Origin of the sequence: Celerinatantimonas sediminis (assembly GCF_046054195.1) — a bacterium.
Classification (GTDB): domain Bacteria; phylum Pseudomonadota; class Gammaproteobacteria; order Enterobacterales; family Celerinatantimonadaceae; genus Celerinatantimonas.
The window spans coordinates 1-163,798 of sequence record NZ_JBEQCS010000009.1; the positions used below are offsets into that span (position 1 = coordinate 1).

Sequence of the window (163,798 nt, forward strand, 5' to 3'; positions counted from 1 at the left end):
AGCGGCACACGAGGTTCGAACTCGTGACCTCGACCTTGGCAAGGTCGCGCTCTACCAACTGAGCTAGTGCCGCATCACAATTGCAAAAACACGAGAAGTTCTCATGCCTTACAGGGCTGCGAATTATACGAGAAATATTTTCCTTGGCAACCCCTTTTTTGTATTTTTAGCAATTTGCTTTAAATCTGATTACTTTGCATCCAAATTAAAAAATGTCTGCTGATAATGTTGCAATTCACTAATCGATTCACGGATATCAGCCAAGGCTAAATGAGTCCCCGTTTTTTTAACGCCATCTAAAAGTTCAGGACGCCAGCGTCTTGCCAACTCTTTAACGGTGCTAACATCGATATTGCGATAATGAAAAAATTGCTCAAGCTTGGGTAAGTGCACCGCCATAAACCGGCGATCCTGACCAATTGAATTGCCACACATAGGTGAAACACCTTCAGGCAACCATTGACGGAAAAATTCCAGACACATCTCAGTGGCCTGTTGCTCATCAATTTTACTCTCAAGCACTCGAGCCACCAGCCCAGAGCTAGTATGATGAGTTGTGCACCACTCATCCATCGCGTCAAGTTCAGCTTTATCTTGATGAATTGCAATAACCGGCCCTTCGGCAAGAATATTCAGCTGTGAATCGGTGACAATGGATGCGATTTCAATCACTTTATGCTGCAGCGGATTGAGCCCTGTCATCTCCATATCAACCCAAATCAGATTTGTTGCACTTACGGTCATAATTCACCTTTTAACACTAAAATTTTCTGTCTAACGCAAATGCGTTATCATAGACCTTTATCTTAACAGTTTAAAAGCGACATTGTGGCCAAAAAGAAACGACTCAATCAGGGTCAATTACGCAGAATGCGGGCCAATGCCCAAAAACGCCTTCACAACGAAGCAAGTTATGAGTGGAGTGATGAGCAACTTGGTAAAAGCGAAGATGGCGTTGTCATCAGCCGCTTTGGTCAGCATGTTGATATTCAATCAGCCAGCGGCGAGATATTCCGCTGCAATATTCGCCGGACGGTTAACTCGCTAGTCACCGGAGACGAAGTTCTATGGCGTCGAGGCAATGAGACTCACTCGGGTATTAAAGGTGTCGTCGAAGCGGTTCAGAGCCGTCGCAGCGAGCTTTCTCGACCCGATTATTATGATGGGCTTAAAACCATTGCCGCCAATATTGATCAGGTCATCATTGTCAGTGCGCTTAAACCGGAGTTCTCCAGCGACATTATTGACCGTTATCTGGTAGCCATTGAAAACACCCACCTGCAACCGGTCATATTACTCAATAAAGTCGATCTTCTTGACGAAGAACTGCGCCAACAGGTTTTACCGATTCTTGAGCAATACCAATCACTTGGTTACCAAATTCTGTATGCCAGCAGCAAAACCGAGCATGGTTTAGATGAGCTTAAGGAGCATCTAAAAGCCCAAACGACCATTTTTGTAGGGCAATCGGGGGTAGGCAAATCATCGCTGGTTAATACCCTGCTGCCAGAGGTTTGTGCCCATACTCAAGAGGTATCCGATAACTCGGGTTTAGGCCAACACACCACGACAACCGCCCGCTTATATCCACTCGCAGATGGTGGCCGTTTGATTGACTCTCCCGGAATTCGTGAATTTTCACTGTGGCATTTAGAAAATGATGAGGTCACTTACGGATTTCGTGAGCTGCGCCAACTACAAGGACACTGTAAATTCAGAGACTGTAAACATCAAAATGATCCAGGCTGTGCGTTTGTCGAAGCAGTCAAAAACGGTGATGTCAGTGAGCGGCGTTATCAAAGTTACTTGCGTATTTTGCAAAGCATGGTAGAAAAACGCCCTGCACGACATATTCCCCCACGTTAATTTTATGAGGTTTACGACACGTGCTTGATAAATTACAAGTCGCTTTTCAGTACATTCTTCCCAAAAAATTGTTGTCTCGATTATTGGGCTATTTAGCATCCGCTCATTGTGGTCGCGTGACTACTTGGGTGATTAATCAGTTTATTCGTTATTACAAAGTGGATATGAGCGAGGCGCTTGATAGCAATGCGCAAAACTATCCAAGTTTCAACGCGTTTTTCACCCGTGAGCTCAAAGCTGGGGCTCGGCCGCTGGTTGAAGGTGAGACGACGCTTGCGCTACCTGTCGATGGCCGCGTGAGCCAGATTGGTCCGGTGCGTTTTGACCGGCTCATCCAAGCCAAAGGGCACGATTACAGCGCTCGCGAGCTGCTCGGTGGCGATGAAGCCTTAGCCAACGAATTTGCTGATGGTCAATTTGTCACGATTTATCTTTCGCCTAAAGATTATCACCGCGTCCACATGCCAATCGATGGAACGCTGCGCACGATGGTGCATATTCCAGGTGAGCTGTTTTCAGTTAATCCTGTAACCGCGCAATATGTGCCTGAGCTATTTGCTCGTAACGAGCGCGTTGTCACTATCTTTGATACCGCAGTTGGACCTATGGCGATGGTTTTAGTAGGTGCAACAATTGTTGCCAGTATTGAAACCGTCTGGGCTGGAACTGTCGCCCCGGCAGGTGGCCATATCAGCACTTGGCAATACCAGACACCAACACCGGTCAGCCTTAAAAAAGGCGAAGAGATGGGCCGCTTTAAACTCGGCTCGACGGTAATTTTACTATTCGGGCGCAAAGCAATTGAACTTGCTGATAGCGTTCGCCGCGGTGAAGTTACTCGAATGGGGGCGCATCTGGGTGATTTTCGCACTGAGTCTGAGTCTGAGTCTGAGTCTGAGTCTGAGTCTGAGTAAGATTTTGCCAGAATAAACGTAAATGCTCCGGCACCTGAGTGCTGGAGCATACTTGCCAGCGCCAATGATCTGGCAATAGAGCTTGATAATCATTTTGGCTGAAGCGATCGTCCACCAAAACGACAGTGCCGACATCATCATCGCTTCGAATCAATCGTCCCACCGCTTGGACGACGCGCTGCATGCCCGGATATTGGTAAACAAGTGCAAAGCCATCATCACCGCGATTATCAAAATAGGTTCTCTGACATTCGTTACTTGGATTAAACTGCGCTAACCCAACTCCAACCACCATCACGCTGGATAGTTGAGCACCACTTAAATCAATGCCTTCTGAAAAAATACCACCAAGCACGGCAAGCCCTAAAGTTGGCTGGTCGGTATTGGCAAGCTGCGCTAGAAACTGCTCACGCTCGTTATCATTCATTTGCGAGCTCTGGAGCAATGGCGCCAAATCGTCATCAAGCAACTCAGCGACGCTTTGCAAATAAGCAAATGATGGGAAAAATACCAGTTGATTGACCTGCTGGGCTTTAAAACTTTGCGCAATCAAACGAGCCAGTGGAGCATAGCTTTGGCTGCGATGGCGATAACGCGTTGAGATATCCCCAATTAGAAAAATGCCTTGAGATGCAGGGTCATAAGGGCTTGGCAGACAAAGCTGATAGTGCTCATCATTTAACCCAACCGAGCGGGCCGTGCTTGCTAAGGGCTGTAAAGTTGCAGAGAACAATATGATTGAATGGGCGTTATCCCAACGCTTTTTTAAAAGTGGGGCTGGGTCAAGACAGGTGAGCTTCAATAAAATTGTCGCAGGGCTATCTGATTGAAAGCTCGGGCAACGCTCTAATTGATAACGATAAATCTCGCTAAACTGCTCGCTTAACTCCAGTAATTTATAAACCTCGAAATAGACTTCCAGCAGAGCCTCGTCCAAAGAGCCATGTTGTGCCAGATACTGCTCACAACTTAAGCTAAAACGCCTTGCGGCTTTAAGCAATGATTGCGGCGGCTCAATAGTGACTAGCAAAGAGCTTGTCAGCTCGCTATTAACCAACCGAGTCAGTTGGCTGCGCATGGACCTTAAAGTTTTATCGATTGAACTATCGTAGTGATGCTTTGCAATGCGCTTAAGCCGCGATTGATTAAGCTCAGCGCTATATAATGATTTAGCGCGCTCATTAACGTTGTGAGCTTCATCGACCAATAACGCATACCGCTCTTTTTGCGCCTCGGTCAGCCAGCTTAATGAGCCTTCATTATCCAGCCCATAATTATAATCCCCGATGATGACATCAAACCATGGAGCCAACATCTGCGCTAAAAAATAGGGGCAAATTTGCTGCTCTTTGGCGTGTTGTTCAAGGGCGGTAAAATCAAGCAAAGAGCGCTCCAGTAATGACTCCCCGACAGCATAAAATTTCTCATAAAAGTCAGCGGCATAAGGACAACTTGGCAGGCATGCTCCGGTGGGATTTAAACAGGCGCGCTGTTTACCAGTGAGCACTAACACGCGCAGCTTCGCCCCTTGGGTATTGAGCTGTTCAACTGTTTTTAACGGCAGATACTGGGTTGAGTTTTTAGCACTTAAATACACAACTTTATCGATACTTTGGCCTAACTGGCGAACAGCAGGAAATAAGGTTGCTAATGTCTTACCAATGCCTGTTGGCGCTTCAACCAACAATTGTTTGCCCTGAGCAATGGTTCGATAAACGCCGGTGGCGAGCTCTCGTTGCCCGCGGCGAAATTGAGAATAAGGAAACGCAAGGGAGCTTAACGCTTCATTACGCTCATTTTTAAGCGCATCGTAGCGCAATTGCCAGCGGATAAATCGAGCAAACCAGCTCTGGATCTGCTCACTATCGCGCGAATGCTGATAATCTCTTCGATGTTGCGCAAGGACTTTGCTCGCCTCATCCAAGTAGGTTAAAACCAATGAGACCGAATCCGTCTCATTAACCTCACACCACAAATAAGCGTAAACATACAGCTGAGAAAAATGAACGTTGCGAGAGCTCTCACTGACCTGCTCCGCGCTCATTTTAAGCGTTTTGATCTCTTCTAAATAATCAGCGCCATTCTCAGCAATGCCCGCTCCATCTGCCCGGCCACTGATATTTAAAATAGCTAACTCATTTTGCCAGCGCCCCGTTAATTTCACTTCACGCTGATAGCTCTTATCTTGTTTGTGCTGATAAGCCTTTTGCGCCATGATCCCGGCGATTCCGGTCGGGGCAGGCAAAAAACGGCTATCCAAAGAGCCACTATTAGCAAACCGCTCGCAAAGCTGGCGAACACCAACGCTAAAAATGTGCATCAAGCACGCTCAACACCAAAGCTTAGAATATCGGTTATTTGTGGCGCATCCAAAGCTAACATAAACACGCGATCAAGGCCTAAAGCCACGCCTGAACAATCTGGCAGTCCGGCGCTAAGCGCTCCGAGCAAATTTTCATCTAAAGCCATTGCTGGCAGATTATTTTCAGCGCGCAGTTGATTGTCATGTTCAAAGCGTGCGCGCTGCTCTTTGGCATCACTTAGCTCATGAAAGCCATTGGCAAGCTCAACGCCTTTAAAATAAACTTCAAAGCGCTCAGCGACGCGACCATCATCGGGATTTACGCGAGCTAGAGCGGCTTGAGATGCTGGAAAATATTCGATAAAACAAGGGCGCTGCTGACCAATATTAGGCTCGACCCCCAGAGCAAACAGAATTTGCAGCTGGCTATCTCGATTGCGCTCTTCGCTTAACAGCTGCTCGATTGCAAACGCTTTGCCCGCTTGAACTATCTCATCGGTTGTCGCGCATAGAGGGTCGATATTTAAATAGTGCCTAAATGCTTGCTGATAACTCATTCGCTCACCTTTTTCACACTTAAGTAACGACATGAGTAAATCGTCCATCTCATCCATAAGCTGATGGTGGCTAAAACCGGGGCGATACCATTCCAACATGGTAAATTCAGGGTTATGAATACGTCCGGCTTCTTCATTACGAAAGCTTTTGCAGATTTGATAAATAGCGCCACTACCTGCTGCGAGTAGCCGTTTCATATGAAATTCAGGCGAAGTTTGCAAATACAAAGTCTGACCATCGGGGGCACCTGGGCCAACAAACTCGGTGGCAAAATTACGCAGATGCAGATCGCTTACCCCACACTGGCTTAGCGCGGGTGTATCGACCTCTAAAACGTCTCGGTCACTAAAAAATTGCCGGATAGATTGCAACAACTTGGCCCGTTTTTGCAGTGCCTGAATACTAGCACTCGGTTGCCAGTTAGCAGAATGCTCTGCTGATTCACTACTCATGAAATAATTGCCTTTTCTGTCAGAAATTTGCTCTTGGTGTGAGCAAATCCAAATTCGATTAACTAATGTTAAAAGGAACAACAAACTGTTGACTTCAATCAACAAGTCCCCCATTAGGCAAGCCACAATACAAGGTGCATATTAACCGCCAAGGAGAACGCCGTGAAACTGATTCAGACGGACGTTGCCATTATCGGAGCCGGAGGGGCTGGTCTGCGCTGTGCTATCGAGATCGCCCGCACCGAACCTGATCTTAACATTGCTCTAATTTCTAAAGTATACCCGATGCGTAGTCATTCCGTCGCTGCCGAAGGTGGCGCCGCTGCTGTCGTGCAAGAACATGACAGTTTTGACAATCACTTTAATGACACCGTCTCAGGAGGCGATTGGCTGTGCGATCAAGATGTCGTTGATGAGTTTGTCCAGCGTTGCCCACAAGAGCTCATCCAACTTGAACACTGGGGTTGCCCATGGTCTCGCAAACCTGATGGCAGCGTAAATGTTCGTCGTTTTGGTGGCATGAAAATCGAGCGGACTTGGTTTGCAGCCGATAAAAGCGGTTTTCATATTCTGCACACGTTATTTCAAACCTCGATGCAGTATCCATCGATTCAGCGTTTCGATGAACATTTTGTTGTCGATCTCATCACCAAAGACAACCAAATCCAAGGGATTTTAGCTATCGATTTAATGGAGCATGAAGCGAAGTTGATTCAGGCTAAATCGGTTGTTATTGCAACCGGCGGCGCGGGGCGTGTTTATCGCTACAATACCAACGGCGGTATTGTCACTGGCGATGGCATGGCACTGGCTTATCGCCATGGCGTTGCTCTGCGTGATATGGAATTTGTGCAGTATCATCCTACGGGGCTTCCTGGCACGGGGATCTTGATGACGGAAGGCTGCCGCGGTGAAGGCGGGATTTTAACCAACAAAGATGGTTATCGTTACCTGCAAGATTATGGATTGGGACCAGAAACGCCAATTGGGCAACCTAAAAATAAATATATGGAACTTGGCCCTCGCGACCGGCTCAGCCAGAGCTTTTATCAAGAAGCGCAAAAGGGCCGTACGATTCAAGGTCCTCTTGGTGATTACGTCAACCTTGACCTTCGCCATTTAGGTGCGACTTACCTTAATGAACGCCTGCCATTTATCTGCGAACTTGCCAAAGCTTATATGGGCGTAGACCCGATTAAAGAGCCGATTCCAGTGCGTCCAACGGTGCATTACACCATGGGCGGCATTGCAACGGATGGCCACTGTGCCACCAGCATGCAAGGCCTTTACGCAGTCGGTGAATGCGCCTCGGTCGGTTTACATGGAGCCAATCGGCTCGGTTCAAACTCATTAAGTGAAATTATTGTCTTTGGCGCAATCGCAGGTGAGCATGCGGCAAACTTTGCTAAAACCCAATCGTTTAGTGATGCCGCGCCACTTGAGCAACTCGCCCAACAATGCCTTGATAAGGTCATGGCGATTAAAAACCCTGATGGGAGTGAAAACCCAGCGACATTACGTAACGAAATGGGCGATTGCATGGAAGCTGGCGTTGGCATTTATCGTACCCAAGATGGCATGCAACAAAGTATCGATAAGTTAACTGAGCTTAAAGCGCGCTATAAAAACATCAAACTGAGTGATTCGTGTGATGTTTATAATACCGAGTGGCTCTATGCCATTGAATTGGGCTACTTGCTTGATGTTGCCCAAGCGATGGCAGTGAGTGCATTGCATCGCAAAGAGTCTCGAGGCTCCCACCAGCGCCTAGATGGTTATGAGCAACGTGACGATGAAAACTTTCTTAAACATACTTTGGCGTTTTATCAAAGCGAGCAATTGCCACAAATCGAGTATTCAGACGTGACGATTACTAAATCACAACCAGCAACTCGCTCTTATGGAGCAGCCTCTGAACAGGCTGCCAGCGAAACGAAGGGAGCATAATGATGGCTGAAGAACTCACTTTACACATCCATCGCTATCGCCCAGGTTACGATAGCAAACCAACGATACAGGACTTTCAGGTTCCCTACACCAAAGAGATGTCGCTCCTAGATGCACTGGGATATATCAAAGATAACCTCGATTCATCGCTTGCTTATCGCTGGTCGTGCCGGATGGCCGTGTGTGGAAGCTGCGGCATGATGGTCGATGATATTCCAAAACTGGCCTGCAAAACATTTCTGCGTGATTATAAAGAGCAAGGGGAGATGAGCGTTGCAGCTTTGGCGAATTTTCCGATTGAGCGGGACTTAATCGTGGATATGAGCGGCTTTGTCGAAAAATTGCAGTCTGTTAAACCGTATATCATCACCCAAACACCCCGCGATGTTGCCGACGGTTGCACCACTCAAACACCCGCACAGTTGGAACGCTATAAACAATTTTCGATGTGTATCAACTGCGGATTATGTTATGCCGCATGCCCGCAATATGGACTCAATCCTGATTTTACCGGTCCCGCGGCTCTTGCGCTTTTACATCGCTACAACTTAGATAGCCGCGATGAAGGTAAAGCGCAGCGGATGGAAGTTCTCAATCAGGAAGAAGGTGTTTGGGGCTGTACTTTTGTCGGTTACTGCTCTCAAGTCTGCCCGAAAGATGTTGACCCAGCAGCTGCGATTCAGCTTGGAAAAGTTGCCAGCAGTAAAGATTATCTACTCAATCTGATTAAACGGGAGAAATAAGTATGTCGATTCGTCAACCCTATATTCGCCCGGTCAAACATAACTGGTGGCTGAAAAACAGCTTTTATCTGAAGTACATGATCCGAGAAGGCTCAGCAATTGTCACAGCCATTTACAGCCTAGTGTTGTTGTGCGGGCTGTTTCGCTTAGCGCAAGGAGAAGCACCGTTTGCCAGTTGGCTGCAAGCGATGCAAAGCCCGGTTGCCATTCTCTTTCATCTGGTGGCGCTGTTTTGGGTCCTCTACCATAGTGTGACTTGGTTTGACCTCGCGCCCAAAGCTGCTGATATCTGGTTTAAAGGCAAAAAACTGCCCGATAGCGTCATCGTTAAATCGATGTATGCGCTGCTCGCCATCGTCAGCCTTCTCATTTTAGTGATTGTCAGTGTTTAGGGGGAGCTATGAAACGTTCTAATGAACCAATTTTTTGGGGATTATTTGGGGCCGGTGGAATGGTTGCCGCCATTGTCACCCCGGTATGTATTCTAATCACGGGACTACTTATTCCACTTGGTATTCTCACCAGTGATACCTACACCTTTTCAAGAGTTGCAATATTGGCAAGTCACTGGCTTGGGGCGCTAATTTTGTGGGTCATTATTAGCCTGCCCATGTGGCATGCGATGCACCGTATTTACCACGGTTTGCATGATTTAGGGGTTAAAAGCTGCGCGGTGCATAAATGGCTATGTTATGGGCTTGCATTTGTGGTCACGATTGCAAGCGCGGTGTTATTGCTCCAAATGCTGACTCGCTAACGAAACAAAAAGCCTGCAATCGCAGGCCTTTTGTAACAGATAGATTCGTGAAAACCCGCTTTATTTAGCTACACGGCTCACGTATTCACCGCTTCGAGTATCAACTTTGATCACTTCACCAATCTGAATAAACAGAGGTACACGCACAACAGCGCCAGTGCTTAAAGTTGCAGGTTTACCACCGGTACCAGCAGTATCACCTTTAAGACCTGGGTCAGTATCAGTGACTTCTAACTCAACGAAGTTGGGTGGAGTAACAGCAATCGGGGCTTCGTTCCAAGTGGTAATCACACATGGGTCCTGTTCAACCAACCATTTGTCATTATCACCAACAGCTTTTGCATCGGCTGCTATTTGCTCAAATGTATTGTTATCCATGAAATACCAGAATTCACCATCGTTATATAGATAGGCCATTTCCATATCCATGACATCTGCCCCTTCGACAGAATCACCAGATTTGAAAGTTTTTTCCAGTACTTTACCGTTGAGTAAGCGACGCACTTTTACGCGGTTAAATGCCTGTCCTTTCCCTGGCTTTACAAATTCATTTTCCAGGATGGCACATGGTTCGCCATCGAGCATAATCTTTAGCCCGGAACGGAATTCATTGGTACTATATGTTGCCATTATTTCCTCTTAAACCAATTATTCATTTTTCAAATGACGCAAATTGTAACCCGAAACAGCCATAGTTTGCATAACTATTGGCAAAAAGAGCTCGCAGATGTGATCACATCGGTTGATGAGATCCTTGAATTTGTCGGTTTAAATCCCGATGATTTTACCGAAGACCGCCAAGCAAAACAGCTCTTTGCACTGAGAGTTCCGCGCTATTTTGCTAGCCTCATAGAGCCAAACAATCCAGCAGACCCTCTTCTTAAGCAGGTCTTACCAGCGCGTCAAGAATTTATCGAAACGCCGGGATTTAGTAGCGATCCGCTTGAAGAGCAGCAAGGCCCGGTACCGGGGCTATTACACAAATACACCAATCGCGTGCTGCTGATTGTCAGAGGCGGCTGCGCCATTAACTGTCGGTATTGTTTTCGCCGCCACTTCCCATATCAAGATAACGCGCCGGGGAGTCATGGTTGGCAAGCTGCAATTGATTACATCGCCAAGCGCCCTGAAATCAACGAAGTGATTTTCTCAGGCGGTGACCCGTTGATGGCTAATGATCGACATCTTGGCAAATTAATTGATGCGCTGGCACAGATCCCTCATTTAAAACGGCTACGGATCCACTCACGCTTGCCTGTAGTTTTGCCCAACCGAATCACTGACGAATTAGTCGAACTGCTCGCCCAATGCCGACTCAAAACGATTTTGGTCACGCACGTTAACCATCCCAATGAAGTTTCTGACACATTCATTCAAGCGTTAAAACCACTCAAAGAGCGCGGCGTGTGGCTGTTAAACCAAAGCGTGTTATTGGCGGGTGTTAATGATGATGCCACAACCCTAGCAAACCTTAGTGAAGCGCTATTTGATGCAGATATTCAACCCTACTATTTGCATCTGCTCGATAAAGTCAAAGGGGCGAGTCATTTCGATGTCAGCCACGAAAGAGCTGTCGCCATTATGCGCAAGTTACATGAACTATTGCCGGGCTTTTTAATTCCTCGGCTGGTGCGAGAAGAGCCACATAAACCTAGCAAGACCCCTCAGGATCTCGGATTAAGTCTGCTATAATGGGCAATCAGTAACTTCAACCAAAGATGAGTCATGAATCAAGAAAAAGTCATCGAGCAGCTTAAAGTCAATATTAAAGCTATCTATCATAAAGCCGTTGATGCCGATAAAGTCATTAGCGCGCAGCAAGCTGATGGATTGGGTCAGTTCGATAAAATTTTCGTTGATAACAGTCCGTTTAGCACTGAGTCCGACCATTTCTTGCCGTACGTCGAAGAGCTGGCCAATGATCTACTCAGATTGCAACAAAGTGAAGATGAACAAAGCTTTAAAACGGTCTTAGAAGCATTAGTGGTTAAAATCGAACTAGCACATAAAACGCTGGCATCATTTAAACAGCTACTGGGCTAACCTCCACGGCATAAGGTATTGACCCATTCTTGTGGCTCAATGCCTTATGTTCGCCTGCACTCTTAATAGGCAGGATTTAGCAACTCTTTTAGATATAGCTCCGTTTGCTCAGCTGGCATATACGGTGCAAACACAGCTCCGCAAACGTAAGCCTGAGGCATCGCTGTTTCAATCTGATACAGCTGTTCGCGATTACTCACCCCTTCAAAAATCACGGTTAATTTAAGCTCTTTCATAAAATTAGCCAGAGCATCGAGCTGCATAATGCGTTGTGGTTGGGTCAGCTCGGCACTTAGCGGAACCGTTAAACGTACAAATTCATAACGAGAGCGCAGCAGTTGCTGCCAGCTTGCGCCGTTAGCCACATTATCATCGACTAAAATGCGCACTCCGGCCTGATGTAACTTTTTCAACAGGTAGCGCTGCGTTGTTCCCACATAGTGATTGTCTTGCTGGCAGGCCAACATAAATTGCTGCACTGGGATCTGAAATTCATTGAGCTTGCGAACGAGCAGTTGGATAAATGGCTCATCGAGCCAATTCACTGGCAAGGAAAATAACAACATCAAGCGCTCATGACCGATACTGAACCAGTAGCGATGTTGTGCCAAGGCCAGCGCTAACCAATGTTCTTTAAGCTGGGAAGTGAGCTGGGTTTGCTCTGCTAATTTTAAAAGCTCTTCATGTTCGATACGCCCATATTGAGGGTGAATCCAGCGCAGGCGCATTTGCAGAGCAACCGGCATTTTATGATTGACCCGCAAAACTGGCTGATAAAGAATTTGCAGATGGGTATTAGCTATCGCTTCTTGGAACTGTTCACAAAGCTCAATCCAGCGCTGCTCACGAGCAACAAGCTCATGGCGATAATAATAAATGGGCTCATCTTTGCTGCGAGCTTGCTCAAAAGCTAAAGTTAAACGCTGCAGCCCTTCACCAGCTTGTTTGAGCTGATGGATGTTTTCCACTAAGACTAATTTACCGCGCAACTGGTAACTTTGTTCAGCAAGAATCAGCGTCAGGCACAGCTGCTGATAAAACTTATCAATTAATTGCGCAGAATAATACTCTGCATCAACAACCAGAGCGAACTCGTTTTCACTAAACCTTGCAAACTCTAGCACCGCTTTACCAAGAGACTGACGAACGGTCGCTTTGAGCCGCTCACTGAGCTGCGCTAATGGATTCACTTGCAACTGGCTCATCCAGACAGCGAGCTTCTCAAATGAAATACCCACCAACACAACTCGAATATTTTCATCTAGATAATGCTGCAAACGATTATTTAAAGCGCGCCGATTTAACAATTTCGACAAAGGATCATGACTTCTCAGCCAGCGATAACGGTATCCTTGAATGACAATAACAACGACCAATAAGGCAAAGCAGAAAAACAACCCAGCCAATGCATAAGTTAAAAACTTTTGCTGGGAGAGTAATTGTGCTTGCAGACGGCTCTGGGATTCTTGAATACGATGAAATTCGCGGTTCACTAAGACATTGACAGGCCCACTGAAATTTTCCAGCCAATGAAGGATTTTAGGGATTTCTATCTCGCTACGAGGCAATCCTTCAAGAATCGGCTCAATGCGCTGCACTTCGGAAAACATATCGCGAATTAGCGCATTGGCACCACTAATCTGGCGCAGATATGCTGATTCATTGCCATCTAAAAGGACCGGGAAACGACTCCACAAAATATTGTAACGAAATAGTAATTGCTGCTTACTCACCCCTTTATATTTATAAAGTTGCAAGGTATTAATAAAACGCCGATGTTCTTCTTGCAGCTGAACCAATCCCCAAACAGCAGAGTTTGGTTGCTGGGCAATGGTTCTAGAGGTTTGATAAACCTTATACGCAGCCACAAAACTTGCCAGAAGAAATCCAGCGATAATGATGAGGATGCCGACATTGAAAAACTGGGATTGTTTAAAGCGTTTCTTTATACCCATTTAGGTCCATTATTGGTTCACAATTATTTTTCGAAGCTGCCAGATCATATAAGAATTAAAGCGTGTGTTTTTAAGTTCTTTTGGGTAACGACTAATCGGGAACATCAGCCAAAGAGGCCCACGATCACGCACACTCATGGTTTTACCATCATCAGACCAAGCTAAAATTGGCTGATATTTTAATACCTTCGCCAAATCCATATTGACTCGATAATCATTTAAAGCAACTAATGTTAAACGCATCGATTTAGCATGCACACTTTTTAATATATCAGTTAGCAGTGGTCCCTGATACTGATGAGGCTTATTCACCCAAGGATTTGCCGTCTTGTAATTTTGTTGGGGCAATTTTTGTAAATCATCAAGCGTAAAATTCACTTCATGCGAATTATCTGCTGGTTGGATATGTCCAGAGATGGTCAGAATAGTCTGCTCTGAGGCAAATGCCATTGCGCCCCAAGCACACAAGACAAGAAAAAGAATGACTTGTGCACAGCGATTCATTGGATTGGCCATCTATGTTCTCCTCTGATTATTTTTATATGTCAAAAAGAGTGACTTAGAAAATATTTACTAGCATAGACACAAAGCGCTTCTTCTGCTTGGTATCACAAATTACGGCGTTTAACTCAAATTGAATTAATAGCGAACTGTTATAGATAAAAATATCATCAAAAATCAATCAGTTATAATTATACATGAAAGTACTAATTAACCGTTAGTAAAGATTAATCATCCATAGACATTGCTACTTTGTTATCGCTAAAATAAATATTCATATAAATATAATATTTGGCTATATGAGATAAAAACTAATAATTTTAAATAACAATGCGTCTCTCTTACACTAGCACCCAAACATGACAAGATGACAAAAAGATGAACAAACTGATTATCGCAGGTTTATTAACCATTGCTGGAACATTAGGGAGCGCTTATGCCAAAACGCCCGCTAATACGCTAGTTGTTGCTCAATCGCTCGATGACGTAACAAGCCTCGATCCTGCTCAAGGCTTTGAGCTAACCTCAGTGCAAAGTTTTACCAACCTCTATCAACGATTGGTTCAGGCAAATCCACTCAAACCGACTGAGCTGATGCCAACCCTTGCTAAAAGCTGGCAGTCAAGCGCCCATAGTCTGACTTTTACACTGCGCAATGATGCTAAATTTGCCAGTGGCAATCCAGTGCGCCCAGAAGATGTTATTTTTAGTTTAGCGCGGGTGGTTAAGCTCAACCTGGCACCCTCTTTTATTCTTACTCAGCTCGGCTGGGATAAAGATAATGTCGATGGTTACCTGAAAAAGGTCGGTCCTAATAAAGTTAAAATTAGTTGGAATGTTAATATCGGCCCATCACTGGCACTGAGCCTTTTATCTGCGCCTGTTTCATCCATTGTAGATGCTAAAACAGTCCAAGCGCATGCGCAAAATGGTGATTTTGGCCACCAGTGGCTAAACACCCATTCAGCGGGCAGTGGCGCTTTTGTGATTGCCAAATATGTGCCCCATCAAGTGCTACTGATGCAAGCGAATCCAAGCTCTCCAGCTGGCAAGGCAAAAATGAAATACGTTTTGCTTAAAAATGTGCCAGATGCGGCAACCCGAGCGCTGTTATTAGAGCAGGGGGATGCTGATATTATCCGCAATTTAGGCAGCGATCAGTTCGCATCGCTCAGCCATAAATCAGCAATTAGAACCGAAGCACTGCCTTATGCCTCTATCTATTATTTGATGTTTAATACCAAAGCGAAAAACAACCCGGTATTAGCAAATCCTAAATTCTGGCAAGCAGCTCGCTGGGCATTTGACTACAAAGGGATTGCACAAGACCTGCTCAAAGGCCAATTCCAAGTCCAACAGGCCTTTTTACCCGCTGGCTTTAAAGGTGCTTTAACAGACCAGCCGTATCACTATAACCCAGCCAAAGCGAAAGCAATTTTGCAAAAAGCCGGGATTAAAAATCCGCACTTTAAATTGGTTGTTAGTAACCAACCGCCATATTTGGATATTGCCCAGGCCTTACAGGCAAGCTTTGCTAAAGCCGGAATTAAAGTTGAAATTATTCCAGGCGTTAGCTCACAGGTTTCAAGTGAAGTGAAACAGCACAACTATGAAGCAGATTTAACTGCGTGGGGGCCTGATTATTTTGACCCGAACACCAATGCATCTGCCTTTGCTTATAATCCCGACAATGGCAGTAAAACACTGGCGTGGCGGGCAAACTGGGAAATTCCACAGCTGAATAAATTAACTCTACAAGCTCGAGCGGCAACCGATGATGCCAAACGCGTTAAAATTTATCAGCAACTACAGCGCAAAGTTCGTGCTAATTCACCATTTGTTTTGGGTCTACAAAACAAAAAATTAGTTGCCATGCGCTCGACTATCAAAGGCTATATTCAAGGGATCACTCCGGATATGGTTTACTATCAGAACGTGACTAAATAATGACTCAAACGATACGCTCCGCTGACGGTCCACATCGTTCTTGGTTAAGCACTGGCCGCTCATGGGTGAGCGGCCTCGTTGCCTTAATCCTAACGCTACTAGGGCTTTTGGTATTTACCTTTGCCCTTTCACGCGCAGCTCCCATCGACCCGGCGTTGCAATTGGTTGGCGATCATGCCAGTCAAGCGACCTATGAACAGGCTCGACACAAGTTAGGCCTAGATAAACCGCTGCCCATTCAGTTTTTTCATTACGTAGACCGACTGAGCCACGGGGATTTAGGCGTTTCGCAAATTACCCAACAACCGGTATTAAACGACTTAAAAAGTGCGTTCCCGGCTACGTTGGAGCTGGCAACCTGCGCGATGTTTTTTGGTGCCTTGTTTGGCATTACCCTCGCCATGCTGGCGGCATTTAAACCCGGGAGCATCATCGATCATCTGGCACGGCTGATCTCGCTGTTAGGCTATTCGGTGCCTGTATTTTGGCTCGGCTTACTAGGCTTATTACTCTTTTATGCGACCTGGCATTGGTCAGCAGGCCCTGGCCGTTTAGATGACATCTATACCTACACGATGACTCAAAATAGCGGCTTTATTTTGCTTGATGCGATTCGAAGTGGCGATCCAGCTATCTTAAAAAATGCGATAGCCCATTTATGGCTGCCTACCGCGGTATTAGCGCTATTGTCGATGGCCTCTATCACGCGATTGCTTCGAGCATCACTGCTTGAAGAGCGCAACAAAGAGTATGTCATCTTAGCCAAAGCCAAAGGCGCTAGCGACCTCAGAATTCTGTGCAAACATGTTTTCCCTAATGTACTAGGCACTTTGATTACTGTTTTAGCACTGTCATACACCAGTTTATTAGAAGGTGCGGTGCTTACCGAAACCGTCTTTGCCTGGCCAGGATTAGGGCGCTATCTCACTCAGGCTCTTTTTGCCTCTGATACGCCAGCCATATTGGGCTCCACCCTTTTAATTGGCACCTGTTTTGTTTTACTCAATGCACTTGCTGATGCATTAACCCGCTGGGTCGACCCGAGAACGCGATGAATCACTCAAGATCGATATCCAACCGCTGGCAATGGCTACGTTGGTTTAACACTTTTAATCTGGGCCTAGCATTGGTGGTGGTGTTAATTGCCTTTGCGCTATTTGCCCCACTCTTGTCCCCGTATGACCCAAACGTGCAACACATCAGTCAGCGACTGCTAGCTCCTGATGCGCAGCATTGGCTGGGCACCGACCGATTTGGTCGCGACCTGCTCTCGCGAGTGCTGTTTGGCGCTCGGCCAACGCTAATTCTTGTCTCACTGGTAGTTGTCATCACTGTACCGGTGGGTCTTGCGGTCGGTATTTGTGCAGGCTACTTTGGTGGCTGGACAGAGCGCATCTTGATGCGCCTGACCGATATTGTGATGTCACTGCCAAGCCTAGTTATCGCTTTGGCTCTGGTCTCAGTTTTAGGGCCAGGATTAATGAATGGCGCATTGGCGCTAGCCTTTACCAGTTGGCCATCATTTGCTCGCCAAGCTCGTAGTGAAACTTTAGCGCTGCGCCGTAGTGATTATCTAGCGGCTGCCAAAATGCAAGGGATCACTGGCTGGCGGCTGATTATCGGCCATATTTTACCGCTAACCTTACCCAGTGCGATTATTCGGGCTGCGCTCAATTTAGGCGGAATTATTCTCTCAGCTGCAGGTCTTGGCTTCTTAGGCATGGGCATTCAGCCGCCAACGGCCGAATGGGGCTCGATGGTTGCCAGTGGTAGCCGAGTCATTTTCGATCAGTGGTGGGTTGCAGCAGTCCCAGGGCTTGCTATTTTGCTGGCGAGTCTGGCATTTAACCTATTAGGGGATGGCCTTCGCGATAAAATGGATCCACGCAATGACTGATACTTTAATCACCGCCAAAAACCTTCAGATTGCCCTTGCCAGCAATAACAAGACGCTGGTTAAAGGCATTGATTTTTCGATTGCTCGCGAGCGAGTGGCCCTCGTTGGTGAGTCAGGTTCAGGTAAATCACTGACCGCGCGCAGTCTAATGGGGCTGTTGCCTGAATCCTTGTCAGTCAGAGCCGACACGCTTAACGTGCTTGAGCAAGATGTGCTTAGCTTTAAGGTGCGCCAGTGGAATCGGCTGCGCGGTAACGACGTTACCATGGTGCTACAGGATCCTAAATACGCACTCAACCCAACGCATAGCATTGGCCGTCAAGTTGAAGAGCCTCTGATTTTGCATCAGAAATTATCCCATCGCGAACGCCAAGAGAAAGTAGAAGCGATGCTGGATGCGGTCGGCCTTAAAAACCCAAAACAACTAAAAAAAATGTATCCGCATCAACTCTCAGGAGGGATGGGACAACGGGTGATGCTCGCCATCGCATTAATCAATGACCCACAGCTATTGATTGCCGATGAGCCAACTTCGGCGCTTGATCACGCGGTACGCGATCAGGTTTTAGAGCTTATCTACAAGCTGGTCGATGAGCGCAACATGGGGCTTTTATTAATCAGTCACGACCTTGAGCAGGTTGCCGATTACTCAGAGCGAGTACTGGTGATGTATCAAGGGAAAATCGTTGACCGTCTACCAGCCAAAGAGTTACCCAATGCTCAGCATCCGTATACCAAAACACTTTGGTCTTGCCGCCCCAATCGCAATAAACGAGGCCAGAGTCTGCCTGTTTTAGACCGAGCAGAGCTGGAGAAACTTGATGAATCAGCTTGAACTTAACCATGTCAATGTCACCCATGTAATGGGCCATCAACGAAACACGGTGGTACATGATGTTAGCTTTAATGTACAAAGTGGCGAATGTTTTGGGCTGGTTGGTCCATCGGGATGCGGAAAGTCCTCGCTGTTATGGGTACTGGCTGGACTTAACCCACATTGGGATGGCCAGATCAAAATGCTCGGCCAACCGGTTAAAAATGGCAAACCATTTACCGGTAAACTGCGCCGACAAGTGCAGATGGTGTTTCAAGACCCCTATGCCTCATTGCACCCCAAACATCGACTGCGCCGGACCTTAAGCGAACCTTTAAAATTATTGGGCGTTAAAGACATTGACGATCGTCTAAGTCAGGGCTTTGAACAAGTGGGATTAACAACCGAGATGATTGACCGTTATCCCCATCAGCTATCCGGTGGACAACGCCAGCGAGTCGCCATTGTTCGAGCGTTATTACTTGAACCTGAATTATTACTTCTGGATGAGCCAACATCCGCTTTGGATATGTCAGTTCAGGCAGAGATCTTAAATTTGTTAAACGAGCTAAAAAGCCGTCATCATCTGACGATGATTCTGGTCAGCCACGATCCTGATGTGATTGATTATATGTGTGACCATGCAGCTATCATGCAAGCGGGCAAAATTGCACAACTGCACGATTACGCCGATTAACTAAAATGATTAAACAGAATTTTTATGAGTCGCTTATTTTACATAAGCGCAGTTGTTAACTAGCAAGGAAGATTTATGCGTAAAACACTTGTTGCATTGTGTTTGGCTCTAAGCAGTGCTGCCATCACAGTTCAAGCGGCCACCCCCAATAAGGTTATTGTCGTCGCTCAATCTCTAGATGATGTGATTAGCCTTGACCCTGGGACAGGATTTGAATTGTCATCGATACAGAGTATCTACAATACTTATCAGCGACTCATTCAGCCAAATCCAAAACAGCCAACCCAATTAATTGCCGGGTTAGCAAAGTCTTGGAAAATCGACAAACACCAGATTGTGTTTGATTTAAAAGCGGATGCGACCTTTGCCAGCGGCAACCCGGTTCGTCCGAAAGACGTTATCTTTTCGCTAACCAGAGTCATTAAACTCAACCAGTCGCCAGCATTTATCATCGCTCAGTTAGGCTGGAATGCAAAAAATGTCGATAACTACGTTAAACAAACTGGCCCGCATCAGGTCACCGTTAGCTGGGATAAAGCCATTAGCCCGCAGGTTGCGTTAGCCGTGTTATCTGCGCCAGTGGCGTCGATTATCGATGAAAAAACAGCGATGAGCCATGCTAAAGATAATGACTTAGCCAGTGGCTGGTTAAAAATGCATTCAGCCGGAAGCGGCGCCTACAGCATCAAACGCTATGTTCCTCATAAGGTATTGTTGCTTCAAGCAAACCCAAGCTCTCCGGGTGGCGCGCCCAAAACACCGATGGTGCTGATTAAAAACGTTCCGGATACTGCAACTCGCCAGCTGTTAGTCGAACAAGGCGATGCTGATATCGCTCGTAACTTAGGATCAGATCAGATTGCATCGCTGGCTAAAAAATCGGGAGTTAAAACGCTCTCGCTGCCATACGCAACCGTTTATTATCTGATGTTTAATACCAAAGCGAGTAAAACATTAGCCAACCCTAAATTCTGGCAAGCCGCTCGCTGGGCATTTGACTATAAAGGCATTGCTCACGATTTGATGCGCGATCAGTTTCAGGTTCACCAGTCATTTTTACCCATTGGCTTTAAAGGTGCGTTAAGCGATAACCCATATCACTTCGACCCAAGCAAAGCTAAACAGATCTTAAAATCAGCGGGGATTAAAAACGCGCACTTTAAACTGTTAGTAAACAACCAGCCTCCTTTTGCTGATATTGCCCAAGCACTGCAAGATAGCTTTGCTAAAGCAGGCATTAAAGTCACGCTGCAACAGGCAATTAGCTCACAGGTTTCAAGTCAGGTGAAAGAGCATAATTATCAGGCAACCATTAATTTCTGGGGACCGGATTATTTTGACCCACACACCAACGCTTCAGCATTTGCTTATAACCCTGAAGATGGTCAAAACAAAACCCTGGCTTGGCGGGCAAACTGGCATATTCCAACGCTCAATAAACAGACGCTAGCCGCATTGGCTGAACCAGTTCCGGCTAAACGCACAAAAATTTATAAAACGTTGCAAACAGAAGTCCGAGATAACTCACCATTTGTTATCGGTCTGCAAACGCGCAAATTACTGGCTCTTCGCGACAATGTGAAAGGCTTCATTCAAGGAACGGCTCCTGGAATGGTTTATTATCAGGATGTGACTAAATAGATTCAACTTCATCAGCTACCGCTGGGTGCTGATGAAGTTTTTTCTGGCGCTTTTTAGAGCACAACCAGATCCCCAAAATAATCAAAGCAGCACTAACTAAGTGATACCAGTGCAAGGTCACAGCCGTAAACCAGATACTAAAAATCCCTCCAGAAAGCGGAATAATGTGGGTATAAATCTCCCCGCGAGTCGCGCCTATTTCGCCAATGCCTTTGTTCCAGAACACATAAGACAGCCACGAAGGAAAGATAATCAGATAGCCTAAACCAAGTAAAAATCCCCATTGCAGATACGCAGCAATGCTGTTTGGCATGTTAACCGTTAAGGCAATCAGCGTGACCGGAATTAAAATAATCGCGCCTAATAAGGAGCTCACGCCCACAAAAGCTTGGCCATTAATCTGCTTATTTTTCAAACGTAAAAAGGCGCAATAAAATGCCCAACTTAGCGCCGAACCCATCGTCCATAAATCCCCGCGATTAAGGCTCGCCAGTCCAGCCAATCCGCTTAAGTGTCCTTTAGCGAGCAAAAAAACAACGCCAAGCGTTGAAAAGATCACGCCCCAAATGCTGTTCCTATGAATATGTTCTTTAAAAATAAGCACATTAATCACCAATACCATCGCCGGCGTGGTCGACATATAAATGGCCGCATTCAGCGATGATGTATATTGCAGACCAATGTACAAAGTCAGAGGAAATAGAACTTGGCCGAACAGTGATAACATCGCAACGACAAGGAAGTTTTGGCGAATCAGCGACCAATTTCGTTGAATCGGACGCCAATATAAAGCGCAGAGTAGCAGTGCCGTTATCAGCCAACGCGCTTGCGTTAAAATAAATGGATTACTGTGCGCAACGAGTAAGTGTCCAACAACATAGTTACCGCCCCAGAACATCGCCGCCAAAGCGAGACACAAATAAGGCATAAAGCGTTCCCCACCGATGATACTAAATCGTATCATCATAAACCTGTTATTGAAGATGGATAGTGAATAATGAGGATTAATCAGTTTAAATTGTGCTAGATCAACTCAATAAGGTAGAATCTAAAACAATACTAAATAGTATTAATTAGGGGCTTTTGAACTTAAATGGTTTAATTTTGTGCAAATTTAACACATCTTATGTAGGGCTTTTGAGTTAAGCAAACAAAGTGCAACAAAGCTCAAGATGCGTTTAAATACCCCTCAAGGGCAGTAATAACGAAAAGTCAGCATGAATACAAAACGAGAACAGCTTATCGAGCAAAGCGCCAAGCTTTTTAACCGTGAAGGCTTTCGCTCTCCAAGCATTGATCAGATTGTCGCCTACGCAAACATTGGCAAAATGACGTTCTATCGATATTTTCCAGATAAAATTAGCCTGATAGAGGCTATTCTAGAGCAGCGCTTAAATAGCTTTTTAGCCGATTTAAACCAACAATTAGCTCAAGCCAACTCAGCCAAAGAAAAGCTCTACACATTGTTCCATTATTATGCGCAGTGGTTTGCCAGCGATGACTACAATGGCTGTTTATTTACGCGCTCAAGTTTAGAATATGGCCAACAATATCCACAAATAGCTCTTTATAACTGCAATTTTAAAAGCGCACTCACCGAAAAAATTCAGCACATTTTACGATTATGTCTTAAGAGAGAACCCGCTGAGCGAGTCAGTGTCATGTTGTTACTATTAATTGATGGCGCCATTGCCAGCAGCCAATATCAAAGCCGCGCAACCAAAGAGTATCAACCCGCCCAAACAGCTTTTCAGGCAGCTAAAGCACTCATTTATAGCGAAGGTGGTACGCTTTAAGAACTGCTAGTGTTGAGTTTTCGAGTATTCGAAGGGCTATCTGTCGGCTTTATATTGTAGTCTGACCCGTCCTAAAAAAAGAATATGCGCCACAAAACCAATAACCATCTGATTTATAAGATAAACCTTAAGGTTAACTGGGCGGCTAAAATGTGATTCAAACAAAAAATCCGACATCAAGGACTGACATCGGATTTAAATTTTTTGAGCGTTATCAGAGCAATTAATGCTCTTGGTGCTCGTTATGGTTCGCGCTGTTGTTACTAGCAGTTGCTTTGTTTATGAACAAGCGATGAGGTCAAACCAAAACGCCAGCAACAGAAGCCACACATTACAAATCCAGCAGCAGCAACTAATGCGCCTACTTCGCCAATATGGGCCATTCCTAACTGCAAACTAACCTGACTACCAAGCAGTGCACCAGAGCCAATCCCAAGGTTCACAATCCCTGAGAAAAACGCCATGGCAACATCTGTGGCATCATCAGCTAACGCCAATACACGCAGCTGCAAGCTCAGGAAGAATAACGTTATCGCAATTCCCCAAACCAGCGCCAAAAGACTCATTGTGCCCTCAGAGCGACTTACTGGTAATAGGCAAGCCATCACAACCGCTAACATCGCAACAACGCCATTAAGCAATAAACCAGGATAGCGTTTGTTCAGATAGCTGAACATAAAGCTGGCAGCAATACCCGCGATGCCAAAGACGAACAAAATAGATGTCGCAAATTGGCTTGATAAGCGTGCAATCTGTTCAATAAACGGTTCAATATAACTATATGCACTGTAATGAGCAGTAACGACCAACAATGCCAGAATATAAACACTCACCAGCGCTGGACGGCGAAATAGCACTGGAATACTTGCAACTGAGCCTGCATTTTTGCTCTCAATCACAGGCAATATGCGATAAAGCAAAATGGCGACCAGCAAGGCAGCAAAACCAATAGCTGCAAACGATGCGCGCCAGTTAAAGGTTTCATCAATTAATCGACCAAGAGGCAGACCTAAGATCATCGCAATCGATACGCCTAAAGCAACCATGCTAACTGCTTTTGTCTCGCCACCTTTAGGCGCAATACGCACCGCCAGCGAAGGCGTTATCGCCCAGAAAACAGAGTGCGCAATAGCAACACCAAGACGAGAAACCATCAAAATCTGAAAGTTCCAGGCAAATGTCGACAAAATATGGCTAACCACAAACAGAGCAAACAGCCCCATTAATAATTTACGGCGCTCCATATGACCAGTCAGCAATAAACATGGCACTGATAATAAAGCCACACACCACGCGTAAATGGTCAGCATAATTCCCACTTGAGCAGCCGACATCGAAAAGGTGTGACCAATGTCAGTTAGCAACCCTACAGGTACAAATTCTGAGGTATTAAAAATAAACGCGGCGATAGCCAGCGTAGTCACTGGCACCCATGCGGCAAATCCTGAACGACTCATAAGTCATGCCCCAAGCTCAAGTGTTTAAAGAAAGTAGTTTAAAATGTGATCGCGATCATATAGAAGAGTATGCTCAATAGCGATAGGCTGTCGAATAATTATTTTTAAAAATATTTAATCGTCTGATTAATAAGAAAATTTTTCATAAAAAAACAGCCATCCATAGATGGCTGTATAGCGATTATAAAACAGATTTAACAGCTAGAGACTATTGATCTTTGATAGTTGAATTTTGTTCAAATTAAACGCATTTTGAACGCGGCGCAATCTGCGCCGCCTAATGAGTTAAGTGAGCTGTGTGCAACAAAGTTCAGGATGCGTTTAAATGAACTCAAAGGGCGACAGTTCCTAGGTCCGACATGCTGCAAACAAGTCCTGTTTTGGTCGGTAAACTTTGCTTTTAACATCCATAATTCCCAGCAGTGAATCAAAGATATAATCCTGACTAAACCCGCCTCGAGAGCCTTGTTTTCGCATACAACTCAAATCTAAGTGCTTAGCACTCATAAAACCATCAGAAAACCACATGATCATCGGCACTCGTTTTTGAAAATCTGGAGCAAATTGATACGACGTGCCATGTAGAAATAGACCGCTTTCGCCCAGTGACTCACCGTGATCAGACATATACATGACAGCTACATTGTAATCAGATGATAAAGCGCTGAGCTGATCGATAGTCTGTTTTAACACGAAATCACTAAAGCGCAGTGAGTTATCATAGGTGTTGGTAATCTCTTTAACGCTACAGTTTTCAATGTCCGCCTGATTGCAATTAGGCTTATAAAAAGCAAATGCCTTTGGATAACGCCAAAAATAGGTTGGGCCATGGCTCCCAATCATATGTAGCAATATCATTCGGTTACCATGCATCGATTGAATATCGTCTTTTAGATGCTCAATTAAAGCTAGGTCATTACACACATGACCATTGCAGTGTGGCAATGAAACATCGGTATTCAATTCTTCAAGCTTGACGCGCTGGGCCACACGTTTGTCACCACCATCGTTATCTTTCCACAGGATATCGACCTTAGCGCGACTGAGAATATCTAGCGCATTATCTTGGCGATCGGCATGGTCTCGGTCAAAATTAGTGCGATTCATCTGCGAAAACATGCACGGAACCGAGACAGCTGTTGAAGTGCCACAACTGGCAAAATCTTTAAATACCACGCGATTTTTAAGATTCTGTGTATACGGCGTCGTTTGACGGGCATAACCATTGAACGAGTAGTTTTGCGCTCGGGCCGTTTCACCAACTAAAAAGACAAATATCGTGGGCTTTTCTGTCGCAGCTAACAAAGCCTGCTGACTCTGATGGGCATCTTCACCCAATTTGCGATAGGCAATCGGCTCAGAAAAATAGGCATCACGCAGATAACGATAACTATTGTGTAAAAATGCACTCGGCACCACACGTTTTTCTAGCACTTTGTGGTTACGAATGACCGATGAATAATCTTGATAATAAAAGTAGGCGATCAGTAAAATCCCGACCACTGATAAAATCATCGACAATAGCTTCTTTAAGCTAAACTTCAGTATGCTTTCATGTTTGATGTGAATTAGCGCGATAATCACAGCCGGGATAACGCCTAAGATAATCACCCAAAGCAATACATAAGAGCTAAAGTATGAGGTCGCTTCGCTAGAATTTGTCTCAAATAAATTACGGATCATCGATCTGTCGAAGATAACGCCATAATTGTATTCGGCATAGCTTAAAAAGCTCGAAAGTATAACCAACACTATAAATAATGGCTTGGTTAAATAAGGCCAGCTAATAACATTAAATAGCAGATTAAACGCTAACGTAAAAAATATTGGAATGGTAATTACAAAACCAATACTAAAATCATCTAGTTTAGCTAAAATTTTATATATATCAGAATAAACAGCCATATTAAGTGCGGCTGCAATAAATAGAGAAAAAATTAACGTTAACTTTGAATTTGATACAGCTAATTTAGATAAATACCGCTTCATTAAACTAAAACCCTAATCCATACAAATATTGCTAAGCCAATTGACAAAAATACAGCGGCCGATGCCATATCCTTTGCCATTTTGCTAAATTCATTCCATTGAGATCCAAAACGGTCTACAACTGCTTCAATTGCAGAATTAAGCACTTCCACAATCAGAACAAAAACTAAACTAGCAACTAATAAGATCTGTTCGACTTTTGAGATATCCAAAAAGAAGGTTAAAACAACGAGGAATATTGACAGAATTAACTCCTGTCGAAAAGCAGCTTCTCTATATGCGAAACGAAATCCATCAATGGAATAGCGCGTCGCATAAAAAATCCGCTTTATACCTTGGTGAGTATAAACTTTATGCATATGATCCATCATCTAATACATACAACAAAGGCGGACGATTATCTTTATCTAATGATTCAGTGTCAATTATTATTATTGATGCATAATACATTAGTTAATAGTTATATTTATCAATATATTTCATTTTCAATATAACCATTTACAAATAACGTGCATTACTCAAGTAACCAATCATGAGGGACTTGTTGACGAATATAATCACGAATAAAGTCTAAAACATAACTAATTCGTTCAGGTAAATAGTCACGATGGGGAAATAATGCTTTTACTGTTTGTTTTTCGCCAATCGTATACTGAGGTAGAATTTGGACCAAGCGGTTATCGGCTAATTCCTGCTGCACTGCCCACTGCGATTTGATTGTAACTCCTGCGCCCCGCATGGCTAAGTACGTTAAGTAGTCTCCCGTATTACAAAACATCACACTTTCCAAAGCAATTTTGTAGGTCTTTTTATCTTTGGATAATGTCCATTGACGAAGATGTGGATAAGACAAACACACATGTTGCTTAAGGTCGTGCGGCGTCTTTATCTGTGGATGCTCACGCAGGTATTCAGGACTGGCTAACATAATGCGCTGGTCTTTAAGCAGCGGCACCGCATCAACATGCGTCTCATCGTGGCCACCGACCCGAAAGCTAATATCAATTCCCTCTTCAATCAATTTTGACAAACTATCCTCAAGTACCAAGTCAATCGATAACTGAGGATGCTTTTGCATCAGCATTTTAATGGGTTCTAGCAAAAATAATCGAGCAAATGAGTGAGGCGCCGATAGCCGTACCGTTCCCTTTAACTGCTCGCTAGTAACTTTATCAAATGATGAACCTCGAGCATTCATCTTCTCGGTTAATTTGAGGACTTGTTCCGCCAAGCTAACCAGCCCAGTACCCTCTTCAGTGAGTTTTATATGGCGAGTCGATCGGATAAACAATGTCTTACCGGTAAGCGCTTCTAAGCGCTGAATGCGATGTGTAACAACAGCAGGAGAGTAACCAAGTTGTTCGCCAGCCTGGCGAAAATTCAAGGTCCGACTAATAGCCAACAACAAACGTAAGTCCGAAATATACTCAACCATTGTTAAAAAATCCAAAACAGTTTATTAACTAAAAACCATATTATCAAATATAACCAAACAAAATACACTGACAGTTGACTCACAATAAAAAGGAGACATCTACATGCAATATCGTAAGTTAGGTCAAAGCTCTATCGAAATCGCACCCATCGTTTTTGGTGGCAACGTCTTTGGCTGGACAGCCGACGAGCAACAATCTTTTAAATTGCTGGATGCTCTGGTCGATCTTGGAATCAACATGGTCGATACTGCAAACGTATACTCAGCTTGGGCTCCAGGCCACGTTGGTGGTGAATCAGAATCAATCATGGGCAGATGGTTTGCCAAATCAGGCAAACGAGACAAAGTGGTTGTCGCAACTAAAGTTGGGATGCCAATGGGTGATGGCTCAGAAGGTCTTAAAAAAGACTACATCATCAAATCTGCTGAAGAATCACTCAAACGTCTGCAAACTGATCATATCGACCTTTATTACGCCCATAAAGACGATACCAATACCCCGTTAGAAGAAACACTTGGCGCATTTGAAACGCTGATTAAAGATGGCAAAGTGGGCGCAATTGCCTCATCTAACTACAGCGCCGAACGTCTAAGTGAAGCACTCAAAGTCGCTAAAGCCGAAAATCTGCCACAATACATTGCCCATCAGCCAGAATATAACCTCTTTGATAGAGCCGGTTATGAATCTGCTTTGGAAAAAGTATGCCAGCAAAATGAGCTTGGGGTTGTAACCTACTTCTCATTAGCAAGCGGTTTCTTATCCGGCAAATATCACTCAAAAGCAGACTTAGAAAAATCACAGCGTAAAGATTTTCTGGGTAAATACATGACGCCTCGCGGTGAGCAGATCCTAGCAGCACTGGCAAAAGTTGCGGATGCCCATCAAGTACCGATGGCAACTGTGGCTCTTGCTTGGATTATGCATCGTCCAAGCGTTACGGCTCCAATTGCCAGTGCAACTTCTATTTCTCAGCTAGAACAACTGGCGCAGGCTGCAACGTTGAGCCTGTCAGATGAAGATATGAGCGCATTAAACGAGGCGAGCAATGAGTAATCAGCCAGAAAAGTCGCTTTTTGACGCTGTAAATTTTGGCAATCTTGCATTAAAAAATCGTTTTGTCGTACCACCGATGACACGTTGTCGCGCCGCTCAACCAGGAAATGTTCCAACTGAGCAGATGGCCGCTTATTACGCTCAACGCGCCGAAGCGGGCATGATCATCTGTGAAGCGACCCAAGTCAGTGAAGATGCTCAGGGGTATTCATTTACCCCTGGAATTTACACCAGCGAACAAATTGCGGGTTGGCAAAAAGTAACGCAGGCCGTACACGACAAAGGTGGCGTTATCTTTTTACAGCTTTGGCACACCGGACGCATGTCTCATGAAAGTTTTCATCATGGACAGCCTCCGTTAGCGCCTTCGGCAATTGAAACGCCAGAAGGGACAGGAGTGTGGATTGCTGATGCATCAGGCAACGGGCAAAGTGTTCGCTGTAGCGCCCCTCAAGCCATGACTCTTGCGCAGATTAAGCAAGTTCAGGACGACTTTGTCCAAGCGACTATCAATGCCAAAGAAGCAGGGTTTGATGGCGTTGAATTGCATGGTGGTAACGGCTATCTCATCGATCAGTTCCTGCGCAAAAGCTCCAATCAGCGCGATGACCAATACGGTGGCTCACCATACAATCGTATTCGCTTTGTGTGTGAAATTCTTGACCGGTTAGTTGATGTTTATCCACCATCGCAACTGTGTGTGCGGTTTGCTCCGCATAATCAGACTCGCGGAATGGATGACTCAGACACGCCAGAGACGGTCTTATTAGCCATGGTGCATATGGCGAAGTTAGGTATCGGATTTGTCCATTTTGCCGAAGTGGACTGGGACGCTGAACCTGATGTGCCAGAGGAATTTCGGGCCATTGCTCGGGAAATCTTCCCCAATATGATTATTGTGGCAGGTAAATACGACCAGCATAAAGCAGATTGGGTTTTAAGTCGCGGTTACGCCGATTTAGTGGCCTTTGGACGGCCTTTTATTGCAAACCCCGACCTTCCTTATCGGATGAAACATCAAATTGCTCTGAACCCTTTACGCGATGAGTTTCTTTATGGTGGCGATGCACTCGGTTACCTCGATTACCCGCTTGCACACTAGCATTTCTTAGTCAGTTAAAAAGCGCTCACTTTGCCAGTGGGCGCTTTTCAATAGTTGAACAGCAGCCATCAATTGTTATAACATAACATAATTAAAACAGTGATAAATAGCGCCTTCGCGCCGCACATGAGTTATAAATCGGGAAAACTGATATGGATCGATTAGTCGATATCGTGAATTATGCCAAAGCAAGCTGTAAGGATTTAGGTCTGCATTTTACACGTAAGCGGCAACTGGTTCTGACGCATTTAGTGCAATCAACAAAAGCACTCTCTGCCTATGAGTTAGCAGATATTTGTCGGATTAATTCAAATGAAAATCTATCAGTGATGTCGGTATACCGAATCCTCGATTTTTTAGCCCAAATCGGTATCGTCCATAAATTAAAGTCGATCAATGGCTATGTGGCCTGCTGCAACATCAAAGAAGAAGATCCCAATAGTGTGGCTATTTTTTTAATCTGTCGCCAATGCCATCGGATTAAAGAAACGCATGTCGATTATGCCTATTTGCAGCATTTAAAAGATGCCACCAACGATGAGCAATTTACACTCTCTAGCCATCAAATCGAGTTAGAGTGCCAATGCCAAGATTGCCTAAATGCAACACAATCCAGCGCGGACTAACTTAGTCGCTATTAAGCTGATTGCAAAGCTTATGCTTATACCAGAACTCTGATAATTTCTCACATAACAAGATAATGCCAAGCGCGAGAGTCTCTAGCACAATTATCGCAGCGCTCGCGGTGACATCGATAAAGTAAGCTGCAATTAACCCACCGACACAAAAGACAAATGACGACAATGCTGCAATCACCATCATCTTCCACAGACGGTCGGCATAGCGCATGCCAATGAACGAGGGAATCGTCAGCAAGGCAATGGTCAAAATAATCCCTACCACACGAATCAGTACCACTGTCGCGCAGGCGGTCATTAACAATAATAAGGTGTAGATGAGCCAGACGGGCACTCGCTTCGTGCGAGCATACTCCATATCGAAGGAGATCATCAAAAGCTCTTCGTAAAACACTACAGCCAGCACTACAATCAGTGCGACTACCGTTGCCATGACCCATAGGTCAAATGATGATACTGCCAACATGCTACCAAATAAATAGCTCATTAAATCAACGTTATAGCCATTAGAGAAATCAAGTAGCAAAATACCGATTGCCATTCCCACAGCCCACAAAGCGCCGATTAGGACCTCCGTTCGCTCACGGCGTTTGACCGTCAAAGCCCCCATCAGCAAAGCTGTCGAGCTGGTAAAACATAACAGAGTTGGCAACAGCGGTAAGCGCAAAGTAATAGCCGCCCCTACTCCGCCATACGCTGCATGAGCCACACCACCGGCTAAAAAGACCAGCTGGTTAATGACAATTAATGTCCCAACGATGCCACACGCGATACTGGCGAGCACGGCAGCCATTAGCGCATGTTGGATAAAGGTGAAGGAGAAAAATTCGTGCATAACGGTGCAATACTCTTAAGCGTTGGAGAGGTTAATAATCATTGGCGCAGCGCGGTAGCTGCTCGATAGTTGTGCCCAGCGAAAGCGCCAGCATTTTATCAGTTAGCTCTCGCCCTTTATGATGAATAACCTGGCGATTAATAAACGCAATATCACTAACAGGCAACGCTGAAGTATCAGGGTCATGGGTAATCAGAACAATCGTTGCGTGCTCATTTAAATGGGAGAGTAACTGGTAAATTTGCTCTTTAGATTTAGCATCTACGTTAGCAGTTGGTTCATCAAGTAGGATAAGCCGTGGCGATGAAACTAGCGCTCTGGCAATCAATACTCGCTGGCGTTCACCACCAGAAAGGCCATTAAAAGCTCGTTTGGCCAGAGCCAACAAGCCAACGGTTTGTAAGGCGTTCATCACCTTTTGTCGGCGCTTCGCGCGTGACAAGCCCTTACATTTATACAAGCCGAGATTAACGACATCAAAAACTCGAATAGGAAGACGCGAGTGCGTGACAGTAATTTGCGGTACATAACCGATATCGGCCAACGCTGAATGCGGCTGTCGGTCAAATAATTTAACACTGCCAGAAGTTGGCTGAACTAATCCCAACAGAAGCTTAGCAAAGGTTGTTTTGCCGCCACCGTTTGGACCTAAAACCAACAGAAAGCCTTTTTCGGCAAGCTCTAAACTGGCTTCTTTTAAAACCATCGATTGCTCATAGGCAAAACTGACTGTGTTAAATTCAACCGCAACCGGCATTCGCTCGCTCTTCCTTTATTTCTTCGTTATTTCAGCGCTTTAGAAAACGCATCAGCAACAGCTACTAAGTTTTTACCCCAATCAGCTGCCAGTGGGTCGACCGCAACAACCTGACCACCGATTTCAGCTGCAATTGTTTTAGCAGCTCGTTTTGAGAACTGAGGCTCAACAAAGACAACTTTAATCTGTTTTTGTTTCGCAACTTTAATCACTTTTGCTAACTGAGCAGGTGTTGGATCGGTACCGTTAACTTGAACAGGTAACTGATGCAAACCATAAGCTCGTGCAAAATATCCGAACGCAGGATGATACACCAAGAACTCACTTGCATGTGGATTATTCAGCGCTTTTAAAATTTCGCTATCAATTTCATCAATATGCAAAGCAAATTTACGGAAGTTCTGACGATAATCAGCCGCATGTTCTGGGTCTTTTGCAATCAACGTGTCACGAATTGTGCCGGCCATGATACGCACTAATACCGGAGACATCCAGATATGAGGGTCACCTCGGCTCGGACGACAAGGATATGCTTTGGCTTTTGAAGGAGCACCATCGTCATCACCCACCCCAGCAGGCCACTGACGACGACAAATACGGCCATATACAGGAACAACATCCATTTTAGGATTCACACCGGCAATTCGATCCTGCCATGCATTTTCAAATGGCACACCCATTGGGAAATAGATTTGAGTTTTAGCCAGCGCTTTCATCTGCGCCGCTTTTGGAGCATAAGAATCAGGCTCTGCTCCCGGTGGAACAATCACTGATACATCGACATGTGAACCACCGACTTGCTCTACAAAATATTTTTCTGGAACAACACTAACTGCAACTTTCAGTGGCTGTGCGTATACCACGGCTGGACACGCCAGAGTAGCCGCTAAAAGCAACTTGGCAATTTTAGACACCATTGAAATGAAACTCCTTAAGATAGCAACAAAAGCAGAAGCAAAACCTTAGAATCGAAGTGCTTCTGCATCCTCTCTATAAGGTTTGTTATGTTATAACGTTTTCATTTCGCTTTCAACGAGCCTTCTGCACAGACGGCACAATCCTACCTACAATTCGTTGGCGATTTTTTTGTAGCCCTCTACCAGAGCATTGTTTGCCGACACAACAGACTCTGAAAATTCCGAATAATGAGGTGGTACTTTAGCAATGCTCGACAAGTCAAACCCAGCACTCACGTTGGTCATCGGTGGAATATGAAAGTTAGGGCTTAAATCAATGCTATCAACCACACTGTTATGGCGAATCACACAGCCATTACCAATATGGGTATTAAAGACCACGCTGTTAAATCCGATAAAAACGTCGTCGCCAACACTACATGGACCATGAACAATACTGCGATGGGCAATCGAGCTGCGAGCTCCGACATGAATTGCAGCACCCGCTTTAGAGTGAATCACCACCCCATCTTGGATATTGGAGTCTGCTTTGATCACAATAGGTTCAATTTGACCATTTTCATCAACTTCATCGGCACGAATCACCGCATAGGGGCCGACAAAGACATTGTCTTCGATGATCACATGACCACAGATAATAGCCGTTGGGTCAATAAAAGCCGATTGCGCAACTTGCGGGTAATGGCCCGTTGGGTTTTTTCTTAACATGTCTGCACTCCTCTTATGAATGGTTTTTATAATCTATTGCTACAGCATTGTGTGCGTGTAGGCTTTCTTGATGTTCAATCTTAAACCAGTAATCACGAATAAAGTTAAATGACTCAAGCGCTGTTTTGAGTTTGCGCGCGGCATCTTCACAAAACATCAAATTTTCGGCATTAAGCTTAGCAAACGCCTGCTCATCTTCTCGTTTCACTGCCGTTTGAACGGGGGTGGTTATCACCTGTTCAAGATGCTCAAGCAACGCTTGCAAATCAGGGAAGTATCCTTTGGAAAAGTCTAGCTGTAAATAGGCAAAAGAGCGTTGACTATGTGGTGTTGCCACAGTGCCCTGTTCGCTGACTAACCAATCGAGCAAAGCCTGTTTATCAATGGTCTGTGAGTTAAAGCGCTCTTCAACCGCTTCTTTATATAACTGACGAGACAATGAAGCGGAACAAGGACAAGTACTGGAGTAGGTAATTTGCAGCTCAGCGCTTAAGTTAACCCCGCTTGAAACCTGACTAATCGACAGTTTTATTGGATACGTTGCATAACCAATCTGCTCACTGAGTAAGGCCTTTTTAGCAATCATCAAATCAAAAGCTAAATCGACCCGGGCCGCACGGCTAATCCCCTTTTGCGATTCAACCAGCTCACTGAGCAGCGTTTTAAGTAATTCAAGGCTCAAGGGTTGATTGGCCAAATGTTCATACAATTTAAGATACAAACGTGACATATGAATGCCTTTTGCCTTTGGATCATCAAGGCTGACAAACACATTCGCTTGTGAGCTGACACTCATCGGTTCGTGAGACTGACTCGTAATGATTAAAGGTAAGGCTATTTTTTCCATCCCAACCCATTTTATTGGGTGAGGTTGGCTCGCGTGTTGCGTAGACGCCACATCGGGCAGAACGGGGTGATTCATATTTAACATCTCAATCTAAATCTTTAAAATATGTTAAGCCGTTTTGCGATGCGCGAGAAAACGCGCTAGCAAAATCTGCAACATACCGAATTTTTTGAAATGTTATATCATAACAATTACATTTTTTTAATCAGATCTTATCAATCAATGCATGACTCAATAGAAAATAAGCATTCTATGAGCTGACAAGCTCTGGTGGAAATTATCTTGCGACAAGAATAAACCCTCTCGGTACTGCGCGAGCCGCGCTTTCAGGTAGCCTGAACAATTTGATACCCATATCAAACCACAGATCACGAAATTAGGGCCAATATTGGAGCTCAACACACTCGAAGCGATTATGTTGGCAGTTGAAAAAGGGTTAGGACTAACGTTTGTCTCTCGCCTTGCAGTCAAAGAGCGCCTCGAGAGCAAACGTTTAATTCAGTTAAATCTAACCGGTTATTATCCACGCCAGCTGCATCTGGCTTGGCATAAAAAAGTACCATAACGTGTTAATTCGCCACTTTATTAGGCTTTGCCAGAATCAGCGACCGACCAGATAATTTAGCTCTTAACCGACAGTTCCAAACTAGAGCAATGTTTGCTCTGTTTTTTGCGAAAACAGATGGCAACGGTGCATATCAACGGCTAACTGATAGCGCTGGCCCGTTGGATAATCACTGGCAGAGGTGTAACTGTGACACATCACTAGTTGGGAGTGCTCATCAATATCAAAATACAGATAGAGTTCTTTACCTATCGCTTCTCGCACTTTTAACTCAAGCTCAGCAAGATACGCATAGCCATCTTCAGCAGATTGGTTTTTTTCAACCAATGTAATATCTTCCGGACGAATTCCGAACCAGATCGCCTCATCAGGCACGCCTTGGAGCTGATGAGCTTTCTCTTTAGGTAAACGTAATCGCTGACCTGTTGAAAGTTCCACTGCCAATTGTCCCTCGTCGCTTGCCAGTTTAGCTTTAAGCAGATTCATCGCAGGAGAGCCAATAAATCCGGCCACAAATTTATTCGCCGGTTTTAGATACAGGTTCATTGGCGTATCAACCTGCATAATTTTGCCCTGATCGAGTACACAGATGCGATCGCCTAATGTCATGGCTTCAACTTGGTCATGGGTTACATAGATCATCGTTGAGCTTTGCCCTTGAGCTTTCAGATCACTATGCAATTGGGCGATGCTGACGCGAGTTGAAACCCGCAGTTTGGCATCTAAATTAGACAAAGGCTCATCAAATAAAAACACGTCAGGTTTTCGAACAATCGCTCGCCCAAGAGCCACTCGCTGCCGTTGCCCTCCAGATAACTGCCCCGGTTTGCGCTTTAACAGCTGATCAATTTCCAAGGTTTTTGCAGTTTTTGCGATACGCTGCTCAATCTCTTGTTTATCTAATTTGAGCTGCTTTAAGCCAAATGCCATGTTTTCATAAACAGACATATGGGGATAAAGTGCATAGTTTTGAAAAACCATCGAGATCCCGCGATCTTTGGGCGCTAAGTCGTTCACCCGCTGCTCACCGATATAAATATCGCCACCAGAGATCTCCTCTAGACCAGCAATCATCCTCAGGGTGGTTGATTTGGCGCATCCGGATGGTCCCACAAACACCATAAATTCGCCTTCGCGAATCGTTAAGTTAATGCCGTGGACTGCTTTAAAGCCATTTGGATAAACTTTTTCAACTTGTTTTAATTGTACGCTTGCCATGTTCTTAACCCTGCTCTAATTGCTGTAAATGCCCGAGAGTTAGATCAGCAACGGAGCTAATCACCAGATCGGCAAACGGATGAATTTCGCTATGGGTTGATGTCCCTGAAAGCACACCGATGCTTTTCGCGCCACTGTTACGCCCAAAGCTCATATCGCACAGCGTATCACCGAACATGGCGACTTGTTCAGGCTTAAGCTGGCATTGCTGGCAAAAACGCTCCATTAAAGCGCTATCAGGTTTAGGCGCAATGTCACCATCGCTGTATCCGACAAAATCAAATAGCTCCAACAAACCCGCTTTTTCTAAGGTATAAAGAGTCGAGTCTTTACTATCTGCTGTGGCAACTCCCAGCTTAAATCCTTGCCGTTTAAATGACTCTAACGTTTCTTTGACGCCACTTAACGCTTTAACCGATTCCGGGCTTGCGAGCGCTTCAGCCAAAAAGGTTTGTTTCACATCTTCGTTAAATAGCGCTAATGTCGATGTGGGATTGAGCATCTCAAACCACTTCTTTGACATATCTTCAACCGGATTACAGGCTAACAATCCGTGAAAATCAATCTTGTTATTTTCAACACCAATCGCGCTGAGTAACGCTGTTTCATTAACCGTTTTATCTTGAGCGTATTTAGCCGCCACAATGACCACGACTCGTTTAGCAACACCTAACCACATCTGTTCAAACTCGATAAGTGTGCCGTCTTTATCAAACAATAACCCTTTAATTTCACTCACTAGCAACTATCTCTTGTAACTGTCCCCAGGTCTTTGGACCTGATGTATCTTGGCGCATGTTTGCACCGTTATAAATCGGATTAATCAGCGCATCTAACTCTCCCGGCGCTACCGGCGAGCCTTGTCGAATATCAACGCGAAGCCACTTACAATGCGACATATCCCATTGCAACGAGACGCTCTGTTGACCAAGCGCAACACATTGAACGCACTGACCATCAACCACCAACTGCGCGCAATAATTGGCAGTTGTATTGCCAATGCTAAGCTCGATATTCACCATTGCATCGGCGCAATCATCGCCGGGCAGCAGTGCGCCGTCGTTAAGCGAAAACTGAATTTGGCTGCGTCTTGCAAAGTAACAGCGCCCTTGTCGAAGGCCTTTGATAAGCGCCGCACAACTTAAGTTTTGCGCATAAATATAGGTGGCCGGATCGCCGTATATTGCCGGCTCCGTCGCGTTAGGATTTCGCTCATCAGGCGTTAAATGGTTGTCACTGCCCCCCACTGCAACAATGTGATATCCAGCGTTCCACATCGCATTGAGAACTTTAAGCGCCGACTCAGTGGCTTGCGCTGAGGTTGACCAAGTTGGATCGCAGCACACTTCCAAAGAGTTGATAGCATCAAGTGGCATCTCGGCATATTGCCAGTGCCAGGGTTTCATCATCGGATGGTTAATGCTTAAGTTACTATTCGCTGAGCTCGCAATTTCAATGCCCTGAGCAATCATCTCTGTCGAGTGAAAATGCTCTTTATCAATGGTGAGGCTTTTCGCAGGTGCATGGATATTAAAATGGCCCAAATCGGTGGTCACTTCAAAACCCGGTAAAAATAGGCAACGCTCTGAGTCCGGCAGGCGCGAATCCAACAGGTTATGCTCGGTCATAAATAAAAAATCTAACTGCTGCGCATGAGCAATGGCCACCGCATCAGCCATATGATTATGGCCATCAGAAAGCACGGTATGCGCATGCAGATCGCCTTTATACCAACCAGCTTTGGCGTTTAAACAGCGCTTGATATCGAAGGTCACAGCACGTTTAGTATTTAAAGTTCGATGGCCCTGATACTCTCCACCCAGCTCACCCTCTAATGGTTCAATTTGCACCTGATAGCGCATTGCACTGTCACGACGAAATTCGCCATTTGGATTAAATAACACGACTTGCCATTGTCCGGGGACAATCTCATTCCCAGGGGCTGCCCAGCTATCAGTGGGGCGAATCGTAACCGTTTTTTTACTCTTTTGCCCGACAACACCCGCACGATAATGGCCATTGGCATCATAGATAAAACAATAGATAAAACCGGTTTTGACCGTACTCATGGTGATTTGAAAGGATTGAGCGCTGAGCACATCAAAATGGTGAGTCTTTACCCCAAAATTCATCTCACCTTCAAACAGATACATCAATACTCCTTGGCTTAAAACGAGGTCAGATAGATTATCCGACCTCGTTTTATGCTTATTTATGGTTGGCTCTGTCCAGTGCTCGCTGGGCTTTACGCGCAGCCATTTTCAGTGCTTTGGCTGCCGGAACATTTTGGATTTCAACCTGATCGGCGGCCACTTTTAACGCGTCTTTAATCTTGCCGTTGGTCGGGTCAACAAAATAAAGATTTTTCGTTAAGTTCGCCTGCGTTAGCGGTACCAAGGCCTGTGGGTTGGCTTTGACATAATCATCATACGCTTTGACCTGTTTGACGCTCATTCGAACCGGGATATAACCCGTTTGCATCGACCAGCTCGCCGTATTTTCAGCGTTGGTATAATATTTCATGAACGCAAACGCGCCTTGAGCAGCTTTATCACTCGTCCCTTTAGGCATCACAAAAACTTGAGCCCCCGCCATCGGAGATGGCTGATGAGACCCCCATCCAGGCTGGATAGTGGCAGCCAGTTTAGTAAAGTCCAGATCCGCTTGGTCACCCGATGAGCCGGTGTAACCTAATGCTCGGCCTTTCATGACATCATCAATGGTTTTATACCAATATTCCCAGCCCTGACCACCATAATGAATCCGCATGATCTGATCATCATGGATCCATTTACGAAACCCATCCCACACTTCAATCCATTTTGGTGAATCAATTAGGATTTTCTTGCCATCATCACTGATAACCTTGCCGCCATTGGAATAAACTGCAGACAATAAGTTTTCATATCCCCACATCGGTTCCCAACCATAAAAGGTCGTTCTATCACCATCTTTTTTGGTAACCGCGGCGGCAACTTTGGCCAACCCTTGCCAAGTTGAAAGATCTTTGGCACTAAAGCCACTGTCTTTTAATACTTTTTTATTGTAATAAAGAATTTGGGTGGTCCCGTAGGCGGGTAGCGCTATCACCGAACCATCGGCTCGAGTCACCTGTTGGCGAAATGCAGCAACAAAATCATCGAAATGAAAATCCGGTTTAATGTAGCTGCGAAGGTCTCGAAGCAGATGCCGGTTAGCCATTGAATCGGCCTGTGAGGCAGTAAGCAGTGCAAATTCTGGCGCAGTTTTAGAGGCCATACCCGCCTGCAATTTTTGGAATGTTTCGGTATAGCTACCTTGCAGTGCACCGTTAATGTGATACTCACTCTGACTCTGGTTGAAATCTTTAATCATCTTTTCAAAGATTTTTTGCGGTTTACTACCACCGGCATACCAGAAATTCACCTCTGTTTTTGCCAGTACGGATTGCGAAAGCAAAACACTCGCAACGCCAGTACAGGCCACAATCAATGTTTTTAGTTTCATATTCCCTACTCTTTTACGCCATTGTCGGCGAAACCGGACAATATGGCTTTTTGACAGATAACAAATAATCCCAATAGCGGCAGCACAGCAATGGTGCTAGCCGCCATAATGTGTGACCAGTTCAGGCCATAATTACCTTCAGCAATAAAATACTGACGAATTCCCGTCGCAATCAGATTTCTATCCTGCGTCGTAATCACCAAACTCGGCCACATATAGCTGTTGTAATTCATGATGAACGTAATCAGAAACAGCGTTGCCAAAGCAGCTTTACATTGAGGCAACACAATACGGAGCAAAATCTTCCACTCACTCGCCCCATCAATGCGAGCGGCTTCAATGAGTGAAGGATGAATTTTTAAGAACACTTGGCGCAGATAAAACACACCAAAAACGCTCACGATATTTGACAACACCAGCCCGGTACGCGTATCAAGCAAGCCCATTTTGGCCAAGATGATGTAAGACGGAATGTAAGTAACCGCGCCCGGCAGCATATAGCAGGCCATGACCACGAAATAGAGGGTGGTTTTACCGCGAAACTTAAGCTGCGTCAGCGCATACGAAAACAACGCAGAATTGATCAACACAATTGCCGTTGTCGCAAAGGCAACGGCAAAACTGTTAAAGATATACAGCCCAAATGGAGCGCTGTGAAATGTTTCAATAAAGTTCTGCCAATGCAGATGTGCTGGAAATAAATTCAGCGGGCTTGCAAATATTTCATCATTTGTTTTTAACGACCCAGATAACATCCAGATAAATGGGAAAACCATTAATATGCCACTGATAATTAAAAATAGATGCTTTATCCCTATTTTTAATAAGGCTGTTGACAAATTAAGACGTAACGAATTTTTCTCAGGAGTACTCAGCGTAATTTCCTGAGATATTTTCAATGACTTCATCATTTACTCCTAATAATAAACCCAGCGTTTACCCATATAGGTGTTAATTAAAGTTAGCGCACCTGTTAGTACTAATATAATGAGTGAAGATGCCGCTGCAGGCCCCATTTCATAACGCTCAAACGCTTGTTGATAGAATAAATATAAAAGCGTTCTTGTTTCGCCACCTGGACCACCTTGAGTGAGAATTTGGAACTGATCAAAGGCTTGAATTGCATTAATCATATTGACAATAACTAAGAAGAACGTAGTGGGTGAAACAAGTGGTAGGGTAATTTTAAAAAACCGCGTCACAGGTCGACAGCCATCGATTAAAGATGCTTCATAAAGTGAGTGCGGAATTTTATTCAATGCACTGATATAAAACAACATTGTCCAGCCAATCGCCTGCCAAACAGTCACTACAATCACCGCTATTAGCGCAGTAGAGCCATGCTCTAACCAAGCGATGGGTTCAATACCGACCATCTGCAACAGGCCGTTAATCAACCCATCTTTTGTGCTGAAAACCCATGACCAAACAATTGATACGGCAACTGTTGGCGTAATCCACGGTGAAAATATAACAGCCTGATAAAAATGACTGCCTGCAAACTTTTTATGTAAAAGCAGTGCAAATAATAATCCTAAAATAACGGTTGGAATCACTACACCCAAAGAAAATTCAAACGTATTGGTTAATGCCTGAGTAAATTCAGGATCATCAAACATATAATGATAATTATCTAACCCAACATACGAATAATTTGGGGAAATATAATCCCAATCAGTGAAACTAATATAGATACTGTAAGCAAAAGGAAATAACCAGAACACCGTCAATGGAATAATTAACGGAGCCATGAAACCTGAGAGTTGAATTCGTCCTTGCCAGCGCTTAATAAGCCTGTTCATCATTCCTCATATAAAAGCCGAAGTTGCTATTACGATATACTATATAAAACTAATATATAAGGCTTACATGACAGATATATGACTATTCACCCCCTATATTTTCTATACAAAGACTTAAGATAAACTAAACACTAGCATTTATTTAGTTCAGAAAAATTAAAGTCATTACCGTCTTTAACAACCTGTTCGTGCAACCAGTTACAGAAGAAATTGATCTTGGCATTGTCATTTTTTGGGGTTATTAAATAGTGAGCCGATTCGGTGGGCATATAGGCATGATGGGCTAACACAACCTGCTGCTGATTCAGCGACTCTTTGACGGCCAAAGAGCGGATTAAAAGCATCCCCAAACCGCATTTAGCCGCTTGAATAGCCTGCATCGAGTTTGTTATTTCCAATTGAATTTTCGGCAACGCTAATGAGAAGTGGTTGTGATTTAGCCACTGCAACCAGTTTTCCTCATAACCTTTAACCTGTATCGCGGGTAAGCCTGCAAACTCCCCCGCATCAAGCGCACTCGCATACTTGGCTTTATATTCTGGGCTTGCAACTAATACCCATTGCTCTTGAAAGAGTTTCTCGATTTTGACATTTTCTGCCTCGACATAGCCATTGGTCAGTTCAATGTCGGCTTGTTCGCAAGGAATAGTTGATGGCCAATCGACAAGCGAAATGTCCAGATGAATGGATGGGTATTGCGTCATGAAATCAGCCAATCGAGGCATCAACCAACTATAACAAAAAGTATGATTTACCTTGAGTCGTAATACTTCATCACGGGGCGATTGAAATAAAATTTCAGTCTGCAAAGATAGATGATGCAATGAGCCAGCAACTATTGGCAGATACTTTTGCGCTTTAGTGGTTAACACCATACCTCGAGGTGTGCGAGTAAATAATTTTGCCTCAAGAAAAAGCTCTAAGCTTTTTAATTGCTGACTAATTGCGGCTGATGTGACATGTAGCTCCTTGGCTGCCGAACCTATCGAACCTAACCGGGCAACAGCTTCAAAAGCTTTAAGAGCCCTTAAAGGTGGCAACATAATGTTCTCCTTATGGATGAAAACCGCAAATTTAAGTATCGCTTAACTAGAAAGACTTCCCCTTTGCCAATGTGAGCGGATCCGTTCGATAAATAGCAACGCATCACTGACAAGCGCGATAGCCGTGCAGGTAAATGCCACATCAAATAAAAATCCCGGAGGGTTGGACCAAAGCGTAAAAAATGCGTGAATGCTGTGCTCATTCAGATCAGGGCAGATTAAAGCTGCAACAACCAGTGCGATATTAGCAATAGCTGAGCGCTTCGCTCTCTTATCTAGTTTTTGGTATTTAATCCCTTTGTGCGCAAAAATATGAAACACCAAAACAGCTAAAGTGGCAGGCCAAGCGAAAACTAAAACCATCAGTAAAGAACCTGGATTCAATACCTTTAATATCACAAACAGCATCGCGGCAAGGCTTGCAATGAGCATAAGAACTCTCGAATTAAGATTAAGTCCCTTAACCATACGGGCTCATCGGTATAAATCAATGGTCAGAAATAGTTAAATTAAAGGAAGTTGACCTTTTATGCTTGTTTTTGCGCCAATCAGAGGCCAGTTTAGGCAGTAAAATGTAATGATTAGCCTAGCATCAGGCGATACGTTATCAAAAACAATGGCCCTAAAAATAATAAAAAAGTTAATGCCAAAATCGTTGGACGAGGAGAATACAATCACAAATCATCGAGACAATAAAAGAGCTAACAGCAAGTGTGCTCATCACTGCCGGAGGGTTTTTGATGAGAGTGAAAAACACATAGTTGGAATAGTTATCAGCGCCATCAGGAAGCAATAGAGCACTTAGCGCAAAACAGATATTCGCAGCCAGAGCAAGGGCTGTGACTAACGTAACACCCTGATAGTTTACGCCATAATGGGCAAATAGATGAAAGCCAAAGACAGCCAATGTCAAAGGCGCTCCCATCACCATGGCATAACCATACCACCCCATGTTCCCCAATTTGAAGAATAAAAAAGCCAATACTGCCCCAAAAGCAAACCACATAAACGTTATACCGATAATTGTTTGAACTAGCGAAGCGATAGCTTAATCGATTCTTTTATCAAAAACACGCATGGTGTTATGCCACAAAGAAATCACTCTGATAGAAGATGATCGCGTCATTTTAATTTTTGCTAGAATTTTCATTTAAAATGTAAAAAAGAATGTTCAATCAAAAAAATATTATTAAACCTTTAAAAAAGTAAATCTTGTTCCTGTAAAAACTATTTTATCCAGCTAAATAATGCTAATCCCTCTTTTTTAGCCAATTAAAATTTCATAAAAAACAGATAAATAAGCTATATTGTTATCAACAAAATAAAAAATAAGTTCGTTTTTTAAACAATTTTATTGAAAAAACTGATTTTTAACCTAAACTATCGAAAATTTTATTTAACTACTCATTTTTGTTTGTTTACCCGAAAGGGATGATTGGGAGTAAAAGCTGTGAATCATATCTATCGTACCATCTGGAATGCGGCTCGACAGGTTTGGCAAGTCGCAGGGGAGCTAGGTTCTCGTCGGGTAAAAAATACAAAGAAGTCGGTAGTTAAAATTGCCGCAGGGAGCTTAATTCTAGTCTCAGCCAATGTATTGGCAGAATTACCCACAGGCGGACAAGTTGTCTCAGGCCAAGGGACTATCGCCAGCACAGATTCAACCATGACAATTAACCAATCCAGTCAAAATATGGTCGTTAACTGGAATAGCTTCTCAATCGGTCAGAATAATCAAGTTCAGTTCGTGCAACCAAGCTCCTCCTCGGCAGTTTTAAACCGAGTGACAGGTTCAGAAGTATCATCTATTCGGGGTCAGCTAAGTGCCAATGGGCGCGTTTTTCTAATTAACCCCAATGGCGTGTCTTTTTCTAAGGACGCGCAAGTTAACGTTGGCGCCTTAGTAACCTCCACTTTGGGCATTTCTGACAAAGACTTCATGGCGGGTAATTACACATTTTCTGGTGGCAGTGCCAATGCGGTCATAAACCAAGGCAATATTACCACCGCTGAAGGTGGCTACGTGGCAATGATCGCAGCGAAGATTATCAATACCGGCAATATAACAACGCCCAAAGGCGCAACCCTGATGGGCGCAGGTTCCACCGTCACATTAGATATGGGTGGCACAGTTAAAATTGAAGTCAAACAGTCACTGCTAGACACCTACATTGAGCAAGGTGGCGTTGTAAAAGCTAACGGCGGGTTAATCTATTTAACCGCAAAAGCGGCTGATGCACTTTCCACCAGCGTCATTAATCACACTGGTATTTCACAGGCGCAAACCTTAAGCAGCACAGAAACAGGTGAAATTGTCTTACTCGGTGATATGCAAAACGGCCAAGTCAATGTTGCCGGGACACTGGATGCTAGCGCGCCAAATCAAGGCGATGGCGGTTTTATTGAGACCTCTGCTGCCAATGTGCAGATAAGCGCCGACACCACGGTAACCACCCTTGCCAACGAAGGGCAAACAGGTCAATGGCTGATTGACCCGACTGACTTTACCATTAATGAAGGCAGTGGTTCGCTTTCTACTAGCAGTATTGGTGCGGACACTTTATCAAGTAATCTGGCAACGACAGATGTTACATTAGCAACGGTTAGCGATGGTAGTGACGATGGCGACATCAATGTCGATGCAGCGGTTTCATGGGACGCCGATACAACATTAACACTCAACGCCTATAACGATATCAATATTAATGCAGCAATTACCGCCTCGGGTGACAGCGCTGGTTTAGCGCTTAACTATGGTGGCTATATTCAAAATAGCGGCACCGTTACCAGCGATACTGATTATAATATCGGAGCTCCTGTAACGCTCTCTGGTGACAATGCGACATTGAGCATTAATGGCCAATCTTACACTTTAATTCACACGCTAACGCAGGCAAGCCAGTATCTTTCAGCATCCTCTTATGGCTACTATGCGCTGGCTGAAGGTTTAGATCTTAGTGGAAATACCTTCTCCAATTCGGTTATTTCTTCGCTAAATGGCACCGTAACTGGTCTGGGCCATACGGTAAGCAATATGACTATCTCAGCGGGAAATCAATCCAATGTTGGGCTTTTTGGTACGGTTCAATCTGGATCGGTGGTTCGGGATTTAGGCGTCACCGATAGCTCTGTTTCAGGTTATCAAATTACCGGTTTATTAATTGGTGAAAACCACGGCATTGTTCATAACGTTTACGCCACAGGCACAGCAGCGGCTCGTTATAAAGTCGGTGGATTAATAGGTTACAACTATGGCAGTGTGGATCAGGCTTTTGTCGTAGGCACGGTTTACACCACTTTAGACTATGGCAGTGATATTGGTGGTCTAGTGGGCTCTAATAGCGGCACTCTCACTAACGTTTACACCGATACCACCACGACAGTGAATTTTAATAACGCTGGCGGCATTGCCGGTTATAACGCAGGGACGATTGATTACGCTTATGCTGCAGGAAGCACCATTGCAACCCAGAGTCAGGGCACTGCTGCGGGCATTTCCTATAATGGAACAGCCACCAACAGTTACTACGCGACGACCGATGTCGATGGCGAATCGATTAACACGGGAACAAGTACCGGCACAGGCAAAACATATGAAGAACTCGGCCAGCAGAGCACTTACTCGGGTTGGGATTCATCCATCTGGACATTTACCAGCGCGCAAGGCAGCGCAGTGGCAGGCTATGGTCTAGGCGCTCTGCCCTATTTAACCAATTTGACCCCTGACAGTTATATCAACAATGTCACACTGTTTGAGGCAGGCTTTGGCACCGAAGCGAACCCTTATCAAATCACCAGTTGGTCACAGCTACAAAATATTAATGACAGTGACATTATCTCGTCTGGATATTCTTTTGAGTTAGAAAATGACTTAGATAGCTCATCGACTGGATATGATCTTTATGCCAGCAGCAGTGCCAATAGTGGTGAAGGATGGGACGCTCTCGGCACTGTGAGTGACAACTTCATCGGTAGCTTCGACGGACAAAACTACACGATTTCAGACCTTACTATTAATCGCCCAGATAACATTTATTTGGGGTTATTTGGCTACATTAATGACTCCGCCAGTGTTCAGAATATTGCCTTGGATAACGTATCTATTACAGGTGGTTTTGAATATTTGGGAGGACTTACGGGTTACAATGCAGGCACCATCACTAACGCATCGACCAGTGGCTCGATTACAGCAGGAAGCACAGCTGATGTGATAAATGCAGGATTTGGTGGCTTAGCGGGAGGCAACATTGGCACGATTAGCGATAGTCACTCGTCGGTGACCATTGATACCAATGCCTCTTATATCGGAGGACTCGTTGGCTACAATATTACCGGTGGCTCAATTTCAACCAGTTATGCTACAGGGAACATCACCAGCACCGGTTTTGATATTGGTGGGCTTGTCGGCCGCAGTTACGGCTCCATTGATCAATCTTATGCCACTGGCGATGTAATCGGCGCAAGTACCGTGGGTGGATTAGCGGGCCGAGCAAGTGGCACCATTAGTAACTCCTATGCAACGGGTAGTGTTACTGGTGTGAGTGCAGACGCGAACTCTATCGTCAGTGATCCAGGTTACGATATTGGTGGGCTCGTAGGTCGAAACTACCAAGGAGATATCTCTAATTCTTATGCTCTGGGCAGTGTATCAGGGACAAGCGATGTTGGAGGGCTGGTCGGCATTAACGTAGACGGTTCTGAAACCGTGACGAATAGCTATTATGCAACGACCAATGCTCAAGGCGTGGCCATTGATAGCAGTTATGATTCAACTATCGGCCAAGGATACAGCTATAGTGATTTACTCAACGCATCAACCTACGCCAACTGGGACATTTCTGGCACGGGTGGGGATAGTACTATCTGGCGTATCTATGATGGCTACACCACGCCTTTATTGAGAACATTTTTAACAGCAGCCACTTTAAGTACCAGTGATTCATCGTTAACACAGGTATATAACGGCTCAACAGAGCTGACAGCGGCTATTTCAACCAGTTGGTCCACAGCTGATAGCTCAACCTTTGATTCAACATTAGTCGATGGGGAACTAACCCTCGATGAGAAAAATGCCGGATCTCGCTCTTTAGTTAACGACTATTATTCAACTCAGCAAGGCTACGACATTATCACTGGTTCGAGTATTGATAATGTAACTGTTCAGGTCACTCAAAAAGCGCTTAGCTCCGTCTCTGGCATCACCGCTGATGATAAAGTCTATGATGGCACTACAGCTGCAACGTTAGATACCACAGCCGTCAGCTTTAACGGCATAATTTCAGGTGATGATCTAACCGTTGGCTCCGCCACTAGCAACTTTAGTGACAAAAATGTAGCCACCAATAAAACGGTTTCAATCAGCAGCATTAGCTTAAGCGGCACGGATGCAGGCAACTATACGCTTGTCGATGACACCGCATCGACCACTGCATCCATTAGTGCTAAAGCGCTGAGCTCTGTCTCTGGCATCAGCGCTGATGATAAAGTCTATGATGGCACTACAGCTGCAACGTTAGATACCACAGCTGCAAGCTTTAACGGCATGATCACAGGTGATGATTTAACCGTTGCCTCGGCCAGTGGCAGTTTCAGTGATAAAAATGTCGCCACCAATAAAACGGTTTCAATCAGCGGCATTAGCTTAAGCGGCACGGATGCAAGCAACTATACCTTGAGCGATGACACAGCATCGACTACTGCATCTATTAGCGCCAAAGCCCTGAGCTCTGTCTCTGGCATCACCGCTGATGATAAAGTCTATGATGGCACTACAGCTGCAACGTTAGATACCACAGCTGCAAGCTTTAACGGCATGATCACAGGTGATGATTTAACCATTGCCTCAGCCAGTGGCAACTTTAGTGACAAAAATGTCGCCACCAATAAAACGGTTTCAATCAGTGACATTAGCTTAAGCGGCACGGATGCGGGCAACTATACGCTTGTCGATGACACCGCATCGACCACTGCATCCATTAGTGCTAAAGCGCTGAGCTCGGTCTCTGGCATCACCGCCGCTGATAAAGTCTATGATGGCACTACAGCTGCAACGTTAGATACCACAGCAGCTAGCTTTAATGGCATGATCACAGGTGATGATTTAACCGTTGCTTCGGCCAGTGGCAGTTTCAGTGATAAAAATGTAGCCACCAATAAAACGGTTTCAATCAGTGGCATTAGCTTAAGCGGCAGCGATATCGGCAACTATACGTTAAGCTCAAATGTCGCCACCACAACGGCGGATATTACCGCTCGACCAGTCACGGTCAGTGCTGATGATCAAAGTAAAGATGTGGGCGACACAGACCCAATATTCACCTATCAAACCAGTTGCGGCAGTTTTAGCAGCAATTGTGGACTCGTGGCTGGCGAGTCGTTAACAGGTGACTTAACGCGAGATAGTGGCGAAAGCGCCGGAACTTATGCAATTACTCAAGGCACATTGACCAATAGCAATAATCCTAACTATAACCTGAGCTATCAAGCGGGTTCATTGGTCATTAATCCGCTTGAGTCAACAGCGCTAACTGTGCCACGGTCGGTCATTATTACCCGGACAGTTTTGGAACAGCCTCGCACGAATGTGACGACCAATTCTGTGACAGACTCATATACCAATACATTGCTTAACGAAAATGAGTCACAAATGAGTGTTGAGTATATTTCAAGTGTGAATGATATCCCTAAAGCGCACTCAAATCGCTCACCACTTTATGTTGTAGATGGCGGATTACTGTTACCAGCACTACAGTTAAACAATCAATCGGTCGAAAATTAAGGGAAAAATATACATGGACCGTCTTAGCAAATCGTTTCCTTATTTTTTAGTATTAATGGCCTCTGGCGCAGCAATCGCTGCGCCAGCAGTGCCTCCCGATGCGGGGTTAATCTATCAGCAACAACAAGCTCACGAGAATAATGCTCCGCCATCATCACAGTTACCGTTAGATTTAAAAGGACAATCGCTTGGCAAAGCTCAGCAAGGAGGAACCAAAGTTGTATTGAAAAAAGTAAATTTTACTGGCAATACAATTTATTCGGATGAGCAATTACAAAAAGTCATCGGTTCTGTCAAAGGAAAGTCATTTGATTTAGCAGGCCTTCGAAATTTGGCTAATCAGGTCAGTCAGTATTATCGAAAACACGGCTATAGTTTTGCCACAGCACTGCTGCCTGCACAAAAATTAAGCTCAGGCGAACTAACAATTCAAGTTGTTGAAGGTCAGTATGGCCAAGTTACCATCAAGGGTAACGACGCTGCTATAAATAAAGCGATTAGCCCCTACTTGAGCACACTAAAAAGTGGCGAGGTGATTGAATCATCCTCACTTGAACGCCAGTTATTGCTGATTAAAGATCTGCCTGGCATCGATGCAACACCTGTTTTAAAACCCGGAGCACAAACTGGCCGAGGTGATCTCGATGTCGAAGTTGACCCCCAACAACGTGTTCGAGCCCTCATTGGCGGCGATAACTATGGCAGTCGCTATTCGGGTGAATATCGGCTACGAGCCGCTTTAAGTGCCAATCATCTATTTAAAGTTGGCGATGAATTAAGTTTATCTGGCTCTTATTCAAATGAAGACACCTGGCTAGGTGGTATCAACTACGTGCTCCCCGTAGGCTACGATGGACTAAAAGCGAACGTAGGCTATTCACACACCGATTACCAGTTAGGACACGGCTTTGAAGGCTATACCGGGACGGCCGATATCTATGCGGCAGGGGTCAGTTATCCGGCCATCCGCTCGCAAAACTCGAATCTGTCACTGAGCGCAACCTTTCAATACAAACGTCTTGATGATGATGCCTTATCAGTTTACGACAAAACAGCACATAGCCAGAGCGTTCCGCTGACAATCAACTTTGACCGTCGTGACGCACTGTTAGGCGGGGGTATCACTTGGGGTCAATTGACACTGACACCGGGCAAAATCAAGGTTGCACAAACCGACACAGACTCAGAGCGAAGTGGTTTTACAAAATGGGATCTTGAGCTTTCAAGAATACAAAATGTGGGCGCAGGATTTAATCTCTACGCACATATGCGCGGCCAGTGGGTCGATCACGATACAATCGATGGTTCAGAAAGCTTCTATCTAGGAGGGCCAGATGGAGTCCGTGCCTATCCAGTGGGTGAAGGCTCTGATGCCAGAGGCGTATTGGGGCAGGTTGAACTGCGCTATCAAAAGTTACCTTATGGATTAAGCCCTTACCTTTTTGTTGATAGCGGCTATACACCCAATGGTGGCATTGATACCGGTGACAGTCGCCATTTAACCGGCGCAGGTGTTGGACTTCGCGCCAATTACCAAGGATTTAGTGTAACCACCGCAGTGGCTTGGAAAGTTGATGGTGGTAACGCGCTCTCTGATGATGAGCAGCGCAATCCTCGATTTTGGGTTAGCGCAGGTTATCAATTTTAAGCCCAATAGAAACTCGCATTAAGGAGTGTTTTCACACACTCCTTTTTTATTGCTTTGTTTTTATTTAATCGCGATCAGATAAAACGGGTTGCGTATGTTTTATGGCCTGCATTAAGCGTGGGGCAAACATATTGATGACCAACGCGATGGCAATGATGACGCCGCCGATAAGCTGATGAATATTCATCTTTTCACCTAGTAACAAAAAAGCACTCACCAAACCAAATACTGGCACAAGTAACGACAGCGGCGCAACTTGAGAGGTTTCATAACGGCTTAATAAAAAGCTCCAGCCACCGTAACCGACGATTGTGGCTAAAAATGACAGATAAGCGATTGAGAAAATATTATGCCAAGCAATATGCACCAGCGCTTGAACAATGGTCGCAGGGCCATCGAATAACAGCGATGACAGAGCAAACGCGGCGGTTGGCACCAATGCACTCCAGACAATGAGCGACATCGTAGGCGTTGGATGGTTACGCATAATCACTTTATTGGCGATATTTCCCATCGCCCATGATGATGCCCCACCGATACTCAATGCTAACGCAAAGACCGAAACGCTCTGAGCACTAGGACCTTGTGCGACAGCCAGCATAAAAATACCAACGGCGGCTAATATAATTGCCACAATATTATGCAGCTTAATTTTCTCTTTTAAGAGCAGAGCACCTAACACAATCGTCACGAATGCCTGCACCTGAATAATCAGCGATGCTAACCCCGCAGGGAGCCCAATTTTTAAGGCCCAGAACAACAGTGCGAATTGCCCAAAACTAATCGTGATGCCATAGATAAATAACCATTTAAATGGCACCGGGGGACGCTTTACAAAAAAGATCGCTGGGAAAGCGACAAAGAAAAAGCGTAAAAAAGCCAATAAAAGAGATGGCATACCTTCAAGGCCGACTTTGATAACCACAAAATTCACGCCCCAGATCAGCACAATACACAGTGCCAATAGTTTGTCCCGCAGTAACATCAATTATCCTTTAAACATCCTGTAATGCTCTATCATTATGGGCAAATGAGTGAACGTCAATGGATTTCTGATGCACTATTTAATCGCTGATAAAATACAATTCCGTTAGCTCTGTTTCATGCAACTGATTTAACGCTTAATTTGCCTGTTGTGCAGCGTTATTACTCGTATTGTTTTGTTGATACCAACCCATGCCACCAGATTGACCCATCATATTTGACCTCATACGCGAGTATTGCCCATTGGCATTCGAGTTTTGATAGCCCTGCATATGCCAGCCCATATGAGAATTGCCCATCCCATAGCCCATTTGCGCGCCACGAGACCCCATGCTCATCATCGAATTTTGTCTGCCCAAACAAAATTCACGCATCTGACTCATCCACTGTTGCATCTGCTGATAGTAATGATTCATTGGCGCTGCATTTTGATATCCCGGTGCTGCATTGCCAGCAGTAGTATTGGCGTAGTATTGACTCGCGTTGTTATGCCAATGCGCATAAGCACCGACAGATACAACTAAAGTAGTTACAATAAGAGCCGCTTTGGTAAAAGTTTTCATGGTTTGTCCCCTTCATCACATTCGTTTGTCTACAGGACTATTACAGCAACTTTGAGCGTTGAATATGTGTCGCAACTACTTTGTTTTCTGACGAAGATTGACAAACAGAGTTTGTGACAAACTTTGACACACTTTTTAGTGCAAGCTGTATATAGTAACAAGGGTCAGTTTTCCAAGAGGTTGAAATGCAAAAGGCTTATCAGATACTTGTCGTTGACGATCACAAAGACATTCGAGACTTGCTGCAGCGATTTTTAAACCAGCATGGTCTTAGTGTTGCAACAGCAGCAGATGGCAATGAGATGTATGAGAAAATGGCCGCACAGCATTTTGACCTGCTCATCTTGGATTTAATGCTCCCAGGTAAAGATGGCATCACATTGTGTCGCGAGCTGCGTGCCAGCACGAACATGCCAATTATTATGCTGACCGCGCTTGGCGAAGATGTCGATCGTATCGTTGGATTAGAAGTGGGCGCGGATGATTATGTTGCCAAACCTTTTAATCCACGCGAATTGCTAGCTAGAATCAAATCAGTTTTACGGCGCCATTTTGCGATTCCCAATATTGAACAGCAGCTCAGCGCGAATCCAACGCATTATGAATTCTCAGACTGGAAACTCGACACGACCACTCGTGAACTACTCGACCCAGAAGGGACTTTGGTGCCACTGACTTCGAGCGAATTTACTATGTTGGCCGCATTTTTATCACACCCAAATGTGGTACTCAGCCGTGAAGACTTACTCAAATTAGTTCAAGGTCGAGGAGCCGATGTTTATGACCGCGCCATCGATACGCTCATTAGCAGACTTCGTAAAAAAATTGAAATCGATCCCAAACAACCTAAATTGATCAAAACCATTTGGGGCGGTGGCTACCAGTTTAGTTGTGAGGTCATGCATGGTTAAGTGGTATCAACGCCAGAAGCTGATCCATCAAATTGCATTGGTCATATTAGTTGGATTTGCCATCAGCTTTTTCTTAACGCTGTACTTACTTTCATACGATAAATCACAACGGATCCACCAATTATCAATCTCCGGTGCTTTGGCTCGAATTGTCTCGGTGAGTGAGACTCTCGAAAAGACACCGGATAATCTGCACGATTCGATTCTCTCGGCCAGTAGTAGCTCAGATTTACATTTATCACTGAGCGATTCACCGCGAATTAGTGCAAGTGATGGCGCATCTACCACTGCCTTACAGTTACTTAACGAGCTTCGCTCAAGCGGCATTCAGCAAGTGCGCCTTAGCTTTATCAATCAGCCCCAGCGGCCGATGATGAATCTCTCTGACCAACAGATGCAATCGATGCATCAATCGATGATGGGAAGGTACGATTCACCAAGACAGAGAAACTCAATGATGGGCAATAACGCCATGATGAGCGCCCCGCCCAGAACATCATCTAATTATCGTGCCAATCGCTACCATCGTTTTGCAACTTCAGCATATAGCGCGACGATTAACGGCTCAGTTCAGCTCAGTAACGGTCAATGGCTCAACTTTTCCTCGGGGGTTGAAAATAACATTACTCATTGGTCCACCAGCGTATTGATTGCGCTCATCGCAATGATGACTCTAACCATCTTGCTCTCGCTGGTGATCATTCACCGTGCCCTAAAACCAGTTCGCGAGCTTGGTAAAGCAGCGCAATCCTTTGCCACGAATAAGCAGGTCAGCGAGGTCAGTAATAATGCCCCGCTTGATTTAGCACCCACCATCAGTGCTTTTAACAACATGCAGCACCAAGTCACCGATTACATTAAGGAGCGGACTAAATTACTCGCCGCCATATCGCACGACTTGCGAACCCCGCTCACCAGCTTACGCTTGCGATTGGAGTTTATCGAAGAGAGCGAAGATAAACAGCAGATGCTCACCACACTTGCCACCATGGAAAAGATGCTCACTGAAACCATGCGGTTTGCTAAAAATGATGCACAAAAAGAGACGAGTCAAACCACCAATATTGACAGTCTGTTGCAAACGATTGTCGATGAATATGATGAAAAAGGCATCGCGATTCGTTATCCAGAACAAGCTGCTTTCACCGCATCGATTGCCCCATTAAGTGTGCGACGGATGGTTGAAAATCTGATTAACAACGCCATTCAATATGCAGGTAATGACGCCACAATTGAGCTTAATGCCCAAAAGCAAAATAGCCAACTCATCATCAGTGTTAGCGATGATGGGGTTGGGATCCCAAAAGAAAAGCTGGATGAAGTGATTAAGCCTTTTACCAGGCTTAATAAAGAGCGCGACACACAAAGCTCAAATGTCGGACTAGGGCTTTCAATTACGCAATCACTTGCAAGTGCCTATGGTGGGCGCTTGATTCTGGAACCCAATGAGCCACATGGGCTTAAAGCGACTATTACCATCGCTTTAAGCTAGGGGCTAAATTAATTAACTAATAATCAAAGGATTATCAATCTTATTGGCCATATCGAACAGACAATCGACCGTGCTCTGAGCCATTCCACGAATAGTTTGTTCAGTATAAAATGCCGTATGCGGCGTCAAAATAACATTGGGAAATGAGCGCAAAACAGCCATTTGCCTGTTCGCGATGCAATCATTGGAGCGGTCCAGATAATAAAGACCGACTTCATCTTCAAGCACATCAAGCGCTGCTCCAAACAGTTTGCCAGACTCTAATGCAGCAATGAGTGCATCGGTATCAATCAGCGTTCCGCGCGCCGTATTGACCACCACCGCCCCATCTTTCATTTGCGAAAAAGCAGTGGCATCCAGCAAATGATAATTTTCCTCAGTCGCTGGCGCATGCAGCGAGATAACATCACTTTGCTTAAGCAACGCATCAAGCGAGACATATTCACATTTATCTTTAATCGCATCATTTACGTATGGATCAAAGGCGAGAATGCGGCATCCAAAGGCACTTAAATGAGAAATCACCGTTTGCCCTATTTGACCCGTTCCAATAACGCCCACCGTAGAATCGCAAATACTACGCCCCATTTTATTCGGCAAAGAGAAATTTTGCAGGGCCGACTGCGCCATCAAATATGGCATTTTACGCAGGTTCATCATCATCAGCATAATGGCATAATCAGCCACAGCCTCGGGCGGATAACTAACATGCGAGACTTTCATCCCCAGTTCCCGAGTCTTATTAAGATCGATATGATCATAGCCAATTGATCGGGTCAAAATATAACGAATGCCATAGCTGTGAAATGCTTCTAGCAATTGCTCACTAACTTTGGTTGGCGTCAAACTCACAGCATCAAAGCCTTCCAACCAATGGGCGTTTTCTAGTGATGGAAAATCGGCGCTGGCGCTGTAACTAAAATGGCGTTCACGACTTAGGTCATCGAAATATTTCTTCTCATCATAATCTCGAAAGCTATAGAGAAACAGTTTCAGTGGCTGGTTAGTCATCCCTTCACCTCTAGTTTTATTATCTGAAAATTTTAATTTTATTAAATAAATTTAGCGATTAATGCTGATAAATATGTTCGCTCAAGTATCAAAACTCTAGTTTAACGCGTTAAAAGGTATAGGTTGATAGCGTTGTCTTACCAACATACCGGGTTGGCAATACAGATACCAATCCTTTGTTCCTCCAAAATCATCTGCTAAGGCTCCTAGTAAATGTCGGTTATTGGTAACTGATTAGATGAAATGATAAGTACATCACACAAACATAAAAATATTGATACAGCGTTTCAATTTATTTGATCTAAGTTGACTATCAATAACTGAGTAATTGCTAATTTGCTTTAAGGTCTATTTATCAAATTGTTAGAGGAGAATCTCGGTGGGGCATCGAAACTTAACACCTGTTGCATCCGTTTTATCAGCTTTATTACTGCTCCCATTTGTCGCTAAAGCTGCTACAAACGCCTGCGATCCAGCAAGCCATCATGCTGTTGCTGATGGTAAAACAGTCGTTACCAAACAATTACAACAAACCATTGATGCATGCAGCCAGCAAGGCGGCGGCATTGTTTCTTTACACAAAGGAACCTGGCTCAGTGGCCCCTTATCACTGAAAAATGGCGTGACTCTCAATCTTGAAAAAGGCAGCACACTGCTTGCTGATAACAGTGAAAAACTATTTAAACGAGCCTTTATTGGTTCCAAAGCACAAGCTGGTGAAGCCTTTATTTTAGCCAATCATGTCAGCAATGTTGGTGTAACAGGCAGCGGCACGGTGAATGGTTCAGGTAAAGAGCTATGGTGGCCAGAAGCCAAAAAAGTCTACCAAATTGTAAAAGTTCAGGGCAATAAAGAGTATTTTTTTAAACACTATCCAGGCATTCCTCTTGCCAATGGTGTGCCGCGGCCATGGTTGATTGAATTTAATGATGTCAATAACGGGCACTTCGGTGCAATACTGGCGACGAATTCTCCGATGTGGAACATTGTCCTGCGCAATAGCCAACATATTTCGTTTGATGGAACAAGAGTTAGAAATCCAGAAGACAGCTTTAATAGTGATGGTGTCGATGTGGTAGCTTCGCAACATATCACCATGAAACATCTGGATATCTCAACCGGTGATGATGATATTGCGATTAAATCAGGGCTTGCTAATGTGCCACTAATTGCCCACGCTAGCTCTGATATTGAAATCTCTGATTCCGTGATTCATGAAGGGCATGGGGTTTCAGTCGGTAGCGAAACGGCCAATGGGATAGGCAAAGTTTATATTCATGATGTGCGCTTTGATAAAACTTTGAACGGATTTCGCGTGAAATCAGCCCGTGATCGCGGCGCTCAAATCGGCCCAATCGTGGTAAATAACCTCAAAATGATTGATGTACAAACACCGATTTTATTTACCGAAAGTTATACGGGTCAATCTGGAGCAGCTGATGCACCACTACCAGCCATCAAAGCAGCGCCAATTACCAAAACCACCCCGTTTATTCACGATGTAAGCATCACCAACTTAGTCGCAGTCAATGCCAATATCGCCGGGATATTTAACGGGTTACCAGAATCACCCCTTAAAAACATTCAGCTCAAAGATATCGACATTCGCTCTAAACTTGGCATTAAAACAGCCTACGCGCAAATTAGCGCAGATAACCTCCATGTGAGTGCTCAGCAAGGCCAACCAATCAATCAAGGGCCAGGAACTGAACTAACTGCTAATTAAGAATTAAGTAATAACGTAAGTTGAGTTGATATAAAAAGTCTGGCAGCAAAACGCCGGACTTCTTTAATTTTGCTTAGCATAAGCATCGATCACTATGAGTGTCCGTATCACCCACAACATCGGCCATCATTTGCAGCTATTCACAAAGAGAGGGTTAAAGCGCTTAAAACTGTTAATGAAACTTCGCAAGCACATATAAATCAGTCAGTTAAATACATTGATTGCGCCAATATAGGGATGTTGCCTTTGATTAAGGCATTCGAGGTGATGGTATCGCACCAACATCAAGCAACCGTGCACCATATATAAACACAATTAAAACAAACGATAATTATTATCAATTCGACATAATTTCACTCTAATTTCTCATCTTAAAAAATATTATATTTCAGATGGTTATAGCTCCGTGATTATTCTCTTTCATTTCTATTTGCTAGGCCTGTTTTTTGCAGTTCTTGTTTGCGGAGGTGATTGTATATGAGCACTATTTTTTCAACTGATTCTCTTAACGGCAAAGATCGCTTTAACTACTGGAACGACGTAGTTTTTAAGTTATATGCGCCTTGCCTAGGAACCATTGAGGATCGGGATGACTTTCAAGCCACCACAACTGTTCAACAGTTTGGCAATACTGAATTAAGTCAGGTTAACTCTGATGGTATTCGCTATGATCGCCGTAAAGCAGACCTTAGAACTCGTCCTCAAGATGATATTTTTATCTCACAAATTATCGATGGCCAAGGTAGCTTTAGCCAAAACGATCAGCAACTTAAACATGAACAAGGCCAGATCCTCATCTATGATTCAGGCAAACCTTATAGTTTTGAATATAACCAGCGATATAAAGCGAGATTGCTTAGAATCCCGCGCCCTTTGATGCAAGCTAAATTAGATAACCTTGACCATATCGGTGGCACTTTAATTGTTCAAAACTCACTTTATGGTCGATTAATTAGCAATTTAATGGATGACTCCTCATATATTTCGACATCACAAGAGCTATCCCAAAACGATGATTTCATTTTGCCAACCCTTGAGATGATCACCACAGCTATTGAACGAGCGGTCACTCAGATGCGAGGCAATACGCCAACTGATGGGAGTAAACAATTACAAGAGGTTAAACGATATATTCGCGCCAATATTGGGGATGAAAACCTTAATCTTGAGCAGATAGCAATTGCGCATAATATGTCGGTTCGTACCTTAAGCCGATTGTTTGCTCAAATTGGACAAACCCCTCGAGGCTGGTTACAGGAGCAGCGATTATCAATGGCTTATGACGCACTCATTAATCGTCGTGTTAGCAATATTACCCAAGCTGCATTCACCTTCGGTTATAAAGATCTTTCCCACTTTAGTCGCACCTTTAAAAAGCGTTATGGCTATTCGCCTAAGACGATTATCCACTCTTAAACTCTTCTGTTTCGCACAAGTAATCGACTGATAAACACAAAATAAAAAAGGATAGCCAATAAGCTATCCTTTAAAATTTACGCGTTTTACCACTGAGAATTATGCGTTTCCAAGCAACGGTAATTTTTCCAACATTTGTTTTAGTCGCAGTGAATCCCATGGTAAATGTTCGGTGATCCCCATTCCGACCACTTTGGCTTGTGCACTTGCCAATGCCGTGACTTTAACGACATCAGCCATGGTGAGTTTACCTTGAGCAATGCCTGCAAACTCATCCTCAGCCGCATCAGGTTTGGTAAATAGTAAGGAGCCAAAATCAGCAATGCTTAAAACATCTAAGTCCAAATGGATAGCCAGATATTTAATCCCCTGCTCTTTAATCCACTGCTGAATCGAGCTGATTTGTGAGTGAATTTCTTCAGGGCGACAAATGCGCATCTGGCGCTGGGCTAAAAAGTTAGCCTCATAGTCATTTTCTTCATTGACCCCAGCATACATCACCTGGTCACTACTGATTGGTTTTTGCACAAACTGGGTTAAATCGGCATCCCCTTCGCCCATCAGTACCCGTAAAACGGATGCATGAGAGTGTTCAAACTCTTGAGAAGTCATGATATCAGGGTGGGCATCCACCCATAAGATACCTAATTCATGACCATATTTTTCGTGCAAATAAGCAAAAGGGACGAGATCAACAAGACAATCACCACCTAAAATTACCAGACTATCAGGCTGATGCTTGTCAATCAGTTCTCGCGTTTGCTGTAACTGCGGGATAATCTCACTGCGCCCAACGATCCCATTCTCATTTTCCAGATCGCTGGTTTCAACACATCTGACATCCACATTCTCAACTGGGCCGCTCGCTTGCGGTGCTAGCCAAGCCAGTAACTGCGCCCCAAAATGATAGGCAGGCATATCACCACCTTGCCATTGTGGAATGTTCAATCGTAATGTTTTAGACATAAAAAACCTCTCAAATTTGAATCAACGAAGCTCAGGATCCTTTGCTGTGCATAACACTACTGACTGATCCCTCGACACTCGTTGAGATTATTTTTAGTAATAATTGGGTTCGGCATATAGGTGTATTTTTGAACTTTCTCACCTTTGAGCACCTTCTGTGCAGCTTCAACAGCGAATTTCGCATCTGAATATGCATCAGATAAAACGGTTGCATACTGAACCCCTGATTTGATGTTGTCGTAGCCCTGTACTTCGCAGCCCACACCTACTAAAGCGAGTTTTTTCGCATCAATTCCGGTGCGCTGCGCTGCGGTAATCACCCCAGCCATCATTAAATCTTCAACCGAATAAACCCCTTTAATCTTGTCGCCAAAACGGGTGAACAACGATGAAGCGGCGGTCATCGCAACATTCTGATCCCAATTTCCCGGTTGCTGAGCAACAATTTTGATATTGGGCGCTATTTTAGAGAGCTCTTGAGTAAAGCCGCGCATCCGCCCAATGGTGGTTGGCGTACCGGGAGTACCGGTAATGGCAAAAATATCGCCTTTAGTGCCGTAGCCTTTGGCTTTAAAAGCCTCGACCATCGCTTTAGCCGATTCTCGACCAATTGCTTCACTATTGCCGCCCGTGTAATAGTCCCAGAATCGAGCCGCTTGTTTGGCAGGCATCGCATCACTGATAATCAAGGGAATGCCTGCTTTTTGGATCTTGCGCATTGATGGTATTAAAGCATTGGCGTCAACAGGCCACAAAATAATGGCCTTCGGATGTTTTGCAATTGCTTGCTCAACCTGATTAGCCTGGTTTGAGGGGTCAAACGGGCTGGTAGTAACCTGATAACTAAATCCCGCTTTATCAGCCTGCTGTTTGAAAAATCGCAGATAATCTGAGCAATAAGTACACTCTTGTGTTGGTTGCAGCAAAATCACCGATGGTTTTTCATTGGCAAACGCAGTTGAGGCAAAGCTTGTTAGAATTGCACCGAAAAGAGCCCCTGCGAAAGTTCGTTTATTTGTTATTTTCCCCATAAATTTCATCACACTTTCCTTCATATTCTTTTATCCTCGGCGCAACATGCGAGCAGGTCGTACGCCACCATTGATAAGAACAACACATGCCAGAACACAACCATTAACCAGCAACGTCGTTGCAGAACTAACGCCTAAAAGGCTCAAGCCATTATTGAGCATGGCCAAAATAAGCACGCCAATCGCCATCTGATGGATTTTGCCAACTCCACCTTCTAACGATACGCCACCTAAAATTGCCGCCGATGCCGCTTGCACTAACAGAGTATTGCCAAGTGTTGGCGAACCAGTGGCTAAACTTATCGAAATCAAAGCACCCGCTAATGCGGAAAAAACTCCAGAGCAACCAAACGTTACAAAAATTGCCAAAGAGGTTCGTGCGCCACTCATTTGAGCACTTCCTCGATGGCTCCCAGTGGCGTAGATATCACGACCGATGTAAGTAAATTTAAGAAGTAAAAAGACAACCAACATCAGCGCAATAGTAATTAAAATGCGAGGAGACAACAGATAGGCAAACTGATGATCTAATACATCAGAGGCGTCAAAGTTGTAATAAGGCACCACATTGCCATTGGCTATCCAATAGGCAAAACCAGACAATAAAATCATCATGCCCAGTGTACTAACCAGTGATGAGACTTTTAGACGAATGATAAATAGCGCGTTCACGATGCCAATAACTAGCCCGAAAGCGACCGCACATAACACGCCAATCCAAGCGCTATCGCCACCCGTTTTGGCTAAAATTAACCCGCCGACGGCCACCATGGGCGCGACCGACAGATCAAACTCGCCGACGATCATTGTCAGAGCCAACCCAACAGCAACTAATCCAACCAAAGCAAAACTCTGCATCAGAGCAAACAAATTACCAGAGGTCAGAAAGTAGTTATTAAACAGTGCAAAAAATACCGGGATCGCAATCAGCAAGATAATTCTAACTACCTCTGGCGCCTTCCATGAAGATTTCATCTAGCTCTCCTTAATGACTTTGGCGGCGCAGCAAAGCACCAAGTAAAACAGACACTAAAACAACCGCTCCTTTAACCATCAGCTGAATATCTAAAGAGAATCCTTTTAGCAGTAACACATCACTGATGATGGCCAGAAACAGCGCGCCAAATACCGCATCAGAGATGCGTCCTTGCCCACCGGTTATCGCAACGCCACCAATAAGTACCGCTGCAATGGCACTAAAATCTAAGCCCGAACCGAGAGACAAGTTACCCTGGGAAGTTTGCGAGGCAATTAAAATTCCGGTTAGAGCTGCAGTTAACGCAGCAATCATATAGGCAGCAGTGATAGCCCACCCCAACCGCAGGCCAGATAATTGCGCTGTATTTTTGTTAATACCAATGAGTTTAATTTCACGGCCTAAACGCATCCTCGATAAGAAGAAGCTAGCCAGTGCCCAGACCAGTAATAAAATCAAAAATTGATTGGGCACACCGCTTACAATGTGGCCGATACCTAACCATGGAACCTGAACATCGCTGGTAATCGTTCGGCCACCAGAGAACCATGAGCCGATCCCAGTAATGATCGAAGAAGCAGCAATAGTCGTGATAATCGGGTTAGCCTTCATCACGCCAACAGCCAAACCTTGCAAAATGCCGCAAATCAATCCAACTAATAACGTCATCACAATCGCTGCACTAATACCAAATTGCAGCGTGCTGGCAAAAACGATGGTACAAACAGATGTGGTCGCGCTCATGGATAACATAAACAGGTTACCGCTAATCGTAACCATCGAGAGGCCACAAGCTGCGATTCCGACCGATACAGTCATAAATAGAATTGAGCTAATGTTATGAGCACTGGTAAAACCATCAACCAGAACCGCGGCTAGAAGCACCAAAATGACAATCGCAATGCGTACCGCGCTAGCCTGAATGCGTGTTGGGGAAAAGGCACTACTATTTTTGGTCGAAATGCCAAGTTTCGGAGCCGTTAAAGTCAATAAATTCATCATGCGGCGACTCCCTGATTGCCATTAAGAATGTCTTGCAAAATGGTTTGTGAAGAAGCCTCTTTGCGCGCGATGTTATTCACAATTTGCCCTTTATAAATCGTGACAATGCGATCGGCAAAATCAAGGATCTCTTCAAGATCGGTTGAGTAGAAAACAATCGAAAGGCCTTTATCTGCCATTTCACGCAGCCGCTGATAAATATCAGCACGCGCCCCGATATCAACGCCTCGAGTTGGCTCATTTAGCAGTAGCAGCTCTGGATTAGTGGCAACCGCCTTGCCTAAAACCACCTTTTGCTGATTTCCACCACTCAGCGAAGACACATCCTGATGGTTACGCTTAGGATCAAGAGTGAAGAGTTTGGCTAATTCAATGGCTCGAGTGTTATCGCGGCCTTTTTCAATCACACCTTTTTTACTCAAACTATCGAGCGAGCGCGACGTTAAATTCATCCCGATGGGAGCCTGCAAAAAAGCACCTTTCCCGGCTCGGTCTTCCGGAACATAAGAGATATGGTGATGTTCGCAGTCTTTAATTGAATTAAGTGAAACTGGTTGATTTTTGAGCTTGATTTGCCCAGTCGTCGCTGGGTATAACCCCGCAAGTGTTTTCAGAAAAAAATCGGCTCCAGAGCCCAATTGCCCAACTAAAGCAACGATTTCGCCGCGATGACAATTAAAATCAAGAGGCCCATAATGATTTTCGACGCCAACCTTACGACACTCTAATAAAAGCTCGCCGTGATTGCGCAAAATGGGCTCAGCGCCACGCACAACTTCACGCCCAAGCATCGCGCTTACAAGCTCTTGGCTTGAAACCTGTTCGGTTTCACGAGTAAAGATATGTTTACCACCACGAAAAATGGTCACGCGATCCGTAATATGAAAGATCTCATCCAGTCGATGGCTAATAATTACCAGTGTTGTACCGCGCTCTTTTAACGAACGCATAATGGCAAACACTTTCTCAATTTCAGCATCTGATAACGTGGCAGTTGGCTCATCAAGCAGCAGAACCTTCGCGCCACTTGCTAAACCGCGCGCTATCTCAACCAGTTGACGTTCAGCCAATGACAACGAGCTTGCCAATTGATGCACATCCACATGCTCAAGTCCCACCTCTTTTAGAAGCTTTTGAACTTGCAAGACAAAGTGACTGCGTTTATAAATAACGCCACGGTGACGAATGCCAATTACAATATTATCTAAAACACTTAAATGCGGTAATATAGATAATTCCTGATGCACAATTGTAATTAATGATGGGTCAACGCGTTTACCTAACTCTACGGCTGTTTCGCCAATAGTTAATGCCCCGGTATCGGGTTTAATATGCCCACCTAAAATTTTAACTAAGGTACTTTTACCCGCGCCATTCTCACCACATAATCCTAGAATTTCACCTTGATTGAGTGAAAAGCTAACATCATTTAACGCATAAACTCCGCCATATCTTTTCGATATATGTTCAGCAAGTAAGATAATTTTTTGATTCATTCTTACTAAACTCCCTTCGCTACAATCAAACTAAACGAATAACTCAGATTATTTAATATTGAGGCACTTACCTATATAAAGCTTGTCTAGTTAAGACAAGCATTGTCATATTTAAGCCAAATTATTTAAGTGATTTATGATGACCTATAAATCTATTTGATAAAATTAAGCATAAACGCTAGCAAAAACACGCGCCGGGAAGCTCGCTAAAGGAACCCTTGGTGGAACAGCTGTTAGATAGGCCACTTTGCCGGCAACAGCTGCAATATTTGTCATATCTTCACAGATCACTAAGCCATTGCTTAACAGGATATTATGCACAGGAATAGCCTCTGCAGAGGTTTCAATATTATCGACTAAAGGAGAATCAATCCCTACTAACACAGCACCATTATCAACTAAATATTGAGCAGCATCTTCAGCAATATAGGGGACGTTTTCACCATATTCTTTTTTGCCGAAAAACTTGTCGTGAGTGCTGTTTAATAATACCGCTTTGCCTTTAACTGAAATATTTTGAAAATCTTCTATTTCAAAAGAAATACGATTAGTTGGTTTATTTACAACAACAATAGGAAGGTGAACCAACTTTTCTAAAGGATAATCACAAATTTTATTTCCATTAGGATCTTCATGAAATGGTGAGTCAATATAAGTGCCAGATATTCCAATTAAACTAATACCATCAATTAGCGCACGATTATCAAACCGAGGTAGGTGTTCATAGACTTCAACATGGCTTAATCCAGGATATGTTTCCATACCATGTTCAATTTTATGGTTTAATTCAATAAATTCCGTTACTTTAATATTGTATGCTGAATCAGCATCTAAATTTAATGAATCCATGCAAGGTCCTTTATTAAAATCGCTTTATATTCTTATACCTGATTTTGGGCCATAAAAACTGGCTCGTATCGGACACAGATTTGGTAATTTAGGACATTTGCAAAAATAGTTGGACAAAATCGCTCAAAGAGCAGCAATCAGCCTCTTTAAAACTATCAAAGAGGCAAGTCGCAATCATGACTCTTTAGGCATTGGGATCAATTTTAAATTACCGTGACTCACCCCGCGCTGAGAGGTAAGCGAATCGGCAAAACTTTGCAATCGTTTGCGCTGCCCTTTCAAAATGGTCACTTCTAAGCAATCATCATGGTTGATATGCATGTGCAGAGTAGAAACCGATAAGTCATGGTGATCATGTTGCAAATGGGTCAGACGGCGCGATAACTCGCGAGTTTGGTGTTTAAAGACGTAGGTTAATACACCCATACATTGCTGATTATCTTCGTCATTATCAAGTACCAGCGATTCCCGAACTAAATCACGAACCGCCTCAGAACGGCTGCTATAACCGCGAGACTCGATTACTTCATCTAAATGTTGTGCTAAATCATCATCAATGGTTATGGTGATTCGTTGCATTGGGGTTCCTTTTCATCAAACTAATCTCAGTGGCCTAGCTGCTCATCAAATCGTATTTTATAAGGGAATGACCACCAGATGATGAAATACAATAAGTTCATTCATACGAAACATGCCCAACAATTTAGCTTTAGCCATGATGATAACGGCTGACAAAATTGTTTAGCGCTCTTAAATCGTATCGAAAAACAAAGCAGTTTTGCTTTGGCATTGGATTTATAGGCCTAACTATCAACCGGATTTATAACACTAAATCCAGCTGTACTAGCATCTTATTCAAGGATAACGAGTTTCAGATTCAAAGCCAACGCTCGCAAGATAAACCTGTTGTAATTTTCATTATTTATAGTGTTTAAAACATAATAAAAAACCCCAAAGATCATAAACCTTTGGGGTTTTAAAGATGTTATGCGTTTCGCTGAAACGTCATAGACTCATGATCACATCATGCCGCCCATGCCGCCCATTCCACCCATACCGCCCATATCAGGAGCAGCTGGAGCATCTTTTTGAGGTTTGTCAGTTACCATACATTCGGTTGTGATCATCAGACCAGCAACAGAACCGGCAAACTGTAGAGCGCTACGAGTTACTTTAGTTGGGTCAAGAATACCCATTTCCAGCATGTCGCCGAATACTTCAGTACCTGCGTTGTAACCAAAGTTACCTTCGCCTTCTTTAACTTTGTTAGCAACAACTGAATCTTCTTCACCAGCGTTACGAACGATCTGACGCAGTGGAGATTCCATTGCACGCAGAGCCAAACGGATACCAACGTTCTGGTCTTCGTTTTCGCCTGTCAGTTCAGTAATTTTTGAAGCTGCACGGATCAGAGCAACACCACCGCCAGGGACAACACCTTCTTCAACCGCAGCGCGAGTTGCATGCAGAGCGTCTTCTACGCGAGCTTTTTTCTCTTTCATTTCAACTTCTGTTGCTGCGCCAACTTTAATAACGGCAACACCGCCAGCCAGTTTAGCAACACGTTCTTGCAGTTTTTCTTTATCGTAGTCAGATGAAGTTTCTTCGATCTGAGCGCGGATCTGGTTAACACGTGCTTCAATCGCAGCTTGGTCACCAACACCGTCGATAATAGTTGTGCTGTCTTTGTTAATCACAACACGTTTGGCGCTACCTAAGTCTTCTAGAGTTGCTTTTTCAAGATCCAGACCAACTTCTTCGCTGATAACAGTACCATCAGTCAGAATCGCAATATCTTGCAACATTGCTTTACGACGGTCACCAAAGCCAGGAGCTTTAACCGCTGCAACTTTAACGATGCCACGCATGTTGTTCACAACCAGAGTTGCCAGCGCTTCGCCTTCAACATCTTCAGCAACGATCAACAGTGGTTTACCTGCTTTAGTCAGGCTTTCCAGAAGTGGCAACAGTTCACGGATGTTAGAGATTTTTTTATCAACTAACAGTACGTATGGGCTTTCCAGCTCAACACTGCCGCTTTCTTGGTTGTTGATGAAATAAGGAGACAGATAACCGCGGTCGAACTGCATACCTTCAACAACATCCAGTTCGTCTTGCAGGCCTTGACCTTCTTCAACAGTGATAACGCCTTCGTTACCAACTTTTTCCATTGCTTCTGCAATGATGTTACCAACAGTTGAATCAGAGTTAGCAGAAATAGTACCAACCTGAGCAATCGCTTTGTTGTCTGAACATGGCTGAGACAGTTTTTTCAGCTCTTCAACCGCTGCAACAACAGCTTTGTCGATACCACGTTTGAGATCCATTGGGTTCATGCCAGCGGCAACAGCTTTTAAGCCTTCGTTGACAATTGACTGAGCCAGAACAGTTGCGGTAGTTGTACCGTCGCCCGCTGCATCGTTAGCTTGTGATGCAACTTCTTTAACCATCTGTGCGCCCATGTTTTCGAATTTATCTTCTAATTCGATCTCTTTAGCGACAGAAACACCATCTTTAGTAATATTTGGAGCGCCGAATGATTTATCCAGAACTACGTTACGTCCCTTAGGACCCAGAGTTACTTTAACGGCGTCTGCCAGGATGTTCACACCTTTGAGCATTTTGGTGCGAGAATCATTTCCGAATTTGACGTCTTTAGCTGCCATTTTTAAAAATCCTTCGCTAATTGAAAATTAAAACTGTGAATTAAGCTTCTACGATAGCCAGAATGTCTGACTCGCTCATGATGAGGACTTCTTCGCCATCCAGTTTTTCGGTTTTCACACCATAACCGTCATTGAAAATAACTAGGTCCCCGACTTTCACGTCAAGCGGCTTCACATCACCATTGTCCATGATGCGGCCAGTTCCGACAGCAATCACTTCACCACGAGTGGATTTTTCAGCTGCAGAACCAGTCAGAACGATACCGCCAGCTGACTTGCTTTCTTGTTCTTTGCGCTTAACGATGACGCGATCATGCAACGGACGAATGCTCATTGCTTAGTCTCCTTTAAAAAACACAGCGTGTTACGTGTTGTTTATGTTGATTAGTGAGTGAGAAAAACCAGTTTGCCTCTCACTCAAAGATAAAACTCTTAAGTGTCAAATTAGATGGGGTCGCATTTTCCAGTTCCAAGGGGCAGGAGCAAATTTTTTTCAAAAATTTTAGCTCACTAGAAAATGCGCCGATTATCATTTAGTTCAGGCGGTCATGATCGTTGTCATCATGGCGCTGAAACTCCCCTTCAAAGGTATTGCCATCACCACCTCGCCCCGGCGGAACCTGAAAGTTAATATGTTTAGAATTAAGCACTCGTTTGGCAAAATAAGCGCGAACCGGTGGAACGAGTAAAATCATCCCACACATGTCAGTAATAAAGCCCGGCATGATCAAAAATGCTCCGGCGACCACTAACATTAAACCTTCAATCACTTGCTGAGCAGGGATCTGCCCTTCATTAATTTTTTGCTGTGCTTTAAACGCGGTTTGTAGCCCTTGGCTACGAACTAGCGATGCCCCAACAATGGCCGTTAGAATGGTCAAGCCAATTGTGGGCAAGGCACCAATCACCGCGCCGACGTGAATTAACACATACAACTCGGCCATCGACAGCCCGGCAATTAGTATAAATAGGTACAAAAACATGCGCTCCTCCTTTCATGTGGCGCTGTCATTACTATGGAGACGAATTGAGTACTTTTAAAGCTTAGTAGGGGTAATTCGTTACATTAACCCCACGAAAGGATGTATTTACCGTCCAACAGTGTGTAAAATCGGCAGTCATCTTTTTTGACGGTTAATGACATAAATAGAACAGGTTGAATCATGACAACAACAAACGAATTACTGGCCGATTTAGAGGCCCGCGGGTTAATTAATCAGTGCACGGCCGAAGAGGCTCTTAGCGAACATTTAAGTACTGGCACCCGTCGTTTGTATTGTGGCTTCGATCCAACCGCTGACAGTTTGCATATCGGCTCACTCGTTCCACTGTTAATGCTGCGTCGCTTCCAATTGGCAGGACACAAACCTTATGCATTAGTCGGCGGAGCAACCGGTTTAATTGGCGATCCTAGCTTTAAAGCAACCGAACGCCAACTCAATACCAAAGATGTCGTCAACAACTGGGTTGAGAAACTAAAAGCACAGGTCAGCCGATTCATCGACTTTAACGACGGTGAAACTGGTGCCGAAGTCGTCAATAACTACGACTGGACAGGCGAGCTTAATACCATCGATTTTCTGCGGGATGTGGGTAAACACTTCAGCGTTAATGCGATGATAAAAAAAGAATCAGTTCAGCAACGCATCAACCGCGAAGGTTCTGGTATTTCATTTACCGAATTCAGCTACATTCTGTTGCAGTCATTTGACTTTGCAGAACTTGCTCATCGTAATGATGTAACGCTGCAGCTTGGTGGTTCAGACCAATGGGGCAATATCACCGGTGGGATTGATTTAGCGCGCCGAATGTATGCCAAACAAACATACGGGCTGACCATGCCGCTGGTCACTAAATCAGACGGGACGAAATTTGGTAAAACAGAAACAGGTACTATTTGGCTCGATCCGACCAAAACCTCGCCTTATGCGTTTTACCAGTTCTGGATCAACACCGCCGATGCTGACGTCTACAAATTCTTGCGTTACTTCACTTTCTTATCCGTTGAGCAGATTGCTCAAATTGAAGAAGATGATAAAAATGCCCAAGGCAAACCACAGGCTCAGGGAATTTTAGCGCGTGAAGTAACCCAACTTGTTCATGGCGAAGAAGGCCTTGCTTCTGCGCAGCGTATTACTGATGCGTTATTCTCAGGTGACTTATCTGATTTAAGCCAGAGTGATTTAGAACAGCTTGCTCTAGATGGCCTGCCAGCAACCACTATTAGTGGTGACTCAGAGTCATTAGTTGAACTGCTTAAACAGACAGATTTAGCTAAATCAAACAAAATGGCGCGCGAATTCATCGGCAATGGCGCTGTTTTAATCAACGGTGAAAAACAAACTGATAACACCGCTGAAGTTGCCCGAAAAGATGCGCTATATCAACGCTACACCCTGCTAAAACGTGGTAAAAAATTATTTGCGTTACTTATTTGGGAATAATGTGATGAGATTGTCAGGGCTCTGGCAATGATAATCACCAATGGGCATCCACAAGATGCCCTTTTTACATCAAGGGGGTTGTATGAACGAAAAACAAGAAGTCAGTATGCAAGAGATTGTCAAACTGGCAAATGAAGCGCTACACAGCAATGACGACTATATTCATGGCGTTGTTGTATACGAAGCGGTGCAAACCCCTGACTGTATCGTCTTTAAAGGAGAAAACTTTTTAGATGAAAACGGTTTTCCAACTGGCAAAAGTATGGCCGCTTTTAACCTCTATAAATGGTTAAGTTACCAACTTACCCCATTATATACCGTCAAATAAACCATTCCGGCAGATAGTTCAATCTGCAACTATCTGCCAATTTTCTATGCGTTCATCGCATTGTCTGTAGCGGTTCTTTCCAAACTATCTTAAATCTTTCATAAATTCGTTAGAAAAAAGTAAGGTAAATACCAGTAACTTTGCGGTTATTTTACGAGAAATTTAGCTTATCGTGAAAAATATGGTATAACATGCACCTAGAGAAAAGATAATTGCGCTATAATATGCAATAATATGTCTAACTGACGAACATGAGGATTTCGGCGAAAATGTCAGATAAATACCGGATATTAGCGATCAATGGCCCCAACTTAAATCTGTTGGGAAAACGCGAGCCGGGGATTTACGGTCATCAGACCCTCGCTGATATCGATGCCCAGTTAGATAAACAGGGACAGCAATTAGGGGTTGAGCTGGAACATTTCCAGTCAAACCACGAAGGAGCAATTGTTGACCGCATCCATCAAGCGATGGGCGTTGTCGACTTCATTATTATCAACCCAGGTGCATTTACCCACACAAGTGTGGCACTAAGAGATGCACTGCTTGGCGTTGCTATACCATTTATTGAAGTTCACTTATCGAACGTTCATGCCCGTGAGCCGTTTCGCCATCATTCATATCTTTCAGATAAAGCTGTCGGTGTGATTTGTGGCCTTGGTTCCCAAGGGTATCAATTTGCCTTAGATGCAGCTGTAAATCAGTTGCACAACTCAAAGAACTGCTAAAAAGAGAGCAATATGGACATCCGTAAAATAAAGAAATTAATCGAGCTGGTAGAAGAATCGGGTATTTCCGAGCTTGAAATCACTGAAGGTGAAGAATCAGTTCGCATCAATCGTTATTCTCCAAATCCTGCACAGCCGGTATATAGTGTTGCCCCACAGGCACCAGCACCAGTTGCAGCGCCAGCAGCGGCTCCTGCACCAGCAGCACCTGCTGAAGCACCAGCAGCGGCTCAGCCAGCAGGTCATACTGTTCGTTCACCAATGGTTGGAACGTTCTATCGTTCACCAACACCTGATGCACCTTTCTTTGTTGAAGAAGGCTCTCATGTGAATGTTGGTGATACGCTGTGTATCATCGAAGCGATGAAAATGATGAACCAAATCGAAGCAGATAAATCAGGTACCGTAACTCGTATCGTAGCTGAAGACGGCGAACCTGTTGAGTTTGACGAACCGTTGTTCATCATCGAATAAAAGAGGCTATTATGCTCGATAAAGTTGTCATCGCGAACCGCGGCGAAATCGCTTTGCGGATCTTGAGAGCCTGTAAAGAGCTGGGAATTAAAACCGTTGCCGTTCATTCCACAGCTGACCGGGATTTAAAACACGTATTGCTAGCTGATGAAACCGTTTGTATCGGTGAGCCAGCCGCCACAAAAAGCTATCTGAATATTCCACGCATTATTGCAGCAGCTGAAGTGACTGATGCAGTTGCTATTCATCCTGGATATGGCTTTTTATCAGAAAATGCTGAGTTTTCTGAAATGGTTGAAAAAAGTGGCTTTATCTTTATTGGTCCCAAAGCGGAAACCATTCGCATCATGGGTGATAAAGTAGAAGCAATCGCAGCCATGAAAAAAGCAGGTGTTCCCTGTGTACCAGGCTCGGATGGCCCATTAACAGACGATGCTAAACGCAATGAAACCATTGCTAAACGCATTGGTTATCCGGTGATCATCAAAGCTGCCGGTGGTGGTGGTGGTCGTGGGATGCGCGTTGTTTACGAAGAAAAAGAACTGGTTAAAGCAATTGAGTTAACTCAAGCAGAAGCAGGCTCTGCCTTCGGCAACAGCACCGTTTACATGGAAAAATATCTGGAAAATCCACGCCACGTGGAAATTCAGGTACTTTCTGATGGTCAAGGTAATGCCATTTATTTAGGTGAACGCGACTGTTCAATGCAGCGTCGTCACCAAAAAGTTGTTGAAGAAGCTCCCGCACCAGGCATAACTTCAGATATGCGCCGTTATATCGGTGAGCGCTGTTCAAAAGCCTGTGTTGATATTAATTATCGCGGTGCAGGGACATTTGAATTCTTATATGAAAACGGTAATTTCTATTTCATTGAAATGAATACCCGTATTCAGGTGGAACATCCTGTCACTGAAATGGTTACAGGTGTTGACTTGGTTAAAGAACAGCTGCGTATCGCCGCAGGCCAGCCACTGTCAATTAGCCAAGATGAAGTGAAAATTTCAGGCCATGCCGTTGAATGTCGAATCAACGCCGAAGACCCTGATACATTTATTCCTTCACCGGGTAAAATTGAAACGTTTCATGCGCCAGGTGGCCCAGGTGTGCGTTGGGATTCGCATATTTATTCTGGTTATACCGTACCGCCTTATTACGATTCCATGATCGGCAAATTAATTGCTTATGGTGAGAACCGTGATATTGCCATTGCTCGAATGAAAAATGCTCTGGCAGAACTGGTCATTACCGGAATTAAAACAAACGTTCCGCTTCAGCAGCGGATTATGGAAGATGAAAACTTCCATAACGGTGGCACTAATATCCACTATCTCGAGAAAAAACTCGGGCTATAACGCTGAAGCAGAATAATTGCTAAAATAGGCTCTGCCTGATTTCAGGTAGAGCTTTTTTATTTGCAGGAGAGTATCGGATGCCTTGGATCCAATTAAAAATTAATGCCACACAAAGCACAGCTGAACCAATTGGGGATCTGTTAATGGACCTGGGAGCGCAGGCTGTCACGTTTTTAGATCGCCACGACACGCCTGTTTTTGAACCCAAACCAGGTGAAACACTGCTGTGGGGCGATACCGATGTCCAAGGGCTCTATCCTGCCGATACCGATATGCAACCGATTCTTACCATTTTGCGTGATGCCCAGATGCTCGGCGAACATAACTATCGCCTCGACCAGCTCGAAGATAAAGACTGGGAACGCGAATGGATGAAAAACTTTAAACCCATGCAATTTGGCAAACGGTTGTGGATCTGCCCAAGTTGGCTTCCAGTTCCAGACCCTGATGCGGTAAATGTGCATCTCGACCCTGGGCTTGCCTTTGGCACTGGCACTCATCCAACCACAGCATTGTGCCTTGAATGGCTTGAGCAGCTCGACCTATCAGATAAGACCGTCGTTGATTTTGGTTGTGGCAGCGGTATTTTAGCCATTGCCGCATTAAAGCTTGGCGCTAAGCGCGTTGTCGGTATCGATATCGACCCACAAGCGCTGCAAGCCAGCCATGATAATGCCAGCCGCAATGATGTTGCCGAGCAACTTGAGCTATATTTGCCAGCAAACCAACCCAGCGACTTTAAAGCCGATATTGTGGTCGCTAACATTTTAGCAGGCCCTCTTAAAGAGCTTTGCAGCGTTATCTGTGGCTATTTAAAACCACAAGGTAAACTTGCCTTATCCGGTATATTAAATGAGCAAGCAGAGGCTGTGAGCGACGTTTATAAAGATGTAATTGACTTAGATCCTATAAACTCTCGCGAAGATTGGTGCCGAATCAGTGGAATAGCGAAATCCTGCTAGGGGCCTGCCAAAAAGTACGGCGAAAATCTAGTCCTTTTTATTAAAAATGTTCAAATAATAACCTTTTCACCACGTCCAAAAAGGCGTAAACTACGCCGCCTTTGGACGTGAAGATAAAAGGCTTTTAAACGATGCAAATTGGCCCTTATCGGCTCGATAATCCAGTGATTCTAGCCCCGATGGCTGGCGTAACTGATCGACCCTTTCGGATCTTATGTAAACGTTTAGGCGCAGGGCTTGCCGTCTCGGAGATGCTTTCGAGTAATCCTCGAGTTTGGAATAGCCGCAAATCACGTCAACGAATGGACCACCTTGGGGAACCGGGTATCCGTAGTGTTCAAATCGCAGGAGCAGACCCTGAGTTGATGGCTCAAGCCGCCCGAGTCAATGTTGATAACGGCGCCCAAATCATCGACATCAATATGGGATGTCCCGCGAAAAAAGTGAACAAAAAATTAGCAGGCTCTGCTTTAATGCAAGATCCATCTTTGGTAGCTCGCATTTTAGAAGCTGTTGTTAATGCCGTGGATGTACCCGTGACGCTGAAAATGCGTACCGGTTGGGCACCAGAGCATCGTAATGCTGTCATGATAGCCAAGCTCGCAGAGCAAGCTGGAATACAAGCATTAGCCGTCCACGGACGCACCCGAGCGTGCATGTATAAAGGTGAAGCTGAATACCAAACAATTGCTGCGGTAAAACAGGCGGTAACTATCCCCGTTATTGCCAATGGCGACATTATATCGCCAGAAAAAGCCAAGCAGGTATTAGAGCAGACCCAGGCAGATGCCATAATGATTGGTCGCGCAGCCCAAGGAAATCCATGGCTGTTTGGTCAGATTAATCATTATTTGGAAACAGGTGAGCGATTAAACCCGCCACCTAAACAGGACGTTACTCAGGTGATGAAAGAACACCTGGAAAATCTCTACCGGTTTTACGGTGAGCATTTAGGTGTACGGATTGCCCGCAAACATGTGGGCTGGTATGCCAATAATCACACGGACGCAGCTACATTTCGCCGCGACTTTAACCGACTAGAGTCGGCCTCGGCACAGATGGCTGCGATTGATCATTTTTAATTATTAAACTTATAACAGAAAAGAGCGACGAGTATGTTTGAGACTAATTTAACCACAAATACTCTTTCAACAGTGACCACCACTGCTGGTAGTTCAGAACCAAAACAGCGCCCACTGCGCGACTCCGTAGAACAAGCCCTGCGTAACTACTTTGCTCAATTAGAAGGCGAAGATGTCACTGAGTTGTATGAACTGGTTTTATCCGAAGTTGAAGCACCGATGCTAGATGTCGTCATGCAATATACTCGTGGCAACCAGACCCGTGCATCGATCCTGCTGGGCATCAACCGCGGAACTCTGCGTAAAAAACTTAAAAAATACGGCATGAACTAATCTTAAAAATTTAGTTCTTCCAAAACAAAGGCTTATGACTAAAATCATAAGCCTTTGTACTATCTGCTACACACCGTGCTACACACGGGTAAATCCGTTCCTACTTCATTTTCCTCGATTTTTCATTTTCAGGTTTTTCTCGACAGATCTCGACAGGATAGCAAATCAGAATATTTGCGATCATCTAGGCAAGTTATTGGATTACAGACAGCAATAAGGAAGGGATTTTAAAAGGATAGAAAACCCGCTGTAGTCTGAATTTTAAAAATTGAAGATTCAGTAATACCTTCAAGCCGCTTGATATTTTTTGCCGATTAAAAGATTTAAGATATTCGTTTCAGGCTCAAAGTTACACAGGTAAATCGCAATCATGCAAAACACCACGCCTTATACTGATAATAAAAATCGACTAGCTGATGTTATCGCAGCAATTCAAGTCATGGGAACCTATAAATTTTACAAATTAGATTTTAGTGGTTGGGCAGACAGAATATCAGGGGATATAAATCAAGCGGAATATTGGAAAAATATCTTTGAACAACATCCAGAATTTTTCCGTCTTGATCAAAGTAGGACCAAAGCATCACTTGTTTGGAGGCGGAACTATCAAAAACTATATAATGTTGATACTGAACATAAAATATCTCGGGCAGAGTTTAAATTACTAGATGATTCTGCAAAAGAGCGAATATCGAGATCTCCTTTAACCCACGAAGATATTTCCACTCTAGTAAAAACTGCAATCAATTTACATTCGAGTGAAATTGAGCACAAAAGAGACTCTCGGTGGTGGCAACCTTGGATACCTGTTTTCGGTACACTTTTAGGTATAGTGTTAGGAAGGTTTCTATAAGCTTAACATTCATACACTTATTCACAGAACTTCAAGGTAAGGCATTGCCTCAATGAAAATATTTTATCGTAGGTGTTTTGATGTGCGTTCTATGATGTATTTTTGGACATTTTCCCGGGGAAATTTCCCGAAATTGAGGATGGATAAATCTAGTCGGATAGTTAACTTCAAAAATTAACTATCGCGATTTATCTTTAAAGGCTACCACTCATATGCCTCTTAGTTCCCATCCACCGACCAAAGCGGTGGATTACCAATATAGGCTCGCAATGCATCGAGAAAAACAGTGACTCGAGCAGGTGGATGCCGAAGGGCTCGCAGAGCATAAATGCCAGTTGTTGGGGGTTCTTGAGGTAGCCATTTTGGGGAAACTTGCGTTAAATGCCCCGCTTGAATATCAGGTCCTACAACCCAATCTGGCAAATAGGCGATGCCTAATCCTTCAACTGCCGCCTGACGCATTCCTTCAAAATCATCACAGACAAAAATAGCACTCATCTGGTCATCAACAGTCGCTTGATGGCCCAAAACATGCTGCCATTGCAGCAAATCAGCACCGTGAATTTTATCAATTAAACGATGGCTTTCTAGCTCAGCGCGCGTTTGTGGAATGCCGGCTTGAGCAAGGTAGTCACCGCTGGCACACAATACCCGTTTTTGCAAAGCGATCCGGCTACTAATCAACGTACTATCTTCTAGATCCCCGATACGAATCACCAGATCAAGGCGATCGGCAACGGGTTCAGCTAGCCGCTCGGTTAAGTCTAAATGAAAATCTAACTCAGGATATTGCCGAGCAAGTTGAGCCATCACAGGCAAGATATAGCGTTTGCCGAAGGTGGGATAACAAGCCAATCGCAATATGCCTGACACATCCCCTTTCATCGAGGCAATCTCTTGGCGCACATCGACTAATGAATCGAGTATCTCTCGTGAACGAACCAGTAACGTTTCCCCGGCATCAGTGAGTGTTAAATGCCGAGTCGAGCGCAAAAATAGGGGCGTTTCAAGATACGCTTCTAACGTATCGATTTGCCGACCAATGGATGAAGGCGAACGCCCACGTCGTCGCGCAGCCCCCGAGAAGCTATGTTCGCGAGCAACATCGACAAAGACACCTAAGAACTCTGCAAATTTTTCAGACTGCATCTGTGCATTTCGTGCATAACTGTTGTGGGTAGAAACTATCTTATCAGCAAAGCCCCGCGAACTTAACATACATCCCAACGCAATTAGTGATGTAAGCCAAACAACGCGAGGACAAAATTATGCAAACCAACCACTACGACCCACTTTATTTGTTTATTAACGGCCAATGGTTACCTGCCGAAGAGCGCGATACTGCAGCCGTCATAAACCCTGCCACAGAGAAAGTTATCGGACGTGTGCCTCTAGCCAACAAAGCCGACCTCGAACTTGCTCTTCAATGTGCCAAGGACAGTTTTGAGATTTGGCGAAAAACTCCGCCAGCGCAACGGGCTAAAGTTTTAATCACTGCCGCCCAATTGATGAGCGAGCGAGCAGAACACATCGCCACAATGATGACATTAGAAGAAGGTAAACCACTTCATGAAAGCCGCGATGAAGTGCTTCGAGCCGCCGAATACTTTGAGTGGTTTGCAGGTGAAGCACGCCGCATTGAAGGGCGCGTTGTACCAGCTAATCGTCCTGGTGTACAACAACTAGTCAAACGCCAGCCCATTGGCCCAGTTGCAGCATTTACACCATGGAACTTTCCCGCTATCACTCCGGCACGCAAACTCTCAGCCGCGTTAGCCGCAGGATGTAGCGTCATCCTTAAACCAGGTGAAGAAAGCCCGGCGACCGCCTTGGCCCTTGCTCGCTGCTTGGATGATGCAGGGCTACCCAAAGGGGTTTTACAAATTGTATTTGGTATTCCCGATATGGTTTCAGAAAAACTCATCGCCTCCCCTATTATTCGAAAAGTTGCCTTTACAGGCTCTGTTCCGGTCGGTCGATTGCTATCACAACGAGCAGCAGCTGGTGTAAAACCTATCACTTTAGAACTCGGTGGACATGGCCCGGTCTTGGTATTTGAAGACGCTGATATTACAGCCGCAGCAAAAGGCGGCGCGGCCAACCGCTTTCGCGGGACAGGGCAAGTGTGTATCTCATCCACCCGCTTTTTAATTGAGCAAGGTGCTTATCAGCAATTTACCAAACAATTTGTCGATGCCACAAAGCAGCTCACGGTCGGTGATGGTTTAGATGCGCAAACCCAAGTGGGGCCACTGGCCAATCAACGCCAGTTGGACAAAATGAAAGAGCTGGTTGCCGATGCTTTGGAACACGGCGCAACCTTACTCACTGGCGGACATCCAATGAACGGTCCTGGATATTTCTTCGAACCGACCGTGTTATGTGATGTTCCCATGAGTGCACGCATTATGAGTGAGGAACCATTCGGCCCCATCGCCGTACTGCGACCTTTTAACACCATTGCAGATGGCCTCGCCGAAGCCAATCGCCTCCCGTACGCCCTGTCCGCATACGCATTTACGAGTAATGCTCGTACTGCGCTGGATGTCGGCGATGGCTTAGAAGCCGGCATGATCGGCATCAATCAATATCGCATTGTCGCCACCGAGCTACCTTTCGGTGGCATGAAAGAAAGCGGACATGGTTCAGAAGGTGGTAGTGAAGGTATCGGTCACTACCTAACCAATAAGTTCATTAGCCAAATCTAAATTCATTATCTTTACCCAAAATTTAAGGAATCAAATTATGAAACCGATTGATTTTACGAGTCCTCGAGCAGCAGCCAGAGCATTTACACCGAAGTTAGCTGACTTTGTTGAACAGCCGCTATATAGCGATGTCTGGGCAGATCCAGCACTTGCACCGCGCGATCGCAGTTTGATCACCATCGCCTGTTTAATCGCGCTGAACCATTCCAATGAGTTGCCAGCGCATCTTAGACGAGGCTTAGAAAATGGACTAACTCAAGAGCAGATCAGTGCAGTGATCACCCATTTGGCATTCTATGCCGGTTTTCCTGCTGCCATTACGGCGTCTGCATATGCTAACGCCAGACTTGTTATAACGCGCTGAACCGCAAAAGAGCCACAACAAACAGTTTAAAACTTTGAAGGAAAAGATCATGAAAGCAATTAACTTTGACCAATTTGGAACACCAGACGTTCTTAAAATTACAGAAGTCGCAGCTCCTGAACTGCGCCCGCATGACTTGTTAGTAAAAACCCGAGCCGCAGGCGTAAACAGAGCGGATTTAACCCATCGCCGAGGTGGCTATGGCCGACCAGATTTTGGCGATTCAACCATCATGGGGCTTGAGATTGCCGGTGATGTCATTGCGATGGGCGAAAAAGTAACTGGCTATGCAATTGGCGACCGAGTGATGGGAATTGTGGGCGGTGGCGCTTATGCTGAACAAGCGCGCATCGACTATCGCATGGCAATGCCTATTCCCGAACAGATGGATTACATTCAAGGTGCTGCAATTACAGAAGTTTTTGTCACCGCCCATGAAGCACTTATTCATCTGGGGCAATTAAAGGCTGATGAAACCGTCCTCATTCATGCAGGTGCTGGCGGTGTTGGTGGCGCGGCAGTTCAGTTAGCTCGAGCAACCGGGGCAACCGTTTTTACAACCGCCAAGCAATCTGCGCATGGGCTTGTTCATCAACTTGGAGCCGATTATGCGATTGATTACGAGCAACAAGACTTTGCCCAAGTCATCGCTAAACTCACTGATAAACAAGGCGTGGATCTTATTCTCGATTTTATTGGCGCACCTTATTTTGAGCGCAATATAAATAGCCTTAATTTTGGTGGGCGGCTGATTCAAATTGGCATTATGGGTGGTGTTGAAAACGCTAAAATACCATTAGACCGGGTTCTTTATCATCATCTGCAAATTAAAGGGACCGTGATGAAATCACGCTCTCAGGATGTTAAACAGCAGATGTCAAAACGCTTTAAAGAACACTGGCTTTCTCGCTTTGGCAACGACGGGCTAAACCCAGTCATTGACAGTGTATTTGCTCTTGAAGATGCAAGTCACGCTCATCAACGCATGGAAGATGGGTTAAATGTCGGGAAAATCGTTTTGACGATGGATTAAAACTTACCCCGCAGACACGAAGGTGAGGCGCCTCACTTTCGTTGTTTGTTCAAAGATTATTGAACTTGTTCATTTAATGCTAAATGCCGTTGTTGGCTTCTTAGTGACGGCTCTATATCAAAAAGTAGTTCTAGATTTTGATAGAAAATCGCTCGGCGCGAAAACTTTTCCTTTTTAATGCACCAAGTCACTTCGCACCCTAAAAACGCAAATGCTGCAGCTTCAAATAACTCATGGGCATCAGCACGATTGCGGATCTGCCCCGCTTGTTGTGCTTTTTTTATAATCGCTGTCGTTAACGTGGCCAATGCTGGGTTGAAATCAAACGAACCCTGATCACTTTTTAAATTCATCATCAACAGTTGACTGCAAAGATCTGCGCCAAGTTCCATGCTCGCATCGATCAGCTCGTCGTAAACAACTTGCAGTTGCTGCCAATAATTTTCAGCTAAAACAAACGATAACGCCCTTTGATTAATACGCTCGATAACCTCTTGATAAAAATGGCTTAACAAGCTCTGTTTCGAATCAAAATGATAGTAAAACCCAGTTTTAGTGATTTGGCATTCTTTACATATATCGTTCACTTTAACTTGTTCATAGCCTCGCGCCTTGAATAAGGCATAGGCAGCTTGGGTAATTCGCTCTTTTGTCGAAAGTTTCGTTAACGATTGAGATTTTGGCATGACTTTACAAGTTCCTTTAAGACCAGCCAGTTATACCAGCTTACAAGGAGATCCTCATCCCATCATGAGCACTTTTTAGTTAAAAAAGCTCATCCTTATGCTTGTGATCAAAATTAATTTTTCCTTAGTAAATTTATACTTTACCCAGGTAAAGTATAAATTAGGAGCGTGTGATGAAACTCTTTAGTAAAGGAGCCATCGGCCAGATGAAGCTGAAAAACCGCGTTGTCATGGCCCCAATGGGGACTAAACCGCTGCCAGATGGCAGCTATAGCCCTAATGCGATCAACTACTTTGAAGAGCGAGCGAAAGGCGGAACTGGGTTGATTATTACAGGTGCCAATATTGTCACCACAAAATATGAACAGCGCCCAGAGAACGAACTCTCAGAATTCCACCAAGTTGAAAATCTAGCGGTCATGATTGAACGCTGCCATCACTACGGGGCCAAAGTCTGCGTACAGCTCACGCCAGGACTGGGACGAATGGTCTATTGTGACCCATTTAATCCACCATTTTCAGCAAGTGCAGGCACTCATTCGTTCTGGTTTCCAGAGCTCAAGTGTCGAGAGCTAAGCGTCGATGACATCCATTATTTAGAAGAGCGGATGGCCTATTCAGCAACGCTTGCAAAAGCCGCTGGTGCCGATGCGATAGAAATCCACGGATATGGTGGGTATTTGATGGATCAATTTCATTCATCGTTATGGAATCATCGCGATGACCAATACGGTGGCAGTTTAGAAAATCGACTGCGGTTCTCATTAGAAACGATTGCGGCAATTCGCCAAGCCTGTGGGAGTGAATTTCCAATCATCATGAAATATACCGCTTATCACGGCATCGAAGGCGGACGAGAACTTGAGGAAGGGATCGCCATGGCGAAAATATTTGAGCCAGAGGTCGATGCTTTGCATATCGATGTTGGATGCTATGAAAAATGGTACAAAGCGATCTCGACAGTCTACGAAAAAGACGCCCACCAAATGAAAATCACCCAAGCCGTAAAACAGGCGGTGAACATTGCGGTTATCGGCCAAGGCAAACTCAACACACCGGAACTTGCCGAATCAGCATTGGACAATGGCTGGGTTGATTATGTTGGATTGGGCCACCAGCTTTTAGCCGACCCACACTGGGCTAAAAAAGCCAAAGCAGGTTTAAGCGAAGATATTGTACCTTGTATTGGCTGTAACGAATGTTTGCTCAGTGGTTTTAGCGGCAAACATTATTATTGCGCAGTCAATCCATTATGCTACGCCGAAAAAGATTACCAATTGAGCAAAGCTGACCAAACGCGCAAAGTTTTAGTCGTCGGAGCAGGCCCAGGTGGCATGGAAGCGGCGATAGCAGCGAGTGAGCGAGGATTTAGCGTTGAAATTTGGGAGAAATCTGGCCAGCTTGGAGGGAACTTGCATGCAGCGGGTTATCCAAGCTTCAAACACGATGTATTAAAACTTATCCGTTATATGCAACATCGTATCGAACAATTGCAAATTCCAGTGCATTTTCATAAAGCACCGACAGCTCAAGAGATTATCGCCGGTCACTATGACAAAGTCATCCTCGCTACCGGATCAAAAAGCATTGTTCCACCGATAGCAGGGATTGAGCACGCCTTTGTTGCTGATGATTACCTGACTGGAAAAAAACAGTGTGGTAAAAAAGTTGTGGTGATTGGCGGCGGTTTAGTGGGCTGTGAAACAGCCGCGTTTATGCAAGAGAGAGCCGAAGAAGTCACGATAATTGAACGCCTTGGCGATATTTTAGCAACGGTTCAACACTGCAAAAATAACGATTTATCTCTGCGGGATCTACTCAGCGAACGCCAGATAAAAATCGTTGCTGATGCATCCGTGACCCATATTACGCCCGATTGTGTCATCTACGAAAAAGAGGGGCAACGCTTTGAAATCAGCTGCGATACAGTCATTATCGCGGCAGGTTATCGAGCCAATAATTCACTTGTCGATGAGCTAGAAGATAAGGTTGACTCACTTAGCGTCGTAGGCGATGCCGTATCGTCTCGACGCATTTTAGATGCAGTACACGAGGCTTATCATGCAATTCGGGTTATGGAGTAAAAACGGCTTGTATTGACTCTATTTAAGAAACTGTGACTCGGCTTTTTCAATCAGATGAAGGCAAAATCATCATTGAACTCAGCCGAGCCTATCATCTATTTCTATTGTTGTTTGAGTGTCGATAAAGCCTAAGTATAATGCCCCAAATATTGCGGCCAACTCATCAGCAAAATGGTTTGGCATTTGTCTCGCGCAAGGAGAACACATGAAAATTGCGGTCATTGGTGCAGGTGCTATGGGGTGTCTGTATGGGGCTTATCTAAGCCAGTTTCACGATGTTTATATGATTGATGCCCTAAAAGCTCAGGTTGATGCGATCAACCACAATGGCATCACGCTCACCGAAGAAGATGACAGCCAGCAAAACTACCCCAATGTTTCTGCATTTCTCTCAGGGCAATGTCAAGAAGCGGTAGACTTGGTGATTGTCTTTGTAAAATCAACCTACACCGAACAAGCCTTAGAGCAAAACAATGACTTGTTTAAAGATTCAACCATTGTGATGACACTACAAAATGGCGCTGGGAATGACCGAAAAATATCGAAATATGTCGCTGCTGAAAATGTCATTATTGGCACTAGTAAACACAATGCGGTTAATCTGGGTAACGGCAGCGTTGATCACTCCGGCAGTGGTGTCACCAATATCGGGAGCAATCACGATGCCAACCATATTATTGCGAAAGTATCGAATGTACTGACTCAAGCCGGATTTGAAGTCAGCGTAGCCGATGACATTCAGCGTATTATCTGGAGCAAATTGTTAGTCAATTTATCCGTCAATACATTTACGGCCATCACCATGACGCCCATTGGCTATATGATTAAAAATGATAGCGCTTGGGATTTTGCCAAACGCCTGGTTTATGAAGCGATTGAAGTCGCTGAAGCTGATGGGACCTATTTTGATCGCCGAGAAGCACTCAATATGGTGAAAGAGGTCTGTGTAAAAGCAGGTGATGGTTATTCATCCATGTATCAAGACCGCAAACACCGGGTGAAAATGGAGATTGATGCCATTAATGGCGCCATTGTTGAGCAAGCGAAGCAATATGGCGTTCCAACCCCTTATAACACATTAATTGTTGCCTTAATTCATGCCATTGAAGGCGCCTACGATCTTTACGAGTAAGTTCTTCTTATATAAATGACAAGAAAGAAGCCGAACATGGCTTCTTTTTTATCTTTCATTTAAATACTTAGCATATAAAAGTATTTTTTAAGTAATTAACTTTTAATTATTTATAACAGCTAGTTACGCATTAATTTGTGAGCAATAACTTTAACTATTTAATTGACGATTAAGTTATCAACTTAAATTTATCTATATTATAACAAAACAATATCAATATCTGTTTGAGATATATTCTTTAATCTTTACTATCCCTTCCATATATTTATTAAAAGTTATTAAAATCCCACAGACTTATATTTGAATTAGTTATATGAAAATAAACAGTAAAGAATATATTGCAGGTTTTATCCTGCTCGCTCTCGTATTACTACTGGGAGCAACGGAGCTAACATCAACCATATTTTTCCGTCTGGTGGTAGGCCTTGGTCTAGGTTACGCGTTATCCCGCGCTTCCTTGGGATTTGCCGGGAGTGTCAACCGAGCCTATCGCTATGGTTCGACCCGACTGATGCGCGCTTTGATGGTTCTATTTACGCTAACCGCTATCGCATCAACTGCATTTTTATATGGCCAAAACCCGCTGCAGATGCATCTTTGGGTAAACCCAATTAATATTGGGCTACTCGTTGGCGGATTGTTATTTGGGTTTGGGATGTCAATTGGTAGCTGCTGCGCAACTGGGGTGATGTCTTATTTTTCCAGTAACTTAGCAAGACCACTCATCGTACTATTTTTCTTTGGTATGGGGGTCTTTCTTGGCTTTCCACTTCAGGCAACACAGAGCTGGATTAAACAGACAGTCGTCTCAACGTCCACTTATGCAGGTCGCGGTGTTTATCTACCCGACCTATTTTCTGGCGATCCGCTCCATGGTTACTTAGGCGCAATCTTATTAACTGCGCTATTTGCCGGGATTGTCATCTGGATATCGCATCGCTACGAACAAGCTCGGCGCAATAAAAATACCTATATTGGTGTTGAATCTGAGCATGAACAGCTCGCTCAAAAACCATTTAACAGCGCTGAACATCCATTATTTAGCTTTGCAACTTATGAGGCACTCTTTATCCGGCGGTGGTCAGCATTTACCGGGATTACCGTCATCGTCGTACTATTTAGTTTATTAATGGGAGTGACCGGTTCAGGCTGGGGCGCATCATCGCCATTTGGATTTTGGTTTGGCCGCTTGTTAATCGCATTTGGAATTGATCCAGCTAGTGTTGCAGCTTTCACTCATCGTCCAGAGAAAGTATTTACTATGCCATTTTTCTCACATTCAGTGAGTGTCCAAAACCTTGGCATTTTAATTGGTTCGGTGATTTCTTTACTACTATCGGGCCGCTTTGGTAAAAGCGTTATTCGTCTGCAACTGAGCTGGCGTGAAGTCATTATGCTGGTAATAGCAGGATTGAGCCTAGGACTTGGAACTCGTCTGGCCAATGGCTGTAACGTTGGCGCACTGTACACGCCTATTGCTAACTTCTCTCTGTCAGGCTGGATTTTCTTGGTTGTGATGGTACTTGGCGCAATTGCGGGCAATAAATTTACCAAAAAATTTGGCTAGAAATATCAATCAGAGCATGTATCAAAGCATGCTCTGATTATCATAAATAACGAAGTTTACGCACTGCCCACAACAAATGATTAGCACTCACAACTCTTAATACAAATTACTTATCAACTCTAACTAAAAATTAAGCATGTGTACTTGGTACTAATTTATCAATAACGAAAAATAAGTTCTAATAAGTTAGCCTTAGCTTATTAACAAATAACTTTTCAAACAAGAAAGCTCGATTACTACCTTATTTATCAAATAGATGACTAATTATTAAATATTCTTATTTACTATATTAAATAATTTGATTAGTGGTTAGAATGGAACATATAGCAGCCATATCATTATTATTTGATTAAAGGGATATCGACTAATCAATGATTCTTTCATCTCGCTGGTTAAACATCAAACTTCCCATTTTTCAGGATGATTTTAAAAAATGGTACTTGCAAGCCAAGATGCTGCAGATCCGCTATAGTTCGGTTGTTACCGCTGTTTTATACTGGCTTTATACACTATTAGAAGTTCAGCAACATCTTCCCTATGAACAACTAAGGATAGTGAGCCATGGAATCGTTATTCCACTGACTATGTTAGCGGCGGCACTGATAAGCATGCATGAACGTTTTTATCGTCCAATGCAACTACTCTTATTAATCGCCCCGGCCTGTGCAGTCGCAGTCAATATCTATCTGGATGCTGGACTGCTCTCGTATCCGCGATTTGTTCCTGAGACCTATTTAACTATTATTTGGATATTTGCTATCTCGGGACTCAATTTTATACCTGCGACAGTATCAGCACTTATCTGTATCAGTTTTGAAATTGTGCTGCCATGGTACTTCTATGGAAAAATGATCCCGCTATTTTCCATGCACTGGCTTTGGGTTCTTTCTGCGTTTGCGTTTGGCATCGTGGCCGCATTGATTATGGAACAGGTTTATCATGTCATATTTATGCAGCAGCGTGCTCTTATTCATCTATCGAATGTTGATAGCCTGACTAAATTATGGAATCACAAAAAGATAACGGAGTTACTGTTACATGAAAGTGAGCGAACTAATCGTTATAACTCGCCGTTATCCATCATAATGCTCGATATTGATCACTTTAAACGGGTCAATGACACTTTTGGGCATATAGTTGGCGATCAGGTTTTGAAGCATTTTTCGAAAATTTTAAAGAGTAATTTGCGCCATTCAGACTATATTGGCCGGGTGGGCGGAGAAGAGTTCCTCATCATCTTACCGCAAACTACCTTACATCAAGCTTACCGTATCGCTAAGGAACTGCTTGAGGTGATTCGTCAAAGTGATTTTGCTCCGGCAGGCCAACAAACAGCAAGTTTAGGAGTTAGTCAGTATCAAGCTGATGAGCCAATACGCTCAACACTCGAACGAGCCGACCAAGCTCTTTATCATGTGAAAGAGCACGGTAGAGATGATGCCAATATACAAAATTGTCAAGTCTCATAAGCCCATTCATAAGGCTTTCAATAGATGACTCATAATAAAAAACCAGCCACATCCGTAGCTGGTTTAAACCTGTTCTGTTATTTAGGACAAGTGATTATAATTGAGGTTCAACACACTGATAACTCGTGATTTTATCAGGATTACCTTTGATATAACGAGCATATGCTGGATATGGGCATAAAGGCTGGGATTTTCCTTTTAATTGATCCACACCATGAGCGGGAATAATCGCAGGCGCTTTGCCTTTGTTTAGCCATGTCTGCATGGATGTTAAAGGGTCGATATTATCTAAAGCCGGGCCACCACCACAGTGCGTCATGCCTGGGATCATAAACAATCTTGCCGATTGCTGCGTTTTAGCCAAGTTACCATGACTGCTGTCTTTAACCAGCGAGTTATACCAAGCGGCGATATCATCAGCGGAGAAAACCGGATCTGACACCCCTTGGAAAATAATCATTTTGCCACCTCGAGCAAAGAATGTGCTCAAAAAGGTAGAGGTCATATCATTGATTGCCGCCGTTTGAGCTAATCGCGCAGGATCTTTATCAAAATTAAAATCTAAAGAGCTGTAGTTTTTAACAGGAGGCGTCATAAAGTAATGTGGCAAAGAGTCACCACCTAAGGTAATGTTCAGCGCATTAGGTTTCGCGGTTTGCGAAGTACCTAATTTCCAAAGCCGCCAACCTGAAGCACTCACCCCAGCATCATAAGGCCAGCTGCTATATAAAGCCTTTCCTTGAGAGTTATGTACACCTTTGAATATAGCTTTAATAACGTTTACTTTTGCTGGTGCTAAGCAATGGCTGGTTTGACCATTTTTACAAGTTAAAACAGCCGGATTGTAATGGCACTGTTGAAAATTATTAATAAGTCCATCTTTAATACCATCTAGCGCATCACATTTATTGAGAATTGATTGGCTCAAGAGTTTCAGATCGCTTGGAGTCAGCGCATTCGCTAGAATTTTTTGCCCCGCTTTATTTTTCGGTGCAATGGACATAAGTTGCTGGGAATCCCACGCTTCACCGATAGAAGCAGCACTTAAATGAAACCCTGGATCGCCAATCACAACACCATCAAATTGGGTTGGAAAACGCTGAGCGGCGACCATCGCTTCTCGTCCACCGTTAGAACATCCCATGAAAATTGAGTGCGTTAATGAATGCGAATAGAAGGTTCGGATAATCGTTTTAGCTGCCGTGGTTACTTCGCCGATGGACTGATAGGCATAATTAATCCGCGCCTGTTGGTCAAATCCAAAGCTCGCATCGCGCCCAATATGACCGCCGTCCATGCTTGCAACCGCAAATCCACGAACTAAAGCAGCTTTGGCCGTTGACTGATGAGCCGGAATACTTCCCAGCGCAGGCGCCAAAAAGCCGTCCATACCACCACCACCTTGAAAGAGAAAGCTGTGATTCCAATGCACAGGCAAACGAACCTCAAAGCGCGTGGCATAGCGTTTGTTATCAACACCTTTATATGGAAATAATTCACCTCGAACTAGACAATGTTTTGGCAATACCTGATGCTCGCCCGATGCGCCAGTTAGATAAGAGTTTGGATCTGCGGGTAATGGCCCTGCTTTTTCCCATTGAGCTTGGGTAATCGTTAAACCAGGTAATTTAATATGCTGAAGATTTTGACAACTATCTTGGGCCCCTGAAGCATAAGCAAGTGGAGCCGCTAGGCTCAGAACACTTCCCAGCCCTAGCAGACAGCTCTGCCATCGGTTATTCATCACGATGATTCCTTTGTAAGATACAAATTATATATTCAATTTTTAAAATAATTACAGCTCATACAATATCGCTTAAAGTATAAATTAATAGTTATAAATTTGAATGAATGAACTCAAGATTATTTATTGATTTAACATTTTTAAAACAATTTGGATATATTATCACTCAATAATAGACTTATTTTTAGTCAATAAGAAATTGATAGCTTAGCTATAAATTCAAAAGACTAGATATTAATAAATATACAATGAAGAGAATAAAATAGCTCTTCATTAGAAAAGAGCTATTGAATCAAGATATATAATGTAACCGTATTAGTGTGTTGATGAAGCTAGTACTGGAGTCTCACCTGACAATACTGAGTGGTATTCCTGCATGAAGCTATCCCATTCATGACGCACCTTTACCATGCTAATGCGAGAAAAATGACGTCGGAACCAGTATTTAAATCCATTCTTACGTGCACCAATCCCATCGATAATCACTAATCGATAATGATTTTTAGAAACTTCTTGGACTAGTACATTACTGCAATTAGCATCGTAAAATAAGATGTGTTCTTTAAATACAAACTTTCTTAAATCGGCAACTATTTTGTCTAATACCGATTTAGGTAATAACTTATTATGAATAACTTCGGATAAAGACTTAGAAGTACTTGAATCATAATTATAGATCCGTTGAAACATTAACCCTGCACCTTTTGATGTATCAACCCATCCAAAGCATGGAGCAATATGTATCATATGACGAAAATCATTCGCGAATATTTTTTTTAAATAAATATATTCTAATAAATTAGGATCGTCTCGGTGCTTACGCTTCTTCTTTATTTTAATGACTTTATCAAAATCAGTCGGATGAGCATAACAATAGCGATTATTTCCCTCGCCAATCAGGGAATCAGAGTCTAGATTAACCATAATTCTTACAGCATCCCTACAGCTTGTTACAAGTTAAAAACCATTTTAACTTATTGATTTATTTTATTTTTAATTAGGAAAAGAATCTAGTATATGAATACTAATCGTCTTTATATAATTTTCACAGTCATGCCATATTTTTATAAAAAATGGCAACTAAGTCAACTCATAGCATGATAGCCTCGCATGCGGCTAAAAAACAACCAATAAGCTATCTAAAGTAATATTTTCATACTCAAATATTAATTGATTTTTATATTAATAAAGCAAGCTGTGTTTTTATCAAAACTTACCGAGCAATTTAAAATATCTCTTGCCGTGTTACATATAAGATAGGTTAAGTGAGCCACTTCACCTTTTTACGAAAAGCAAAAGATAAAACTGTCAAATTTAGTGTCGATCACAAAAGTAAAAAAACATAAATCTCGAATCAAAAAAATCAATAGAGAAGAATCTATCAACCGTTTAAAAAGTAAAAAAACACTTATAGGAACATCGGTTATGGACTCCTCCAAACTATCCTTTAATGAAAAAGTAGGCTATGGCCTTGGTGATGCAGCCAGCCATATCGTGTTCGACAATCTCATGATGTACATGATGTTTTTCTACACGGACATCTTTGGAATATCAGCAGGATTTGTTGGCACAATGTTTTTAGTCGCCAGAGTGATAGATGCGGTATCAGACCCAACAATGGGGCTCATTGCCGATCGCACCAAAACGCGCTGGGGTAAATTTCGCCCCTATATGTTGTTTGGTGCAATTCCGTTTGCCATTGTTTGTGTGCTCACTTACACCTCGCCAGCGCTCTCAATGAGCGGGAAGATGATCTATGCGACAGTCACTTACGTTGCGCTGATTTTGTTATATACATTGGTGAATATTCCCTATTGCGCACTTGGTGGCGTAATCACAGCCAATCCGAAACAGCGCATCTCTTTGCAATCTTATCGATTTGTCCTTTCAACAGCAGGTGGCATGCTCTCTACTGTATTAATGATGCCGCTGGTGAATTGGGTCGGAAAAGGAAACCAAAGCGCAGGGTTTCAAGGAGCCATTGCTATTTTAGCAACGGTGGCGGCCATCATGTTTATTATCTCATTTGCAACGACTCGCGAGCGCGTTACAGACGCTGGCGCTAAACCTGGCAAAATGAGAGACGACCTGCGCGATATAATCCGTAATGATCAATGGCGCGTGGTGGGTGTTCTAACCATTTTAAATATTATGGCGGTGGCCGTTCGTGGCGGAGCGATGATGTATTACGTCACCTATATTATGGATCACCCCAGCATTTTCGCTTGGTTCCTTGCAACCTATTCAGTAGGCAACTTAATTGGCAGTGCCCTCGCTAAAAAAGCATCCGATTGGAAAGAAAAAATTTCCATCTTTAACGGCGCTAATTTCATTCTCGCTATTTTAAGTTTCGCCATGTTCTTTTTACCCATGCGAGCAGAATTAATTATGTTCGTCATGATCTTCTTAATCGGCTTTTTCCATCAGATGATCACGCCAATTCAATGGGTGATGATGTCAGATACTGTTGATTATGGTGAATGGAAATACGGCAAACGGCTCACTGGCGTAAGCTTTGCTGGAACCTTATTCGTACTAAAACTTGGGCTGGCATTGGGAGGTGCGATGATTGGCTGGATTTTAGCAGGAGCAGGCTATATTCCTAAAGCACCAACACAGTCATCAACAACGATGACCAGCATTATCGCTCTATTTACGATTTTACCAGGAGTCTGTTATCTGCTTAGTGCCTGGATTGGTCACCGTTTCTATACATTAAGAACGCCCGTGTTAAACAAAATATTAGCCGAACTCGATAAAGCTGCGATTAAAACAGATGTGGATGACCACTTAATTGAGCAATCTCCAACAATCGCCAAATAAACTCATGCCAGTATGTAAGGATGTATTATGAAAATTAGTGATGGTAACTGGTTATTACAGCCAAACTTACAGCTCATTCCATTTTTGTATGTATTTGATGTACAAAAAACGGATAATTCGCTGGTTGCCTATGTAGCGCCCAAAGATACCAGTTTTCGTACCAATCAACTTGATACCTCGCTCTTTACCATTGAAATAGCTTCCCCTCAAGCGGGTATTATTCGTGTTTCAATGGTTCACTTTGATGGCGATACCGAGCAGTTCCCTAATTTTAAGCTCAATACCGATGAACACTTTGTCGCTGATTGCACCATTGATAATGAGTTTGCCTACCTCACCAGTGGTGAGCTCAGCGTTAAACTGCCAACTAAAGGTCTTTGGGATATTCAATTCTTTCACCAGCAGCTCAAACTCACGGGCAGCAGCGCTAAAAATAGCGGCTATCTTATCGACCAAAATACTAACCAGCCTTACATGTTCAGCCGTCTTGATTTAGGTGTCGGGGAAACAGTGTATGGATTAGGCGAGCGTTTTAGTGCTTTGGTTAAAAACGGTCAGGTTGTTGATACGTGGAACCGAGATGGCGGAACCAGTACGGAACAAGCGTATAAAAATATTCCATTTTATCTAACCAATCGTGGCTATGGCGTGTTTGTTAATGAGCCTCAGTCTGTCTCGTTTGAAGTTGCATCTGAAAAAGTTTCGAAAATGCAATTTAGCACCGAAGGAGAACGTCTCGAGTTTTATCTAATTGATGGCCCAATGCCAAAAGAAGTGTTAAATCGTTATACCCGATTAACAGGACGCCCTGCTCTACCACCAGCTTGGACTTTTGGCTTATGGCTAACCACTTCATTTACCACCAATTATGATGAGCAGACGGTCAATCAATTCATCGATGGAATGGCAGAGCGACAGTTACCATTGCATGTTTTTCATTTTGACTGTTTCTGGATGAAACCGTTTCAATGGTGCGATTTTCAATGGGACCCAGATACATTTCCTGATCCCAAAGCGATGCTCGCCAGATTGCATGATAAGGGGCTACATTTATGCGTTTGGATCAATCCTTATATTGGCCAGAAGTCCCCATTATTTGCTCAAGGCAAAGCCAATGGTTATCTACTCAAACGCCCAGATGGCTCTATTTGGCAATGGGACAAATGGCAAGCCGGTCAAGCTATTGTTGATTTTACGAATCCACAGGCGGTGAACTGGTATCAGGATCATCTACGTAGGCTCGTAGATATGGGTGTAGATTGCTTTAAAACAGACTTTGGCGAGCGCATACCAACCGATGTGCAATGGCATAACCAAGCCAATCCCAAACGAATGCATAACTATTATGCTCTACTTTATAACCAACTGGTTTATGAAGTTTTAGAAGAGAAACTAGGCAAAGGACAGGCCGCTGTATTTGCTCGCAGTGCAACGGTAGGATCTCAGCAATATCCCGTTCATTGGGGTGGCGATAGCTATGCAACCTATGAGTCAATGGCAGAAAGTCTACGCGGAGGGCTCTCTTTAGGTTTATCCGGATTTGGTTACTGGAGTCACGATATCGGCGGATTTGAAGAGACAGCGCCAGCTCATGTGTATAAACGCTGGTGTGCATTTGGGTTGTTCTCTAGCCATAGTCGCCTGCACGGAAGTAGTTCCTATCGTGTGCCATGGAATTTTGATGAACAAGCCTGCGATGTTCTGCGCTATTTCACCCAGTGGAAATGTCGCTTGATGCCTTATTTATACGCGATGGCCGTCAATGCACAGCAAACAGGAACGCCGATGATGCGAGCCATGTTATTAGATTTTCCGCTTGATCCTGCATGCGAGTATCTTGATCAACAATATATGTTCGGCGATTCGCTGTTAGTCGCGCCTGTATTTAATGAACGTGGAGATGTGCGTTTTTATTTACCCCATGGGAAGTGGACCCAATTATTCAATAACAAACAGCTCAGTGGTGGCCACTGGCAACAGCAAAATCATGACGTATTAAGTATGCCAGTCTATGTCAAACCCAACACATTATTAGCGCTAGGTAATAATGACCAACGACCTGATTATAATTATGCCGACGGCACCCAGTTTTCGCTATTTGAACTTGAAGAACAACATCAAGCCAGCTCAGTTATTTACGACCTAGAAGGTCATGAGGTGTTTCGATTAACAGCCTATCGCCGCGGCAGTGAAATAACCTTTGAAAGCGCTGGCATCAGCCAGAATTGCTCGATTTGCCTGCGCAATATTTTTACGCTGAGTCATGCATCATACCTGACAGTTGAAGATTCTAGCGAAGGGCTCATTTTAAGCGCCCTTCCAGAGGGAGAATTTACGATTAAATTATAAAACTACACTGTTCTATCATTGAGAATAGGGCCGATAAAAATCTTTTTGTGCATTTATCGGCTCTATTTTATTTTTAGACTGTTCTGATAATTTATAATCTTATAGACTCATCATAGCAATCGGATAAATCACATCACACTATCGGTAAATTTAACAGTCTGTCGGCAACCTTATGATTAGTTACCAATTTGGACAAAATAAATTTAACTTTCGCGCAGTAGCAATCATTATTGAACGCGAGCATGTACTCATTCAACGTAAAGCTGATGATGATTTTTGGTCTCTGCCTGGAGGTCGGGTTGAGTTGTTTGAAGATACCCAATCAACCATTCGTCGCGAAGTTCGAGAAGAGCTAGGTTGGGAAAGTGATGTCGGCCCTCTTTGTTTTTATGTTGAAAGTTTTTTCACATTTAAAGATGTCCACTACCATGAGCTTTCAACCTTTTTCCAAGTCAATCCAATCTGCTCTCCTGAGTTTACCCCCGAACATGACTTTCACGGTATTGAGAGCGATGTTGATGTGATATTTCGCTGGGTCGCCATTGAAGACTTAGTCAGCTACAACTTAAAACCCAGCTTTTTAATTGAGCGTTTGGCGCAGCCGCTGCCTCTATATGGCGCTGAATATCACATTGAAAATGATGGCGAACTAGGGTCGACAGCTTCATAGTGACGGTTTAAATCAACACACTCGGCATAGGGGCTATGCCAAAGCTGCTGATGAATTGCCTCTACTTGTGAGACGATGGTCGAATCAGGCAGGACCAGTTCAACATTTCGCGAATTATCCAAGTAGCCACCTTCCCAATTGCTTGTGCCAATCCACGCCAGTTTTGAATCAACACTCATGGCTTTAGAATGTAATACTCGAGCATAAGCGATAAAACCTTCAACGGCTTGTGGGATTGTAATGACTTTAATCGTGACATTTGCCAATATCGCAAGGCTTTTAACATATTGCATCTGCTCTTCCCCGCGATACCAATTGGATACCAACAGCTCTATATCAACACCTCTTTGTGCCGCTTTTCGAAGTGCATTATCGATAACAGGATAAAATCTTTGGCTCGAAGAAGGCTGGCCCAACGGCAGATATTTCATAACCATGATACGAACAAGCCTTTGGGCATTATCTATAATTTGTACAAGAGCGTGCTGAGAATCTGCAACCATCGCTGGGTTGTATTCATTAGGGCTTGCCAGCAATGTTGCAGCGTTAAAATTACTAGCAAAGATGGGATAATGATTTAGCGCCAATACTGGAACATTTTGTGATTGAAGAAGCTGCGCATGCCAGTCAAAATCAAAAATTGCCTGCAATTGTTCCACAATATCTTTATGACGAATCAATATACTCAATTCGTGAATATGATGCATCGCTCGCCAATCAAAATTATGACTGCCCAATGTTGCACACTGACCATCCACAACCACATATTTAGCATGCATGATTCCGCCACTTATCTGCTGATAGTCGATCAATTGGATCTCAACACCGCGCAGCGCCGCTAATTGCTCAAGCACAGTAGCGGTTGAAAGTGCCAAGCCTTGCTTTGCCAGCAAAATACGAATTTTTACGTGGCGTTCGCTGGCTCGCACGAGCGCATCAATGATGCGCTCAAATGCACTTTGCGCCTGACAACACAGGTAAAACTGGGCAATATCAATGTGCTGCTTAGCGCCATCAAATAACTCACAGAAAAGTGCAACAGGCTCCAAAAGATTTGTTTGGAATAACGATGTTTCAATCGGTTGGGTATAAATAAGCTGAAATTCAGCGCTGCGTTTCATCACAATCTCATATCAGTATTTAAGCCGTTAGAGTAAATATAGAAAATGATTATGACAACTTCGCGTGATGGCTTCGGCTGAGCGTCTGCTGCGGCTTTTTGGATAATGGACAATTGCGACAATATTGTCGCCCCTGACATTTATAGGCCAGACAACATGTATCTCGAACCATTGCCAGTTGATGGTCTTGAAAACTTAACTGATTAAGGGCCTGCTGCTTAAACCCAAAAGCATCTAACCACAAACTCGCTTGCTCAAGGCGATAGTTAATACTGTAGTTTAACCACAACGGTTCCAGATGAACGAAACAGCCAAGCAACTGATCACATAATAATCGCCGCATCATTCGCTCTCGAGGAAGATATTGAGGACCAATCTGCTCAATATAGTGCTCAGATAATCGCTGAATGTCACGGACCGCGAAATGAATGAGGGACTCTTTGTCAGCGCTAATAAATTCAGGTTTTACAATACCGACCCCTTTGACAAACAGAGGTTGAGTGTATTGCTTAAGATCTTTGAGTCGAACCAGTTTATCCGTTGCATAAATGCTGATAAACGCCAGAAAAAATGGCTGCCAGAATAATAACCCATACAATCTGGTTTTAGCAAATGCCGCGCCCGCTTCAGGATATTGCCTGACAACGCGTTCATACAAAGCAATAAACGCAGAGGCATCCGCGCTCGGCGCGAGAATATCATCGACAGTCTCTAGATAGGGGCAAATTTGTGCCACGGTTTGCTGTAATTTCAGCCAATCACTATCCATAACCAACACAACTTCACAACTCAAAATCAGAGCATAAGCAATTCGCTCCGCAAAAGCAATTAAGAATCATTATCATCCGTAATTTAATCAATGATGATGACCGATTGCTCTGCTTATCAAATACAAAATTTATAAAAACTGAAAAAATAGCAACTTAATAGATGATTTCATCTAGCCCTCTTTTTTTTACAACTAATTTTGTAAATCTGAGATTTTTTCTGAGGATTAAATTTAAATTCTAATCAATTGGCATAGGCCATTATCTGACTTAGATTTAAGCAGATTGATAGATGATATGTAGAAACTAGCTATGTAAATTGCGTCCTATTTCAATCCCCTGTTTTGTAACAAATTGTAACAATAATATTTCATCTTGAATAAAAATCGTACGAAACCCGCGCGCCAACAGGTTTGGTTGAAAATTCTCGGTATTTTTACGCCAACCTATTGTTCTTTCAATAAATGCCTACAATCACATTTTTTATTGTCAACTATCGCTATCGTGAAACTGCAACGAGCAAAGGTAGTAAGAAAACAAGAATGAACCGAAAAGACTGGTTCACAATATTTTTTGTCAAACTTGCTATTTATAAGACCATCAAATAAATGAGGGAATAAGCGTGAGTATAGCGATCATTATCGGCACTCATGGCGCAGCCGCCGAACCTCTTCTGCGAAATGCAGAAATGTTAATCGGTGATCAGCAAAACGTGGCCTTCATCGAGTTTAAACCCGGTGAGAATGCCGAAACACTGGTAGAAAAATATAAAGTTTGTCTGTCCGAGTTAGACACTGAAAAAGGCGTTTTATTTTTAGTGGATACTTGGGGAGGCAGTCCGTTTAATGCTGCGACGCGTCTTGCCAACGAACATGACGATTATGATGTCATCACTGGCGTTAACATTCCGATGTTAACAGAAACATTTATGACCCGTGATGATGACCCTTCACTAAAAGAGCTGATTGAAGTCGCTCTGGAAGCAGGCAGCGGTGGTGTCAAAGCCTTTAAAACAAAATTAGAAGAAAAAACTCCAGCTCCTAAACCAGCGCCTAAAGCTGCACCAGCGGCAGCAGGTCCAGGTGGACATATGAAAATTGGGTTAGCACGTATTGATGACCGACTGATCCATGGTCAGGTTGCCACTCGTTGGACCAAAGAAACGGGTGTAAACCGGATTATTGTGGTGAGCGATGAGGTCGCTAAAGATACAGTGCGATCAACATTGTTAAAACAAGTTGCACCTCCAGGGGTAACAGCACATGTGGTTGATGTTGCCAAAGCAATTCGTGTTTACGACAACCCTAAATATGCTCACGACAAAGTCATGCTGCTATTTACTAATCCAACAGATGTCCTCTCACTAGTTGAAGGTGGCGTTGAAATTCCATCAGTAAACATCGGCGGGATGGCATTTAAAACGGGTAAAACGCAGGTAAACAATGCCGTTTCTGTTGATGAAAAAGATATCGAATCCTTTAAAGAACTAGATAAAAAAGGAATTGAATTAGAGGTTCGTAAAGTCGCAACAGACAGCAGACTGAACATGATGGACCTTATCAAAAAAATTGCCTGATAACGGGCAATTGTGAAGGGTTTATGTTCCTTAATGTCTAAGGAGAGATTTCATGGAAATCACCACATTACAAATTATTTTAGTATTTATTATCGCCTGTCTGGCCGGGTTTAGCTCGATTCTAGACGAATTTCAATTTCACCAACCATTGGTTGCTTGTACCTTAATCGGGTTAGTTCTGGGGGATATGAAAACCGGGATTATCATCGGTGGTACATTGCAGATGATCGCACTAGGCTGGATGAATATTGGGGCTGCGGTTGCACCTGATGCAGCGCTTGCTTCGGTTATTTCAACCATTCTGGTCGTCGCTGGCGGACAAAGTGTTGGTGCCGGTATTGCTCTGGCAATTCCACTAGCAGCAGCAGGCCAAGTTCTGACAATTATTGTTCGTACCATCACAGTGGGCTTCCAGCACGCAGCCGATAAAGCCGCTGATAACGGCAACTTGAGCGCCATTAGCTGGTTGCACTGCGGCGCTTTGATTTTGCAAGCAATGCGTATCGCAATCCCTGCAACGATTGTTGCGGTGACTGTTGGAACTGAAAGTGTTCACGCCATGTTGGATGCTATTCCTGAAGTGGTTACCAATGGTTTAACCATCGCAGGTGGCATGATCGTTGTTGTTGGTTATGGCATGGTCATCAACATGATGCGCGCCGGTTACCTGATGCCATTTTTCTATTTAGGCTTTGTGGTTGCAGCCTTTACAAACTTCAACTTGGTTGCTCTGGGTGTGTTAGGCGTAGTGATGGCTATCGTATACATTCAGTTACACCCTAAATATAACCGTGTCCCTGGACAAGTTGTTCAGAGTCAAGGTGATGAAGATTTAGATAACGAATTGGATTAACAGGAGCATTGGATCATGGTTGATAATAAACAGAAAAAAATTACCAAATCGGATATTTTCGGGGTATTTCTGCGTTCAAACCTCTTCCAGGGTTCCTGGAACTTTGAACGGATGCAGGCACTAGGATTTTGTTTCTCCGTTGTGCCAATGATTCGCCGCCTTTATCCGGAAAATAATGAAGAACGCAAACAGGCTATTCGCCGCCACCTTGAGTTCTTTAACACTCACCCTTATGTAGCAGCACCTGTTTTAGGTGTAACCATGGCGATGGAAGAACAACGCGCCAATGGTGCCAAAGAAATTGACGATGCTGCAATCAACGGGATTAAAGTTGGGTTGATGGGGCCATTCGCTGGTGTGGGCGACCCTGTGTTCTGGGGAACCATGCGACCAGTATTTGGTGCCTTAGGTGCTGGGATTGCAATGAGTGGCAGTCTGTTAGGTCCTATTTTGTTCTTCTTCTTGTTTAACCTATGCCGTCTGTTAGTTCGCTATTACGGGGTGGCTTATGGTTATCAAAAAGGGGTGGCAATTGTTCAGGACGTAAGCGGTGGCTTCTTACAAAAACTGACTGAGGGGGCATCGATTCTTGGGCTCTTTGTCATGGGGGCATTGGTCAACAAATGGACTCACGTAAATATTCCGCTCGTGGTCTCCACAGTTAAAGACCAAACCGGTGGTACCCATGTCACAACAGTTCAATCGATTCTTGATCAGTTGATGCCAGGACTTGTTCCATTGCTACTGACCTTAGGTTGTATGTGGCTGATGCGTAAAAACGTCAACCCATTGGTAATCATCTTAGGATTCTTTGTCATTGGGATCATTGGTTACTGGATTGGCCTGTTGGGTCTGTAATAAACTCTTAAATTAGCCGGGGCATTTGTCCCGGTTAATCATAGATAAAACGACGAAGTGAGGATGTTATGTCATTAACGGATTGGGTCTTATTAGGTTGTATCGTGTTAATGCTCGCTTATGCCATTTATGATGAATTCATCATGCCTAGACGCCGAGGGAAAACAATACTACGCGTTCAGCTATTGAGAAAAACCCGCCTCGATTGCCTTATTTTTGTCGCTCTAATTGGTATTTTGCTCTATCAGAACATCACCACAGGTGGCACCACTTTCACCACCTATTTGCTTGCAACCGTTGCACTTGTGGCAATTTATCTGGCGTATATTCGCCCACCAAAAATGTTATTTAAGCCCGAAGGTTTTTTCTTTGCGAATGCATTTATTGCCTACAATCGTATTAAAAGCATGAAACTGACTGAAGATGGCGTACTAGTTTTTGGCTTAAACAGTGGCAACCTTCCTGTCGAACTACACCGAATCGATGATTTAGACCAAATCACCGCGCTGTTTTCCCCAACCGAGAGCCAAACACCAACACTCACGGAAAAACTTGCTAAATAGTGTTTCGGTTACATGGCTTATCGATAAACTACTTTATTTTATAAATATGTCCGTTAAACTGAATAAAATTGCCAGTTAACATGATGGTTTAACGACAGATATATTTATACAGGGACGATATGCGCATTGTAAGTTTAATTAGCTTATCTTTTGCCGCTGCCACGCTTTTAGCCGGCTGCAACGGATATCCGCCACCGCTTGACCCAAATACATTGGATCAAACCAACTGGAAAGCAACGTCACCTTATGATGCCAGAGAGTTTGTCGAATTTAAGCTCGTCAAAACAAATAATTCATTAGGGCTTTATGGCCATGGTGGATGTCATCGACTGGCTGGCGTTATGCAGATAACAGGCAACCGAATTAGTCTGGCAACACCATTGGTTGACCGGCCCATTAAAAACTGCGAGCGCGGCCGTGAATTTATGGTCAAACGCTATATCAACGCAATCAAACAAGGGCTTATTTTTGATAGCGGAGCCTTTTATACCAGCGATGGCAGTGTGATGTTTATTGAACAGAAAAAATCAGTTAGTGCGAACTAACATCTCATTCATGATGGTGATGTTCGACATGGCGTTCACCTAAAATATCATCCAGCGTCTCTAGAATCGCACAATGGGTGGCACTTTCATCGCCGCCACAGCAGGTCTCGCTTAAATCAGATAACGAGGCTTCAAAGCTTTTAAGCTCCTCTATCTGATCCCGCACAATCGCTAATTTATTATCAACCACCTGACGGACATCTCGACAGGATAACTGTTCGCGATTTTCTCGTATCGCGACCATTTCCAGCATATCCGAATTAGAAAGGCCTGCGTTTTTACCACGCAAAATAAAGCGTAGCCGCCCCAAATCCTGATCACTATAAAGCCGATAGCCGTTAGCTGCGCGAGAAGGTTCTTTAAGCAGTCCTTCTTTTTCATAAAAGCGAATCGTTTCTGTGCTTACCCCACAGAGTTTGGCTAATTCACCGATCTGATACATATTTGCTCCTTGGCCAATTTACCTCTAGGTGATAAATCATCAACATAACTTAAGTATAAACCTTAAACAGTGCTCCAAAGTCAACCCATACAGTTCGTCTAATTGACAATAAACAAGGATTTTTTTTGCTGATAATCGCCTTTAGCCCCCGTTTTCGGTTACCATTAGAGGGTTCTATAGGCAGTCCCCCCTGCCCTCAATTTTGAAAACATCAGAGGAATACACTCGCAATGGAAAACGCTCGACCAATTCGACGTGCGCTAATTAGCGTTTCCGACAAAACAGGTATTGTAGATTTTGCTCGTGCTTTAAGTGAGCGCGATATCGAAATCTTGTCAACCGGAGGCACCTGTAAGTTACTCAGTGACAATGGCATTGCCGTCGTTGAAGTATCTGATTATACAGGTCACCCAGAAATGATGGATGGACGAGTCAAAACGCTCCATCCGAAAATTCATGGAGGGATCCTCGGACGCAGAGGAATCGATGATGACGTGATGACAGAGCATCAAATCGAACCTATCGACATGGTCGTCGTTAACCTGTATCCATTTGCGCAAACGGTAGCAAATCCAGATTGCTCACTCGAAGATGCGATTGAAAACATCGATATTGGCGGTCCAACCATGGTTCGCAGCGCAGCGAAAAACCACAAAGATGTCGCAATTGTGGTCAACAGCTGTGATTATCAACGCGTTCTCGAAGAGATGATTGCCAATAATAACTCGCTTAACGCTCAAACCCGTTTTGATCTAGCGGTCGCTGCATTTGAACACACAGCGGCATACGATGGAATGATCGCAAACTATTTCGGCACCATGGTACCAAGCTATGGCAAAGCACAAGAGAACGATCCGTCATCGAAATTCCCTCGCACCATCAACTTCCAATTTAAGAAAAAACAAGACATGCGCTATGGTGAAAACAGCCATCAGCAAGCCGCTTTTTATGTGGAAGATGAAACACCAGCGGGCTCTGTCGCCAGTGCCAAACAGTTGCAAGGTAAGGCTCTGTCTTATAACAATATCGCCGATACTGACTCAGCGCTTGAATGTGTGAAAGAATTCGAAGAACCTGCGTGCGTTATCGTTAAACATGCCAACCCTTGTGGCGTTGCCATTGCCGATGATATTTTAACTGCATATCAGCGTGCATTTTCAACTGACCCAACTTCATCATTCGGTGGCATTATCGCCTTCAACCGCGAATTAGACGCAGACACTGCCGAAGCGATTATCAGCCGTCAATTTGTCGAAGTTATTATCGCACCAAGTGTGAGCAGCGATGCCAGACAGATTGTTGCAGCTAAAAAGAACGTTCGTCTGTTAGAAGCAGGTGCTTGGCAAGGCAAGGCGCAAGGTTATCAGTTAAAACGCGTCAATGGCGGTTTGTTAGTTCAAGACCGTGACACAGGCATGGTGCCAAAAGATGCGCTTAAAGTTGTCACCAAACGTACCCCAACAGAACAAGAGCTTAATGATGCTTTATTCTGCTGGAAAGTTGCCAAATTTGTAAAATCAAATGCCATCGTTTACGCCAAAGATCATATGACGATTGGTGTCGGTGCCGGCCAGATGAGCCGCGTTTATAGCGCTAAAATCGCTGGGATCAAAGCCCACGATGAAGGCTTAGAAGTTGCTGGAAGCGTGATGGCATCAGATGCCTTCTTCCCATTTCGCGACGGTATTGATGCAGCAGCAGAAGCTGGCGTGACTTGTGTCATCCAGCCTGGCGGCTCAATTCGTGATGAAGAAGTCATCGCCGCAGCAGATGAACATAACATCGCAATGGTCTTTACCGGAATGCGCCACTTTTTCCATTAATTGACGCATGGCTGAGTGCCAATATGCTCAGCCATTAGGAGCACTATGAACGTTTTAATCATTGGCGGCGGTGGCCGCGAACACGCATTGGCCTGGAAAGCAGCCCAATCGCCCAATGTTACCCAAGTTTTTGTCGCCCCTGGCAATGCCGGTACCGCTCAAGAACCTAAAATTACGAACGTCGCCATTGCCGCTGACGCGGTTGATGAGTTACTTGAGTTTGCGAAAAACAATGCCATTGACTTAACAATTGTGGGTCCAGAAGCACCACTGGTCATCGGCGTGGTGGATAAATTCCAAGCCGCTGGGCAAGCGATTTTTGGTCCAACTCAAGCAGCAGCACAATTAGAAGGCTCAAAAGCATTTACCAAGGATTTTCTGGCTCGCCATAACATTCCAAGTGCAGCCTATCAAACCTTTAGTGAAGTTGAACCAGCACTGGCTTACTTGCATCTGCAAGGTGCACCTATCGTCATTAAGGCAGATGGATTAGCAGCAGGTAAAGGTGTTGTGGTCGCCATGAGCGAAGATGAAGCCGAAGAAGCAATTCGCGATATGCTCTCTGGTAATCGCTTTGGTGATGCCGGCTCTCGAGTCGTTATTGAAGAATTTCTCGAAGGTGAAGAAGCCAGCTTTATTGTGATGGTCGATGGCGAACATGTGCTGCCGATGGCAACCAGTCAAGATCACAAACGTGTTGGTGATGGCGACACTGGCCCCAATACGGGTGGAATGGGTGCTTATTCACCTGCACCAGTTGTGACCGATGCCGTTTATCAACGGATTATGGATGAGGTCATTTGGCCGACGGTAAAAGCGATGGCGAGCGAAGGCAATCCATATACTGGCTTTTTATATGCCGGATTGATGATAAGCGAAGCTGGTGAACCTAAAGTCATTGAATATAACTGCCGATTTGGTGACCCTGAAACGCAGCCAATCATGATGCGGTTACAATCTGACTTAGTCGGGCTGTGTCAGGCCGCACTAGATAAAAACTTAGACAAAGTCGAAGCTAAATTTGCGCCTCAGCCAGCAGTTGGCGTTGTCATTGCAGCCGGTGGTTATCCGGGCAGCTACAATAAAGGGGATGTTATTAGCGGTCTACCTGAGCTTGCAGCTCCTGGAGAAGCGGTTGAAAGTAAAGTCTTTCAAGCAGGAACTAAGTTTAACGACCAGCAACAAACGGTAACCAATGGCGGACGCGTTTTATGTGTAACTGCATTAGGTAACTCAGTGCAAGATGCGCAGCAAAAAGCATACGCTCAAGTAAAAACGATCCAATGGGATCAATGTTACTATCGCAATGATATTGCATATCGAGCAATTGCTCGAGAAAACAGCTAAATACCTTTCAAACTGGCCTATTTTAGGCCAGTTTTCCCCTATCCCTAGCAACTTTCTGTGTTCTTAATAAAGTACTTTTTAATTAAAACTTTTTGGTGAAAAAGCCTCTATGCTTAGAAGAAAATAACCTAAAAAATCCACTTTTTCTTCTTTACTACCCCCGCGACTATTGCGACTATGAGCTTGTCACGTGAGCATATCTCACGTTGTAACTGGGTGGTTTGTCCTCATCCCACAGACTGCCCATGATCTATTTTGATTGTTTTGGAGTGATAGGGAATGAAACGATCTAATCGCCCTCAATTTGATGATGAAGACTGGATGGACGAGGATGATGACCGCAAACATGCTCGTAAAAGTCATCAAGACCATCGCGGTCGCTCAAAAGGGCAAGCGCGCCGTGGTATTGAAGATTACCTGGAGCAGAAACAGCTGCGGGAATATTTGCGTGAGGGATATGACGATTAATAACTAGACTCTACAACTTAGAAGCCATTAAGATCAATGAGGCCCGCTTTATAAGCGGGCCTTTCTTTTATCTCGATAACAACGCTCTACCAGAAGCATGCATATAAAACGACTAAGATAATCAAAATGATATATGCACAAATGTTAAACGCGCCATCTGTTTTAAACGTTTTATTGGTAACTTGGATCCCTTTAGGATCATCATCTACCGGGTTGGTTGTCAGGCTGGTTAATGCCATGACCACAACACTAAAGAAGAAGGTATAAAGCATTTGATCCATAAATGGCATATCAAATGGCATCAACTTCAAGAATAATGCAAATGGAATCGACAAAATAACACCAACAATTGCGCCTTTACTCGTGGTTTTTTTCCAGAACAAGCCCATTAGGAATACAGCTAAAATACCAGGGCTAACGAGGCCTGTGTATTCCTGAATATATTGGAATGCCTGACCGATACCAGCCAGTTGAGGAGCAATTAAGCAAGCAACCACCAAAGCAACCAATGCGGTGATTCGCCCAACATTGACCAATTTACCTTCACTTGCTTTTGGATTGATATAAGGTTTATACAAATCCATAGTAAAGATGGTTGCTGTTGAGTTCAGCATGGATGCAAGAGATGACACAATGGCAGCAGCTAAAGCCGCAAATACAACACCTTTAATACCAATTGGCAAAAATTGAGTTAACCATGGAAACGCTTTATCAGCATGAGCCATGGTCGGCAAGTTCACACTCGCTGCCGCACCCAGTTTAGCCATCAACTGGGGATCTTGGCTAATAACCCAAGCGGCAATCCCAGGAACAACCACCAAAACTGGAATTAACAGTTTTAAGAATGCAGCAAATACAATCCCTTTTTGCGCTTCAGGCACTGATTTTGCCGCCAATGTACGCTGAATGATGTACTGGTTAAAGCCCCAGTAATACAAGTTGGCAACCCATAAGCCACCAATGAGCACCGCAATCCCAGGAACATTGACAAACTGAGGATTATCTTTAGATAAGATCATCTGCATGTGTTCTGGCGCTTCGTGCATAATGCGAGAAAAGCCAGCGAAAATACCGCTTCCATCGCCTAAGATGGTTAATGCGGCAAACGCGGTAAACAATCCACCAATGACCAAAACAATCACCTGCACCACATCGGTCCAAGCAACCGCAGCTAAGCCACCATAAAGTGAATAAACAACAGCAAATACAGCCAAGCCAATAATGGTATAACTCAGTGGCACACCTAAGATGGTCTGCAGAGCAAGCCCGCCAAGATAAAGTACTGATGTGAGGTTTACGAAGATATACAACGCCAGCCAAAAAATAGCCAAAATAGACTTGAGCTGTCGGTTATAACGTTTTTCCACAAACTCTGGAATGGTATAAATCTGTTTTTCAATGAAGATTGGCAAGAAATATTTACCAACCAGAATCAGCGTTAATGCTGACATCCACTCATATGAAGCGATTGCCAAACCTATCGCAAATCCAGAGCCAGACATGCCGATAAACTGTTCGGCCGAAATATTTGCCGCAATTAATGAAGCACCAATAGCCCACCATGGCAATGATTTACCCGCTAAGAAGTAGTCTTTCGTCCCTTTAGTCTGATCTCCTTTGGTTCTGGAGACCCACAGCCCTAATCCGACAATAACCACTACATAGATGGCAAATATGACATAGTCCAAGGTGTGCAGCCCCAAACTACTAGTATGCATAAAACCCTCTGCTCAATTGGTTACGAGGAAATAGAACAGCCAATAATATTTAATTGACTATTCACCTATTAACGCAAGCAATGTAAGCGATTACATATTAGTTTTCTGAGTGGTAAATCACGTTTAAATTTTTAGTTAAAAGAAACGAGAAAAGCCTCACATAATTCGATCAAAATCTTAAGACTTTATTAAATAACGAGAAACCTAATGGCGACGAATAAGAGTGGGTTTATATATTCCAGAGCCTTGATCGGTTTGTTCACCTTGCGACAAGCGAATCGCTAAACTGGCCGCTTTATGCACCATCTGCACCATGGGATAGCGAATTGTTGTCAAACGAGGATGAACATAGCGGGCAATCAATACATCATCAAAGCCAACAATCGAAAGCTGCTCAGGCACTCGAATATCATTGTCATAAGCAATAGCTAAAGCCCCGGCGGCCATGGGGTCGTTATAACAGGTGACCGCTGAAAAAGGTGTGTTCGTGTTTAAAAGCTCGGTCATTGCATGCTCCCCGCCAACATGATCAGGAGAGCCATAGCCAACTAACTTTTCATCAAACTCAATGCCAAAATCTGCCAGCGCATCTCGATAGCCACTTAAGCGATCATCAGCATCAGAAATAGCGTGGTTAGAGCACAAAAAAGCAATACGGCGATGCCCTTGACTTAACAAATGATTCGTCGCAAGCCAAGCACCATAATGATCATCCAGCGCCAGGCAGCGGTGTGCATATTTTTCAACCATACGGTTGATGACTACCATACCAGGAATTTGCTCAAAATATTCGCCGAGTTGCTCATCGGTTAGCATTTTGGCATGCACAACCAGTGCGTGACAGCGGTGCCGCTGCATCTGTTCAATCACTTGCTGTTCACGTTCGCCGAGGTGATAACCATTTGCCGTTAAAAGAAATTTATGGTTATCAATGGCAACTTGTTCCGCCGCTTTAACCATATTGCCAAAAAAAGGATCGGAAACATCAGCAACAATTAATCCCAACATTTCAGAATCTTGATGAGCGAGTGCCCGAGCACTGGCATTTGGCTGATAACGCAACTGAGCCATCGCCTCTTTGACCTTTAACTGTGACTCTTTTCCCGCTTTGGGCGAACCATTAATAACTCGTGAAACTGTTGCTACAGAAACCCCAGCAATTCGAGCGACATCTTTGATTGTTGCCATACCTTCCTTCTATAACACCTTGAATTCAATTGTCATATCTCACCTCTTTGTCACCAAGATTCATGAAAAACTCTGATTTGGCAAGTAGATACCCGTCATTTAATAATATCCGATATGTGGTAACGTTTACAAAAATCACTGATAATATTTTTAATAAGCGCAAATGATGTAACGTAAGTACCCTCAACACTGGCTAAAAGCCTATTGCAACAACAGGCTTTTAGCTAAATAAAATGCCAATAGATTGTTTATGCGTTATTGCGGTAACTTATCTAACGCCTCAGCAAAGATCTCACTGGCATCAGCCACACCTTGGCGTTTAGCCTGCTGATAGAGCTCAATGGCGTGCTGATAATCATGTCCTTTCAGAGCATCTTCGATATTAGTCAATAAACGCTGTTCTATCATCTGCAACTCATATGGTTTTGATGAGTAAAAATGTGTATTAGGCATGTTCAGATACACTGGATGTTGTTGAATTTTACCATCCGGTTTTATCACAGCTTGCCGCTCAGCTTTAGATAAATTAATTGAACGACTATCAACGCTCTCTTGCTTGCTCGCGACTTTAGTTACCGAAGCCTGACTAGTTTGCTTGGGTTCTATCTCGGCTTTAGGTTGTTGGATCTCAGGTTTTACTTGATTTACAACTTGGGAAGATGATGGATTTGTTGTATAGGCAGAACTACTCTCAACCAAAGAAACAGATTCAGCATCCAACACAAAGTTTCCGACTGGACGATAGCGCATAACTTGGTAGCGCAACGGATCTGGAGGTGGCGCATAGGCATGTACTCGATTAAAAATTGCTTTTTGACTTTCAACCTGAAATGTTTGAGACAGCTGATCGTTTGGTTGATAAAGAACAAGATAACGGTGCTGAGCATTTCCCATGACAATTTGTCTTTCTATCTCACTTTTCAGGTGATAGTAGTTTGGGCTTTTTGCAAAAAACTGATTATCTAAGACACCTGTAACATGGAAATTATCATCTAATATCACCGCTTTTGGTAAAAACAATTGCTGGCGGATATCAAATGTTAAGGTCACTTTAAAATCACTATATGTCTGCGGCGCAATAAATTTATAGGCAGCAAACCGTGATTTGCCTTCTGCAAAGTTAAAAACAGGGGATTGGGGTGTGACAGCTAACTTATATTCCCCCGCAGAGTGAATTACTTTATATGGCATCGACTGATAAGTGCTGCAGCAAACAGTTTGACCTTGAATTGTTGATTCAAATTGCGCTGAGCTAGTTGCTAAAGAGTTATCAGCTGAAGGCTGGCTATTATTAACACTGACACATCCAGATAAACCTAGTAATAGCCCCACTAAAACGGTTTGTTTCATAACAACTCCAATTGAGGGCCAGCATTGCTGGCCCAACTGCGAGACAACAAATTATTGGCTTACCACCAAACTTCACCCTGCACACCATAACGGAAATCATGGTTCGAGTTACCATTAGCGATAGAATCCACTAGACCGGAATCTGATTTAATATAAGTTGCATACAATCGAATTTCTGGACGAGCATACAATCCCATACCAGCAGACCAAGCTTGAGCAATCGTAATTTTATGGCCTTTAGTGTCACTATTACTGGTATCAGATTTATTGACTTGGAAATAACCAATTTCGGCCATCGTTTTATTGTATTCATCCCATTGATAAATAGGACGAGTGACAAACGATAACAGAGACTGATCCTGCCCCCCACTGTCAATGTTACTTGAGTGACCATAGATTAAGACATAGTTCACACTAACACGTTTACCGAACTGAAAATCAGAGGTGTTAATTAAGCGATAACCGGTCGCATCCGAGGTATCGTTCCAAGCATCATACCAACCACCACCTTGAGAGGTCATATTTTGAGCCAGGCCTTTATTGGCATATTGCGCGACAAAGGTTGTGTACTGACCAAACATACTCTGACCTAGAACAGCGGTTAACATCACGCCATTTTTAGAATCCTCGTAATCTAGTCCCCCTGCACTAGAGGTGACACCATCCTGACCACTGGTTTTATTAGGCATCGCATAATCTATCCCTAATTCAACCCAAGATCCTTTCCAAGGAGAAAGTCCAGCGTAACGGATATCAGCATAGTTAATATTTAAATTATCGTTATATGCTTTGCCGTTTGGACCATAGTATGTTGTGTTATCGCCCGAGGCATCACCACGCATCCATGCTAAAGACAACTTACCAGGACCTGCTTTAAAATCTTCTAACCCGGCACCATAACCGGAGATATCCCAGTATTTAGTATCGATAATGTGTAAGTCATGACGTTGATAAAAACGTTTACCAGCCCAAATAATCGCATTAGGATTCGATGCAATTAGCCCCTTAGCCCTGATATTTAATTGTTTTAAGCCAAAGTTAGCCGAATCATCGCTAGTTTGCTCGGTACCGTTATAACCATCACTATCCATTGAAAACATTGAATCAACATAAAAAGCCTTGCCATCTTTATTATAAACTTCTTCACCAAGACCGATTTCAGCGTAGCTATCAAATTCATTCCCTAGGCGGCCGACCATCTGCTTAGAATAATTATCTTCACTTTTGGTACCACCCGATTTACTTGATGTACCGATACCACTTCGAAAGTAGATATTTAATTTAGGTTGGAATAAATTGGCGCTATCAAAAAAAGGGGTTGTATCTGCGGATGCCATAAGAGGAACAAATCCTGAAGCTCCTATTGATGCATAAAATAATATTTTTTTAAACATATAATTGTTCTCCAAACAATGTAGGGTGCTTATACATCAAAAAATAAGCTGTCAATCACAATCCTTGATTAATATATTGAGAACATCGACCTTTTCATCACCTATTATTTAATAGAGCACCTCCTTGTTCATTAAAAAGCAAACAATCTTTAGAATTGAAATACACATCCATATTTTTATATCTTTCGAAATCCTGATCACCCGGCATTAATATTTTTATTTTATCTATGCCACAAACTTGCCCAAACACATAGGTACTATTACCAAGTCTCTCCACAACTTCACAATGAAAAGGAATTTTAACTTCAGCTTCTAATTTATAGAGGTTTTCAGGACGAATTCCCAGTGTCACATTATCATTAGGAGAAACAGTTAGATTTTCTTTTTGAATAGTAATATCTAATTGGTTATTAATATTTAATCCTAAATAAGTACCATCATAAGAAGTGACTCGAGCTGGAATAAAATTAATTTTTGGAGAACCAATAAATCCTGCAACAAATAGATTGACAGGATGATAATACAACTCCATTGGCGCACCAATCTGCTCAACATGACCTTCTCTGACAACCACTATTTTATCGGCTAAAGTCATCGCCTCGATTTGATCATGAGTCACATAGATCATCGTATTACCAAGTTCTTGGTGAAGCTTAGCAATGTATAATCGCATCTCAACACGTAATTCAGCATCAAGATTAGAAAGAGGCTCATCAAATAGGAAAACTTTAGGGTTACGAATAATCGCCCGACCAATTGCTACACGTTGACGCTGTCCACCTGATAACTGTTTAGGTTTTCTATCAAGCAACTCCGTTAATTGTAGAGTCTTAGCGACTACTTCAGCCCGATGACGACGTTCATTTTTACCAACACCAGAAACTTTCAATCCGTAACTAATATTATCAGCAACACTCATATGTGGATAAAGAGCATAGGATTGGAATACCATAGCAATTCCACGTTTAGAGGGTGCAATATCATTAATTACAACATCATCAATAATAATGTCACCATCAGAGATATCTTCAAGCCCCGCAATCATACGCAGTAATGTCGATTTACCACACCCAGAAGGCCCAACAAAAACAGTAAATTCACCATCATCAATTTCAAGACTAACATTATGAATAGTCTCTTCATTTGTATAACGTTTTACTACGTTATGTAATTGGATACTCGCCATTATTAAATCCTTTTGCAGGAGCAAAAACTAACCGTAAGACAATGACTAAGAGCAGACTAGTCATAACGAATGAACTGATGGATAACTAATAAGAAACACTAAGAAAGGGAACGGATCCATAAAATCCAACCAAAAATGTAATCGCTTTCACAAATTAAATCTTAATTTGAATCTTAGATCACATTTATATAAAGATTTAGTAGTTTTTCTATCTAGAACCATTTTAATTAAGTGTGCTGACGATAGCGATTTGTTGAGCTTTCATTTAAATGGACAAAACAATTATTATGCTGTTTTTTGTGACTCCAATAACAAATAGTTAAATAAAATCTGAAATAAAAATCAGAAATAAAGGGTCCTAAACATGAAAAAAAATAGAATAATAGCAACCTTAGCAGTGGTTTTATCTGTGACGCCTCTCACACTAAAAATAGCAAACGCAGCAACAAACACTAATAAATTATTAGTTTGGGAAGATATTAAAAAATCTTCGGGCATAACAGATGCTATTCATGATTTTGAAAAAAAATATTCCATCAAAGTAAATATTATAGAATTACCATTTAGCCAACAAATTGAAAAACTTAGATTAGATGGGCCAGCTGGAATTGGACCCGATGTCTTAGTTATTCCAAATGACCAACTAGGTGGAGCAGTTGTTCAGGGATTAATCACGCCTTTAAAAGTTAATCATAACTACATTGATAAATATACAAAATCAGCAGTAACTGCACTCAATTATAAAGATAAACAATATGGAATACCTAAAGCAGTAGAAAGCATTGTAATGATCTACAATAAAAAACTAGTTAAAACTCCACCCAAAGACTTTGATACTATTTTTAGTATCTCCGAAAAATTCCACAAAGAAGGAAAATACGGACTTCTTGCTAAATTCGATGAAGTCTATTACACCTATGGCGTTATGTCTGCCATGGGAGGTTATATTTTTGGCCATAATAAAGATGGGTCATTCAATTTTGATGATATTGGTTTCAATAACAAAGGAAGTATTGAGGCCGCTGCGTACATTAAGAAATTTTACTCTACAGGACTATTTCCTACAGGAATACTTGGTAGCACAGGACTAAATGCCATTGATTCTATGTTTACCGAAGGCAAAGCAGCTATCGTATTTAACGGCCCATGGGCTTTCAAACCGTATGAAAATGCGGGAGTTGATTATGGTGTGGCACCACTTCCCATTCTACCGAATGGCAAGCATATGCGCTCATTACTGGGAGTTAAAGGATACGTTGTCTCTAGTTACTCAAAACAGCAAGATCTTGCTCTAAAATTCATTAAATTCATCAATCAACCGAAATATGAAAAAATAAGATTTGCTAAAACTGGAGAAATCCCTGCCCTAAAATCCTTAGTTAATGACCCAGAGTTTAATAAAAATGCAGGTGCTGTCGCTGTCGCAGAACAGGCAAAATATGCTACAGCCATGCCTAACAATCCTGAGTTTAACACGATTTGGACCCCCGTTAATAATGCACTGCAGTTAATTGCAACGAATAAATCTCAAATCAAACCCGCTCTCGATAATGCTGTTAATAACATTAAGATGCAGATTCAAATGACTCAGGCTGAACAATAGCTATATAACCTGGCTTATAGCCAGGTTATGATCATTTACAAAGGATGTTCTAAATGATGACTTATCCATTAACACATGGCTATTCAAGTAAAAATCGCTACTGGTCAACTCTATTATCATTAATTCCAGGGTTAGGTCAGCTATACCATAAAGAATATTTAAAGGGCATTATCTTTATGGTTTTAATCTGGAGTCTAACAGGTTGTTTTTATGATTTTATCACTCATGGTTATTGGGGAGTAATCACATTAGGGACTGAATTACCAAGAGATAACTCAATTTTTCTATTAGCTAAGGGAATTATTGCTATCATCGTATCTTTTATGCTATTTGGGTTATATTACTGGAGTATTTATGATGCTTACAAAACTGGTAAAAAAATTGATAATGGACTCCCAATCAATAATTTAAAAGAGCAGTACCAGCTATTATTGAAAGATGGCTTTCCATACTTTATGACCTCCCCTAGTTTTATCTTATTGATATTTGTAGTTGTCTTTCCAATTATATTTGGTTTTGCTATCGCCTTTACTAATTACAATCTTTATCACACCCCTCCAGCAAAGTTAGTCAGTTGGGTTGGCTTTAAAAATTTTGTAACTATGTTTAAATATAGTTTCTGGCGAAATACATTCTTAGATGTTTTGCAATGGACTGTCGTTTGGACATTACTCGCAACAACACTTCAATGTGCTGCAGGTGTATTAATTGCAATTTTAGTGAATCAAAAAGATCTAAAATTTAGAGCAATTATCAGAACAATTTTAATTTTACCATGGGCGGTTCCTGGGTTCGTTACTATTTTGGTATTTGCTGGAATGTTCAATGAAACTTTTGGTGTTATCAATAATACAATCTTACCCATGATAGGAATAAGTCCAAAAGCTTGGATGACCGATCCATTCTGGACAAAATGTGCCTTAATTATGATGCAAACCTGGCTCGGATTTCCATTTGTCTTTGCTATGACAACGGGTGTATTACAAGCCATTCCAGACGACTTATATGAGGCAGCGACAATCGATGGGGCAAATGGCTGGCAAAAACTTACAACCATCACCTTGCCATTAGTTCTATATTCAATTGCCCCTATTCTTATTACGCAATATACATTTAACTTTAACAATTTCAATATCATTTATTTATTCAACAATGGTGGTCCTGCCGTAGCGAGCTCCAATGCGGGAGGAACAGATATTTTAGTTTCGTGGATTTATAAGTTAACCATGTCGTCATCTCAATATGGGATTGCAGCTGCAATTACAATTTTACTATCTATTTTTGTAGTTGGATTAGCTTTGTGGCAGTTCAAAAAAACCAACTCATTTAATGATGATATGATGTAGGAGAGTATCATGATTGACAGTATAAAAAGCCGAAACCATATCCGGCTATTTTTCACCTATCTAACAATAACTATTATTGCGATACTCATTATTTATCCATTAATCTGGACAGTTGGGGCATCATTTAACCCTGGAAGCAGTCTATTAAGTACTGATTTAATTCCTAAGAACCTATCATTCATACATTATCAGGACTTATTTAATGGAAAAATACCTTATCTTCAGTGGTATTATAACTCACTGAAGATAAGTATCTTAACCATGATATTAACACTTATCTGTGTCAGTTTTACTGCCTACTCTTTTTCTAGATTTCGGTTTAAAGGTAGAAAAAATGGGCTCATGTTATTTTTATTGCTACAAATGGTTCCACAGTTTTCGGCTTTGATTGCTATATTTGTACTAGCCCAAATGCTGGGTTTAGTTAATAGTCATTTGGCATTAGTTTTAGTTTATGTCGGTGGCATGATCCCCATGAATACCTATCTAATGAAAGGATACCTTGATGCGATCCCTCGAGATTTAGATGAGTCAGCACGAATGGATGGCGCGAGCAACATTCGTATATTCATTGAAATTATCTTGCCATTATCTAAACCCATTATTGCTGTTATTGCCTTGTTTTCATTTACCGGACCACTGGGTGACTTTATTTTATCCAGTACCATCTTAAGAACACCTGAAAAATATACCTTACCCATTGGGTTATATAATTTAGTTGCTCAAAAAATGGGAGCAAGTTATACCACTTATGCTGCAGGGGCTGTATTAATTTCTATTCCTGTCGCATTGATATTTTTATCTCTTCAAAAATATTTCGTCTCTGGACTTACTGCCGGCGGGAGTAAAGGATAATGAAATCGAAATCACTTGGGATATTATTAAGTTCAGCTATTCTGTTTACAGCGAGCATATGTACAACTGCCGCAGAGCTGCCAACATCTTCTTTTATTAAGGGAGCAGATATCTCCATACTGCATGATGTTGAAAGCCATGGCGGTAAATTCTATAACGCCCAAAAGGAACAACAAGATCCGTTAGTCATTTTAAAAAACAATGGCTTCAACTGGGTTCGTCTACGCCTGTGGAATGAGCCTAAAGACAGCCAAGGACAGCCCTATGGCGGAGGCAATAATAGTTTAGCTGTTGATTTAAAACTGGCTAAGCGAGCAAAAGCTTTGGGATTTCATCTACTTCTTGATTTTCACTATAGCGATTTTTGGACTGACCCCGGCAAACAGTTTAAGCCTAAAGCTTGGCAACAGCTTAACAATGCTCAATTAATTAAAACCATTGAGAGTTATACCCAGCAAACAGTTGCTCAATTTGTGGCGCAAGGGACCACACCAGATATGATCCAAATTGGCAACGAAATTAACAGCGGCATCTTATGGCCGACCGGCAAAAGTTGGGGACAGGATGGTCATGAATTTGACCGACTAGCCGCACTATTAAAAGCAGCCGTTAAAGGTGCAAAAGCCAGCGCAGGCAATGCTCTAATTATGTTTCATCTTGCCAAAGGTGGAGATCAAAACATGTATAAATGGTGGTTTGGCGAAATCACCAAACGTAATGTTCCCTTCGATGTCATCGGCTTATCTTATTACCCGTATTGGGATGGTTCTATGGCTGCTTTAAAAGCCAACTTAGACTATGTATCAGAGCAATTTCATAAAGATGTCATTGTAGTTGAAACCCAATACGGCTATTCAACCCAAAATTGCGACAGCGCCCCTAATAGTTTTACATATAAAGAAGCTAAGCAGGTTGGTTATCCAGCCACTGTCGCGGGGCAAAAACACTATATTGAAGACTTAATCCATACCGTTGCTTCGGTAAATAATCACCGTGGAGCGGGGATCTTTTATTGGGCTCCACTGTGGATAGCAGCCAAAGGTGCGACTTGGGCGACCCCTGCAGGAATGGCCTATATCAATGACAAATGGCAAGAAGGAAACTCCCGCGAGAATCAGGCGTTATTTGATTGTCAGGGACATGTTCTTAACTCAATTAAAGCTTTTAATTAAAGTGGAGCTGTTATGGTAGCCAAACAGATCACCGCACTAAATTTTCCAGCACTGTTGCATGGCGCAGATTACAATCCAGAGCAATGGCTGAATCAGCCTGAAATACTCAAGCAAGATATTCAAATGATGAAACAGGCCCACTGTAACGTCATGTCAGTTGGGATATTTAGTTGGAGTATGCTTGAACCTGCTGAAGGGCAATATAATTTTGGCTGGTTAGACGATGTTTTAAATACTTTAGCCCAAAATGAAATCAGTGTCTTTCTAGCAACACCAAGCGGTGCCCGCCCAGCTTGGCTCTCGGCAAAATATCCACAAGTCTTGCGAGTCGATGAACAGCGCCGCCATGCCCTGCACGGCGGTCGGCACAACCACTGTTTAAGCTCACCTATTTATCGGGAAAAAGTTCGAGCCATAAACCAACAATTGGCGAAACGTTACGCACATCATCCAGCAGTGATAGGCTGGCATATTTCTAATGAATATGGAGGCCAGTGCCATTGCCCATTATGTCAGGAACAATTTCGCTTATGGTTAAAAAACAAATACCAAACGTTGGATGCACTCAATCAAGCTTGGTGGTCAAATTTTTGGAGTCATACTTTTACAGATTGGAGTCAAATTGAATCACCATCATCTATTGGAGAAAACAGTATTCATGGCTTAAATCTTGATTGGAAACGATTTACCACAGCCCAAGTTATCAATTTCTGCCAACATGAAATTGATAGCGTAAGACCATTCAATCCAGAGCTTCCAGTAACAACTAATTTCATGGAATATTTCTATGATTACGATTACTGGGAACTGGCAAAAATTCTCGATTTTGTCTGTTGGGATAATTACCCGCTATGGCATGGTGAACGCTCGGATCGCGATACAGGAGCTTACGTCGGAATGTATCATGATCTCATTCGTTCACTAAAACCGGGACAGCCATTTTTGTTGATGGAATCAACGCCAAGTGCAACCAACTGGCAGCCTACCAGTAAACTCAAAAAACCTGGAATGCATATTCTCTCATCCATGCAGGCCATCGCGCATGGCTCAAACTCGGTACAATATTTTCAGTGGCGCAAAAGCCGTGGTTCAGTGGAAAAATTTCATGGTGCTGTCGTTGACCACGTTGGACATATCAACACGCGTGTTGGCAAAGAGGTTACTCAGCTCGGAGAGATATTAAGCAAACTTAGTGAAATAACTACAACAACCGTCAAGGCCGAAGTCGCCATTTTGTTTGACTGGGACAACCGTTGGGCGATGGATAATGCCCAAGGGCCGCGTAATAAAGGATTGTTTTACGAACAAACCGTAAATTCTCACTATCTTCCATTCTGGGAAATGGGAATTAACGTCGATATCGTTAATCAGCAAAGCGATCTGAGCGCGTATAAACTGGTAATCGCTCCGATGTCTTATATGGTCAAGCCCGCATTTGCAAAAGAGCTTGATAGGTTTGTCAGCCAAGGTGGTTGTTTGGTTAGCACTTATTGGAGTGGCATAGTTCAAGAGCATGACCTGTGCTTTTTAGGCGGATTTCCTGGCCCTCTCAAACCTATTTTGGGGATCTGGTCTGAGGAGATTGATAGCCTTGATGACCACGAAAGTAACTGGGTTCAGCCTATCGAAAATAATAGCCTTTCACTCACAGGCCCTTATAAAGCCACACAGTTATGTGACCTCATCCACTTACAAAGTGCCAGTGCTCTGGCCTATTATCAACAGGACTTTTATCAAGGCTATCCAGCATTGACGGTAAATCACTACGGCAAAGGGCTAGCCTATTATATTGCCTCGAAAAATGATGAACAATTCCAGTATGATTTTACCAAAGCACTGGTTCAGCACTTACAAATAACCCCAGCTATTGCCACCACACTCCCTGAAGCTGTGACAGCACAGGTTCGAGAAAATGACCAATACCGCTATATTTTTATTCAAAATTTTAATAACGCAACAGTCAAATTCGATTTACCAAATAGTTATAAAGATGCATTAGATGACAGTGATTGCCAAGGCCAGCTGGCACTGCCACCTTTTGCAGTAAAAGTTCTCAAAGAGTCAAAACAGGTGACAAAATGAAGCCGAATGACATTTTTAGTAAATTGAAGATGTTTTTATCCGCCCAGAAATTGCCACAGCAGCCTGCCCAAGAAAATGCGCAGACCATTGAATCTTTACTTCATGCATTTGGTGGGGCCCAAAATATCGTTGCCATCGATGCCTGTTTGACTAGGCTTCGAATTACTGTAGAAAATTTATCTCAGGTTCAAACCGAAGAAATTCAGTCGCTTGGCGCGAAGGGAGTGATTATTATTGACCATCAAGTACAGGCGATTTTTGGCCGCTCATCTGACAAATTAAAACAAAAATTAACCCTTTGGCTCAAAAATAAATAATGTTCGATCAGGCAAGCTATAAGAAGAGAGAATTCTATGTGATTTCAATCACGCTTTAATAAGTTACTATTCCCCCTTCCGTTAAAAAAGCTATACATTATAATGTAGCAATGTAAACGTTTACACTCCACAGCTGATAGGTGTTTTAAACATGAAAAATATTTTGGTAACTGGCGGAGCAGGTTATATTGGCAGCCATACCTGTATCCAGATGATGGCCGCAGGCTATACCCCAATTATCTTCGATAATTTCTGCAATAGTAAACACAGTGTTATCGAGAGAATCGCTAGCCTCGCAGGACGCTCCCCTCAAGTTTATCAAGGAGATATTCGCAATAAAGCTCAGCTAGAGGATGTTTTTGCCAAGCATGACATTGAAGGCGTAATTCACTTTGCGGGCCTAAAAGCTGTTGGTGAATCTGTTGAAAAACCAGTCGAGTATTATCAGAACAATGTCGCAGGTACGCTGACATTGCTAGAAGTGATGCAGCAAGCGAACGTGAAAAAAATCATTTTTAGCTCGTCTGCCACCGTCTACGGTGAACCTGAATCAATGCCGATTCGAGAAGATTTTCCAACGCTCAACGCAACCAACCCGTATGGCCAATCAAAATTGGTTATCGAGCGGATTTTAAAAGACCTGACCCATGCTGACCCGCAGTGGTCCACCACATTATTACGTTATTTTAATCCAATTGGCGCCCATCCAAGTGGCACTATGGGTGAAGATCCTCAAGGCATCCCCAATAACCTCGCACCATATATTGCACAAGTAGCAATTGGTCGACGCGAATGTTTATCGGTCTTTGGCGATGACTATTCAACACCAGATGGCACCGGGGTGCGCGATTATATCCATGTGATGGATTTGGCCGACGGCCATGTCGCAGCTTTGCAAAACAGACTGAATGACCAAGGTGTACATATTTATAACCTAGGAACCGGCCAAGGTTATAGCGTTCTACAGGTGCTAAAAGCATTTGAAAAAGCCTGTGGACACGACATTGCTTATAAAATCTGCCCTCGTCGTGCGGGTGATATTGCCGAATGCTGGGCCGACCCAAGCAAAGCGAAAAACGAGTTGAACTGGCAAGCCAGTCGCGGAATTGAACAGATGGCTGAAGATAGCTGGCGCTGGCAATCGAATAATCCAAACGGCTACCCAGAATCTTAAGCAAGAGGTAATGATGCAACAATTTGATCCAACCGAACATCCACATCGTCGTTATAACCCGCTTACCGGGCAGTGGATTTTAGTCTCGCCACACCGGGCAAAACGCCCTTGGCAGGGACAACAGGATGAACCAGATCGCAGCACTCGCCCAAGCCACGATCCCAATTGCTATCTGTGCCCAGGAAATAAACGTATTACGGGTGAACAAAACCCGAACTACGAAGGCACTTATGTGTTTGGTAATGACTTTGCTGCACTGCAAGCGGATACCCCGGATGTACCTGAAAATGATGACCCACTGTTTCAGTCATCCAGCGCCCGTGGATTGAGCCGAGTGATTTGCTTCTCACCCGATCATAGTAAAACACTGCCACAACTTTCTCTTAGCGCGATTCGTGGCGTGATTGATACTTGGGCTGAGCAAACCGCTGAGCTCGGACAAACTTATCCTTGGATCCAGGTGTTTGAAAATAAAGGCTCCATGATGGGCTGCTCGAATCCGCATCCACATGGACAGGTTTGGGCCAATAGTTTTCTGCCCAACGAAGCTGCGACAGAAGATAACCATCAGCGCGAGTATTTTGCAAAATACTCTCGGCCACTGCTGCTTGATTATGTGCAAAAAGAAGCAAAATCGGGTGAACGCACGGTTTGTGAAAACGACCACTGGCTGGTTGTTGTCCCCTACTGGGCTGCGTGGCCTTTTGAGACGCTACTGCTGCCTAAATTTAAAGTCCAGCAGCTACCCGAACTTAATGACGCACAACGAGATAGCTTAGCTCAAATTCTTAAACAGCTGACTTGTCGTTATGACAATCTATTTCAGTGCTCATTTCCTTATTCAATGGGCTGGCATGGCGCACCGTTCGATGGCTCAGACACCACGCCTTGGCAGCTTCATGCTCATTTTTATCCACCACTGCTGCGCTCTGCTAGTGTTCGTAAATTTATGGTTGGCTATGAAATGCTCGCCGAAAGTCAACGCGATTTAACCGCCGAGCAAGCAGCAGGAAGACTACGTGAACTAAGCGATATCCACTATAGCGAAAAATTATAAGAGGAATTTCCAAATGGCTATTCAGGACCTAATTGATGTCACCGAGCGAACTTTCGCTGAACAATTTGGGCATCCATGCGAGATAAACGTGCAAGCCCCTGCTCGCGTCAATCTCATTGGGGAACACACCGACTACAACGATGGCTTTGTATTGCCTTGCGCCATTGATTATCAGACGGTCATTAGTGCAGCAAAACGCTCAGACAATCTAATTAAAGTCGTTGCGGCTGATTATGACAATCAAATGGATAGTTTTGAGCCTAGCGCCAAAGTGCATCGTCATCCCGATCACTTATGGGCTAATTATGTCCGCGGTGTCGTGAAATACCTGTGTGAGCGCGGCTATCAATTAGGTGGAGCAGAACTGGTTATCAGTGGCAATGTGCCACAAGGAGCGGGTTTAAGCTCTTCAGCTTCATTGGAGGTCGCTGTTGGTGAAACATTCAAGCAGTTATTTAACCTAGACCTTGATGGTAAAACCAACGCGCTCAATGGTCAGCAGGCCGAAAACCATTTTGTAGGGTGTAACTGCGGCATCATGGATCAGTTTATCTCCGCTTTGGGCGAGGAAGGTAAAGCACTGTTAATTGATTGTCGCTCGCTGCAAACCCAAGCAGTGACCATGCCTGATGGCGTTGATGTGGTCATTGTTAACTCCAACGTTAAACGTGGCCTGGTTGATAGTGAATACAACACTCGCCGGACGCAATGCGAAGACGCCGCGCACTTTTTCAAAGTGAAGGCTCTGCGCGATTTAACGATGGAACAGTTTGAAGAACGCGCGAGTGAACTAGATCCAATCGTTGCCAAACGCGCTCGTCATGTCATCAGCGAAAATGAACGCACACTCAAAGCGTGTGAAGCGCTAAGGGCTGGCGATCTCAAAACGATGGGCGAATTAATGGGGGCATCCCATGAATCAATGCGTGATGACTTTGAAATCACCGTTCCACCGATTGATCAACTCGTTGATATCATCAAACAAGAGATTGGTGACAAAGGTGGCGTGCGTATGACAGGTGGTGGCTTTGGGGGTTGCGTAGTGGCACTGGTTCCCCATGAACTAACTGAAAAAGTCTGTCATGCTGTTGAAAGCCAGTATCATAAAGTTAGTGGCTTAAACCCAACTATCTATGTCTGTGTGCCTTCAGATGGTGCTGGGAAAATTAACTAAAACAGCAAACAAAACAGAAAATGTAACAAGCAATCATTTTAGGGAAGCTTAACGCTTCCCTTTTTTATTTATGGCTGCCAAAAACTGCGAGAAAAGACGATCAAAATAGGGAAGATTTCTAATCGACCAAACAGCATAGCTGCCGACATCACCCATTTTGCAGAATCAGAAAGCGTGCCGAATGTTGAACCGGTCACACCATAGCCGATCCCCATGTTATTCATACACGCGGCGACCGTCCCAAATGCACTTTTTAAGTCATACCCTAATGCCAACATGACCCAAATGAAAATGCCTGCAAACATCAAATAGACAAAGAACAAACCATAGACGGAGTTCGTCACTCGCTCAGACACTCGGTTGTTGCCTAACTTAATCAGATAAATTGCTCGTGGATTGATGAGCTGGCGTAATTCAAGGTCGCTACGTTTATACAAAATCAAAAAGCGAATTGCTTTAATACCACCGCAAGTTGAACCCACACAGCCACCAAAGAAACTGCTGGCAAGCAATAGTATCATCACATAAGTCGGCCATTTATCGATGTCGTTGGTCATCAACCCGTTATCGGTCATCATTGACGCACTTTGGAAAAAGCCATGCACAAACGCTTCTTGAAAACTGTAAGTGTGGGTTAAATACAAAGATAAAATCGTAAATGCAGCAACAGCAAGCGCCACCGAGAGATAAAAGCGAAACTCCGCATCTTGCCAGATAGCTTTGAGGCTGCGCCGATTCACCGCCAGAAAATACAGCGCAAAGTTAACTCCCGCCAGCAGCGAGAACACGCCACCGACCATCTCAATAGAAGAGCTGTGATAATAACCTAAACTAGCGCTATGTGTGGAGAATCCACCTAAGGCAACAGTTGCAAGGCTATGACAAATCGCATCAAAGGCATTCATACCGGCAGCGTAAAAGGATAATGCACAGACAACCGCCAGAGCGACATAAATAAACCACAGATGCTTTGCCGTATCCGCAAGTTTAGGCGTGAGCTTATCTTCTTTAAGTGGTCCGGGAGTTTCTGATAAATAAACTTTCGAGCCACCAATTCCCAACGAGTTAAAGACCGCCGTAGCTAACACGATAATCCCTAAACCACCGAGAAAATTAAGCTGAGCACGATAATACAAAATCGCTTTGGCTGTGCCATCGACTTGGCTAATGACCGATGCACCTGTGGTGGTGATCCCCGATACCCCTTCAAAAATAGCATCCGCCACCGAGAAATTAAGGTGCCTATCCAGCAAAAAGGGCATCGCGCTCATCAGCGAAAAAAGCACCCAGAAGATCACAACGACCAAAAAGCCATCTCGACCCCGCAAACGGATATCGGTACTTCGCTTGGTAAATCGGCCAAAAAAGCCAATCGAAAAGGTAATAGCAAACGTGATAAGAAAGGCTGTGATATCACGTTCTTTATAGATAACACATAAAATGATCGGGATAATTAGCGATAAGCTAAACAAAAATATCAAATAACTACAGATATAGAAGATCGCTGAAAAACGACCTTCGTAGTACTTCGCATTTTTAATCATGGTGTGGTTTTCACTAGTCTAATACTTAGGCTCGATAAGCCAGGGACCCAGCTTGAGTGTTCTTAGTTTTAAAACGCCTAACAAATTAAAAATTGATGATAGTCGAAATCACCCACCTACAACGCGCCGATCATGCCACTGTTAATGTGATTTGCGAAGCTTTTTATGCGAGCTGGCTCACTAACCAGTGGGCAACATCTTTACATTGCGAGTCATCAAGCTCTGGCTCATCAGCACTTAAAATGCGTTGGCACAAGGCATCGCCTTGATATAGCTGCCCAACTAAACACGCTTGCAAAGCCAGCAACGGCTGAGGATTTAAGCTATCGGTAAAAATTTTTACGCGCGCTAAATGTCCTTTTTCCACATCAAAATGCAGCTCAATACTGCCCCAGTCGAAGCGTTCATTTAAATAATGGCTGAACGCAGGAGCTTTACCATAATTCCAATCCCAACTACTTTGCAGTGCAAAACGCTCAGCAAATCCGGGCAAGTCAGGAAAACAGTCCTTATCGATAACCTCAGGCTCAATTGGCCCGCACTGATAATACTGCTCAAAAGAGCGGCGAATGGCTAATGAAACCTGCTCATGATCCAGCTGTGGATTGATTTCACATAAATTCATCACCCGCGAACGAACGGACTTAATTCCTTTGCTTTTTAATTTTTTAGGATCAGGATTAAGGTAATCACCAAGCCGTGAGAGCTGCGCATTGAGCAGTAACGTGCCATGGTGAAAGCCACGGTCTTTGGTTTCGCGATAAGCAGACCCAGAGATTTTTCGGACCTCACCGCCTGCTAATTCAACTTGTAAGTCGTTTCGCCCAGATGCACTGGCTTTTAGGCCGAGTGAGCTTAGTGCGTTGAGGATAATTTGGGTGGAAACCTGTTTATCATAACCGGGTTTGGCAGCCATAAAGGTAAAGCAACTATTGCCCAAATCGTGGAATACCGCACCACCGCCACTGCTTCGTCGAGCAAGCTTCACACCATCTTCATCCATTTTGCGGGTATTGCATTCTTTCCATGGGTTTTGTGCTTGACCAATCACGACGGTATTGTCATTTTGCCAAAGGAATAAAATTTTCTGATGATGCATCGCTCTGAAGATGCATTCTTCAACCGCCAAGTTAAACCACGGATCATGAGAGAGGGAAACTAAAACTCGATATTCTTGCATAATCGATCCAAAAAAATAAAAAACACCTATAGTTGCAGCAGTATACACAAACAACCATAGACTAATATCCTATTTTAGCCGATACACGAACATGCTTTTTAGCTATTTCTCAATGCTCATAATTCTGATATTTTTGATACTTATTTGTTCAACAATCAGCATAAAATCGATAACCAGTAACATATCGAAGGCTTTCACATTGGCCAAGATAATAAGCTATCTTTCAGTTGTACGGATGTAGGAGAATGTCAACGAGCGCTTAAGCTAAAAATTTACAACCAGCCTTGAGTGCTCTACGACCGATATGGAAGACGAATACTATCGCCAGCAGTTGTTCAAACTGAACGAACAACTCAATAAATTAGCACACACCAGCCCCGGCAACGCTGACAAGGAGCTTATTGCCTTAAGTTCACAGATCAGCCAAACGGCGATGCAGGCGGTAAGTCGTTTATCCAAGCAAAAAAACTTTCTTCGTAAACAGCAGCAGCTTCGCTCGCAGCGTTTAGATCTCATTTTGCAGGGAGCTGCTGTCACCATCTGGGAATTAGATCTTAAATCCAAACAGGTTTCGTTATCCGGTGAGCTAAAACTTCCGAACTCACTGCAGGTTGAGACACAAAATCAACAGCAGTTGTCAATGTGGCTCAAACGGATCCATAAGCAAGACCGGCAGCGGCTAAAATCTGAGTTCATCCGTTATCTAAGGGCAGAAAAAGCTTATCTAGATATTGAGTTTCGAATGTATGACCCGCTCGGTGGATATCGCTTTGTCCAATGTCGAGGTATTGGTAATCGTTCAGCACTTAGCAAATGCCCAACAAGCATGGCTGGGACTCTCAACGACTTAACTGATGTGCACTATCTTGATGCTGATTGTGGGCTGATGAATCTCAATTACTTCTCAGATGTATTCGACGATGAAGTGCATAAAAATGATCAGCTCAGTTGTATTGTCATTAACATTGCCAATATGCATGACTTAAGCACCATGTTAAGTACGCAAAGCCGAGCAAAACTAATGCAGCGAATTATTAATCGTATCTGCAAAGCTCGCCGGCCACATGACTTATTGTGCAGCATCGACAAAAGCCAATATGTATTGCTCATGCGCGGGCTTGATAGCAGCCATTTGGCAACCATCGCCGAGAAGCTTGCCCAACTGCTTAACCGCTCACTCTACTTAGATAATCAACGCTTATGGATAACGCCGCAAGTTGGTGCGATTGATGTAAAGGCGCACCAACTGGCCAGTGCCGAACAAGTGCTGGGGGCTGCCCGTTCAATATTCCTTGAGCTTCAAGGCAAACATCAAGCAAGTGCACTTTATCAGCAACGTTATCGAGAAAATAAACGACTACAGCTAGAAACTGAACAATGGATCCGCCAAGCCATCGCCCATGATTGGTTAGTCCCTTATCTGCAACCACTGGTTGATTTTACAAGTTGTACTGTCAGAGGCTATGAAGTCTTAACTCGTATTGAGCATCCGCAATTGGGGTTAATTCCACCAGGACAATATATTCCGGTTGCAGAACAGACTGGACTAATTGTCCCGCTCACCGAAGTCTTGATCGAAAAAGCAGTTAAGATTGCCCAGTCACCAGAGTTGCATCAGATGCATCAACATCCATTTCGTCTGAGTATCAATATCTCCGCCAAACAGTTCCATCAGCGCTCTTTACCTCGACAACTAGCGATGCAGCTGAAAAACGCCAAAATTGATCCGCAACGAATCAAAGTAGAGCTTACCGAATCAGATGTGATGGAAAATATCGATGCGGCGGTGGGAATTATCGAAAGCTTTCAATCCCATGGGATCAAAGTTGCATTGGATGACTTTGGTACGGGCTACTCATCACTGGCTTATTTGCGCCAGTTACCGCTCGATATTATCAAACTAGATCGCAGCATCGTCAGCGGTGTCACCGACAATGAACGCCAATCGGCGATTGTTGAAATGATCTTATTACTCGCTCAGCGTATTGACATGCAGGTGATTGTGGAAGGCATAGAAACCCAACAAGAATACCAGTATCTGCGCAAACTAGGAGCAAACTGGGGACAAGGTTATCTCTTTTCTAAGCCGCTACCGCAAGATGAAATAGTTCACAAGATCCCGGCCATTGAGCAGCAGCTAAAAGAGCTCAACGATATGTCAAAATAACGACAGGACAATATAGATTAGATTGGGAGAAACCTTCGCATATCTGCTGTCGGGTTCTTTTAGCTTTACCCAAAGCACTAAGGCCAAGACACCGACAGTTATTTAGTTAACAAACTCAAATAAATTTGATCTTCCCCAATTGGAAGTAAATTTAAACAGGTAAGCGCAAAGAACCACTGCATTGAACTGACGAAATCATGTATCATCGCGGCGATGCTTTCGCTCTCATGCGATTGCACTTTTTGGGTTGCCCTGCTTGAAAGACAATCCCCAAAGCCTGCCATAAAAGGCACTGCTTAATTTTTAAGTTATGAAGTGATTAGAAACTATGTTTGCACAAAATCAGACCGCCAGTCTGTCGCTGCGCGATTATAAAACCATTGTCCTTTCCATTTTGGGAGGCGCACTGGAAATCTATGACTTTGTCATTTTCTTATTTTTATCGGTTACCATTGCCAATGTTTTCTTTCCACCGGGCATTCCGCAGTGGCTAAGACAACTAGAAACCATGGCTATTTTTTCGGTCGGGTATCTTGCCAGACCTCTCGGTGGCATTTTGATTGCTCATTTTTCCGATAAAATCGGTCGCAAACATATGTTTAACCTGACCGTCTTGTTTGTCGCCCTGCCATGTCTAATGATTGGGTTACTGCCAAGCTATGCCCAGATTGGTATTTGGTCACCAGTATTACTGCTGCTAGCCCGACTAATTCAAGGTGCAGCGCTAGGCGGTGAAGTTCCCAATGCTTGGGTATTTGTCGCCGAACATGCACCTAAAGAACACCGAGGCTATTCGCTCGGACTGCTACAAGCCGGACTAACCTTGGGCTATATGTTCGCCGCATTAACCACGACACTCATTACGACTCGCTATTCTGATCAAGAGATCCAACAATGGGCGTGGCGAATTCCATTTATTGTTGGCGGGTTCTTTGGCTTTATTTCTGTGTGGTTGCGTCGCTGGTTAAGTGAAACACCGGTCTTTTTAGAGCTTAAACAAAACAAAAAACTCGCCAAACGTCTGCCTCTTGGTGAAATTCTAAAACACCATCGCCAAGCGGCTATCCCCAGTGCCATCTTAACGGCCGTACTAGCCTCGGCAGTGATTATGGCAATTGTGGTCACCCCTATCACCTTACAAAATGAGTATGGCTTAAGTCCAGGGACAACGTTTGAAGTCAGCTGTATCGCCATTTTATGTTTGAATTTAGGATGCGTAATAGCAGGCAAAGTGGCCGACTGGATTGGGCCTTGGCGAGCCATTGCACTCTATAGTGTACTGCTGGCATTTGGAACAACACTATTAACGTGGTCACTGAACAGTTCCATGAATGTGCTAGTGACTTGCTACATTATTGCCGGTTTGTGCAGTGGAGTGATCAGTGCCGTTCCGGCGATTATAGTGAAATTATTCCCACCAGCGGTAAAAGTGACAGGTATTTCGCTTATCTACAACATTGCTTATTCGGTCTGCTCGGCGGTGATTCCGATGGCATTATTGGCACTCTTGCACTTTGATCATTGGGGTATGGCCTTCTATTCATGGCTTATAATGCTCCTAGGGTTAGTGACCGTTTACTTTTATCGCAACATAAAAACTTACGGTGATTAAACCTTTAGAAAAGCACATCCCAACAGGCGAAGCTCGCCCTTCGCCTGTTTATCAGTAAACACCTACTAACATCTACCTAAAACTCTGACCTTTTATATCCTTTTATAGGTACTCACATCTGAGTGAAAATTCGTTAGACTCTGTAAAACCCGAAACAATGGGTGTTTTATAAAATAGTTGTTCTAAGCTCAACTATGATCAAACTACATCTTCGGTCACTACACAAAGAGGTCAATAATCGTTTATGAGCCAAGAATTTTCCCTTAAACGCGCCAGTGGATGGATGTCGCTGGTCTTATTGGCAGGATTTACTCAATACAGTTTTGCTTTTGATTTATCAGATGTGACAGCTCAGGCTCAAAAATTAGCGAATGAACCTTACCAGAGCCCGCAAAGCAATCTCTCCCCCACATTTAAAAAATTGCAATTTGCCGATTATCAGCAAATTCAATTTAAACCAGGCCATGAGCGCTGGAAAGCACAAAACCTACCATTTAAATTAGCTTATTATCATCAGGGGATGCAGTTTGACACACCGGTAGATATCTATCAGATTGATAATCAAGATGTAACAAAAATTCCTTATAAGGCCGATGATTTTACCTTTGGCTCGGTACGCCACGATGCCAAAGCGGTCAAAAACTTAGGATTTGCTGGATTTAAAGTGCTCTATCATCTCTACCCGAATCGCCAGTGGGATGATGAAATTGCCAGCTTTTTAGGTGCAAGCTATTTTCGAGTCATTGGCCCCGATCAGACCTATGGTCTATCGGCTCGAGGGCTAGCCATTAACACCGGGCTTGCTCAGCCTGAAGAGTTTCCTCGTTTTAAAAGTTACTGGATTGAGAAACCCAAAGCCGGAGATGACCACCTAACATTGTATGCACTATTAAACTCTAAAAGTGCAACTGGTGCTTACCAGTTTAAAATCTATCCGAACTATCAAAATAAAGGCGATGCTAGAGTTTACATCAAAAGCCGTATTTACCTGCGCCACAGCGTAAAACGGCTCGGAATTGCGCCGCTAACCAGTATGTTCTTATATGGTCCAAACCAGCCATGGCACACTCAGAGCTTTCGCCCGCAACTGCATGACTCAAACGGTTTAGCGATGCACACCGGCAAAGGCGAATGGATTTGGCGACCACTGGAAAATCCGCTGAACGACCCACAACACGTCTCATATAGCTCATTTGCTATGACCAATCCCAAAGGTTTTGGACTATTGCAACGCGGTCGTGATTTTAATATGTATGAAGATTTAAAAGACCGTTACGACCGTCGGCCAAGTGGCTGGATTGTACCTGATAACGATTGGGGCAAAGGTCATGTGGCACTCGTTGAGATCTCATCGCCAAATGAGACCAACGACAACATGGTTGCCTTTTGGGAACCGGCCAAAATGCCAAAACCAGGGCAGTTACTCAAGTATGATTATCACATCGACTTTAGTACCCATGAACAGCGTCTGCGTAGTCAAAAACTAGGATATGTTCAAAATACCATGCGTACCCCGGGTAATATTTATCAGAATAATCTGATCCGCAAACCGGATGGTTCACTGGCATTTTTAGTTGATTTTGCAGGCGGTGATTTGGCCAAATTAGCCGCAAATCGAGCGGCCTTAAATACTCAGATCAGTGTGAGCGATAATGCAGAGTTAATCAGTCATCATCTGCAATATAACCCTGTTAGCAAAGGCCAGCGCTTAGATCTTCGAATTAAAGTCAAAGACCCAAGTAAACCAGTTGAAATGCGAGCCACCTTAACCAAAGATGGTCACCCAGTGACAGAGACTTGGAGCTACTTGTTAAACCGTACTCAGTAGTTATCTCGTTTCAAAACAAAAGCCCCGCAGCAGCGGGGCTTTGCGTTAAAACTACTGCCGCGTTTTACAGCGCGACATGTTCAACTTTTTTAGCGCTATTAAATTGAATTTCGTTAATGGCGCTCCAGTGATTTACATCTGTGCCATAAACATTAAATTTCACGTATTTTGCTTTAACGGGTGAAAATGTAAAAATTTCGCCATTTTTGGCTTTGAGATTGGTTTGTTTCGCAGCACTTGTCAGCGGTTTCCAAGTCTGATTATCTAGCGAATATTCAACATCAAATTTTAAACGGCGCTGGTCGCCTTTAAAGGGAATAATCAAGAAGTTTTTAAGTTCAGTATTACTTGCCAGTTCAAACTCCACCCAACCTTTATTTGGAATTGCCCAGCGTGTGCCCGGTTTACCATCTGCAATATGTTCAATCAGATGGCCTTTTTCTGGATTCGCGCCAGAAGCGGTAATATTGCTAATACTTGCAGCCGAAACAGAAAATGCCAAACTCGCTAAAAGTGATACTAACAAGATATTCTTTTTCATCTTTGAATCCTTTTTAATCGTTATCCGCATGAGGGCACCACTGTCTGCAGATGCCCGATTTAGCTCTTAGTTAAGGTATTGGGCCAACTCACTTAAATGGCTATTTTGTTTAATTGCTCCGGCAACCACTGATGCCACCATTTGCGCACCGCGCTGCTGAAAATGAGTCGTATCTGGTTTATCAACACGCCCGGTGCGGTTGCTGTAATACGGATATTTTTGTGGATCGACCGCTAACCAATATTTTTTCCAATTGGCGTTTCCAATTTTATTGGCTTGAGCAATGGTGCCCGCTTCCACATCTAACAGCGGTACGCTATTTTTTTGCGCTGTATCTTTAATGGTTTGTGAATAATCCCCGACAAACGCATAGTCATGTTTACTTGAGCTTTTGGTGTAATGGCTATGCACAACCGGCGTTTCTTTACGTCCATGCGCATTTTTAAAACGCGTAGTTGGCGTTAACAACACTGGAGTCATCTGATGAGCTCGTGCGTAGTTGACATAAAATTCCAACGAGTTTGCAAAAGACATCTCAGGGTGACCTTTAGGATATTGCTCTTTACCCTCGGCAGTATTGGGATAGGTACACAAATTAGCCACATCGACTGCACCACGGCCAGCTTTGGCTGCATCGCATTTCTCATCGTTATGCCCCATTTCGATAAACAGATAATCGCCAGGGCGCATCATGCTGGCAAGATAACGGAACCATCCCTGATTGCGATAAAGCCTTGAACTTCGTCCCGACTGAGCACCATCCACCACCTGCACATTTTTTGGGTCAAAATGTTGCTGGAATACCTGCCCCCACCCCATACGAGGAAACTGCTGATGGGTATAGATAGACGCGGTTGAATCGCCGACGATAAAGACTCGAGTCTTCGCATTTTGAATCTGAGTCAATTTTTGTTCAATTTTAACCGCATCGACTGCAATGGTATTGCCGCTTAAATCTTTATCCCCAATAGGTTCAAACGCTTTATTGAGCATCATCACCTGCGATGGCAAACCTTTAGAGCTCTGATAACCACGATTTTCCCAAATCAATGCATTGAGACGGTCAACTTTTCCCTGCCAACCAGAAGCATAATCAATGGGGTTAAAATCTTTCGGTAATCCCAATTGCCCAACCGCTTTGCCAAAAGCTGTATCAAAGTTTTGCAAGGCAAGCTGATACCGATTTTGAGTTACTTTTTGCGTATCAACCGCTTGTGATAACTGCTCAGGACCGGCAAACCCCGAGTGAGCCGCAATCTGCGATGTAATGTAATCAGTTAGCGGATTTAAATTAACGGTTTGTGAGTTTCCTGCCTTTGGCGCACTTAATGTAACCGATGCCAGACAGATACCCATTTGTTGGCTTTCATCGCTACACTGGGCACCTTTCTCTTTGGCCGCAAGGACCAACGGCGCCGACAGGCCTGACACATCTGCACTAAAATGGCCATACACATCAGTGGTTGTTGTAACCTGCTTGCCATTTTTCCCTTTAATTTGAACATCGGCGGGAAATAACATCGCATCCGCAGATACAATTCCCTCAACAATGGCTGCGTTCGGATTATGCACAACAGGCGGCACAGGCGATGCAGATGACTCAGCTTTTGAGCTGTCTGCGCATCCGCTCAGTGCTGTAAACACACACAACGCCAAAGAGGATATTAAAATTTTATTTTTCATTACAGATCCCTTCATAAAAGCAAGCTTAGTTCATCAAAAGATGACCACTGCCCGCCTGAGATTTTAAGGAGTCTAAGGTTGCAGTTGATTTCAGCTGATACTGATAAGGGATCTGCCAGGTGGCATCACTGCCTTTATCACACGCTTTAAAATCAAATGGCTTGTCATTAATAACTGAGCCATGATCGGTCAGCGTACCCGAGTCATCTTTGTTAAAAACAGCTACGACCTGACATGGACTATTCAAATTCTTTATTTCAAACAGGTTATTTTCTGAAATAACACTGCCCTCTTTACCCAGCCCAAATGAATACAGATAACGGTAACTTGCACCTTCACTACGATCGCCAATGAATAGGTTGTTATAAACATGAATTTTGCCAAACCGAACCCGAGGAGTGCGCTGCACAATACTTTTAAAAATATTGTCCATAAGCGTTACCCGTAATTTGCCGCGATCTTGTTTCCCATTATGATCGCTGTGACCAATTAGCATGGTTTTATCATGTTCATCAAAGAGTGAATAAGAGACAGTCACATAATCACTGGCTCTTTTGATATCTAATGCGCCATCGTGTTGAACATATCGCCAACCATCTTTTTCGGTATACATTTCATCGGTAAAATGGCCGTCGGTGATAGTGACATGATCCACCCATACATGTTCAGAGGTGATAACGTTCATGCCATCCCACTCAGCATTCCAGCCATCCCCTTTTTCAAAATGAGGCGCCACATCTTTAGGCGTTTCAATGTGAATGTTACGCACGATAACGTTTTGAACTTTCTTAATCACTAACGAGCCATTGATAAAGCCAGCATCGGCTGTCACACCAAACACCGTTGTATTGCTCGGCAATTTAATTTGCGAACGAGATTTTTGATCGCTAAAACTGGTAAACGGTTTACCATCACTTAAGTCAATGACGCCCTTAATTTGAATAATCTTCGGGGCATCACCGCTTTGGCGAATTGCCTCAAGCAATTCGCTGCGATTCGTTACTGTATAAATATGCTCTGCGCTGGCTTTAGCACCGCCGGTGGTGCCTCCTGCAACTCCGGCCCAACTTGCCGCTGGTGCGCTTTGCAATGCAATTTTTGAAACTAGCGGAGCCGCATTACAGGCACCGACCATACCTGTAAATGCAACACCAACCAGCGTACTCACGATAGATTTACGACTCCATCTGACCATCATTGTCCCCACTATGCTTTAAACCAATCTCCACCCAATATCTTCTCGATAGTTATGCCTTTAGCCTGACTATCACTGAGTTTATGAGCGCCTTTAATACTGGAAGCCCCTGGGCCATAGTTGTGGTAGCCCAAAAAGCGTGCATCTTTATCTGGATAGAACCACTGCCGCTCGTGATCTTTTGTCCAGCCTGACATTTTGTCCCAACCAAACAGATGGTCACCCAAATAGCTATCGATATACAAAGTAGCTCCAATCGCATTTGGATCGGCATAACGACCATCTTTAAAAGTCCGAGTTGGATGCCAAGGACGTCCTAAACCAAAGCTGTCTTTAGGCACACCTTGCTCTTTGACGATTTCACTATGGAAAAAGACCAATCCGTATGGCTGACTAATATCCGTGCTTGGTGCAGTGATATAGCCCATTGGGCTCGTTGGGATAGTCCGTTTTCGAGCAATGACTTTACAGTGATCAAATACCGCTGTACCACCGCCAAAAATGAAATCGACATTGCCTGCAACCACACAGTCTTTGAAATACGAAGTACTGCCGGCTTTGACAAACAAGGTGTCTTGATAACCATCCATCACTACATTTTCAACTTTTACATGCTGCGCTTTTTGATTGATCTCAAATGCAACAGCCTGTGAAGATCGGATCTTCGTTGGGTCTGATTTTGGCTTCTCATCGTTGGTTGGATAATCAAAGCTGTTTTTAACAGTCAGATTTTTGAGCACCACATCATTGGCATTGACTCGGACCACAAAGCTTCCGGTAGTTCCCCAATGTTTGCCATCAGGGCGGCTCATCCCAGAAGCCGCATTATATTCGATGACCGTTTTATCCCGGTCTTGACCAATCAGTTCAACACCGGGGGCGTTAATTTCAAACTTCTCATTATAAACGCCATCTTTGATATAGATTTTATAGTGCTCTTTACCACTAGTTTTAGCTGCAGCAACAGCCTGTGCAATTTTAGTATAATGCTGGCTCTGGCCATCTTGTTGAGGCACAACAACCGCATCATATTGAGCTGCATAAGCCGAAAAGCACAATAATCCTGCTAACGGCAATAATGCATAGCGAATATTCATTTAACTATCCTCTGATTTCTTAAAAATAGTAATTAAAACCAGCTGTCAATCGAGCTTCACGCGTATCACTAGTCGTTGATGCGGCTAAATCTTCAACACCTACATAAGGCTGCCATTCATGATTAAACCGATACGATACCGTTAATTGCTGAGCATAATCTGTCGATTTATTATCAGCTAACGTATAAGTTGCGTTGTAATAGGTATATTCATACGCAATACCTAATCCACTTTCAAAGCTGTATTTGGCGCCTAATCGATAAACCTGGCGATGGTCAGATGGAGTTTTTGGATGATCTGACTTACTGTTCGCATATTTACGAATTTCATATTGATACTGCCCATAAGCATAAAATGCTTTATCAAAATGATATTTAACTTCTAGTCCCGGAATATAACGAGCACCTCGATCACCGTTATCGCTAATTTCATCACTATCAAAGTCATAATCATTATCTGTATCCGTATAAAATTTTAAACGAATGGATGGTGTAAATGTCCATTTATCGTTATACCGATAGCGATAGCGAATATCAAAATAGTTACTAACGTTGTTAATATCGTCAAAGGTGTCATTCTTTTTATTAAATAAGTTTAGCCCAATTCCCAAATATAACCCTTTATCGAATTGATAATGCATAGCTAAACGATCTTCGTGCATTCTTAAATGCGTGCGATACATATGTTGATATGAGATCGCAGCTGTATTAGCCAGTGAAGGAAGTGCAATAACGCTTGCCAATATACCTGTGGCTAAAGCTAAATAATGTTTTTTCATGATATCACCTATTTCATATTAGAAGTATATATTGGCACCGAGTTCTAACACTGCATCTTGTTTAGGTGCAGATGATGAACCTGATTTCTGATCGACTTCGAAATACGGAATAAAATGATGTGTTTTATACCATCCATAGTACTGTACTTTCACTTCACTATAATAATAGCCATGTTTGTTGTTATACATATAGGATTTCACATCAGTACAACCTGAGCTTGAACAGCTCTGAGCACCATGCACACTATAAATATAGTCATACAGGCCAATATACTGGAATCGCCAATTTTCATTTAAGCGATAGTCAATCCCATATTCAAAACGATGTGTCCCAGTATCTGCTTTTTTACGATAGGTAATCTCTGAACCACCTACAGTTTTTGTACCCATGCGGTCGGCCCGACCATAACGGCGATACTGATAACGGTAACGGATATAAGCACCCCAATTATTATTGAGTTTGCGGTATAAGGTTGCCCCAGCAATATACTGCATACCAACGTCCATAAAGTCTGTTTCAAACGATGGTGTTAAATAAGTTTTCTTATTTAGATAGGAGGTATATTGCAACACTAACCCGCCACTGCCGCTATATTCGTTTTTAAACAGATAATCGCTGTCATCTGGATACATGCCGAATTTGAGTTCATAATGGAAGTTTTTAGGCGTGGTATGAACGATTTTAATTGAATCTGAATGTCTCCTTCTGGTCCATTGATAATCATGTTCATATTGCACATACGTTTTACCCGTTACCGTATCGTATAAATCAGATACGTCAGAAGTAGCATGAGCATACCATGAGGCGAAAAGCAGGCCTCCGACTACAGTTAAATATCCTTTTTTCATAATTTTTACTCAATTATTTAAAATAAAAATCTAATGGATATATCCAATAATTATTGGATATATCTATGGGTCCACTAATACAATAAATTTCGAATCGCTTTTACTTCTTTTCTAGCTTCTGATTCAGTTGTTACTGGTTTACTTATAATGGAATAGAGTTGTTTGAGTTGTTTCTGGCTATAGTGTGTTTTATTTTGACCATTTTTATAAAATTCATTTGAGCTTACAACATCGCCGTGAACAGCATCATCATTGTGTTTACCTTTATTCAAATGTATTGATACATTTTCAGATAAATATGCAGGCCTTAACATAGTTCCATATGGATTTTTGCGGATAATATAATTAAAGCGCTGATTATCAATCGACAGATCGTTAAGAATTGTTAATGAACCAGGGTTAAAGTTATCAGTAATCCCATCCATATGATTATTAAATGACAAACTATTAATCAAAGAGTGTCCAACAGGTAATCCTTCGCCACCTAGTTTAAAACCATTACCACGATGTCCACCTTTCATATTTTTCATATGAAAAGTTTGACCATTATTAAAGGCAATTGAATTAATAATTTTAACGGCGCCATTAGGACCATCTTCAACTTTATTGAATAAGTCGAAACCATCATCGACATTATGGTGAGAAATACAATTCACCAAAGTATTGCCATCACCGACGCGCATTTTAACGGCAAAGCCATCCGCGTTAATCTGTGATTTATCCATATTGTTATAACTTTCACTATTGGTAATGAGGTTATAACTGGCCCATAAGGCACGACCAATACCGCGTGATGAAGTGACCTGTATTCCTGTATCAGGGGCTTCGTGAACCGTGACATGGTCAATCCAGTTATGGCTGCCATTAATGATGAGACGTTCACCGACCACTTCGAAATTAAATAGCTGCCAGTTATTGGCTTTAACTCGCACCTGATCGGTAAAGCTTACATTACCTTCACCAATTAAGACTTTGGGTTGCGTAGCGCCGCCGGATAATGATGGGTCAAGATATAAGCCTTTATATTTGCCGCTGGCTAAATGAATCTCACCACCTGGAGCCACCAGTGAAACTGCAGTCTGTAAATCCACAGGATGGCTTTGGCTACCATCATTTTTGGGTGAACCATTAACAGCTACATAAACATCACGAGGGTTGGCTAACTGAGAACTGTATTTCACTTGCCAAGTTTTCGTACTGCTTACTTCTTTTTCACCTTGTTTGGTGAAGGTCAGTTTAAACTTGCTTGAATCTTTGACCTGCGCGGGAACACTGAGCAATTCGCCAGCTTGCAGCTCAACAGGCTCACCGAGGGCTTTACCATCTTGATAAACTTGATAAACGCCTGCGTAATTAGCCAACGCCTGCACAGCATAGTCATGTAATCCGGTGAGTTTTGCTGAAGCTACCTCAACAAGCGTTGGTGTTTGTGGTGACTGATATTGCGGCGCATTCACGGTATGAGCAGTGCTGGTTTTTAAATCCACATTGGCAAATTTCACTTTGGCATTACGCGCTGCAAAAAAACCAACATATTGATGTTTAGGATCCTGCACACTGACCAAATTCGCTGGTGCTTTTATCTGATACGACTGTGTTTTACCGTCTTGCGTAATACTAACTTCAAAGTTTTTATCGTTGCGGACCAGCATCATATGATAGGTATGACTAGCATCATGGGGTAAGCCTTTGACGTAGTCATGACGTTTCAACAAATTATGAGGGCTTCCCCAAGGCGCTTTAATCCCTTCGCGATAAGAGCCGTTCGCGTTTGCCATGCCATCATTTGTTCGTGAGTGAGAACGCAATAAGTTCATTACCATATTTGAGGCAGATGGGAACTCTTCATGCCCCAAAGGTTGAGGATTGGCTCGAGCGGGGCCAATGATATCGCGAACGATCAGGCCTGCACCTTCCTGACGATTCGGCGTTGCTCCTGTTTCTGGCCCCAGCTCTTCTAACGTGACATCAGCCGATAGCGAAAAATTCTCATCGGTTGGCAAAACTGTGTAATAGAAAGTGCCGCCCTCGTGGGAGTTGGCAAGTTTCCCACCGCGACTTTCAATGGTGAAATGGTCCAATAAGGGACCCGCTTTTACGACTTGTTTACCATTATGGGTAACTTCATTCGTTCCTATTTTATTAGGCAGAATGGTCGAACCAAAATTCAGATCAGTCGATTGCCCAAATGTAATTGGCGTCCACACATGAGAGGCTGCGTAGGCACTAGATGCTGACATCATCAACAGTGCAGAGGCACACGATGTCAACACGAATCCGCATTTATTATTCATTTCTATGACCCAATTTTTTGAAAAGTTAACAGTATTGAAATATTTAAATAAACCGATATTTTTAAATTAAAGAAACGCCGTACCTTTTTTATTTATTTTGTTTTACTATTAACGCAACAATGTTTCAAACAATACTTATGCGGATTGTGACATTAGGATTAAATTCAATTGCCATACATACGATTTATGTGATTTTGTTCACTATTATGAGTACGTTAAGGTGGGATTGTAGTTGGATCTCCCATAGACTAAAACTGCATGACGCCTAAGGAGAAGGTTTTGGATACAACCTTATTACCCAATATTTGTGACTTTTTAGCCAGTATCGATCCATTCGATAAATTGCCTAAAAAACTGTTAGAGGCTATCGCTCAGCAGATCCAGATCCAATATCTGCAGCATGGTGATAGCCTTAACTTTCGCAGCGATGACAGTGAACATTACCTCTATATTTTGCGCACGGGCGTGATTGAACAGCGCCTGGAGAATGGCGATCTTCGAGCACGGTTAGGTGCTGAGGATCAGTTCGGATTCACCTTCTTTGAACGTCAGCAAGACAGCGAGCTTTATCACGCGAAGGTTTTAGAAGATGCGCTGTTGTATCTGATTCCGCGAAGTTCTCTGCAGACTTTGCTGGCCGATTATCCCCAGTATCAAGCTTATTTTGATGCCCATGCAATTGTTCGTTTGAACTCAGCACTAAAGGTCAATTGGTCCAATGATAAGGCGCTGTTTATCCGTAAAGTTTCGGAACTTGCCCGGCATAAAATAACTGTCGTCTCACCACAAATGAGCATTGCCGAAGTGGCTTATCAAATGAGCCAAGTAACCATTAGCCCACTAGCCGTAATACAAGATAAAGACCAACTCTTGGGCGTGATTACCGACCGCGATATTACGCGGCGAGTCGTTGCTGAGCGGATGGATTACAACACACCCATTCAAGATGTGATGACTCCTAACCCAGTCACAATCGATGAAGATGAGCTGATCATGCACGCAGCGGCACTGATGATGCAGCACAATCTGCGAAGCCTACCGGTAACGCGTAATGGCCAAGTCAGCGGTTTTCTCTCAACATCGCATCTGGTGCAACACCACCGGATGCAAGCGTTATTCTTGATTGAGAAAATTAAATATGCCGAAACTGTCGATGAACTGGCGAAGCTATCCACTGAAAAACAGGCCGTTTTTGAAGCATTGATCGATGGCAAAGTCAGTGCCAAAGCTACCGGCCATGTCATGACGCTGATTATGGACGCCTACACTCGACGCTTGATAGATATGGCAATTGACCGGCTTGGTCAATCGCCGTGTGAATTTAGTTGGGTGGTGGCAGGCTCACATGCCAGAAGCGAAGTTCACCTGCTCTCTGATCAAGACAGCGCCATTATTGTTCCCAAAGATAGTCTCAATGAGCCTGACAAAACCTATCTTCATCATCTCGCCCAATATGTCTGTGAAGGGCTGGCGCGATGCGGCTACCCTTTATGCTCTGGCCACTATATGGCGGCCAATCCAACTTGGTGTCAGCCGTTATCAACTTGGAAAGAGTATTATCAGCGTTGGGTCGGTAACCCTGAATATGAAAAATTGCTCCATGCGACGGTTTTTTTAGAAGTTCGCACTCTTTATGGTGACCCGGCACTTTCTACAACACTACAAAATTATCTTTATGAACTGATTCAAAAAAACCACCAATTTCTAAGCTCTCTGACCGAGTCTGCTATTTTAAACAGCCCGCCGTTGGGGATCTTTAAAAACTTCGTCTTAGAAAAAACTGGCGAAAATACCAAAGAGCTGAACGTCAAAAAATATGCGCTCAACCTCATTGTCGATCTGGCTCGCATTTACGGATTATCAGTTGGGTGCCGCGCCACAGGAACCGAAGAGCGCTTTGAAGCGGCCTTTAAGGCTGGAGCGATTAAAAATGATGCTTATCAGAATATTATTGGTGCTTATCATTTTTTATTGCAGGTTCGCTTAGACCATCAGCTTCAAGCACTGAAATCGGCGCGTCAGCCAGATAATCATATTGCACCTGAAAACTTTAGTAGCTTTGAACGCAAACATTTAAAAGAAGCTTTTAAAATTATTGCCGACACACAAAGCTTCGCGAAATTCCACTTTGGACGTCACTAATGGGACATTATTTTTCGCAGTTATTAGAACCTTTAAAAGGCTCATCAAAAACCAAATTACTCAAAGCAAATCAAGCTCTTCAACGTGAGCCAGGGATTGGCGCTTGGTTAAGTGCTCCAGAACCAGATGAAGATATAACCCTTGATCAGCAAAGTTATCTGGTCATTGATATTGAGACCAGCGGCTTTAATCCCCGAAAAGATGCTATTTTGAGCGTTGGTTTTGTACCGATTGAAAAAGGCCGCATCAATCTGGCTAAAGCTGAGCATTACTATATTAACGATGCGCTAAACATTAATCCTGACAGCGCGGTAGTCAATCACATCACCCCACAAATGCTAAGCCAAGGTGAGCCGCTCAAACAGGTTCTGAATTATCTCTTTCAATCATTAATTGACCATGTGCCAATCGCTCATGGCTGCTGGATAGAACAACAATTTTTAGCCGCTCAACTTGAGAGCATTTGGAACTTAAAAAAATTGCCATTGCAGTGGCTCGATACGTTACAGATTGAGAAAGCACGTATAGCTAATGGCTGTGTGCCACATCACCAAGATGTTCGACTCACCAATTTGCGCCAGCGCTACCATCTACCGGAGTATCAAGCTCACAATGCGTTATATGATGCCATTGCCACCGCTGAGCTATTTCAAGTCATGACTCGGGCCATTTATGCCACTAAACAGCCGCCTTCACTTAAAGAATTTTTCCATTATCAGCAAAAAGCTCGCCCTAGTTTATAACTAAAAAAGCCATCTCAAATGAGATGGCAACCACAACGAGCATATCTAAGGACTATTTGTTCTTGCTACTTCATTGCTTCAGGAACATCTGCCAGATAGATAGCCGGTAAACCCTCAGCATCAGTGGTATAAAGCACTTTTGAACTATCTGGACTAAATGACGGATGGGGATGCGTAATCTGGCGATCACCATCTAAAACTTTCCACGAACTACTATGTTTGACCAATCGGTGCGCTGATTTGTTTTTGCAATTCAGCACATATAAAAATGGGTCATTTTCTATTTCATAGTTTTTACTATCAGACACATCAACCGGCGCATCGCAGCCATCGCCCACCATCAATGAACCATCGTAATTACTCATCAAATGGGATAGTTGCGGCATTTGCATCACCAATTCATTTTCTAAGGTAACGGGGTCTGCTTTGTAAATATGACGCGCAGTTTGTCCTTTAAAATATGAAACATAAGCAAGAGCGCTGCCATCAGGGATCCAAAACTCATGAGTACATGATTCGCCCTTGGCCTGCTCATGCACTCGCCGAGCTGGCTTGCCATCGGTTCGATTAATCAGCCACATTCTCTCAACCAAATCGTGTGGGCCTTCATGACAAAATGCAATGGTGTCGTTATCAAATGGCCGATAAATCGGATGCCCTAACCAGCGCTGCTCATTTAATAGCTCTTCACATTCACCGGTGCGAATATCGACATTAATGAGCCGACAAGTTGGATTGGTAAAGTAAAAATCCCGAAAGATTTTCCAATCCGTCAACGGCGTCCAGCAGCTTCGAGCAATTTCAATCCCGACTAACTGCGTGCAATCACTATTGGCGACCCAAGTGCCGTAACCAACCCAATCACTTGGAACCCGATAAACTAAGCGCTCTTCAAGCGTTGCTAAGTTCACTTCGAGTAGATCTGATTCATTTTTCACATAATAAAGTGATTTTTCATCATGGCTTAAAAAGCCGCCAAAGGTATTATCACCTTTACCTTCGGTCAGTTGAACTGCACTTTGGGAACTTAAATCCATCAGGTAATAATTACGATTGCCCCCATCGAAATCACCTGCAAACAAAAGCTTTGAGCCATCCTTGCTAAAGCATTTCTGGTAGAAATAATTGCGATGACAAATAACATCTTTAGGAGTTAACCGAGTGTAATGAATCCCGGTTTCATCATCACTAACTTCTTCAAATTTAAGAGTAACTTTGTTTCCTTTTGGCATAACCGTACAACTCCAAAAATCGTTAAGACAGCCAGAAACATCTCTGGCTGTCAGTTTTAACTTAAATCGCAAGCCTTACTGATGATGTAAGTTTGGCGCAACATCTAACAGGCTTTCTTCAGACTTGGTGGCACTTCGCATCAACAGATACCCAACCAGCAATACAGCTAAGGCACAGAATAAGAACAACACGCGCCCCCACATTGGGTTTGGAATCAAGACCATCAGCACCAGGCCACAGCCCATAATGGCAACCAACATTCCCAATTTTTTGCGTTGTTGACGGTCGAACTCGCTCTGACCTGGGCCTTCTACGACTTCAGTATCAACATCATGGAAAAACTCGTCGGTTTTTTCTTTGTATGGGTCTTTGTCTGGATTGTAGAAAAAGCTGGTCAACCAGAAGAAGCCCAAGGTAAAGATTAAGTGTGCGGCAATGGTATCCACTAGGCGCAGTGCTGAGAATTCACGACCCGTTAAGTGAGTCACTCCAAACCAGCTCGCAACGACATTTGGTGTAACCACTTCAAAGACCATATAGCTGATAAACAGTCCGAAAATAACAGTTACCCAAGGAGCCCATTTCGGCGTTTTACGAATAAAGATACCAGCGAACAACGGAACCAAAATAGGTGATTGCAACAAGGTAGCGATTGTCATCATCAGATCGAACAAGCTCATATGTTTCAGTGAGTTGAAGAACTGAGCCATGACGATTACTAAAATCCCATTGATGATACAAACTATCTGTCCGGCGATAAGGTTTTCTTTATCGCTAGATTGATGTTTACGCAGCACGTTGGAGTAGAAACTGCGAACAAAAATCCCTGAGTTACGGTTTAGAGCTGAATCCATCGAAGACATGGTTGCTGCAAACAAACCCGCCATCAATAAACCAACCGTCCCAACTGGCATCGCATTACGAGCGAAAACCAGATAAACCGCGTCAGTTGCTTTAGCGCCCAATTCAGGATAAGCCTGAGCCGCATTTGGATACAAAATTGCGCTAGCCCATGGTGGAATGAACCAAATAATTGCACCGCAAATCATCAAAATCATCGCTAAGATCGCCGCTTTACTGGCGTTTTTAGAATCTTTAGCATTCAGGAAACGATAAGATTCCTGCATGTTATTGATACTTTGCAACTGTTTGACAATAAAGAAGAAGAAACTACCGATGAGCAATAACGGGAAGTGCATGTCTGGACCCATGATAAATCCAGATGGGAACTTCGTGATAATCTGACCCGGTCCACCAACCACAACTAATGCAACAATGGCACAAGCTATCGAAATAACGGCAACCACCAGTGTCTGAATAAAGTCAGAAGCGACAACCCCCCATGCGCCACCAATCAACGAGATCAGTAACACAACAATCCCTGTAACCCAGATAGTGGTCGTGATATCGGCTTTAAATACTGCCGACGCAAACACGCCTAATCCGTTTAACCAAACCCCTGCGTTAATCACACTCAGAGGAATGATCACCCAAGTGAAGAATTGTTCGTTAACGCTACCAAAACGGCGCCGAACACCTTCAGTTGGAGTATCGACACGCATCTGACGGAACCGCCGAGCAAAATAAAAATAGGCAGCCACATAAGCTAGAATGTTCCCAATGAAAACACCCAAGATAGTGAAACCGTCGCTAAATGCCTTCCCTGCAGCGCCGGTAAACGTCCAGGCGGAGAACTGCGTCATGAAGGCGGTAGCCCCCACCATCCACCAGAGCATTCTCCCGCCTCCACGGAAGTAATCACTACTACTGTTTGAGGCCATTTTTTTAAATATCACGCCGATAACAATCATCAGCAGAAAATAGCCTCCTATCACCAGATAATCGTAATTCATCTTTCTATTCCCTTGAAACATTGTTTTGATTTAATCAAATAATAGTTTTAAAAAGGAATCAGCTTCGTGATTCAAATCGAAACTCTGGTTCATTTTTGTGAAAAATGACAAATTTGTGAAATAGATCTCGTTAATCGATTAGGGCAACTGACTAGTGATTTTTTTATTGATGGCTCGCTTAGAGTACGATAACTACATTAATAAGCGCAGTGATGTATCCATCAAAAGTATCAACCATTGTCATTGATCACACACAAATGTCATCTTATCGCGCTGCAAATGATGCTTTATTAATGAACTGCATGAATAGCGCCAAGATTTATCAATAATCTCTCGGCTTTTTTTGAAAAATCTTCACAACATTTCACTTACCTCTTGATCACACATACACAAAGCTAATAATACAAAGGTGGGTCATACAATGATGTTCCACCAACAACCCATCAACTAAGAGAGGTCAATGTGCAAAAAAATTGGATTAAGTTACAAAGCGATGAAGACTTTAATGGCTATCTCTCTGTGCCGCCCACAGGCAAAGGACCTGCTTTGGTCTTGATTCAGGAGATCTGGGGCGTCAACCAACATATTCGCTCTGTAGCTGATGGCTATGCTCAAGCAGGTTTTGTCGTACTTTGCCCAGATGTTTTCTTTCGCCTAACGCCAATGCTCGAACTCAATTATGACCAAGCAGGTACGCAAAAAGCGTTTGAATGCAATTCAAAACTCGATGTTGACAAGGCAGTTGAAGACTTATGTGTGGCGGTTGATGTTCTAAAAAATCGCCCTGAAGTCACTGGGAAAATAGGCGTAATCGGTTATTGCCTTGGCGGTAAGCTAGCCTATCGCACAGCCGCTGCGTCATCTGATATCGATGCGGCAGTTTGTTATTATGGTGGCGGGATTAGCAATTATTTAGATGAAGCAAAAAACTTAACACAACCGGTCATCTTTCATCATGGCGAACATGATGATCACATTCCACAAAGTGACGTTGCCAAAATAAAAAGCGCCTTTACGGCGCATGACAACGCGACTTTTTATGATTATCCCGATGCCGGACATGGGTTTAACTGCTGGGGCCGTCCAAGCATGTACCATCAGCCATCAGCCGCTCTCGCGCAAGGCCGCTCGCTAGAATTTCTAGCCGAGCAGCTTTGTTTCTGACACTGAAACGTTAATGCGCCACAATAAATGCCGATTGCAGTGTAAAACTGCCGTCGGCATCAATCCCATAGTATCTGCGCACTTGCTCTGCGGCCAACGCCGTTAAAGAGCGAATTGTCGCCACATGTTCACTTGGCGGCTGCATTCTGGCAATCCATGCTTGATACTCTAAAAATAATCCAAATTGTTGGCATGACTCAATCTGTAAACCATGTTTTGATAACCCAGCAGCCCACTGCGAAAGAGAAAAATCCCGAACATGCGATGGGTCGCGAATCATCTCAATGGTTTGTAAAAAACTGTCTAACAGAGGATTATCACACGAAATCACATCAATGATTATGGCCTTACCTGTTGGCTTAAGAACCCGACGAATCTCGCTCAATGCTCTCTCCCAATGGGGCCAGTGATGAGCACTGTAACGGGTGACCACAAAATCAAAACTATCTTGAGCAAACGGCAAACTGGCAACATCGCCCTGACACACCTCAATATTGGTTAAACCGCGATGAGCCGCTTCTTTAGCCACAACGTCTAACATCGACTGAGAAATATCATAGGCACACACTTGTTTCACTTGGCTTGCCAAGGTAAAACTCACATGCCCACCGCCACAGCCCATATCCAGCACATGAGCCTGCAGATTGTTATCAATTTGTTGTTTTAATAGTAATAAATCGTTACCTTTGGCATGAACTGCACTATTTAAGTAGGCAGTTGCCTGTGGGTTAAACTGCGCCTGCACTAACTTCTGATGTGAATTTTCGCTCAAGATCCGCTCCTTTATGACCAATTGGCTTTCGATATGCGGCCATTGTCTGTACAACGGTATCTGGCAACAAGCATAGAAAATATAGGGGGATAAAAGCTACCATGTTGAAGGCTCAGAACTTATTGGGACAATTTATCCGCGCCCACCGAGAACAGCTCTCGCCACCAGAAACGCGTACCACTCGGCGGCGCACGCCTGGTTATCGCCGCGAAGAGCTTGCCGAAGAAGCTGGATTAAGCACCAACTGGTTGACGCGATTAGAACAAGGACGTAGCCAAACGGCTTCCGTTTCGGTCTTAGCCAGACTGGCTCAAGTGCTAAAACTCAATGCAGCTGAACGGGCCACCTTATTTGAACTGGCTGGCAAATATGACCCCTATCCAGATATGCAAAGCGCACAATCTAAAAATATCAGTGAGCCGATTTTAAAATTGCCAGAGCAGTTCAATGGCCCCTGTTATCTACTTGACTCATACTGGAATGCGCTAAGCTGGAATACTCAAGCTACCGAGCTATTTATCGGCTGGCTAGATGAATCACAAAGCGAGCGAAATCTGCTGCGCTACACCTTTTTAAACCCAGCGGCACAGACATTAATCCCGAATTGGTCAGAGCGCGCCCAACGGCTCGTCGCTGAATTTCGCCCTGAATATGCCCATCACAGTGAAACAGAAAAAATGGCCGAGTTTGTTCAGCAATTGCAGGAGCAAAGCGAACTGTTTAAAGCATTATGGCAAACGCAGCAAGCGCGTTACCGCGATGGCGGCATCCGCTATTTTATTCATCCAACGCTTGGCCATTGTCAGTTTCAGCAGATCAACTTGCAAGTGAGCGCAGCGAGTGATTTAAAGTTAGTGTGTCTGACACCAATAAATTGAAATTAATTCATGAAGACATCTAAACATCTATAATAATATATTCATAATCAATGAGTTATTATGAAATCGATATCAATAATAAAAATTAGTGAATTATTAAATCTTTAAATATGAATTTTTTTCAATTGGACGTCTAAACGTCCGTGGTAGTCTGAGTGGGTTCAATAAAAACAGATTTGCATTTTAAGGAGCTCACCATGTCTCAAGCACAACTTCATGCCCCATTTCACGCGGATATCGTTGGCAGCTTTTTACGCCCTCAATACCTACACGACGCTCGTAGTCAATTTGCGAATGGACAAATCGATGCCGAGCAATTAAAAGCGGTTGAAGATAAAGCCATTATCGAGTTAGTTGAAAAACAAAAGGCAGCCGGTTTAAAAGGGATCACCGATGGTGAATACCGCCGCAGCTGGTGGCATCTAGATTTTATGTGGGGACTCAATGGCGTAGTGAAAAAAGCCATTCCTAAAGGTTATATTTTCGCTGACGTTGAAACTCGTCCAGAAAGCGCCGAGTTAACCGGTAAAATCACCGGTGAAAACCACCCATTTATCGAGCACTTTAAATTTCTGGCAAACTTAGCAGGTCCATCACATTTGCCTCGTCTGACGATCCCTGCACCAGCGCAATTTTTAGCAGAATTAGAACGCCCCGATAATGTGAAAAAAACCCAAGAAATCTACCCCGATAACAATGAACTGATTAATGATATTGCCAAAGCTTATCAAACCTTTATTAAAGAGCTATACAACGCAGGTTGTCGCAACTTACAACTAGATGATTGCACTTGGGGCATGTTAGTTGACCCTAAATTTGCATCAAGAGGAGCTGCTGATACGCCATCACCAGAAGAAGTTTGCAGCTGCGGTCATAGCCATGGAACATTAGATCATACGGCTAATGTGGCTGATATTGCTGAAAAATATCTGAAAGTGAACAACGATTCGATTGCTAATGCCCCTACAGAAATCGTCATCAACACCCATGTTTGCCGCGGTAACTACCGTTCAACTTGGGCAGCGAGTGGTGGTTATGCTCCGATTGCAAAAGTGCTGTTTGGCAAAGAAAACGTAAACGCCTACTACCTTGAATTTGATACTGACCGCGCGGGTGATTTCTCACCTTTGGCTGAAGTGACTGGGGATAAAAAAGTCGTGTTGGGTCTGGTTAGCTCAAAAATACCGGAACTTGAAGATGCCGATGCCATCGCCGCTCGCATCAAAGAAGCAACTCAGTATATTCCGCTTGAGCGCCTCTACCTGAGCACTCAGTGTGGTTTTGCGTCAACCGAAGAAGGCAATAATCTGAGCGAACAACAACAGTGGGATAAAATTGCGCTGGTTCGTGAAGTTGCTAAACGCGTTTGGGAATAAAAAAATAGCAGGCCCAAAACTGGGCCTGCCACACTGACAGCCAATCTTGGCCAAAAAAATTAATCGTGGGTTTTGAGCTTACGTGGCTCAATTCCCAGTTTGCGAATTCGACTATAAAGGGTCGTTTTCGGGATCCCTAATACTTGCGCTGATTGTGAAATGTTACCGTCATGGCGACGTAACTCATCGATGATCAGCGTTTTTTCAAAACTGGCAATGTAATCGTCCAGATTATATTCCCTTTCATTGGCAAAGTCGGCCACATTCAGCCCCAGCACAAATCGCTCTGCCACATTGCGCAGCTCTCGAACATTGCCTGGCCATTCGTGGGTCATCAATTTATGCATCAGTTGCGAGTCTGGTTCAGGGGCAGGACTTGCCAGGCGCTCACTCATCTCTTGGACAAACTTAGCAAACAACAGCGGAATATCTTCACGGCGCTCACGAAGTGGCGGAATGATAAGCGTAACCACATTGAGTCGAAAATTAAGATCTGCGCGAAACTCCCCTTGTTCAGCCATTTGCACCAAATTTGCTTTGGTCGCTGCAACGGTACGAAAATCAACGCTGCGCGACTGATTATCCCCGAGCCGCTCAACTTTTTGATCCTGTAAAACGCGCAAAAATTTCACCTGCATCTGCATCGGCATACTCTCGATTTCATCAAGAAACAGCGTGCCTTTATCAGCATACTCTATTTTACCGATGCGCCGTTTGGTTGCCCCTGAAAACGCCCCCGGTTCATGGCCAAACACTTCGCTTTCAAATAAGCTCTCAGGCAGGCCGCCGCAGTTTAATGGAACAAATTCACCGCTGCGGCCACTGAGCTCATGCAGACAATTAGCAACTAAGTCTTTGCCCGAGCCCGTTTCGCCAAGTAGCATCACGTTGGTTGGCAGAGGAGCGACTTGCTGGATAGTTTTACGCAGCTGAACAATCGCATCAGAGCGACCAATAAGACGACTTTCCAACCCTTTGGAGTGGTTGAGCTCATGGCGTAACGCGCGCACTTTCATCACCAACTGGCGCTTATCCAAAGCCCTTCGAATAACAGCCACTAATTGCTCTGGTTTAAAGGGTTTTTCAATGAAGTCATAAGCACCATCTCGCATGGCTTGGACCGCTGTTTCAACGTTGCCATGGCCAGTAATGAGGATCACCGGCAGTTCTGAGTCTTCTCCCATCAGCTGCTGCAAGTAATCCAAACCATTCATGCCAGGCAGCCAGATATCGGTGACAATCACACCATGAAATTCACGGATGTCCAGAGATTTGAGCTGCTCAACAGCTTCCACTCCTTTTGCATCAATCCCCTCTAACTTGAGGGTCTGGACACAACCGAAGCGAACATCTTCATCGTCTTCAATTACAATGACTTGTTGTTTCTCACTCATCTTTATCACCCGTCAAAACTGGCAGTTCAATGGTAAAACAGCTTCCTGGATTTTGATTTTCAGCCAGCAATTTACCATCGAAATGACGAATAATACTGGCTGACAGCGCTAAGCCCAAACCTAAACCGGTATTTTTTTTGGTTGTAAAAAAAGGCTCGAACAGATGTTCTTTAACGGCATCGGTCAACCCCATCCCATTGTCATAAATCTGAATGTAGACACGATACGCGCTTTTATACCAGTAGATATCAATCAGCTTTTTCTCATTATTCTCTAACGCATCCACCGCATTACTGATGAGGTTGACTAAAACCTGTTCAAGTTGAACCGCATTGGCACGCGTGTATAAAGGCTCATTGGGGGCATGGCAAGACACGAGCACATGGGCTTTGCGAATTTGATAATTCAAAAGCGCCAGAGCGCCATCGATGCAGCCATCAATATCAATGATGGAGAGGTGATCATCGCTGCGACGCGAAAAATTCCGTAACTGGGTGGTTAATTTGGCTAATCGGTCCACCAGTGACGAGATCCGTTGCAGATTTGATTTCACATTTTCGACATCGCCCTGCTCTAAAAAGCGCTCAGTATTGCCAGAGAGCGTGCTTAATGCCGCTAAAGGCTGGTTAATTTCATGAGCAATCCCCGCTGAAAGCTGACCGATTACCGCATGATTTTCAGTTCGAATCAGCTCTTTTTGAAACCCTTTGAGCTGTTCAAACGCTTTATTTTTTTCATCAATTTCAGCGCGTAGTTTAGCGATGGTCTCTTTTAGCTGCGAGCTGCGCTTCGCAACTTTTTCCTCCAAATGAGTATTGAGCTCTTCTAATGCCAATTGCGACTGGCGACGAATCGTTAGTGCTTTGTGCCGCAACACCAAGGAGAGCCATGCTAAAAAGAGCACAGCAGATAAAGTACCAACAGCAACAGAGCGGCTATACGCAAGCGCGCGAACGCTACTGGCACTGGTTAACACGGTCAATGTCATGCGCAGTTTCGGCATATAACGCGACACCGCTAAATAGCTTTGCCGATGTCCATCAATCGTAATCGCGACCATTTCGGCATTATTGCTTAGTGTTTTAAGAGTCTGCCAATGTAGACTTTGTAAAACCCGATGATCGTAGCGCTGAGTTTGATTGAACTCTTTTAATACCGATTCAGAAAGTGGTTTTAATGAGCGATATTGCCAGTGCTTTAGAGATGAAATAACCACTACGCCGTAGCGGTCTGTCAGTAACACCGGATGCTCACCATTGAGGCTATCCTGTTTAAAGCTATCTAGGCTAACTTTAGTCACCGCAACGCCGATGCGTTTATGATTGAGAATAATGGCGGTCGTTAAAAAATACCCTGGCCGAGCGCTGGTTGTGCCAATGCCATAGTAACCGGTGACATTATTATCCTGAGCATTACGAAAATAGGGTCGATAAGAGAGATCATGGCCAACAAAACTATCATTGTGCTCAAAGTTGCTTGAAGCAATGACTCTGCCTTTACCATTAATAATGTAACTGGCAATCGCGCCTACCGCCTGATTTAGATGAGCTAGATACTGGTTCAGTGATTGCTGGGATGATTGCGTTAAGCGACGGCTCAATGTTTCCATCACCCGCTTATCATGGCTCAGATATAGTGGCAATAAGCCATATTTATTAATCTGCTGATGAATATTTTGTTGGAAAATATGCAACGATGAAAGCTGGCGCTGTTCTAACTCGCTAAGTTGGTTATGCGTTGTATATTCATAACAGATCCAGCCGATAGAACCGGTCACTAGAATCGCGATTAAAATTAAAAAACGGGTATCGGACCAGAAAAACTTAGCCAACAGATTACGAGGTTGCACGAGCGGTTTTCACCTTGAGCAGAATAAGTTTTAAAGCCACTAAATTGAGACTATCAATTCAGTGGCTTATGATTTAACCAGTTTAGAAGAAGTTAATGACAACGACTGTAAGCAGTGCCATCACGACCCTCGATACGGCATAACCAATGGTATAACCTAAAACTGGTACGTTGCTATCGCAGGCATCGACCACCGCGCCAAGGGCAGCTGTCGTTGAACGAGCCCCAGCACATGCGCCGACTAAAATTCCTGGGTGGAATTTAAACACAAAATGCCCGAGTATCAAACCTACGAACAATGGAATACAAGTCACCAGAATACCAGCGATAAACAGCATCACGCCATAGTGTTCCAGCCCGGAAATAAAACGTGGCGCAGCATTAAGACCAACAATGGCAATAAAGCCGTTCAAGCCGATGTTATTAAATACCCAGATGGCAGCTGATGGGATCTGACCATAGCTACGTTTTTTGTTGTGAATATAGCCACAAGCAATCCCAGCTACAATCGCACCAACAGAGGTTCCGAAACTTAATGGAATACCCGCGATGTGAATCGTAATTGCGCCTAACAAAGAGCCTATAACAATCCCGAAACCCATGAAGGACACGTCGGTTTTGTTGCCTTTGGCGGCAATATTACCGATTTGTTTGGCAATTTTTTTAACGTCCTGAAATGCACCCAACAAACGAATAACATCACCTTTAGCCAGAATAGGATCGTCTTGTGTAAGTGCTGCATCATCACGGCTCACTCCTTTGATGAACAGTCCGCGACCTGGCTCACTCATTAACTGAGTACGTAAAGCGCTAAGTGGCTGACCGATAAACTGACTGTTTTGCACAACGACTTCGAGTTCTTCGGTGCGAAATTCCAACAGCTGCGAGTCATGAACTTCTTCACCTAATAGCGATTCGAACTTCAACAAATTATCCATCGACCCAGAGGCGATGATGGTGTCATGGTTGTGAATCAGTGTATCGCCTTGAGTTTCAATGATTTCACCATCGTGACGAACGCGGCGAATGAAAATCTGGCCATCACACAGCTGTTCGATTTCACGAACAGTTTTATTCGCAGCACTACTGCTAGTGATTTTATAAGCGCGAGCAATCAAGTTACGATAAGCAGTTGTACCGAGATCGCCAGTTTTACCGTGTTTACGTTCGTAGTCCCGACAAACTTCAGGAAGATTGAAGCCAAATAATTTTGGAGCCAATGTTCCTAAAACCCAGGCAGAACCAGCTGTACCAAATGGGTAAGTCACGGCATAAGCCACTGGCAACAGAGCTAACAGTTCAGCGATTTTTTCTTTGCTCATTCCGCTGTTAGCAATCAAGTTATTGGCAACCCCTAACACAGTGGAGTTGGTATAACCACCAGAAAGCAGCCCCGCAGTCAGAGCGTTGTTATAGCCAAGCATATGGCCTAAAACCCAAGCAGTTGCCAGACCACTGATGCAGACAATAATGGCAAAGAAGACCTGCGGCAGACCATCTGAGCGAATCGCCCGAATAAACTGCGGTCCAACTGAGAAGCCAACTGCAAATAAGAACATGGCAAAGAATGTTGATTGTAGAACATGCGGAATTGGCACGTTCATCTGGCCGATAATCAAACCAGCAATCAGGGTTGTTGTCACAGTTCCTAAACTAAAGGAACCAAATTTTAATCGTCCTGCCCAGAAACCAACTGCCAGCGTGAGGTAAATAGCAATATCTGGGTAGTGATGAAATGTATTGATAATTGCATGAATAGCGAACATGATTTAATGTCCTTTTAGAAGAGCCAGGGCCTAAGCCCTGCGCTCTTTTACATGGTTCTAGGTCGTTATTAGTATTTAGGAGTGTATAACTGGCCTTCAATCCACTGACGAATGTCAGCAGGGCGTTCAACTTGAGCCAAGCCTGAGTCAAACATGTATTCAACAACTTTGGCTGCAGTTTGGATTTCAGATTCTAAAATGTTGTCCTGACTTGGGAACAACATTCCTTGTTCACGCATTTGAGGATTGATCTGATCGGCAACCGCGTGAGCGGCCACAATGAAACATTCATCGTTCAGCAGTTTTGGTTTTGCAACATAAGTTGCCAGACCAATAGCTGGGTAGATGTAGAAGTTGTTGGCTTGACCTGGACGATGCAATTTACCGTTCAGTTCAAAGTCTGGGAACTGCACACCCGCAGCAAACAGCGCTTTACCTTTTGACCAGGTGTAAGCTTGTTCAGCAGTACATTCAACTTTGAAAGTTGGATTAGAGATTGCAAAGATCATCGGCTGATCGCTAAATTCACATAACGTTTCAACGACTTGCTGAGTGAATCCGCCCGCATGAGTACTCGCACCAACAATGATGGTTGGTTTGAACATTTTCAGCGCTTCAATCAGGTTATCAGTATGTTCAACATTGTGCGCAAATGGTGCTTGAGCTTCGTTGAGGTCGTCGCGAGAGCTACAAATCAGCCCATTCACATCAAACATGGCAATGCGTGAATTAGCTTCTTCTTCGCTAACACCTTCTGTCAACATTTCAGCTTTAACCAGTTTGGCGATCCCAGTACCTGCTGAACCCGCGCCATAGAAGAAGACACGCTGGTTTTTAAGTTCTTCTTTCTTGATATTCAAACCGCCTGCGATCCCTGCCAGAACCACACTTGCAGTGCCTTGAATATCATCGTTATAGCAAAGGATCTTATCTTTATAACGATTCAGCATCCGGATTGCCTGAGTCCCTTTCCAGTCTTCAAAGTGCAAGCAACAATCTGGGAATACTTCTTGAATTGCCTGAACAAACTCTTCAGTTAATTCATCGACTTCTTGTTCAGAAAGTGGTGCTTCACGAGTTCCCAAGTAATATGGGTCGTTACGCAACTCTTCATTGGCAGTACCGATATCAAACAATACTGGCAACAAACCTTCTGGTGGAACCGCAGCACATGCAGTGTAAAGCTGCAATTTACCAACTGGGATCCCCATACCATTTGCACCAATATCACCTAAACCAAGGATACGACCGCCGGTTGTGGCACAGATAAAACGAACATCTTTTTCAGGCCAGTTTCGCAGTACATCAGCAATACGACCTTTCATGTAACGAGTGATGTACAAACCACGAGGACGACGGTAGATATAACCGAATTTTAAACACGCATCAGCAACAACTGGATCATACAAAATTGGAATGAAACGTTTAGGATCGCTCATAATTGTTTTATAGAAGACAGTCTGGTTACGTTCTTCTAAGTCAATCAGATAAACATACTGATGCAATTCATCTTTAATTTCATCTAAGTGATCTAAAACACGTTTAACCTGCAGGTCTAAATCTTCCACAGAAGGAGGAAGCAAACCTTCTAAGTTTAATTCTTTACGTTCGGCTTCTGAGAAAGCTGTCCCTTTGTTGATATCGGCACGGACGAGAACCTGACGGCCACTTAACGCACTAGTTTCTTGTTCAAACATCGTCTTTCCTTTCGCTAAATTATGTTAGTCATTCTTATAAGAGCAAGGCCTGTGCCAACTAAAAAATATAATTTAACCTATTGAAAAATAAATATTTATTAATTTTTAATCGATATCATTTGTTTGAAATCTGGAAAATTAGCGAATAGCAACGTTCGAAATCTCGAACGTTTAGATGACGCGCAGAACATTGATTAGGAGTTATAAAGATGAAAAAAAAGCCCACTAAAGGGCTTTTCAATGAGAAAACTATGCATTTGTACGAAATATTGAATTTTAGGAAACGGATGCAACCGGAGCTTGCTCGCGGCGCCCACGGGTAACCCACCAACACAACACAGAACCGAGGCTAATAAATAAACAGCCTTGCCAAAATGGCCAACTTAACGCCACACCTAACTGCCAAGCTGCAATCAATGCTGAAAACACCGGGATAAAATAGGAAAAGATCGCCAGAACAGTCACATTGCCATTTAAAAGCGCTTTATTCCAAGCCGCATAACCACCGCCCATTGCGACGGCGGCCAAAGCTAAATAACCCAATAACGATGGCGAAAACATAGCCATTGAAAACGCAGCTTCGGCACTTAGCGCATATTGAATCCACAAAGAGAGCGCCACCAGCATGAAGAAAAATACAATTCCATCATGCCCCTTAGCCAGGTGTTTGGTTAAGACGCAATACAAGGCCCAAAGCACCGCTCCGGTGGTTGCAAGAATATAGCTAAAGGGGTTACTGGCAAGATGCGACAAGAGCATTGCAAAGCTAATATGTCCTTGGCCAACAACAAGCAACTCGCCAAATAAACACAAGATAATACCAATATAGAGTCCAACATGGCCAAGTCGTTTTTCGCTTAAAATAGCAAACCAAACCGTCAGCGCAGGCCACAGATAGTTCAGCATACTCACTTCGATAGCTTGTTGATTGCTAATGGCAAAGCCCACCGATAACGACATGCATAACTCGTAGCTGACAAACAAAATGGCCCCAATAACAAGATAAAGGCGTGGAAAACTCTTTAATTTCGGCCAACCACCCAGCCATAGCTGAAGTATGGTACCAAGTGAATAAATCAGCGCCAGTGCGCCAAGCACAGGAAGGGAGCTGCTTAGAATTCTCAACGCAGCTGTGATACAAGCCCACAGACCAATGGCAATAAGACCAAGACCTGTTGCTTTAGCTGGGGTAAGCAAACTTGGATCCTTACAGACGAAAATCGCCAGTCTGACCCAAGCTTACTTATAGCGCAAGAGCTAACGCCATTTTTCACTCACAACTGAGTATCGACCAGTTCCAACAAATAGAACAACGAGCGCCATCAATGCATAAAACATCAAGCTTTCGATAGCCCAAGCACCGACTTTATCAACAGCAAATGTTGCATCAACATCAACCAATAACCAAGCTACAACCATCGTACCGAACACAACGATTGCACAAGGGCGACATAAGATCCCTAAAATGATAAGAATTGGAGCCACAATTTCTCCGATATATACACCATAGGAGACAAATTCAGGAACACCGTGTGCGACCAGCATTGCGCCAATCCCGCCAACACCTGACATTAATTTATGAAATCCATGAAACAACAGCATTCCAATTGACAAACGTAAAATTAATTTTGCCAGATCGGGATGGTTACACTTCTCATTTAAGGCATTTAATAACGACGTAACCATATTTTTTCTCCTCGAAAATCCCTGAAAAATGGTCACTCACTACGCTACCTAAGATTTACTTTTAACTGTTGATGTAAGTCAATAACGTTTGATGAACAACCAGTTAGAGGAAAATAACCGCAAAAATATTGATCTAAAAAAGGCAAGTTTCCAAGAAACTGGAAACTTGCCCGCGACTAAACTGATATTTTTATCAAAAATCTATAACACCATCGCGGCGACCCAACCACTGACCAACAATGGCAAGTTGTAATGGATAAATGTTGGGATAACGCTATCGCGAATATGATCATGCTGCCCATCGGCATTCAAACCCGATGTCGGTCCAAGAGTTGAATCAGAAGCTGGAGAGCCAGCATCCCCAAGGGCTGCTGCCGTGCCCACCAATGCGACAGTTGCAGTATGATCAAAGCCCAAGTGCAAACATAGCGGCACATAAATCGTGGCGATAATCGGAATAGTACTAAATGAAGAGCCAATGCCCATGGTAATCACTAGCCCGACAATCAGCATGCTGGCAGCCGCCACCGCTTGATTACTGCCGAGCCAACCACTTAGCGTATTAACCAGCGTATGAACATCACCGGTGGCACGAATGACCGCCGCAAAACCTGCTGCGCTAATCATAATAAAGCCGATCATAGCCATCAGCTCAACGCCACCTGAGAAGACATGTTGCGATTGTTGCCAACTGACTTGGCCTAATAAAAAGAACACCGCTAAGCCACTAAGCGCACCAAAAATCATGGAGCCTGAATACAACTGAACTCCCAGAGCAACGAGTGCCGCTACGATTGCAACAATAATCGAAAACACCGATGGTGTTCGGATCTCTGGCAACTTCTCAAGCAGCTCTTTATCGTCATAAACTCGCGGTTTTCGGTAACTGATAAACACGGCAATCAACAATCCGACTACCATCCCAATAGCCGGGATCCACATCGCTGGCGCAACTTTAGCCGGATCAATTTGAAGCCCATTTTGCGCTAAGTTCCCCGCCAGTAACTGATTTAAGAAAACCCCACCAAATCCAACGGGCAAAACCATATACGGGGTAATCAGGCCGAAGGTAAGTACACAAGCAATTAACCGCCGATCAAGTTTAAGATGGTTCATCACATGCAACAGCGGTGGCACTAAAATAGGAATAAATGCGATGTGCACCGGAATAAGGTTTTGACTGAAGATAGCCATCATTAAAAGTAGCGAGCAAACAAGAGTACGCATCAGCAAAATGTGACTAGCGCTTGGCGAATCCTCAATGCGCGAGATAATCTGAGACGCCATCCAATCGGTTAATCCTGAGCGAGAAATCGCAACAGCAAATGCCCCTAACATCACATAACTTAAAGCAATCTCAGCGCCTTCACCTAACCCGCTTTCAAAGACTTTGGTCACTTCAGAGAAGCTCATGCCACCGAGCAATCCTGCCGCGACCGCACTCACACACAATGCAATAACCACATTTAAACGTAATACACTTAATAACAACATTAGGCAGACACCAACAACCACAGCGTTGGTATGCGCCATCAAATAAGAAATCAACGTTGACTCCTTTTACTCACAAACATAACCACGATAATTCCCGTTCAATTTGATGGTCGGATAAAACGGCCAAAACTCGGGCCTCTGTATACCGTTTTTCACCTTCGCTGCCAAGCATCGAGCGGTCATATTGAGCAATTTATGAAGATAAGCGAAGCGTTCGTTGAGATTTCGCTCAGATTTTCTGTTGTAGCCCGGCAGAATCGAAGTGGATGCCGGGGCATTCACTACAAATTTCGAGGACATTAGCGCTATAAAATAAACCCGGATTGCATTTCATTACATCCGGGCTACGGTTGAACCACGCTTATTCTACAATTTGAACGGCTCTGATTTTCTATTGTAGCCCGGCAGCAGCGAAGTGGATGCTGGGGCATTCACTGCAAATTTCGAGAACATTACCTCTATAAAATAAACCCGGATTGCATTTCATTACATCCGGGCTACGATTCAACCACGCTTATTTTCCACATTGAACGCTCTGATTTTCTATTGTAGCCCGGCAGCAGCGAAGTGGATGCCGGGACATTCACTGCAAATTTCGAGAACACTAGCTCTACAAAATAACCTCCGGATTGCATTTCATTACATCCGGGCTACCATTCAACCCCGCTTATTTTCCACTTTGAACGCTCTGATTTTCCGTTGTAGCCCGGCAGTAGCGAAGTGGATGCCGGGACATTCACTGCAAATATCGAGAACATTACCTCTATAAAATAACCCCGGATTGCATTTCATTACATCCGGGCTACGATTTAACCATGCTTATTTTCCACATTGAACGCTCTGATTTTCTATTGTAGCCCGGCAGCAGCGAAGTGGATGCCGGGACATTCACTGCAAATATCGAGAACATTACCTCTATAAAATAAACCCGGATTGCATTTCATTACATCCGGGCTACGATTTAACCATGCCTATTTTCCACTCTGAACGGCTCAGATTTTCCGTTGTAGCCCGGCAGTAGCGAAGTGGATGCTGGGGCATTAACGCGCACATTGCGTGCACATGGATTCAACCATGACATAAAAAATGCCAATCAGTTGAACTGACTGGCATCGTTATAAATCTGTTTTCTCTGACTAAATTATTGGCAATATTTATGGCGCGATGGAATCAACCACACCACCATCAACTCGAAGGGCTGCCCCACTTGTTGCAGATGACAGCTCTGAGCATGCATAGACAATCATGTTAGCGACTTCTTCGGTCGAAGCCATCCGCTGAATAACCGACGATGGTCGATTGGCTTTGACAAAGGCAATGCCTGCCTGCTCAAGACTCTGTCCGGACTGCTCGGCTTGGTCTTTAAGCATGTCTGCCACACCTTCACTCATCGTTGGCCCCGGCAATACCGAATTCACTGTAACACCAGTCCCAGCCATGCGTTTTGCTAGTCCTCTGGCGATACTGGTGCACGCTGTTTTTGAAAAACCGTAATGAATCATATCGGCTGGAATATTAAATGCGGATTCAGAAGATAAGAACACAACCCGTCCCCAATGTTTTTCAGCCATCGCAGGCAAATAATGACGCGCAAGTCTTACGCCAGACATCACGTTCACATCAAAATATTGTTGCCAGACGCTATCATCGGTTTCAAAGAAATCTTTCGGGCCAAAGATCCCCATATTATTGACCAAAATATCGCACTGTGGCTGGGCCTGAATCAGTTTGTCGCAGCCCTCGCTGCTACCAAGATCGGCTGCAACAGCAATTAACTGAGCATCCACAACAGTTTGTTTGATTTTAGCGATAGTACTTTGTACAGCCTCATCCGTTCGACCATTCACGACAACTTTAGCGCCGCATTGGGCAAGTCCAGTTGCTGTTGCCAAACCAATTCCTTTCGTGGAGCCTGTGACAATAGCGAGTTTATCGGCTAAGTTAATTTGCATCTATTCCTCCTCTAGTTACTGATTTGGGCGGTGTCTAAGCTAAGTCATTAAGACGCCGTCGTTTTGTTGCATTTGAATATCTTAACAACTCATCTATTGCTCTCAAGCAAAATCAGCCAAAACGTTAGGGAGTTTAGGTCATTAACTCTCTAATAAATCACTAAACTGAGCATGTACTAAATCAGCTAAAGAGAGCGTATCGACCAGCATGGCGCGGCCAACTTCTCCTGAAGAAACACAGATTTGACATTGATGGCGGGCTTTTTCATCAAAGAATATGGGGTAACCTTTATTTCGCCAAATTCCTACCGGGTTATTCGCACCATGCTCATAACCCGTTGTCGCAATGAGTTTTTCATTATCGACCATCCCGACACTGCGATTACCAGAAACTTTTGCCAATTTCTTATAAGACATTCGAGCTTGCACGGGCACCACAGCGATAACCGGGCCTGTGCGTTTACCTGTTAACGCGAGCGTTTTATACACTTTTTCCCAGCTAACGGTTGGCTCGGATCGTACCGGCACATTGGGCTGGTCACGGATAAACTGAATACTTTGATAGGGAATGGCTAATTCATCTAAAAACAATTCGACAGCAGTTTTCTGCAACATGACAACTCGACCTCTGAAGACAACTTTCTATGCATGCAAAAATACAAGCAAGGTGCAAAATTGATTTTATCATGGCTAAAATAATTTATGCGGGCACAAAATCGCAAAACTAAAGCTCTTGAGATTAAATTATCGCTCAAAAAATAATGAGTGCGTTTAAACAAAAGACTAAAAATGGCAAATTTTATACTCTGCGGCCTTTAGTTTTTAACAAAGCGATGAATATTGCACCAAGATCGCTTTACGCTGGTATCTGAATCGTAAAAGCTGTGATAAAACTAGAGTATTTGCAAAGACGCAATTAATCACAAGGGAGTCTTATGAAACTGTATTTTGCCCCAGGAGCCTGTTCGCTAGCGCCCCATATCGTTCTTGAAGAACTCGAACTGCCTCACACCTTAGAACAGGTTGATCTCAAATCGAAGAAGACTCAAAGTGGCGAAGATTATTCCACAGTAAATGCCAAAGGTTACGTACCCGCACTGGCGCTTGACGATGGTAATGTATTAACAGAAGGCTGTGTGATCAGCCAATATTTAGCTGAACTTCACCCAAATAAACAGCTATTTCCACTTTCAGGACTTGCTCGCTATCAACTGCAGAGCTTGATGGTTTATATCGCCACTGAAATTCACAAAACGATTGGCCCTATGTTTAACCCTCATCAAGAGGCGAAAAGCCGCGCCGCTAGTGAAGCGACTATGAATAAACGGCTAGGATGGATAAGCGAACAACTTGGCAATCGTGAATTTATCTTCGGTGAACATTTCACTATTGCAGATGCCTATCTGTTTACCGTTCTAAACTGGATGAATATTGTCAAAGTCGACCTAAACCAATGGGAAAACCTAACGCACTATCAACAGCGAATTGGTACTCGACCTAGCGTGCTTCGCGCCTTAAAAACGGAAGGGCTGATTTAACCCATATAAACCGCGCAGCTAACTTTTAATGCTGTGCGGTAATACTGACTTTTTGCTAGGCAGTGTTGATCTTTGTGCAAAAAACAGTCGGCATAGCATCAAGGTATAATGGTTTCGCCAAAAATCGTTACA

General features: G+C 43.6%; 141 protein-coding genes and 1 tRNA gene. 70 read left to right on the plus strand and 72 right to left on the minus strand.

Features of this window, described 5'->3' with window-relative positions:
• Together ABTQ23_RS11640 and orn are read right to left on the minus strand one after the other, a co-directional pair.
• A tRNA-Gly gene (locus ABTQ23_RS11640) sits at window positions 1-73 on the minus strand.
• A gap of 116 nt (window positions 74-189) precedes the next feature.
• Window positions 190-744, minus strand: a complete 555-nt coding sequence (gene orn / locus ABTQ23_RS11645; RefSeq protein WP_408615907.1) for an oligoribonuclease — start codon at window positions 742-744, stop codon at window positions 190-192.
• Between the two features lie 84 nt (window positions 745-828).
• On the opposite strand from orn, the gene rsgA reads away from it, so the two are divergent.
• Both rsgA and asd read left to right on the plus strand, forming a co-directional pair.
• Window positions 829-1,866, plus strand: coding sequence for a small ribosomal subunit biogenesis GTPase RsgA (gene rsgA, locus ABTQ23_RS11650; protein ID WP_408615908.1), 1,038 nt, complete (start codon window positions 829-831; stop codon window positions 1,864-1,866).
• Between the two features lie 20 nt (window positions 1,867-1,886).
• Window positions 1,887-2,780 carry an archaetidylserine decarboxylase gene (gene asd, locus ABTQ23_RS11655; protein WP_408615909.1) on the plus strand — a complete coding sequence of 298 codons (894 nt, stop codon included), beginning with the start codon at window positions 1,887-1,889 and terminating at the stop codon, window positions 2,778-2,780.
• Here the strand turns inward: asd and ABTQ23_RS11660 are convergent.
• A complete protein-coding gene (locus ABTQ23_RS11660) occupies window positions 2,701-5,100 on the minus strand; it encodes an ATP-dependent DNA helicase (protein WP_408615910.1) in 2,400 nt (799 codons plus the stop codon). The genes asd and ABTQ23_RS11660 overlap by 80 nt on opposite strands.
• Window positions 5,100-6,092 (minus strand): elongation factor P--(R)-beta-lysine ligase, encoded by a 993-nt coding sequence (gene epmA / locus ABTQ23_RS11665; protein WP_408615911.1) that lies wholly within the window; start codon window positions 6,090-6,092, stop codon window positions 5,100-5,102. The genes ABTQ23_RS11660 and epmA overlap by 1 nt, the downstream gene beginning before the upstream one ends.
• Before the next feature lie 162 nt (window positions 6,093-6,254).
• On the opposite strand from epmA, the gene frdA reads away from it, so the two are divergent.
• The 4 genes from frdA to frdD are packed head-to-tail and all read left to right on the plus strand — an operon-like array spanning window position 6,255 to window position 9,539.
• The gene (frdA, locus tag ABTQ23_RS11670; RefSeq protein WP_408615913.1) at window positions 6,255-8,039 is read left to right on the plus strand and encodes a fumarate reductase (quinol) flavoprotein subunit; all 1,785 of its coding nucleotides are present in this window, start codon (window positions 6,255-6,257) and stop codon (window positions 8,037-8,039) included.
• Window positions 8,040-8,041: 2 nt separating this feature from the next.
• Entirely contained in the window at window positions 8,042-8,782 is a 741-nt protein-coding gene (locus ABTQ23_RS11675; protein ID WP_408616038.1) for a succinate dehydrogenase/fumarate reductase iron-sulfur subunit, read from the plus strand.
• Between the two features lie 2 nt (window positions 8,783-8,784).
• A complete protein-coding gene (locus ABTQ23_RS11680) occupies window positions 8,785-9,174 on the plus strand; it encodes a fumarate reductase subunit C (RefSeq protein WP_408615914.1) in 390 nt (129 codons plus the stop codon).
• Window positions 9,175-9,182: 8 nt separating this feature from the next.
• Window positions 9,183-9,539 (plus strand): fumarate reductase subunit FrdD, encoded by a 357-nt coding sequence (gene frdD / locus ABTQ23_RS11685; RefSeq protein ID WP_408615915.1) that lies wholly within the window; start codon window positions 9,183-9,185, stop codon window positions 9,537-9,539.
• A 60-nt stretch (window positions 9,540-9,599) separates the two neighbouring features.
• Here frdD and efp read toward each other — a convergent pair whose 3' ends face one another.
• Window positions 9,600-10,169, minus strand: coding sequence for an elongation factor P (efp, locus tag ABTQ23_RS11690; protein WP_408615916.1), 570 nt, complete (start codon window positions 10,167-10,169; stop codon window positions 9,600-9,602).
• A gap of 33 nt (window positions 10,170-10,202) precedes the next feature.
• Here efp and epmB point away from each other — a divergent pair, with 33 nt between their 5' ends.
• Together epmB and ABTQ23_RS11700 are read left to right on the plus strand one after the other, a co-directional pair.
• Window positions 10,203-11,231, plus strand: a complete 1,029-nt coding sequence (epmB, locus tag ABTQ23_RS11695; RefSeq protein WP_408615917.1) for an EF-P beta-lysylation protein EpmB — start codon at window positions 10,203-10,205, stop codon at window positions 11,229-11,231.
• Between the two features lie 33 nt (window positions 11,232-11,264).
• Entirely contained in the window at window positions 11,265-11,582 is a 318-nt protein-coding gene (locus tag ABTQ23_RS11700; RefSeq protein ID WP_408615918.1) for a hypothetical protein, read from the plus strand.
• Between the two features lie 62 nt (window positions 11,583-11,644).
• Here the strand turns inward: ABTQ23_RS11700 and ABTQ23_RS11705 are convergent, their stop codons facing one another.
• A complete protein-coding gene (locus tag ABTQ23_RS11705; protein WP_408615919.1) occupies window positions 11,645-13,537 on the minus strand; it encodes an EAL domain-containing protein in 1,893 nt (630 codons plus the stop codon).
• Between the two features lie 9 nt (window positions 13,538-13,546).
• Entirely contained in the window at window positions 13,547-14,053 is a 507-nt protein-coding gene (locus tag ABTQ23_RS11710) for a putative pterin-binding protein (protein ID WP_408615920.1), read from the minus strand.
• 363 nt (window positions 14,054-14,416) lie between these two features.
• Between ABTQ23_RS11710 and ABTQ23_RS11715 the strand changes: the two genes are divergently transcribed.
• The 6 genes from ABTQ23_RS11715 to ABTQ23_RS11740 all read left to right on the plus strand — a co-directional run bounded on the left by ABTQ23_RS11715 (window position 14,417) and on the right by ABTQ23_RS11740 (window position 21,034).
• On the plus strand, window positions 14,417-15,985 hold the full coding sequence (locus ABTQ23_RS11715) for an ABC transporter substrate-binding protein (protein WP_408615921.1): 1,569 nt from the start codon (window positions 14,417-14,419) through the stop codon (window positions 15,983-15,985).
• Entirely contained in the window at window positions 15,985-17,040 is a 1,056-nt protein-coding gene (locus ABTQ23_RS11720) for an ABC transporter permease (protein ID WP_408615922.1), read from the plus strand. The genes ABTQ23_RS11715 and ABTQ23_RS11720 overlap by 1 nt, the downstream gene beginning before the upstream one ends.
• Complete coding sequence (locus ABTQ23_RS11725; RefSeq protein WP_408615923.1) at window positions 17,037-17,882, plus strand: ABC transporter permease; 846 nt, start codon at window positions 17,037-17,039, stop codon at window positions 17,880-17,882. Before ABTQ23_RS11720 ends, ABTQ23_RS11725 begins: the two co-directional genes overlap by 4 nt.
• Window positions 17,875-18,717: an ABC transporter ATP-binding protein gene (locus ABTQ23_RS11730; RefSeq protein ID WP_408615924.1), complete on the plus strand. Its 843-nt coding sequence runs from the start codon at window positions 17,875-17,877 to the stop codon at window positions 18,715-18,717. The genes ABTQ23_RS11725 and ABTQ23_RS11730 overlap by 8 nt, the downstream gene beginning before the upstream one ends.
• The gene (locus tag ABTQ23_RS11735) at window positions 18,704-19,393 is read left to right on the plus strand and encodes an ABC transporter ATP-binding protein (protein WP_408615925.1); all 690 of its coding nucleotides are present in this window, start codon (window positions 18,704-18,706) and stop codon (window positions 19,391-19,393) included. Before ABTQ23_RS11730 ends, ABTQ23_RS11735 begins: the two co-directional genes overlap by 14 nt.
• A gap of 75 nt (window positions 19,394-19,468) precedes the next feature.
• Window positions 19,469-21,034 carry an ABC transporter substrate-binding protein gene (locus ABTQ23_RS11740; protein ID WP_408615926.1) on the plus strand — a complete coding sequence of 522 codons (1,566 nt, stop codon included), beginning with the start codon at window positions 19,469-19,471 and terminating at the stop codon, window positions 21,032-21,034.
• Here the strand turns inward: ABTQ23_RS11740 and ABTQ23_RS11745 are convergent.
• Window positions 21,027-21,962 carry a DMT family transporter gene (locus ABTQ23_RS11745; RefSeq protein ID WP_408616039.1) on the minus strand — a complete coding sequence of 312 codons (936 nt, stop codon included), beginning with the start codon at window positions 21,960-21,962 and terminating at the stop codon, window positions 21,027-21,029. The two genes, ABTQ23_RS11740 and ABTQ23_RS11745, sit on opposite strands and share 8 nt — an antisense overlap.
• A 289-nt stretch (window positions 21,963-22,251) precedes the next feature.
• Between ABTQ23_RS11745 and ABTQ23_RS11750 the strand changes: the two genes are divergently transcribed.
• Window positions 22,252-22,830 carry a TetR/AcrR family transcriptional regulator gene (locus ABTQ23_RS11750; RefSeq protein ID WP_408615927.1) on the plus strand — a complete coding sequence of 193 codons (579 nt, stop codon included), beginning with the start codon at window positions 22,252-22,254 and terminating at the stop codon, window positions 22,828-22,830.
• 263 nt (window positions 22,831-23,093) lie between these two features.
• Here the strand turns inward: ABTQ23_RS11750 and ABTQ23_RS11755 are convergent, their stop codons facing one another.
• The 4 genes from ABTQ23_RS11755 to ABTQ23_RS11770 all read right to left on the minus strand — a co-directional run bounded on the left by ABTQ23_RS11755 (window position 23,094) and on the right by ABTQ23_RS11770 (window position 27,711).
• Window positions 23,094-24,287 (minus strand): sugar transporter, encoded by a 1,194-nt coding sequence (locus ABTQ23_RS11755; protein WP_408615928.1) that lies wholly within the window; start codon window positions 24,285-24,287, stop codon window positions 23,094-23,096.
• A 348-nt stretch (window positions 24,288-24,635) separates the two neighbouring features.
• The gene (locus tag ABTQ23_RS11760) at window positions 24,636-26,276 is read right to left on the minus strand and encodes a phosphoethanolamine transferase (protein ID WP_408615929.1); all 1,641 of its coding nucleotides are present in this window, start codon (window positions 26,274-26,276) and stop codon (window positions 24,636-24,638) included.
• Entirely contained in the window at window positions 26,276-26,635 is a 360-nt protein-coding gene (locus ABTQ23_RS11765) for a diacylglycerol kinase (protein ID WP_408615930.1), read from the minus strand. The genes ABTQ23_RS11760 and ABTQ23_RS11765 overlap by 1 nt, the downstream gene beginning before the upstream one ends.
• A 155-nt stretch (window positions 26,636-26,790) precedes the next feature.
• Window positions 26,791-27,711 (minus strand): LysR family transcriptional regulator, encoded by a 921-nt coding sequence (locus ABTQ23_RS11770; RefSeq protein WP_408615931.1) that lies wholly within the window; start codon window positions 27,709-27,711, stop codon window positions 26,791-26,793.
• 103 nt (window positions 27,712-27,814) lie between these two features.
• Between ABTQ23_RS11770 and ABTQ23_RS11775 the strand changes: the two genes are divergently transcribed.
• The 3 genes from ABTQ23_RS11775 to ABTQ23_RS11785 all read left to right on the plus strand — a co-directional run bounded on the left by ABTQ23_RS11775 (window position 27,815) and on the right by ABTQ23_RS11785 (window position 30,493).
• Window positions 27,815-28,765 carry an aldo/keto reductase gene (locus ABTQ23_RS11775; protein WP_408615932.1) on the plus strand — a complete coding sequence of 317 codons (951 nt, stop codon included), beginning with the start codon at window positions 27,815-27,817 and terminating at the stop codon, window positions 28,763-28,765.
• A complete protein-coding gene (locus ABTQ23_RS11780) occupies window positions 28,758-29,867 on the plus strand; it encodes an alkene reductase (protein ID WP_408615933.1) in 1,110 nt (369 codons plus the stop codon). Before ABTQ23_RS11775 ends, ABTQ23_RS11780 begins: the two co-directional genes overlap by 8 nt.
• A gap of 152 nt (window positions 29,868-30,019) precedes the next feature.
• The gene (locus ABTQ23_RS11785; protein WP_408615934.1) at window positions 30,020-30,493 is read left to right on the plus strand and encodes a Fur family transcriptional regulator; all 474 of its coding nucleotides are present in this window, start codon (window positions 30,020-30,022) and stop codon (window positions 30,491-30,493) included.
• 1 nt (window position 30,494) lies between these two features.
• Here ABTQ23_RS11785 and ABTQ23_RS11790 read toward each other — a convergent pair whose 3' ends face one another.
• From ABTQ23_RS11790 to folE2, 5 genes are all read right to left on the minus strand, one after another.
• On the minus strand, window positions 30,495-31,340 hold the full coding sequence (locus ABTQ23_RS11790) for a metal ABC transporter permease (protein ID WP_408615935.1): 846 nt from the start codon (window positions 31,338-31,340) through the stop codon (window positions 30,495-30,497).
• Between the two features lie 31 nt (window positions 31,341-31,371).
• Window positions 31,372-32,097 carry a metal ABC transporter ATP-binding protein gene (locus ABTQ23_RS11795; RefSeq protein WP_408615936.1) on the minus strand — a complete coding sequence of 242 codons (726 nt, stop codon included), beginning with the start codon at window positions 32,095-32,097 and terminating at the stop codon, window positions 31,372-31,374.
• A gap of 26 nt (window positions 32,098-32,123) precedes the next feature.
• The gene (locus ABTQ23_RS11800) at window positions 32,124-33,014 is read right to left on the minus strand and encodes a metal ABC transporter solute-binding protein, Zn/Mn family (protein ID WP_408615937.1); all 891 of its coding nucleotides are present in this window, start codon (window positions 33,012-33,014) and stop codon (window positions 32,124-32,126) included.
• 147 nt (window positions 33,015-33,161) lie between these two features.
• Window positions 33,162-33,722, minus strand: coding sequence for a DapH/DapD/GlmU-related protein (locus ABTQ23_RS11805; protein ID WP_408615938.1), 561 nt, complete (start codon window positions 33,720-33,722; stop codon window positions 33,162-33,164).
• A gap of 13 nt (window positions 33,723-33,735) precedes the next feature.
• The gene (gene folE2, locus ABTQ23_RS11810) at window positions 33,736-34,644 is read right to left on the minus strand and encodes a GTP cyclohydrolase FolE2 (protein WP_408615939.1); all 909 of its coding nucleotides are present in this window, start codon (window positions 34,642-34,644) and stop codon (window positions 33,736-33,738) included.
• A gap of 310 nt (window positions 34,645-34,954) precedes the next feature.
• Between folE2 and ABTQ23_RS11815 the strand changes: the two genes are divergently transcribed.
• A complete protein-coding gene (locus ABTQ23_RS11815; RefSeq protein WP_408616040.1) occupies window positions 34,955-35,134 on the plus strand; it encodes a LysR substrate-binding domain-containing protein in 180 nt (59 codons plus the stop codon).
• 81 nt (window positions 35,135-35,215) lie between these two features.
• Here the strand turns inward: ABTQ23_RS11815 and ABTQ23_RS11820 are convergent, their stop codons facing one another.
• The 9 genes from ABTQ23_RS11820 to ABTQ23_RS11860 form a co-directional block, all read right to left on the minus strand.
• A complete protein-coding gene (locus tag ABTQ23_RS11820; RefSeq protein WP_408615940.1) occupies window positions 35,216-36,352 on the minus strand; it encodes an ABC transporter ATP-binding protein in 1,137 nt (378 codons plus the stop codon).
• A gap of 4 nt (window positions 36,353-36,356) precedes the next feature.
• Window positions 36,357-37,091, minus strand: coding sequence for an HAD family hydrolase (locus tag ABTQ23_RS11825; RefSeq protein ID WP_408615941.1), 735 nt, complete (start codon window positions 37,089-37,091; stop codon window positions 36,357-36,359).
• Window positions 37,084-38,505 carry a CehA/McbA family metallohydrolase gene (locus tag ABTQ23_RS11830; protein ID WP_408615942.1) on the minus strand — a complete coding sequence of 474 codons (1,422 nt, stop codon included), beginning with the start codon at window positions 38,503-38,505 and terminating at the stop codon, window positions 37,084-37,086. Before ABTQ23_RS11830 ends, ABTQ23_RS11825 begins: the two co-directional genes overlap by 8 nt.
• 55 nt (window positions 38,506-38,560) lie before the next feature.
• Window positions 38,561-39,838 (minus strand): extracellular solute-binding protein, encoded by a 1,278-nt coding sequence (locus ABTQ23_RS11835; protein WP_408615943.1) that lies wholly within the window; start codon window positions 39,836-39,838, stop codon window positions 38,561-38,563.
• Window positions 39,839-39,843: 5 nt separating this feature from the next.
• Window positions 39,844-40,749 carry a carbohydrate ABC transporter permease gene (locus ABTQ23_RS11840; protein WP_408615944.1) on the minus strand — a complete coding sequence of 302 codons (906 nt, stop codon included), beginning with the start codon at window positions 40,747-40,749 and terminating at the stop codon, window positions 39,844-39,846.
• A 6-nt stretch (window positions 40,750-40,755) separates the two neighbouring features.
• Entirely contained in the window at window positions 40,756-41,640 is an 885-nt protein-coding gene (locus tag ABTQ23_RS11845; RefSeq protein WP_408616041.1) for a carbohydrate ABC transporter permease, read from the minus strand.
• A 131-nt stretch (window positions 41,641-41,771) separates the two neighbouring features.
• Window positions 41,772-42,683: a LysR substrate-binding domain-containing protein gene (locus tag ABTQ23_RS11850; protein ID WP_408615945.1), complete on the minus strand. Its 912-nt coding sequence runs from the start codon at window positions 42,681-42,683 to the stop codon at window positions 41,772-41,774.
• 42 nt (window positions 42,684-42,725) lie between these two features.
• Window positions 42,726-43,115, minus strand: coding sequence for a hypothetical protein (locus ABTQ23_RS11855; RefSeq protein ID WP_408615946.1), 390 nt, complete (start codon window positions 43,113-43,115; stop codon window positions 42,726-42,728).
• Window positions 43,116-43,323: 208 nt separating this feature from the next.
• Entirely contained in the window at window positions 43,324-43,689 is a 366-nt protein-coding gene (locus tag ABTQ23_RS11860; protein WP_408615947.1) for a hypothetical protein, read from the minus strand.
• Window positions 43,690-44,133: 444 nt separating this feature from the next.
• Here ABTQ23_RS11860 and ABTQ23_RS11865 point away from each other — a divergent pair, with 444 nt between their 5' ends.
• Complete coding sequence (locus ABTQ23_RS11865) at window positions 44,134-49,461, plus strand: YDG domain-containing protein (RefSeq protein ID WP_408615948.1); 5,328 nt, start codon at window positions 44,134-44,136, stop codon at window positions 49,459-49,461.
• Window positions 49,462-49,474: 13 nt separating this feature from the next.
• Window positions 49,475-51,109, plus strand: a complete 1,635-nt coding sequence (locus tag ABTQ23_RS11870) for a ShlB/FhaC/HecB family hemolysin secretion/activation protein (RefSeq protein ID WP_408615949.1) — start codon at window positions 49,475-49,477, stop codon at window positions 51,107-51,109.
• 64 nt (window positions 51,110-51,173) lie between these two features.
• Here ABTQ23_RS11870 and ABTQ23_RS11875 read toward each other — a convergent pair whose 3' ends face one another.
• Entirely contained in the window at window positions 51,174-52,094 is a 921-nt protein-coding gene (locus tag ABTQ23_RS11875) for an EamA family transporter (RefSeq protein ID WP_408615950.1), read from the minus strand.
• 136 nt (window positions 52,095-52,230) lie between these two features.
• A complete protein-coding gene (locus tag ABTQ23_RS11880) occupies window positions 52,231-52,656 on the minus strand; it encodes a hypothetical protein (RefSeq protein ID WP_408615951.1) in 426 nt (141 codons plus the stop codon).
• 185 nt (window positions 52,657-52,841) lie between these two features.
• On the opposite strand from ABTQ23_RS11880, the gene ABTQ23_RS11885 reads away from it, so the two are divergent.
• Both ABTQ23_RS11885 and ABTQ23_RS11890 read left to right on the plus strand, forming a co-directional pair.
• On the plus strand, window positions 52,842-53,567 hold the full coding sequence (locus ABTQ23_RS11885; RefSeq protein ID WP_408615952.1) for a response regulator: 726 nt from the start codon (window positions 52,842-52,844) through the stop codon (window positions 53,565-53,567).
• A complete protein-coding gene (locus ABTQ23_RS11890) occupies window positions 53,560-55,059 on the plus strand; it encodes a sensor histidine kinase (RefSeq protein ID WP_408615953.1) in 1,500 nt (499 codons plus the stop codon). The genes ABTQ23_RS11885 and ABTQ23_RS11890 overlap by 8 nt, the downstream gene beginning before the upstream one ends.
• Window positions 55,060-55,071: 12 nt before the next feature.
• Here the strand turns inward: ABTQ23_RS11890 and ABTQ23_RS11895 are convergent, their stop codons facing one another.
• Window positions 55,072-56,070: a D-isomer specific 2-hydroxyacid dehydrogenase family protein gene (locus ABTQ23_RS11895; protein WP_408615954.1), complete on the minus strand. Its 999-nt coding sequence runs from the start codon at window positions 56,068-56,070 to the stop codon at window positions 55,072-55,074.
• A gap of 379 nt (window positions 56,071-56,449) precedes the next feature.
• Between ABTQ23_RS11895 and ABTQ23_RS11900 the strand changes: the two genes are divergently transcribed.
• Together ABTQ23_RS11900 and ABTQ23_RS11905 are read left to right on the plus strand one after the other, a co-directional pair.
• Window positions 56,450-57,796 (plus strand): glycoside hydrolase family 28 protein, encoded by a 1,347-nt coding sequence (locus tag ABTQ23_RS11900; RefSeq protein WP_408615955.1) that lies wholly within the window; start codon window positions 56,450-56,452, stop codon window positions 57,794-57,796.
• Window positions 57,797-58,273: 477 nt separating this feature from the next.
• Window positions 58,274-59,212, plus strand: coding sequence for a helix-turn-helix domain-containing protein (locus ABTQ23_RS11905; protein WP_408615956.1), 939 nt, complete (start codon window positions 58,274-58,276; stop codon window positions 59,210-59,212).
• A 99-nt stretch (window positions 59,213-59,311) separates the two neighbouring features.
• Here the strand turns inward: ABTQ23_RS11905 and ABTQ23_RS11910 are convergent, their stop codons facing one another.
• From ABTQ23_RS11910 to ABTQ23_RS11955, 10 genes are all read right to left on the minus strand, one after another.
• Window positions 59,312-60,178, minus strand: a complete 867-nt coding sequence (locus tag ABTQ23_RS11910) for an arginase family protein (RefSeq protein ID WP_408615957.1) — start codon at window positions 60,176-60,178, stop codon at window positions 59,312-59,314.
• A gap of 56 nt (window positions 60,179-60,234) precedes the next feature.
• The gene (locus tag ABTQ23_RS11915) at window positions 60,235-61,233 is read right to left on the minus strand and encodes a sugar ABC transporter substrate-binding protein (protein ID WP_408615958.1); all 999 of its coding nucleotides are present in this window, start codon (window positions 61,231-61,233) and stop codon (window positions 60,235-60,237) included.
• Between the two features lie 6 nt (window positions 61,234-61,239).
• A complete protein-coding gene (locus tag ABTQ23_RS11920; protein WP_408615959.1) occupies window positions 61,240-62,184 on the minus strand; it encodes an ABC transporter permease in 945 nt (314 codons plus the stop codon).
• 10 nt (window positions 62,185-62,194) lie between these two features.
• On the minus strand, window positions 62,195-63,187 hold the full coding sequence (locus ABTQ23_RS11925) for an ABC transporter permease (RefSeq protein WP_408615960.1): 993 nt from the start codon (window positions 63,185-63,187) through the stop codon (window positions 62,195-62,197).
• Entirely contained in the window at window positions 63,184-64,683 is a 1,500-nt protein-coding gene (locus ABTQ23_RS11930; RefSeq protein ID WP_408615961.1) for a sugar ABC transporter ATP-binding protein, read from the minus strand. The genes ABTQ23_RS11925 and ABTQ23_RS11930 overlap by 4 nt, the downstream gene beginning before the upstream one ends.
• 165 nt (window positions 64,684-64,848) lie before the next feature.
• Complete coding sequence (locus ABTQ23_RS11935; RefSeq protein ID WP_408615962.1) at window positions 64,849-65,532, minus strand: cyclase family protein; 684 nt, start codon at window positions 65,530-65,532, stop codon at window positions 64,849-64,851.
• Between the two features lie 174 nt (window positions 65,533-65,706).
• Window positions 65,707-66,111, minus strand: a complete 405-nt coding sequence (gene nikR, locus ABTQ23_RS11940) for a nickel-responsive transcriptional regulator NikR (RefSeq protein WP_408615963.1) — start codon at window positions 66,109-66,111, stop codon at window positions 65,707-65,709.
• 440 nt (window positions 66,112-66,551) lie between these two features.
• Window positions 66,552-68,198, minus strand: coding sequence for a chaperonin GroEL (gene groL / locus ABTQ23_RS11945; protein WP_408615964.1), 1,647 nt, complete (start codon window positions 68,196-68,198; stop codon window positions 66,552-66,554).
• 40 nt (window positions 68,199-68,238) lie between these two features.
• Entirely contained in the window at window positions 68,239-68,532 is a 294-nt protein-coding gene (locus ABTQ23_RS11950) for a co-chaperone GroES (protein ID WP_131912422.1), read from the minus strand.
• A 199-nt stretch (window positions 68,533-68,731) separates the two neighbouring features.
• A complete protein-coding gene (locus ABTQ23_RS11955) occupies window positions 68,732-69,181 on the minus strand; it encodes an FxsA family protein (RefSeq protein ID WP_408615965.1) in 450 nt (149 codons plus the stop codon).
• Window positions 69,182-69,361: 180 nt separating this feature from the next.
• On the opposite strand from ABTQ23_RS11955, the gene tyrS reads away from it, so the two are divergent.
• The 9 genes from tyrS (at window position 69,362) to ABTQ23_RS12000 (ending at window position 76,754) form a co-directional block, all read left to right on the plus strand.
• A complete protein-coding gene (tyrS, locus tag ABTQ23_RS11960; protein WP_408615966.1) occupies window positions 69,362-70,642 on the plus strand; it encodes a tyrosine--tRNA ligase in 1,281 nt (426 codons plus the stop codon).
• 82 nt (window positions 70,643-70,724) lie between these two features.
• On the plus strand, window positions 70,725-70,970 hold the full coding sequence (locus ABTQ23_RS11965) for a DUF2498 family protein (RefSeq protein ID WP_408615967.1): 246 nt from the start codon (window positions 70,725-70,727) through the stop codon (window positions 70,968-70,970).
• 269 nt (window positions 70,971-71,239) lie between these two features.
• On the plus strand, window positions 71,240-71,698 hold the full coding sequence (aroQ, locus tag ABTQ23_RS11970) for a type II 3-dehydroquinate dehydratase (protein WP_408615968.1): 459 nt from the start codon (window positions 71,240-71,242) through the stop codon (window positions 71,696-71,698).
• Window positions 71,699-71,710: 12 nt separating this feature from the next.
• A complete protein-coding gene (accB, locus tag ABTQ23_RS11975; RefSeq protein WP_408615969.1) occupies window positions 71,711-72,172 on the plus strand; it encodes an acetyl-CoA carboxylase biotin carboxyl carrier protein in 462 nt (153 codons plus the stop codon).
• 11 nt (window positions 72,173-72,183) lie between these two features.
• Window positions 72,184-73,524 (plus strand): acetyl-CoA carboxylase biotin carboxylase subunit, encoded by a 1,341-nt coding sequence (gene accC / locus ABTQ23_RS11980; protein WP_408615970.1) that lies wholly within the window; start codon window positions 72,184-72,186, stop codon window positions 73,522-73,524.
• 77 nt (window positions 73,525-73,601) lie between these two features.
• A complete protein-coding gene (gene prmA, locus ABTQ23_RS11985; RefSeq protein WP_408615971.1) occupies window positions 73,602-74,486 on the plus strand; it encodes a 50S ribosomal protein L11 methyltransferase in 885 nt (294 codons plus the stop codon).
• Window positions 74,487-74,617: 131 nt separating this feature from the next.
• Window positions 74,618-75,568 carry a tRNA dihydrouridine synthase DusB gene (gene dusB / locus ABTQ23_RS11990; protein WP_408615972.1) on the plus strand — a complete coding sequence of 317 codons (951 nt, stop codon included), beginning with the start codon at window positions 74,618-74,620 and terminating at the stop codon, window positions 75,566-75,568.
• Between the two features lie 33 nt (window positions 75,569-75,601).
• Window positions 75,602-75,901, plus strand: coding sequence for a DNA-binding transcriptional regulator Fis (fis, locus tag ABTQ23_RS11995; RefSeq protein WP_131912414.1), 300 nt, complete (start codon window positions 75,602-75,604; stop codon window positions 75,899-75,901).
• Window positions 75,902-76,271: 370 nt separating this feature from the next.
• Complete coding sequence (locus ABTQ23_RS12000) at window positions 76,272-76,754, plus strand: N-carbamoyl-L-amino acid amidohydrolase (protein ID WP_408615973.1); 483 nt, start codon at window positions 76,272-76,274, stop codon at window positions 76,752-76,754.
• A gap of 219 nt (window positions 76,755-76,973) precedes the next feature.
• Here the strand turns inward: ABTQ23_RS12000 and ABTQ23_RS12005 are convergent, their stop codons facing one another.
• The gene (locus ABTQ23_RS12005) at window positions 76,974-77,903 is read right to left on the minus strand and encodes a LysR family transcriptional regulator (RefSeq protein WP_408616042.1); all 930 of its coding nucleotides are present in this window, start codon (window positions 77,901-77,903) and stop codon (window positions 76,974-76,976) included.
• A 119-nt stretch (window positions 77,904-78,022) separates the two neighbouring features.
• On the opposite strand from ABTQ23_RS12005, the gene ABTQ23_RS12010 reads away from it, so the two are divergent.
• Genes ABTQ23_RS12010 through ABTQ23_RS12020 form a run of 3 tightly spaced genes read left to right on the plus strand, consistent with a single transcriptional unit; the run spans window position 78,023 to window position 80,859 of the window.
• Window positions 78,023-79,462, plus strand: a complete 1,440-nt coding sequence (locus tag ABTQ23_RS12010; RefSeq protein ID WP_408615974.1) for an NAD-dependent succinate-semialdehyde dehydrogenase — start codon at window positions 78,023-78,025, stop codon at window positions 79,460-79,462.
• A 37-nt stretch (window positions 79,463-79,499) separates the two neighbouring features.
• Window positions 79,500-79,826 (plus strand): carboxymuconolactone decarboxylase family protein, encoded by a 327-nt coding sequence (locus ABTQ23_RS12015; protein WP_408615975.1) that lies wholly within the window; start codon window positions 79,500-79,502, stop codon window positions 79,824-79,826.
• A gap of 49 nt (window positions 79,827-79,875) precedes the next feature.
• On the plus strand, window positions 79,876-80,859 hold the full coding sequence (locus ABTQ23_RS12020) for an NAD(P)H-quinone oxidoreductase (protein ID WP_408615976.1): 984 nt from the start codon (window positions 79,876-79,878) through the stop codon (window positions 80,857-80,859).
• 56 nt (window positions 80,860-80,915) lie between these two features.
• On the opposite strand, the gene ABTQ23_RS12025 is transcribed toward ABTQ23_RS12020, so the two are convergent.
• On the minus strand, window positions 80,916-81,545 hold the full coding sequence (locus ABTQ23_RS12025; protein ID WP_408615977.1) for a TetR/AcrR family transcriptional regulator: 630 nt from the start codon (window positions 81,543-81,545) through the stop codon (window positions 80,916-80,918).
• Between the two features lie 173 nt (window positions 81,546-81,718).
• Between ABTQ23_RS12025 and ABTQ23_RS12030 the strand changes: the two genes are divergently transcribed.
• The 4 genes from ABTQ23_RS12030 to ABTQ23_RS12045 all read left to right on the plus strand — a co-directional run bounded on the left by ABTQ23_RS12030 (window position 81,719) and on the right by ABTQ23_RS12045 (window position 87,797).
• The gene (locus ABTQ23_RS12030) at window positions 81,719-83,629 is read left to right on the plus strand and encodes an oxidoreductase (protein WP_408615978.1); all 1,911 of its coding nucleotides are present in this window, start codon (window positions 81,719-81,721) and stop codon (window positions 83,627-83,629) included.
• 205 nt (window positions 83,630-83,834) lie between these two features.
• Window positions 83,835-84,761 (plus strand): ketopantoate reductase family protein, encoded by a 927-nt coding sequence (locus ABTQ23_RS12035; protein ID WP_408615979.1) that lies wholly within the window; start codon window positions 83,835-83,837, stop codon window positions 84,759-84,761.
• A gap of 319 nt (window positions 84,762-85,080) precedes the next feature.
• Entirely contained in the window at window positions 85,081-86,328 is a 1,248-nt protein-coding gene (locus ABTQ23_RS12040; protein ID WP_408616043.1) for a YeeE/YedE family protein, read from the plus strand.
• A 371-nt stretch (window positions 86,329-86,699) separates the two neighbouring features.
• Window positions 86,700-87,797, plus strand: a complete 1,098-nt coding sequence (locus ABTQ23_RS12045) for a GGDEF domain-containing protein (protein ID WP_408615980.1) — start codon at window positions 86,700-86,702, stop codon at window positions 87,795-87,797.
• A gap of 94 nt (window positions 87,798-87,891) precedes the next feature.
• Here the strand turns inward: ABTQ23_RS12045 and ABTQ23_RS12050 are convergent, their stop codons facing one another.
• Both ABTQ23_RS12050 and ABTQ23_RS12055 read right to left on the minus strand, forming a co-directional pair.
• Entirely contained in the window at window positions 87,892-89,541 is a 1,650-nt protein-coding gene (locus ABTQ23_RS12050) for a tannase/feruloyl esterase family alpha/beta hydrolase (protein WP_408615981.1), read from the minus strand.
• A gap of 315 nt (window positions 89,542-89,856) precedes the next feature.
• Window positions 89,857-90,465: a YrbL family protein gene (locus tag ABTQ23_RS12055; protein WP_408615982.1), complete on the minus strand. Its 609-nt coding sequence runs from the start codon at window positions 90,463-90,465 to the stop codon at window positions 89,857-89,859.
• Between the two features lie 501 nt (window positions 90,466-90,966).
• On the opposite strand from ABTQ23_RS12055, the gene ABTQ23_RS12060 reads away from it, so the two are divergent.
• The 3 genes from ABTQ23_RS12060 to ABTQ23_RS12070 all read left to right on the plus strand — a co-directional run bounded on the left by ABTQ23_RS12060 (window position 90,967) and on the right by ABTQ23_RS12070 (window position 95,383).
• The gene (locus ABTQ23_RS12060; RefSeq protein ID WP_408615983.1) at window positions 90,967-92,364 is read left to right on the plus strand and encodes a glycoside-pentoside-hexuronide (GPH):cation symporter; all 1,398 of its coding nucleotides are present in this window, start codon (window positions 90,967-90,969) and stop codon (window positions 92,362-92,364) included.
• Window positions 92,365-92,391: 27 nt separating this feature from the next.
• Window positions 92,392-94,713 carry an alpha-xylosidase gene (gene yicI, locus ABTQ23_RS12065; RefSeq protein ID WP_408615984.1) on the plus strand — a complete coding sequence of 774 codons (2,322 nt, stop codon included), beginning with the start codon at window positions 92,392-92,394 and terminating at the stop codon, window positions 94,711-94,713.
• A 172-nt stretch (window positions 94,714-94,885) separates the two neighbouring features.
• Window positions 94,886-95,383, plus strand: coding sequence for an NUDIX hydrolase (locus ABTQ23_RS12070; protein WP_408615985.1), 498 nt, complete (start codon window positions 94,886-94,888; stop codon window positions 95,381-95,383).
• On the opposite strand, the gene ABTQ23_RS12075 is transcribed toward ABTQ23_RS12070, so the two are convergent.
• Both ABTQ23_RS12075 and ABTQ23_RS12080 read right to left on the minus strand, forming a co-directional pair.
• Window positions 95,341-96,504: a phospholipase D-like domain-containing protein gene (locus ABTQ23_RS12075; protein ID WP_408615986.1), complete on the minus strand. Its 1,164-nt coding sequence runs from the start codon at window positions 96,502-96,504 to the stop codon at window positions 95,341-95,343. The two genes, ABTQ23_RS12070 and ABTQ23_RS12075, sit on opposite strands and share 43 nt — an antisense overlap.
• A gap of 49 nt (window positions 96,505-96,553) precedes the next feature.
• The gene (locus ABTQ23_RS12080; RefSeq protein WP_408615987.1) at window positions 96,554-97,273 is read right to left on the minus strand and encodes a siderophore ferric iron reductase; all 720 of its coding nucleotides are present in this window, start codon (window positions 97,271-97,273) and stop codon (window positions 96,554-96,556) included.
• A gap of 620 nt (window positions 97,274-97,893) precedes the next feature.
• On the opposite strand from ABTQ23_RS12080, the gene manX reads away from it, so the two are divergent.
• The 5 genes from manX to ABTQ23_RS12105 all read left to right on the plus strand — a co-directional run bounded on the left by manX (window position 97,894) and on the right by ABTQ23_RS12105 (window position 101,666).
• Complete coding sequence (gene manX / locus ABTQ23_RS12085; protein WP_408615988.1) at window positions 97,894-98,847, plus strand: PTS mannose transporter subunit IIAB; 954 nt, start codon at window positions 97,894-97,896, stop codon at window positions 98,845-98,847.
• A 52-nt stretch (window positions 98,848-98,899) separates the two neighbouring features.
• On the plus strand, window positions 98,900-99,700 hold the full coding sequence (locus ABTQ23_RS12090) for a PTS mannose/fructose/sorbose transporter subunit IIC (RefSeq protein WP_408615989.1): 801 nt from the start codon (window positions 98,900-98,902) through the stop codon (window positions 99,698-99,700).
• A 15-nt stretch (window positions 99,701-99,715) separates the two neighbouring features.
• Window positions 99,716-100,558, plus strand: a complete 843-nt coding sequence (locus ABTQ23_RS12095) for a PTS mannose transporter subunit IID (RefSeq protein WP_408615990.1) — start codon at window positions 99,716-99,718, stop codon at window positions 100,556-100,558.
• A gap of 68 nt (window positions 100,559-100,626) precedes the next feature.
• A complete protein-coding gene (locus tag ABTQ23_RS12100) occupies window positions 100,627-101,121 on the plus strand; it encodes a DUF986 family protein (protein WP_408615991.1) in 495 nt (164 codons plus the stop codon).
• A 119-nt stretch (window positions 101,122-101,240) separates the two neighbouring features.
• Window positions 101,241-101,666 (plus strand): hypothetical protein, encoded by a 426-nt coding sequence (locus tag ABTQ23_RS12105; protein ID WP_408615992.1) that lies wholly within the window; start codon window positions 101,241-101,243, stop codon window positions 101,664-101,666.
• Window positions 101,667-101,670: 4 nt separating this feature from the next.
• Here ABTQ23_RS12105 and zntR read toward each other — a convergent pair whose 3' ends face one another.
• On the minus strand, window positions 101,671-102,108 hold the full coding sequence (gene zntR, locus ABTQ23_RS12110; protein ID WP_408615993.1) for a Zn(2+)-responsive transcriptional regulator: 438 nt from the start codon (window positions 102,106-102,108) through the stop codon (window positions 101,671-101,673).
• 230 nt (window positions 102,109-102,338) lie between these two features.
• On the opposite strand from zntR, the gene purH reads away from it, so the two are divergent.
• The 3 genes from purH to ABTQ23_RS12125 all read left to right on the plus strand — a co-directional run bounded on the left by purH (window position 102,339) and on the right by ABTQ23_RS12125 (window position 105,746).
• On the plus strand, window positions 102,339-103,931 hold the full coding sequence (purH, locus tag ABTQ23_RS12115; RefSeq protein ID WP_408615994.1) for a bifunctional phosphoribosylaminoimidazolecarboxamide formyltransferase/IMP cyclohydrolase: 1,593 nt from the start codon (window positions 102,339-102,341) through the stop codon (window positions 103,929-103,931).
• A gap of 45 nt (window positions 103,932-103,976) precedes the next feature.
• Entirely contained in the window at window positions 103,977-105,278 is a 1,302-nt protein-coding gene (gene purD / locus ABTQ23_RS12120; protein WP_408615995.1) for a phosphoribosylamine--glycine ligase, read from the plus strand.
• Between the two features lie 279 nt (window positions 105,279-105,557).
• Window positions 105,558-105,746 (plus strand): PA3496 family putative envelope integrity protein, encoded by a 189-nt coding sequence (locus tag ABTQ23_RS12125; protein ID WP_408615996.1) that lies wholly within the window; start codon window positions 105,558-105,560, stop codon window positions 105,744-105,746.
• 86 nt (window positions 105,747-105,832) lie between these two features.
• Here ABTQ23_RS12125 and ABTQ23_RS12130 read toward each other — a convergent pair whose 3' ends face one another.
• The 5 genes from ABTQ23_RS12130 to ABTQ23_RS12150 all read right to left on the minus strand — a co-directional run bounded on the left by ABTQ23_RS12130 (window position 105,833) and on the right by ABTQ23_RS12150 (window position 112,582).
• Window positions 105,833-107,464, minus strand: a complete 1,632-nt coding sequence (locus tag ABTQ23_RS12130; protein ID WP_408615997.1) for a sodium/sugar symporter — start codon at window positions 107,462-107,464, stop codon at window positions 105,833-105,835.
• A gap of 204 nt (window positions 107,465-107,668) precedes the next feature.
• On the minus strand, window positions 107,669-108,652 hold the full coding sequence (locus ABTQ23_RS12135) for a substrate-binding domain-containing protein (protein WP_408615998.1): 984 nt from the start codon (window positions 108,650-108,652) through the stop codon (window positions 107,669-107,671).
• Window positions 108,653-108,907: 255 nt separating this feature from the next.
• On the minus strand, window positions 108,908-110,002 hold the full coding sequence (locus ABTQ23_RS12140; protein ID WP_408615999.1) for a MalM family protein: 1,095 nt from the start codon (window positions 110,000-110,002) through the stop codon (window positions 108,908-108,910).
• A 59-nt stretch (window positions 110,003-110,061) separates the two neighbouring features.
• Window positions 110,062-111,339, minus strand: coding sequence for a maltoporin LamB (gene lamB, locus ABTQ23_RS12145; protein WP_408616000.1), 1,278 nt, complete (start codon window positions 111,337-111,339; stop codon window positions 110,062-110,064).
• A 154-nt stretch (window positions 111,340-111,493) separates the two neighbouring features.
• Window positions 111,494-112,582, minus strand: coding sequence for an ABC transporter ATP-binding protein (locus tag ABTQ23_RS12150; RefSeq protein WP_408616001.1), 1,089 nt, complete (start codon window positions 112,580-112,582; stop codon window positions 111,494-111,496).
• Between the two features lie 364 nt (window positions 112,583-112,946).
• Between ABTQ23_RS12150 and ABTQ23_RS12155 the strand changes: the two genes are divergently transcribed.
• The 9 genes from ABTQ23_RS12155 to galK all read left to right on the plus strand — a co-directional run bounded on the left by ABTQ23_RS12155 (window position 112,947) and on the right by galK (window position 123,362).
• Window positions 112,947-114,185, plus strand: coding sequence for an extracellular solute-binding protein (locus tag ABTQ23_RS12155; RefSeq protein WP_408616002.1), 1,239 nt, complete (start codon window positions 112,947-112,949; stop codon window positions 114,183-114,185).
• A gap of 53 nt (window positions 114,186-114,238) precedes the next feature.
• Window positions 114,239-115,531, plus strand: a complete 1,293-nt coding sequence (locus ABTQ23_RS12160) for a carbohydrate ABC transporter permease (protein WP_408616003.1) — start codon at window positions 114,239-114,241, stop codon at window positions 115,529-115,531.
• Window positions 115,532-115,540: 9 nt separating this feature from the next.
• A complete protein-coding gene (locus tag ABTQ23_RS12165) occupies window positions 115,541-116,386 on the plus strand; it encodes a sugar ABC transporter permease (RefSeq protein ID WP_408616004.1) in 846 nt (281 codons plus the stop codon).
• Window positions 116,386-117,558 carry a glycoside hydrolase family 53 protein gene (locus ABTQ23_RS12170; protein WP_408616005.1) on the plus strand — a complete coding sequence of 391 codons (1,173 nt, stop codon included), beginning with the start codon at window positions 116,386-116,388 and terminating at the stop codon, window positions 117,556-117,558. The genes ABTQ23_RS12165 and ABTQ23_RS12170 overlap by 1 nt, the downstream gene beginning before the upstream one ends.
• Window positions 117,559-117,570: 12 nt before the next feature.
• Window positions 117,571-119,640 carry a beta-galactosidase gene (locus ABTQ23_RS12175; protein WP_408616006.1) on the plus strand — a complete coding sequence of 690 codons (2,070 nt, stop codon included), beginning with the start codon at window positions 117,571-117,573 and terminating at the stop codon, window positions 119,638-119,640.
• Window positions 119,637-119,957, plus strand: coding sequence for a PTS sugar transporter subunit IIB (locus ABTQ23_RS12180; protein ID WP_408616007.1), 321 nt, complete (start codon window positions 119,637-119,639; stop codon window positions 119,955-119,957). Before ABTQ23_RS12175 ends, ABTQ23_RS12180 begins: the two co-directional genes overlap by 4 nt.
• A gap of 151 nt (window positions 119,958-120,108) precedes the next feature.
• The gene (gene galE, locus ABTQ23_RS12185) at window positions 120,109-121,131 is read left to right on the plus strand and encodes a UDP-glucose 4-epimerase GalE (protein ID WP_408616008.1); all 1,023 of its coding nucleotides are present in this window, start codon (window positions 120,109-120,111) and stop codon (window positions 121,129-121,131) included.
• A gap of 13 nt (window positions 121,132-121,144) precedes the next feature.
• Complete coding sequence (gene galT, locus ABTQ23_RS12190; RefSeq protein ID WP_408616044.1) at window positions 121,145-122,188, plus strand: galactose-1-phosphate uridylyltransferase; 1,044 nt, start codon at window positions 121,145-121,147, stop codon at window positions 122,186-122,188.
• A 19-nt stretch (window positions 122,189-122,207) separates the two neighbouring features.
• Window positions 122,208-123,362, plus strand: a complete 1,155-nt coding sequence (gene galK, locus ABTQ23_RS12195; protein WP_408616045.1) for a galactokinase — start codon at window positions 122,208-122,210, stop codon at window positions 123,360-123,362.
• 68 nt (window positions 123,363-123,430) lie between these two features.
• Here the strand turns inward: galK and ABTQ23_RS12200 are convergent, their stop codons facing one another.
• Entirely contained in the window at window positions 123,431-124,906 is a 1,476-nt protein-coding gene (locus tag ABTQ23_RS12200) for a potassium transporter TrkG (protein ID WP_408616009.1), read from the minus strand.
• Between the two features lie 163 nt (window positions 124,907-125,069).
• Window positions 125,070-126,086, minus strand: a complete 1,017-nt coding sequence (lplA, locus tag ABTQ23_RS12205) for a lipoate--protein ligase (RefSeq protein WP_408616010.1) — start codon at window positions 126,084-126,086, stop codon at window positions 125,070-125,072.
• 304 nt (window positions 126,087-126,390) lie between these two features.
• Between lplA and ABTQ23_RS12210 the strand changes: the two genes are divergently transcribed.
• From ABTQ23_RS12210 to ABTQ23_RS12220, 3 genes are all read left to right on the plus strand, one after another.
• The gene (locus ABTQ23_RS12210; RefSeq protein WP_408616011.1) at window positions 126,391-128,253 is read left to right on the plus strand and encodes a bifunctional diguanylate cyclase/phosphodiesterase; all 1,863 of its coding nucleotides are present in this window, start codon (window positions 126,391-126,393) and stop codon (window positions 128,251-128,253) included.
• A 328-nt stretch (window positions 128,254-128,581) separates the two neighbouring features.
• Complete coding sequence (locus tag ABTQ23_RS12215) at window positions 128,582-129,865, plus strand: MFS transporter (RefSeq protein WP_408616012.1); 1,284 nt, start codon at window positions 128,582-128,584, stop codon at window positions 129,863-129,865.
• Window positions 129,866-130,109: 244 nt separating this feature from the next.
• The gene (locus tag ABTQ23_RS12220; protein ID WP_408616013.1) at window positions 130,110-131,693 is read left to right on the plus strand and encodes a glucan biosynthesis protein G; all 1,584 of its coding nucleotides are present in this window, start codon (window positions 130,110-130,112) and stop codon (window positions 131,691-131,693) included.
• 64 nt (window positions 131,694-131,757) lie between these two features.
• Here the strand turns inward: ABTQ23_RS12220 and ABTQ23_RS12225 are convergent, their stop codons facing one another.
• The 7 genes from ABTQ23_RS12225 to ABTQ23_RS12255 all read right to left on the minus strand — a co-directional run bounded on the left by ABTQ23_RS12225 (window position 131,758) and on the right by ABTQ23_RS12255 (window position 140,109).
• On the minus strand, window positions 131,758-132,234 hold the full coding sequence (locus ABTQ23_RS12225) for a discoidin domain-containing protein (RefSeq protein ID WP_408616014.1): 477 nt from the start codon (window positions 132,232-132,234) through the stop codon (window positions 131,758-131,760).
• A gap of 66 nt (window positions 132,235-132,300) precedes the next feature.
• Window positions 132,301-133,917, minus strand: coding sequence for a GDSL-type esterase/lipase family protein (locus tag ABTQ23_RS12230; RefSeq protein WP_408616015.1), 1,617 nt, complete (start codon window positions 133,915-133,917; stop codon window positions 132,301-132,303).
• Window positions 133,918-133,942: 25 nt separating this feature from the next.
• Window positions 133,943-135,115, minus strand: coding sequence for a pectate lyase family protein (locus tag ABTQ23_RS12235; protein ID WP_408616016.1), 1,173 nt, complete (start codon window positions 135,113-135,115; stop codon window positions 133,943-133,945).
• 8 nt (window positions 135,116-135,123) lie between these two features.
• Window positions 135,124-136,209, minus strand: a complete 1,086-nt coding sequence (locus tag ABTQ23_RS12240) for a pectinesterase family protein (RefSeq protein ID WP_408616017.1) — start codon at window positions 136,207-136,209, stop codon at window positions 135,124-135,126.
• Window positions 136,210-136,228: 19 nt separating this feature from the next.
• Window positions 136,229-136,987: an oligogalacturonate-specific porin KdgM family protein gene (locus ABTQ23_RS12245; RefSeq protein ID WP_408616018.1), complete on the minus strand. Its 759-nt coding sequence runs from the start codon at window positions 136,985-136,987 to the stop codon at window positions 136,229-136,231.
• Between the two features lie 18 nt (window positions 136,988-137,005).
• The gene (locus ABTQ23_RS12250) at window positions 137,006-137,836 is read right to left on the minus strand and encodes a hypothetical protein (RefSeq protein WP_408616019.1); all 831 of its coding nucleotides are present in this window, start codon (window positions 137,834-137,836) and stop codon (window positions 137,006-137,008) included.
• A gap of 74 nt (window positions 137,837-137,910) precedes the next feature.
• Window positions 137,911-140,109 (minus strand): right-handed parallel beta-helix repeat-containing protein, encoded by a 2,199-nt coding sequence (locus ABTQ23_RS12255; protein ID WP_408616020.1) that lies wholly within the window; start codon window positions 140,107-140,109, stop codon window positions 137,911-137,913.
• A gap of 300 nt (window positions 140,110-140,409) precedes the next feature.
• Here ABTQ23_RS12255 and ABTQ23_RS12260 point away from each other — a divergent pair, with 300 nt between their 5' ends.
• The gene (locus tag ABTQ23_RS12260) at window positions 140,410-142,272 is read left to right on the plus strand and encodes a putative nucleotidyltransferase substrate binding domain-containing protein (RefSeq protein ID WP_408616021.1); all 1,863 of its coding nucleotides are present in this window, start codon (window positions 140,410-140,412) and stop codon (window positions 142,270-142,272) included.
• Window positions 142,272-143,015, plus strand: coding sequence for a 3'-5' exonuclease (locus ABTQ23_RS12265; RefSeq protein ID WP_408616022.1), 744 nt, complete (start codon window positions 142,272-142,274; stop codon window positions 143,013-143,015). The genes ABTQ23_RS12260 and ABTQ23_RS12265 overlap by 1 nt, the downstream gene beginning before the upstream one ends.
• 65 nt (window positions 143,016-143,080) lie before the next feature.
• On the opposite strand, the gene ABTQ23_RS12270 is transcribed toward ABTQ23_RS12265, so the two are convergent.
• Both ABTQ23_RS12270 and ABTQ23_RS12275 read right to left on the minus strand, forming a co-directional pair.
• On the minus strand, window positions 143,081-144,247 hold the full coding sequence (locus tag ABTQ23_RS12270) for an oligogalacturonate lyase family protein (protein WP_408616023.1): 1,167 nt from the start codon (window positions 144,245-144,247) through the stop codon (window positions 143,081-143,083).
• Window positions 144,248-144,322: 75 nt separating this feature from the next.
• Window positions 144,323-146,101, minus strand: coding sequence for a sodium:solute symporter family protein (locus ABTQ23_RS12275; protein ID WP_408616024.1), 1,779 nt, complete (start codon window positions 146,099-146,101; stop codon window positions 144,323-144,325).
• Window positions 146,102-146,563: 462 nt separating this feature from the next.
• Here ABTQ23_RS12275 and ABTQ23_RS12280 point away from each other — a divergent pair, with 462 nt between their 5' ends.
• On the plus strand, window positions 146,564-147,265 hold the full coding sequence (locus ABTQ23_RS12280; RefSeq protein ID WP_408616025.1) for a dienelactone hydrolase family protein: 702 nt from the start codon (window positions 146,564-146,566) through the stop codon (window positions 147,263-147,265).
• A 10-nt stretch (window positions 147,266-147,275) separates the two neighbouring features.
• Here ABTQ23_RS12280 and ABTQ23_RS12285 read toward each other — a convergent pair whose 3' ends face one another.
• Entirely contained in the window at window positions 147,276-148,037 is a 762-nt protein-coding gene (locus tag ABTQ23_RS12285) for a class I SAM-dependent methyltransferase (RefSeq protein ID WP_408616026.1), read from the minus strand.
• 101 nt (window positions 148,038-148,138) lie between these two features.
• Here ABTQ23_RS12285 and ABTQ23_RS12290 point away from each other — a divergent pair, with 101 nt between their 5' ends.
• Together ABTQ23_RS12290 and ABTQ23_RS12295 are read left to right on the plus strand one after the other, a co-directional pair.
• Window positions 148,139-148,915, plus strand: a complete 777-nt coding sequence (locus ABTQ23_RS12290; RefSeq protein ID WP_408616027.1) for a helix-turn-helix transcriptional regulator — start codon at window positions 148,139-148,141, stop codon at window positions 148,913-148,915.
• Between the two features lie 197 nt (window positions 148,916-149,112).
• Window positions 149,113-150,291, plus strand: a complete 1,179-nt coding sequence (locus ABTQ23_RS12295; RefSeq protein ID WP_408616028.1) for a 5-methyltetrahydropteroyltriglutamate--homocysteine S-methyltransferase — start codon at window positions 149,113-149,115, stop codon at window positions 150,289-150,291.
• 59 nt (window positions 150,292-150,350) lie between these two features.
• Here ABTQ23_RS12295 and ABTQ23_RS12300 read toward each other — a convergent pair whose 3' ends face one another.
• From ABTQ23_RS12300 to ABTQ23_RS12340, 9 genes are all read right to left on the minus strand, one after another.
• The gene (locus ABTQ23_RS12300; RefSeq protein ID WP_408616029.1) at window positions 150,351-151,685 is read right to left on the minus strand and encodes a sigma-54-dependent transcriptional regulator; all 1,335 of its coding nucleotides are present in this window, start codon (window positions 151,683-151,685) and stop codon (window positions 150,351-150,353) included.
• Window positions 151,678-153,534: a sensor histidine kinase gene (locus ABTQ23_RS12305; protein ID WP_408616030.1), complete on the minus strand. Its 1,857-nt coding sequence runs from the start codon at window positions 153,532-153,534 to the stop codon at window positions 151,678-151,680. The genes ABTQ23_RS12300 and ABTQ23_RS12305 overlap by 8 nt, the downstream gene beginning before the upstream one ends.
• An 82-nt stretch (window positions 153,535-153,616) precedes the next feature.
• Complete coding sequence (aspT, locus tag ABTQ23_RS12310) at window positions 153,617-155,299, minus strand: aspartate-alanine antiporter (protein WP_408616031.1); 1,683 nt, start codon at window positions 155,297-155,299, stop codon at window positions 153,617-153,619.
• A 68-nt stretch (window positions 155,300-155,367) separates the two neighbouring features.
• Window positions 155,368-156,996, minus strand: coding sequence for an NAD-dependent malic enzyme (locus tag ABTQ23_RS12315; protein ID WP_408616032.1), 1,629 nt, complete (start codon window positions 156,994-156,996; stop codon window positions 155,368-155,370).
• A gap of 276 nt (window positions 156,997-157,272) precedes the next feature.
• Complete coding sequence (yddG, locus tag ABTQ23_RS12320) at window positions 157,273-158,193, minus strand: aromatic amino acid DMT transporter YddG (RefSeq protein ID WP_408616033.1); 921 nt, start codon at window positions 158,191-158,193, stop codon at window positions 157,273-157,275.
• Window positions 158,194-158,253: 60 nt separating this feature from the next.
• Window positions 158,254-158,682 carry a DoxX family protein gene (locus ABTQ23_RS12325; RefSeq protein ID WP_408616034.1) on the minus strand — a complete coding sequence of 143 codons (429 nt, stop codon included), beginning with the start codon at window positions 158,680-158,682 and terminating at the stop codon, window positions 158,254-158,256.
• A gap of 201 nt (window positions 158,683-158,883) precedes the next feature.
• Window positions 158,884-160,215, minus strand: a complete 1,332-nt coding sequence (locus ABTQ23_RS12330; RefSeq protein WP_408616046.1) for a Na+/H+ antiporter family protein — start codon at window positions 160,213-160,215, stop codon at window positions 158,884-158,886.
• Between the two features lie 1,115 nt (window positions 160,216-161,330).
• Window positions 161,331-162,128 (minus strand): SDR family NAD(P)-dependent oxidoreductase, encoded by a 798-nt coding sequence (locus ABTQ23_RS12335; RefSeq protein WP_408616035.1) that lies wholly within the window; start codon window positions 162,126-162,128, stop codon window positions 161,331-161,333.
• A 141-nt stretch (window positions 162,129-162,269) separates the two neighbouring features.
• Complete coding sequence (locus tag ABTQ23_RS12340; protein ID WP_408616036.1) at window positions 162,270-162,743, minus strand: YbaK/EbsC family protein; 474 nt, start codon at window positions 162,741-162,743, stop codon at window positions 162,270-162,272.
• Window positions 162,744-163,063: 320 nt separating this feature from the next.
• Here ABTQ23_RS12340 and gstA point away from each other — a divergent pair, with 320 nt between their 5' ends.
• Window positions 163,064-163,666: a glutathione transferase GstA gene (gene gstA, locus ABTQ23_RS12345; RefSeq protein ID WP_408616037.1), complete on the plus strand. Its 603-nt coding sequence runs from the start codon at window positions 163,064-163,066 to the stop codon at window positions 163,664-163,666.
• Window positions 163,667-163,798: the final 132 nt, after the last annotated feature.

Coding starts and splice junctions, on each gene's coding strand:
- fis (WP_131912414.1), top strand. CDS start 75,602: ATGTTTGAGACTAATTTAACCACAAATACTCTTTCAACAGTGACCACC.
- ABTQ23_RS11795 (WP_408615936.1), bottom strand. CDS start 32,097: ATGCCGGTTGCGGTTGAATTTAACACAGTCAGTTTTGCCTATGAGCAA.
- ABTQ23_RS11895 (WP_408615954.1), bottom strand. CDS start 56,070: ATGACTAACCAGCCACTGAAACTGTTTCTCTATAGCTTTCGAGATTAT.
- epmB (WP_408615917.1), top strand. CDS start 10,203: ATGACGCAAATTGTAACCCGAAACAGCCATAGTTTGCATAACTATTGG.
- ABTQ23_RS11910 (WP_408615957.1), bottom strand. CDS start 60,178: ATGTCTAAAACATTACGATTGAACATTCCACAATGGCAAGGTGGTGAT.
- ABTQ23_RS12245 (WP_408616018.1), bottom strand. CDS start 136,987: ATGAAAAAACATTATTTAGCTTTAGCCACAGGTATATTGGCAAGCGTT.
- ABTQ23_RS11760 (WP_408615929.1), bottom strand. CDS start 26,276: ATGAAGCGGTATTTATCTAAATTAGCTGTATCAAATTCAAAGTTAACG.
- ABTQ23_RS11790 (WP_408615935.1), bottom strand. CDS start 31,340: ATGCACGAATTTTTCTCCTTCACCTTTATCCAACATGCGCTAATGGCT.
- ABTQ23_RS12150 (WP_408616001.1), bottom strand. CDS start 112,582: ATGGCGAGTATCCAATTACATAACGTAGTAAAACGTTATACAAATGAA.
- ABTQ23_RS11780 (WP_408615933.1), top strand. CDS start 28,758: ATGAGTAATCAGCCAGAAAAGTCGCTTTTTGACGCTGTAAATTTTGGC.
- ABTQ23_RS11835 (WP_408615943.1), bottom strand. CDS start 39,838: ATGAAACTAAAAACATTGATTGTGGCCTGTACTGGCGTTGCGAGTGTT.
- ABTQ23_RS12020 (WP_408615976.1), top strand. CDS start 79,876: ATGAAAGCAATTAACTTTGACCAATTTGGAACACCAGACGTTCTTAAA.
- ABTQ23_RS11755 (WP_408615928.1), bottom strand. CDS start 24,287: ATGAGTCGTTCAGGATTTGCCGCATGGGTGCCAGTGACTACGCTGGCT.
- ABTQ23_RS12105 (WP_408615992.1), top strand. CDS start 101,241: ATGCGCATTGTAAGTTTAATTAGCTTATCTTTTGCCGCTGCCACGCTT.
- prmA (WP_408615971.1), top strand. CDS start 73,602: ATGCCTTGGATCCAATTAAAAATTAATGCCACACAAAGCACAGCTGAA.
- ABTQ23_RS12030 (WP_408615978.1), top strand. CDS start 81,719: ATGAAACTCTTTAGTAAAGGAGCCATCGGCCAGATGAAGCTGAAAAAC.
- purD (WP_408615995.1), top strand. CDS start 103,977: ATGAACGTTTTAATCATTGGCGGCGGTGGCCGCGAACACGCATTGGCC.
- ABTQ23_RS12055 (WP_408615982.1), bottom strand. CDS start 90,465: ATGGTTAATCTAGACTCTGATTCCCTGATTGGCGAGGGAAATAATCGC.
- ABTQ23_RS11770 (WP_408615931.1), bottom strand. CDS start 27,711: ATGGTTGAGTATATTTCGGACTTACGTTTGTTGTTGGCTATTAGTCGG.
- tyrS (WP_408615966.1), top strand. CDS start 69,362: ATGACAACAACAAACGAATTACTGGCCGATTTAGAGGCCCGCGGGTTA.
- ABTQ23_RS12180 (WP_408616007.1), top strand. CDS start 119,637: ATGAAGCCGAATGACATTTTTAGTAAATTGAAGATGTTTTTATCCGCC.
- efp (WP_408615916.1), bottom strand. CDS start 10,169: ATGGCAACATATAGTACCAATGAATTCCGTTCCGGGCTAAAGATTATG.
- galE (WP_408616008.1), top strand. CDS start 120,109: ATGAAAAATATTTTGGTAACTGGCGGAGCAGGTTATATTGGCAGCCAT.
- ABTQ23_RS12230 (WP_408616015.1), bottom strand. CDS start 133,917: ATGAAAAATAAAATTTTAATATCCTCTTTGGCGTTGTGTGTGTTTACA.
- ABTQ23_RS11840 (WP_408615944.1), bottom strand. CDS start 40,749: ATGATGAAGTCATTGAAAATATCTCAGGAAATTACGCTGAGTACTCCT.
- ABTQ23_RS12210 (WP_408616011.1), top strand. CDS start 126,391: ATGGAAGACGAATACTATCGCCAGCAGTTGTTCAAACTGAACGAACAA.
- accC (WP_408615970.1), top strand. CDS start 72,184: ATGCTCGATAAAGTTGTCATCGCGAACCGCGGCGAAATCGCTTTGCGG.
- ABTQ23_RS11935 (WP_408615962.1), bottom strand. CDS start 65,532: ATGGATTCATTAAATTTAGATGCTGATTCAGCATACAATATTAAAGTA.
- lplA (WP_408616010.1), bottom strand. CDS start 126,086: ATGCAAGAATATCGAGTTTTAGTTTCCCTCTCTCATGATCCGTGGTTT.
- ABTQ23_RS12010 (WP_408615974.1), top strand. CDS start 78,023: ATGCAAACCAACCACTACGACCCACTTTATTTGTTTATTAACGGCCAA.
- ABTQ23_RS11855 (WP_408615946.1), bottom strand. CDS start 43,115: ATGCTCATTGCAAGCCTTGCCGCGATGCTGTTTGTGATATTAAAGGTA.
- ABTQ23_RS12075 (WP_408615986.1), bottom strand. CDS start 96,504: ATGAAACGCAGCGCTGAATTTCAGCTTATTTATACCCAACCGATTGAA.
- aspT (WP_408616031.1), bottom strand. CDS start 155,299: ATGTTCGCTATTCATGCAATTATCAATACATTTCATCACTACCCAGAT.
- yicI (WP_408615984.1), top strand. CDS start 92,392: ATGAAAATTAGTGATGGTAACTGGTTATTACAGCCAAACTTACAGCTC.
- groL (WP_408615964.1), bottom strand. CDS start 68,198: ATGGCAGCTAAAGACGTCAAATTCGGAAATGATTCTCGCACCAAAATG.
- ABTQ23_RS12330 (WP_408616046.1), bottom strand. CDS start 160,215: ATGGCGCATACCAACGCTGTGGTTGTTGGTGTCTGCCTAATGTTGTTA.
- ABTQ23_RS12250 (WP_408616019.1), bottom strand. CDS start 137,836: ATGAAAAAAGGATATTTAACTGTAGTCGGAGGCCTGCTTTTCGCCTCA.
- ABTQ23_RS11820 (WP_408615940.1), bottom strand. CDS start 36,352: ATGGCAAGCGTACAATTAAAACAAGTTGAAAAAGTTTATCCAAATGGC.
- nikR (WP_408615963.1), bottom strand. CDS start 66,111: ATGCAACGAATCACCATAACCATTGATGATGATTTAGCACAACATTTA.
- ABTQ23_RS11870 (WP_408615949.1), top strand. CDS start 49,475: ATGGACCGTCTTAGCAAATCGTTTCCTTATTTTTTAGTATTAATGGCC.
- ABTQ23_RS12215 (WP_408616012.1), top strand. CDS start 128,582: ATGTTTGCACAAAATCAGACCGCCAGTCTGTCGCTGCGCGATTATAAA.
- ABTQ23_RS12220 (WP_408616013.1), top strand. CDS start 130,110: ATGAGCCAAGAATTTTCCCTTAAACGCGCCAGTGGATGGATGTCGCTG.
- ABTQ23_RS11725 (WP_408615923.1), top strand. CDS start 17,037: ATGAATCACTCAAGATCGATATCCAACCGCTGGCAATGGCTACGTTGG.
- ABTQ23_RS11890 (WP_408615953.1), top strand. CDS start 53,560: ATGGTTAAGTGGTATCAACGCCAGAAGCTGATCCATCAAATTGCATTG.
- ABTQ23_RS11850 (WP_408615945.1), bottom strand. CDS start 42,683: ATGTTGCCACCTTTAAGGGCTCTTAAAGCTTTTGAAGCTGTTGCCCGG.
- ABTQ23_RS12270 (WP_408616023.1), bottom strand. CDS start 144,247: ATGCCAAAAGGAAACAAAGTTACTCTTAAATTTGAAGAAGTTAGTGAT.
- ABTQ23_RS11880 (WP_408615951.1), bottom strand. CDS start 52,656: ATGAAAACTTTTACCAAAGCGGCTCTTATTGTAACTACTTTAGTTGTA.
- ABTQ23_RS12090 (WP_408615989.1), top strand. CDS start 98,900: ATGGAAATCACCACATTACAAATTATTTTAGTATTTATTATCGCCTGT.
- ABTQ23_RS11925 (WP_408615960.1), bottom strand. CDS start 63,187: ATGATGAATTTATTGACTTTAACGGCTCCGAAACTTGGCATTTCGACC.
- ABTQ23_RS12045 (WP_408615980.1), top strand. CDS start 86,700: ATGATTCTTTCATCTCGCTGGTTAAACATCAAACTTCCCATTTTTCAG.
- folE2 (WP_408615939.1), bottom strand. CDS start 34,644: ATGAATCACCCCGTTCTGCCCGATGTGGCGTCTACGCAACACGCGAGC.
- ABTQ23_RS11775 (WP_408615932.1), top strand. CDS start 27,815: ATGCAATATCGTAAGTTAGGTCAAAGCTCTATCGAAATCGCACCCATC.
- ABTQ23_RS11830 (WP_408615942.1), bottom strand. CDS start 38,505: ATGTATCTGTTTGAAGGTGAGATGAATTTTGGGGTAAAGACTCACCAT.
- ABTQ23_RS11750 (WP_408615927.1), top strand. CDS start 22,252: ATGAATACAAAACGAGAACAGCTTATCGAGCAAAGCGCCAAGCTTTTT.
- ABTQ23_RS11885 (WP_408615952.1), top strand. CDS start 52,842: ATGCAAAAGGCTTATCAGATACTTGTCGTTGACGATCACAAAGACATT.
- ABTQ23_RS11720 (WP_408615922.1), top strand. CDS start 15,985: ATGACTCAAACGATACGCTCCGCTGACGGTCCACATCGTTCTTGGTTA.
- ABTQ23_RS12070 (WP_408615985.1), top strand. CDS start 94,886: ATGATTAGTTACCAATTTGGACAAAATAAATTTAACTTTCGCGCAGTA.
- ABTQ23_RS12325 (WP_408616034.1), bottom strand. CDS start 158,682: ATGGTTACGTCGTTATTAAATGCCTTAAATGAGAAGTGTAACCATCCC.
- ABTQ23_RS12240 (WP_408616017.1), bottom strand. CDS start 136,209: ATGAATATTCGCTATGCATTATTGCCGTTAGCAGGATTATTGTGCTTT.
- purH (WP_408615994.1), top strand. CDS start 102,339: ATGGAAAACGCTCGACCAATTCGACGTGCGCTAATTAGCGTTTCCGAC.
- ABTQ23_RS11715 (WP_408615921.1), top strand. CDS start 14,417: ATGAACAAACTGATTATCGCAGGTTTATTAACCATTGCTGGAACATTA.
- ABTQ23_RS11905 (WP_408615956.1), top strand. CDS start 58,274: ATGAGCACTATTTTTTCAACTGATTCTCTTAACGGCAAAGATCGCTTT.
- ABTQ23_RS12200 (WP_408616009.1), bottom strand. CDS start 124,906: ATGATTAAAAATGCGAAGTACTACGAAGGTCGTTTTTCAGCGATCTTC.
- frdD (WP_408615915.1), top strand. CDS start 9,183: ATGAAACGTTCTAATGAACCAATTTTTTGGGGATTATTTGGGGCCGGT.
- ABTQ23_RS12160 (WP_408616003.1), top strand. CDS start 114,239: ATGATGACTTATCCATTAACACATGGCTATTCAAGTAAAAATCGCTAC.
- ABTQ23_RS11785 (WP_408615934.1), top strand. CDS start 30,020: ATGGATCGATTAGTCGATATCGTGAATTATGCCAAAGCAAGCTGTAAG.
- ABTQ23_RS11950 (WP_131912422.1), bottom strand. CDS start 68,532: ATGAGCATTCGTCCGTTGCATGATCGCGTCATCGTTAAGCGCAAAGAA.
- ABTQ23_RS11675 (WP_408616038.1), top strand. CDS start 8,042: ATGGCTGAAGAACTCACTTTACACATCCATCGCTATCGCCCAGGTTAC.
- ABTQ23_RS12140 (WP_408615999.1), bottom strand. CDS start 110,002: ATGAAACAAACCGTTTTAGTGGGGCTATTACTAGGTTTATCTGGATGT.
- ABTQ23_RS11735 (WP_408615925.1), top strand. CDS start 18,704: ATGAATCAGCTTGAACTTAACCATGTCAATGTCACCCATGTAATGGGC.
- ABTQ23_RS12340 (WP_408616036.1), bottom strand. CDS start 162,743: ATGTTGCAGAAAACTGCTGTCGAATTGTTTTTAGATGAATTAGCCATT.
- ABTQ23_RS11920 (WP_408615959.1), bottom strand. CDS start 62,184: ATGAAATCTTCATGGAAGGCGCCAGAGGTAGTTAGAATTATCTTGCTG.
- ABTQ23_RS12000 (WP_408615973.1), top strand. CDS start 76,272: ATGCAAAACACCACGCCTTATACTGATAATAAAAATCGACTAGCTGAT.
- ABTQ23_RS12130 (WP_408615997.1), bottom strand. CDS start 107,464: ATGCATACTAGTAGTTTGGGGCTGCACACCTTGGACTATGTCATATTT.
- ABTQ23_RS12165 (WP_408616004.1), top strand. CDS start 115,541: ATGATTGACAGTATAAAAAGCCGAAACCATATCCGGCTATTTTTCACC.
- ABTQ23_RS12080 (WP_408615987.1), bottom strand. CDS start 97,273: ATGGATAGTGATTGGCTGAAATTACAGCAAACCGTGGCACAAATTTGC.
- accB (WP_408615969.1), top strand. CDS start 71,711: ATGGACATCCGTAAAATAAAGAAATTAATCGAGCTGGTAGAAGAATCG.
- lamB (WP_408616000.1), bottom strand. CDS start 111,339: ATGGCATCCGCAGATACAACCCCTTTTTTTGATAGCGCCAATTTATTC.
- ABTQ23_RS12155 (WP_408616002.1), top strand. CDS start 112,947: ATGAAAAAAAATAGAATAATAGCAACCTTAGCAGTGGTTTTATCTGTG.
- ABTQ23_RS11845 (WP_408616041.1), bottom strand. CDS start 41,640: ATGAACAGGCTTATTAAGCGCTGGCAAGGACGAATTCAACTCTCAGGT.
- zntR (WP_408615993.1), bottom strand. CDS start 102,108: ATGTATCAGATCGGTGAATTAGCCAAACTCTGTGGGGTAAGCACAGAA.
- ABTQ23_RS11710 (WP_408615920.1), bottom strand. CDS start 14,053: ATGGCCAATCCAATGAATCGCTGTGCACAAGTCATTCTTTTTCTTGTC.
- aroQ (WP_408615968.1), top strand. CDS start 71,240: ATGTCAGATAAATACCGGATATTAGCGATCAATGGCCCCAACTTAAAT.
- ABTQ23_RS11915 (WP_408615958.1), bottom strand. CDS start 61,233: ATGAAGGAAAGTGTGATGAAATTTATGGGGAAAATAACAAATAAACGA.
- ABTQ23_RS11660 (WP_408615910.1), bottom strand. CDS start 5,100: ATGCACATTTTTAGCGTTGGTGTTCGCCAGCTTTGCGAGCGGTTTGCT.
- ABTQ23_RS12060 (WP_408615983.1), top strand. CDS start 90,967: ATGGACTCCTCCAAACTATCCTTTAATGAAAAAGTAGGCTATGGCCTT.
- ABTQ23_RS12170 (WP_408616005.1), top strand. CDS start 116,386: ATGAAATCGAAATCACTTGGGATATTATTAAGTTCAGCTATTCTGTTT.
- ABTQ23_RS12050 (WP_408615981.1), bottom strand. CDS start 89,541: ATGAATAACCGATGGCAGAGCTGTCTGCTAGGGCTGGGAAGTGTTCTG.
- ABTQ23_RS12005 (WP_408616042.1), bottom strand. CDS start 77,903: ATGCAGTCTGAAAAATTTGCAGAGTTCTTAGGTGTCTTTGTCGATGTT.
- ABTQ23_RS11965 (WP_408615967.1), top strand. CDS start 70,725: ATGAACGAAAAACAAGAAGTCAGTATGCAAGAGATTGTCAAACTGGCA.
- ABTQ23_RS12225 (WP_408616014.1), bottom strand. CDS start 132,234: ATGAAAAAGAATATCTTGTTAGTATCACTTTTAGCGAGTTTGGCATTT.
- ABTQ23_RS12125 (WP_408615996.1), top strand. CDS start 105,558: ATGAAACGATCTAATCGCCCTCAATTTGATGATGAAGACTGGATGGAC.
- ABTQ23_RS11765 (WP_408615930.1), bottom strand. CDS start 26,635: ATGCATAAAGTTTATACTCACCAAGGTATAAAGCGGATTTTTTATGCG.
- ABTQ23_RS11860 (WP_408615947.1), bottom strand. CDS start 43,689: ATGTGGTTTGCTTTTGGGGCAGTATTGGCTTTTTTATTCTTCAAATTG.
- ABTQ23_RS12025 (WP_408615977.1), bottom strand. CDS start 81,545: ATGCCAAAATCTCAATCGTTAACGAAACTTTCGACAAAAGAGCGAATT.
- ABTQ23_RS12315 (WP_408616032.1), bottom strand. CDS start 156,996: ATGTTTGAACAAGAAACTAGTGCGTTAAGTGGCCGTCAGGTTCTCGTC.
- ABTQ23_RS12300 (WP_408616029.1), bottom strand. CDS start 151,685: ATGAGTGAGAAACAACAAGTCATTGTAATTGAAGACGATGAAGATGTT.
- ABTQ23_RS12235 (WP_408616016.1), bottom strand. CDS start 135,115: ATGATGGTCAGATGGAGTCGTAAATCTATCGTGAGTACGCTGGTTGGT.
- ABTQ23_RS11800 (WP_408615937.1), bottom strand. CDS start 33,014: ATGGTGTCTAAAATTGCCAAGTTGCTTTTAGCGGCTACTCTGGCGTGT.
- ABTQ23_RS11705 (WP_408615919.1), bottom strand. CDS start 13,537: ATGGGTATAAAGAAACGCTTTAAACAATCCCAGTTTTTCAATGTCGGC.
- ABTQ23_RS11700 (WP_408615918.1), top strand. CDS start 11,265: ATGAATCAAGAAAAAGTCATCGAGCAGCTTAAAGTCAATATTAAAGCT.
- ABTQ23_RS12100 (WP_408615991.1), top strand. CDS start 100,627: ATGTCATTAACGGATTGGGTCTTATTAGGTTGTATCGTGTTAATGCTC.
- ABTQ23_RS12290 (WP_408616027.1), top strand. CDS start 148,139: ATGTTGAAGGCTCAGAACTTATTGGGACAATTTATCCGCGCCCACCGA.
- gstA (WP_408616037.1), top strand. CDS start 163,064: ATGAAACTGTATTTTGCCCCAGGAGCCTGTTCGCTAGCGCCCCATATC.
- ABTQ23_RS11745 (WP_408616039.1), bottom strand. CDS start 21,962: ATGCCTTATTTGTGTCTCGCTTTGGCGGCGATGTTCTGGGGCGGTAAC.
- ABTQ23_RS12265 (WP_408616022.1), top strand. CDS start 142,272: ATGGGACATTATTTTTCGCAGTTATTAGAACCTTTAAAAGGCTCATCA.
- ABTQ23_RS12035 (WP_408615979.1), top strand. CDS start 83,835: ATGAAAATTGCGGTCATTGGTGCAGGTGCTATGGGGTGTCTGTATGGG.
- ABTQ23_RS11680 (WP_408615914.1), top strand. CDS start 8,785: ATGTCGATTCGTCAACCCTATATTCGCCCGGTCAAACATAACTGGTGG.
- ABTQ23_RS11875 (WP_408615950.1), bottom strand. CDS start 52,094: ATGTTACTGCGGGACAAACTATTGGCACTGTGTATTGTGCTGATCTGG.
- ABTQ23_RS12295 (WP_408616028.1), top strand. CDS start 149,113: ATGTCTCAAGCACAACTTCATGCCCCATTTCACGCGGATATCGTTGGC.
- ABTQ23_RS12095 (WP_408615990.1), top strand. CDS start 99,716: ATGGTTGATAATAAACAGAAAAAAATTACCAAATCGGATATTTTCGGG.
- dusB (WP_408615972.1), top strand. CDS start 74,618: ATGCAAATTGGCCCTTATCGGCTCGATAATCCAGTGATTCTAGCCCCG.
- ABTQ23_RS11730 (WP_408615924.1), top strand. CDS start 17,875: ATGACTGATACTTTAATCACCGCCAAAAACCTTCAGATTGCCCTTGCC.
- ABTQ23_RS12175 (WP_408616006.1), top strand. CDS start 117,571: ATGGTAGCCAAACAGATCACCGCACTAAATTTTCCAGCACTGTTGCAT.
- ABTQ23_RS11740 (WP_408615926.1), top strand. CDS start 19,469: ATGCGTAAAACACTTGTTGCATTGTGTTTGGCTCTAAGCAGTGCTGCC.
- ABTQ23_RS11955 (WP_408615965.1), bottom strand. CDS start 69,181: ATGTTTTTGTACCTATTTATACTAATTGCCGGGCTGTCGATGGCCGAG.
- epmA (WP_408615911.1), bottom strand. CDS start 6,092: ATGAGTAGTGAATCAGCAGAGCATTCTGCTAACTGGCAACCGAGTGCT.
- ABTQ23_RS11805 (WP_408615938.1), bottom strand. CDS start 33,722: ATGTTAAGAAAAAACCCAACGGGCCATTACCCGCAAGTTGCGCAATCG.
- galT (WP_408616044.1), top strand. CDS start 121,145: ATGCAACAATTTGATCCAACCGAACATCCACATCGTCGTTATAACCCG.
- ABTQ23_RS12335 (WP_408616035.1), bottom strand. CDS start 162,128: ATGCAAATTAACTTAGCCGATAAACTCGCTATTGTCACAGGCTCCACG.
- ABTQ23_RS11930 (WP_408615961.1), bottom strand. CDS start 64,683: ATGAATCAAAAAATTATCTTACTTGCTGAACATATATCGAAAAGATAT.
- ABTQ23_RS12015 (WP_408615975.1), top strand. CDS start 79,500: ATGAAACCGATTGATTTTACGAGTCCTCGAGCAGCAGCCAGAGCATTT.
- ABTQ23_RS12275 (WP_408616024.1), bottom strand. CDS start 146,101: ATGAATTACGATTATCTGGTGATAGGAGGCTATTTTCTGCTGATGATT.
- orn (WP_408615907.1), bottom strand. CDS start 744: ATGACCGTAAGTGCAACAAATCTGATTTGGGTTGATATGGAGATGACA.
- ABTQ23_RS12135 (WP_408615998.1), bottom strand. CDS start 108,652: ATGGCAACAATCAAAGATGTCGCTCGAATTGCTGGGGTTTCTGTAGCA.